Annotated in this window: 215 protein-coding genes, 2 tRNA genes and 2 pseudogenes (1 of these 219 cut by a window edge); 121 read left to right on the top strand and 98 right to left on the bottom strand. The window is 55.2% G+C overall.

Translation table 11 applies throughout. The features are described from left to right. The 12 genes from AC2FGC_RS08885 to AC2FGC_RS08830 form a co-directional block, all read right to left on the bottom strand. Positions 1-1,058: the 5' portion of a peptidoglycan-binding protein LysM gene (locus AC2FGC_RS08885; protein ID WP_496724719.1), read on the bottom strand. It extends 52 nt beyond the left edge of the window; only the first 1,058 of its 1,110 coding nucleotides appear in the window; it begins with the start codon at positions 1,056-1,058; its stop codon lies off the left edge, out of view. A 45-nt stretch (positions 1,059-1,103) separates the two neighbouring features. After that, positions 1,104-2,366, bottom strand: a complete 1,263-nt coding sequence (locus AC2FGC_RS08880) for a type 2 periplasmic-binding domain-containing protein (protein ID WP_496724718.1) — start codon at positions 2,364-2,366, stop codon at positions 1,104-1,106. A gap of 22 nt (positions 2,367-2,388) precedes the next feature. After that, positions 2,389-3,174 carry a PP2C family protein-serine/threonine phosphatase gene (locus AC2FGC_RS08875; RefSeq protein WP_496724716.1) on the bottom strand — a complete coding sequence of 262 codons (786 nt, stop codon included), beginning with the start codon at positions 3,172-3,174 and terminating at the stop codon, positions 2,389-2,391. Positions 3,175-3,177: 3 nt separating this feature from the next. Continuing rightward, entirely contained in the window at positions 3,178-4,179 is a 1,002-nt protein-coding gene (locus AC2FGC_RS08870) for an FHA domain-containing protein (RefSeq protein WP_496724714.1), read from the bottom strand. A 205-nt stretch (positions 4,180-4,384) separates the two neighbouring features. Next, on the bottom strand, positions 4,385-6,547 hold the full coding sequence (locus AC2FGC_RS08865; RefSeq protein WP_496724712.1) for a serine/threonine protein kinase: 2,163 nt from the start codon (positions 6,545-6,547) through the stop codon (positions 4,385-4,387). 338 nt (positions 6,548-6,885) lie between these two features. Further along, positions 6,886-8,172: a dynamin family protein gene (locus AC2FGC_RS08860; RefSeq protein WP_496782095.1), complete on the bottom strand. Its 1,287-nt coding sequence runs from the start codon at positions 8,170-8,172 to the stop codon at positions 6,886-6,888. Continuing rightward, positions 8,169-10,211, bottom strand: coding sequence for a dynamin family protein (locus AC2FGC_RS08855; protein ID WP_496724708.1), 2,043 nt, complete (start codon positions 10,209-10,211; stop codon positions 8,169-8,171). Before AC2FGC_RS08855 ends, AC2FGC_RS08860 begins: the two co-directional genes overlap by 4 nt. A 66-nt stretch (positions 10,212-10,277) precedes the next feature. Next, positions 10,278-11,138, bottom strand: a complete 861-nt coding sequence (locus tag AC2FGC_RS08850; RefSeq protein WP_496724706.1) for a hypothetical protein — start codon at positions 11,136-11,138, stop codon at positions 10,278-10,280. 23 nt (positions 11,139-11,161) lie between these two features. Next, positions 11,162-11,563, bottom strand: a complete 402-nt coding sequence (locus AC2FGC_RS08845; protein WP_058276616.1) for a hypothetical protein — start codon at positions 11,561-11,563, stop codon at positions 11,162-11,164. 32 nt (positions 11,564-11,595) lie between these two features. Continuing rightward, positions 11,596-13,320 (bottom strand): dynamin family protein, encoded by a 1,725-nt coding sequence (locus AC2FGC_RS08840; protein ID WP_496724704.1) that lies wholly within the window; start codon positions 13,318-13,320, stop codon positions 11,596-11,598. An 8-nt stretch (positions 13,321-13,328) separates the two neighbouring features. Then, the gene (locus tag AC2FGC_RS08835) at positions 13,329-15,341 is read right to left on the bottom strand and encodes a dynamin family protein (protein WP_496766429.1); all 2,013 of its coding nucleotides are present in this window, start codon (positions 15,339-15,341) and stop codon (positions 13,329-13,331) included. Between the two features lie 2 nt (positions 15,342-15,343). After that, positions 15,344-15,739, bottom strand: coding sequence for a hypothetical protein (locus AC2FGC_RS08830; protein WP_174822482.1), 396 nt, complete (start codon positions 15,737-15,739; stop codon positions 15,344-15,346). 786 nt (positions 15,740-16,525) lie between these two features. Between AC2FGC_RS08830 and AC2FGC_RS08825 the strand changes: the two genes are divergently transcribed. Beyond that, positions 16,526-16,610: transfer RNA gene (locus AC2FGC_RS08825), tRNA-Leu, on the top strand. A 113-nt stretch (positions 16,611-16,723) separates the two neighbouring features. On the opposite strand, the gene AC2FGC_RS08820 is transcribed toward AC2FGC_RS08825, so the two are convergent. The 17 genes from AC2FGC_RS08820 to AC2FGC_RS08740 form a co-directional block, all read right to left on the bottom strand. Then, positions 16,724-17,716: a site-specific integrase gene (locus AC2FGC_RS08820; protein ID WP_496782094.1), complete on the bottom strand. Its 993-nt coding sequence runs from the start codon at positions 17,714-17,716 to the stop codon at positions 16,724-16,726. After that, positions 17,713-17,919 (bottom strand): helix-turn-helix transcriptional regulator, encoded by a 207-nt coding sequence (locus tag AC2FGC_RS08815; protein ID WP_496782092.1) that lies wholly within the window; start codon positions 17,917-17,919, stop codon positions 17,713-17,715. Before AC2FGC_RS08815 ends, AC2FGC_RS08820 begins: the two co-directional genes overlap by 4 nt. After that, positions 17,919-18,161: a hypothetical protein gene (locus tag AC2FGC_RS08810; protein ID WP_496782090.1), complete on the bottom strand. Its 243-nt coding sequence runs from the start codon at positions 18,159-18,161 to the stop codon at positions 17,919-17,921. Before AC2FGC_RS08810 ends, AC2FGC_RS08815 begins: the two co-directional genes overlap by 1 nt. A gap of 161 nt (positions 18,162-18,322) precedes the next feature. Then, complete coding sequence (locus tag AC2FGC_RS08805) at positions 18,323-18,811, bottom strand: hypothetical protein (protein ID WP_496782088.1); 489 nt, start codon at positions 18,809-18,811, stop codon at positions 18,323-18,325. Positions 18,812-18,947: 136 nt separating this feature from the next. Beyond that, positions 18,948-19,295 carry a DUF8820 family protein gene (locus tag AC2FGC_RS08800; protein ID WP_496782086.1) on the bottom strand — a complete coding sequence of 116 codons (348 nt, stop codon included), beginning with the start codon at positions 19,293-19,295 and terminating at the stop codon, positions 18,948-18,950. 10 nt (positions 19,296-19,305) lie between these two features. Beyond that, positions 19,306-20,664, bottom strand: coding sequence for a DUF6745 domain-containing protein (locus AC2FGC_RS08795; protein ID WP_496782084.1), 1,359 nt, complete (start codon positions 20,662-20,664; stop codon positions 19,306-19,308). Between the two features lie 10 nt (positions 20,665-20,674). Beyond that, a complete protein-coding gene (locus AC2FGC_RS08790; RefSeq protein ID WP_496782082.1) occupies positions 20,675-20,977 on the bottom strand; it encodes a nuclease domain-containing protein in 303 nt (100 codons plus the stop codon). Then, a complete protein-coding gene (locus AC2FGC_RS08785) occupies positions 20,974-21,405 on the bottom strand; it encodes a hypothetical protein (RefSeq protein ID WP_496782081.1) in 432 nt (143 codons plus the stop codon). Before AC2FGC_RS08785 ends, AC2FGC_RS08790 begins: the two co-directional genes overlap by 4 nt. Beyond that, on the bottom strand, positions 21,405-21,854 hold the full coding sequence (gene ssb, locus AC2FGC_RS08780; RefSeq protein WP_496782077.1) for a single-stranded DNA-binding protein: 450 nt from the start codon (positions 21,852-21,854) through the stop codon (positions 21,405-21,407). Before ssb ends, AC2FGC_RS08785 begins: the two co-directional genes overlap by 1 nt. Then, positions 21,854-22,543 (bottom strand): hypothetical protein, encoded by a 690-nt coding sequence (locus AC2FGC_RS08775; protein WP_496782075.1) that lies wholly within the window; start codon positions 22,541-22,543, stop codon positions 21,854-21,856. The genes ssb and AC2FGC_RS08775 overlap by 1 nt, the downstream gene beginning before the upstream one ends. 14 nt (positions 22,544-22,557) lie before the next feature. Further along, positions 22,558-23,316, bottom strand: a complete 759-nt coding sequence (locus AC2FGC_RS08770; RefSeq protein WP_496782073.1) for a hypothetical protein — start codon at positions 23,314-23,316, stop codon at positions 22,558-22,560. Positions 23,317-23,403: 87 nt separating this feature from the next. Then, positions 23,404-23,535, bottom strand: coding sequence for a hypothetical protein (locus AC2FGC_RS08765; RefSeq protein ID WP_496782071.1), 132 nt, complete (start codon positions 23,533-23,535; stop codon positions 23,404-23,406). Then, entirely contained in the window at positions 23,532-23,900 is a 369-nt protein-coding gene (locus AC2FGC_RS08760; RefSeq protein ID WP_496782069.1) for an XkdD/Y8K6 family phage-associated protein, read from the bottom strand. Before AC2FGC_RS08760 ends, AC2FGC_RS08765 begins: the two co-directional genes overlap by 4 nt. Before the next feature lie 3 nt (positions 23,901-23,903). Then, positions 23,904-24,086: a hypothetical protein gene (locus tag AC2FGC_RS08755; protein ID WP_496782067.1), complete on the bottom strand. Its 183-nt coding sequence runs from the start codon at positions 24,084-24,086 to the stop codon at positions 23,904-23,906. Beyond that, positions 24,083-24,361 carry a hypothetical protein gene (locus AC2FGC_RS08750; protein ID WP_496782065.1) on the bottom strand — a complete coding sequence of 93 codons (279 nt, stop codon included), beginning with the start codon at positions 24,359-24,361 and terminating at the stop codon, positions 24,083-24,085. Before AC2FGC_RS08750 ends, AC2FGC_RS08755 begins: the two co-directional genes overlap by 4 nt. Continuing rightward, positions 24,358-24,702, bottom strand: a complete 345-nt coding sequence (locus tag AC2FGC_RS08745; RefSeq protein WP_496782063.1) for a hypothetical protein — start codon at positions 24,700-24,702, stop codon at positions 24,358-24,360. The genes AC2FGC_RS08750 and AC2FGC_RS08745 overlap by 4 nt, the downstream gene beginning before the upstream one ends. 754 nt (positions 24,703-25,456) lie before the next feature. Beyond that, positions 25,457-25,894, bottom strand: coding sequence for a helix-turn-helix domain-containing protein (locus AC2FGC_RS08740; protein ID WP_496782061.1), 438 nt, complete (start codon positions 25,892-25,894; stop codon positions 25,457-25,459). 312 nt (positions 25,895-26,206) lie between these two features. Here AC2FGC_RS08740 and AC2FGC_RS08735 point away from each other — a divergent pair, with 312 nt between their 5' ends. The 38 genes from AC2FGC_RS08735 (at position 26,207) to AC2FGC_RS08550 (ending at position 56,002) form a co-directional block, all read left to right on the top strand. Continuing rightward, entirely contained in the window at positions 26,207-26,989 is a 783-nt protein-coding gene (locus AC2FGC_RS08735) for a DNA-methyltransferase (RefSeq protein ID WP_496782059.1), read from the top strand. Next, positions 26,982-27,413, top strand: a complete 432-nt coding sequence (locus AC2FGC_RS08730) for a putative PDDEXK endonuclease (protein WP_496782057.1) — start codon at positions 26,982-26,984, stop codon at positions 27,411-27,413. Before AC2FGC_RS08735 ends, AC2FGC_RS08730 begins: the two co-directional genes overlap by 8 nt. Further along, the gene (locus AC2FGC_RS08725; protein WP_496782055.1) at positions 27,410-28,258 is read left to right on the top strand and encodes a DUF1376 domain-containing protein; all 849 of its coding nucleotides are present in this window, start codon (positions 27,410-27,412) and stop codon (positions 28,256-28,258) included. Before AC2FGC_RS08730 ends, AC2FGC_RS08725 begins: the two co-directional genes overlap by 4 nt. Positions 28,259-28,268: 10 nt before the next feature. Next, positions 28,269-28,601 carry a hypothetical protein gene (locus AC2FGC_RS08720; RefSeq protein WP_496782054.1) on the top strand — a complete coding sequence of 111 codons (333 nt, stop codon included), beginning with the start codon at positions 28,269-28,271 and terminating at the stop codon, positions 28,599-28,601. Next, on the top strand, positions 28,598-28,963 hold the full coding sequence (locus AC2FGC_RS08715; RefSeq protein WP_496782052.1) for a helix-turn-helix domain-containing protein: 366 nt from the start codon (positions 28,598-28,600) through the stop codon (positions 28,961-28,963). The genes AC2FGC_RS08720 and AC2FGC_RS08715 overlap by 4 nt, the downstream gene beginning before the upstream one ends. Continuing rightward, positions 28,960-29,370 carry a hypothetical protein gene (locus tag AC2FGC_RS08710; protein ID WP_496782049.1) on the top strand — a complete coding sequence of 137 codons (411 nt, stop codon included), beginning with the start codon at positions 28,960-28,962 and terminating at the stop codon, positions 29,368-29,370. The genes AC2FGC_RS08715 and AC2FGC_RS08710 overlap by 4 nt, the downstream gene beginning before the upstream one ends. 347 nt (positions 29,371-29,717) lie before the next feature. Further along, positions 29,718-30,029, top strand: a complete 312-nt coding sequence (locus tag AC2FGC_RS08705; protein ID WP_496782047.1) for a hypothetical protein — start codon at positions 29,718-29,720, stop codon at positions 30,027-30,029. Next, positions 30,026-30,229, top strand: a complete 204-nt coding sequence (locus AC2FGC_RS08700) for a hypothetical protein (RefSeq protein WP_496782046.1) — start codon at positions 30,026-30,028, stop codon at positions 30,227-30,229. Before AC2FGC_RS08705 ends, AC2FGC_RS08700 begins: the two co-directional genes overlap by 4 nt. 320 nt (positions 30,230-30,549) lie before the next feature. After that, complete coding sequence (locus AC2FGC_RS08695; protein WP_496782044.1) at positions 30,550-31,002, top strand: hypothetical protein; 453 nt, start codon at positions 30,550-30,552, stop codon at positions 31,000-31,002. A 408-nt stretch (positions 31,003-31,410) separates the two neighbouring features. Continuing rightward, positions 31,411-31,560 carry a hypothetical protein gene (locus tag AC2FGC_RS08690; RefSeq protein WP_496782042.1) on the top strand — a complete coding sequence of 50 codons (150 nt, stop codon included), beginning with the start codon at positions 31,411-31,413 and terminating at the stop codon, positions 31,558-31,560. Beyond that, the gene (locus tag AC2FGC_RS08685; RefSeq protein ID WP_496782040.1) at positions 31,557-31,766 is read left to right on the top strand and encodes a hypothetical protein; all 210 of its coding nucleotides are present in this window, start codon (positions 31,557-31,559) and stop codon (positions 31,764-31,766) included. Before AC2FGC_RS08690 ends, AC2FGC_RS08685 begins: the two co-directional genes overlap by 4 nt. Next, positions 31,763-32,005 (top strand): helix-turn-helix domain-containing protein, encoded by a 243-nt coding sequence (locus tag AC2FGC_RS08680; protein ID WP_496782038.1) that lies wholly within the window; start codon positions 31,763-31,765, stop codon positions 32,003-32,005. The genes AC2FGC_RS08685 and AC2FGC_RS08680 overlap by 4 nt, the downstream gene beginning before the upstream one ends. 68 nt (positions 32,006-32,073) lie before the next feature. Continuing rightward, positions 32,074-32,355: a hypothetical protein gene (locus AC2FGC_RS08675; RefSeq protein ID WP_496782036.1), complete on the top strand. Its 282-nt coding sequence runs from the start codon at positions 32,074-32,076 to the stop codon at positions 32,353-32,355. Between the two features lie 32 nt (positions 32,356-32,387). Beyond that, on the top strand, positions 32,388-33,671 hold the full coding sequence (locus tag AC2FGC_RS08670; protein ID WP_496782034.1) for a phage terminase large subunit: 1,284 nt from the start codon (positions 32,388-32,390) through the stop codon (positions 33,669-33,671). A gap of 238 nt (positions 33,672-33,909) precedes the next feature. Continuing rightward, the gene (locus AC2FGC_RS08665; protein WP_496782032.1) at positions 33,910-35,100 is read left to right on the top strand and encodes a hypothetical protein; all 1,191 of its coding nucleotides are present in this window, start codon (positions 33,910-33,912) and stop codon (positions 35,098-35,100) included. Continuing rightward, positions 35,101-37,197: a portal protein gene (locus AC2FGC_RS08660; protein ID WP_496782030.1), complete on the top strand. Its 2,097-nt coding sequence runs from the start codon at positions 35,101-35,103 to the stop codon at positions 37,195-37,197. After that, a complete protein-coding gene (locus tag AC2FGC_RS08655) occupies positions 37,194-37,409 on the top strand; it encodes a hypothetical protein (RefSeq protein ID WP_496782027.1) in 216 nt (71 codons plus the stop codon). Before AC2FGC_RS08660 ends, AC2FGC_RS08655 begins: the two co-directional genes overlap by 4 nt. After that, positions 37,402-38,370, top strand: coding sequence for a hypothetical protein (locus tag AC2FGC_RS08650; protein WP_496782025.1), 969 nt, complete (start codon positions 37,402-37,404; stop codon positions 38,368-38,370). The genes AC2FGC_RS08655 and AC2FGC_RS08650 overlap by 8 nt, the downstream gene beginning before the upstream one ends. Before the next feature lie 30 nt (positions 38,371-38,400). Beyond that, positions 38,401-39,345: an SU10 major capsid protein gene (locus AC2FGC_RS08645; protein WP_496782024.1), complete on the top strand. Its 945-nt coding sequence runs from the start codon at positions 38,401-38,403 to the stop codon at positions 39,343-39,345. Between the two features lie 180 nt (positions 39,346-39,525). Further along, a complete protein-coding gene (locus AC2FGC_RS08640; protein ID WP_496782023.1) occupies positions 39,526-39,807 on the top strand; it encodes a hypothetical protein in 282 nt (93 codons plus the stop codon). Further along, a complete protein-coding gene (locus AC2FGC_RS08635) occupies positions 39,807-40,397 on the top strand; it encodes a phage adaptor protein (RefSeq protein WP_496782022.1) in 591 nt (196 codons plus the stop codon). Before AC2FGC_RS08640 ends, AC2FGC_RS08635 begins: the two co-directional genes overlap by 1 nt. After that, on the top strand, positions 40,394-41,857 hold the full coding sequence (locus tag AC2FGC_RS08630) for a hypothetical protein (RefSeq protein ID WP_496782021.1): 1,464 nt from the start codon (positions 40,394-40,396) through the stop codon (positions 41,855-41,857). Before AC2FGC_RS08635 ends, AC2FGC_RS08630 begins: the two co-directional genes overlap by 4 nt. Beyond that, positions 41,857-42,249 (top strand): hypothetical protein, encoded by a 393-nt coding sequence (locus AC2FGC_RS08625; protein ID WP_496782020.1) that lies wholly within the window; start codon positions 41,857-41,859, stop codon positions 42,247-42,249. The genes AC2FGC_RS08630 and AC2FGC_RS08625 overlap by 1 nt, the downstream gene beginning before the upstream one ends. Continuing rightward, positions 42,246-42,644: a hypothetical protein gene (locus tag AC2FGC_RS08620; RefSeq protein WP_496782019.1), complete on the top strand. Its 399-nt coding sequence runs from the start codon at positions 42,246-42,248 to the stop codon at positions 42,642-42,644. The genes AC2FGC_RS08625 and AC2FGC_RS08620 overlap by 4 nt, the downstream gene beginning before the upstream one ends. Continuing rightward, positions 42,644-43,555, top strand: a complete 912-nt coding sequence (locus AC2FGC_RS08615) for a tail fiber domain-containing protein (protein WP_496782018.1) — start codon at positions 42,644-42,646, stop codon at positions 43,553-43,555. The genes AC2FGC_RS08620 and AC2FGC_RS08615 overlap by 1 nt, the downstream gene beginning before the upstream one ends. Beyond that, on the top strand, positions 43,555-44,793 hold the full coding sequence (locus AC2FGC_RS08610) for a hypothetical protein (protein WP_496782017.1): 1,239 nt from the start codon (positions 43,555-43,557) through the stop codon (positions 44,791-44,793). The genes AC2FGC_RS08615 and AC2FGC_RS08610 overlap by 1 nt, the downstream gene beginning before the upstream one ends. Beyond that, positions 44,790-46,370 carry a hypothetical protein gene (locus tag AC2FGC_RS08605; RefSeq protein ID WP_496782016.1) on the top strand — a complete coding sequence of 527 codons (1,581 nt, stop codon included), beginning with the start codon at positions 44,790-44,792 and terminating at the stop codon, positions 46,368-46,370. The genes AC2FGC_RS08610 and AC2FGC_RS08605 overlap by 4 nt, the downstream gene beginning before the upstream one ends. A gap of 199 nt (positions 46,371-46,569) precedes the next feature. Then, entirely contained in the window at positions 46,570-47,229 is a 660-nt protein-coding gene (locus AC2FGC_RS08600) for a D-alanyl-D-alanine carboxypeptidase family protein (RefSeq protein ID WP_496782014.1), read from the top strand. Beyond that, on the top strand, positions 47,230-47,844 hold the full coding sequence (locus tag AC2FGC_RS08595; protein WP_496782011.1) for a phage baseplate protein: 615 nt from the start codon (positions 47,230-47,232) through the stop codon (positions 47,842-47,844). Next, positions 47,841-48,131 (top strand): hypothetical protein, encoded by a 291-nt coding sequence (locus AC2FGC_RS08590; RefSeq protein WP_496782009.1) that lies wholly within the window; start codon positions 47,841-47,843, stop codon positions 48,129-48,131. Before AC2FGC_RS08595 ends, AC2FGC_RS08590 begins: the two co-directional genes overlap by 4 nt. Positions 48,132-48,138: 7 nt before the next feature. Then, positions 48,139-48,666: a TIGR02594 family protein gene (locus tag AC2FGC_RS08585; RefSeq protein ID WP_496782007.1), complete on the top strand. Its 528-nt coding sequence runs from the start codon at positions 48,139-48,141 to the stop codon at positions 48,664-48,666. Next, a complete protein-coding gene (locus tag AC2FGC_RS08580; RefSeq protein ID WP_496782006.1) occupies positions 48,663-48,872 on the top strand; it encodes a hypothetical protein in 210 nt (69 codons plus the stop codon). The genes AC2FGC_RS08585 and AC2FGC_RS08580 overlap by 4 nt, the downstream gene beginning before the upstream one ends. Continuing rightward, positions 48,869-49,114, top strand: coding sequence for a hypothetical protein (locus tag AC2FGC_RS08575; RefSeq protein ID WP_496782004.1), 246 nt, complete (start codon positions 48,869-48,871; stop codon positions 49,112-49,114). The genes AC2FGC_RS08580 and AC2FGC_RS08575 overlap by 4 nt, the downstream gene beginning before the upstream one ends. Before the next feature lie 757 nt (positions 49,115-49,871). Then, positions 49,872-50,990: a winged helix-turn-helix domain-containing protein gene (locus AC2FGC_RS08570; RefSeq protein ID WP_496782002.1), complete on the top strand. Its 1,119-nt coding sequence runs from the start codon at positions 49,872-49,874 to the stop codon at positions 50,988-50,990. Beyond that, positions 50,987-51,154, top strand: a complete 168-nt coding sequence (locus AC2FGC_RS08565; RefSeq protein ID WP_496782000.1) for a hypothetical protein — start codon at positions 50,987-50,989, stop codon at positions 51,152-51,154. The genes AC2FGC_RS08570 and AC2FGC_RS08565 overlap by 4 nt, the downstream gene beginning before the upstream one ends. A gap of 3 nt (positions 51,155-51,157) precedes the next feature. Further along, positions 51,158-51,535: a hypothetical protein gene (locus AC2FGC_RS08560; RefSeq protein WP_496781998.1), complete on the top strand. Its 378-nt coding sequence runs from the start codon at positions 51,158-51,160 to the stop codon at positions 51,533-51,535. Between the two features lie 9 nt (positions 51,536-51,544). Next, positions 51,545-52,915 (top strand): hypothetical protein, encoded by a 1,371-nt coding sequence (locus tag AC2FGC_RS08555; RefSeq protein ID WP_496781997.1) that lies wholly within the window; start codon positions 51,545-51,547, stop codon positions 52,913-52,915. A 669-nt stretch (positions 52,916-53,584) separates the two neighbouring features. Further along, positions 53,585-56,002: an Ig-like domain-containing protein gene (locus tag AC2FGC_RS08550; RefSeq protein ID WP_496781995.1), complete on the top strand. Its 2,418-nt coding sequence runs from the start codon at positions 53,585-53,587 to the stop codon at positions 56,000-56,002. Here AC2FGC_RS08550 and AC2FGC_RS08545 read toward each other — a convergent pair. The 3 genes from AC2FGC_RS08545 to AC2FGC_RS08535 form a co-directional block, all read right to left on the bottom strand. After that, the gene (locus AC2FGC_RS08545) at positions 55,982-56,752 is read right to left on the bottom strand and encodes a VPLPA-CTERM sorting domain-containing protein (RefSeq protein ID WP_496781993.1); all 771 of its coding nucleotides are present in this window, start codon (positions 56,750-56,752) and stop codon (positions 55,982-55,984) included. The genes AC2FGC_RS08550 and AC2FGC_RS08545 overlap by 21 nt on opposite strands. Before the next feature lie 789 nt (positions 56,753-57,541). Further along, positions 57,542-58,699 carry an acyl-CoA dehydrogenase family protein gene (locus AC2FGC_RS08540; RefSeq protein WP_496724698.1) on the bottom strand — a complete coding sequence of 386 codons (1,158 nt, stop codon included), beginning with the start codon at positions 58,697-58,699 and terminating at the stop codon, positions 57,542-57,544. Beyond that, positions 58,696-59,277, bottom strand: coding sequence for a TetR/AcrR family transcriptional regulator (locus tag AC2FGC_RS08535; protein ID WP_496724696.1), 582 nt, complete (start codon positions 59,275-59,277; stop codon positions 58,696-58,698). The genes AC2FGC_RS08540 and AC2FGC_RS08535 overlap by 4 nt, the downstream gene beginning before the upstream one ends. A 167-nt stretch (positions 59,278-59,444) precedes the next feature. On the opposite strand from AC2FGC_RS08535, the gene AC2FGC_RS08530 reads away from it, so the two are divergent. The 5 genes from AC2FGC_RS08530 (at position 59,445) to AC2FGC_RS08510 (ending at position 66,879) form a co-directional block, all read left to right on the top strand. Continuing rightward, the gene (locus AC2FGC_RS08530) at positions 59,445-61,229 is read left to right on the top strand and encodes an acyclic terpene utilization AtuA family protein (protein WP_496724694.1); all 1,785 of its coding nucleotides are present in this window, start codon (positions 59,445-59,447) and stop codon (positions 61,227-61,229) included. Then, entirely contained in the window at positions 61,229-62,848 is a 1,620-nt protein-coding gene (locus tag AC2FGC_RS08525; protein ID WP_496724692.1) for an acyl-CoA carboxylase subunit beta, read from the top strand. Before AC2FGC_RS08530 ends, AC2FGC_RS08525 begins: the two co-directional genes overlap by 1 nt. Positions 62,849-62,897: 49 nt before the next feature. Then, positions 62,898-64,871 carry an acetyl/propionyl/methylcrotonyl-CoA carboxylase subunit alpha gene (locus AC2FGC_RS08520; RefSeq protein ID WP_496724690.1) on the top strand — a complete coding sequence of 658 codons (1,974 nt, stop codon included), beginning with the start codon at positions 62,898-62,900 and terminating at the stop codon, positions 64,869-64,871. A gap of 100 nt (positions 64,872-64,971) precedes the next feature. After that, positions 64,972-65,763 (top strand): TIGR03084 family metal-binding protein, encoded by a 792-nt coding sequence (locus AC2FGC_RS08515; protein WP_496724688.1) that lies wholly within the window; start codon positions 64,972-64,974, stop codon positions 65,761-65,763. An 81-nt stretch (positions 65,764-65,844) separates the two neighbouring features. Further along, entirely contained in the window at positions 65,845-66,879 is a 1,035-nt protein-coding gene (locus tag AC2FGC_RS08510; RefSeq protein ID WP_496724686.1) for an AI-2E family transporter, read from the top strand. A gap of 102 nt (positions 66,880-66,981) precedes the next feature. Here the strand turns inward: AC2FGC_RS08510 and AC2FGC_RS08505 are convergent, their stop codons facing one another. Beyond that, positions 66,982-68,961, bottom strand: a complete 1,980-nt coding sequence (locus AC2FGC_RS08505) for a bifunctional 2',3'-cyclic-nucleotide 2'-phosphodiesterase/3'-nucleotidase (RefSeq protein ID WP_496781991.1) — start codon at positions 68,959-68,961, stop codon at positions 66,982-66,984. Positions 68,962-69,349: 388 nt separating this feature from the next. Between AC2FGC_RS08505 and bioB the strand changes: the two genes are divergently transcribed. The 6 genes from bioB to AC2FGC_RS08475 are packed head-to-tail and all read left to right on the top strand — an operon-like array spanning position 69,350 to position 74,732. Beyond that, positions 69,350-70,330: a biotin synthase BioB gene (bioB, locus tag AC2FGC_RS08500; RefSeq protein WP_496781989.1), complete on the top strand. Its 981-nt coding sequence runs from the start codon at positions 69,350-69,352 to the stop codon at positions 70,328-70,330. Further along, the gene (locus tag AC2FGC_RS08495; RefSeq protein ID WP_496724680.1) at positions 70,327-71,460 is read left to right on the top strand and encodes an 8-amino-7-oxononanoate synthase; all 1,134 of its coding nucleotides are present in this window, start codon (positions 70,327-70,329) and stop codon (positions 71,458-71,460) included. The genes bioB and AC2FGC_RS08495 overlap by 4 nt, the downstream gene beginning before the upstream one ends. Then, on the top strand, positions 71,457-72,077 hold the full coding sequence (bioD, locus tag AC2FGC_RS08490) for a dethiobiotin synthase (protein WP_496724678.1): 621 nt from the start codon (positions 71,457-71,459) through the stop codon (positions 72,075-72,077). The genes AC2FGC_RS08495 and bioD overlap by 4 nt, the downstream gene beginning before the upstream one ends. Beyond that, on the top strand, positions 72,074-73,360 hold the full coding sequence (gene bioA / locus AC2FGC_RS08485) for an adenosylmethionine--8-amino-7-oxononanoate transaminase (protein WP_496781987.1): 1,287 nt from the start codon (positions 72,074-72,076) through the stop codon (positions 73,358-73,360). The genes bioD and bioA overlap by 4 nt, the downstream gene beginning before the upstream one ends. Further along, on the top strand, positions 73,357-73,977 hold the full coding sequence (locus AC2FGC_RS08480) for a pimeloyl-ACP methyl esterase BioG family protein (protein WP_496724674.1): 621 nt from the start codon (positions 73,357-73,359) through the stop codon (positions 73,975-73,977). The genes bioA and AC2FGC_RS08480 overlap by 4 nt, the downstream gene beginning before the upstream one ends. Beyond that, positions 73,974-74,732, top strand: coding sequence for a methyltransferase (locus AC2FGC_RS08475; RefSeq protein ID WP_496781985.1), 759 nt, complete (start codon positions 73,974-73,976; stop codon positions 74,730-74,732). Before AC2FGC_RS08480 ends, AC2FGC_RS08475 begins: the two co-directional genes overlap by 4 nt. A 6-nt stretch (positions 74,733-74,738) precedes the next feature. On the opposite strand, the gene AC2FGC_RS08470 is transcribed toward AC2FGC_RS08475, so the two are convergent. Beyond that, positions 74,739-78,299 (bottom strand): PA14 domain-containing protein, encoded by a 3,561-nt coding sequence (locus AC2FGC_RS08470; RefSeq protein ID WP_496781983.1) that lies wholly within the window; start codon positions 78,297-78,299, stop codon positions 74,739-74,741. A 179-nt stretch (positions 78,300-78,478) separates the two neighbouring features. Here AC2FGC_RS08470 and AC2FGC_RS08465 point away from each other — a divergent pair, with 179 nt between their 5' ends. The 3 genes from AC2FGC_RS08465 to AC2FGC_RS08455 all read left to right on the top strand — a co-directional run bounded on the left by AC2FGC_RS08465 (position 78,479) and on the right by AC2FGC_RS08455 (position 83,600). Next, positions 78,479-80,182: an ABC transporter transmembrane domain-containing protein gene (locus AC2FGC_RS08465; RefSeq protein ID WP_496781980.1), complete on the top strand. Its 1,704-nt coding sequence runs from the start codon at positions 78,479-78,481 to the stop codon at positions 80,180-80,182. Continuing rightward, on the top strand, positions 80,179-82,275 hold the full coding sequence (locus AC2FGC_RS08460) for a peptidase domain-containing ABC transporter (protein WP_496724666.1): 2,097 nt from the start codon (positions 80,179-80,181) through the stop codon (positions 82,273-82,275). The genes AC2FGC_RS08465 and AC2FGC_RS08460 overlap by 4 nt, the downstream gene beginning before the upstream one ends. 62 nt (positions 82,276-82,337) lie before the next feature. Continuing rightward, complete coding sequence (locus AC2FGC_RS08455) at positions 82,338-83,600, top strand: HlyD family type I secretion periplasmic adaptor subunit (protein WP_496724664.1); 1,263 nt, start codon at positions 82,338-82,340, stop codon at positions 83,598-83,600. Between the two features lie 53 nt (positions 83,601-83,653). On the opposite strand, the gene AC2FGC_RS08450 is transcribed toward AC2FGC_RS08455, so the two are convergent. The 7 genes from AC2FGC_RS08450 to AC2FGC_RS08420 all read right to left on the bottom strand — a co-directional run bounded on the left by AC2FGC_RS08450 (position 83,654) and on the right by AC2FGC_RS08420 (position 89,516). Continuing rightward, complete coding sequence (locus tag AC2FGC_RS08450; RefSeq protein ID WP_496725210.1) at positions 83,654-85,510, bottom strand: SLC13 family permease; 1,857 nt, start codon at positions 85,508-85,510, stop codon at positions 83,654-83,656. Positions 85,511-85,735: 225 nt separating this feature from the next. Beyond that, entirely contained in the window at positions 85,736-86,200 is a 465-nt protein-coding gene (queF, locus tag AC2FGC_RS08445) for a preQ(1) synthase (RefSeq protein WP_496724662.1), read from the bottom strand. Positions 86,201-86,216: 16 nt separating this feature from the next. Next, positions 86,217-86,918 (bottom strand): 7-carboxy-7-deazaguanine synthase QueE, encoded by a 702-nt coding sequence (gene queE, locus AC2FGC_RS08440; RefSeq protein ID WP_496724660.1) that lies wholly within the window; start codon positions 86,916-86,918, stop codon positions 86,217-86,219. Continuing rightward, positions 86,915-87,268 (bottom strand): 6-carboxytetrahydropterin synthase QueD, encoded by a 354-nt coding sequence (gene queD / locus AC2FGC_RS08435; RefSeq protein WP_496721555.1) that lies wholly within the window; start codon positions 87,266-87,268, stop codon positions 86,915-86,917. The genes queE and queD overlap by 4 nt, the downstream gene beginning before the upstream one ends. Continuing rightward, positions 87,268-87,966 (bottom strand): 7-cyano-7-deazaguanine synthase QueC, encoded by a 699-nt coding sequence (gene queC / locus AC2FGC_RS08430; protein ID WP_496781977.1) that lies wholly within the window; start codon positions 87,964-87,966, stop codon positions 87,268-87,270. Before queC ends, queD begins: the two co-directional genes overlap by 1 nt. 129 nt (positions 87,967-88,095) lie before the next feature. Further along, the gene (locus AC2FGC_RS08425) at positions 88,096-88,815 is read right to left on the bottom strand and encodes an aspartate/glutamate racemase family protein (RefSeq protein ID WP_496724656.1); all 720 of its coding nucleotides are present in this window, start codon (positions 88,813-88,815) and stop codon (positions 88,096-88,098) included. Continuing rightward, positions 88,812-89,516 (bottom strand): GntR family transcriptional regulator, encoded by a 705-nt coding sequence (locus tag AC2FGC_RS08420; RefSeq protein ID WP_496724655.1) that lies wholly within the window; start codon positions 89,514-89,516, stop codon positions 88,812-88,814. The genes AC2FGC_RS08425 and AC2FGC_RS08420 overlap by 4 nt, the downstream gene beginning before the upstream one ends. Positions 89,517-89,626: 110 nt before the next feature. On the opposite strand from AC2FGC_RS08420, the gene AC2FGC_RS08415 reads away from it, so the two are divergent. Continuing rightward, the gene (locus AC2FGC_RS08415) at positions 89,627-91,321 is read left to right on the top strand and encodes a thiamine pyrophosphate-binding protein (RefSeq protein ID WP_496781975.1); all 1,695 of its coding nucleotides are present in this window, start codon (positions 89,627-89,629) and stop codon (positions 91,319-91,321) included. Here the strand turns inward: AC2FGC_RS08415 and AC2FGC_RS08410 are convergent. Continuing rightward, the gene (locus AC2FGC_RS08410; protein WP_496724651.1) at positions 91,282-92,202 is read right to left on the bottom strand and encodes a LysR family transcriptional regulator; all 921 of its coding nucleotides are present in this window, start codon (positions 92,200-92,202) and stop codon (positions 91,282-91,284) included. The two genes, AC2FGC_RS08415 and AC2FGC_RS08410, sit on opposite strands and share 40 nt — an antisense overlap. Positions 92,203-92,301: 99 nt before the next feature. On the opposite strand from AC2FGC_RS08410, the gene AC2FGC_RS08405 reads away from it, so the two are divergent. The 6 genes from AC2FGC_RS08405 (at position 92,302) to AC2FGC_RS08380 (ending at position 98,571) form a co-directional block, all read left to right on the top strand. Further along, positions 92,302-93,435 (top strand): enolase C-terminal domain-like protein, encoded by a 1,134-nt coding sequence (locus AC2FGC_RS08405; RefSeq protein ID WP_496724649.1) that lies wholly within the window; start codon positions 92,302-92,304, stop codon positions 93,433-93,435. After that, complete coding sequence (locus tag AC2FGC_RS08400; RefSeq protein WP_496724647.1) at positions 93,432-94,682, top strand: NAD(P)/FAD-dependent oxidoreductase; 1,251 nt, start codon at positions 93,432-93,434, stop codon at positions 94,680-94,682. The genes AC2FGC_RS08405 and AC2FGC_RS08400 overlap by 4 nt, the downstream gene beginning before the upstream one ends. A gap of 52 nt (positions 94,683-94,734) precedes the next feature. Then, complete coding sequence (locus AC2FGC_RS08395) at positions 94,735-95,712, top strand: TRAP transporter substrate-binding protein (RefSeq protein WP_496697866.1); 978 nt, start codon at positions 94,735-94,737, stop codon at positions 95,710-95,712. A 68-nt stretch (positions 95,713-95,780) separates the two neighbouring features. Further along, on the top strand, positions 95,781-96,314 hold the full coding sequence (locus tag AC2FGC_RS08390) for a TRAP transporter small permease (RefSeq protein WP_496724645.1): 534 nt from the start codon (positions 95,781-95,783) through the stop codon (positions 96,312-96,314). Between the two features lie 4 nt (positions 96,315-96,318). Further along, on the top strand, positions 96,319-97,632 hold the full coding sequence (locus AC2FGC_RS08385; RefSeq protein ID WP_496724643.1) for a TRAP transporter large permease: 1,314 nt from the start codon (positions 96,319-96,321) through the stop codon (positions 97,630-97,632). Between the two features lie 6 nt (positions 97,633-97,638). Next, positions 97,639-98,571, top strand: a complete 933-nt coding sequence (locus AC2FGC_RS08380; RefSeq protein WP_496781973.1) for a hypothetical protein — start codon at positions 97,639-97,641, stop codon at positions 98,569-98,571. A gap of 37 nt (positions 98,572-98,608) precedes the next feature. On the opposite strand, the gene AC2FGC_RS08375 is transcribed toward AC2FGC_RS08380, so the two are convergent. Beyond that, positions 98,609-101,401: a bifunctional aconitate hydratase 2/2-methylisocitrate dehydratase gene (locus AC2FGC_RS08375; protein ID WP_496724639.1), complete on the bottom strand. Its 2,793-nt coding sequence runs from the start codon at positions 101,399-101,401 to the stop codon at positions 98,609-98,611. Positions 101,402-102,170: 769 nt separating this feature from the next. Between AC2FGC_RS08375 and AC2FGC_RS08370 the strand changes: the two genes are divergently transcribed. Beyond that, positions 102,171-105,821 carry a DUF3857 domain-containing transglutaminase family protein gene (locus AC2FGC_RS08370; protein ID WP_496781971.1) on the top strand — a complete coding sequence of 1,217 codons (3,651 nt, stop codon included), beginning with the start codon at positions 102,171-102,173 and terminating at the stop codon, positions 105,819-105,821. A 236-nt stretch (positions 105,822-106,057) separates the two neighbouring features. On the opposite strand, the gene AC2FGC_RS08365 is transcribed toward AC2FGC_RS08370, so the two are convergent. The 6 genes from AC2FGC_RS08365 to AC2FGC_RS08340 all read right to left on the bottom strand — a co-directional run bounded on the left by AC2FGC_RS08365 (position 106,058) and on the right by AC2FGC_RS08340 (position 113,239). Further along, the gene (locus tag AC2FGC_RS08365) at positions 106,058-107,074 is read right to left on the bottom strand and encodes a D-cysteine desulfhydrase family protein (protein ID WP_496766494.1); all 1,017 of its coding nucleotides are present in this window, start codon (positions 107,072-107,074) and stop codon (positions 106,058-106,060) included. Between the two features lie 10 nt (positions 107,075-107,084). After that, the gene (locus tag AC2FGC_RS08360) at positions 107,085-107,819 is read right to left on the bottom strand and encodes a TSUP family transporter (protein WP_496781969.1); all 735 of its coding nucleotides are present in this window, start codon (positions 107,817-107,819) and stop codon (positions 107,085-107,087) included. Positions 107,820-107,921: 102 nt separating this feature from the next. Next, on the bottom strand, positions 107,922-108,665 hold the full coding sequence (locus AC2FGC_RS08355) for an aspartate/glutamate racemase family protein (protein ID WP_496781967.1): 744 nt from the start codon (positions 108,663-108,665) through the stop codon (positions 107,922-107,924). 28 nt (positions 108,666-108,693) lie between these two features. Continuing rightward, a complete protein-coding gene (locus AC2FGC_RS08350; RefSeq protein WP_496781965.1) occupies positions 108,694-109,932 on the bottom strand; it encodes an NAD(P)/FAD-dependent oxidoreductase in 1,239 nt (412 codons plus the stop codon). 4 nt (positions 109,933-109,936) lie between these two features. After that, complete coding sequence (locus AC2FGC_RS08345) at positions 109,937-112,150, bottom strand: TRAP transporter permease (RefSeq protein ID WP_496781963.1); 2,214 nt, start codon at positions 112,148-112,150, stop codon at positions 109,937-109,939. An 81-nt stretch (positions 112,151-112,231) separates the two neighbouring features. After that, positions 112,232-113,239: a TAXI family TRAP transporter solute-binding subunit gene (locus AC2FGC_RS08340; RefSeq protein ID WP_113788396.1), complete on the bottom strand. Its 1,008-nt coding sequence runs from the start codon at positions 113,237-113,239 to the stop codon at positions 112,232-112,234. A 117-nt stretch (positions 113,240-113,356) separates the two neighbouring features. Between AC2FGC_RS08340 and AC2FGC_RS08335 the strand changes: the two genes are divergently transcribed. Both AC2FGC_RS08335 and AC2FGC_RS08330 read left to right on the top strand, forming a co-directional pair. Beyond that, positions 113,357-114,337 carry a LysR family transcriptional regulator gene (locus tag AC2FGC_RS08335; RefSeq protein WP_496781960.1) on the top strand — a complete coding sequence of 327 codons (981 nt, stop codon included), beginning with the start codon at positions 113,357-113,359 and terminating at the stop codon, positions 114,335-114,337. 241 nt (positions 114,338-114,578) lie between these two features. Further along, positions 114,579-116,231 carry an NAD-dependent malic enzyme gene (locus AC2FGC_RS08330; protein WP_496724622.1) on the top strand — a complete coding sequence of 551 codons (1,653 nt, stop codon included), beginning with the start codon at positions 114,579-114,581 and terminating at the stop codon, positions 116,229-116,231. Between the two features lie 99 nt (positions 116,232-116,330). Here AC2FGC_RS08330 and AC2FGC_RS08325 read toward each other — a convergent pair whose 3' ends face one another. The 3 genes from AC2FGC_RS08325 to AC2FGC_RS08315 all read right to left on the bottom strand — a co-directional run bounded on the left by AC2FGC_RS08325 (position 116,331) and on the right by AC2FGC_RS08315 (position 119,294). Continuing rightward, entirely contained in the window at positions 116,331-117,518 is a 1,188-nt protein-coding gene (locus tag AC2FGC_RS08325) for a YbfB/YjiJ family MFS transporter (protein WP_496724620.1), read from the bottom strand. Positions 117,519-117,733: 215 nt separating this feature from the next. Next, positions 117,734-118,720 carry a class I adenylate-forming enzyme family protein gene (locus AC2FGC_RS08320; RefSeq protein ID WP_496782193.1) on the bottom strand — a complete coding sequence of 329 codons (987 nt, stop codon included), beginning with the start codon at positions 118,718-118,720 and terminating at the stop codon, positions 117,734-117,736. Positions 118,721-118,730: 10 nt separating this feature from the next. After that, on the bottom strand, positions 118,731-119,294 hold the full coding sequence (locus AC2FGC_RS08315) for an AMP-binding protein (protein ID WP_496724618.1): 564 nt from the start codon (positions 119,292-119,294) through the stop codon (positions 118,731-118,733). Positions 119,295-119,728: 434 nt separating this feature from the next. Here AC2FGC_RS08315 and AC2FGC_RS08310 point away from each other — a divergent pair, with 434 nt between their 5' ends. Continuing rightward, on the top strand, positions 119,729-121,420 hold the full coding sequence (locus AC2FGC_RS08310) for a thiamine pyrophosphate-binding protein (RefSeq protein WP_496724616.1): 1,692 nt from the start codon (positions 119,729-119,731) through the stop codon (positions 121,418-121,420). A 286-nt stretch (positions 121,421-121,706) separates the two neighbouring features. Here AC2FGC_RS08310 and AC2FGC_RS08305 read toward each other — a convergent pair whose 3' ends face one another. Then, positions 121,707-121,880 carry a hypothetical protein gene (locus AC2FGC_RS08305; protein ID WP_496724614.1) on the bottom strand — a complete coding sequence of 58 codons (174 nt, stop codon included), beginning with the start codon at positions 121,878-121,880 and terminating at the stop codon, positions 121,707-121,709. Here AC2FGC_RS08305 and AC2FGC_RS08300 point away from each other — a divergent pair. Then, the gene (locus tag AC2FGC_RS08300) at positions 121,879-122,016 is read left to right on the top strand and encodes a hypothetical protein (protein ID WP_496724612.1); all 138 of its coding nucleotides are present in this window, start codon (positions 121,879-121,881) and stop codon (positions 122,014-122,016) included. The genes AC2FGC_RS08305 and AC2FGC_RS08300 overlap by 2 nt on opposite strands. Positions 122,017-122,334: 318 nt before the next feature. Beyond that, positions 122,335-122,586: an SH3 domain-containing protein gene (locus AC2FGC_RS08295; RefSeq protein WP_496725206.1), complete on the top strand. Its 252-nt coding sequence runs from the start codon at positions 122,335-122,337 to the stop codon at positions 122,584-122,586. 713 nt (positions 122,587-123,299) lie between these two features. Here the strand turns inward: AC2FGC_RS08295 and AC2FGC_RS08290 are convergent. Together AC2FGC_RS08290 and AC2FGC_RS08285 are read right to left on the bottom strand one after the other, a co-directional pair. After that, the gene (locus AC2FGC_RS08290) at positions 123,300-125,672 is read right to left on the bottom strand and encodes a thiamine pyrophosphate-binding protein (RefSeq protein ID WP_496781958.1); all 2,373 of its coding nucleotides are present in this window, start codon (positions 125,670-125,672) and stop codon (positions 123,300-123,302) included. A 14-nt stretch (positions 125,673-125,686) separates the two neighbouring features. Further along, entirely contained in the window at positions 125,687-126,886 is a 1,200-nt protein-coding gene (locus tag AC2FGC_RS08285; RefSeq protein ID WP_496724608.1) for a methionine gamma-lyase, read from the bottom strand. Between the two features lie 82 nt (positions 126,887-126,968). Here AC2FGC_RS08285 and AC2FGC_RS08280 point away from each other — a divergent pair, with 82 nt between their 5' ends. The 5 genes from AC2FGC_RS08280 (at position 126,969) to AC2FGC_RS08260 (ending at position 131,862) form a co-directional block, all read left to right on the top strand. Further along, the gene (locus AC2FGC_RS08280; RefSeq protein ID WP_496781956.1) at positions 126,969-127,457 is read left to right on the top strand and encodes an Lrp/AsnC family transcriptional regulator; all 489 of its coding nucleotides are present in this window, start codon (positions 126,969-126,971) and stop codon (positions 127,455-127,457) included. A 140-nt stretch (positions 127,458-127,597) separates the two neighbouring features. Beyond that, the gene (locus tag AC2FGC_RS08275) at positions 127,598-127,999 is read left to right on the top strand and encodes a helix-turn-helix domain-containing protein (protein ID WP_496781954.1); all 402 of its coding nucleotides are present in this window, start codon (positions 127,598-127,600) and stop codon (positions 127,997-127,999) included. A 1,308-nt stretch (positions 128,000-129,307) separates the two neighbouring features. Beyond that, on the top strand, positions 129,308-130,177 hold the full coding sequence (locus AC2FGC_RS08270) for a LysR family transcriptional regulator (protein WP_496724602.1): 870 nt from the start codon (positions 129,308-129,310) through the stop codon (positions 130,175-130,177). Between the two features lie 106 nt (positions 130,178-130,283). Continuing rightward, positions 130,284-130,907, top strand: a complete 624-nt coding sequence (wrbA, locus tag AC2FGC_RS08265; RefSeq protein ID WP_496724600.1) for an NAD(P)H:quinone oxidoreductase — start codon at positions 130,284-130,286, stop codon at positions 130,905-130,907. Positions 130,908-130,965: 58 nt separating this feature from the next. After that, positions 130,966-131,862 (top strand): EamA family transporter, encoded by an 897-nt coding sequence (locus tag AC2FGC_RS08260; protein WP_496724598.1) that lies wholly within the window; start codon positions 130,966-130,968, stop codon positions 131,860-131,862. A gap of 643 nt (positions 131,863-132,505) precedes the next feature. Here AC2FGC_RS08260 and AC2FGC_RS08255 read toward each other — a convergent pair. From AC2FGC_RS08255 to AC2FGC_RS08225, 7 genes are read right to left on the bottom strand one after another with little or no spacing between them, the layout of a single operon-like run. Beyond that, positions 132,506-133,891, bottom strand: a complete 1,386-nt coding sequence (locus AC2FGC_RS08255; protein WP_496726883.1) for a M20 family metallopeptidase — start codon at positions 133,889-133,891, stop codon at positions 132,506-132,508. 12 nt (positions 133,892-133,903) lie between these two features. Then, positions 133,904-135,310, bottom strand: coding sequence for an amidohydrolase (locus AC2FGC_RS08250; protein ID WP_496781951.1), 1,407 nt, complete (start codon positions 135,308-135,310; stop codon positions 133,904-133,906). Positions 135,311-135,330: 20 nt separating this feature from the next. Then, on the bottom strand, positions 135,331-136,335 hold the full coding sequence (locus tag AC2FGC_RS08245; RefSeq protein ID WP_496781948.1) for an ABC transporter ATP-binding protein: 1,005 nt from the start codon (positions 136,333-136,335) through the stop codon (positions 135,331-135,333). Further along, positions 136,332-137,309: an ABC transporter ATP-binding protein gene (locus AC2FGC_RS08240; protein WP_496726886.1), complete on the bottom strand. Its 978-nt coding sequence runs from the start codon at positions 137,307-137,309 to the stop codon at positions 136,332-136,334. Before AC2FGC_RS08240 ends, AC2FGC_RS08245 begins: the two co-directional genes overlap by 4 nt. Further along, positions 137,306-138,229 (bottom strand): ABC transporter permease, encoded by a 924-nt coding sequence (locus AC2FGC_RS08235; protein ID WP_496726887.1) that lies wholly within the window; start codon positions 138,227-138,229, stop codon positions 137,306-137,308. The genes AC2FGC_RS08240 and AC2FGC_RS08235 overlap by 4 nt, the downstream gene beginning before the upstream one ends. Further along, complete coding sequence (locus AC2FGC_RS08230) at positions 138,226-139,203, bottom strand: ABC transporter permease (RefSeq protein WP_496781946.1); 978 nt, start codon at positions 139,201-139,203, stop codon at positions 138,226-138,228. Before AC2FGC_RS08230 ends, AC2FGC_RS08235 begins: the two co-directional genes overlap by 4 nt. Before the next feature lie 60 nt (positions 139,204-139,263). Continuing rightward, positions 139,264-140,844, bottom strand: a complete 1,581-nt coding sequence (locus AC2FGC_RS08225) for an ABC transporter substrate-binding protein (RefSeq protein ID WP_281995934.1) — start codon at positions 140,842-140,844, stop codon at positions 139,264-139,266. A gap of 181 nt (positions 140,845-141,025) precedes the next feature. Here AC2FGC_RS08225 and AC2FGC_RS08220 point away from each other — a divergent pair, with 181 nt between their 5' ends. Beyond that, on the top strand, positions 141,026-141,937 hold the full coding sequence (locus AC2FGC_RS08220) for a LysR family transcriptional regulator (protein ID WP_496781944.1): 912 nt from the start codon (positions 141,026-141,028) through the stop codon (positions 141,935-141,937). Positions 141,938-141,951: 14 nt separating this feature from the next. On the opposite strand, the gene AC2FGC_RS08215 is transcribed toward AC2FGC_RS08220, so the two are convergent. Beyond that, positions 141,952-143,475, bottom strand: coding sequence for a M81 family metallopeptidase (locus tag AC2FGC_RS08215; RefSeq protein ID WP_496781942.1), 1,524 nt, complete (start codon positions 143,473-143,475; stop codon positions 141,952-141,954). 151 nt (positions 143,476-143,626) lie between these two features. Between AC2FGC_RS08215 and AC2FGC_RS08210 the strand changes: the two genes are divergently transcribed. Beyond that, entirely contained in the window at positions 143,627-144,127 is a 501-nt protein-coding gene (locus AC2FGC_RS08210) for an RES family NAD+ phosphorylase (RefSeq protein WP_496726891.1), read from the top strand. Between the two features lie 440 nt (positions 144,128-144,567). Here AC2FGC_RS08210 and AC2FGC_RS08205 read toward each other — a convergent pair whose 3' ends face one another. After that, positions 144,568-144,735, bottom strand: a complete 168-nt coding sequence (locus AC2FGC_RS08205; protein ID WP_496726970.1) for a hypothetical protein — start codon at positions 144,733-144,735, stop codon at positions 144,568-144,570. Between the two features lie 188 nt (positions 144,736-144,923). Here AC2FGC_RS08205 and AC2FGC_RS08200 point away from each other — a divergent pair, with 188 nt between their 5' ends. Together AC2FGC_RS08200 and AC2FGC_RS08195 are read left to right on the top strand one after the other, a co-directional pair. Further along, the gene (locus tag AC2FGC_RS08200; protein ID WP_496726892.1) at positions 144,924-145,787 is read left to right on the top strand and encodes a LysR family transcriptional regulator; all 864 of its coding nucleotides are present in this window, start codon (positions 144,924-144,926) and stop codon (positions 145,785-145,787) included. A 924-nt stretch (positions 145,788-146,711) separates the two neighbouring features. Next, positions 146,712-147,263: a 2OG-Fe(II) oxygenase gene (locus AC2FGC_RS08195; RefSeq protein WP_496726894.1), complete on the top strand. Its 552-nt coding sequence runs from the start codon at positions 146,712-146,714 to the stop codon at positions 147,261-147,263. Positions 147,264-147,468: 205 nt separating this feature from the next. Here the strand turns inward: AC2FGC_RS08195 and AC2FGC_RS08190 are convergent, their stop codons facing one another. From AC2FGC_RS08190 to AC2FGC_RS08180, 3 genes are all read right to left on the bottom strand, one after another. After that, on the bottom strand, positions 147,469-147,912 hold the full coding sequence (locus tag AC2FGC_RS08190) for a hypothetical protein (RefSeq protein ID WP_496781940.1): 444 nt from the start codon (positions 147,910-147,912) through the stop codon (positions 147,469-147,471). A 318-nt stretch (positions 147,913-148,230) separates the two neighbouring features. Next, positions 148,231-149,223, bottom strand: a complete 993-nt coding sequence (locus AC2FGC_RS08185; RefSeq protein WP_496726898.1) for an IS30 family transposase — start codon at positions 149,221-149,223, stop codon at positions 148,231-148,233. Beyond that, on the bottom strand, positions 149,169-149,870 hold the full coding sequence (locus AC2FGC_RS08180) for an MFS transporter (protein WP_496781937.1): 702 nt from the start codon (positions 149,868-149,870) through the stop codon (positions 149,169-149,171). The genes AC2FGC_RS08185 and AC2FGC_RS08180 overlap by 55 nt, the downstream gene beginning before the upstream one ends. A gap of 12 nt (positions 149,871-149,882) precedes the next feature. On the opposite strand from AC2FGC_RS08180, the gene AC2FGC_RS08175 reads away from it, so the two are divergent. Next, entirely contained in the window at positions 149,883-150,197 is a 315-nt protein-coding gene (locus AC2FGC_RS08175) for a hypothetical protein (protein ID WP_496726900.1), read from the top strand. A 284-nt stretch (positions 150,198-150,481) separates the two neighbouring features. Further along, positions 150,482-150,763, top strand: coding sequence for an HlyU family transcriptional regulator (locus AC2FGC_RS08170; RefSeq protein ID WP_496726901.1), 282 nt, complete (start codon positions 150,482-150,484; stop codon positions 150,761-150,763). 226 nt (positions 150,764-150,989) lie between these two features. Here AC2FGC_RS08170 and AC2FGC_RS08165 read toward each other — a convergent pair whose 3' ends face one another. From AC2FGC_RS08165 to AC2FGC_RS08150, 4 genes are all read right to left on the bottom strand, one after another. Next, complete coding sequence (locus tag AC2FGC_RS08165; protein WP_496781934.1) at positions 150,990-151,244, bottom strand: ATP-binding domain-containing protein; 255 nt, start codon at positions 151,242-151,244, stop codon at positions 150,990-150,992. Next, positions 151,201-152,115 carry an ATP-dependent DNA helicase gene (locus AC2FGC_RS08160; RefSeq protein WP_496781932.1) on the bottom strand — a complete coding sequence of 305 codons (915 nt, stop codon included), beginning with the start codon at positions 152,113-152,115 and terminating at the stop codon, positions 151,201-151,203. Before AC2FGC_RS08160 ends, AC2FGC_RS08165 begins: the two co-directional genes overlap by 44 nt. Before the next feature lie 304 nt (positions 152,116-152,419). Next, positions 152,420-153,433: a hypothetical protein gene (locus AC2FGC_RS08155; protein ID WP_496726903.1), complete on the bottom strand. Its 1,014-nt coding sequence runs from the start codon at positions 153,431-153,433 to the stop codon at positions 152,420-152,422. A gap of 94 nt (positions 153,434-153,527) precedes the next feature. Continuing rightward, a complete protein-coding gene (locus AC2FGC_RS08150; RefSeq protein WP_496726904.1) occupies positions 153,528-154,106 on the bottom strand; it encodes a hypothetical protein in 579 nt (192 codons plus the stop codon). A gap of 202 nt (positions 154,107-154,308) precedes the next feature. On the opposite strand from AC2FGC_RS08150, the gene AC2FGC_RS08145 reads away from it, so the two are divergent. From AC2FGC_RS08145 to AC2FGC_RS08135, 3 genes and pseudogenes are all read left to right on the top strand, one after another. Then, the gene (locus tag AC2FGC_RS08145) at positions 154,309-154,584 is read left to right on the top strand and encodes a DUF3644 domain-containing protein (protein WP_496781930.1); all 276 of its coding nucleotides are present in this window, start codon (positions 154,309-154,311) and stop codon (positions 154,582-154,584) included. A gap of 351 nt (positions 154,585-154,935) precedes the next feature. Then, a pseudogene (locus AC2FGC_RS08140) lies at positions 154,936-155,085 on the top strand (helix-turn-helix domain-containing protein); the annotation flags it as partial. Positions 155,086-155,102: 17 nt separating this feature from the next. Then, positions 155,103-156,122: a tyrosine-type recombinase/integrase gene (locus tag AC2FGC_RS08135; RefSeq protein WP_496726906.1), complete on the top strand. Its 1,020-nt coding sequence runs from the start codon at positions 155,103-155,105 to the stop codon at positions 156,120-156,122. Between the two features lie 131 nt (positions 156,123-156,253). On the opposite strand, the gene AC2FGC_RS08130 is transcribed toward AC2FGC_RS08135, so the two are convergent. Next, positions 156,254-156,330: transfer RNA gene (locus AC2FGC_RS08130), tRNA-Pro, on the bottom strand. 94 nt (positions 156,331-156,424) lie between these two features. Next, positions 156,425-157,540 carry a THUMP domain-containing class I SAM-dependent RNA methyltransferase gene (locus AC2FGC_RS08125; RefSeq protein ID WP_496726909.1) on the bottom strand — a complete coding sequence of 372 codons (1,116 nt, stop codon included), beginning with the start codon at positions 157,538-157,540 and terminating at the stop codon, positions 156,425-156,427. 288 nt (positions 157,541-157,828) lie between these two features. Here AC2FGC_RS08125 and AC2FGC_RS08120 point away from each other — a divergent pair, with 288 nt between their 5' ends. Genes AC2FGC_RS08120 through nqrF form a run of 6 tightly spaced genes read left to right on the top strand, consistent with a single transcriptional unit; the run spans position 157,829 to position 163,689 of the window. Then, positions 157,829-159,172 (top strand): Na(+)-translocating NADH-quinone reductase subunit A, encoded by a 1,344-nt coding sequence (locus AC2FGC_RS08120; RefSeq protein ID WP_496781928.1) that lies wholly within the window; start codon positions 157,829-157,831, stop codon positions 159,170-159,172. 5 nt (positions 159,173-159,177) lie between these two features. Further along, on the top strand, positions 159,178-160,386 hold the full coding sequence (locus AC2FGC_RS08115; RefSeq protein WP_496721584.1) for an NADH:ubiquinone reductase (Na(+)-transporting) subunit B: 1,209 nt from the start codon (positions 159,178-159,180) through the stop codon (positions 160,384-160,386). Further along, the gene (locus AC2FGC_RS08110; protein ID WP_058272102.1) at positions 160,379-161,194 is read left to right on the top strand and encodes a Na(+)-translocating NADH-quinone reductase subunit C; all 816 of its coding nucleotides are present in this window, start codon (positions 160,379-160,381) and stop codon (positions 161,192-161,194) included. Before AC2FGC_RS08115 ends, AC2FGC_RS08110 begins: the two co-directional genes overlap by 8 nt. Next, complete coding sequence (locus tag AC2FGC_RS08105) at positions 161,194-161,847, top strand: NADH:ubiquinone reductase (Na(+)-transporting) subunit D (protein ID WP_058277140.1); 654 nt, start codon at positions 161,194-161,196, stop codon at positions 161,845-161,847. Before AC2FGC_RS08110 ends, AC2FGC_RS08105 begins: the two co-directional genes overlap by 1 nt. After that, positions 161,847-162,455 carry an NADH:ubiquinone reductase (Na(+)-transporting) subunit E gene (nqrE, locus tag AC2FGC_RS08100; protein ID WP_058272100.1) on the top strand — a complete coding sequence of 203 codons (609 nt, stop codon included), beginning with the start codon at positions 161,847-161,849 and terminating at the stop codon, positions 162,453-162,455. Before AC2FGC_RS08105 ends, nqrE begins: the two co-directional genes overlap by 1 nt. A gap of 10 nt (positions 162,456-162,465) precedes the next feature. Then, entirely contained in the window at positions 162,466-163,689 is a 1,224-nt protein-coding gene (nqrF, locus tag AC2FGC_RS08095) for an NADH:ubiquinone reductase (Na(+)-transporting) subunit F (RefSeq protein WP_058272099.1), read from the top strand. A 43-nt stretch (positions 163,690-163,732) separates the two neighbouring features. Here the strand turns inward: nqrF and tviB are convergent, their stop codons facing one another. From tviB to AC2FGC_RS08080, 3 genes are all read right to left on the bottom strand, one after another. Next, complete coding sequence (gene tviB / locus AC2FGC_RS08090; RefSeq protein WP_496782191.1) at positions 163,733-165,016, bottom strand: Vi polysaccharide biosynthesis UDP-N-acetylglucosamine C-6 dehydrogenase TviB; 1,284 nt, start codon at positions 165,014-165,016, stop codon at positions 163,733-163,735. 13 nt (positions 165,017-165,029) lie between these two features. Then, positions 165,030-166,043 carry an NAD-dependent epimerase/dehydratase family protein gene (locus AC2FGC_RS08085; RefSeq protein ID WP_496781926.1) on the bottom strand — a complete coding sequence of 338 codons (1,014 nt, stop codon included), beginning with the start codon at positions 166,041-166,043 and terminating at the stop codon, positions 165,030-165,032. A gap of 84 nt (positions 166,044-166,127) precedes the next feature. Next, entirely contained in the window at positions 166,128-166,652 is a 525-nt protein-coding gene (locus AC2FGC_RS08080) for a CBS domain-containing protein (protein WP_109311025.1), read from the bottom strand. 374 nt (positions 166,653-167,026) lie between these two features. Between AC2FGC_RS08080 and AC2FGC_RS08075 the strand changes: the two genes are divergently transcribed. The 6 genes and pseudogenes from AC2FGC_RS08075 (at position 167,027) to AC2FGC_RS08050 (ending at position 174,155) form a co-directional block, all read left to right on the top strand. Beyond that, positions 167,027-168,052: an FAD:protein FMN transferase gene (locus AC2FGC_RS08075; RefSeq protein ID WP_496726917.1), complete on the top strand. Its 1,026-nt coding sequence runs from the start codon at positions 167,027-167,029 to the stop codon at positions 168,050-168,052. A 15-nt stretch (positions 168,053-168,067) separates the two neighbouring features. Then, positions 168,068-168,304, top strand: coding sequence for a (Na+)-NQR maturation NqrM (gene nqrM / locus AC2FGC_RS08070; protein ID WP_058277146.1), 237 nt, complete (start codon positions 168,068-168,070; stop codon positions 168,302-168,304). 94 nt (positions 168,305-168,398) lie between these two features. Continuing rightward, positions 168,399-170,054, top strand: a pseudogene (locus AC2FGC_RS08065) (sulfatase-like hydrolase/transferase). A gap of 103 nt (positions 170,055-170,157) precedes the next feature. Further along, positions 170,158-171,675, top strand: a complete 1,518-nt coding sequence (gpmI, locus tag AC2FGC_RS08060; protein WP_496781924.1) for a 2,3-bisphosphoglycerate-independent phosphoglycerate mutase — start codon at positions 170,158-170,160, stop codon at positions 171,673-171,675. Further along, positions 171,672-172,802, top strand: a complete 1,131-nt coding sequence (locus AC2FGC_RS08055) for a murein hydrolase activator EnvC family protein (protein ID WP_496781921.1) — start codon at positions 171,672-171,674, stop codon at positions 172,800-172,802. The genes gpmI and AC2FGC_RS08055 overlap by 4 nt, the downstream gene beginning before the upstream one ends. 6 nt (positions 172,803-172,808) lie before the next feature. Further along, positions 172,809-174,155 (top strand): S41 family peptidase, encoded by a 1,347-nt coding sequence (locus AC2FGC_RS08050; RefSeq protein WP_496726921.1) that lies wholly within the window; start codon positions 172,809-172,811, stop codon positions 174,153-174,155. A gap of 48 nt (positions 174,156-174,203) precedes the next feature. On the opposite strand, the gene AC2FGC_RS08045 is transcribed toward AC2FGC_RS08050, so the two are convergent. The 3 genes from AC2FGC_RS08045 to AC2FGC_RS08035 form a co-directional block, all read right to left on the bottom strand. Next, positions 174,204-175,730, bottom strand: coding sequence for an MFS transporter (locus AC2FGC_RS08045; protein WP_496726922.1), 1,527 nt, complete (start codon positions 175,728-175,730; stop codon positions 174,204-174,206). Positions 175,731-175,820: 90 nt separating this feature from the next. Then, complete coding sequence (locus AC2FGC_RS08040; RefSeq protein ID WP_496726923.1) at positions 175,821-176,180, bottom strand: hypothetical protein; 360 nt, start codon at positions 176,178-176,180, stop codon at positions 175,821-175,823. A gap of 11 nt (positions 176,181-176,191) precedes the next feature. Then, complete coding sequence (locus AC2FGC_RS08035; protein WP_496726924.1) at positions 176,192-176,953, bottom strand: DUF6478 family protein; 762 nt, start codon at positions 176,951-176,953, stop codon at positions 176,192-176,194. Positions 176,954-177,197: 244 nt separating this feature from the next. Between AC2FGC_RS08035 and AC2FGC_RS08030 the strand changes: the two genes are divergently transcribed. From AC2FGC_RS08030 to AC2FGC_RS08015, 4 genes are read left to right on the top strand one after another with little or no spacing between them, the layout of a single operon-like run. Then, on the top strand, positions 177,198-180,296 hold the full coding sequence (locus tag AC2FGC_RS08030; RefSeq protein WP_496726925.1) for an ABC transporter transmembrane domain-containing protein: 3,099 nt from the start codon (positions 177,198-177,200) through the stop codon (positions 180,294-180,296). Beyond that, positions 180,289-181,185: a CPBP family intramembrane glutamic endopeptidase gene (locus AC2FGC_RS08025; protein WP_496726926.1), complete on the top strand. Its 897-nt coding sequence runs from the start codon at positions 180,289-180,291 to the stop codon at positions 181,183-181,185. Before AC2FGC_RS08030 ends, AC2FGC_RS08025 begins: the two co-directional genes overlap by 8 nt. A 60-nt stretch (positions 181,186-181,245) precedes the next feature. Then, positions 181,246-182,178, top strand: a complete 933-nt coding sequence (gene accD / locus AC2FGC_RS08020; RefSeq protein ID WP_113788373.1) for an acetyl-CoA carboxylase, carboxyltransferase subunit beta — start codon at positions 181,246-181,248, stop codon at positions 182,176-182,178. Then, on the top strand, positions 182,175-183,449 hold the full coding sequence (locus tag AC2FGC_RS08015; RefSeq protein WP_496726927.1) for a bifunctional folylpolyglutamate synthase/dihydrofolate synthase: 1,275 nt from the start codon (positions 182,175-182,177) through the stop codon (positions 183,447-183,449). Before accD ends, AC2FGC_RS08015 begins: the two co-directional genes overlap by 4 nt. 76 nt (positions 183,450-183,525) lie before the next feature. Here the strand turns inward: AC2FGC_RS08015 and zapE are convergent, their stop codons facing one another. Next, positions 183,526-184,584 (bottom strand): cell division protein ZapE, encoded by a 1,059-nt coding sequence (gene zapE, locus AC2FGC_RS08010; protein WP_496726928.1) that lies wholly within the window; start codon positions 184,582-184,584, stop codon positions 183,526-183,528. Positions 184,585-184,730: 146 nt separating this feature from the next. Between zapE and AC2FGC_RS08005 the strand changes: the two genes are divergently transcribed. After that, positions 184,731-185,966, top strand: a complete 1,236-nt coding sequence (locus AC2FGC_RS08005) for an MFS transporter (protein ID WP_496726929.1) — start codon at positions 184,731-184,733, stop codon at positions 185,964-185,966. 1 nt (position 185,967) lies between these two features. Here AC2FGC_RS08005 and AC2FGC_RS08000 read toward each other — a convergent pair whose 3' ends face one another. From AC2FGC_RS08000 to AC2FGC_RS07980, 5 genes are all read right to left on the bottom strand, one after another. Further along, on the bottom strand, positions 185,968-186,588 hold the full coding sequence (locus tag AC2FGC_RS08000) for an HAD family hydrolase (protein ID WP_496726930.1): 621 nt from the start codon (positions 186,586-186,588) through the stop codon (positions 185,968-185,970). 143 nt (positions 186,589-186,731) lie between these two features. Beyond that, on the bottom strand, positions 186,732-187,187 hold the full coding sequence (locus AC2FGC_RS07995) for a YaiI/YqxD family protein (RefSeq protein ID WP_496726931.1): 456 nt from the start codon (positions 187,185-187,187) through the stop codon (positions 186,732-186,734). Then, positions 187,184-188,641: a Si-specific NAD(P)(+) transhydrogenase gene (sthA, locus tag AC2FGC_RS07990; RefSeq protein ID WP_496726932.1), complete on the bottom strand. Its 1,458-nt coding sequence runs from the start codon at positions 188,639-188,641 to the stop codon at positions 187,184-187,186. Before sthA ends, AC2FGC_RS07995 begins: the two co-directional genes overlap by 4 nt. A gap of 3 nt (positions 188,642-188,644) precedes the next feature. After that, positions 188,645-189,478 (bottom strand): S-formylglutathione hydrolase, encoded by an 834-nt coding sequence (gene fghA, locus AC2FGC_RS07985; protein ID WP_496726933.1) that lies wholly within the window; start codon positions 189,476-189,478, stop codon positions 188,645-188,647. A 101-nt stretch (positions 189,479-189,579) separates the two neighbouring features. After that, a complete protein-coding gene (locus tag AC2FGC_RS07980; RefSeq protein WP_496726934.1) occupies positions 189,580-190,509 on the bottom strand; it encodes an AEC family transporter in 930 nt (309 codons plus the stop codon). 207 nt (positions 190,510-190,716) lie between these two features. On the opposite strand from AC2FGC_RS07980, the gene AC2FGC_RS07975 reads away from it, so the two are divergent. Then, positions 190,717-191,334 carry a TetR/AcrR family transcriptional regulator gene (locus tag AC2FGC_RS07975; RefSeq protein ID WP_496697795.1) on the top strand — a complete coding sequence of 206 codons (618 nt, stop codon included), beginning with the start codon at positions 190,717-190,719 and terminating at the stop codon, positions 191,332-191,334. 70 nt (positions 191,335-191,404) lie between these two features. Here the strand turns inward: AC2FGC_RS07975 and AC2FGC_RS07970 are convergent, their stop codons facing one another. From AC2FGC_RS07970 to AC2FGC_RS07960, 3 genes are read right to left on the bottom strand one after another with little or no spacing between them, the layout of a single operon-like run. Further along, positions 191,405-192,775 carry an HlyD family type I secretion periplasmic adaptor subunit gene (locus tag AC2FGC_RS07970; protein WP_496781918.1) on the bottom strand — a complete coding sequence of 457 codons (1,371 nt, stop codon included), beginning with the start codon at positions 192,773-192,775 and terminating at the stop codon, positions 191,405-191,407. Continuing rightward, positions 192,772-194,529: a type I secretion system permease/ATPase gene (locus tag AC2FGC_RS07965; RefSeq protein WP_496726936.1), complete on the bottom strand. Its 1,758-nt coding sequence runs from the start codon at positions 194,527-194,529 to the stop codon at positions 192,772-192,774. The genes AC2FGC_RS07970 and AC2FGC_RS07965 overlap by 4 nt, the downstream gene beginning before the upstream one ends. A gap of 59 nt (positions 194,530-194,588) precedes the next feature. After that, on the bottom strand, positions 194,589-198,836 hold the full coding sequence (locus AC2FGC_RS07960; RefSeq protein WP_496726937.1) for a beta strand repeat-containing protein: 4,248 nt from the start codon (positions 198,834-198,836) through the stop codon (positions 194,589-194,591). A 345-nt stretch (positions 198,837-199,181) separates the two neighbouring features. On the opposite strand from AC2FGC_RS07960, the gene AC2FGC_RS07955 reads away from it, so the two are divergent. From AC2FGC_RS07955 to AC2FGC_RS07925, 7 genes are all read left to right on the top strand, one after another. Further along, positions 199,182-200,102 (top strand): LysR family transcriptional regulator, encoded by a 921-nt coding sequence (locus tag AC2FGC_RS07955; RefSeq protein WP_496781915.1) that lies wholly within the window; start codon positions 199,182-199,184, stop codon positions 200,100-200,102. Between the two features lie 227 nt (positions 200,103-200,329). Next, positions 200,330-201,913 (top strand): ABC transporter substrate-binding protein, encoded by a 1,584-nt coding sequence (locus AC2FGC_RS07950; RefSeq protein WP_282152074.1) that lies wholly within the window; start codon positions 200,330-200,332, stop codon positions 201,911-201,913. A gap of 68 nt (positions 201,914-201,981) precedes the next feature. After that, a complete protein-coding gene (locus AC2FGC_RS07945; protein WP_496726939.1) occupies positions 201,982-203,076 on the top strand; it encodes a M24 family metallopeptidase in 1,095 nt (364 codons plus the stop codon). Next, positions 203,076-204,083 carry an ABC transporter permease subunit gene (locus tag AC2FGC_RS07940; RefSeq protein ID WP_496726940.1) on the top strand — a complete coding sequence of 336 codons (1,008 nt, stop codon included), beginning with the start codon at positions 203,076-203,078 and terminating at the stop codon, positions 204,081-204,083. Before AC2FGC_RS07945 ends, AC2FGC_RS07940 begins: the two co-directional genes overlap by 1 nt. After that, positions 204,083-204,985 (top strand): ABC transporter permease subunit, encoded by a 903-nt coding sequence (locus AC2FGC_RS07935; RefSeq protein ID WP_496726941.1) that lies wholly within the window; start codon positions 204,083-204,085, stop codon positions 204,983-204,985. Before AC2FGC_RS07940 ends, AC2FGC_RS07935 begins: the two co-directional genes overlap by 1 nt. Before the next feature lie 4 nt (positions 204,986-204,989). Beyond that, entirely contained in the window at positions 204,990-205,967 is a 978-nt protein-coding gene (locus tag AC2FGC_RS07930) for an ABC transporter ATP-binding protein (protein WP_496726942.1), read from the top strand. Continuing rightward, on the top strand, positions 205,964-206,920 hold the full coding sequence (locus tag AC2FGC_RS07925; protein ID WP_496726943.1) for an ABC transporter ATP-binding protein: 957 nt from the start codon (positions 205,964-205,966) through the stop codon (positions 206,918-206,920). The genes AC2FGC_RS07930 and AC2FGC_RS07925 overlap by 4 nt, the downstream gene beginning before the upstream one ends. A 13-nt stretch (positions 206,921-206,933) precedes the next feature. Here AC2FGC_RS07925 and AC2FGC_RS07920 read toward each other — a convergent pair whose 3' ends face one another. Further along, on the bottom strand, positions 206,934-207,614 hold the full coding sequence (locus AC2FGC_RS07920) for a GntR family transcriptional regulator (RefSeq protein WP_496726944.1): 681 nt from the start codon (positions 207,612-207,614) through the stop codon (positions 206,934-206,936). A 150-nt stretch (positions 207,615-207,764) separates the two neighbouring features. On the opposite strand from AC2FGC_RS07920, the gene AC2FGC_RS07915 reads away from it, so the two are divergent. The 3 genes from AC2FGC_RS07915 (at position 207,765) to phnY (ending at position 210,652) form a co-directional block, all read left to right on the top strand. After that, on the top strand, positions 207,765-208,784 hold the full coding sequence (locus AC2FGC_RS07915) for a GlxA family transcriptional regulator (RefSeq protein WP_496726945.1): 1,020 nt from the start codon (positions 207,765-207,767) through the stop codon (positions 208,782-208,784). A 156-nt stretch (positions 208,785-208,940) separates the two neighbouring features. Then, on the top strand, positions 208,941-209,189 hold the full coding sequence (locus tag AC2FGC_RS07910; protein WP_496726946.1) for a hypothetical protein: 249 nt from the start codon (positions 208,941-208,943) through the stop codon (positions 209,187-209,189). A gap of 14 nt (positions 209,190-209,203) precedes the next feature. After that, complete coding sequence (gene phnY / locus AC2FGC_RS07905; protein ID WP_496781913.1) at positions 209,204-210,652, top strand: phosphonoacetaldehyde dehydrogenase; 1,449 nt, start codon at positions 209,204-209,206, stop codon at positions 210,650-210,652. A gap of 48 nt (positions 210,653-210,700) precedes the next feature. On the opposite strand, the gene AC2FGC_RS07900 is transcribed toward phnY, so the two are convergent. Continuing rightward, positions 210,701-211,543: a fumarylacetoacetate hydrolase family protein gene (locus AC2FGC_RS07900; protein ID WP_496726948.1), complete on the bottom strand. Its 843-nt coding sequence runs from the start codon at positions 211,541-211,543 to the stop codon at positions 210,701-210,703. Between the two features lie 277 nt (positions 211,544-211,820). Between AC2FGC_RS07900 and AC2FGC_RS07895 the strand changes: the two genes are divergently transcribed. Next, complete coding sequence (locus AC2FGC_RS07895) at positions 211,821-212,423, top strand: GNAT family N-acetyltransferase (RefSeq protein ID WP_496781911.1); 603 nt, start codon at positions 211,821-211,823, stop codon at positions 212,421-212,423. 94 nt (positions 212,424-212,517) lie between these two features. After that, a complete protein-coding gene (locus tag AC2FGC_RS07890) occupies positions 212,518-214,287 on the top strand; it encodes an adenylate/guanylate cyclase domain-containing protein (protein ID WP_496726950.1) in 1,770 nt (589 codons plus the stop codon). Positions 214,288-214,343: 56 nt separating this feature from the next. On the opposite strand, the gene AC2FGC_RS07885 is transcribed toward AC2FGC_RS07890, so the two are convergent. The 4 genes from AC2FGC_RS07885 to AC2FGC_RS07870 all read right to left on the bottom strand — a co-directional run bounded on the left by AC2FGC_RS07885 (position 214,344) and on the right by AC2FGC_RS07870 (position 218,920). Next, positions 214,344-214,928, bottom strand: coding sequence for a hypothetical protein (locus tag AC2FGC_RS07885; protein WP_496726951.1), 585 nt, complete (start codon positions 214,926-214,928; stop codon positions 214,344-214,346). Between the two features lie 149 nt (positions 214,929-215,077). Continuing rightward, complete coding sequence (locus AC2FGC_RS07880) at positions 215,078-216,373, bottom strand: gluzincin family metallopeptidase (RefSeq protein WP_496726952.1); 1,296 nt, start codon at positions 216,371-216,373, stop codon at positions 215,078-215,080. Beyond that, the gene (locus tag AC2FGC_RS07875; protein WP_496726953.1) at positions 216,360-217,718 is read right to left on the bottom strand and encodes a TfuA-like protein; all 1,359 of its coding nucleotides are present in this window, start codon (positions 217,716-217,718) and stop codon (positions 216,360-216,362) included. Before AC2FGC_RS07875 ends, AC2FGC_RS07880 begins: the two co-directional genes overlap by 14 nt. After that, the gene (locus AC2FGC_RS07870) at positions 217,715-218,920 is read right to left on the bottom strand and encodes a YcaO-like family protein (RefSeq protein WP_496726954.1); all 1,206 of its coding nucleotides are present in this window, start codon (positions 218,918-218,920) and stop codon (positions 217,715-217,717) included. Before AC2FGC_RS07870 ends, AC2FGC_RS07875 begins: the two co-directional genes overlap by 4 nt. Before the next feature lie 640 nt (positions 218,921-219,560). Here AC2FGC_RS07870 and AC2FGC_RS07865 point away from each other — a divergent pair. Both AC2FGC_RS07865 and AC2FGC_RS07860 read left to right on the top strand, forming a co-directional pair. Beyond that, a complete protein-coding gene (locus tag AC2FGC_RS07865; protein ID WP_496781909.1) occupies positions 219,561-219,872 on the top strand; it encodes a recombinase family protein in 312 nt (103 codons plus the stop codon). Continuing rightward, positions 219,873-220,178, top strand: a complete 306-nt coding sequence (locus tag AC2FGC_RS07860; RefSeq protein ID WP_496726956.1) for a helix-turn-helix domain-containing protein — start codon at positions 219,873-219,875, stop codon at positions 220,176-220,178. 1,058 nt (positions 220,179-221,236) lie between these two features. On the opposite strand, the gene AC2FGC_RS07855 is transcribed toward AC2FGC_RS07860, so the two are convergent. The 3 genes from AC2FGC_RS07855 to AC2FGC_RS07845 all read right to left on the bottom strand — a co-directional run bounded on the left by AC2FGC_RS07855 (position 221,237) and on the right by AC2FGC_RS07845 (position 223,091). Beyond that, a complete protein-coding gene (locus AC2FGC_RS07855; protein WP_496781906.1) occupies positions 221,237-222,454 on the bottom strand; it encodes an HlyD family secretion protein in 1,218 nt (405 codons plus the stop codon). Beyond that, complete coding sequence (locus AC2FGC_RS07850; protein ID WP_496726958.1) at positions 222,451-222,831, bottom strand: hypothetical protein; 381 nt, start codon at positions 222,829-222,831, stop codon at positions 222,451-222,453. Before AC2FGC_RS07850 ends, AC2FGC_RS07855 begins: the two co-directional genes overlap by 4 nt. 62 nt (positions 222,832-222,893) lie before the next feature. Next, positions 222,894-223,091, bottom strand: coding sequence for a hypothetical protein (locus AC2FGC_RS07845; protein WP_496726959.1), 198 nt, complete (start codon positions 223,089-223,091; stop codon positions 222,894-222,896). A 137-nt stretch (positions 223,092-223,228) separates the two neighbouring features. Between AC2FGC_RS07845 and AC2FGC_RS07840 the strand changes: the two genes are divergently transcribed. From AC2FGC_RS07840 to AC2FGC_RS07800, 9 genes are all read left to right on the top strand, one after another. After that, complete coding sequence (locus AC2FGC_RS07840) at positions 223,229-224,236, top strand: helix-turn-helix domain-containing protein (protein ID WP_496726960.1); 1,008 nt, start codon at positions 223,229-223,231, stop codon at positions 224,234-224,236. A gap of 153 nt (positions 224,237-224,389) precedes the next feature. Further along, a complete protein-coding gene (locus AC2FGC_RS07835) occupies positions 224,390-224,680 on the top strand; it encodes a hypothetical protein (protein WP_496718691.1) in 291 nt (96 codons plus the stop codon). Between the two features lie 399 nt (positions 224,681-225,079). After that, positions 225,080-226,462 carry a cytochrome ubiquinol oxidase subunit I gene (locus AC2FGC_RS07830; protein WP_496781904.1) on the top strand — a complete coding sequence of 461 codons (1,383 nt, stop codon included), beginning with the start codon at positions 225,080-225,082 and terminating at the stop codon, positions 226,460-226,462. Beyond that, positions 226,462-227,463 carry a cytochrome d ubiquinol oxidase subunit II gene (gene cydB / locus AC2FGC_RS07825; protein WP_496726962.1) on the top strand — a complete coding sequence of 334 codons (1,002 nt, stop codon included), beginning with the start codon at positions 226,462-226,464 and terminating at the stop codon, positions 227,461-227,463. The genes AC2FGC_RS07830 and cydB overlap by 1 nt, the downstream gene beginning before the upstream one ends. After that, positions 227,460-227,561 carry a DUF2474 family protein gene (locus AC2FGC_RS07820; RefSeq protein ID WP_496726963.1) on the top strand — a complete coding sequence of 34 codons (102 nt, stop codon included), beginning with the start codon at positions 227,460-227,462 and terminating at the stop codon, positions 227,559-227,561. The genes cydB and AC2FGC_RS07820 overlap by 4 nt, the downstream gene beginning before the upstream one ends. A gap of 153 nt (positions 227,562-227,714) precedes the next feature. Next, positions 227,715-228,284 carry a hypothetical protein gene (locus tag AC2FGC_RS07815; protein WP_496726964.1) on the top strand — a complete coding sequence of 190 codons (570 nt, stop codon included), beginning with the start codon at positions 227,715-227,717 and terminating at the stop codon, positions 228,282-228,284. Between the two features lie 412 nt (positions 228,285-228,696). Next, positions 228,697-228,972 (top strand): hypothetical protein, encoded by a 276-nt coding sequence (locus AC2FGC_RS07810; protein ID WP_496726965.1) that lies wholly within the window; start codon positions 228,697-228,699, stop codon positions 228,970-228,972. Then, entirely contained in the window at positions 228,965-229,612 is a 648-nt protein-coding gene (locus tag AC2FGC_RS07805; protein WP_496726966.1) for a serine hydrolase domain-containing protein, read from the top strand. The genes AC2FGC_RS07810 and AC2FGC_RS07805 overlap by 8 nt, the downstream gene beginning before the upstream one ends. Before the next feature lie 28 nt (positions 229,613-229,640). After that, positions 229,641-229,979, top strand: a complete 339-nt coding sequence (locus AC2FGC_RS07800; protein WP_496781902.1) for a hypothetical protein — start codon at positions 229,641-229,643, stop codon at positions 229,977-229,979. Between the two features lie 127 nt (positions 229,980-230,106). Here AC2FGC_RS07800 and AC2FGC_RS07795 read toward each other — a convergent pair. Continuing rightward, positions 230,107-230,686 (bottom strand): hypothetical protein (locus tag AC2FGC_RS07795; RefSeq protein ID WP_496726968.1); only part of this gene is annotated, 580 nt, incomplete at its 5' end.

Below are 230,686 nucleotides of genomic sequence, written 5' to 3'. Positions count from 1 at the left end.
ACAACGGCGTACCATTCACCGGATTCACGCATCTCGTTCAGACCTTTGTTCAGCATCGCCAAATACTGCTTGCCAAACGGATTGCTGCGGTGGCTGATGAAGCGCAGCGACGACAGCGAGGTGACGAAGGGGTTCTCGATCAGGTCGTTCTGGTTCAGACCCATTTCTACCATGGTGTCCGAGAACAATTGAACTTCGAAAGTAGCGACATCTGCGGTGCCGGTCAGAACGGCGTCAAGGCATTCGCGCGCCGTGATCGGCTGCATCAGCGTCATGGTATCGCCGTTGTGCAGGCCTTCCTGCTCCATGTCATGGATGAACCAGCCGTCCATACGGCAGATTGTGGAACCCTGAAGCTCATCGAAAGTAGTGGCGCTTGCGTACTGGCTTTCCGGCAGCGTGTAGAAGCCAACGACAATATCATAAACCGGAACCGACGAGTCGAACTGAGTGCAACGCACTTCGGTTTCCCAGGACCATTCGTATGTGCGGTTGGTGCAGTCCGGCATGTTCCAGGCCATCGAGACGTCGAACGCCCCCAGCGGCAGCAGTGTTTCCAAGTGCGAATTCCAGTCATCCACGAAGCTGACCGAGTAGTCGCGTGCGTTGCCGCCACGCTGCAGCGCGGTTGTGCCCAGACGAGTGATCGCGCCACCACCATTCAGTGATTCATCAGCGAAAGGTGCCCAACCGTTGCCGGTGACCAGCTTGATCGGCGGCTGATAAACGCTGGAGCGTTGCACGCTCGCAGCCCGCTGCTCTTCCGCCGCGATGATTTCCTGGGCGGTCTGACCGTTCGGCAGGCTACCGTCTTCGCAGGGCAGGGCCAGAACCAGGCCCGGCGCAAGCGCGTTCGGGTTGGTGATGACGTTACGGTTCGCGTTGAAGATCGGCTGATAGTTCGATGTGCCGTAAGCTGCGATCGCGATAGTTGCCATCGTGTCGCCATCGGCAACGGTATAGTTGGTACAAGCTTCCTGCGCAGCCGCGGCGCCGGCGCTCAGAGCGGTGACGGCGGTGGCCGACATTACAACTTTCTTAAGGTTGAATTCAAACATTTCCACTTCCTCTAGACTTTTCTTATAGTTAGGCCAAAAGGGGCCTTAACCGTTTTCCATTTGATGACGCAGAGCGGCTGCCACGATGTCTCGCCACTCTCCGGATTGCTGCATGATCGCCAGACCCTGATTGAGCGTCTCAAGGATCGCTTCCCCATCCGGATTGTCTTTGTGGGTCATGACGTTAAGCGACTTGATAGCCGCCAGATTGGGGTTCTCGATGATACGGTGTTCATAGCCCAGACGTCCGATTGCCTCGACAGCCAGGTGGGCTTCGATCGCAACGATATCGGCCGTCCCGTTCATAAGCGCGTGAAAGCAGTCATCGGGTGAAACCGGACGCAAAAGCGAGATTGCCGGTTCGTACAATCCAACCGTATCCATGTGCGACAGAGACCAGCCTTCCGGGCGACAGATGGTTGTCCCGGCGAAGTCGGCATAGGTCAGGGTTTGCTCATAGCCCGAGCCGTCGCGGGCAAAGAACGTGTCCACAACTTCGTAGAACGGGTTAGAGAAGTTGTATGTATCACACCGCGCACGATCTTTTTCAGAAAGCGCCCCGGCCTCTTCGCAGTTTGGACGCGACCAGGGGAAGGTGGCATCGAACGCGAGTGTCGGCATCAGAAGGTCCAGATGCGATGACCAATCGTTGACGAACTGGATTTTATAGGACTGTTCGGGCGCGGCACGCAGCATCGCTGTTTCGACAAGGTAGGTGTAGAGCCCGCGATTGGGCAGCGCCTCGTCGGTGAACGGCGCATAGTCACCGCCAGTGATAAGCAACAACTGACGGTCACGGATTTCCGGGCGTTCGCCGGCATCTGCATTACGGATCAGCGCTGCGGCTTCTGCTCGGGCGGCTTCGATCTCGTCCTTGGCTGCCGCTTTTGCGGCAATCACTGCATCTTCGCTTGCCTTTTTGGCTTCTGCTTCGGCATCGGCAACGCGGGCTTCCGCCTCGGCGATGGCTTTCGCCGCGCGATCCTCGGCGGCCTTGACCAGCTCGGCTGCCATTTCCGCGGCCATTGCCTCGGCTTCGGTCTGCGGAGCGGCCGGGGCACGACCGATCTCTTCCAGACAAGGCATGGTCAGAACGTCACCCACCCGGATGATATTCGGGTTGTTGCCGATCACGTCCCGGTTTGCATCGTAAATGATACGAAAGTCTTCGGTCGAATACACTTCGATCGTAAGCTCACGCAGGCTGTCGCCGCGTTGGATTTCGTAGGTTGAGCACGCCTGTTGCGCCGAGGCTGTGCCCGCTGCGGCAGCAAGTGCCAGGCTTGATATGATCAGATGGTTTCTCATGGGTCCTGTTGCTTTGCCTTGTTTAGTTTTTTGTAAGTTTGACAACACCGATTGAAATGTTGTCCTGATCCGGGTCGCCCTTAGCGTTCAGCGCGGCCTGCAGCGCCCCGGCGATGTCTTGTGCAAGCCCGCTGGCATTGGATTGAAGAATGGCCTGAATTTCTGCGTTGCTGAGATATTGCAGGCCGTCGCTTCCCAGAACCAAAACATCCGAAGGTGTCAGGTCCAACGGGGTTTCCGGGCAATCGACCTTTGGAATTGCAGCACCCATGATGACCGAAGTCAGTTGGTTGCGGTCAGGATGCGCCAGCGCTTCGGCTTCGGTCAAAGTGCCTTCGGCCATTTGCGCATCAATCATGGGTGCCATCGAGTGATCTTCGTTGATCTGCGACAGCTCTCCGTCCCGGAACAAGTATAGTGGACTGTCGCCGATCGAAATCCAGAACAGCCGTTGGCCCAGCAACAAAGTGCCCAACATGGTCGAGCCCATGTTGAATCCAGCCCCTTGTCCCTCGGAATAGCCGGCGATGGAGGCATTGGCCTGCATCGCCGCCAGGGGCAACGCGTCGATCAATGCGGACTCGGGTGTTGTTGCACCTTCAAGCTCGGCATCTAACGCGTCACGCCAGGCCTGGATCACAAGGTCAGAGGCGACTTCTCCCGCCGCATGCCCGCCCATGCCGTCAGCGACGATGACATAGCTTGCATTCGCCGCATCGAACATGCGCGAGGCAACCGCGTCCTCCTGCGTGTCACGCTGGCCCTTGTCCAGGATCAGCGCAATATCATATGCCGGTGTCGCCAGCATCTATCAGGAATCCCGCCAGTCAAAGCCATCGTCACAGAAGGCGGCAAAGCGGATTGAGGTTTCACTGATGCGGATCAGGTCCCCGCTGGACAGTGGGACGGTGCTGAGGACCGGCTTGCCGTTCAGGCGCACCAAGTTGGCCTTGCCACCGTGTCCCAAGTAACATTTGCGGTCCTCGGGATCATAGGCAATCACCGCATGGTTGCTGCGGGAAATACCAGTGTCTCCAAAGTCCAGCTGAATGGCCTGATCGTCATTGCGTCCAATCTGCATCAAGCCCTCGGTCAGCGTTACGCTTGCACCCCGACCCGGACCGCCAGTGATGACCAGCCAACCAACCGGGAAAGACTGTTCGGCATTGTCGGTTTTGGCTGCAGGTTCTGCTGTTTCAATGAGGTCCTGCACATGTGTATCGGCGCGTTCGAAACCCAGGAAGGTTGTCTTGACGCGACCACGACGATCTTCGGCAGCCGCGGGTTGCGGAACCGGTGCAACCTCAACCAGTGGTTCTTCGGCGACTGGTGTTTCTGCCACTGGTTCAGCGGCGGGTTCGTCAGCAACGACCTCGATAATCTGTTCCGGCTCGGGGTCCTCGACTTGAACTACTTCGTGCTCGACAACCTCTTCAGTGACCGCTTCGACCTCTTCCTCAACTGCCGAGTGCAGCGTCAACACGGTCTCTGCTTCGGGCGCGGGTGCCTCGTCCGCCACGTCCTGAACTTCTGCGATAACTTCAGCGACGACGATTTCATCCTCAGCCTCAGTTGTGTCCAGCGCGCCTTCCTCAAAGAAATCTGGCATTTTCTCTTCGGGTACCAACTCATCGGTTTCTTCGTAGCTATCCGAGGTCATATTGCCACCTGCCAGCGCTTCGCGCAGGGCATTGAAATCGGCGATTGGTTCGGTCTTTTCCGCCTCTGGCGTTACAGCTTCCTCGGCTTCGTTCTCTTTCGGTTTGCCGGCACCTTCGAGAAGCCGGCTAAGAGGGCTTTTGTATTTGAACATGGTGTCGACACCTTTATTTCTTGGCACAGGACAACGGTCCCATGGGGCTGCTTCTTACCTCTGTGCGCGGTTGCACAACGGCATGGATAGTTGCGATAACAAGTCACTTTCTACTTCCGCGACGGGCCGGTTCCCGTCAGGGGTGCCGAATTTGACACAACCCTCAGCAAACACTTACTGGCAGATCACACACGAACCGGTCAGATCACTCCTGCGCTAAGGGCATGTCAGCATTCGTTTCGACCCCACTGCGCAAAACGCTAAAACGGGCCTGCGGCTGGTTTTCGGAAACAAGTTTGGTCAACAAAACATCAAGGCTGTCCGAGCCATCAATGCCAGTTCCCGAATTTGTCTCTGCGACCAGGACATCCCCTTCCTGCAAGCTGCCTATCGCCTCGGGCGGAACCGAGCTCAGGACTGTTTTCCATCCCGCACCGTCTTTGTTCTGAATTGTGAAAACGTAGCCATTTTCCAGGCCGAGCACGCGCATCGCGGGCAGTGCCAACAATCCGTTCTGAGGGCGGGTTTCACCCAACGTGCGATACCGGGCAGAAACGCGGATGTAGCCGTCTGGATCTACCTTCAGATCGTTCAACACCTGAGCGGCAAAAGTCGTATCCGCCTGCACCGGTGTGCCATTCAGAGTAAAGATCGTGGCGCCGCGCTTGACCCACTCACCCACAACTGACGCGTCCATATCTTGGTCAACACCGGTTATCGCAATCACATTGCCTGTCGAAGCCCGGCGGCGTGATGTCTGAAACGGGATGTCTACGTCCCAGTGAGAGAATGCGATCTGCTGTTCTGCCAGGTTCACCGGTTCCGCCGGAACAAGCGGCGTCGGCTCGACGGTCGCGGCTTCAGCCGTTTCTGTCGCCGCAGCTTCTTCCTGCTCCGTGGCAACCGGGTCTTCTTGCGCCTGCTCGACAGGCTCTGGAGTGGATGCGACTTCGGCCTGCGTGGGCTCAGTTGGTTCTGGTGTCGGCTCCACTTCGGCTGCGGTCACTTGCTCGACCGGTTCCTGCTCAGATGTTTCGACTGCGGCGGTTTCTTCCACCGTTTTCGTCACGACAGGGGCTTGCGTCGATGCGGTGTCCTCGACCGGAGTTTCCTCTCCGGACATCAGGAAGAACCCGCCTGCCGCCAAAGCGGCGACCACGGCCACGCCCGCAACAATTTTGCCTGCACCACTGGATCCGCTTTTGACAACGGTATCCACCGCGACGGGAGATTCATCCTTCAATGTGAACGTGGCGAGCCCGTCGTCGTTCTTGTCCTCATTGCCCAGTGCAATGTCAGTGTTTCCGGCAAGCAATGCGGTGACAACGGCTTCGGCGTTTTCGCTTTCAGCCTTGATCCTGGCCTTTTCTTCTTCTTCGTCTTTCTGGTCCATCGCCACGATCACAGACACCGGCCGATAGTCAAAGCTGTCGAACATCACGCTGGGGCCGCGGAACATGCGTAACCAATCGAGTGCCGTCTGCAGGCGGTCCGTTGAGTGAACTTCCATCGCCTTGTCGATGGCTTCAAGGAACCCGTCGGGATAGCCTTCGAAGCGCCCGGCGAGTGGAGTGTAGGGGTCCTGCTGGCTGTTGTTGAAGGCGTTCAGGCGGGTTTGGCCGTCGATCGGACGTTCGCCACTGATTGCGTGATATAGCGTCGCCGCAAGAACATAAAGGTCACTGCTCGGCCCTTGCTCTGCGCCGCGCACGTAAAATTCGTGCGGTGAATACCCATCCTTTATGACCCGCAGTGTCATCAACGCGGCGGACTGGTGCGCCGCCTGCTCACGCGCGGCACCAAAGTCGATCAGAACCGGATCGCCGTTTTCGTCTATTAGGATGTTGTCGGGCGAAATATCCCGATGCAGCATGCCACTTTGGTGGATGAAAGACACCGCCGACAGCATCTTTTCAGTGACCTGAACGATAAAATCGGGGCCAGCCTTGTTTTCGGGGTTCTCGACATAATCCAGTAGATCGCAGCCGCGGACGTAGTTCATCGCGATATAGGCTGTCTCGTTGTCTTCGAAGACCTGATGTACATCCACAATGTTGGGGTGCACCAGACGGGCGTGATTGCGCGCTTCGAGGATAAACAGGTCGATGATCGCGCGCAGATCGTCTTTGTAGCCCGGTTCAACCGGTTTAACCAAGTCGCCATTGCGACGGCAAAGGGCACCGGGATAGCACTCTTTGATCACCACTTCACGTTCCAGGCTGTCACGCGCTAGATAGGTGATCCCAAACCCGCCATTGCTGATAAAGCGCAGTATTTCATACTGCCCGCGCAACAGCTTGGCGCCTGGTTGAAGACCTTCAATTTTCGGTTCGTCGTGCGTCGCGCCGACGGCCTGGTTGTGGCTCATTTCTTTCCGCCCGTTCTAATCGTTTTGCGGCTTACTTAACTGGGCTTTCAGCCCGCGAACTCACAACCAAACACAACCGCAGGACACTCAAGTACGTTAGACGTTTCAAATTTGACTTTATTGGGGCCGCCTGATGGCTTCACTAAGAACTCAGAGCAAAGAAAATCCACATATGGTGGCTTTGCGAGCGCATAACCCTAAATGTTGACTTTTTACCGGTAAAACTTGCGGACTGAGTGCCTGTTTTTTGCGGATTGGTCACTAAACCCGAAACAATAAACGCGCGATTCTGAGGGCTTCGAATCGCTGCATTGCGGCTCAATTAAAACGGGTAGGCGTCAGGTTCCGGTTTTTGCCTGAACGGAATCGACGCGGCTGCCGGCCCAGGCGAGGTTGTCGCTGAGTTGGGCGAGGATGCTGATTGCGTCCTTCAGCGGCGCGTCACCGCTTTCGAATTGCAGCAGTAAAAGAAGATCAGTGGCCTTTTCAAACTCACCAGGAATCCAGTCGGCTTCAGTGGCGATTTCGCCCCCTTGCTCCAGACGCTCTGCAAAATCTTCGACGATTTCCTGACAACTGTTCAGGAATGAAGCCGGTTCTATATCTGATGTCTCGCGCAAGTCGTCATAGATGCTGGCAATTGCCGCCAGCCAGTCTTCAAGGATTGGGTTTTCAAGTGGGGGAAGGGCGGATTCCAACGTTGCATGAATCGAGGGCGCTTCGACCTGCGCTGGTTCAGCTTCTGCGACGTTCAGGGTGGAGAGATACGGAAGAAACTCTTGCTCGATGTCATTTCGGGCAGCTTCCAAATCCTTCAAACGCCGCTCGGATGCTACTTGCAGGACCTGTTCGGCCAAATTTTGACCGCCACAGGTCTCCCACAGATCAAAATCGGGCTCGGGTTCTTGCGCCATGGCTTTGACCGCGACTGGTGTGCCGATAGGCACGACAGACCGGAAGAATTTACCTTTTTCTTTTTCCAATCGGTTCAGAACACGGTCCAGCGCGTCGCGAACCGGGGGGAGATCCGCGTGGGTTACGGCTAGCAAGCTATTCGAGCGCAACTCTTGCGGAACTTGTGCCCACAGGTGGCGCTCAGTCTCACGCCAGGCATTGGTTCCGTTCGTGCACCAGATGGCACAATCGACATAGGACAATAGGTCCAAAGTGGACTTGTAGGTGTCATCCAATGCGCCGGTTCCCGGCAGATCGAACAATGAGATCTCTTGCAGGGCAGGGGTATTCAGCCCGATCGAGATAAAGTCCGGGTCATCTGCCGCGGCTTTTTCCAGCGCAATGCCGGAATAAACTTTGGGCTCTTTGTCCCACCAGCCAACGGTGGTTTCCGGTGCATCCGCATAGGCCACGATAACCAATGGCAATTTCAAGTGTTGAGGGCCGGTTGGCAGAATGTCCGCCCCGGCTAGCATGTTTGCGAGGCTGGATTTTCCGGCCCCGAATTCCCCGGCAAAACCGATGTTTACCGCATTCGAAAGCCGTTCGGCATGGAACAAGGCGCGCTCGCGCATCTTGTCCAGACCCGCCTCTGAAGGCAGGTTTTCGGTGGCGGTCAGGAAGCGTTCAAGCTTGCGTACTTCCTGTTCGGTTCCGGGAAATTCAATCATTCCGCAGCCTCTGCTAATTTCTTGTCGGCGCTATTGCCGCCAAATACCGCATCCAGATCATCTGCAACACGTTGTGCCTGATCGAATGCTGCCTGTGCTTCTGCACGAACATTGGTTTGGCCGGTTCCGGCGCGTTGTTCAAGATGTCCGGCCAACAAGGCCAGATAGTGATCAAGAACGGTGTTCAGACGCTCAAGCAGATCGGCGCGCGCCGTGTCCACCAGATCGTCCCCGATCATTTCGAATTCCTGAACGATCATCCGTTCGGCCCGAGCGACCACACTTTTACGCGAAATCAGACGGGACAGCCAACTGACGCGCAGTTCCACGGTAATGCCACGCGTCAGTGCGGTGGTATCCGGACGGAACCACCGAACCGCACTGGTATTCATCCGACTGTCGGTCGGGTCTTGCCAGCCGGGCAGGGCGCGAAGTGCGGCATTGCTGTTCATGTCGACCGCATAAAGCTCGCTGAGCATTCGCTGCCGCACCACCTGTGTCGCACCCTGAACCAGTTCGCGCATGCGGTCCCGCAGCGGCGAAAAGTTCAATTCGGTGTCACCGCCCTTGGCCAACAAAGGGGAATCGCCATTCGGCCCTCGGACAACAGCAGAAACGGCCTCGGACACAGTGTCATCCATGACGCCGCGAAGATTGGCCAACACATCATCCATATCGTCAATGATCTGTGTGGTTTTTTCCGAAACCAGCGCACGCAGCTCGGCCAATGTTTTGTCGTTTTCGTCGCCGTCGGTCATGTCGGCGGAGTTTTCGTCGTCAATTACGCGCAGATGGGCCTTGGACCGTTCCAGCTCACCTTGGGCAAAACTGTTAAGGTGCTGCCAGGCCATCTTGAGCTGTTCGTCACGGGGCCCATGCGTCAAGGCGTTGGTAACATGGCGGCGGAGATCGGGCAGACCCGAGGCGATCATTGCGGCAAAGCGCAACACGCCCTCACGGCTGATCGGGCCGGGACCTTGTTTGATCTCTTCTACACCGTCCAGATATTGTTTCATCTGCTCGGGGTGGGCGCGCAGCCAAGCCAGAACGTGATCGTGGTTCACGCCGGTATCGTCGCCGGTCAAGGCATAATGGGCCCATTGGGCGCTGCCCATCAGAACATCAATGTCCGAGTTGCCCAGGGCTTTTTCCAGGCCTTCCAATACATCCGTCCGGACTTTTCCGGCATCCTCGGCCCCGCCGCCCAACTCGTCCACTCGGTTGATGAACACGACGATTTGTCCCAGTTCCAGCGCCTGCATCAGGCGGAACAGTTTCAGATCTGCCCGTGAAAGGGCCTGATGCGCTGACAAAACCACAACAAAGAAATCGGATTCTTTGAGATACTGGCGCGAGATTTCTTCGCGGATCAGCAGTGGGTCGTTGACGCCGGGCGTATCCGTGACCGTCAGCGGGAACGGAAAATGGCCAATGTCAAAGTAGACCTCGGCTTTGCGTGTGATGTCACTGTATAGTCCCCGATCTGAACCGGGGTCGTATTCTTCACCGTCGGTTGGATCGTCACCGGCGCAAACATAGCGGGCCAGATCGTCCGAGTTCAGCTGCTCCAGATCGTGATGCTGACCAAGCAACTGCTCATAGCTGTCGCCCAATCGCAGTTGGGCGCGGGTTTTCATCGCGTCGACCTGCTCTTCGATCATCTCGCGTTTATAGCTGTCCTCGTCATCGGGGAACATGTTGCGCAGCTCTTCACCTTCGGCGATCAGCGCCTGCCACTGACGGTTATCGAAGAAATGAAATTCGGCCCCTTCGGTCCGACCCGAGGGGTGACCGAAATGCATATCGGTAATCACGGTCGTCCACGGATTCACATCCGAAGGCAGGTATTCGGCCTGCCCGGTAAAGCCATTGATCAGGCGAGACTTGCCAGCCTTGATCTGCCCGACAAATGCGATTGACGGTTTTAGATTTGAAAGGTCGCCGACAATACGCGAAATGAACTGGCGGGTCTCGTCATTGCTGACCCCGTTCATATCTTCGGCGATTCTTATTAACTCACGACGGTTATTTTCACTCATACTGTTACCCTGGGCACTTGCAATCACAGATTGAATTAGTCGAAAAATTGAATATTACGGGCGCGCTCATTCGGAACGCTCCGTCAGAGATGTCCACAGATTCACAATGGCGCCTAGCTTGCGCGCCTCGTGAACGACCATGGAAAATTCTTTGCCGTCATTCAGGACGGCCAAACCAGACCCCTTGCCACCGGACGGACGCATGACGATCAGTTGTGGATGATCCAGCGCGGCGGCCGCGTCATCATCCCAGCCCGACAGGTCACGCGCGAACTGCGCCAGCAAAGTTTCATCTGCATGTAATGGCTGATCTTCACTACAATCGCCGTCAGACTGAACCATTTCCCCGCCTTCAGCTTTGACCCGGATGCGACCAACAGCCAAACGCTGGCTACCGAGATAGAACTGGTTGGCCAAATCGCTGGCATCGTCTGTTGCTTCCACGTCATTTGCGGGCTCGGCTGCGTTCGGAACGATCGCTATGACGGGTTCAGCGGGCATTTCGATCATCGTGCAAGCACTAGCGATTTCGCTAAAAGTGATTCCGACATCGTCCGCTTCCAGCGTGGCGTCCGGCCGTAGGGATATCAGGCTGAGCGGTGCAGGCGCCGCGGCAATATCGGTTACCAGTTGCGCCAATTGTCCAGCCAGCGTATCGCGCTCTTCGGTTTCAAAATCAGGCGCAACGCCGGACCGGACACGAAAGACATCAGTAACCCGAGAGCTGTTGACCTCAATCGCGAGACTATCGCCATTGGCAGCCGTAAACTCCAACCGGCGCGGCAAAACAGTGCCACGGATGGACTGCAATACCTTTTCGCGGCGCTCAAGCGCAGTGTCTCCAGCAAGCGCGACGGCTGGCTCCAGTCGGGCAACCGATGATCGCCCAATGTCCTCGAGCAAATCGAGTATGTTTGTATCCATCATGCCGTGACCCCCTCTGGTCCCGTCTAAACTGCGGCCGCGACGGGCCCCAGACTGAGATGCGATTTTGTCAGTGCCAACCCTACATTCGCGCTGTTGCGACAGATGTAGCAGACCACATGATCCGGATAGGCCTGCGTCCGCAAGAAAATGTTCAACCGATCTTTTGAAAACACCGCGATTTCCCCAAATCCCGGATTTTCGGTATCAGCGTTACCCGATTTCCGCAGCAATGCTTCAAAAGCGCCCACGCCGCCGCCCTGAAACAGGTTCGCCACTGCAAGCGCAAGACTGTCCAGCACTTCGGCGTCCTCTTGATCGCGGACACTGGTCCCCAATAACATCCCTGTTTCCATGTCGATATACCCGGCTGCGACGCAGTCGGGTATCGTTTCCATCGCAGATTTCAGTGCGGCTTCGATAGACATCGGGCTTCCCGTCCTTCTACCTTGATTTCACGTTATAAAACATGCCATTCAGCCCCGCCCTTGTTCCCGGCTTTCGGAAGCGTTGAAACGTCTTTTTTTGCGTCGCGGGCGCCGTGTTCAGCGGCGATCTTGTCGAACTCTTCCAGGAAGGCCACAAAAACTTTTTTCAGGCGTTCGGAGTCTTCAGGAAGATCCTCACCAGCGGTGATCTCGCGCCACATCGCCGATGCGCTGAGTGTTGATCCGGCGTCCGCATTCAGCAATTTCTCAAGGGTTTCAGACTCAGGCTCGGCCTCGGACGTTCCGTTTGACATAGGCACGACCTGTGTTTCGATCAGGCCGCTGGTTTCGGGTTCCAGTTCGAACTCATCGGCCGTACCATCCGATTGCTCGGCGAGCAATGCAACGATTGACGACACAGATGTGTCAGCACGTTGCGCGTCTGCTTCGGTGTTTTCGGATACAGCATCTTCAGCTCCGTCAGCCAGCTTATCCTCAATCGACGCCAATAGGTGATCCTGACCATCGGAGCCGGTGTCAGGCTGATTTGCCTCGCCTTCACTCTCGGCTTCCAGTTCCAAGGTCTCTTCTTCGTCGAAATCCTCGTCATCCAGTTCAAGAAACGCGTTTTCTTCCGAAGGGATCTCGGCAACATCGGCCAAATTCAGAGGCTGACTGGGCGTTTCCCGGAAGAAAGAACGCAGCTCGTCCTGATCGGTTTCGGTCTCAGGTTTGGTTTCTTCCGATATCGCGGTCATCTCAGCGCGCAACCGTTCAGCCTCATCCGCATCAATCCGGGGGGCACGTTCCGTATCGTTTGAGCGTGCTTCAACGCGGGCAGGGCGTACAGGAAAGCTTGTCACCACTTCGTCCTGCGCATTTTCGTCCTGAACGGGATTGACCAGCTTTAGTGGAGTGGGCTGTTCGGCGCTTTCAGTGGTTTTGCGTGGGGGGATCGGTTGGACACGTGGCCCATCAGCAAGGCTATTGTCGATCTGGTACCGCGCCAGCATGTCTGCGCGATTGTCCATGATCTGCTCGGTGATCTCAAGAAAGCTGTCTACCATCTTGCCGCCACCGCTTCGTCCCCACAGTTCGGCATCGCCGCTCTTGTCGCGGGCGGTGATCGCATCGCGAGCTGAGAACAAAATCGACCGGTTGAACAGATGCCCTGCCTCGCGGTTGACGCGGCGCAACACCTTTTGGCGGTCTTTCGGACCCAGTGTATCCGCACGTGTTACCAACAGCAGCGAGTTGTGCTGCAACCGTTCGGGCAGGGCGACCCAAGTCGCCCGCTCGGTCTCGCGCCAGGCTTGGGTTGCATGTGTGCACCACAGCACGCCATTGGCCTGACCTACGGCGCGACGCCAAACATCGGTTGAAATCTTGGGGTCCGAGATACCCGGCGTGTCGATCAGATCAACCGCTTCGAGGATATCGGATTCAAGAAAAATACGAATGAATTGGGCGTCGTTTACGCCGACCGATTCCAACGCATCCAGTTCAATATTCTCGCGCGTACCATCATGGCGCTGCACATAGGCTGATTGCTTACCCCAGCTGAACCAGACCGGCGGTAACTGTGTGGCCGTCACCTGGGTTGGCAGCGCGTGCGACCGAAGCAGAAAGTTCATCAGCGTCGATTTGCCGGCGCTGAACTCTCCCATAAGGGCAAAGACCGGCTTGCGGCGGGACCACTGCTCGATGCGTTCCCATGCTTTGGGCGAGACGAAACGGGTTTGTGAGTCTTTTGCCATATCGCTACTTATGCTGCCTCGTTGCTTAGATCTTTCAGGATGTCGCCCAGAATATCGTCACGCGATTTCTGTGGTGTCAGTCCTGCCATCAGAGCTGCGTTGCGGCTTGGGTCATTCTCGGCCGAGGCCGAAATGCTAAGCAACGTCTCTTTCTGCTCGCGCATGAAATCCGACAGGACGGCACGTACGTTTTCCAATACGGCTGCGACCTGATTTTCTTCGATATCCTTGGTGATCGAATTCGCCTCGGACGCGATCAGGCGCGTATAGTCGGCTGCATAAGCTTCGAACCCTTTGCGGCGCTGCCACCAGCGACGCCACCAGGTGCTTTGCAAGTCCAAAGCGATTGTTCGCCCAATTCCGAGTGGGGGTGGGACACGCGGAACAATGGGCGCTTCGATACTGAACTCACCCAAGTGGTTGCCCAGTATCTTCTGATAAAGCGTCTCAATATCTGCGGCCGCCGTATTGTACAGCGCACTTGCTTCTTTGCGCATCGACCGCGCAAAGCTGAAATATGCGGCCTTTTGCAAGGTGCGCAGCCCCGCTGGGTCATACTGCCATGTGCCTTGTTCGCCGTTCAGCTCAAGGTGGGCAATCAGCGAATCCGTTGCACGTTTGACAAAGTTCGATTCCGCTGAATTCAGTCGCTCCAACACCTTCGCACGCAGGGATGCGGTCAATTCGGCCGCTTTCTTTTCATATTGATCCGAGAGTGTGGCAATCGCTTCCTCTGGCGATACCCCGTCCAAATCACGCACAAGGCCTTCGCCGCCCGAAAGGGTCTTGGCAACGGCCGTGGCGCGGATTTGACTGGCGATATTGCGGGCGCGGTGACGGACGCGATCCAGCAAACGGGTGCCTGCGCCTTCAGCGATGCGTTCGTTCATGGCCAACAGCAAATCGGGCAAGCCGGACAGTGCCCAAATCTTGTCGAGCGAGGGTGCCTGATCGCCAAAACCGGCGGCCAGATAGAACGTGTTCAACGCCTCGCGGGATTCATCGGAAAGAATCTCGGGGTTGCCCGTCAACGCGGCCTCGGCCCACAAGGCGCTGCCAAAGACAACACTGGTATTGGCGTCGATATTGTTCTGTTTGAGTGTATCCTGAATGCGGTCGCGGATTTCCGGCACCTGATTGACCGGATCAGCCAATTCGTCAATTCGGTTCACAAACAGGATGATCTGCCGGTTTTCGAATTGCGCGATAATGCGCATCAGCGCCATGTCCATTGTCGTCAGCGCCTGGCTGGCAGCCAGAACAACAACGCAGACCTCAGATCCGCGCAAGCTGCGCAGGGTGATCTGTTCGCGGACCATAAAGGTATCGTTGACACCCGGCGTGTCGCACAGTTTGAGCGCAATCGGGTATTGCGGAATATCCATATACAGCTCTGCCGACTTCGTCACATCGGCGAACCGCCCGGTCTTGGGGTTGATGTCCGGGTCATCTTCGTCACCCAGACAGACATAGCGCTGGATCAGCTCTTCGTCGAAGTAATCATATTGATGGCTCTGCCCCAGAATCAGGTCGAAATGCTGGCCCAATCTGGATTCGGATTTAGCCTTCATCTCGCCGATCTGGCGGCGAATGTCATCCATCTCGTCATCGGCTCCGGCGCGGTTTGCCAGCTCACCCAGGCGGCCGCCGCCGACCATCAGGTTGTCCCATTCTTCTTGTTCAAAGAAGGTAAACTTGGCGCGTTTGTCGCCTTCGGTGCGGGTGTTGATGTTCAACGTGGTCACCACCGATGTCCACGGGTTTACATCCGATGGAAGCAGGGCAGGGCGCCCGGCCAGGATGTTCACGATCGAGGACTTACCAGCCTTGACCTGCCCGACCATTGTAACGCTGGCCGAGAAATTCTCCATCCGCGTCTTGAGCGTGGCAAGACGTGCGGACGAACGTGCATCCGCCACCTCTGTCAGTTGATCAATCTGTGCGGTCAGCGAGTTCATCGCTGACGTCATGGGCGTCAGTGCCTCATTGCCAACTGACAAAAGATGGTCGTTGCGCGCCATGTTCAGCCTCCGGTTCCTGTCGCGGCCAACGTGTCTGTTGGCGTGCTGGTCATGGTGTCGATTCGGGCAATCAGATTCAGGGCATTGCCCAGGATCGCAGCTTCGGCCCCCGGCGAAATCGATTCGAAGGTGTGGCAATCCGCCAGAACTTCGATCGAGCTAAATCGCTCGCTGTTTTCAAGGCGGGCAAGACGACGCCCGGTCGGAAAGCCCTCGGATTTGGTTTCGGGCAGCGGCATACGCGAGTTGGCTAGCAAATATCGCCGCCCGGAGCGGGTGCGCAACGAAACGCCAAACCCGGTGTTTGGATGGTCGCGGTTCAGGGATTTGAGTTCACCAAGAAAACTTTCACGCGCAAGGCCAACGGCTTCTTGCTCGGCAGCAGCGGAGTTCATCATATTGGTCACGTTTCAGACCCTTGTACTGGAGTTGAGCGAAAAAACTCGTACAGCGCCCGAAGGCAAAAAAGACTCATTAACTCCTACTGCTCATAAGTGACTTTCAAGGCGGTCTTATTTTGACGCGAATAAGATTTTTTGGCGTTTGAATTGTGGCGCAATTGTGTTTGATCGTATTTTCAACCACAACCTACGAGCGTATTTTCGACGTCAATGTGAACAGCGCCATTTATCGTTAGCAGCATTCAAGAGCAGAAAACTTGCAACGATGCGCACGTGTGGTATTTTTGGCAATGCGTCTATATCACTGTATATAAACAGTAATTATTCTATTTTTTGAAATCAACCTGACACCAAATCCACCCAGAGGACGTCTGTAAAATATATGTATAATGCATTCGTCTTTGGGTTCTCATCATAGCCCGCCCTTAGATGAGGGGCATTTTACTCAACGTAAGATAGTTTTCTCCTTCTCACCAAAAGGACCTGAATGTTGCTAAATACAAAACAATAAAATTAGTCAAACTTGCCCAAGTAATCTTTTCTATCTACTCGTAGAACGCCAAAAATCAGGCTACTTTCCTGCCGCGAACAGCATCACATGAGGATATCCCGCATCCCGTTTAGCGGCAGCGTCCGGCAGACACCATATTTGCACGACGGTCAGTTCAGAAGCATATTGCGCCGATGTCATCAATAATCTTGCGCACAACTCAATTTTCCCTCTCGCACTCCGTGGCAAGCTTTGCTATTCACCCCGACATTCCGGCACCGAGTGCCTGGGTTGCGGGTGTGGCGAAATTGGTAGACGCACCAGATTTAGGTTCTGGCGCCGCAAGGCGTGGGGGTTCAAGTCCCTCCACCCGCACCATATTGAAAACTAACGGTAAAATCAAGATACTGGTGTTCTTTCGCTCGGTGACCATTTTCGAGTTTCCCGCTTAGATTCCCGGTTTCCCGTTTCGTTTTTGTTCTGTTCTGTGGTTATTTCCGGCGTGATTGCGCCCGTTTTGACAGCTGCTTTTGGTTTGCCTGATTCCTATACTTGCGCACCATTTCAAGCGTTTTATGCCCGGTGACAGCCTGTATCTCGCTGTCACTGCAGCCAGCCTCCGCGAGCGCCACAGCGGCGCTATACCGCCAGCCGTGAATGACATAGCCGCGCGCATTGATCTTTCCCCGCACTTCCATAACGCGCTGTTGAATCGTTCGCTTGGCAATGCCTTGTGTCAGGTTCTTCGCCATAATGAACTTGCCCGTTCGGGGCAGGCTTTCAAGATAAGCGCTTAGAAAATGCGGGCAGGCGACCCATAGCCTGTGATCGGTCTTATCCTGGACAACGGCGATAAAGTCACCGTCATAATGACCCCATTCCATTTGAACAACGTCACCAATTCGCTGGCCTGTTCCGGTGCAGAGCATAAACGCGGTTAGCTCCCATTCTAAGCCATGCTCTCGGCAGTAGCTTTCAAATGCTCTTAGCTTAGTATCGGGCCACGGCTCATATTCCCCGCCGGTCAGTTTCTTGACGCCGGCTGCGGGATTAGCCGTGATCCATTCAAGGTCGATTGCATGGCGGGAAAGAATAGAGAGCATTTCCACCATGGAATTGGCCTTGCGCCATGTGTCTGCGTATTTGTCGCGTGCTGCTATCACACCCTTGCGGCGCAGTTTCGTAAAGTCAGCTTTACCGTTCTTTTCTCGGATTAACTCAAGCGTGCGGCGGTATTCCTTTTGAGTTCCTGGCTTCTTCTTTCTGAATTCTGGCGTTTGATAGTAGCTTTGGATTAGCGCATCAAATGTTGTCTTTGACAGTTTCTTTCGGTTGCCGGACCTGATCGCCCAATATTCGGTGTCAAATTCGGGACTGTCGGGGTTGTTAGGTAAGCGCTGGTAAACTTCGCCGCGACGAAAATAGTAGTATGTCCGACCTTTGACCTCTTTGGATACAACGTATTTCCGCGCAAGTTTTTTCACCACGTAATCTCCTGATCGTCCATTTTGCTGCCGTTCATTATTTCGTCTAGTTCAGCAACGCTCCAGCGCTGGACGCCATGGCTAAGTGTTTTTGGTCCCGGCAATGACCCCTCACAAACAAGCCGCTGAAACTCTTTGCGGCTCATTTCCATCATTTCGGCAGCCTTTTTTTCTCCAACTGCAATGGGTGCAAATTCCGCCATCACTTCCCCTCCTGAGACAGAGCGCGCAGGGCGGTATTCATTGCCTCAAGCCCTTCCGTTTCCCAAATGTGACGCATGTTGCGCGCCGCCTCTGCTACGGGATCGGCCACAGGTTCACCCGCGATGTAGGGTTGTTTTAGCAACCATTCCTTAAAGCGGTTTCCCGACTCTACGGGATCGGCCACAGGGGCAGGGGTGATGGCGGATAGGATGGCGTCAGCAAGATCGAGTGCCTCAATCATTGCCAGCGCACCCCCATTTCTCATTAGCGAAAACTTTTCTTGGATCGCTAAAGCAATCGCTTCCCGGTTCACCGTCACCGATGCGGGTAGGTCGGCGCGCCACCCACACGGGCAGCTTGTCAGCGATGATCCAAGTGGCCTTGCGCAATTCGGACAATAGTTCATTCCCCTGCCTCCTGCTTGAGTGCTTCGATTGCCTCGGCGTATTTTTGCGGTAGTCCTTCCGTTCCCCATGACGCGCTTGGAACAGTTACCGCCAACGCCTCATCCAGCCCTTGCAGGCGTCCGCTTTCAAAAGCTATGTCGCGCTGATCCTCCAATTCACGCGCAGTTATCTGCTTTCCGTCTTTGCCAATGTAACGGTAATGCGGTTGCGCCTCCAACTCAGCCACACGGGCTGAGAGGGCGGAGGCTAACCACGAAAGCCCCCACTCCTTAGCTTCTAAAAGGCTGTCGCGCCACACAAGAACAGGAAGGGTACTCGCCTCGCCGTCGGGCTTCCCTGTTGCATCCGAAACGCACCATTTTTCCTCTCCCCAATCGCTGTAAATTCGCAAAATCAAATCGCCAGACTTCGCTTCAAACCAATCCGGCTCCATTACGCCCATTCGCCGCCACATTATGACACCTTCTTTGCTAATATCAGTCATCTCCTACCTCCTATGTGCCCGCGCCTTGCCCAAGGGCCGGGTTGCGCTCTGTGAACAGGTTCCATGTTGTCACCGGGTTTGGCGCGTGGCCCTGCGCGCTCTCCGGGGGCGTTGAAATTGGGCCGGGTGTTTAAGGCTAGTCCGCTACGCGGCGCGCTTGTTTGAGGAAGGGGTCAAACTCACGACTGATGCGCATCTCGTATACCCCTGGCGGCATGTCGTGCGCTTCATGTGCGTTTGCGGCGTTCTGCTTTAGGCTCGTCGGTTCTTCGACAATCGCATAGAGAATACGCATACCCTCGGGTACGTCCTTGGTGCGCTCCATGACTTTCACGCCAGGCGCGTCAATCACATGATGGTGGCCGCTTTCGCTATGGCTGATAATCCAAGCACCAGTTGTGTCTTTCTCAGTAAACGGCTCTAGGCCATCGGGCAGGTTGTCGATCTTGCGGGCGTAAATCTCGCCCTGTGCAAATGCTGTCATTTCAGTTCTCCTAGGTTCTAACTTTGGGGTAGGTAAATTCGGATGCAGGCAGGCCAACTCGCCATGCTTGCGCCTCCAAAACGGTGGTTATTTCGTTGGGTACGCCTTCAAAAATCGTTCCATTCCGAGGGCATTGAGCTTTCAGGAAGCGCCCAGGCTCCAGTAGATCAGGAATTTTGACTTCAAATAGATCTCCATGTGAAGGGTCGGGATCGCTGTCCAAGATGCGATGTTCCAAGCTGTCCAGCATGCGCTCCATGCCGAGTATCGCCACACCTGCAGCACGTTGTTCTACGTTTTCGCAAGACAAGACCGCCGACGGGTCAAGCGTGTCTTTTTCTTCAATCCACCCACCGGGAACCCGAACGCCACGCCACGCATAAACGGAAAAGCCGTCACGATACCGTATAGCTGGACCATCTTCACAATGCAGCAGATTGTCATCACTCAATTTGATGACTTCCGGCCGATTGGTGATTATCGCACATCCTTGGAACGGCCAGACCCAGCCGCACTCACGTGAGACGTCAAATAGTCCGGTCGCTCTTTCTGAGAGGCTAAATTGGGAATTAAAGTAGTGGTGGAATGACAACCACGGTGCCTCATGTGATCCATAGACGGCGCGTAAGACCTGAGTCCTGACCTGAGCCCCGACCTGATCCCAGACCTGAGCCCCGACCTGATTCCTGACCTGAGTCCTGACCTGATCTCCGACCTGATCCCAGACCTGATCCCAGACCTGATCCCTGACCTGAGTCCAGACCTGAGACCCGACCTGATCCCAGACCTGAGTCCTGACCTGATCCCAGACCTGAGCCCCGACCTGATCCCCGACCTGATCTTCGACCTGATCCCAGACCTGAGTCCTGACCTGATCCCCGACCTGATCCCTGACCTGATCCCAGACCTGAGCCCTGACCTGATCCCTGACCTGAGCCCCGACCTGATCCCAGACCTGAGCCCCGACCTGATCCCAGACCTGATCCCCGACCTGATCCCTGACCTGAGTCCTGACCTGAGTCCTGACCTGAGCCCCGACCTGATCCCTGACCTGAGCCCCGACCTGATCTCCGACCTGATCCCAGACCTGATCTTCGACCTGAGTCCTGACCTGATCCCTGACCTGATCCCAGACCTGATCCCTAAATTTCGTATCCCTCAGCATCGACGCAGCGATTGCGCCTTGCTGCGGGCTGTCCAGAAAGATGAATACTGACGGTGGTGCAAGGTTCGCACACTCGTACATATTGGATACAGCAGTTTTGGCCCGATCCTCATCGATTGGCGTTGTGGAGAGACCAATCTCAAGCCACATATCCCGCCATTCAGATAGGGCGGAAACTTGTTGTTCTGTTAGCTTTGTAATCATCTATTTTCCCTCAAGGCGTTAGCGTTCCGAAGCGCTCATAAACGCGGATCAGTGTGAGCATTAATGCGCGTAGGATATCATCATATCCGGCGTCTTTTTCGTTGCGGTGGCACTCGCTGCAGGCATGGAAGGCCAAAAAATCCGGTGGCTTCACTGACATGCCCGCTACGCCAAACATGCGAATGTGACAGAGGACGGTTGTTTCCGGGTTGCGGTTGCAGCAATCGAGATTAAGCAAGCAATCCTGTCCCCGCGCGAAGTCGCGGAGTTTCTTCGACTTAAACTTGGCTGGCTTTGGAAAAAGCATGTTCATTTCTTTTCCTCCGGCACTGTCAGGCAAACGCCTTGCTCGGTGTAGGTTCGGAATACGGCGTCCGCGAACCGGCCTAACTGGTTGGTTGTCATGATGCTGGTGACGGGGACATATTTGAGCTTCAGCCTGCGCTCTCGCGGGTCCGGATACATCTCTTTGAACTTGTCATAGAACTCGGCAAAGTCGGCATCCTCGCCTAGTAGTATCGGGATGCCCTGCCAGCCCTTACAGTCCAGCTTCACCTCATCAACGGCATCACCTGTTTGCTTTGCTATCTCTCCAAACCATTTGTGGATTAAGGCATTCTGGCTCAGAGACCGCTTAGGCGGGTGAATATCGCACACCCACCCATCCGGCGCGTCGAACACAGCCTGTGCAGCCAGCCCGCGCACCGAAAAGCGATCAAAGGTGAAGGATTGCGAGTCCATCAGAACGGGATCTCGTCGTCATCGATGCCGCCGGAAGCCGGGGCGTTATATCCTTGGTCATCTGGCCGTTGCTGCTGATAGCCCTGCTGGTCGTCCTGCTTGCCATCCAGCATCACAAGGGTCGAGCCGAACCCCTGGAGAACAACCTCAGTCGAGTAACGGTCCTGCCCAGATTGGTCCTGCCATTTGCGGGTCTGCAATTGCCCTTCGAGATAGACCTTCGAGCCTTTGCGCAGGTATTGCTCCGCTACGCGCGCCAGTCCCTCACTGAATATGGCAACGCTATGCCATTCGGTTCGCTCTTTGCGCTCGCCGGTGTTCTTGTCCTTCCAAGTTTCGGACGTGGCAATTCTCAGGTTGCAAACCTTGCCACCATTTTGGAATGTTCTCACCTCTGGATCTGCGCCGAGATTTCCGACCAGAATGACCTTGTTGACTGAACCTGCCATTAAAACGCCTCCCTTTCTTCCCAGACGCGAACGCCCTTAATGCTACGAATTTTGAAGTTTCGCCGCACATACTCGTCAATAAACCCGGTCACGGCATCGCGGTCGTTCTTTGCAATGTCGTGTAGAGCTTCGCGGTGATCCTGAATCTCGTACTTCTGGACCTTCCGCATTCCCTTGACGGTATCATTACGAGCGGCGCTGGCCTCTTTCACCAGTGCTGCGGCCTGTTCCTTGGCGGCGGCGGCCTCGCGTTGTGCGTCAATGTCACCGCTTGCGGCTTCGGCGGCTTTGGCCTCGGCTTCGCGCCGTGCCTTGTCGGCCTCTTCCCATGCTGCGCGCTCTGCTGCAGCCTTTTCGGCGGCCAGTTTCTTTTTGAAGTCACCAACTAGGGAAACGAGTCCGTCGCGGATGCGGGACAGGTCGTCAATCGTCGGCTTCCATCGTGCCTTTTCCGCCTTCCACGCATCATGCAGTGGGGCAGCGGCTGACTTCTCGCTGGTATTGACCGATTTCAACGCGGCCTTGATTTCTTTAGTTAGGGCGTCAACGGCATCCATCTGGCCTTCGTTTTCAACCTTTGACCCATCAAGCCATCCCTCAGCCTCGGTGATGGTGTCACCGTAAGGCGCGAGGGCTTCGTCAATCGGGTCGGGCGGGTTGTTATGACCCACTACACATAGTTCACTCAATGTCTTTCCTCCTATCAATAAGGGATTTCATCGCCTTCCAAGACGGGCTTTTGAGCCTCGGCCTGTGTGGTAATCTCAGCCTCAATCTGGGCCGCCAGTTCAGGCGCTTGACTGCGGAGCAGAGATAAATCGGTACTGAACCTTGGATCAGCCTGGACCTGTGCCGCTCCGTTTCCTCGGATTGCTGCAAGCATGGCATCGCGGATTTTCTCTACGTCCAAACGCTGGAGATTGGATTCCTGCTCTTTAGGGGCTTGGTTTTTATCCTCCTCCGGCGCCGGATCGGGATGCAGGTCGCCCTTGTGCCAAAGGTCGAGCGCTGCGCCGAAGCGCATAGCCGCATTACGTAAAGCGTCACCGATAACCTCTTTAATCGCGTCCCCGCCGCTCTTGCCGTCTGGGTGCCCGTATCCGTACCGCGTCACACCACAGACAGTTAACTTAATCCACATACCGCCGTTTTCATCTTGTGCGGGGGCTCCTTTTTCAGTGAATGCAAGGGGCTCCCAGTTCCAACGCGGATCGCAATCCAGTAGGCGGTCTGTCAAAGCCGCGTGACCAACGTAGTCAAGGTGGACCACTTTAGGGTGGTGCCATCCGCCGCAAATTTGGCAACGAACACCTTTCTTGAAGTCATCTCTGACTGCCTCTGTTTGTTTTTTCGTCGGCTTCGGCAGCTTTGAAATGGCGTTCTCGGGGAACGGCGCGCGCAACAGATCGAGACCTTTAAGCACATCGCTCTTGGGATCTTCTATCTTCTCTTGCTTGGTCATTTTGAAATCTCCTAGTTGACCCCAGCGGGACGGGAGGAAAATACCCGCCGGGGTCGTTGGTCTCGCCCGTTGGCGAGAACTCGGTGTCTAGTTGGTGCCCAGCGCCGCAATTGCAGCGCATACGACAAGGGCGGCCAGAATGATTAGCTTGTACCGTTCGGCCAGCCAGTCACGGCGCATCTGCGGGGCGTTCAAGCGCTCTAATGCTCTGCGGGTCATGCTTCCCCCCGTGCTTTGGCTAGAAGTTTGTCAACTTTCTCGGCCTGATGCTTGTTAACTGCCGCTATTTCATCGAGACCTAAGTCAGTAAAATACCTGTACTCACGCCAATGATAGTTGGCCTGTTCTTGCATCTCGTCATACAGTTCCGGCGCTGCGGCGATTAGGTGAGCGTTGGCGATCCATTCACCATCGTCTTTCCATCCAAGTTCGCATAATTTATCTGTGTAAGAAGCAGCCCCTCCGGACCCCTTGCATAGGATCATAGGTGCATCCATTCCGCCTGCCGTCACAACTGTGAGACTGCGGGTGTACGCCTGGTCTGGAACCTCCCAAGGCCCCGGCGTGAACTTTGTCTCTGTCATGGCTTAGTCCTCCCTCGGAACAAACGGCGGTAACGGATGGTTCTGCGCCCCGTAAGGGTCCATATTCTCAGGGTCGCGCGGGTGCGGGGCTTCCACCCGCTGCGGGTCATTGCCCTCTGACGCGATACACGAAAACGAAACACTGGTTACTGCTGCGTCCTGCTCTGTTTTGAAATGGCGTGTCATGACAGCGACTCCTTCATTTTTTCACCGCGAATTTCGCGCAAGGCTTTAGGCTTGGAGCCCATACGTAGGTGCCACAATGGGCATGATGTGGCGGTACATTTGCGGACCTCCTGCCAATTGTGCGCGCAATCTAGGCACTTCGCGCGTATGGCCTTGAACCCGACTTGTGCATCCGGTAGGTGCGCCGCGAATTCCTCCGCGGTCAGCTTGCGGGGGTCGCGGCCAATCATTTCCCCGAGATCCGCATCGTATGGAGATTTTTCCAGAAGGATCATGACAAAGACTCCTTCCACTCGTCATAGCGAATATCGTCACCAATACCGGGTTCGGCATATTCGTATTCTTCAATGCGGTAGATTGCAGACCAGCCAAGAACTTTAGCAGCCCAATTACGGTCGCGGTAAGTTTTATCGCCTTCGGGTTCGGTTATTGAAATCCCGGCAATCTCAAGCTGACCGTCTAATCCAGCATCTTCAAGGTATGCCGTGGCAATCTCATTCCGCTCATTCAGCGGATCGGTCTCTTCCACCCACACATCTGTAATGTCGATTTCACGGTCACAAACAGTCCAACTAGGAGCTGTTCTCTGACCAGCGGCAATGCGTTCGCAAAACATATCAATCTCCCGTTTGATGTAGAGAGAATATGCTAAACTAATTTACAATGCAATACCATATTGCTAAAAAATTTTATATTCAGGTTTAGCAATTACTTCCCGTCGCCTGACGAATCAGTATTATGTATAGTGTTATTAGGGGTGGTTTTAATGGGTGATGAGATAACAAGTGACGCGCGGCTTTATTTGGATTTTGCTGGCCGGATCATGAGAATTTACGCAGCTTTAGGGGTCGATTACCTCGAGCGCGCGTTAATCATCACGCTAGTAAAAGACCCTGGACCGTGGGGGGTTTCTGAGCTCGCCACATATATAGGGCAGAACCGTACAACCGTTTATCGGCGCTTGTTGCTGAGGGAAGATCAAGGGGTTTGCCGACGGATCGGGGTAAAATGGGAGGCGACCCCAGATGGTCGCGCGGGAGCAGTTCGGTTGGTCAATGAGGTTGGTGCAGCAGCAGTCAGAGGGACCCCTTTGAGCGAGGATTTAATCCAGCTATGTGCGACCCTAAACCCTAATGCGAACATCAGCGAGGCACGACTGATTAAGTTTTCCCCATTAAACATAACTATATAGCGCATATTTAGTGAGCGTTCAAAATGAACGCCTAGGATATTGCAATTTGAGACTTCGCATCTCTAGGGTGAGGGGGTAATAAAAAAAATCCCTAAAGGTACAGAATGGAACGTGAAGAAATACTAATTGAGGCCGCGAGAAAGACCGGCCTGACTATCGATTTTCTATTTGAACTGACTCAGGGCTTATCGCGCCAAGCGTTGCGCAAGGTCATCGGCAACGCATCATCTATGCCTTCATACATGAAGTCCATTGATAGCCCGTATTTCTTCCGTAGAGCGAGAGCGCCATCCAGCGATAAGCGGTGAGATCCAGCTTCCCATAGGGAGTAAGCAGGTCGCTTTATGTTGATGGACTCGGCGTAGTCAGCCTGAGTCATTTTCTGGATTTCCTCGCGGTGCCATTTCAGACGCTCCGCAATATCCAGGTAGGGTCTGGGCTTCTCCGGGTTCATGGTGTTGACCTTAAATTGCTTAATTGCTTTACGCCAACTCTGCTTTTTAGCTTGACCTTTGTTAAATGATTTAGCATCATGTGCGATATGGACAGTATCGTGCATCAAATCACCAGTGCTTTGGGCTCTGACGCAATCTGCGCCGAGCTTAACGTCAAACATCACTCCATCCGTTACGCGAAATTCAAGGGTCGCTTCACCGCCAGTTGGTATGGTGTGCTTTCTGAAATGTGCGCAGAGGCAGGGATTGATTGCCCCAAGAGCGCATTCACGTTTCTTCCCCGAGCTAACAATATTAGCACCAAGGATAGCGAAATCAAGGGCAGGGTAAGGAAAACCGGCAAATCAGGTACATCTAAGGCGAGCGCTGGTTCCGCGCCTCTCCCTGCGAAAAGCGGGGGCGAGTGAGTGGCTATTATTCGCGAAGAGCGCATAGGCGACTGCCGGTTAATACAGGGCGATTGTCTTGAGGTTATGCCGCTGCTGGACCCGGTTGACGCTGTGGTGACATCGCCGCCTTACGATAATCTGCGCAACTATGGCGAGGATTTCCAAGGTGTAGACCTGCTAAATGCAATTTCCGGGGTCGCAACGTGCTTGAAGCGCGGCGCGGTGTGTATGTGGAATGTAGCAGACGCCACAATAAAAGGCTCTGAAACAGGCAGTTCTTTTCGGCAGGCGCTACACGCGATGAACTGCGGTTTAAACCTGCATGACACTATGATTTACGTTAAAGATAACGTGAACTTTCCAGAGGATGTGCGTTATTTCTCTGGGTTTGAGTACATGTTTGTCTTTTCAAAAGGCGCACCTAGGACATTCAACCCGATCAAAGACCGCCCGAATAAATGGGCCGGGACTTTAATGCACGGGACGGACAGGCAGCCAGACGGTACAACCAAGAAAAGCTCTGGGGTTGGAAAAGAAATTAAGCCATTCGGGATGCGCTTCAATTACTGGCGTTTGACCAACAACAGCAACAAGAGCAACGGGCACCCTGCTCCCATGCCTTACGCAATGGCGCATGACCACGCTCAAAGCTGGACCAACCAAGGCGATACAATCCTAGATCCCTTCATGGGCAGCGGAACAACCCTAGTTGCCTGCGCCAAGATGGGCCGTAAAGGCATCGGTATCGAACTGGACCCGGAATATTTCGACATAGCCTGCAAACGGGTTGAGGAAGCCTATCGACAGCCCGACCTATTTGTCCCTGCGCCTGCGCAACCAAAGCAGGAGGGTTTTGACCTTGGGTAGCCACAGCCGCACAAAGGGCGCGTCGTATGAACGTGAGGTGGCGAAAGAGCTGTTCGCCCTCACCGGCATCACCTTTGCCCGCAACCTGCGCCAGTATCAAGGACCGGGGTTTGATGACCTAATCCCAGATGAACCGGCGTTTCCGTTTTCACCGGAACTAAAGCGCCGCGCGAAAGCAAGCACCTGCGCTGATGGCTGGAAGAAGCAAGCCACAGAGGCCGCAGAACGGCAGGGCAAGATCCCTGCAGTAATATGGCGGGGTGACCGTATGGAAACCCGCGCCACGGTCCCAATGCGGGCTTTCTGTGGGGCTTTTCCGGCTGACCTATGGGCGGATCTTACCCTTGAAGGTTTCGCCGCTCTGGCGCGCGAGATCATGGCAGGAGCATACCTTACATATATCTTTGACGGAGGAAGTAAATGAGCATCCTGCACATCGCCTTTTACCCCTCTGACTGGCTGGCCGGAACGCGCGGAATGTCCGACGCCGAGACAGGCGTTTACATCGCCCTCATTGCCAAGATGTATGAGATGGCCGGACCCATTGAGCGGGACGATAATCGCCTGTCCCGACTGTGCGGTTGTAAGTCAAAAGCATCCTTCCTGAAGTCGCTCGAATACCTGATTTCCGAGGGCAAAATCATTGAGACACAAAACGGCCTTTTCAACGAAAGAGTCGAAAAAGAGATTCAAAACACGACAGAAAAGAGTGCGAAAGCTAAAGCAGCAGCGCAATCACGTTGGGATAAAAAATCCAATAAAAACAATGGAGGCACTAATGCGAACGCATCCCCCAAGCATATGCCCCAGCGATGCCAGTTAGAGTTAGAACCAGAGTTATATAATAAGGATACTAACGTATCCATGTCCGTTTCGCCCGCAAATGGGCTGACTGAAGCTGTAAAGATTTACAACACAGCGGCTGAGGTTTCCGGATGGCCCCAAGTCCAGAAGATATCTCCAAATCGTTCTAAGCAAATTCGCGCCCGGCTGCAGGAATGCGACGGGGTCGAGGGCTGGCGTATCGCCGTTGAGAAGGCGCAAGCCTCAGACTTCCTCTGCGGGAGAACACAGAAGCCGTGGGCCGGATTTGGGTTCGATTGGCTGATCAAGTCTCAGAATTTCACCAAACTCATGGAGGGCAATTATGACAACCGAACTAGCAGTAACCAACCTGCCCAGAGACCCCAAAACAAATCTGACCCTGCCCTTGAGCAGATCGCTAGGCTCGCAGGACTTGGCGCAACATCGGGCAATGGTGGCCGTTGAGATGGAGGTCTTGGCAAAGAAATTCGACCGGTTCGGCTGGGATCGTGACCGCGGGTCTTTGGCGCATGACCGCACCCTTACTGACTGGATGGATGCGCTTCAGGACTATCCATTGAGCGAGATACAGAACGCCTGCAAGGCGGCAGTTCTCAGCAACCCCAACAAGATGCCGAATGAGGGGCATGTGAGGGCGGAAATCATGAAAGCTCGCGCCCTCGTGGTTTCTCGGACGCCTCGTATTGAGCGCGTTGAAGAGAAAACGCCGCCAGTCACGCCTGAGCAGGCAACGAAAATTCTTGAAAAGGCCGGATTCACGCCGCGCCGGTTTGGAGGCTCGAAATGAACGCGATGATGAGAATGGCGCAGCAAGAAAATAAAGCGGCAAAGGCCCATTGGGATAAGGGCCGGGACTTTGGGGTTGATATCAAGGCCGAGGTGACTCGCGTCTTGGGGTTAATGGACACGAAACCAATGTGGGATATCGTGAATGCCGCGGTTGAATCGTCTGACGTGACGGTTGATGAAATTCTGAGTCCAGTCCGGAGTAAAACGGTTGTTAGGATCCGGCAATACTGCATGTGGAAATCCAGGCAGTTTGGGTTTTCGCTTCTGCAAATTTCCGCATTTTTTGACCGCGACCATTCGACAGTCATGCACGGCTGCGAGGTTATTTCAAAAATTCTTGAAGATGGAGAAGGCCTATGACCCTGCATTCTCAGAAGCCATTCAATTACCGAAACGAGGACAAGGGGAGAGACCACGCCGTCGATGACGTTTCCTTGCAGAAGTACAGCGCAGATGAGGCGCGCGCGCTTGAGGATGCGATGATTAACGGCATTCCCAGCGCGGGGCGCTCCAGTAGGAAAGCATTTGCCCCGAACAAAGTAGGCCGACCCTCACTGTTCCCCATTTACGAGGCGCTGTTCCATAAGCATGGGGAACTTACAACAAATGACGTGAGGAACATGCTGCCGAAAGATGCGACGATTGGGAAAACTCGGCAGGCTATAGGCGGCGCGCTTGGTTATTTCTGGCGTCTTGGGCTTTTGGAGCGTGAATGGGTCAAACGTACCTGGCTTTGGCGTTTGGCTGATGACGAGCCGGGCGCATGACCCCCAAGCAATCACATATCCAGATAGCTGCGCTCTACGTTCAAACTGGTGGTAGTTATTTTAACCTTCCGGGCGTTGACCCGTGGGATGAGGAGCGGGACGCGCGTATGTACGGCGGGCCGTACCCGGTTGTTGCTCATTCCCCATGTCAGCGCTGGGGTAGAATGTGGAAAGGTCAGCCTGGAAACATTAAGCGCGGCAAAGTTGAGCGCAAGGGTGATGACAGCGGATGTTTTAAGTCGGCGCTATTTGATGTCCGAACCTATGGGGGCGTTCTAGAGCACCCATGGGGAAGTCATGCTTGGGTACATTTCGGACTAAACAAACCGCCTCGCTCAGGAGGATGGGTGAAGGCTGACGAATATGGGTGGACATGCTGCGTAGAGCAGGGACAGTACGGCCATTATTGCCCAAAGCCGACGCTACTTTATGCCGTCGGGGTCGACCCGCTTCCTTCACTGCGTTGGGGTGTCACTAAGGTCAGGGATGAGGATTTCCCGCAAGAGGCAGTTGCAAAGCACGGGATTGAATACTGCCGCAAGGCTGGCCTCATGGCGTTCAAGGGTGGCGGCAAGGATAGCACAGCCCGAATAGCAACCCCGCCAGAGTTTCGGGACTTGCTTATAGCAATGGCCCGCTCAGTGGAGATGGCCGCATGACCCCCAAGCAAATCGAGACACAGATAAGCCAGCTATGCAGGCAAGTGGACAACCAAGAGGCCACAATAAGCCGGCTGCGCAATGAGAACGGAACGCTGCGCCGGGAGCGCGATTACTGGAAACGGGAAGCGCACAGGCAGGCAGAACGCAAGCCAACGAGAGAAGAGATCCACAATGAGATATTTGGGGGGCAGGGGTGATGGGTGCAGCGTTTCCAAGGCAATCAGCCATTTGTGGAAGGGGTGAGTTATGAGATTTGGAACGTTCTGCTTTTTTCTTTTCTTGGTTGCGGCGGTCGACCCGGAAGGATTCGGGGGTCTCATCGGGAAAATTCTTCTGGCCGTAAGTTTGGGGGTCTTAGAGTAATATGGGCAAGGGTGATAAGCGAAACCGCAAGAGCTTTGACATAGCACCAGCACCACGAAAGAGGGCACGGGGTCGGAAGCGTATGGATGAGATCCGGACCGAAAGGCTCGGCCGCAATCCTCACAAGCCAGCTCTGGAAGCTAGAGCCCGACAGATGGGGCATAAGGCCGATAAGTGGGAGATGATGCAGTTCCAGGCGCTCGGGGAGCCTGCCGGTCGGGCGTTCTTCGCTGCTTGCACAGTGGAGGACGCCGTGGGGCTGTGGTCTGTCTATGCCGGGCTGACAAACGCCGAGGCGCGCTATCACCGCGTCTGTCTGGGTAAGAGCATGGCCGCAAAGGTGGCAAAAGTGGAGTTTCTGCCCGAGTCATTCGAAGCAAATCCGGATGAAGCCCCAGACGCGCGCGACGAGGATGAAATCCACAGGGCGGCGACAAACAATTGGAATAGGTGGCGCGGCTGGTTCAACCAGTTAGGGTTAGGTGACCGGGCTATCATTCAATCGGTTTCGCGCGGCTGGGTCGATCCCATGATAGATGGAAAGCTGACCGCAAAGGGCAAAGTTTTCGTCAAAGCGGTTGAGCATCTATCAGAAGTTGTTGACTGATGGGATGGAACACGCTATTATCATCCCAACGGGATGGCTTGCCTAGTAGATGGGCAGGCCATTTTGATTCCGCCCTTTGGTGGCATATCGAAGCCTTAAAGCTGGATAGCCTAGCGCCGCACTGATAAAGCGGAGTTCGATGTGCCTCCTGAGCGCGGAGCCTGAACGGTACTGACAGGCCCAAATAGCGTAAGCGAGTAGACCAATTCTGCGTCCCAGGGTGCGCCCGAAGAACTGGCCCGCCTCTCAACGATGCGCCTCTGGGCGGGTTTTCTTTAATGTTACTTCCGCCGAACACAATGCCAGTTTATAGCGCTTACGTCATAACGTAAATTTATGACCTTTACGCCATAGCGTACGCTGCGCCAGCCCAGCGGAAACCGGCTGGCAACCAATTCCGGGGGAATGATGGACCCAGATGAAGATCAGCCCCTATTCTTTGAGTACGAGGTTGACGAGGAAGGGTTCACGCTCATCACTAACATGTCGGATGAGCAGGTTATTGAAATGCTGGTAACGCAATTCATTCAGCGCAATACGCAGGGGATGGTTCATTGACCCCCACTAACGAGGAATACGTTATCGCCGGGTTTTGCGAAGCGGTAACAAACGACCTCGATAATCGGGTGACATGGTACGCCGTGCAAAACGCTAGCGATGGCAAGACATTCAACGGGCGACAGTTCGACGCCAACGTAAGCGCAGCCCTACAGGCGGGCGACTGGCTGGACAAGGCCGTTGAGACCTACAGGGGTAGCCAATGATTGAAATCGACTCACTGCTAAACGATCAGGTGAGCGCCTCATATACCGAGGACGATGCAATTCGTGCCCTTATGGGTGAGGACGTGGCCGCTGATCGGGAGGATGCAATGATGTTCGCTCTGACATTCAGGGCTCGCGGCGCATCTCTCACAGAGATAGCCAACACTTTGGGCATCACAGAGCCCGATGTATATGACTTGCTGAATAAGGCAATCTCCAAGGTCACACTGGGACTTTAACAAAATAATCAACACAAGCTAGAGGCAGGCAACCGACACGCTCCCATGTGCGTCGGACCTGATAGGTCATGGCTAAACCAAAGAAAGCGCCAACCAAATTACAGCAAGAGCAAATCAGGTCGCGAATCCAAGCTACCCAGCTCATAAAAAGGTTGGAAAATTATGCACTTGGTATGCCAGAGGCAAATGCAACCGACCCTGACGCGCCGCCAGTTGAGTTAGATAGCGGTAGACTGAAGGCAATTGAGATACTTTTACGCAAATCACTGCCTGACTTGCAAAGCGTCACAATGGAAACGGGCGATAGCGGGTTTGTTATCAACATCGCGTCGGACGTTAAGAAACTTTGACATTCAAACTTAACCCCGGCCAGAAGCGCGCAATGAAGACCGTGCTAGAGCAGGGGTATCGCTACAATCTGCTATATGGCGGGTCGCGGTCGGGAAAGTCTGCTCTGCTTGTGTCATGCGATCAGGACAGGGCTTTAGCCGCGCCGGGTTCAAGGCACCTAATTGTTCGAAAGGAAATGTCAGCGGCCCGTGTATCTATCGCAATGGATACGTTCCCTAAAATGTGGTCGCTCAGATATCCCGGCATTCCCCAGCCAACCTTTCACAAGCTAGACGGTGTTTGGGAATTCCCTAACGGGGCAGAGATATGGCTCGGCGGGCTGAACGATGACAAGGCCGTTGAAAAGATGTTGGGCCGCGAATACGCCACGATACACGGCGAGGAGATCAGCGAGTGGCCTTATCACTGGTTCACGTTGCTGCGCTCGCGCTTGGCTCAACAGGTTGAGTATCAGGACGGGGGCATCATGTCTCAGCGGTTCTACGGCACGCTGAACCCAACGACGCGGATGCACTGGACTTACCGGCTCTGGCGTGAAGGTGTCGACCCACAGGATGAGGTTCCGATCGACCGGAGCCAGTACGCTTACTGCGTGGTCAACCCGTATGACAACCAAGCCAACCTGTCAGGGGATTACTTGGCTGACCTTGAGGCGCTACCTGAGCGACAAAAGAAGCGATTCCTGCTCGGTGAGTATGTAGCCGACGATGAAAACGCACTGTGGCGTCGTGAATACTTCCATCGCTCGGTGCTGCAGGAGGATGGAGATTATCCCGTCCAGATGCAGCGTATCGTTATTGCGATCGACCCGGCTGTGTCAAACAACGCCGGATCTGATGAGACGGGGATTATCGCGGCTGGCTTGGGTAAGGACGGCAACGCCTACATTCTCGCAGATGAGAGTGGCAAGTACCGTCCAGAGGAATGGGCGCGACGGGCAATCAGCCTGTATCACAGCCTCGATGCAGACAGGATTGTCGCGGAGATAAACCAAGGCGGGGATATGGTTGAGTCCACAATCCGCGCACAGGCCTCAGACGTGCCGTATAGGGGCGTAAGGGCAACAAAGGGCAAGGCGGTTAGGGCCGAGCCCGTAGCGGCGTTGTATGAGCGCGGCAAGGTGTTCCACATTGGGCAGTTCCCCGAGCTTGAGGACCAAATGTGCTCGGTCACAACCGGGTTTGATAGCAAGGTCACGGGCTGGTCACCGGATCGGGCCGACGCAGCCGTGTGGGCGTTAACGGATCTATTCCCCAGCCTGACAAGAAAGCAGCACACGGGTTCAATTCCGGTGCCTGAATTTTCAATGATTTAAGGGGTGCGGGATGGAATGGTTACCTTTGATAACGGTTGAGTATGAAGGCGGTTACTACAGCCCAGACCGCAACCCGGAAGCCCCCATAAGGATCTACCCGGATCGCACCATAGAAGATGACATCGCAGCGGCGATGCGTCCATCTTTGGTGCGTGAGCGTTTGTCTCGCAAAGAGTTTCGCAGGGTGCGTAGGGCAGCGAAATTAAATCGCCTCGAAAGTCGGGTTTAAAGGTGTAAGATGGCTGATTTCTTTTCGAGAGAGGCGGGGCAGAACCGCCGCCAATGGCTCGACTCCATGCTCGACTACTACATTGCCAAACCCGCGAACAAGTATCTGGGGCCAACTGGCTTGCCGGGTAAGGTGCAGACCGCGGGGCAGGCACTGGAGTTCACAGACGCAGGCGACATGAGCGCAGCGGCTGACGCATCGGCTAATCTCTGGAACAACCCGACGATTGGTAATGCGGCTGAATACGCTGCAGCGGGCGCTGCTCTGGCACTGCCGATGTATAGCCACAAGATGGGCGAGGGCATTTTGTCCGTCGCTGATGATCTGGTGAAGGGGTACGATCCGAATACGTTGGGTGCGTTTCGCGTGTGGCACGGTTCGCCGCATGACTTTGACAAGTTCAGCATGAATAAGATTGGCACGGGCGAGGGAGCGCAGGCTTACGGGCACGGGCTTTATTTTGCTGAAGCCGAAGATGTAGCGCGGGGGTATCAACAGGCGCTAGCGGCTAACGGCTACAACAACACGGACAACTATTCCCGCGCACTTGAAGCCGGATTGAGCGCTGCGGAATTCGATAACTTCGAAGCCATCGCGCGACAGACAATCAGAGACCCAGATACCTTAGCCAAGGCGTTCTTTGATTGGAACGACGATTGGGCGCCGCTGCGGAATAACCCTGAAGAATATGAGGGTATTCGTAAATTCGCGCAGGACTATCTTGAGGGGTTTCCAGAAGGCCGCCTTTACGAGGTCGCCATAGACGCCGAACCAGAGGATTTCCTTGATTGGGATGCGCCTTTGAGGGATCAGCCCTCTATTTTGGACCGCTTCGGGTACAACGAAGCTAAATATCCAGAGGATTGGATTCCAGACCTAGATATGACAGGCGCGGGGCTCTATCGCCACTTGGGTGGAGATTCCGCAATCGGTCAAACGAATAGCGCAGGCGCATTAGCGTCAAATGCTAGCAGACCGATACGCACTAAAGACGGGTCAATCATTAATAAGCCTTTAGGCATCAAAGGCATCAAGTACCTAGATCAAGGCTCGCGCGGTGCAGGCGACGGAACACGCAACTATGTCCTGTTTGATGACAGCCTAGCCCATATCCTCAGCAAAAACGGCAAACCGGAAAACACCGAGCAAGCGAACCGAATGCGGGCGCTGCTTGAGTCGTATCTTTTAGAGGCGCAATAGATGAACCAGCTTAAAAGCACGATCTCGCGCCTGATTCAGGACGCGACCGATAAGGATGCGTCAAACATCCGCACGGATCTGAATGACAGATACCTGGGCGAGAAGTATGGCGACGAGAAGAGGGGCAAGTCTCAGTTTGTCTCGACGGACGTATCTGACGCGATTGAGGCCATTCTACCCGATATTCTGGACGTGTTCACCTCTGCCGAAGATATCCTTGAGTTTGACCCGGTCGGGCCAGAGGATGAGGACGCAGCCAAGCAGGAAACCAGCGTTGTTTCCCATTTGTTCTGGCAGAAGAATCGCGGCTTTGAAAACCTGTATGTGTGGGTCAAGGAAGCGCTGATCTCTCAGAATTCCTATGTCCGATTTGGCTGGGAGGACAAAGAGCGCATCACGATCGAGGATTACGAGGATCTGACCCCGGATGAACTGACGGCGGTTCTGTCCCAGATTGATGGCGAATATGAAATCCTTGAATCCGATCAGGACGAGGAAACCGGGTCGATCGACATTAAGATCCGCTGCGTCAAGAAGTCCAAGCAGTATGTGATCGAGACCATTCCACAGGAAGAGTTCTTTATCACTCCGCGGTGGAACAAGGTTGGATTGGATGGCGTCCCGTGCTGCGGACATCACCGCAAGCTGACACGCAGCGACCTAAAGGCGATGGGGTTTTCTCAGGAAAGCATAGACCGCGCCTTTGACGATGAGGACGAGTTTCAGGACGATGCCCGCAACGACACTCAGGACCACTTCGAATCCGAGGCAGACGAGGGCGACGGTCCAACCCAGACTGTGCGCGTCTATGAGGCGTATCTATGGGCCGACCGGAACGATGACGGCATTACTGAACTCTTGAAGGTTTGGGCCACTGGTGACGGCTCCCAGATCATGGAATGGGAAGATGGCAGCGAGGCGATTGAGGAAGTCTCTGGCCTGCCGTTCGCGTCCCTGACGCCTTACATCATGCCGCACCGCCACGTTGGTCGGTCTATGGCCGAACTGGTTGACGATATCCAAAAAATCAAAACCATCCTGATGCGGACCACGCTGGATAACATCTATGCCACGCAGTACGGGCGTCCGATTGTAGATGAGGATAAAATAACACCGAACACCTACAACGATATCGTTAACCCGGCGCATGGTTCTCCCATCCGGTACGGCTCCGATGTTTTGAATTTTTATGCCCCTCCGTCCATTGCAGGCGCAACGCTCCCCCTCATGGAGGCGTTTGAGAGCGTGAAAGAGCAGCGCACAGGCGCAACGCGGTACAACCAGGGTCTTGACGCTGAGTCATTGAACAAAACGGCAACGGGCATTCAACAAATCATGAACGCCTCTCAGAAGAAAACCAAGCTGATAGCCCGCACCTTTGCGGAAACCGGCTTGCGGGATTTGTTTCTGGGCATTCACCGCGACCTGCGCGCCGGGCCGATGAAAGAGATTGCGCTCAAGCTTAAAGGTCAGTGGGTATCGATGAACCCCCGCACATGGAAAGACCGCACAGACATGACTGTGAATGTTGGTATGGGCCGCGGCGATCGGGACGAAAAGCGGCAGCTCTACATGCTGATGAGTCAAGTGCAAGAAAAGCTGATGATGGGTCAATCGCGCATGGTCGACGAAAGTAAGTTGTTTGCCACGGCTGAACGTATGGCAGAAACATACGGCGTCGAGAGTATCGAACCGTTCCTGCATGACCCGGCAAAACTTCCACCGCCTCAGCAGCAGTCCGAGCAGCCAGACCCGGCAATGCAGATGGCGGCCGCTCAGATACAGAACATGCAGCAGGAGACAGCCAACCGTGCCTCAAAAGACCAAGCCGAAATCGCCCTCAAGTCCCGCGAATTGGACATCAGGGAGCGCGAACTGGCGGTTAAAGAGGCAGAAGCACGAGGCAAAGCGTTTAAGTCTGCGGCAGATGTTCAGGCGAACATGCAGAAACTGGAGCTGGAACGCGACAAAGCGGTAAACGAGGACGATTACAAGCGCGACAAGATGGCAATGGATGCTGTTACGGGCGCGCTCGATCGTGAGGCGCAGGAGTTCAAAAGCACTCCCGCCGTTCCCTATAATGAGGTTGGCGAATGAACGCCAAGCGCATCGAACAACTCCTAAATGATGAAGATTTTCAGTCAGTCGTTGAAGCCTACAAGGCCCGGCTGACGAAAAAGGTCATGTCTGCGGCAACCTCACAAGAGGACCGTGAGAAGGCACTGACAAAGCACCACGTCGTGGATGAAGTCGTGAAAGGGCTTCTGAGCGCGGCGCAGCAATTAGAGGAATCTAACGACAATGGATGAGAACCTTAACGAGGCAATCTCAGTCGAAGATGCAGCAAGTCTGATGTTCGAGGAACCTAAACAGGCTACCCCCGAAGCGGATGACGTGACCGATGAGGTCGAAACGGACGAAGAGTCCGAAACCGAGGAACTGGAAGCCGACGAGTTGGAAGCCGATGACGGCCAAACCGACGACGAGGACGAAGGCGACGAGGAAACCGATGAAATCGAAGAAGAGGACACCGTCGAAGAAGATGACGATCCGGTCTTTGAGATTGAAACGGTCAACGGGAAACAAGAGGTCTCACTTTCGGACCTGACTGCGGGCTTTATGCGCCAGTCGGACTATACGAAAAAGACGATGGAACTGGCAGGACAGCGCAAGGCGCTTGAAGGCCAGAACCAAGAGGTTTCCCAGATCAAACAGCAGCTCTCCGAAGCTCTGGAATATTGGGCGGTTCCTATGGAACAGGAACCGAATTGGGCAGACATTGCGCAAGAACGAACCCCGCAAGAAGTGTTCGCACTTCAGCAGCAATGGGGCGAGCGTCAAAAGCGCAAGGAGCAGGCATCACAGCATCATCAGGCGCTGCAGGCACAGGAAATCGAACGGACACGCGCAGAGGAAACCGAAAAGCTATTCGGTGTTTTCCCTGAATGGCGTGAACCGGCAGTTTTCCAGGCTGCAGCACAGAAGGTGATGGAAACGGGTGGCAACTACGGGTTTTCGGCTGAAGAAATGGCCGGACTTGTGGACCATCGCATGATCCGAGTGATCGAAGATGCGCGCAAATACCGCGAGATTCAGCAGGCAAAGCCGAAAGTGACCAAGAAGGTTTCCAAGGCCCCTAAGAAACTCAAGGCAGGGTCCAAACCCGACAAAGCAGAGCAGGTGAAGGCGGCACGTCAGAAGCAAATGGACCGCCTCAAGCAAAGCGGCAGTGTGAATGATGCTGTCGATCTACTCCTTTCGGGAGATTGAACGCGCGGTCCTAATCACAGGACTTAGCAAATGGCACAGCCAACAAATACCTTCGACTCATACGACTACTCCAACAGTATTCGTGAGGATCTCTCCAACATCATCACCAACGTAGACCCCGACGAGACTCCGCTTTACAGCAAGTCTTCGAAGGGCAAAGCGTCGTCGACCAACACCGAGTGGTTGACTGACGCCCTGCGCGCATCGGCAAACAATGCGCACGTCGAAGGTGATGACACCACGGCGGAAGCCCGCACCGCGCAAACCCGCGTCGGCAACTACACCCAGATCTTCAAAAACGCGGTTGTCATTCCTGACACCGACGAGGGCCTGGACAATGCTGGCAAAGGCCGCGCGATGGCTTACGAGGTGATGAAAGTCGCCAAAGAGCAGAAACTGGACATTGAACGCGCCCTGTTTCTGAATAACGCCAAAGTTGCCGGCAACTCGACAACTGCACGTGAACTGGGCGGTCTGCCGACTTGGTTGACAAGCAACATCAGCGAAGGCGCAGGCGCCACCTCGGCAACCGGTGCAGGCGCTGCAGCTCGTACCGGCGGTACTGCACGGGCTCTGACTCAGACCATCTTTGACGGTGTGATGCAGGAAGTGTGGGACAATGGCGGCAAGCCTGACACTGTTTATCTGCCTTCGGGTCAGATGAGCACCGTTCTGGGCTTCACCGGGTCGAACAACCAGCGTGCAACCATCGATGCCAGCAAAACCAAGGTCGTGAACGTCACCGACGTTTATATGACCCCTTGGGGCACCGTTGAGTTCAAGATGGATCGTGAGATGGGTTCGGATCAGTTGTTTATCGTCCAGTCGGACATGATCGAAATCCCGACCCTGCGCGGTATGACCAACAAGGCCTTGGCAAAGACCGGCGACAACGAGAAGCGCCAGGTTGTCTGCGAACTGACCCTGAAGGTTCGCAACGAAAAGGCACTCGGCGGCATCTACGACCTGTCGTAACAAATACGGGGCGTCCCTACGGGGGCGCTCCTACCTCTTAGGGGACTCCCATGAAAGTTGAAATTTTAGTCTCGTCCGTTCGCGGCGAGGAAAACCGCCTCTATGAGATGGGCGTAAGAGACATGCCGAAATCTGACTTTGACGCGATCAAGGCACATAGACCAGAGGCCGTGAAAAAGCATGAAACTATTCGAAAAAAACAGCCTGCAAGACGGAAAGCTAATTCGGCAAAGGACGTTTGACGCAACCCCGCAGATTGAGGACGCGAAAGCGCTCAGGGACGCGGGAATTGACGGATATTCAGAAAACAAGCTGGTTGCTCGTATCCCAAACTGGTTGATCCACGAGTGGCTGAAGGAAGCCGGCGTGTCTCACAGCGACCCGGCCGCGCAAGACGTTCTGCGCAAGAAGCTGTTGAGTGGTGATGCTGACGCATTCCGCGTGTGGAAAGGGACGTTCTAATGGACAATTTCGGTGAACTGAAGGCGGCCCTCCTTGCGGAAATCGGTCGCGCGCCTTCTCCCGTTGTTTACGACCTTGTAAACTCTGACATAAATCGCCACCTGCGGACGGCTGAGATGAAATCAGAGACCACGCTCGTTGGAACAACAGGGATCGACATTCCCAGCGGGTATCTTGGTGCCATTCGGGTTTATATCGATGGCAACCCTATCCGGTCGCTTAATCCCACATCGATTAATGCGTTGGACAAGATGTATAGTGTCGGCGGCCAGCCTACGCACTACGCAATCGAGCATGGGAAAATGTACCTTAACCCCGTGCCTGATGCCGACGTGACCGTAACAATGATATACTATGGGCGGAAATCTGTCTTTGAGGATGACACAGACACGAACGCCGTTCTGGATAAACACCCAGGCGTCTATTTTTACGGTTGCCTGATGCATCATTCCATCATGAAACAAGACGCTGAAAAAGCGACCCTGTGGAAATCGGCTTATGACATGTCAGTTGAATCGGCCAATCAGGTTGATATTAGCGGCCGATTTTCGGGCTCTCCTGTTCATGTTGTCGGGGATGTCTGCGAATGAATGTCGAATACCCGTTTGGGTCATGGCTCCCGGACCAGACTGATTACAAGAATCCGGGCCTTGAGTTGTGCAAGAACACAATCCCATCGGCGCGCGGGTATCAGCCTGCCCCGTCCGTTCTTACGACAAGCGCGACCATTAGCGGGGATGTTCTCGGCGCGATAGGATATGAGCGCGCAGACGGGACGTCCTGCGTTGCCGTGGCAACAACTGCTGACCTGTACACGATAATCAACGGCACCGTCATTGCATCAGGCTTGAGTTTTTCCCTGAATACTCTTGCCCGGTTCAATTTTGAGCAATTTGGCGATGCCCTTTATGCAAACAGTAAATCGCAAGGCTGTTACCGCATCGCGGACGTTGAGACGGGTACAACCTTTGTTGCCGCAACGCCACCCAAGGCAAATGCAATGGGCAAGGTTGGTGATTTCCTGGTGGTTGGAGATATCGAGGATTTAGACGCATCCGACCAGCCCTATAAGCTGCGGTTCTCTCCGTTTAACAACCCTGAAGGAAGCTGGACGCCGGATATAGCAACACAAACGCAAGGCGTTGAGTTGGACAGAGGGCAGGGCAAGGTGGTCTCTATTGCCGGCGGCGACTACGGGCTTGTTTTTCAGGAATACGGTATTTCCCGGATCACATACTCTGGTGGCGGTGCGGTATTCGCAAAAGAAAACTTTGAGAAAAACCGGGGATGCGCGGCACCGCTTAGCACAGTTAGGGTCGGTGCTCTGACGTATTTTCTAAGTCATGACGGGTTTTCAGTCACAAATGGGGATACCGTTTCAACAATCAGTCGGGGCCGGATCTGGGAGTGGTTCAGGTCGGCATCTGAGACGTCACTATACCATCGCGTTTCTGGGGCAGTTGACTGGCCGCGTCGGTGCGTTGTCTGGACCTTCCCTGTTAAGGGGTCTGGGAACCTCGAAAAGCAGCTTTATTACAATTGGGAAACCAAAGACTGGTCGTATACCGAAAACAGCGTTGAATTTTTCGTCTCTGCCAAGCGTGAGGATATGACTCTGGAGGACGTTGCCGCAGCGTACCCAGACTTGGACGCAATGATGCTTAGCCTGGATAGTCCGACGTTCCGTGCTGAGGGCCGGGCATTGTCCTGCTTCTCTGGAACCAGTCTTAGCACCCTTGACGGGCCTTCACTTGAAGCATGTTTTGATACTGGCGATTTCCAGCCCGCACTGGGGCGTCGTACTTTTGTTGACGAGATAACACCACTCATCAACGAGGACACTCTGGGGGTTACCGGGTCAATCGGCGCGCGGGACGTATCCGTTACGACGCCAACATTTTCCCCGATTACGGGGCAAGGGCCGCTCGGTTACATCCCGTTTTCGGTTGATGGGCGGTATGTTCGTGTAAGGATTGTTATTCCAGCCGGGCTTAATTGGACGGACGCATACGGGTTTCAGGCACACTATCAGCCTAGCGGGAGGCTCTAATGCGCGAAATGCAGTTTAGACAGGTTCCCGCCGATTTAGCGGCGGTAAGAACGCGCCCGGTTGCAATTGCGCACTTCAACATCACTGCAACTGCTATCGGCTCGGCACAAACGATTTTCACGGTACGGGACAACATCTCACTAGAGATAAAGCGGCTATCGGTTGTGAATACGACTGGAACGGCTGCAACTCTATATCTGCACACGGTTCCCGAGGCTGGATCCGCTGCTGCGGGGAATGCGGAGATTTTCGGGACATCCATTGCCGCCAATACATCTGCGGATCTAACGGATGTTATTCAGGGCCTGTATCCTGCGGGGACAACGCTTGAGGTTTACTCCGGCACAAACGGCGCTCTGGTCATTCACGGCTGGGGGTTGGAGAACTTATGACCCCGATCCCCGTCAAATCTGGTGAAGTTGATGATTGGCTGCCAATGGTCGAGTGGCACCTAAACAGTTTTTGCGAAAACGGCATCTATAAACCAGAGGATCTGATTGCAGATATAAAAGACAGGCGGCGGCAACTTTGGATAGCTGTGAGCGGCGACGAGATTAAGGCTGTCCTGCTAACAAGCATTTCCGATGACCGCCTGAAAACCTGCATGGTGACGCACTGCGCGGGCGAGGGTGCCCGAGCGTGGATTCATCTTTTTAACGTAATTGAGAATTGGGCGCGCGCCGAAGGGTGCAAGCGCATAGAGGCAACAACCCGCCCCGGATGGGAGCGGCTATTGGGGCGGTTCGACATGGAAAAAAGCCATGTTGTTTTGGAAAAGAGGCTATAATGGGTAGCAGTAAGCAGACAACCACACAACGGGCTGACCCTTACGCACCAGCCCAACCTATGATCAATCAGGGGCTTAGTGAGGCTCAGAGCCTTTATGAGTCCGGGGGATTTAAGTCTGACCCGTATTCAGGGCAAATGGTCGCCGGGTTCGATCCGTTGCGCAGTCAGGCAATCTCTATGGGTCAAAACTCTGTCAATCAGAATTTGACCGACATAAACGCAGCAAGCGGTGTCTTGCAGCGGGCGATGGACCCGAATATCTCCGACGCGCTCAAGCAGAACGTAATGGAAAGCGTGATGCCAGGCATTAACGCGACATTCTCGAATTCAGGTATGACCGGATCGGACTTGCACCAGCAAAACCTGTCAAAAGGGCTGGCAACGGGCATGTCAGGACTGATTGACAACGCGGAAAACCGGGCAATTAGCGCGGCCCAAATGCTACCCACTTTGGGCCAGTACCGGACGGATCAATCGTCGTATCTGGATACCTTGGGGCAGGGTCGCCAGCAATACGGCCAGAATGTAATCAACGCCGACATGCTGCGCTATCAGCAAGGTCAGACCGCGGATGCGGACGCCTTGCGCGACTATATGGCGCTGACAACGGGCGCGGGTGGCCAGTTTGGGGTTCAATCCAGCACGCAGCGCGGCGGCGGCGCTGGCCCTCTCGGAATTCTGGGGCTTGGACTTCAGGCTTTGCCGTTGATGTCTGACCGGCGCGTAAAAGAAGATATTACGCGGGTCGGTTCACTGGATGACGGAACCCCCATTTATACCTACCGCTACAAGGGGCAGGAGCAGTTCCATATGGGCGTGATGGCTGATGAGCTTGAAGAGAAGCACCCTGACGCGGTTGTAACGCTGCCGAATGGTCTGAAGGCCGTTTACTATGGGGAGATCAGCTAATGGCCGGAATTTTTGGCGGTAACCCGATGAAGCCTCAAACAGCCAACCTGTTGCAAGGTTTGGGCTTGGGTCTTGCACAGCTTGACGCAGGCAGGACGCCAAACCTCGCGCCTATCTTTTCGCAGATGCAGGAGCAGGATAAGCAGGCACAAATGCAAGAGGCCATTGGCCCTGCGCTTGAGGGCATGGATCCGAAAATGCGCAGTGTGCTAGCCGCAATGCCGCCTCAACTTGCCTCACAATACATTATGAAAATGATGGAGCCTAAAGCGCCAACACGGGGCGTTGTTGTGAATGGCCGCCTTGTGAATCCAACGACCGGCGCTGTTATGGCGGATTATTCGACGCCAAAGGGACCGAACAACCGATTTATCCCCGGTGTTGGCATTGTTGACATGGATAACCCGCCACCAGAAGTGCTTGCGGGCACGTATGAAGGTGAGGCCGGTGACGGTGCCATTTACGGGCTAAATCCGATTTATGGGGAGGATGAAAACGGCAACCCCGTTTTGATTCAAATAGGAAATGACGGGACTTCTGTGCAAACACCATTGCCCGAAGGCGTGACCGTAGATCCGGCATTTAAGAGATATCAAGAAAACCTTGGGGCTGGCCTTGGTAAAAATGAGGCTGAAATCGCCACTGGGGGTGCTGCGTCCTCTGCTGTTCAGGCAGGCGAAAACGCGCAGAAGGCAGGATTTGAAGCATTCCAAAGCGCAGGTAAGGTGCGCGCAAGCATTGGCAACTATGACCGGGCGATCGATGCCCTTGATGCCGGCGCCAAATCGGGCGCGGTTGAGAAGTTTTTGCCAAACGTCACGACCGAAAGCGCTGAGCTAAAGAACGCTATGGACTCGATGGGTCTGGATGTTATCGGCTCGGTGACATTCGGTGCGTTGAGCGAAGGCGAACTTAAACTTGCGATGGAAACCGCCGTGCCGCGTAACCTTGACGAGACAGAGCTAAGAGAATGGCTCATTGCGCGTAAAGAAGCAGTCGAGAAAACCGAGGCGATGCTCCTTGATGCGGCCTATTTCCTGCAAACGCCGGGCAATACAATTACCGACTGGATGGACCGGAACAGAGGCCAGTTTAGCACAGTCCTGCCCGAGGGCGGCGATATTCAGACTCCTGACGTCGCGCCAGATTATCTGAGTGCGCAGGATCTGGAGCTCTGGGAATACATGACGCCCGACGAGCGAAATGCCATTCTGAAAACCTACGGGGGCAACCAATGAGCGCAGACGACATCAGAGCGGCGGCGCAAGCTAGGAAAGCCGCCTCCGAAAGAGCCAAGAAGCAGGCATCGGAGCCCAAACAGTCATTCTGGGATCGTATCGGCTACGGGGATGACGTTTGGCAGCGCCGTAGGGACAACATCATTGGTGACGATGACCCGACAACCCAGAATTTCGGTGAGAAAGCCGGAGCGTTACTAAACAAGGCGGGCGAAAACATCACTGCCGGCTTGATTGGTGAAGAGGCTTCAGCAGCGGTCGAAAGCATTCTGCCCGGTGTGAACTATGAGGACCGGCGCGACCACTACCGGGCGCAAGAGGCATTGGTTGAAGAGACCAACCCCGCCCTGGCGCTGACTGCGGATATAGGCGGCGCAATGCTTATGCCGGTGGGTGGAGTCGTTAAAGGCGCGACTACGGGCGCTAAGGCGCTAAAATCAGCCGGTCTGGGCGGTCTCATTGCGGGGACACTTGGGTTCACTGAAGGTGAGGGCGGCTTGCTGCCCCGAGCGACGGATTCAGCACTGTCTATCCCCTTGGGGCTGGCTGGAGGATACGCCGCGCCATACATCGCAAAGGCGGGCGGTAACGTTGTTGATAAGGTGAGGCGCGGAATCGCTACCCGGAATGCGAATAAGCTGGCGATTAAAGGAGCGCCCACAACTGAAGAACTCGCAGCGCAAGGGCGGGCCGCATATGAGGCAGTTGACAGCCTTGGGGTGCAAGTCAAGCCAGAGGCGTTTTCCCGTGCTAGAACAGGCATTCTTGATGACCTGAGAACCAACACCGGCTTTGATGAGTTGCCGGGACCGGGAAGCCTGACGCCAAAGTCTGCACGAACCATGCAGATTATGGATGAGGCTTCCGCCCGAATGGCTGAAAACCCAAACAATCCAGCACTGCCATTCCGGAGCATTGACCAGATGCGCCGTCAGGCAGGCGCGGCGGCCGGCAATGTTACCGAAAAGACGGATCAAAAGGCCGGGATGGAAATTATTAAAGGGCTGGATGATTTCATTGAGAATCTGAGTCCTGATGACGCAATCGCGGGTGATGTTAAAGCCTTGCCGGGTGCGATCAAAAAGGCACGCCAGACGTGGCAAACAATGTCCAAGTCTCAAAAGATTGACGACGCAATGGAAGCGGCGGAAAACTACCGCTGGGGTTTCTCCAATGGTATTCGTTGGCAGTTCAAAAAGATATTGAATACCCCCAAACTCAAGCGTGGATTCAGTGACGCTGAAATCAAGGCCATGCAGAAAGTCGTTCGCGGAACAATGCCGCAGAAGGTCTTGGACCTTATGGGCAGTGGTTTAACGCAGATTGGCGGCATCGCGGGCGGTGTTGTGACGGGTAACCCGCTTGCGGGGCTGGCTTTGACGGGCGCAAGTATGGGAGCACGTTCTGGGGCGAATGCGCTGGCGCGGAGAAACACAGAGGCCGCTAGGGCGCTAATTGCAAGCGGTCGGGCGGGTATCCTGCCTCAGATGCAGTTGCCCGGCTACAGCCCGACTGTAGAGCGTCTTACCCGGCAAGGTACGGGGGTACTATCCCCACAACTATCAACAGGACGATAATAACCGCCACGGACCCTAACGATGCGAAGATGATGGGCCAAGGGTATGGGCGGGTTTCGTCGGAAATCTTTGTGCTCTGCACAAAACCCCAAGCCGCAACGCTAAAAACTGCGAGCCCGAAAAACACACCTAAGACGATAATCGCAAATAGCTCAAAGTTATCCATGCGGCCAATATAGAAACTCCCGAGGTAAATTCAATGAATTATGACTGGTCGCGTTTCGCGGTCGGGGGTGCTGCCACGCGTCCTGACAGCTTCACAGGGTTAGATCCGGCCTTTGCGGGCAGTGTCTATCGGCTAACGAATGCCGCGCATGAGGCGGGTTTCCCGCTACAGATCACATCGGCTTACAGGTCGCCAGAGTTGCAGGGGCAGCTTTATGCCATTGCAATCAAGAAATATGGATCACCAGAGGCTGCGCGCAAGTGGGTGGCCCCTCCGGGGCGGTCTAGGCACAACAGCGGACACGCTGTTGATTTCGCCATGAATGGCGGGCTTTTGCGGGACGCTAATTCTCCTGCAGCGCAGTGGATAGCTGAAAACGCGCCGGAATACGGCTTGTCGGTCCCGATGTCCTGGGAGCCTTGGCAGGTTGAGCCCAGTGGGGCGCGAGGTGGCCCCGCAGTCACGCAGGAAACACAGCAAGCCTCGGGTGGAATTCTGGATTTCAGTGAAATGGAAACACCGGAACAAAAGCGAAACGGAATTCTTGCGGGGTTGGGTGAGGATCTGGTGGCTGCGGCGCAACCAAAAATTGCGCCGGTTCAGTTCGCTCCAAGGCAAGCGGCGGCAGTACAGGCATCAAACCGCGACCCGATGGCCGAATACCTACAATTTATCCAGTCTCTGGGGGCTTAAATGAGCATTACAGACTATGACAGCAATGCTGCAAATAACACAGATGTTAATGGCGTAAATATAGCTGAAGGGTGCTCGCCCGCAGGCATAAATAATGCTATTCGTGAAGTGATGGCGGATTTGGCCGGGATAGTTGATCTTTTTTATCCGGTTGGCTCCCTTTTCGTGTCTACATCTTCGACAAACCCCAACCTTAGATTCCCCGGAACCACTTGGGTTGCTTGGGGTGAGGATCGGGCGCTAGTTGGCGTTGGTAGCACAAGAAGCGTGAACGCTGAATTCGGCGCAGACACCCACACCCTGCAGGCCTTTGAACTTCCAGCACACGCGCACTGGTGTGACCCCCCCTCTACATCCACCACAACCAACGGAAGCCACGCCCACACATCAACCGCACCAGTGTTAGTTCTTACTGGTGCCGGGGGCACCACAGAAGGTCAGGGCGGCGGCGGCTATGATCAATGGTATAACTTCAGTCAAATCATGAATAGTGCAGGCGACCACGCTCACGCGGTCGATATACCCGGGTTTAGCTCTAGCAGTGTTGGCAGCGACACACCGCACAACATTGTTCAGAAATCAAAGGCTGCGTATATATGGGAGCGCACATCATGACCGGGGTTCGTGAACCGTGGCATTTAGACAAGCGTGTTCCCTTAGCGTTAATCTTTACAATTCTAGGCCAAACGGCACTGGCGGGATGGTTCGCCGCCTCACTGGCAGCGCGGGTTGAGACGCTGGAACGGGATGTTGAGCGCCAACGCCTCGTTGATACGCAACAAACTGAGGCGATCAACCGCGCCGAGCGGCAGGACGTCGCCCAAAGCCAAAAGCTTGAAAACATTCTCGACATTGTTGAGCGCATGGACCGCAGGTTAGAGCGCTATATTGAGCAGGACTGAGGCAGTCATGAAATCAGCATACGACTTGGCGCGTGCCGATCTAGGTACGTGGGAATGGCGTGATGGCCACAATCCAAAGGTTGTCAAATACTTCGCGGACGTAGGTCATGATTGGGTGAAGGATGATGAGACCGCTTGGTGTGCCGCCTTTGTGGGCTCGAAGCTCAAGCAGGCAGGGCTACCCCATACCGGCAAACTCAATGCCCGGTCTTACCTCGACTGGGGCTCCGATGTTGCACTTAAAGATGCAAAAGAGGGGGACATAGTTGTCTTTTCTCGCGGCAACCCAAACGGGTGGCAAGGACATGTTGCCTTTTTCGTGGAAGAGAGCGGGTCAACTATCCGGGTTCTGGGCGGCAACCAAAGCAATCAGGTCAACGTTTCCGCGTACCCAAAGTCACGCCTCCTCGGCATTCGCCGGATGGAGAAAAAAGCCACCTACACGGCTCTCAAGAACCCAACGAAAACAAACCCACTCAGGGCGTTTATCAATGCAATCAAGCAAATCATTAAAGCGTTAGGGATCACAAAATGACATCACAAACTCTGGTATCGCAACCAACTGCAGCGCCGTCCCGCAAGATGACAGCCGTTATCCTGGCGACGTTTATTGTTCATGGCGCTATCGCTGTTTCTGACTACTTCTTGCCGGGCATTTCTGAAGCATTCCCTGCTGCCGAATGGGTCGCAATGCTTACCCCGTTGTTCGCGGGCTACATGACGCGCGACCGGGCCGCATGATCGGCTGGTTACTTGGAACGCGAATTGGTCGTTGGCTGTCCACTGCCGCGGCAGCCGTTGCAGTGGCCTTTGGCGTGTTCCTGGCCGGCAAGCGTGAGGGACGGCAGAAGCAAAAGACCAAAGAACTAAAGCAGGCTCTGAAAATCACCCAAAAAGCACGGGAGAAACAAGATGACATCAACAAGGCTTCTCCTGATGATGTTGTGCGCCGTCTCGATGGCTGGGTGCGTGACGACGACTAAAAGCTGCGATTGGGCTTCACCGATCCGCCCGAGCCGCGCGGACGTGCTGACAGACGGAACGGCTCGCCAGATCCTTGCCCACAATGAAACCGGCTCTGAAGTATGCGGCTGGACCCGCTGAACGACCTATCACGCCTAACACACAACGCCCTGACAGGCAGAAACGAGGCGTGGTGTTCATACGCATTTCACCACCAGAATAAGCCGTTCTGGGCGCTCTGGGTGCGCGTATTCGGGCGAGAGCATTGCCGCAAATCACATTCTCGGTATCACTGACAGGCGACGTTTTGACATAGAAATTAGCAACCAGCTAGTGTGAAATTTTCTCTTAAACACATATAAATAAGCACTTAAACAAAAGTTAACGTTGCAAGTTGCTAATTAATTTGGCAATATTATCGCCAATACCGGACAGGCTTACGCCGGGGAAAGGTAAGCTCAACCGAAAGGTTCTGACATGAGACGTTTAGTTGTAGCAGCAATTCTCGCAATCACACCACTGGCAGCATTTGCAGAGGGCCGAAAGTGTGCCCCAAATGCGGAAATGATTGTCCATCTCAAGGAAAAGTTCGGTGAAATGCCTATGGTTTCTGGCTTCGATGGCAAAGGTCAGGTTGTAATCTGGTGGGGGAACCTCGAGACAGGGAGCTGGACGGCTACCGTAACAAAAGGCCAACAAACCTGCATCGTCGCGGCAGGCGGCCAGTTTCAGCGCGTAGTATTGGCCCCTAACGTCTGAGAAATGGGCACTCCAAAAATGACCGAACAGACAATGCGCGAGGCGCTGCGTCTGGTTGAGGAACACGGGAATGCAAGCGAGGCCGCAAGGGCCTTGGGCATTTCCCGAGGGGCATTGAACCACAGGCTGAGAAAGGCGCGGGACGCCGGCTTACACCTATCGAGCGGTGCCTCAAGCGCAATGCAGGCCGCCAACCTGAATGGGATGGAAGCCAAGAGCGGCTGGCGTGTTATCCAACATGAGGATGGATCGCGGGACAGTGTTTATTGGAAGGCGCCGGAGGTCGATACAACCGATGACTTTCTGGACCGGGTGGCGGCAAGATTTGAGAACATCCCGGCTGTTGAGCCTGTCCCTGCGCCCTCATACAGGGCAAAAGACTTGCTAACGCTTTACCCCATCGCGGATGCACATATCGGAATGCTGGCGTGGGGCAAAGAAACCGGCGAAGATTACGACACGGAAAAAGCCTGTAAGCGCCTTACGTCTTGGATGGGACAGGTCATACAGGCATCTCCACCATCTGAGACGGCTGTAATTCTTGATGTCGGAGATCTGACACATGCGGATGACCAGACGAACCAGACGCCAGGCTCAAAGCACCAGTTGGACGTTGACACGCGCCACTTTCGCACGCTGGACATAACGATAGACACGCTTGTTGCAGCAACGAACCTTGCCCTGAAAAAACACAAGCGAGTGATTGTTCGGATCATCCCCGGCAATCACAACAAGGAAAGTTGGCGGACTATTCTCTTCGCAATGGCGCGGCACTACCGGCTAGAACCGCGCGTTGAGGTCCAGGTCGACCCTATGGAGTTTTTCGCGTTGCAGTTCGGCAAATGTATGCTGACCGCGCACCACGGCGACAAGGCTAAAGCTGAACGCATGGTTATGTTTCTGGCGGAAACATTCCCCTCCATGTGGGGAGACACCAAATATCGATACCTTTGGACCGGTCACTTGCACCACCATAAGAGCGCGGACATCGGCGGCGTTCAATGGGAGCAGTTGCGAGCCCTGACAGCAAAGGATGCATATGCGTTTAATCACGCCTATTGCGCCGGTGCTCAACTACAGGCAATCACCTACCACAAGGAAAAGGGTGAAGTTGGCCGCGTGAAGGTGGCGGCATGAGAGCAATCCGTCATTCGGTTGGCACGGTCAAAGTATGCGACGGCCGCCTGAGCATTTTTAGCGACCACGGCTTGCTTGCTGAGATCACTTTAACAAAAGCACAGCGGCTGCAACTCATTGCGGAACTTGCAGACGAATTGAGATATCCGCCGGAAAAAGGGTAAACCATGAGGATTTCACTAGGGGTTCAGCTTCAGAATAGCGGCGGCAGCATTATAACTGCCGTCGTTTCGCCATCTATGGGGGCGTTAACAAACACGGACACCCCCGCTGACGGGTACAATATCGGAACTTATGCCTCCTCAGAGGGTACAATCTCAAGTGCGACCCCGACCTACTATGTCAACGGGTTTGAGGAGGCTGGTACGTATGACTTGCAGGACGGGGACGAAGTGTATGCGCGCGTCTTAGTTACTGACAGCGAGAGTAACACTCGAACATTCACCACGAACCGCAGTTCTGTGCCACTTGGGGCCGATGCATTGGCATTCAATGGCAGTGAAATGCAATGGAACACTGACCCGTTAATCTTCAACGCAGTATGAGGCTAAAAAATGGCTACTGAATTCAATACAGGCACTGACGCCTCCCTGAACGAAGCGGTAAAAAGCCGCTATGAGGCGAATGCAGACACAAACGCATTCACCGATGCCGAGAAAACCAAATTGGCCGGTGTTGCTACGGGAGCGACCGCGAATAGTGGCGCTCTTGCGGACCAAGACACAGTCGGTACATCCGACATCAGCGCAACGGGAACTGCCAACAGCTCCACCTTCCTGCGAGGTGACGGGCAGTGGGCTACCCCGGCCGGTGGCGGTGGTGGTGATCTGCTAGCTGCTAACAACCTGTCAGATGTCGGTAGCGCGGCTACATCGCGCACCAATCTCGGGCTTGCCATTGGTTCGGATGTTCAAGCCCATTCCGCGGTTCTCGATGCGACTACGGCATCATTTACCACGGCGGATGAGACAAAGCTGGATGGTATCGAAACCGGGGCGACGGCTGATCAAACGAATTCCGAAATCGAAACCGCGTATAACGCACAAGTCACTCAGGTATCTGCCGGTGAGAAAACGGCTGGTACAGAGACAGCGGTTCGCCGGTTCGCCCCGCAAGACATTCACGACATGATCGACACTCACGCAGCGGGTGGCGCGGCTGGCGATGCATGGAGCGATCCGGTAGACGCAAACATCACGTTTGACGGTGACGGGACGCGATCAATTGGGTCGATTAGCGCGCGTGCCGCCGCGGTATTCTCTGATTCCTTCGAGATGGGCGGGAAAACCGTTACATCATTCTCGGGTTCAGACCTATCCGTTATGACTGGAACGGCCGGGGTGAACGGTGATGTTGCCGTGTTCAATACGGATGGTGATATCGTCGGGGAAACTGGCGCTGACATATCGCTATCTGGTGACCAACTTACGCTTGTCACTGTGGACCTGAGTGGCGTTGTAAACGCGCAGTTCCTAGTCGGTGATGCAAACGGAAACCTAACAACCCAAACAGATGCTCAGGTAAAGACGGCTCTTGGCTACTATACCTCTGCTGATGTTGGCGTTTCGATCCAAGGCTTTGATGCTGATACTCTAAAGGCAGACACTGCCGATGTCCTTACCGCAGGTTTTGCTCATACCTCTCACAACGCAGGTACACAGACAACCGGAACCTTCACGCCTGATGAGGCTAATGGAAACATGCAGCATGCTGTTAACGGCGGAGCCCACACTCTCGCGCCCCCAGCAAATGATTGCACAATCATCATTCAGTACACCAACAATGCCAGCGCTGGGGCAATTACGGTTTCTGGTTTCACAAAATCAACAACGGATGACCTGACGACTACAGATGGTGATGATTTTCTGTTTTACATTACCAAGGTGAATGGATTTTCCTCACTGAGAGTGGAGGCGCTGCAGTGATAACGCCATTTATTCCATACTTCGCGCCCCCGCCTGTAGGTGGAGGTTCAGCCCCAACTTTTGAAGGGTTTAGCAATACTGGCGGATCGTCCGCTATCACCCTGGCATGGCCGACACACCAGACTGATGATATCGGGCTGGTCATTACAACCTGTAGAAATAACGACACCCCGGAGGATCCTGTAACAGGGTGGACTACGCTTGGTTCCTCGACAAGCGCAGATTCCAAGAGCATTCTATATTGGAAGCGGGCAGCGAGCGCCGCTGAAGCAGACTTTTCTGCCGCGGACCCCGGAAATCACCAACACACTTCAATGTTCGTAATTCGCGGCTGCACAACCGGGGCAACCCCTCTTGCAATTCTGGCTAACAATACAGCAGCTACATCAACTGCAGTTTCTGTTACGGGGGGGACCACCTCTGGCGCAGATAGGCTTGTTCTACAAATTTGCGGGCATGGGATTGACGCGGGCGGCGCTCAGTTGTCAGGCGGCGTAACAAACGCATCTCTAACTAATCTGACCCTTGAATACGACAACGGCGCGAGCGCAGGCGGTGGTGGCGGGCATTTCTGCGCGTCGGGAACGCTGGCAAGTGCAGGAAGCACAGGTGCCCTGACGGCTACCTTGGGTACGACATCCGCCCAACAGCTTATCACACTAGAATGCATTGGAGCATAAAGTGCCGATATTAAAATTCTCTGGAAATATTCTTCGCAGATCAGGTGCTGGCGGTAGACTTAAACTCTCCAGCCTCCCCACCAATACGCCTCCTGTTGCGTCCGCCTTATCCTTTTCTGTAGATCAAGACACACAGTATTCCGGGTCTGTCTCTGCTACGGATGCAGACGGCGACCCGTTGACATACTACGAAGAATTCAACCCAGACAATCCAACACTAGGGACCGTTAACCTGAACGCTGACGGTAGCTTTACATATGACCCGCCGTCGGGGTATTTCGGCAGCGATCAGTTTAGGTTTTCCGTCGAGGACGGTCGAGGCGGTGTTGATGAGGGCGCGGTGACGATTACCGTAAATGAGGTGGGCGGCGCCCCCACGCTGGCGATAACAAGTATCACCGGCACGAGTACTGGACCAAACAGCGGCAATCTATCTGTCACCGTCAATAAGGCTTGCACGCTCTATTGGCGGTTTAAGTCCTTCACGGCTCCAACGGACAAGCAGACCGACTTCAATAACACCGAAACCATCACTCAGGCCGGGACATATGTTTACCCGAACGGGGGTACTCTGGTTGACAACCGGCTTTACTATGTAGGCGTATGGGCAGAGGATGGCACTACCGAAACCGCGATTTCTACTGACAGCTTCACAACCGGAACAGCGACCAATACCGCGCCGACAAATCTCAGGTTTGTCTCTGGTGGGACCAGTAAGAATGTTTCGGAAAACGCTACATCTGGGCAGGTGTTCGGTACGATCATTGCTGACGGCGTTCCAACACCTACGTTTGCAGAGTCCACGGATCCCGATGGAAAGGTAACGGTTAACAGTGACGGAACCGTTGATCTGTCAGCGGCACTTGATTATTCCGTTTCCACATCTCACACCTTTAGCGCAACGGCCACAAATAGCGAGGGAACATCTGCCGCGCAGTCGTTTACCATCAATGTTGTTGAAAGTAGTGCAGGGAATAACGACGACGCGGGCGACCCGCCGGCGGGCTTTGACTACCAGGTTTCCGACCAGACAACATTAAACACCCTCATAAACGGCTGGACGATATCAGGCGACACCATTCAGGTTCCCGGTGCATCCCAGAAAGTCATTCAATTGACAGCGCCAATCAGCGGAACCCTTGATATTTCAAACAAGAAATTCTCCCACAAGGTGATCATCCGTTCTATAGGTCCATACACCCAGAGCTACATTGCAAGCGGCGCTGATCTGGGTAAATACTCTGGCACGAGATACACGGGTTCGGATGTTGGCGGCGGCGTCAACATGACAAACTCTGAAAACGTCGAGTTATTTAGGCTGGCAATCACAGGTTCTGTGTTCCAAGGCTATCACGTAAATGCCGATAACGTTGTTAATTGCGGCCTACGCAAGTGCTGGCTTGCTGGTGATCCGTATCCTTTGGATTTAGACGCTATTGATCTAAGCCCAAAAACGAACAGGGTTTTGAGTCCAAACCAGACAAACGGTTTTTATGTTGAGCACTGCTATATCAGCCATTGTTACAACGCTGGAATTGTGATGAAGAACAGCACGAACAACACTATTCGTGGCTGCATAATGCACGGCTTGCGTCATGATAACTATAAACAGGATGGCTCCTCAACCGGTCGGTTGTTCGAGGAAAACTGGTCATGCAGGACAACGGTTCGGCAAGACCCCGATCCGGCAGATGGTGATGGCGCGCACACAGATTGCCACCAGACACAGGGAGGTGGAACCCATACCAATGGTACATATCGCTATAACGTGTTCTGGTATGGTCCCCGTATCAACCCGGCAAGCGGTGATGTTGGGGCGCATTCGTCCAAACAGGGTTTTTTCTTTGGAGGGACAACAACAACCGGTGATCACATCATGGAGCAGAATTGCTTCTGCCTAAATCACGCAACGGTTATCGGATACAAGAACAACTCAGGCGGAAATATTACCCGCTATAACACCGCCATCCCATACTTGATGGGAAACGGACAGGGTAATTCAATGCCGACGTTTGAGGGAACCAAAGATTACAATATCATCAGCACCAACAACAACCAGTCAGGTAATGCTGGCCCAAATGGGATATTCATAGATCACGGCAACGTTAAAAATGATGACTATGACTTTGCCGCTCTGGCTGCAGAGCCTCATTTTTCAGACTATCCGAGGGATAGCGTTGGGTTTGAGATTATGCTTCCATCGGCCGGTGCGTCGTCAAGGGCGCATTGGCAGAACGCAAACCCGGCTGGATGTTATGAACTTCTGGAACGTGTATTCTCTCTGGGCCTGCATCCTGGAAATCGTGGCTGGCCTGTTTCAGAGCCTTGGGAGCGTATGTATAACCCGAATGATGCCATCTCAAGCACCTACACGGGAACCTACGATTCAAACGGAGATAACGTTTGACTTTCGACGCAAGAAGCCCAAGCCAGCTAGCCCTACCAGGAGCAGGGTAATTGGCGCGGGCAGGGGCACCGGAGCAATGGATGCGTGCATGCTAGTGATTTCAAGATGCGTGCACGTATCAAAGCGGCACCAGTGAGTGTTGGTGGTGTCGCTTGTTAGACCTCCCCAAGAGCCACTATCAGGGCCAGAGAAAAGCGTTCTGATGGTGAATGTGTCGAGGTTGTTAAACCCGGTCAAAGCAAACAAACCGGACGCCGCCGCCGCTGTTATCTCATGGGATGCAACCACAACCCCGTTTCTTATGCCGTAGAAGCCGTACAGCGGCCCTGCGTATGGCCCCCCGGCTGTGGTCCACGAGGCATAATCCGTGGATGTTCTTGCGGGCACCGGGTCTGAACCGGTTGTCTCGATCGTGTTCCATGTCCTCGTGGGGTTCAGGTCTATCGAAGCGACTGAAAACCGCGCACCATCTTCCCGAAAGACGTTCGATTCAGTAAGGCTGTCATCGTCCAAGGTCAGCCCTTCTTTCGCTGGGCCATCGTTGTGCCTGGAATCAACGCCAAAGGTATACCCGCTGGATTTGTAGCAAAAGAATTCACATCCCGCGAAATAGACTTCTTCGTCAGGCATTGTGAAATCCACGGTAGTTGCGCCAGCACTGGTAGCTAATAGGCAGGCGGTTGCGGCTAGAAAATTGCGCATTTTTACCCCCACAAAAAGAATCAAATAATTATCTAGCGTAACACGCATTCAAAAAACCGCAAACGAGCTCGGCCCGAGTGGTCGGGCGTTTTTTTTTGCGTTTTTCTCCAATGCTCTAACTGTTGTTTCCCGGTTTCTTCCTTTGTTCTCGCTATGTTTGGGGAAATTTTAAGGCTAAGTCTCTGATTTCTTACAATCCGCGCAAAATTTAGGTTCTGGCGCCGCAAGGCGTGGGGGTTCAAGTCCCTCCACCCGCACCATATCATTTTAGAGAATTTTCCTGTCCGGACCGCCTTTGAGGGCTTTCAGGCAATCACCAAAGTTTTGTACTGGACAGCCGACTGGATTTTGATGTTTGAACAGTCGGGTCCGCTCGCCAAGCGAACGATTAGGTGACTGCATCCATGGTGAAAACACCGGCCTCTATGATTTGGAAATGCAGGTTACATGGCCTGCATTTCGGAACGCGCAGTCAGGAGAACAGGTAGTAGGTCGTTGGGGACGTGGCTAAAATAGCCAGTGCAACGACAAGCCAAACCAAAACGCAAACCCAGTAGGTTCCCGGATTTTCAGCGCGAGTTACCCGTTCCCACAAGTAGGTCGAACCAAACACCAAGTCTCTGATAGCCCATAACAACAAGCCAAGCCCCACATAGAACCAAATATCCATAATTCCCTCGCGTGATGAGTTTGGCGCAACTTAGGTTGTCAAAAATGATTGCGCAATTGTGCATTGATCATTTTCGGCAATTGCTGACCAAAGAATTTGGTTAATTTCGGCCTTTCAGCGATCTCTTCACGTCCATAGCACGCGCTTGCGGACCCACAACGCCGCCACTATTGCCCGGCCAATCCCATCTGGCGCACGGCCAGGTCGCGCATTATCTCTTCGGATCCGCCGCCAATTGCCATTATTTTGATTTCGCGCCAGACCCGCTCGACCGGATTACCCAGCATGTATGCGGCACCGCCAAAGATCTGCATCGCTTCGGAAGCAACAAATTGCAGTGACGTCGTGGCCTGAACCTTGGCCTTTGCAATTTCGGCGACTGGCATCAGGCCCTGTTCAATTGCCCAGCAGATCCGTTCGATATATGCCTCATTCATATCAATCCGGGCAGACATTTCTGCAAACTTGTGGCCAATGACCTGATGTGCGACCAGTCGCCTGCCGAATGTCTCGCGTTCCCGTGCCCAGTCCAGGGCACGATCGTAGCATAGTTTCATCATACCCAACGAAGCGGATGTCAGGCCAAGCCGTTCAAAGTTAAAGTTGTTCATGATTGCGATAAAGCCCCTGTTCTCAGGCCCCAACAAAGCAGTAGAATCCAGCTCGCAATCATCGAAATGCAGCGTCGCTTGCTGTGAACTGTGCCAACCCATCTTGCCACCCAACGGCGTGCGGCTGAACCCGGGCGCGTCATGAGGGACCAAAAACAATGAGATACCGGTCAGGCCCGGACCGCCAGTGCGGGCGCCGATCACAAACCATTCGGCATCCATACCCCCGGTGATATAGGTCTTTTCCCCGTTCAGAATCCATCGGCCGCCTTTGCGCTCGGCACTTGTTTGAATATTGGCAACGTCCGACCCTGCGCCTGGTTCGGTGATCCCAAGGGCCGACATCATGCGCCCCGAGATGATCTCGGGCAGCACTTTCTGTTTGAACTCCTCGGAAGCAAATTTCGCAATTGGGCTGATTGAAATCGTACGTCCCCCAACGGCGGCTCCGATACCGGATGCCCCACAGCCGAACAGGATTTCACTATAATCATGGCGCATAAAGGCGTTGTCGAAACCTAGACCGCCGTATTCCTCATCGATCCCAAAGCCAAATACGCCGAACTCAGCAATTGCGGCATGCAACTCCCACGGGACGCTGCGATCCGCCTCCCATTGCTCAATATGAGGTTTGATTTCGGCATCGACAAAACGCTGGAAATTTCCGCGGAAAGCTTCGCGTTCAGGGGTCATGAAAGGGGATGGCAGGGTCATTTGACCTCCTCAACGTCATTTTCGGGCAATACCTGAAGCTGGCTTTCCATCATGCGGGCGAAGCGATCCATCATCTGCGTAAGGTATTCTGGCGATGAAACGAATTTCTCATGCAACAACAAACCACGCAGGAAATTCCTGGCGATGCTCCACAACAATTCAGTGTCGTTACGGTCACCCGTTGCGCTGACATACCGGGCGGAGATCAGGCTGAGGTTCGACTTGTCCCAGTCTCTCAGGCTCTGTTCAAGCATGCCGAACAGTTCCGGATCGGTTCGGCAAGCAACCAGAATCTCGACTATGGCGCGCCCACCTGCGGAATTTACGATATTGGCCCAGGCAGACATAATCAGGTCATAGACGGGCTGAGGCGCGCGATCATGTGGCCAGAGCGGGTTTTGCGCATTGCCCAATAGTCGCATCGCGGTCGCTGCGACCAATGCCTGCTTCGTGGGGAAGTGATGCGTTATTGCCCCGCGTGAGATACCCGCCTTGGCTTGTACTTTGGCAAAAGTGGTCTCGGCATACCCAAGCTGATCCAGACAAGTGACCGTCGCATTGCTGATTTTGGCCTGCATATCTCGGGACCTTTGATCCTGGACTGAGGGTTTTTTTGGCATCGATTCCGTCATCTTCCGTCGCGTCGCAGTGGTAAATCTTCGTTGACCAAGGTGGTCAGTAAATCATAAAAACAAAACAGTCGGTCTGTAAACTGCGGATCGCACTCAAGCGGGAGAGACGTGGCGTGACACATTCTCTGCGGATCGGAGGAGCAAGTGGTTTTTGGGGGGATGCCCCTCATGCGACACAGCAATTGCTGCGTGCCCCAGGGCTCGATTTTCTGGTCTACGATTACCTCGCCGAAATCACCATGTCGATCATGGCGCGCGCCCGTCTTAAAGACCCCCAAAAGGGATATGCGGTGGATTTCGTCTCTGACGTTATGGCCAACAATTTAACCCAAATAGCCGAGCAAGGCGTCAAGGTCTTGTCAAATGCAGGCGGGGTCAACCCAGTTGCCTGTGCTGGTGAATTACGTCGCAAATCTGCAGAGTTGGGATTGAACTTGAAAGTTGCAGTGGTCGAAGGCGACGACCTGCTACCGCGTGTGGCTGAGTTTGTCGATCGGACTGAGATGTTTTCCGGTGCACCGATGCCACCGATCGAAAAGATCGCCTCGGTGAATGCTTATATTGGGGCTGGGCCGATATTGGCGGCGCTGCACGGCGGTGCTGATATCGTCATCACGGGCCGCTGCGTCGACAGCGCTCTGACTCTGGCGGCGTGCATGTATCATTTTGGATGGCGGCCCGAAGACCACGACTTACTGGCTGCCGGGTCGCTTGCGGGGCATCTGCTGGAATGTGGACCCCAAGCCACCGGAGGCAATTTCACGGGCTGGAAATTGGCAGGCGACATCGCCAAGATCGGCTATCCAATTGTCGAGGTAAACGCCGATGGCGGGCTGGTCCTGACCAAGCCGCAGGGCACAGCTGGATGTGTGACCCCGGCTTCGGTCTGCGAGCAGATGCTGTATGAGATCGGCGACCCGCAGTCCTATATTCTGCCTGACGTGATTTGCGACTTTTCCAATGTCAGGATTAAGCACTCCGAGCCAGACCATGTAACCGTTTTGGGTGCAAAAGGCCGCGCGCCGACCGGGCAGCTCAAAGTGTCCGCCACCTGGGCGGATGGCTATCGCGCGGGCATTACGATTCTGATCAACGGGCGTGAGGCACGACAAAAGGCGAAGGCTTTTGCCCAAGCGGGGTTGGATCGTGCGCGCGCTGTCCTGCACCGGATCGGTGCTCCCGACTATCGCGAGGTGTCGTTTGAAACCTTCGGAGGTCGGCCTGGCGACAGCGATTACGAAGAGATCTCGCTCAAGGCAGCCGTGAAACACGACGACCCTCGCGCGGTTGGTGTATTCCTGCGTGAGATGACCGGGTGCGCACTGGCCGCACCGCCGGGGTTGCACATCTTTACCGGAGGAGGGCGTCCAAAGCCCTCGCCAGTCGTTGTCCTGTTTTCCTTCTTGGTGCCAAACGACACGCTGACCTATTGCGTAACGATGGATGGGGACGATATCGCATACAATCAGCCGAAAACGTTCCTGCAAGACCCGGAACCTGTCCCGGCAAAAGCCCCGGAAATTACCGATGAAAAGGTGACCGAGTGGATCACATGCCCTTTGGAAGATTTGGCCTGGGCAAGATCTGGGGACAAAGGCGACACCGCAAACATTGGGGTCATTGCGCGCCATGCTACCTTTTTGCCCTATATTTGGGCTGCGCTGTCCGAAGCGACGCTGGCAGCTGTTTTTTCTGACCATCTATCCGGCAGGGTCGAGCGGTTCTATCTTCCAGGAACACATTCCATCAACATTCTGCTGCACAATGCGCTGGGTGGCGGTGGCGTCGCCTCGTTGCGCAACGACGCGCAAGGCAAGAGTTATGCCCAGATATTGCTGGCCACACCGATCAGGATTCCTGCAGAGTTATCCTTATACACCGAGCGAGGAGAAAGCTGATGGGTTTTGTCAGTAAAGTCGTCCGCGATTCTGACAGCTTTGCCAAGAACCGAGGCGATATGCTGGCTCTTGTCGACGAGATGCGCGCGCTTGAAGCGCGTCCTGTCGCCCTGTCAGAGAAACGGCGCGAACGGATGGAGGCCCGGGGGCAGATCACACCCCGTGACCGTTTGGCCCAACTGTTGGATCCCGGAATGCCTTTTTTGCAACTGCACGGGTTGGCGGGCTACTGTGTCGATACAGGCGATCCCGAGCAATCGGTTCCGGGCGCGTCATTGGTCATCGGCATCGGCTTCATCTCGGGCGTGCGCTGCATGATCATCGTGGACGATTCAGGGATCAAGGCCGGCGCGATGGTCGAGATGTCAGCTGCGGCCTTCCTGAGCGCGCAAGACATGGCATTGAAACAGAACCTGCCTTTTGTGCATCTTGTCGAAAGCGCCGGTGCAAACCTGATGGAATACAAGGTCGAATTCTGGGCCAATGGCGGCAAACTGTTCCGCAATCTGGCCCGCCATTCGGCCGCAGGGCTGCCCAACATTGCAGTGCTGCACGGCCCGTCAACCGCCGGTGGGGCCTATATGCCCGGCCTTGCAGACTATGTCGTTGGCGTGAAGAACAACGGTATGGCCGCCTTGGCCGGTGCCGCCTTGGTTCACGCGGCGACGGGCGAAAAGGCCAATGACCGTGATCTGGGCGGGTCCGAGATGCATGCCACCACATCCGGGCTGGTCGACTATCTGGCCGAGGATGATGCGCACGGTATCGAAATGGCGCGGAACGTGATGGCCCGGCTGGATTGGAACAAATCCTTGCCTGTGCGTCGCAGCAAAGAAGTGCAGCCACCGAAATATGATGTGGATGAGATCGCAGGCATTGTTCCAACCGATTATCGCGTTCCCTATGACGTCCGCGAGGTTGTGGCCCGCATAGTTGACGGCTCGGATTTTGAGGATTTCAAGCCCGACTATGGCTCAGCGACTGTCTGTTTGCAGGCCGCAATCAATGGTATCGCTGTGGGTATTCTTGGAAACAACGCGCCACTGGACCCTGCAGGCGCGAACAAAGCCGCACAATTTATACAGTTATGTGGTCAGGCCGATATTCCCCTTATTTTTCTCAATAATATCACAGGGTTCATGGTCGGCACCCAATATGAACAAAGCGGCATGATCAAGCATGGGGCCAAGATGATCCAGGCCGTTACGTCGGTCGATGTGCCCAAGATCACGCTCTATGTCGGGGCAAGTTTCGGGGCTGGCAATTACGGGATGTGCGGCTACGCCTATGACCCGGACTTCCTGTTCGCCTGGCCCAATGCGGCAACGGGCGTGATGGGCGGCGCGCAAGCCGCCGGGACGATGGAACTGGTCGCGCGCGCAGGGTTCAAACGCAAAGGGATCGACCACGACGAAGCCAAACTGTCTGCGCAGAAGGCAGCGATAACAGCGCATTTCACACGACAGGAAAATGCGTTTTATACCTCGGGCCGGTGTATCGATCATGGCGTCATTGACCCCCGCGACACACGGCGCGTGCTGGGCTTTTGCCTTGAAACCTGCCTTGAGGGGCGCGCGCGAACGGTCAAACCCAGTTCGTACGGGGTGCACAGGTTCTGAACATGCTGCATAGCTCACCAAATCCAAGACAGATAGCAGAGGCTGAGGCATGACATTCGACACGCTTCTCGTTGCCAATCGTGGGGAAATCGCCGCGCGTATCATGCGAACCGCCCGGTCGCTTGGGCTGCGCACAGTGGCCGTTTATACAACCTCTGACGCGCGAGCACCCCATGTCGAACTTGCTGATGAGGCGGTTTGGATCGGTGAAGGGCCGGTTGGTGATAGCTATCTGAATGCAGAAAAGACCATTGCTGCCGCTCAGAAAGCCGGGGCAGGGGCAATTCACCCGGGCTATGGGTTTTTGTCCGAAAATGCGGGTTTTTCAGCGGCAGTCGAGACCGCGGGTCTGACTTTTATAGGACCCGATCCCGAAGCGATCCGGCTGATGGGCGACAAGGCCGTCGCCAAACGCCTCATGATTGGCGCGGGCGTTCCCTGCGTTCCAGGGTATGAAGGCGATAATCAATCGGATACCGCTCTGGTCACAGAAGCGGACAAGATCGGCTTTCCCATTATGGTTAAAGCCGCAGCTGGTGGCGGTGGACGCGGAATGCGCGTGGTCCAATCCGCCGACGCTCTTTCTGAGGCGATTGCGCTTGCCAGATCCGAGGCCGAGAACGCTTTTGGATCCGGCAAATTGATCCTTGAGAAAGCGATCGGTGATGCGCGCCATATCGAATTTCAGATTTTTGCCGATAGGTACGGGAACGTAATTCATCTGGGCGAAAGGGAATGCTCGATTCAGCGTCGCCACCAAAAAGTCATCGAAGAAGTCCCAAGCCCCGCCATGACGCCAGAATTGCGCGAAAAAATGGGAGCCGTGGCGATTGAGGCGGCCCGTGCGGTGAACTATCGCGGCGCCGGAACCGTGGAGTTCCTATTGGAACCGTCCGGCGTTTTCTATTTCCTTGAAATGAACACCCGACTGCAGGTTGAGCATCCTGTCACCGAGATGGTCACTGGCATCGACCTAGTGGCGCTACAGATCGCTGTCGCGCAGGGTGACGCCCTTCCGATCTCTCAGGAAGACGTCACCATGAACGGCCACGCCATTGAGGCGCGGCTTTATGCCGAAGACCCCGCTAACGGATATCTACCGGCAACCGGTCCAATTGATTTCTGGCAGGCTGCGACTGGACCCGGAGTGCGTGTGGACTCCGGCATTCAACAAGGGCAGGAGGTATCGCCTTTCTATGACGCCATGCTTGCAAAGATCATTGCGCATGGTCCAACCCGCGAAACGGCACGTGCGCGGCTGATCAAGGCTGTGAACGAATCTATTTTGCTGGGAACGGTGACAAATTCGCGGTTTCTTGCAGATGTGCTGCAGCACAGAGATTTCATTGCCGGCGATGCAACGACAACATTTCTGGATCAGACCTACCCCCGGGGCTTTCCTGCGTACCGGGTAACTGCGCCGGACATCGCCTTGGCGGCCGCGCTGTTGTTGGATGCGGATCAATCCCGCGCAAGGGCGGCGGCGGGATATGTCTCAACCGAACAGTTGGGTTGGTCCAGCGCAGCCTTGCCGCCGTTCGCCGTGACGCTTGCCTATGTTGACGAAGAGATACAAACGCGCGCACTCGCCCGCCCCGAAGGATGGACCGTATGGGTTGAGGGCAACGCGTATGATGTCTCGTTTATCAAGCGCAGTTGCGGGAAGGTCCGGGCACGCATAAATGACAACACCGTCGACGCCACCGCACACATAACCCGCGACACAGCCCAGATCGCCATCGGCGCCGAGCGCCTGACGTTTCGACGCCTGCGTCCCGGTGCATTGGATGCGGGAACGATCGCTAGCGGTCGCGTCACCGCCCCCATGCCGGGTGCCCTGGTCGAGGTGGCGGCAAGACCTGGTCAAAGCGTTTCGAATGGCGACTGTCTGGCCGTTCTCGAAGCCATGAAGATGCAGCACCAAATCACTGCCGCCGTTGCGGGCGTCGTGACCTCTGTACACGTTGAGATCGGACAACAGGTGGCGGCGGGGGATGTTATGATCGAGATTGACGAAACATAGGTAGAATTGGGTGTGTGTCGGCTACCGCCGCTCAGGCACTGCATCCGGGGACATCGAACAGGCAAACACAAAATCGAGGGAACAAGCAGTGCAACAGGCAATGGATTTTTTGCAAGAAAGCGAGGCATTGTTTGCCATTCTAGCCGATATTTCGGGCGACCAATGGGAAAACCAAACCCAGTTCAAGGGATGGACGCTGAACGATGTTCTGGTGCATCTGCACTATTGGAACCAGATGGCCGATTTGTCGCTTCAGGACCCCGACGCATTTGCTGCGCGCATTGGCGCATTGTTTGTCAAAGCCAATGCCGAAGGGCTGCGCGCAGCCGAGAACGAAGCGATTTTGCTGCGTGGGAACGAGCTGCGCGATGCTTGGCGGACACTTTACACAGATATTGGCACACGTTGGGCCGATCTCGATCCCAAGCACCGGGTGAAATGGGCCGGTCCGGATATGTCTGTACGCTCGTCGATCACGGCCCGCCAGATGGAGACTTGGGCACACGGGCAAGAGATTTTTGACGTTCTTGGTGTCGAGCGCGTCGAACAGGACCGAGTCAAGAACATCGTCATTCTGGGTGTGAATACCTTTGGTTGGGCTTATCAGGTCAACGGCAAACCTGTGCCCGAGGCGATGCCGCGACTTGAACTGACCGCACCTTCCGGAGCCTTATGGGAGTTCGGTGAACCGGGGGACAATCGGATAACAGGACCTGCGGTAGAGTTTGCGCAAGTCTCGGCCCAAACCCGCAACATCGCAGATACATCTCTAAAGGTGGAAGGGCCGGTTTCTGCCGAATGGATGTCAATCGCGCAGTGTTTTGCCGGTGGTCGCGAAACGCCTCCAGCACCGGGTAGCCGTCACTGCGCTCGGGGCGCTCAGATTGCGTGAAAGACGTTGAATATAAGCCTAGAACCCGGCACAAAAGGACCCACACGTCCGACCGAAAGCGAAGATATGCTGCAGTTTAATGTGACAAAACTTGCATCTGGCCTGATCGTCGCTGTTGTCATCGGCTGGCTGCTGGTGCTGGGCAAGAGCATTTTTCTTCCGGTGCTTTTGGGCATTATCGGAATATACATTCTGGACTCGACCGCCTCGACAATCGGCCGTGTTCCGGGGTTGCGCCACATTCCACGCCGCGGGCGCCGTTTACTTGCACTGCTTGCCATATTTCTAACGCTGATTCTGATAGGGGTTTTTCTTGAGGCAAACGCGCAAGCGGTCGCCCAGAATATCCCGCGTTACCAAACCAACCTAAAAGCGCTGGTTGACTCGGCAATGGCGATTTTGGGTGTCAAAAAACTGCCAGACTGGTCCACGATCGAGCAGACGATTGCTGGCAAGTTCGATGTTTTGGGTTTTGTGCAGGGGACGCTTTCCACAGTGCAGGGTTTCGGGACGGTCATGTTAATGACAATCCTTTATATTGTGTTCATCCTGTCCGATCTGGACGATATGCCGGAAAAAGTTAGAAAGGCTTTGGGTGATGCTGAAACAGCTGACCGGTCGCTGCAAATTGTCGCCCAGATAAACCAGAAGATTGGCAGCTACCTAAGCGCAAAGACACTGATCAACGTCATTTTGGCTGTGATCTCATATGTGATCATGTTGTTGCTTGGCATCGAGTTCGCAATGTTCTGGGCCATATTGATCGGCCTTTTGAACTATATCCCATACCTGGGTTCCATTGTTGGTGTTCTGTTTCCCGTCATGCTGAGCCTCGTGCAATTCGGCGGCATCTGGCACGCCGGTGTCGCGCTGATCGCGCTCATGGCCGCTCAGCTGTTTGTCGGAAACTTCCTTGAACCCCGCCTGGTCGGAAACTCGGTGAACCTGAGCGGGTTTATGGTGCTGTTTTCGCTGACGATCTGGACCGCGATGTGGGGTCTGGCAGGCACCATATTGGCGATACCGTTGACTGCCGTGGTGATGATCATCTTGTCGCAAATCCATTCTACGCGACCGCTGGCGATTTTGATGTCAGAAAGCGGTGAACTTGACTGATTTTTCCAAAGCCCGGTTTTAAGTGATCGAATAATTCGTCATCTTTGGTGCGCGACCGCCACCCATTGGTCGGGGTGACGGTCGGTTTATAAGTTCTGACGTTTAAAGATTGATGCGGAACGCGGCAAAACCATCGGCGCCTTCGCCTGCGTCTTCGATCACCACTCCATTGACGTCGCTCATATAGTCGCGCGCTTTGGGGCCGGTTTCGAAAAGCACCGTGGTATCTGCGAGCGGGGCGAAGGACCAGTTGGCGTCCGCCTTTGGATCGATTGTGCCCTGCTCGACAATGTAACGCACGATGACGTCGCGGTTGGTGTCTGGGGCCTCGAAAACAATCGTGTCACCCAATGCGCCCGGGAAGGACCCGCCGCCAGACGCGCGGTAATTGTTGGTGGCGATGATAAACTCCATATCATCCGTAACTGGCGTGCCGTTGAAGGACAGGTTCACAATCCGTGCCGCGTCCGGGTTTACTTCTTCGCCTTTTGGTCCAAATCGCGAGGGCTGAGACAGGTCGATCTGATAGGTCACGCCGTCCATTACATCAAAGTTGTAGGACGGGAATTCCGGGTTCAGCAGAATTGCGTCGGCTGAGCCCGGCTCAACCTGATTGAACATGCCTGCCGAACGCTCCAGCCAACCCCGGACCTGTGCCCCGTTCACGCGGACCGCCCGCACGGTGTTTGGATAGAGGTACAGGTCAGCCACGTTTTTGATGGCCACATCGCCCACTGGAACATCGGTATAATACTCTGGACCACCACGACCACCGGCCTTGAACGGGGCAGCGGCCGATAGGATGGGCAGCCCCTCATGCTCTGTGCCCTTTATCATCTCTTCAACATACCATTTTTGTGCGATCGAAACGATTTGCACCGACGGATCATCCGCGACGAGCGCGAAGTAGCTGTGCAAAGGCGCCGCCGTCTTCCCAACGGCGCGGCGCACATAAGCCAGTGTTTCGTCGTGATCTTTGGCAACCGAATCCAGCACGGTCTGGTCGTCGCCAACCAGCGCGGTGATTGAGCGATCTTCGTTGCGCTTTGATATCGGGCGCGCCTCGGACGTCGTTGTTACAACGCGCCATTCATTCCCGTCGCGTTCCAGCAGCAGGTCCAGCAGACCCAGATGCGAGCCCCAGAATCCGCCCATGACTGCCGGTTTGCCCAATAGTGTGCCTTTTTCGACGTCGATGCCTGGACGATCCGCGAAGGTGGGCGAAGGGAAGACCAGGTGATTGTGGCCTGTGACCAGCGCGTCGATGCCATCGACACCGGCCAGCACGACTGAGGCGTTCTCCATCCCATCAGTGTGATCGGCCTCACCGATACCCGAATGCGATAGGGCGATGATTAAATCACAGCCTTGCTCTTGCATTTCTGGCACATAGGCTTTCGCGGTATCGACGATGTCGCGGGCCTGAACGTTGCCTTCAAGGTGCTTGCGGTCCCAATTCATGATCTGTGGTGGGGTAAAGCCAATAACGCCAACCTTGATTGGATGCTTGCTGCCGTCGCCCATTTCAATTTCGCGGTCCAGAATGGCGTAAGGCTTGACCAAAGTTTTGTCGTCGCGTGGCCCCGCGCCTTGTTCCTTGACAATATTGGCCAAAACGACCGGGAAATCTGCACCGGCGAGTGACTTTTCCAGAAAATCCAAACCGTAATTGAACTCGTGGTTGCCCAAAGTAGCGGCGTCATAGCCTACGGTGTTGAATGCGGCGATGATCGGATGGCTGTCGCCTTCTTTCATGCCACGCTCATAAGCGATGTAGTCGCCCATTGGGTTGCCCTGCAAAAAGTCGCCATTGTCCACAAGCAACGAGTTGGTTGCCTCTGACCGAATGTCATTGATGATCGATGCGGTACGCGACAGGCCTACCGTATCGCGCGGCTTGTCTGCGTAGTAATCATAAGGGAAGACATGCACATGGATATCGGTGGTTTCCATGATCCGAAGATGCGCCTGATTGTCGGCAGCAGCGGCCGAAAACGGGTGTAGGGTGATTGCGGCGGCGCTGGCCGTAGTTGTGGCAAGGAACTGGCGGCGAGACATCGAAAAACGGCTGGAGGAGGTCATTGGGAACCTTTCAATATGTGGCTAACGCGCCTTCTGCATGACTTACAAAACAATCGTGTGACACTGGTATCCTACGCGTTTGCAGCGGCGCGGCGCATGCGGGAATGTTTGGTACTGATGCCCATTGTGATCTGCTTACCCAATCATGGCAACATATGTCGTTTTGAGACGGTGGATTATCGCGCGGTGCATATTGCGGAAATGGCGGCAGCCGAATTGGGGCAGAATGCTCGGTATCGTTTGCTAAAGCGGCGTTGGTACATCGGGCTATCGCAAGCATCCGCGTTTTTCCGCCTGAGTGACGCGGAAGGTAGAATCTGGTTGTGATAGCAATCTTTATCTATAAAAGTATGCATAGCCATGAGAGTTTTCGAAAAGTATCTATAAAATGAAAAACACCACCCCGATATGGTCCAGTGAAGCTGCTCAAGCTCTGTATGACCTTCCGCTGATGGATTTGCTGTTTCGCGCGCAGACAGTGCACCGCGAGAACTTTGATCCCAACAAGGTCCAGACATCGAAACTGCTGTCGATCAAAACAGGTGGCTGTGCCGAAGATTGCGCCTATTGCTCGCAATCAGCACGGAACGGATCAAAACTGTCGGCCTCGAAACTGATTGAGGTTCAGCGCGTTCTGACCGAAGCCCGCAAGGCCCGCGACGGTGGGGCAACCCGTTTCTGCATGGGCGCTGCGTGGCGCGAACCCAAAGACCGGGATATGGATGCCCTTGTTGCCATGGTCGAAGGCGTGCGCGAGATGGGGATGGAAACCTGCATGACTCTTGGCATGCTGGACGATAATCAGGTGGTTCGTCTGCGCGATGCGGGGCTGGATTACTATAACCACAACATCGACACGTCCGAGCGGTATTATCCCGAAGTCATCACCACGCGCACCTTTGCGGACCGCATTGACACGATGAACCGCGTGCAGGAAGCGGGTATCAAGGTCTGTTCCGGCGGCATCCTCGGGATGGGGGAAGAGGTTCAAGACCGCGTCGATATGCTGGTCACATTGGCCAATATGAAACCGGCACCGGATTCAGTGCCGATCAACATGTTGATGCCGCAAGAAGACACGCCTCTGGCAAACGCCAAACCGATCGATCCAATCGACTTTGTAAGGGTCATTGCTGTTGCGCGGATCATGATGCCACAGTCCTACGTGCGCTTGTCCGCTGGGCGCAGCGACATGAGTGATGAATTGCAGGCCATGTGTTTCTTTGCTGGCGCAAACTCGATGTTCGTAGGCGAAACGCTTTTGACGGCAGAAAATCCTGAAGAGGACACCGACGCCATTCTGTTCAAGAAGCTTGGGCTGCAGGCCGAAACCTCGGCTGAAAAATCCTGTTTGGATGCTGCTGAATGAAGGCATTGAGTCGTCTGAACTCGATGCTTGAACAGCTGGACACCCGGCACCGCCGCCGGGTGTTGGCACCGCCGCGTGGTCTGGACTTTGCGTCCAATGATTACCTTGGATTGGCGCAATCGGCATTCCTTCGCGATGCCGCGCAAACCGCATTGGCGCAGGGCGTACCGCTGGGATCCGGTGGTTCTCGCCTTTTGCGGGGCAATCATCCCGAACATGAGGCACTTGAACACGAAGCAGCCGCCTTTTTTGATGCTGAGGCTGCTTTGTTCATGGGCAGCGGGTTTCAGGCCAATCAGGCGATTTTCTCGACCCTTCCTGCCGCCGAAGATCTGATCCTTCACGATGCTTTGGTTCATGCAAGCGCGCATGAAGGCATGCGGATGGGACGCGGCCAAACACGTGCTTTTGCCCATAATGATGTTGCCGCAGCACGTCTGGCCATTGAGGCGTGGTTGGCAGAAGGCGGGTCTGGCCAAATCTGGATCGCCGTGGAAAGCATCTATTCCATGGAGGGCGACCTTGCGCCCTTGGTCGCGCTGTCTGATCTGGCCTGTGAACACGGTGCCATATTGGTCGTCGATGAGGCCCATGCGACCGGAGTATTTGGCCCGAACGGAAAGGGTCTGGCGCATGGCCTCAAGGCTGAGTTGCTGACTTTGCACACATGCGGCAAAGGGTTGGGGGTTTCTGGAGGGCTGATTTGTGGCCCGCGGGTGTTGATCGAAACATTGATCAACCGCGCGCGCCCGTTTATCTTTGCGACATCCCCATCTCCGCTCAATGCGGCCCTTGTTCGCGTGGTTCTGCAGCATCTTCAAACAGATAGTTCGCTGCCCCTGAACGCCCTGTCCCGCACCCGCCACGCGCATGCCGTTGCACGTCAGATCGGAACACCCCAAGAGGCGCTGAACAGCCAGATTATCCCCATAATTTTGGGCGATGACGCCAAATCCATGGAAATGGCCGCAACGTTACAGGCCAAAGGTTTTGATGTCCGTGGTATCCGGCCGCCGACCGTGCCACGGGGCACGTCGCGCCTGCGCGTGTCGATCACCGGCAACGTGGGCAAGGATGACATAAGCGCCCTGTTCGAAGCACTGGCGCATCAACAGACGGAGGCGGCATGAGCGCTGTAATCGTCACAGGCACCGACACTGGTGTCGGAAAAACGGTTTTTGCTGCGGGCCTGACGGCCGCGCTTGGCGCAACCTATTGGAAGCCGGTGCAATCCGGGCTTGAGGATGCAACGGACACAGAAACCGTCGCGGCGCTTTCCGGTGCTGTAATTTTGCCGGAAGCCTATCGCCTGAACATGCCAGCCTCACCACATTTGTCGGCCGAAGACATGGGCGTCGAGATTTCGCCGGATCGGCTTGCGCTGCCGCAGGTCAACGGACCCCTGGTCGTCGAGGGGGCAGGCGGGATCATGGTGCCGCTGAACCGCAAGACCTTTTTCCTTGATGTCATCTCGGTGTGGCGGGCGCCCGTGGTTCTGGTGGCCCGGACCGCATTGGGTACGATCAACCACACAAGCCTGTCCCTGATGGCTTTGCGGGGCGCAGGTTGCAACGTCGTCGGCGTAGCGTTTGTAGGCGACGCTGAGCCAGAGGTTGAACAGACCATCGCCGAGATGTGTCAGGTTACCCATTTGGGACGCTTGCCGCACCTTGAAACCCTGTCGCGGGGTACGCTGTCGGATGCCTTCCATGCGATCGATTCCGCAACAATTCGGAGGGCTCTGTGACCGCTCTAGAGTTTGATGCTCGCCACCTTTGGCATCCCTATACGAATGTTCTGAACCCCGGTCCGATGCATCTGATCACCGAGGCCGAAGGGGTATGGCTGACCCGGGAAGACGGCACTCGGATGATCGACGCAATGTCGTCGTGGTGGTGTGCGGTGCACGGGCATCGTCATCCGGCCATTACTGCTGCGATGCAGGAACAGCTGCGGCAAATGCCCCATGTCATGTTCGGTGGCCTGACGCATCGACCTGCAATTGACCTGGGACGCAAGCTGGTCGAGCTGTTGCCTGACGGGCTGGATCGCATTTTCTACAGCGACAGCGGATCGGTCGCGATTGAAGTCGCTTTGAAAATGGCCGTGCAGTTTCAGATGGCGCTGGGTCACACGGGGCGCACGCAGTTTGCGACCATTCGCGGCGGTTATCACGGGGACACATGGAAAGCGATGAGCGTCTGCGACCCCGAGAATGGGATGCACGGGCTGTTCAGTGGCGCGCTGTCAATCCAACATTTCCTGCCACGCCCGCCGATATCGTTTGAGCAGGAATGGACGGATGATCCAACCCTGAATGGGCTGGATGCTTTGGAAGACCTGCTGGAAACCAAGGCCGATCAAATCGCGGCCCTGATCCTTGAGCCTGTGGTGCAGGGCGCGGGTGGTATGTACTTCTATCACCCCAAGTGGCTAAAAGGCGCGCAAGACCTGTGTAAAGCACTTGGAATTCTTGTGATTTTTGACGAAATCGCGACCGGGTTTGGTCGCACGGGCGAACTGTTCGCGATGAACCACGCCGAAGTGGTTCCGGACATCATCTGTTTGGGCAAAGCTTTGACTGGCGGCCATATTACTCTGGCCGCGACCGCCACGACTGAAGATGTCGCGCGCCGAATTGGGGAAAGCGAAGCCAGCGTTTTGATGCATGGCCCGACCTATATGGCCAACCCGCTGGCCTGTTCTGCTGCGGTGGCCAGTCTGGACCAACTATCGGTCAGAGATTGGCGCGCCGAAGTGCACGCGATCGCCGACCAGATGAAGCAAGAACTTGCCCCCGCACGTGAATTGCCAGGCGTTGCCGATGTGCGCGTGCTTGGCGCGATCGGGGTCATCGAAATGGAGCAATGGGTTGATCCCGCGGTCGCGCATGCGCTGGCACCCGATACCGGCGTTTGGTTGCGCCCGTTTGCCCGCAACATCTATTGCATGCCGCCTTACATCATCTCTGCGAATGAATTAAGCCGTGTCACATCGGCCATGATCTCGCTCGTCAAAGGCATGTCATGAAACAGCGGTGGTTATCGCGTTCGGGAACGGATGAATTGATCCTGATTTTTGGCGGTTGGGCGCTGGGGCCCGCGCCTTTTGCTGGGCTTTCAGGGCGCAGCGATGTGCTGTTCGTCGACGACTTTCGCCACCTTGACGATCCTCTGCCTGACATTGCGCGATATGATTGTGTCAATTTGATTGCCTTTTCTTTTGGCGTCGCGTCTGCGGCCCATTGGCTGACGCAAACCGGATATTGCCCTGATCGGCTGATTGCAGTCAGCGGCACGCTATGTCCGGCTGACCCCGAGCGTGGCATCGCGCCGGATATGATCCGCGCCACGGCGGAAAACCTGACCGCAGCCAGTTTCGCAAAGTTCTGTCGCCGCGCCGGATTGAACGGGCCGGTTCCCGAAATTGATATGGAGGCCGCGCAGGCAGAGCTTCACGCCGTGATCGACCGTGGTGGCGCACCCGAGGTGGCATTTGACCGGATTTGGATCCCCCAGCGGGACCGTATCATCCCGACCCCCGCGCAAGAGGCGGCATGGGCGCACCAACAATCTGCCGTGCGTGGTATTGCCACCCCGCATGTCCCGTTTCGCGACGGTCAGAACTGGCAGGAGTGGGTCTCATGAACGTGCAGATCGCAGACCGCGTCCAGCGCAGTTTCAGTCGCAGTTTCCGCAGCTACCACGGATCAGCGAGCCAGCAGGCCAAAATCGCGGATCGGCTGGTCCATGAGATGCGGGCCGGCGGCGCGCCGGACCGTTTCCCGGCCGGTTTGGAATTTGGGTGTGGTACCGGCCACCTCACGCATCGGGTGTGTAGCGCATTCGACATTGGTCAGTTGACGGTCAATGACCTGTCGCCCGAAGCGGCTGAGACCGCAACTGCGGTCGGCGCGGACTTTTTGTGTGGTGATGCCAAAACTGTTGAATGGCCATCTCAGCCCAATTTGGTCATTTCCGCATCCATGATCCAATGGCTGTTCGATCCCGCAACCTTCTTGCAAAAGGCGGCCAACGCATTGGCTCCTGGAGGGTGGTTGGCGGTTTCGGGCTTTGGACCAGAACAGTACCGGGAGCTGGTGAAAGTCGGCTCCACAGCCAAAGCGCCGGGCCTGTGCCGATCTGAAGATTTGGCCGCGGCAGTCGAAGGCCAGTTAGAGATAATCAGTTGCGGCGAAAGCCTTTCTGCACTGCACTTTGATACACCCCGAGGCGTTCTCAATCACCTTCGAAGAACTGGGGTCAACGGGCGCGCGCTGAAGGTCTGGACCAAAACCAGTCTTGCCCAGTTCTCGGAACAATATGTCCGACACTTTGGCGACGATAATGGCGTGTCCCTGACATATAACCCAACTTGGATCGTGGCTCACAAAAATAGCTGAGTGCTGTTACCAATCAATGCGCTCATAGGCTTCAGTCTGGATACACGAGATCTCAGAGCCCGGGTTGGTCAGTACCGCTTCGGCCATGACATCGCCGTCGGTTTCCCCGTCACTTTGCACAAAATCCAAGTGCCACGGCACGGGCGGTTCAACCAGTGTTGTCGCAGCAAGCGTTTCGGACAGATCAAGGGCAAGGTCTTTTGCGATTTCATCTGTTTGCCCGACGTCCAGCGCAAAGGAAGTCACTGAAGTCAATTGCGCCCCGTTAAATCCGGTGTCCGTCACCAAGATTTCCCCTTCGATTGCGCCTTGAAATCCTGGGGGCGGGGAAATCTCAAGAAAGTCGAGATCCCAGCCAGATAGATCCGCAGAGCCGCCATCTGTCATCAGTGAATCCTCACCGCTGATCAGCAAAGTATTTGGTGGCAGCCCTTCTAAAGATACAGCAGCCTGATCACTTGCTTGGTCCATCTCGATTGCGACTTCGATCGTCCCGTTTTCGCTGACATATGGGTCTGGGTCAGCTTGCAAAAGCTCGCGCCCCGTTGTGTCCGGCCCGTCCCATTCCAATTTCAATCCTGCACGACCGTAATTCTCAAAATACCGAACTTCGATATCATAAGTGCCGGGTTCCAGGTCGATTTTTCCGGACCGCGTTCGGAACCCATGCAGACCATCATTGTCCACGATCCTAACGCCGTTGACGAAGAGTGCTACGCCATCGTCCGCACCGGCAAAAAAAGTGTAGGAGCCGCCTTCTTCTATTGTGATTTTACCTTCGAGTTTTGCCCCAAACGTATCCCTTGAACCGCCTTCCCAGAATGAGTTGCGACTGTTATCAAAATTGATTTCAGGCACAAATTCCTGTTGCGTCGGGTCAGCGGACCAGTCGATGTCGTCCAGCTTTGACAACCTGTTGTCCATGTCAAAATAACTTGCGCGGAACCCGCCCACAATTTTGGCATCTGGTGAGGGCAGGTCAGCCTGAGTTACTTCGAAAGTCAGGTATTGTACGCCGTCGTGACTGCTGTTTTCACTGGTCGGCGTAGAATGATGCAGGGCTGCTTCGACTGTTCCCGCAAATTCTGGCGGCGGTGTTATGGTGATCATCTCACCTTGCCAGCCTTCCATCTCTGCGATCCCGTCCACATTTGCCGCGAATGCGATTCCGCCAGCCTCGACAATTGTTCCAGTCGGCAGACCTGTCAGTTCGAACGTGGTTTCATCGGTCACGCTGAGCGTTCCCATATCCACACCAATGGCAAGTGGCACGCCCGAAACGGTTTGGGCCGCGGACACGTCTGGGGCTGTAACCACCTCACGTTCGTCAAGACCTGGGCCCTCCCATTCAAGCTTCAGTCCAGCCCGGCCGCAATTTTCGAAGTATCGGATTTCGATCGAATGTGTTCCCGGTTCAAGCTCAATTTCACCTGTTCGAGTTCGAAACCCGTGCAGCCCGTCATTTTCAACGACCTGTTGGCCGTTGATTACCAACATCGCCCCATCATCGGCGCCCAGAAAGAAAGTGAATGTTCCGCCTTGCTCAACTTCGATGCTGCCATTGATCTGGACGCCGAACGTGTCTTTCGCGCCTCCATCCCAAAATGTGTCGTGACCGTTAGCGTAGTTGATTTCGGACGTAACCTCTTCATGGGTCGGTTCTGCGGTCCAGTTGATGTCTTCCAGTTTGGAAAGACGATGATCAACGTCGAAATATTTGGCGTGAAACCCTGACGAAAACGTCATCTCGTCCGTATCCGCCACATTGACAGTAAAGCTTTCGGAGTGACGCAACCCGCCTGCGTCGATCACCGTGACATCAACGGTGACCGAGGATGCCTCTTCATAGTCCAACGCAACACCGGGTTTCAGACGCAGTTGACCACCGATGACTTCGAACCGGTCATCCGAGATTTCGAACCTATGGGTGTCGTCCTGATCCGGATCCTCAAAACTGAGCTGCCCGACAACGGCCCCATCAACATTTTCGGCTACGGTCAGCTCTGCGGCGGTCAGTGTGATGTTATCAACCAAGGCACCGTAGGTATCATTCTGTCCCTCAGGTTCGCGCAGTTCCAGCGTGTCTTGTCCGGTCCCAACGACCTGCAGCTGGAACGTTTCCCAATCTGCGGATTGCGGGTCCAGCTCCGCCACCAGATTGCCGTTCCAATAGACCTCGACCGTATCGGTTCCACCTGCTAGACGCTCACGCAGGTCAACGCCCAGATCATAGAGTTGACCATCCTCTGTCTGGACGACCTGGGAAATACTGTCGATGCCCCGACCATGATCCATCTCGAGCAGCTGATCGCCATCGGATGCACTCGTACCGCCTAAATGATCCCAGATTTCCATTCCATGCGCGTCTTGCCAGGACCCGCTTTCATCCGAGCCAAAGCCTTTCCACCTGCCTTTATCCAAGTCAAATTCTTCGAAACTGCCATTCTGAATGAGGTTTTCATAGGTATTGTCCAGCACAAGACGTATCGGACCCTCGTTCACATCCTGAACGTCTACTGTGAAACGCTCGGTCAGGGTGGACCCGCCAGCATCCGTGACGATGACGTCGACCTCTATCTGCGCCGCTTCTTCATGATCCAGCGCAATGCCGGGCTTTAGCTGTAACTTGCCGTCAACGATGTCAAAACGGTCGTCTGAGATGTCAATGCTGTGCGTGTCCGACGCATCCAGGTCCACAATGGAGATGTTCCCGATCACTGCGCCACTGGCGTTCTCGGCGACAGAAGTGTTATCCAGCACAAGGCTTGTCGGACCCTCGTTCACATCCTGAACGTCCACGATGAAACGCTCGGTCAGGTTGGCCCCGCCAGAGTCTGTGACTGTGACGTCGACCTCAATCTGTGCCGCTTCCTCATGGTCCAGAACAATGCCAGGCTTTAGCTGCAACTTGCCGTCAACGATGTCCAAACGGTCGTCTGAGATGTCAATGTTGTGCGTGTCCGATGCATCCGGGTCCACGATGGAAATGTTTCCGATCACCGCGCCATTGGCGTTCTCCGCAACAGATGTGTTCTCCAGAGTGACCTCTTGTGGCGGGTTGTTTTCGGTCTGTGTGTCGGTTGAAACTGCCGGCGCTGCATCCAGATTGGGTACGCTTGGCGGCTCTGGACGAGAGGCCGGACCGCTTACATGGGTTTTTGCCACACCTTCGGTTGTTTGGGGCGTTGAAATTGCAGCACGGAATGTTTCCATTCCGGCGGCGCTTTCGTCAATTTCCGTCGCCTCTGCCTTGGGGTTCTGTGCAATTGACCCAGCCGACGAGCTCGTTGAATGCAAAGTGTGGGCGACAGGATCAGCGTTTGTGACGTTGCCGGATTGTTGTGCATGCACGGTGCGTGGGTTCAACTCTTCCGGGGCACCTTCGCTCCGAGTGCTAGGTTCCATTGTCCCAGAGAACTGTTGGCCTGTGTGTAACGAACTGCGCGTCGGATCTTCGCTTGGCCCGACAACATTGCGGGAAAGATGAGAGGCGATCTCGTGTTGTTCGTCCATATCCGCCTGTGCGGACCTTGTGTGAAAATTCAGGTCGTTCTCTTGTTTACCCATCGCACAATTCCCCAAACAACAACTGATTCACCGAATTTGGTAACACGCGTCCGTCGATATTTGGTAACTAAGCGTTTAAATTTAAAGGTAAATCCTAGGCAAGATGCGCCGGGGAATTTACGGGTCTTAAACGGAAACCGACCACTCCTGCTGAAATGACCAAGGGGGTGGAAAGCATCATGGAACCGCGTGGATTTGTTGGTCGCATTTCGGCTCCTCACTTTGATATCCCGCTTTGGGTTGCCTCTCTGACTATGAATGTTCTGTCGCTTTTGATGCCGATTTCCATCTTGCTGATATTCGATCGGGTTATCCCATTTCAGTCTACAGACACGCTGCGCGTATTGACGGTGGCACTGGTGATCGGTGCCGGTATGGAGCTGATGCTGAGACAGTGCCGTGCCGTCCTTTTGACAACCACGGCTGAGGGGGCAGCGGTCTGGAATTACCGCCGCTTTATGACCAAAGTCCTGAACGCGAATTCTCTGGCCTTCTCGCGCGAACCCGCCAGCAATTATGCGGAACGCTACGCAGCTATCGGCCAGTTGCGGGACTACCATTCAGGGCAGGGGCAAACACTCTCGATTGATCTGCCCTTTACGGTCTTGTTTGCGATTTTGATCGGATTGATCGGGGGGTGGCTGATTTTGGTGCCATTGGGCGCGTTCTGCGTTGTGATCATCTTCGCAGCGGTCATGAAGCGGGGGCAGTGGGCTTTGTTCAAGCACCGCAAGTCCCTGGACACACGCCGATACGCGTTCTTGTCCGAGATTTTGTCGAATATGCCCACGATCAAGGCAAACCGGATGGAGCCACAAATGGCCCGCCGCTTTGAATTGCTTGAAGATCAGACCGTCGATATCAGCAATAAGCTGATCCATTTCTCGAGCTTCGCACAAAGCTTTGGAGCCATTTTCTCGCAGATGACTGTTGCCGCGATGGGGCTGCTGGGGGCCTACTTGGTGATCATCAACCTGATCGGTATCGCCGAATTGGCTGCCTGCATGCTGTTGAATGGCCGAATTATCCAGCCTTTGACCAAACTCATGGCGATGTGGGTTCAGTCGGAAAACTCTGCCAATTCACAAGCACGATTGAACGAAATGGAACAGCTTGAAATCGGGCAAAGTGCAAGGCTTTCCTGCGATCACTTGGGTCAGATCAAGGTGTCCGGTTTGTCCATGCGCCGTTTGAAAGGAGAGGGGAGAGCTTTCTTGCCCCTCAACTTACAGGTGGAGCAAGGGCATGGCGTTTTGATTGAGCCCGAAGAAAGCTGGATGGTCGAAGCTTTGTTTGACGCAATGACGGGGCAGCGAGAGCCAGATGAGGGCAGGTTGTCCATTGGTGGCATACCGGCCTCACAGCTGATCGGGTGGCGCGGGCACGATGCGCTGGTTGCGCTCGAAGCTGAGCCCGCGATCCTGTCGGGAACACTGCTTGAAAACATCAGCGCTTTTGGTGACGCAGAGACCGTTGATCGCGCCAAGCAAGTTGCCGTCGCACTTGGGCTAGAGAAACGCATTCACCGTTTGCCCATGGGTTATGCAACCCAGCTTAACACCGGAACCGGGTTTGAGGCCGACCCGGTGAACCGGCATCTCATTGCATTGACACGGGCCTTGGCGCTGCGGCCGCGGGTGCTTTTGATGAATGAACCAACAGCGGTTCTAGATACAACGGAACGCCAAGCTTTGGCGGATTACCTCCAATCCGTGTCACCGCGGCCCACGATATTTGTTGCAAGCCCGGACCCTCGGATGAGGCAGATAATGGACAAGTGCGTTCGCTTAAGTTCTTCAAACACCCGGGATCTGGCGGCATGGGCGGTGGACGCAGATCTTGAACGCACTGCCGCGGAAGCCTGGAAAAAGGGTGCCGCATGACCGTAATGAACACTCAGATTGCAAGCGGGTTGCTATTTAGACTGCTATTGGCGGGCGGCTGGCGCAATAATGAAGACCGGCTGCTTGAGGCGTTTCCGCACGTGCTGGATCGGCTCCGCCCAGATGACATTTTCGAGACGTTGGAAAACCTCAATATCCCCCACACGCAGATCAGATGTCGCGAACGCGAGATCACGGATCACGAATGCCCGGCACTGATCATACCAAGCAATGGTGCCTGCTACCTTGCGTTGGATCGGATAGGCGGCACGCTGCAAATCAACGACGATCTGAACCCAGATCTGAACCACCTCAAGCCCAGCCGCCGATGGTGCACCGTCATCCGGATCGACCGCTTCACGCATCACCAGACAGACAGGCGGTTCACATCTGTCCGCTCGGCATTCGCAGAATTAGGCCCGATGTTGCCCTGGCTGCTGATCGCCTCATTGTTGTCCAATGTTCTGGGGCTCATGGCACCCTTGCTGATCATGGGCATCTACGAACGGGTCATCCCGTCGGGTTCTGTTAGTTTGCTGGTTTCGCTGATGATCGGTGTGGTGATTGTAGGGGCGTCAGACCTGTGCTTCCGCCATGCGCGCACGCGGGCGCTGGCATATGTTGGCTGGCGTGGAGAGCGTCAGTTGATGGTTGCCCTGTTTCGCAAACTGATGTCTTTGCCGCTGAGCCAGCTAGGGAAAACGGACATAAACCAACAGCTATCGCGTTTTCGTCAATTCGAATCGTTGCGCGATGCATTTACCGGGCAGGTCATGACGACCCTTCTGGATCTGCCATTTGTGGTGATATTCTTTGCGGTCCTTGCTTATCTCGCACCGCAGGTCGGGCTGCTGACGCTCGGCTTGGCGGTCTTTCTTGTCTTGCTCGGCGCAATCATCGTCCCACACCAAAAACGGTTGGATCAAAAAACGGCAGAGGCCGCCGCCGCCAGCCAGTCAGCCGTTCAGGACGCTATTCTTAACCAGCGGGCCATTGCAAATCTGGGGATGCAAAACCAATGGTTGGACCGCTGCATGCCTCTTGCAGAGCGCTCAGAAGCGGCCGCGCGCCGCAGCCGTCAGTTTCAGGCGCTTGCGCAATCATTGGTTCAATCCGTTACGGCACTTGCGACGATGGGGGCCATCATCTTGTGTGCGCATGGCGCGTTGCGCGGTGATATCAGCTTTGGCGCGTTGATCGCCTCGATTGCGTTAGTGTCCAAAATTCTGGCGCCGATTCAGTCTCTGTATTCCAGCTTCCCCCAGATCCTTTCCTTCCGAAGCAGTCGAAATCAGGCGGATCGTGTCCTTAGTCTTGGCGTGGAGATCGAGGTGGGGCTGGAACAAACGCATCAAAAAACATTAAGCGGCGCGATTGCGTTTTCTTCGGTCACGTACCGGCCGGACCCTTTGAACGCGCCTGTCCTTTCGCAAGCCAGTTTCAACTGTGATCCGGGCGAAGTGGTGCTGGTCATGGGCAGCGATGCGGCCGGTCGCACAGCGGTGCTGGATCTGATCGACGGCCTTTACGCGCCTCTGGCAGGTACGATTGAACATGACGGCATCGACATTCGTCAAATTGCCAGGGACGAATTGCGTAAATCCATAACCTACGCCACTTACGACATGTCGATGTTCTACGGCACCGTCGCCCAGAATTTTCGATTGGCCTCGCCGTCTCTCAATGATGACAACATTATAGCTGCTCTGACCGATATGGATTTGCTGGATGACCAAGGTCTTCAGCCAGACGGCATCGACACTCGTTTGACCGACGGTGACCTGGCGCAGATGCCATCGGCAACCTTAAAGTCGCTGGTTCTTGCACGCAGCATGGCGCGCCCTTCTTCGGTCTATCTGTTTTCCGAGCCAACCAACGGCCTGTCTGATCATCGACGGATGTGTTTCAGAAACTGGATTCGCGCGCAGCACGGGCGCAGGACTGTGATAATCGCAACGGCGGATCGCTCATTCATGCAGATCGCCGACCGTTTCATCTTTCTGAATGGCGACAAGGTTGTCGTGAACAGCACTGGTGATGCGGGGCGCAAGAAACTTCAGGCCGTATTGAAAACGCTGGGGAGGGCACAGTGAAATCAGGTTCAAAGAAAAGTGACACGTCCGGTCCAATGCAACGTGCAAATTGGAGGCGCCGAATGCGGCGGCCTAGATTTGCGGCCTTCCTCTCGCTTGCGGTTTCGGCCACGGTTGGATGCTTGGTGGTTCTGGCAGGGCAAACTACTGTTCCCCAGGTAACCCGCGCCCCAGGGACGATCCTGCCAGTTGGCGCGTATCCACAAATCGAAACGATGCCCGGCGGCATTGTCCGGGCTGTTCATGTCCGCGATGGCCAGTTGGTTGAGGCGGGGGATTTACTGGTTGAACTGCATCACCCGGATCTGACGCGGGAAAGAGACGTCACGTCGGGCCAGCTTGCTGCGGTTCAGCGAGACTTGGCCACAGCGTCCGCTGTACTGGCGGTATTGGATCGCGAAGCTGTGCCTGACAAGGCGGAAATTGATGCGCTCAAAGGCAAGGGCCTGATTTCTGCAGCGGCAAGGTTGGACCTTTATGCTGAAGGCCAACGCATTCAGCTGGCCACGATCAAGCAGCAAGAGGGGACATTGGATATCCTGACACGGGCCACGCAGTTCGCTCAGGCCCGCGTTCGAAAGAAAGAGGAGATTCTGGAGAGATATGCGCAGCTACGGACGCAGGGTCTAAAATCCCTGAGCGATTTCCTTGAGGAAGAGGATGAAGTGGACGCGGTTCGCGCGGCTGCATCGGACGCCCGGGTGCGCCTTGCCGAAGCCCAGAGCGCATTGATGCTGGCCCGTGCAGCCAAAGCTGAAGAAACCCTGGCGTTGCGAGATGAGGTGCTAACTCGATGGGCCGAACTTGAGCAAAAGCGCGTGGAGTTGGAGATATCGCTGGACGTCGTAAACTCAAAATTGTCGGCACTGCGTATTTCTGCCCCAGCACGTGGAATTATTCAGGCGATAACATATCCTAACCCAGGGGAAGTCATCGCGCCGGGCGAAGTGATTTTTGAGATTTTGCCGACCCGTCGCGCTTTGGTCGTAGAAGCACGTATCGCAAATTCCGAGGTCGGCCATGTTGAGTTGGAACAGCCGGTTTCAGTAAGCGTAGACACATTCGATGCCCGACGTTTCGGTAAGGTCGAAGGACGCCTGCAATCCATCTATCCTGTGCCTCTGACGGATGAACAAACCGGTGAAACCTATTTCAGGGCCTCGTTTAAACTGACCGAAGCCAAGGTTGGCACGGGCCCGTGGGAGCGTCCGCTTCAAGCTGGGATGACCGTTGTTGCGGAAATGACGACCGGCGAACAGACCCTGCTTTCCTACCTGTTAAAGCCGGTGCAGATGACAATGGAACGCGCATTCAGAGAGCGTTAGCTTTCAGATGTAAGACCTTGCAATCATGTAGTAATTCCTGTTTATCGAAACGATCAGTACAGCAAATTGAGCATAAGGAGTGACACAACAAGAAACAGTATGGTCATGACCCCACCTGAGCGTACAAAGTCCATAACTTTGTACCCTGCAGGACCCATGATCAGGGCGTTTACCTGATGGGTTGGGATTATGAAGCTGTTCGATGTTGATATGGCAACTGTCAGGGCAAATACAGCCGGATTTCCGCCTGCTGCCACTGCAATTGAAACGGCCAATGGCACTAGCAGAACGGTGGCGCCGACATTGGACATCACCAACGAAAACGCCGTAGCCAGAACCGCAACGCCTGCCTGAAGGGACCAGGTCGGCCATCCATCCAGAATGATCATGATTTGCTGCGCGATCCACGCTGCCGTGCCGGTATTCTGAACGGCCTGACCTAATGGAATAAGACATGCGAGCAGAAAGACCGTATTCCACCCAACGGCCCGGTAGGCTTCGTCAACGCTCAGCACTCGAGACAACATCATTCCCGCGGCTCCCGTCAAAAGGCAGAGAGACAGCCGAATGTCGGTGAACAGGATCATCGACAGGGAAATGGCAAAAAACGCCAGCGCCCAACCGACCTTTTGCGGGCGAAGCTCGTCTTGGGGGAAGTCGGTGGTCACCACCACAAAATCGGGGTCGCGCTTGATCCGCATCAGGTTGTCCCAGCGGGTATGGGCGACCAACATGTCGCCTGCGTGAAACTCCTCAAGCCCGATTTGAGTAGACTCGTGCGTTTCGGATTCAACATGGCTGAGCGTTTCCTCGCCGCGATGGATGGCAAGCAACGACATGCCGTATGTCTTGCGGAACAATAGCTCGCGTGGGCATTTCCCGATCAGCTTGCTGTCGGGTGTTATGACAACTTCAGCGATGCCTGCATTGGTCGGTGCGAATTCTTCGACAAAGATGTCCAACGTCGGCAGGACGGTCAGCCCGTACTTCTGCGCGAACTCCTCTACGACCCAGCGCCTGCCGATGATCGCCAATCGGCAAGGCGCGGCAATTTCGGCCGTCAGGACCTGTACCATTGAGGTTTTTCCGCGATAGAATGTCGAAATGATGTACAGGTGATTTTCGTGGTTTATGTCGGCCAAAATCTGCCCGACCAAAGGGCTTTCGGCTGGAACGATTACTTCGAAAACATCGGCTTTCAGGCCGTAGACACGTTGCAGATACTCTTGCGTTCCCTGTCCGGTCCCGGTGTTTTCCGATCCCTCATCACCCGGCAAAACCCACCGACCCAGCAGCAGAAAGTAGGCGATGCCGGTCAGGATCAGAACAATCCCTATCGGCGTCACAGAGAAAAGGCCGAACTGCTCCATTTTCTGACCTTCGGGCAGGCCGTTGTTGGCCGACTGGATCAGGTCGTTCAGCAGGATAAGAGGCGAAGATCCGACCATCGTCATTGTGCCACCAAGGATGGCGCAGAACCCCATGGGCATCAGCAAGCGCGACAATGGGATGCCTGATCGGGAAGATATTCGGCTGACGACCGGAAGAAACAGCGCGGCAGCTCCAACGTTCTGCATGAACGAGGAAATGACCCCTACGGTGCCCGAAATAATCGGCAGCACGCGTTTCTCGGACGTTCCGCCATATTTCAGAATAACAGCGGCGACTTTGTTCATTATGCCGGTCTTGTCGAGCCCCGCGCCAACGATCATGACTGCTATAATGGAAATCACCGCATTGGATGCAAATCCATCAAACAGGTGCGGCACGTCAGCTAGTTTTTCGAGCCCGGGCGCGTAACTGAGGAGGCCGATAATGACCAGAACAAGTATGGCAGAAAGGTCAATCCTGACGATTTCGGATACAAAGAGAAATACGGTGAAGGCAAGAAGGGCGCAAACGACACCCATCTCAAAATTGAAGGCCACCTGTTCCACAATCGTCACCAGGAATTTGTTCTTACATTAAAAAAACATCTAACCCATCAATGTTGGATTGTCATGATGTTTCAAAACCGCAAGCTTGAGCGAAACAAAATTACTACCACTGCCAAAACGTCATGTTTCGAACCGGCGCGTGGAGCCCCTTTGATTGCTTGTCAGGCTGGGGCCTTCACGCCTCTCAAATCATCGGGGTCAGCCACGCCCGCGGTAAGGCGGAACACCCTGATCCGGGATCCAGACGCCTTCGGGCATTGGGCCAGTTTGCCAGAACACGTCGATCGGAATGCCCCCGCGCGGATACCAATAGCCTCCGATACGCAGCCACCTTGGCTCCAGAAACTCTTGCAGCCGGCGGGCAATCGAGATGGTGCAATCTTCGTGAAAGGCGCCATGATTGCGGAACGAGCCCAGAAACAACTTGAGCGCCTTGCTTTCCACCAACCATTGATCGGGTACGTAATCTATCACCAGATGGGCAAAATCCGGCTGGCCTGTCATCGGGCAAAGCGAGGTGAACTCGGGCGCGGTAAAGCGCACGTTGTAATCCACATCAGCCTGGGGGTTCTGCACGCGTTCCAGAACCGCCTCTTCCGGGCTGGCTGGCATTTTGGTGTCTCCGCCCAACTGGGTGAGGTTGCTGTAGATACTATCGGTCATGTTATCTCTCCTGCGGTCAGACGCCGCGCTTGTTGCCCCAGATCAGCACATGTAGCTGGGGCAGAATGCGAGGCGCGAACCAACCGGCATTCAAAGTCTTGTCGATCAGCCATTCCATACGGCTGGTGGCATTGGTCAAATCAACCGGGCTGGTCGGATCGGTTTCCGGGTTGCCGGGTTGAAGATAAAGTGGAAGGTCCGGATACCGGTCGGCTACACTGCGTGCCCAACTGAAATCCGTGTCGTCAAAGATCACGATCTTGAGGGCAGCTTGCGCAGGGCGCACGTTGAGGCAGGCGTCAAACGCCGTCCAATCCATATCCTCGCCACTGCTGGGCGGTTTCGGGCTGAGAACCAGCATAGCGAGGTCGGCAAACCACGGCTTTGCGATTGACCCTTGGGTTTCGCATGCAAAGGTATAGCCTTCCGCTTTGCCTTGCTGGATCAAAGGGCCAAAATCCTGAATGGCAGGATTGCCGCCAGACAGGGAAACAGTCAGAGGCCGCCCGCCCGACAAACGCTGAACTTCGGACCAGACGGCCAGCGTGTCCATTACCGCCCAATCGTGGCGATAGGCGCTGTCGACGGCGTGCAGACTGTCGCACCAACTGCACCGGAAATCGCATCCGCCCGAGCGTACAAATACCGTCGGCTGACCGATCAGCGCGCCTTCGCCCTGTACCGTGGGGCCGAATATTTCAGATATTCTAAGGGTCATGGGCGATACTCGGCCCATGTCTTGGGCGTTTCGGACACTTTCACCGCAGCGGTTTCGGGCCAGCGGGCCGCGCACCAGTCAAAGAAATGGCGCGCGAGGTTTTCAGCGGTCGACACGACGTTCAGCACATTGTTCAGATGCCGGTGGTCAAATTCATCGTCGATATAAGTCTTGAGCGGTTTCAGCTCGTGGTAATCCCGCACGAACCCATCCGTATTCAAATCGCGCCCGGCCAATTCGACCACGACAATATAGTTATGGCCGTGCATCCGGGCACATTGGTGATCATCGGGCAAGTGGGTCAGCTGATGTGAAGCGGAAAAGTGGAATTCTTTGGTAATCCGGTACATCAGACCCTTGCTCCTGCGATGGCCGATTTCCAGAATTCGGCGTCTTTGTATTGCGTTGGGTCCGGCGCTCCGGCCAGCTCGAACGCCTCACGCCGTTCAACGCATGTTCCGCATCGGCCACAATGTAAGTCGCCGCCCTTGTAGCAGGACCACGTCTGATCGAACGGGGTGTCCACGCGCGCGCCCTCGCGGACAATATCGGCTTTGCTGCGGTGCACGAATGGCACATGCAGCACTACATCCGCGTAGCCGTCCAACGCGGCGCGCTGCATGGTGTCAAACGCATCTGTGAATGCCGGGCGGCAATCGGGATAGATGAAATGGTCGCCGCCATGCACAGCAGCAGCCACCGCATCATCCCCCTGCGCTGCTGCAACACCATAAGCGATGGTCAGCATGATCGCATTGCGGTTGGGGACAACCGTGACCTTCATCGTCTCTTCTGCGTAATGCCCGTCGGGCACGTCCACGTCGTCGGTTAAGGCCGAGCCCGTCAGCGACGCCCCGACAGAACGCAGGTCAATAACGTGATGGGGCACGTCCAGCCTCTGCGCGCAGAGGGCAGCGAAGGTCAGTTCTTTGGTGTGGCGTTGGCCATAGTCGAAAGACACAAGCCGCGAGAGGTTTCCTTCCGCGGCCAGCACATGGGCAAGCGACACGGAATCCAGTCCGCCGGAGCAGACCAATGTAGTTTTCATGTCTTCAGTCCTTGTTTTGATAACCGGGTAGGCTGCGACCGGCGGGCGGGACGCTTACGGTCTTTTTCCGGTAAGCGCAATGCACGAATTGGTGGGCAAAAGAGACCTTAGGCCTGACCGCTGCGCCCTTTAGGGATTGGGAAAGCGTGGCGGCACAAGTCCAGCTTGAAACCAACTGACCAATGTCACAATGGAGAAGACGGGCAAACCGGTAGCGCGCTGAATATCTGCCGCGTATGGGCACATATTCGTGCATTCCAGCACAATCGCGCCGAGGTCAGGGTTTTCGGATTGCAAGGCAAGGGCGGCTTCAATGTTATCGGCACGGGCCTTATCGACATCCAGGCTAACTTCGTTCCCCAGTATCGCACGGGTAAACTCGCGCCCACCTTCGGTGGAACCGATGGGTGTGTCTTCTGGTACCTGAGCACAGCGCAGATGATCACGGGTCAAAGTGGAGGCGGAAATGGTCAGAACTCCCACGCGTTTTCCGGCCGGAAGGATACCGTTCACCAACTGCACCTGCATCAAAGATGAAGTCACGACCGGAACCGGCACAGCCACGGATAGCTCTTTCTGAAACAGGGACAGAAACCCGCAATTGGTGGTAATGCCATCCGCGCCGTCTTTGACCAGTTCTCGCGCGGCATCAATGAACGCGTCCAACATGCCCTCGGCCCGGTGCCGAACGACCAGGTCCGGCGAGGCATCCCGAACAATGCGATAGAGTACCGGAAAAGGCCATGTCAGCGCATTTCCCATATCACCGGGGATGCGTGGGAATTGGGCGTCCAGCATAAGAATGCCGACCGACGCTCCGTAAATGGATTTGCCACCTTGGGCGATCATCCGTGAGCCTCCTCGATAATGCGGGCCGAGATGTCTTCGGATCCTTCCATGTAGATGCTGGATATGCCATGGCGCACGGCTTCCTGCACCTGATCCATTCGCTTGGAAATATGCGCGCCCAGTACTCGCGCGGCCTCATCCGCGTCGCGATCCAGCAAGGCCTGCATGACCCGTTTATGTTCGTCTTTCGAGCTTTGAACCCGATCCAAGCTCATGGAAACCCAGCGGATATATCGGATGCGTTCATTGATCCGGGTCAGGGTTTGCACCAGTTCGTTGTTGCCCGATAGCCTGGCAATGCCCAGATGAAAATCTTCGTCTCTGCTGACAGCTTCTTCGACGGTCAGGCCGGTGATGTCGATGCCGGTCGCGTAAAGCTCATCCCGAATTGTTTGTAGATCTGCGGCTGACGCTTTGTCGCAGGCACTGCGCGCGGCAGCAGATTCGATGATTTGGCGCAATTCGAACAGATCAAACACGCTCTGGGCGTCGAGCGGGCGGCAGAAAAACCCCTGACCGGGGCGAAAGTCGAATAAGCGCTCCGCCACCAATCGGTTTAGAGCTTCGCGCAGGGGGGTTCGGCTGACACCCAATTCTTTCGACAGCGCCACCTCGTTTAACCGATCACCGGGTCGAAGGTGAAACGAGACGGCCATCGCCTTTACCTGATCATAGATGTCGTCAACGCGTGGACCTGCCATAAGTGCCGCCTTTTTCCGTTTGCCAAGGCGTGCCACAGGTTGCTCTTGAAATCAATATACAAAACTGTATACAGTTCTGTGTGCAGATTGAAATCAAAGGAAACCCAGCCATGACCGGGACGAATTATCTGACGGGAGCCGAAGCAATGGTGCGCATGTTGGAAGCACATGGCGTGAAACATATGTTCGGCCTGTGCGGTGATACAACGCTGCCATTCTATGACGCTTTGGCGCGGATGGATCATGGCATTCAGCACATTCTAACCCGGGACGAACGTCACGCCGCCTACATGGCCGACGGATATGCGCGCGTTACTGGCAAGCCGGGCGTCTGCGAAGGCCCGTCCGGAGGCGGGGCGACCTACATACTGCCGGGTGTAGTCGAGGCCAGCGAAAGCTCGGTTCCCATTCTGGCGATCACTTCTGACGTGGCGACAACAAGTCGGGGAAAATACCCGTTGACCGAGTTGGATCAGACCGCGCTGTTCAAACCGTTGGCAAAGTGGAACGCGTCACTGGACGACGCCTCGCGTTTACCTGCGATGGTGCGCGCGGCGTTTCGGGCCATGACGACCGGAACGCCGGGCGCCACACATCTGGCGCTGCCCTTTGATACGCAGAAAGGTCCGGTGGACGAGGCTGAGGTTTGGGCGGATGCACGCCACCGCAGCTATCCCGCAGAACGGGCAGGACCGGACCTGGATGCCATTGAAGCGGCCGCGGATATCCTGGCCAAAGCCAAATCAGCAGTCATCGTTTGTGGCGGCGGGCCGGTTCTTTCCGGGGCCGAGGAGGCGTTGCGCCAAGTTGCAACCCTGTTGGATATCCCAGTTGCCACAACAGTTTCCGGTCAGGGTTCCATTGCCGAAACGGATCTGCTGGCCTTGGGCGTCGTCGGATCGAACGGTGGTGTTCCGGCCACGCGCGCCGTTGTGGATCAGGCAGATGTGGTCATGTTTGTCGGTTGCCGCGCGGGGTCGGTCACAACCGAACGCTGGCGCAGCCCCGGGCGGGATGCCACCATCATCCATATAGACAGCGACCCGATGGTGATCGGCGCAAATTATCAGACCGAAGTCGCCATTTGTGCCGATGCCCGTTTGGCGTTAGAGGCTTTGGCGGGGTCGCTTGAGACGCGGCACGATCTGCCAGGTTTTGGTGGAGCGGCCCAAGCCCGTGCGGCCTGGGAGGCCAAGTTGCAAGCGTTCGCACCGCTTGCGGCAAGTCGCGAAACTCCGATCCGGCCCGAAGCCGTAATGGCGGCTCTTGCAGACATCCTGGACGATGATGCGATTGTCGTCGCTGATCCGGGCACTCCGTGCCCTTACTTCAGCGCCCATTACCGCTGGCGCAAACCGGGGCGGCATTTTATCACCAATCGGGCGCATGGAGCGTTGGGTTATTCGCTTGCTGCGGCGATGGGCGCCCATGTGGGTCGGCCATCGGTCAAGACACTGTCCGTTATGGGGGATGGGTCGTTTGGCTTCACTTGCGGTGAGTTTGAAACGATGGTGCGGCACAAAATGCCGATTACCTCGATCGTATTCTCGAACTCAGTCTTTGGTTGGATCAAAGCGGGTCAGGATGCAGGCTTTGGGCAGCGTTACTACAACGTCGATTTCAATCGGACCGATCACGCCGCTGTTGCGGCGGCATTTGGGGTCAAATCCTGGACAGTGAAAGATCCGGATGATCTGCGCGGAGTTTTGAAGCAGGCCGTTGAGCATGATGGCCCGACGCTGGTCGACATCCACTCACAACAGCTTCACGAAGCTGCGGCACCGGTGTCGGAATGGGTGGCGTAAGACGCGATGGACGGGGTCAGTTGGGCCAGAAACTCTTGCGCAATCATTGATAAAGGGCGTCCTTTTGCGGTAATGATCGCAAGATCCAGCGTGACGGCTGGTGTGAAAGGGCGGGTTTGATATCCGCCCTCTTCATCGAATGTCACTGTGAACGGATCAATCATCGCCACGCCCATGCCCTGTTTGACAAAGCTTAGCAGGTTTTCCGACAAGTGCGTGTGTATTCGCGTCTGCCAGGTACGCTCTGCAGTCTGAAAAATGTCACGGGTTCTGCGATGTGTTTGGTGCTCGGGGCCCATGACGATGAACGGCTCATTCTCCAACAGCTCTGGTGTCAGAACGTCATGTGTCGCCAAATGGCTACCCTCGGGGAACGTGGCCATCGTTTCAAAATGGAAGACCTGATAGTTCAGCGTATCGTGGAGTATTGGCATCTCGACGATGCCGATCTCGAACAAGCCCGAGGTTACCCACTCCTGTATTTTAGAAGAATACTGCGACTGGAAGCTGACGGATAGATTGGGGCGTGACTTGGCAAAGCGTGCAATCTCTCGCGGCATGAAACCGAACGACAACAAATGGGGCGCCGCGACCTGCAACTGCCCGGGATGCTTGTTCTGAAGATCCGACACGGCCTGCGCGACGTGATCCAGCCCGCGGACCACGGTATCGACCTCTCGATACAAAAGCTCGGCCTCTGGCGTCGGCAAAAGACGTCCTTTGTTGCGTTCGAACAAGGGCAACCGGGCCTCGCGTTCCAGCTGGGCCAACAGATTGCTGATGCCCGGTTGCGAGATTCCCAGAACCGACGCGGCCCCAGTTACGGTACCCGTTTCCATGATGGCGTGAAACGCCTGCAACTGACGAAAGCGCAGAGACATAGCTTAACCTATCATTTCTTATGATGGACTTATGAAAACATAGTATTTGAAATGATATGTAGGTCAAGGCAGGCTTCCACCTACCGCTGGGGAGGACGAATGGTCGATCTGTCACAAAAAATCATCGGCTACGACCTGTGGCACCTTGAACTGCCCGTCACATCCCGCCGGGACCACGGCATTGGATCTGTCGAAGGCGTGTGCGAGGTCGTTGTCCTTCGCCTGACGTCCGAGGATGGTAGCCACGGATATGGCGAAGCCTCACCATGGTCGGTATTCACCGGAACGCCCGAAGCGACATACGCCGCCCTGAATCGCTACCTCCGTCCGTTGGTCATGGGGGCGAGGGTTGCTGATAGAGCCGCCATCATGGAGCGTGCTTCATATGCGGTGGCGCATTGCACCGAGGCTAAAGCGGCGTTGGAAGCAGCATTGCTTGACTTGACGGGTAGGATCAGCGCCGTTCCGGTCTGGGCCTTGTTGGGAGGGAAATGCCGCGACGCGATCCCGCTTAGCTGCTCCATCGCCAATCCCGATTTTGCGCAGGATATCGAATTGCTGGGCCGTTTGCAGGACGACGGCGTGACGATCGTGAAGTTGAAGACTGGGTTCAAGGATCATGCTTTTGATATCATGCGCCTTGAGTATTTGGCGAAGCATTACCAACAGTTCTCAGTGCGTGTTGATTACAATCAAGGCCTGTCAATCGAGGACGCTCCGGCGCAGGTGCGGGACGTGGCATCGTTCAATCCCGATTTCATCGAACAACCGGTACGCGCACATCACTACGGCATGATGGCGAAGCTGCGGCAAATGACGGATGTGCCGCTACTAGCTGATGAAAGCGTCTTTGGCCCCGAGGATATGGAACGCGCTGCAGGGGAAGGGATCTGCGACGGTGTCTCGGTCAAAATCATGAAATCCGGAGGATTGACGCGCGGGCAAACAGTCGCTCGCATGGCCGCCGCACACGGCCTGAGTGCTTATGGCGGAGATATGTTCGAGGCAGGTCTGGCGCATCTGGCAGGCACTCACATGATCGCCGCCACACCGGAAATCACGCTGGGCTGCGAGTTTTATCAGGCCTCATATTTCTTGGCAGAAGACATTCTTGAGGAGCCTTTCGAGGTGAAAAGGGGCCAGGTCATAGTCCCTGACACACCGGGTCTTGGAGGGAAGCCGGACGAGGCAAAGCTGAACCACTATGCTGTTTCCAAAGCGGTGGCGGCATGAGCGAGAAAAAGACCATTGCCATTATCGGTGCTGGTATCGTTGGTGTCTCGACCGCCGTCTGGCTGCAACGTGACGGACATAACGTCATCCTGATCGACAAGGCCGGCCCCGGAGAGGGCACCTCGCATGGCAATGGGGGTGTGCTGGCCTCTTGCTCGATCATTCCGGTCACGGTGCCGGGGCTTTTGAAAAAAGCGCCCAGGATGCTGTTTGACCCGTCGCAGCCTTTGTTCATGAAATGGGGCTACGTACCCAAGCTGTTGCCGTGGTTAACGCGCTACCTGAAACACGCAAACGCAGTTGACGTCGAACGTATCGCGACCGCACTAACCCCCATAGTTGGAGACAGCCTGAACGATCATCAGGCCCTGGCTCAGGGTACGGCGGCCGAGAAATGGATTGTGCCATCCGACTACCTGTTCCTCTACGAAAACCGCCAGCATTTCGAAGGCGATGCCTTTGGCTGGGGTATTCGGCGCAAGCTCGGTTTCAAATGGGAAGAACTAGAGGGGGCCGCATTCCACGCCTACGACCCAATCTACAGCAAAGATATCGGGTTTGCTGCCAAACTTTCTGATCACGGACACATTACCGATCCTGGGCGGTACGTGAAAGACCTCGCCGCACATGTCGAGACCAACGGCGGCAGGGTCATCCGTGCTGCTGTTGAAGATGTCGTCCACGATAACGGCAGGGTCACCGGCGTGCGGACCGCTGGTGAGACAATTGCTTGTGACACTTCCATTGTCACTGCGGGCGTCTGGTCCGGGCCTTTGGCCAGCAAATTGGGCGTTTCTGTTCCTCTGGAGACGGAACGTGGTTATCATCTTGAATTGGTGGAACCTTCCGCGATGCCAAAAAGTCCGGTTATGGTTGCTTCGGGCAAGTTCGTCGCCACGCCGATGGATGGCCGCATTCGGCTGGCCGGGATTGTCGAATTCGGCGGGCTGGACGCGCCGCCTTCGAGGGCGCCGTTCGAACTGATGCGCAAGAATGCCCGGGCGGCCTTTCCGGGCGTGACATGGAAGGACGAAGTAGAATGGATGGGGCACCGGCCCGCACCGGCAGACTCGATCCCGATCATCGGCGAAGTGCCGGGAATTGACGGAGCATTTATGGGGTTTGGCCACCATCATATCGGTCTGACAGGCGGGCCAAAAACAGGACGTCTGCTCGCGCAGATGATCGCGGGCAGGACCCCAAACGCAGACATGAGCGTCTATGCGCCGTCTCGCTACGCGACTTAAGAAATGTCCGGTAACACAAGCCGGCAAAACAAAATTAAACAGGGAGAAAAAGATGAAGAAATTGACAAGCCTTCTGGCGGCAACCGCTTTGACAGCCGCAGCAACCGCACCGGCGATGGCCGAGAAATGGGATATGCCCATGGCGTATTCGGCGTCGAACTTCCACTCGGCCACGGGTGCGGAATTTGCCAAATGCGTGACCACAGGCACTGGGGGCGAGATAGAAATCGTCACGCATCCGTCCGGGTCGCTGTTCAAAGGTGCCGACATCAAACGTGCCATTCAGACCGGACAAGCACCGATTGGTGAGCGCCTGCTGTCCGGTCACCAGAATGAAAATGCATTGTTTGGCTTTGACTCGATCCCGTTCCTTGCAACCTCGTTCGATGACAGCGCCAAGCTTTGGGAGGCCGCAAGACCTTCGATTGAAAATCTGCTGGCCGAACAGAACCTGACGTTGCTTTACGCCGTGCCATGGCCGCCGCAAGGACTGTACTTTAAAGACGAGGTGAACTCGGTCGCCGACATGGAAGGCATCAAGTTCCGGTCTTACAACAATGCCACGTCGCGTTTGGCGGAACTGACCGGCATGCTGCCCGTGACAATCGAAGCCGCTGAAATCAGCCAGGCTTTTGCCACTGGTGTCGCGGACTCGATGGTGTCGTCGGGTTCGACCGGGTATGACCGCAAAGTATGGGAAAGCCTGAATTATTTCTACGAGGTGGACGCGTGGCTGCCGCGCAATTACGTCATGGTCAACTCAGACATCTGGGCTGGCGTTTCTGATGCCAACAAGAACGTCATCAAAGGCTGTGCAGAGCTTGCCGAATACGCGGGCAACTGGCGCGCCAAGGAATACACCGGCTTTACCCTGCAAGGTCTGCGTGATGGCGGGATGACGGTTGGTCCGGCCTCTGAACAGATGACCAACGAGTTGAAAGAAATCGGTGTGACAATGACCAATGAGTGGCTTGAGGCCGCAGGTGACGAAGGCAAGGCCATCGTCGATGCGTTCAACTCGTCTCAGTAATTGGCCAAGGATGGGCGGCGGATCAACCTGCCGCCCGTTTCCATAGAATAACTAATAGTGGGGACAGCATGGCGGCACTACGAGGGCTCAGGTCCGTATTGGATTTCATTTATCAGGCAGCAGGGGTTCTGGCAGCACTTAGCCTGATTGCTATTTTGGTGCTGATCGTTGTGCAAATGCTGGCCCGCTGGACCGGAGAGGTTTTCCCGGGCGCGCCCGACTATGCGGGCTATGCCATGGCTGCCGCGTCCTTTCTGGCCTTTGCCAATGCGCTGAACCGAGGCAGCCACATTCGTGTGTCGATCCTGTTGAATGCGGTCCCCGACCGATTGCGCCGCGTCCTTGAAATATGGTGTTTTACAGTTGGCGCGGCGGTAATGTGGTATTTTTGCTGGTACGCCTACCGCTTTGTCTACTGGAGCTGGAAATTCAACGATGTCAGCCAGGGACAGGACAAAACCGCGCTTTGGATTCCGCAGTCAACAATGCTGATTGGCGCAGTCATCCTTGCAATCGCCCTGACCGATCATCTGATCCACGTCGTTTTTAAGGGCGATCACCGCATCGTCCGTGATCTGGCCGATCAGAGCCACGGGGAGTGAGAGCATGGAAAACGTATCAGTCATCATCCTCTTCCTCTTTGTTCTTTTCACTCTGCTTGGCACCGGTGTCTGGGTTGGCCTTGCCCTTATGGGCGTCGCGTGGGTCGGGATGGAGCTTTTCACGACACGCCCTGTCGGAGACGTGATGATCACGACCATCTGGTCGGCCTCATCGTCATGGACACTGACCGCGCTGCCGATGTTCATCTGGATGGGCGAAATCCTGTATCGAACGCGATTATCCGAGGATATGTTCAAGGGACTTTCGCCTTGGATGGCACCTTTGCCCGGTGGTTTGGTGCACACCAACATTGTCGGCTGCACGGTGTTTGCCGCTGTTTCTGGGTCGTCAGCCGCCACCCTGACGACTGTGGGTAAAATGTCGATCCCGGAACTGAGGAAACGCAACTACCCCGAACGGATGATAATTGGTACGCTGACCGGCGCTGCGACACTGGGCCTGATGATCCCGCCCTCTTTGACGTTGATCGTCTATGGTGTGACTATCAATGAATCGATCACCAAGCTGTTCTTTGCAGGCATACTGCCCGGATTGGTGCTTGCGACGATGTTCATGGGATACGTCGCAATTTATTCGAAATTCGGGAAAGACTGGAACCCAAACAGTGAGAACAAACTGAGCTTTTCTGAAAAACTCAAGAACTCTCGCTTTTTGTTGCCCGTAATCCTGCTGATCATGGTGGTGATCGGGTCGATGTATCTGGGCTATGCCACCGCGACCGAAGCCGCGGCCTTTGGTGTGATCGGTGGTCTGTTGCTGGCGGCAGGGCAGGGATCCCTGACCTGGAAGACCTTCACCGAAAGCCTGATGGGGGCCACCCGGACCAGTGCGATGATCGCCCTGATCCTTGCTGGGGCTGCGTTCTTGTCATTGTCCATGGGATTTACGGGTCTGCCGCGGGGTCTGGCTGATCTGATCGCAGGGTGGGAGCTGACTCGGTTTGAGCTTTTGATGGTTTTGCTGGTCTTTTACATCATTCTGGGCTGTTTCCTTGATGGCATCTCCTCGGTTGTTTTGACCATGGCCGTGGTGGAACCGATGATCCGGGACGCGGGTATTGACCTGATCTGGTTCGGTATCTTTATCGTGGTTGTCGTTGAAATGGCGCAGATCACGCCGCCGATCGGCTTCAACCTGTTTGTGATGCAAGGCATGACGAACCATGAGATGAGCTATATTGCCCGCGCGGCAATTCCGATGTTCCTGATCATGGTGGTGATGGTCTTCGTCCTGATCTGGTTCCCGGATCTGGCCACATGGCTGCCGGAAAACCTTAGGCAAAGCCCGGGCGGGTAGGGGGCATTGAACCCACTTCATCTGGCGGCGCGCAACGGTCCTTATGTACTGGTCGCAGGACTGGCTGCTGGATTGTTGCTGCCTGCGCTGGCCGAGCCGATGCGGGCGGTCTTGCCGCCGCTAGTCGCACTGCTGCTGTTCCTGACTGTCCTTCGAATTGAACCTTCTTTGTTGTTGGGGTCCTTGGTCGATTTACGCCAGGTGGCAAATACAGTGATCGCGTTCCAGCTGGTTTTGCCGCTAATAGTTGTGACTATTGGCATGATCGGTGGATGGACCGGCACGCCGGTCTTTTTGTCTCTGCTGATCATGGCCGCGGCTCCGTCCATCTCGGGCAGTGCGAATATGTGCCTGATGATGGGACATCCGGCAGAACACGCTATGCGCTTGATGGTGATCGGGACCGCCGTATTGCCGTTGACCGTGTTTCCCATATTCGTGCTGATGCCCGAACTGGGAGACTTTCAATCCGTTCTTATCGCCGTCTTGCGCCTGTTTTTGACAATTGCGGGGGCGACTGTTGCAGCCGTGTTGTTGCGCCTCGCGTTTCTGAGAAACCCATCCCAAACCACGCTAAAAAATCTGGAAGGGTTGGCAACAATCACACTTGCCGTATTTGTGATCGGCTTGATGCCGTCCGTGACCGCGACAGCGCTTGTTGACCCCGGTCTTGCGATTTTTTGGGTCGGGATCGCATGTCTGGCCAATTTCGGCGCGCAACTGGTGATGTTTTTTTTGACACGCAACCGAGTGGCTGCCGACAAAGCCACCGCTTTGTCAATTTTCGCCGGAAACCGGAATGTCGCGATTTTCCTGATTGCGTTACCACCCGAGGTGACAGCGCCACTTTTGGTGTTCATCGGGGCCTATCAGATCCCGATGTACCTGACCCCCATAGTAATGCGCCGTTTTTACCAAGCTTCGGGCAGGTTGGGGTAAAGCGGGCGCGGCAACATTCGCCGCACCCGCTATTGTATTAGAAATGCACCGAGCGGGCAGTACCGGGAACTTCCATCGGTGGTGCAAATTTGGTCAGGTCGATGCCTTCGACCGCGACCTTATATTCCTCCAGCGTCGGCGTACGACCCAGAATAGCTGACAGAACAACAACCGGGGTCGAACCCAGAAGGGATTCACCCTTCTTTGTCTCACTGTCCGCTACAACACGGCCTTGGAACAGACGGGTGGACGTTGCCAAAACGGTGTCGCCTTTGGCGGCTTTTTCCTGGTTCCCCATGCAGAGGTTACAGCCTGGGCGCTCAAGATAGAGGATATTCTCGTACTCGGTCCGTGCGGATTGCTTGGGGAACAAGTCATCGAACTCAAAGCCCGAGTACTTCTGCAGAATTGCCCAATCACCTTCTTCTTTCAGCTCATCAACGATGTTGTATGTCGGTGCGGCAACAACAAGCGGGGCCTTGAACTCGACTTTGCCATACTCGTCTTCGAGATTGCGCAACATCTGGGCCACGATCTTGATATCGCCCTTATGCACCATGCAGGAGCCCACAAAGCCCAGATCAACCTTCTTTTCAGCAGCGTAGTACGAGATCGGGCGGATCGTGTCGTGGGTATAACGCTTGGACACGTCGGCATTGTTCACATCCGGGTCGGCTATCATCGGTTCAACGATCTGATCCAGATCCACGACGACTTCGGCAAAATACTTGGCGTTGTCATCTGGACGCAGAGCCGGTTTTTCGCCCGAGTGGATTTCGGCGATACGTTTGTCCGCGATGTCGATCAGGCCCTGCAGCATCTGAACATCGTTATCCATGCCCTTTTGGATCATGATCTTGATCCGCGACTTGGCGATTTCCAGCGATTCAATCAGCGTATCGTCGTTCGAGATACAGATCGACGCCTTGGCCTTCATCTCGGCCGTCCAGTCGGTGAAGGTAAAGGCCTGGTCCGCCAGCAGCGTACCGATATGCACTTCGATGATGCGACCCTGGAATACGTTGTCGCCGTGTTGCGCCAGCATCTGCGCCTGCGTCGCGTGCACCACGTCGCGGAAATCCATGTGCGGTGCCATTTCGCCCTTGAACGTCACCTTGACGGATTCCGGGATAGGCATTGTCGCCTCACCCGTGGCCAGCGCCAGTGCAACCGTGCCCGAGTCCGCACCAAAGGCCACGCCTTTGGACATCCGCGTATGGCTGTCGCCGCCGATGATGATGGCCCAGTCATCCACGGTGATGTCGTTGAGCACCTTGTGAATGACGTCTGTCATCGCGTGGTACACGTCCTTGGGATCACGCGCAGTAATCAGGCCGAATTTGTGCATGAACGCCATCAGGCGCGGGGTGTTGGCCTGCGCCTTGAGGTCCCAGACCGAAGCTGTGTGACAGCCGGACTGATAGGCACCATCGACACTGGGTGACAGGACGGTGGCAGCCATAGCCTCAAGCTCCTGACTGGTCATCAGACCGGTGGTGTCCTGAGAGCCCACGATATTGACTTTGGCGCGCACGTCAGAGCCGGCATGTAACACTTTGCCCGGGGTCGCACCGCGCGCATTGGCATTAAAGATCTTTTCGACGGCCGTCAGTCCCTGACCTTCATGGCTGACTTCCTTCGCCGGGGCGAAGGCCGATTTCAGCTCGATGCCCAGTGTCTCACATGCAAATGTCTGCAGTTTTTTGCCAAAAACGATGGCATAAGAGCCGCCGGCTTTCATGAACTCCATCTTTTGCGGGGTGAATGAGCCGGCCATGTCGACCAATTCTTCACTGCCATCCGCGCTATAGAGCTTTTTCTTTTTCGTGTTGATGGTCAGCACGGTGCCGGTCTCAACCGAATAGCGCTGTTCCAGAATCGGGTTGCCATCGTTGTTGAGGATCGCCTTGCCATCCTCGTCCACTTTCTTGACCCAGTTCTTCAGGTCGACACCAATACCACCGGTAACGCCCACGGTTGTCAAAAAGATGGGCGAAATGCCGTTTGTGCCGGCCACGACCGGTGCAAAATTGACGAAAGGTACGTACGGGCTGGCTTGCTTGCCGGTCCAAAGCGCCACGTTGTTGACACCCGACATCCGCGACGAACCAACACCCATAGTGCCTTTTTCCGCAACCAGCATCACGCGCTTGTCGGGGTGCTGCAGCTTCAGCGCTTCAATCTCTTTTTGTGCGGCCTCGGAAATCAGGCATTTGCCATGCAACTCGCGGTCGGAACGCGAATGCGCCTGATTACCCGGCGACAGAAGGTCAGTGGAGATGTCACCCTCGGCTGCAATATATGTGACAACTTGGATTTCCTCGTCCACATCAGGCAGCTTGGTGAAAAATTCAGCCTTGGAGTAGCTCTCAAGGAGATCCGCAGCGATCTTGTTGCCCGCCTCATAGGCAGCTTTCAGACGGTCCGTGTCCGCCTCATACAGAAAGACCTGAGTTTTCAGAACCTCGCCCGCCTGAACCGCTATGTCTTGCTTGTCGCCCAGTGCAACATCCAGAAGCACGTCAACCGAAGGTCCGCCCTTCATGTGGGACAGCAGTTCGAACGCGAATTCGGGCGAGATTTCCTCAACAGTTACCTCGCCGACGATGACGGACTTCAGGAACGTTGCCTTCGCACCCGCAGCACTGGTTGTGCCAGGCAACGTGTTGTAAATCAGGTAGTGCAACGAATCTGCACGATGCGGATGACCGGTATCCTTGATTTGTTCGATGATTTCCTCGACCAGCGCACCATCGTCGATGGGTTTTGGGCTAAGCCCTTGTTCTTTGCGCGTTTCAATTTCATCCAAGTAATCTGAATACTGGCTCATGGCTGTTTCCGCTTTGTGTGAATCTGCTGCTGTTGAGAGGCGTGGGGCAACTCGCTCGATCGTATTTGTATGCACCGGTATACATTTGTTGCGGAGGTTTCAAGGTGCCACCGTGGAAATTTGCAGGTACTGTATACTTCTATGCTTGGTTCCAACCTTGACCAACGGTCGCAAATACAAACCTAGCCTTTTCCTAAACTCGCTGGAACCTAAGGGCCGGGGCTTGGTGTTTTCAATTGTGCCTTTTGATACAACGCCTGCGGGCCAAAAAAAATCATTCGCGACGACGGCATGGATCACACGTTGATCCCTGCACAATCTCGTCGTTTTGGTCGAAAGCTCGCGGTTTGAAGAACGGGTGGGCGGAGCCACGCGGCTGTATGTGATCCTTCGATGCACCTTCCTACGAACGGGCAAAGGCTTCCGTAAAGCCGCCGAAGCGATCCGTATCGCTGCATCGGAATAACATGTACCTCAACACGAACGTTCACGTTGTTCATCAGTAATTCGGCTGTTTCCATTAACTCAACTTTGATGGTGTGGTTAGCGTGGCATAAGCGTTGGCATCAGGTTCGTCGTAGTCGGTGCGCGGGTCAGCATTTGGGCGATGCTCGGAACCGCGTTATTGACTGCATGCAACGGTGCGTACAGTCACGCCAGTCGCAACTAGCGGCAAACTCTCGTACGGTCGATCATTGAGCCTTCACAAAGCGATTACGTTCGATTTCACCAATAAATGTCGTTCTTACAGTGCACAGCATTGGTCGAAATGGGCTCTCCATACAGCTTCGCCGCTCGACGCACGAATGCGTACTGTCTGAGTCCGCGCCTTCCACGTTACCGACCGGGAACTGAAAAAGGGGGGGCGAACTTCAGCTGGCTCTATATTTTTTCGGCGATCAACCAAATTGGAGTGGAGAGAGAAGCCGCAATTGATGGCGGGCTGCAAGAGGTCAAAACAACGCCTGACACTACACCAGAACCATATTTTTGCCATGAATGTTCAATCTTTTGGCGAGTATTGAATTTGTTGGGAAATACTATTGTGAACGCGATTCATTCGGAGCTAGTGCCAGCACCAAGCAATTCGTCAATACTGACCCTTGAAACCGAACTGACGAGCGAAGTTCGTTCTGAGCGGTGTCGGCTGGATGCGCGAAGAGGGTTCAAGCAGTTTCTTCTATTGGCAATAGCGGTGGGATGTCTGGCAGTAACATTTCTAGCCGAGCTTCTGGGCGGCTTTGTCGCGGCCTGGAATTCCGGTCTTGACCTGAGCACCGCTGGAGCCAAACTCTGGGCTCCAATCCCGCTTGGTCTATTTTGTTTTTTTCTCGCGCGGTCACACGCATTGAGCGCTGGAAGTCTATGGGCGGTTTGGAGGGGCCGCGCGCCTGTAATTCTCAGGGCGGCTGAACTCCATGGTGGCAAAACGCAGTACACTGTCAAGAAAGACTACGTCGAAGCAATTGAAGCCCACCAGACAGAGGCCTGGCATTTTTCACATGTATCAAAACCAATTCACGTTGGGCGGTTTGTGATCTGGAAAAGAGCGAGCTACGGATTGTTTTTTCTTCCAATGCCTTCGGATGAAGACGCCAGAGAGCTCGTGAAGAAGGTGAAAGAGGAAAGCAGGGCGAAGAATTCCAGCGGTTTTGACCCAAAAAACGCTCCGATAGAAGCCAAACACCAGTATATATCCGCGACCGCAGCCTTTCATGCCTTGGAAGGGCTATCCAAAAAACTGGGGACACCCTGTCCCGCCTGGTTGGACTCAGTCTTCAACTATTTGGCGTATGCATGGATTTCGGGTCTCTCTATTTTTCTCTTTATTGTTTTGTTGACCGGGAAGTCATTGGATGCGGGTTTTCCGTTGTTTAATCAAATCGGTGTCATATTGCTGTTTGTCGCGATGACCACAGCAGCGGTAAATGATTGGCCCTATCTGCCAAAACTGCGCCATCTTCACTATTACCGTCACGGGCTTTTACGAGGCTTCGATTGGGGGCCGACGGCAGTGAGTTGCGACAAGGCGGCCATTGAAATCTGGCGCGAAGGTAAACGATTGCGCCTCGATTGGTCTGCGGTTCGTGCCGTTCATATTGAAAATGACCTGACCATTGTCGAAACGAAGGATGATCAGTTGCATGTTGTTCCAGAAATACCCGCCGCGGTAAATCTTCTTTCCGCCTACAGAGTGTCTCAGGGGCTGGGTCCATGGTCAGACAACAAACGAACGGCTGCGCCGAAAGTTGAGAAAAAGAAGTGGTGGCAATCCACATTCGCCAACATTGCAATTTGGGTCATCGTCTTTCTTGTCATACTGGGCTTTTTTAATTTGGCTGGAGCCAAACCTGCATCAGCAGAATTGCTACGCGACAAAAACCTACCTGAGTGGCACGAGGAGGTTTCGCAGCGGGATCGAGAAGCGGCATTGCATGCTGATACATCTGTAAGTCTCCCTATTCACGACGAAAAAATCCGGGTCGAAGACAACGGATATCAGAGGGTCAGGCAGAGCTTCTTTGCCGTGCATGATCGTTCAACTCTGGAACTTTATGGCGAGGTCCAATTGCTGGTGGACCCGAATTTTGAGCGTGCCACTCTTCATCGATTGCAGATCCACCGAGATGGTTTAGTGATAGATCAACTCGACTTGCCGTTCGAAGAACTCCGGCGCGAACCAGCGCTCAGCTCAGGTGTGATGCTGGGCGACATCGAGTATTTCGGTCAGATCGCGGATCTTCGTGTTGGTGACACCGTCGAGATGATCTGGTCGATCACTGCCACCACACCCGTTTTCCCAAACCAGTTTCACTATCGATCAGACGGGCTCAGAGACTGGGGTTGGGAACAGAGGCGCACGTCCATTGACTTGCCCGCTGCAACGCGTTTCGAGCTGAACCATACGGATGAGTTCGATGTTCAGCGCGAAGAGGCTGCCGGCAGGACGATCTTGAGTTGGTCCTTGGAAAAGGCTGAAGAAGATGACAGAAACACACGCTCTGCGGATGATTGGGATGTCTCCAACGATGGGTTGCAGCTCTCGACCTTTCAGGATTGGTTTCAGATCGTTCAGGGACTAACCGGCGACTACAAACCCAGACCGGACTTATTGCCCGGTGACCTGATCAAACTGCTTGATGAAATGCTGGAGCAGTCCGAAGATCCGCAATGGCGCGCGACGCAAGCTTTGCGTTTGGTACAGGACCGGGTCCGGTATTTCAGCGTTTCAATTGGCGAAGGCGGCTGGATACCTCGATCCCCCGACGAAGTCTGGCTGAGCGCATATGGCGATTGCAAAGACAAGGCGCTTCTTCTGATTTCCATGCTGGCCTATTTGCAGATTGAGGCCGATGTCGTTCTCGTCGACCACGACATCGGGCCTGCTTTGCCGCGCATGTTACCTTCACCGTTTATCTTTGATCACGCCATAGTACGTGTTCGCGATCCGCAAGGTGACTGGTTTGTTGATGCAACCGATCTACTGCAAGGCGGCGTAGGTCGGGCGATCCCATTGAAGGATTTTGCCTGGGGCCTGCCACTGGCAGAGGACAGCACCGGACTTGTTGAAGTCGTAACGAATCTTTCTGATGAACCGGCCCGAGAGGCTGTACAGGAATATGTGTTCTTGGATGAAGGCCCGATTGCCGCCGTACTCAATGTTACAGACACATGGCGGGGTGTCGAAGCGGACAACATGCGCTGGCGCTATGACGGCGAGGACATGGAAGACCGGCGCAAGCAATATGAAAAGTGGTACGCCAAACGGTTTCCCGGAGCCACGCACTCAGAGGTAATGATCATTGAGGATGATCTGGACGCCAATGTTTTTCAGCTCGTCCAGCGCTACACGTTGCCGCGCGAGGGGTTTGAAGAAAAGGAACTTTGGAACAAACTGAACCATTATGGCTACGCTATTTCGGACGAGCTTTATGAATTTGATGACGATGAGGTGCTTGAAGGGCAATCTCGCGTAAACGCTCCGATGCACAACGTCCATAAGATCGTGATGCGCAATGTTCCCGCCCCAATCAAAAAGCCCAGTTCGCTTGAGTTCGAAAATGACTTTATTAAATTCGAGACCGGCGGCGAGTGGGATGAGGCGGGGGCAACCTGGACATACCAGTGGAATCTCAAAACAAAACAAACAACGCTTAAGCCAGGTGACGAAGAGGCATGGCGAGAAGCCGAAGATTACGTGGACAATAACGATGGGTACTACGTCTACTTGCATCGTCGGCTATTTGAAGTCGTGGAAGAAAAACCGATTTATTTGGGCCTGAATGCGACGCAGTTGATGATTTTCCCAGTCTTCTTGATAGTTGCAATGCTCATGCTGTTTTTCTTTCGACAAGGAATACGAGCGGAGGTGCTTGCCGCGAAAGCCAAGCAAGAAGAGCGTGAGGGTTGCGCACCCTGACGCCGCTACTGTTGGGCTAAAAACTGATGAACCCACCGCGTCGTTTTTCACTCTACTTGTGAATATTGCTTAGCAATTTGCCCCCGATTTCGGGGGGCAGATTTCTGACGCCTGCGATATTCCTCAGTAGTTGGACCGTTTTGCGGGCGGCTCAGGTTTCAGCACCTGTAGCTTTTGTTTGGGCACCAAAGATGCAGGCAAGCAAGTTACTGAAACGTATATGGGCTACGAATGCTTCAGGTCGGGCTGTCCATCAATTCACTTTGATATCCGAAGAGTGCAGGCAGCCCGCCTGTGTGCAGCAGAATGACTTTCTCCGCCGACTTGATCTTTCCGCTTTCTACGAGGTCCAGCAAGCCAGCGAATGTCTTTGCAGAATAAACGGGGTCAAGGAAAACCCCCTCGACCTGGGCCATCTTTTTCAATGCAGCGCGCGTGGTTGCATTTACTTTGCCATATCCCGGCGGCAAGGCCTCATCAAAAACATCGATCTTGTCCTGTAGAAGTCCTGCGTCGATATCCAGCAAGTCCGCAAGTTTTTGCAGAACGACCTTCATTCGGGCCTGCTGCTTTTCACGATCTCTGCGCACACAAATCCCATACACCGAAGCAGTGCTTTCTTCTAACGCCAGACCGGTCAGCAGTCCGCCATGCGTGGCACCGCTACCCGAGGGGACGACGACCGCGTCGAAATCCGGCATCTGTTGATACAATTCCTGCCCGGCCACAACGTAGCCCAAGGCACCCAAGGGCGGATGGCCCAGCCCCAGATGAATAACGTACGGTTTGTGACCTTTGGCTTTCAATTCAACTGCGCGCGCATGCAGCGCTGCGTCAGCTCCCGCTTCGTCTTCTCCTACTGGGTAACTCATATGCTCGGCACCCAGGATTTGCGCCAGCAGCACGTTCCCGGACGAATAGTACTCCGCCCCCATGTCAGAGACACGCTCTTCCAACTGAAGCACGGATTGCATGCCCAGTTTGGCTGCGGCAGCGGCCGCAGAACGAACGAAATTGGATTGAACGGCGCCGGTGATCAGAATGGTATCAGCACCTTGTTGACGCGCATCTCCGAGATAAAATTCAAGCTGCCGTGTTTTGTTGCCACCAAAACTAAGCCCAGTCAGATCATCACGTTTCAGCCAGAGATCGATGCCCAGTTCTGTCGATAAGTTGTCCAGACGCTCCAAAGGAGTTGGGCCGGACATGAGTTGGGCGCGTGGAAATTTGTGCAGATAATCATTTTGTGTCATCGTGTAACCTTCAAGACCAAGCTATTAAATGCGCGCGATAGAACAAAACTAAGCAGGCAATCAGGGATACCACGCGGATCACTGTTATGACCACCGACTGTGGTAAGTAAGGGCCTACCACACGACCAAGTAGGCTGCCGATCAGAGTTATCGCAACAAACCCCAGTATTTGCGGTTCATATGAGATTGCCTGCGCGTTGGACAATCTGTGCAATAAAAAGGCGATGCCGTATGCCACCAGCGCTATGGGTTGAACCAACTTTGCCACCTCTTTGGCGGAACGACCCTTTGCTATCAAACCGAACACCATTAGAGGGCCCGGTGTCGCCGCCCAAACAGTCGCAAGCCCAGACAGTCCTGTAACGACTGAAAACCCTGCGTTGCCAATGGATCCCCGCAAGGGAAGCAAGGTCGTAATCAACCCGATCAGCAGTAGACACGCCGTCAGGGCAAGAACAAATGCTTCGCTCAAAAAGGGATACACAACAAGGCCGGCGGCCACTCCGACGCAGCATCCAATGACCGCGGTGCGGATTAGTTGACGGTTGTTTTTTAGAACATGCCGGTCTGTCGCTACCAATGAAACAAACGTGTTCAACAAGAGTAAGACTGGAACTGCCGTCGACGTGCCAAGCAAAATCATCATGGGCGGTCCAGCGATGATGCTGAACCCGATACCAACTCCGACTTGCAGCATTGCGCCAAGGCAGATGGCAATCATTAGGATTGACAGGTCGACGGACACTCAAAACTCCTATGGATCAAGGCAATGTCGCAAGGCCTCAGATATTCCGAGGTCCCCGCCAGCGTCCATTCTTTTTCTCTTTCAGTGACCGCTTTGGTACGGTCAGCGCTGCCACGGCATCAGTCCCGAGTAGGGCGCTCGGGTCGTCACAGCGTGCGCCATTTGCGCCAGTGTGGTCAGGTCAAAGACAGGAAGCTGCAGTTCTTCCTGAAGCCGCGATGCGTAAGGCGGCAAGTCCGTGCATTCCAAAACCAACGACCGAATGTCCGGAGCTTCAAGAACCAGATTACGGGCCGCATCCAAGACCTCGGTCTCGATCAGGTCCGTGTCCATCCGGGTCCGTGTGTTCCGCAAGATCACTTCGGCGAATTCTGTGGTATCTTCCAATCCCTTCACGGCCACAGGAACACCTGATGCACCGACACCTTCGAAATGCCGGGGCGTCAATGCGGATGCATCTGCGGTTAGCACGCCCACTGGCGCGTTGGCCCCGGTCATGTGAAAGGCCAGCGGCACCTGGATCAGGCTGGAGGCAAAGACAGGAATTGAAACCGCAGCTGCCAATTCTTTTTGAAACAAGGCTAGAAAGCCGCAACTGCCCGTGATGGCTCGCACACCTTCAGCCTCAAGCCGCTTGGCGCCTTCGATGAACGGTGCCAGTAACTCGGGCGAAGGGTTGTTCAGCAAGGTCGGGACCGTCACGCCGTCGATCATCTCATACAGAACCGGAAATGGCAGACTGGAAGGGTTCTTGATGTGACCCGGCGGTTTTGGAAAATAGCTTTCAAGGCACAGAACACCAAGTGACGCGCCGCAAATGTTCTGGCCACCCTTGTAGATAGGCATTGTCATCTGTTCCTTTTGATTTGAAGGTTCAAAACCGGGCCAGCGAAAACGGGGCCAGATCGATGTTTGGGCTGCGACCGGACACAAGATCGGCCACAAGCTCGCCGGTTTTTGGGGCCATCATCAGCCCATAGTGAGAATGCCCGAACGCAGTATAGAGCCCTTCTCTGCCGTTAACTGGCCCAATCGCGGGTAAACTGTCCGGAAAGGACGGACGTCGACCCATCCAAAACTGCGCCTCGCCTGCATCGAGGCCCGGCATCATGGCCTTGGCTTGTTCGGTCAGGATTTTTTTCTTGCGTGGATCAGCGGGCGCGTCGACGCTACCAAATTCGGCCGTGCCAGCGACTCTCAGACCGTCCTGCATCGAACTTGCGACCACCTTTGCGTCTACATCCATGACCGAATTGTTCAATTGGGCTAAGGGCTTAGGGAATTCGACATGGTAGCCCCGTTCGGCCACAAGCGGCACAGGCATCCCCAATGGTTTCAGCAGGTCGGTGGACCACACACCGGCCGCGAGGATGATGCTGGCAGCACGCATCGTGCCCTGCGAGGTTGTAATCTGCCAACCACCATCTTCAGCCGGTGCCAGCCTGGTGACTTCGGTTTGTACTATTTCTGCGCCTTGCGAGCGCGCTTTTTCAGCCAGAACTGCCCCAACACGTCCTGGTGAGGTTACGCGTGCCTGACCTTTTATCACGATCGCGGCTTTGAATTCTTCTGACAGTGCAGGTTCCAGGCCGCGTAGCTCGACACCATCGACAAGCTCCAGATCTCCTCCTTTTTCCTGGCGGATCAGATATCCAAGCCCATTCAGATCAGCCTGCTTCCGATGGCGAAATGCGTGAATATAGTAGCTGTCGGTGATCAGATTTTCGTGCCCGGTGCCTTGAAGATGACGACGATAAAGGTCGATAGAAGGGCGGCACAAAAGCTCCATCGCGTCCGAGATTTCACGCACTGACCTTTCGCCGGAGTTTCCCAAAAACCGCAGGCCCCAGGGGATCATTTTTGGCCAGTAACTGGTTCTGACCGAAAGCGCGCTTTTAGGGTCCAGTAGCATCTGGGGCAGAGATTTCCAAATACCCGGCATCGCTTGCGGAATGATTGACCACGGCGACACTACACCTGCATTCCCGAAAGAGGTTTCCTGCCCAGGTAGACCGCGGTCAATCAGCCGAACAGAAATGCCGCGCTCTTGTAGCGACAAAGCGCAACAAATGCCGACGACCCCCGCGCCGATGATGGTCACTTGATCTGTCATGGTTTCACGCCGGAGAGTGACTGCGGTTGCGGGCAATAAGTTGGGTGACGATGACAGGTGATGCCACAGCCAGCGCGATCAGATCAGCAGTCAGGCTGGGCGCTACAAAGATAATCCCAGCGATGGCCATCAGAATGCGTGACGCGATATTCAGCGGGCTCAACCAATACCCGACCACGGCTGCTGACAGGGCAATAACCCCGGCGATGCAACTGGTCGCAGTATAAGTGAACTCCCACAGGTCAAACCCGGTTGAAGACACGAATAGCAGCACCGGCGCATAGACAAAGGCCATGGGCGCGATCACTTTGCCCAATCCAAGGGTAAAGGCAGATAGTCCCGTTCGGAACGGGTTTGAATTGGCAATGGCTGCAGCCGCATAAGCTGAAGTACAGACCGGTGGCGTAATCTCGGATACCACACCGTAATAAAGCACGAACAGATGACTGGCGATGGGTGGCACGCCCAGCTGCGCCAGCGCAGGCTGCGCCACTGACACCAGCATGATATACAGCGCAGTGGTCGGAATGCCGGCGCCCATCAGGATACAGACGACGGCGATGAACACCAATGAGATGAACAATTGTAAGTCTTCCATCGCAAAGAACTGGAAGCTGCCGAACGAGATCATGTTGTACAGATCCGATGCCAGGTTGCCTGCGCCCTGTGTAACCATGAAACCGATGCGGAACCCGATGCCAGTGGTGTTGATCACGCCCACCACGATACCGACCGCAGCAGCGGCGGCGCCCACGGCCAGCGAGTATTTCACACCCAATTCTACCGCCTGCAGCATCTCGGGCACTTCGATGCGTTTCTGAGGGTTCATAGTTGCGACCACCGTCAATCCGCACAGGATTGTTGTCATGGTCAGATCAAAGCCGCCGTCTGAGAACTTCCACAGTACAAAGCTGAGGAACGCTGCCGCGTAGATCAATGTCGGTGGTTGCCTCAAGCGCGACATGCCCGCGATTACCGCAAGTGATATGCCGCAGAAGGCCGACATGAAGGGCGTGTAACCCGTGAACAGAACCACTAGCAGGCCGATTAGGGGCACTATGTTGGCCCAGCCTTCAGCCCAGACGGCTTTGAGCTGCGGCAGTTGCTCTTTGGTGAGACCTTTGAGATTCAGCTTGCGTGCCATCAGGTGCACGACAGCAAAGACGCCAACATAGTGCAGGAGTGCTGGGAAAATAGCAGCAATAACGATGGTGGTGTAGGGAACCTCAAGAAACTCTGCCATTATAAAGGCAGCGGCACCCATGATCGGCGGAGTGATCTGACCACCGGCCGAAGAAGCCGCTTCGACCCCACCCGCAAAATGGCCGGGGTATCCAAGGCGCTTCATGTTGGGAATTGTCAGCGCGCCGGTTGAAACGGTGTTGGCCACCGAAGAACCCGAGATCGTGCCGAAGAAGGCCGAGGATACCACCGACACTTTTGCCGGACCGCCAGTATAGCGGCCCGCCAAAATTGTAGCGTTATCGATAAAAAGCTGTCCCAATCCTGTGCGCTGCGCGATCACGCCGAACAACACAAAGTGGAAAACGATTGTCGAGACGACCCACAACGTGACGCCGTAGATGCCCTCCTGCGGGAAGTACATCGACGAAACGAAGGTTTTGAAGTTCACGCCAGGATGCTGCAACAATCCGGGGAAATACGGCCCAAGCAAAGCGTATGAGATAAATACGCAGATGATCAGCGGCAGCACCCAACCAAGCGTGCGGCGTGCGATGTCCAGCACCAGCAGGATGATGATCACACCCAAAATCACGTCATAACTGTTGGGGTTACCCATACGGAAGGTCTGTTCCTCAATCCCAAGAAACGGAATGCCGCGCCAGGCGACGCCCACGTACAGCGCCGCGATGATCCCAAGGGCCATGAAGACCAGATCGTAAAGAGGGATGTTGCCGATGCGAAACCGGCTGACCTTTAGCGCGTAAAGGCTTTTGGCCCCGATAATCGGGATCGTCGCGTAGACCAGAATGAACAGCAGTGCCAGATAGATGCCCATGTGCCAGTGATCGGCCGGCAGGCCAAAACCGGCCGTGAAGAATTCGTAAAACGCAAAGATCAGGGCCACAACGCGCAGGACCTTTCCGGTTGACGGCGTAACCTGCCGGACGGCAGCACCCTCGTCGAACTGTTCTTCGATAGCCGCTAATTCTTCGGCTGTGAGTTCGTGGTCATCAAGATTTTTAGTCGTGGACATGATGGCCCCCTGATTTCGCGCATTTCGAGTGTGCGGTGCCCCAAATAGGGGCACCGGACGATGAGTTGAGTTGAGATCAGGTTACTGAAGAAGCCCGGCTTCTTTGTAGAACTTCTCAGCACCCGGATGCAGCGGAACGCCCAGTGCTTCGACACCATCCAGAGCGGTATCAGGGGTGATCTGCTTGCCCTTGGCATGACCGTTATCCAGCAGCTTGCGGGTGTTGTCGTTCCACATCGCCTTGGTCAGCTCATAGACCAGGTCGTCAGACAGGTCCGACGACACAACCAGCATCGCGCTGACCGCAGGGGTCTTGGTTTCGCCGTCGATGCCTTCATAAACGCCACCTGGAATGGCAGAAGGGATATAGGCTGGAATGATCTCGTTGATCTTGCCCAGATCTTCGTCGGAGAAAGAGTGCAGGTTCATACCTTTGGTCGAAGATAGCTGCACCATCGCAGCAACCGGCCAGCCTGCGGCATAGAAATAGGCGTCAAGCTGACCATCGGCCAGACGTTCGGCACTCTGACTGTTGTTCAACTCGGCCTCATCCATGTTGTCACGGTTGACACCCCAAGCATCCAGCATCTGCAAAACGGCTACCTGCGTGCCAGAACCAGCCTGAGCAATACCAACACGCTTGCCTTCCAGGTCACTCAGATCGTTAATCGTCGAGCCGGCCGGAAGCACCAGATGCAGGTCTTCTGGGAACAGATTGGCTACGATGCGCAGTTTGGGATGGGGTTTGCCTTCGAACTTACCTTCACCCAGATACATCGAACGGGTGACGTCGGCTGCAGCCAGCCCGGCCTCAAGTTCTCCATTCTGCACAGCGGCATTGTTGAAGACCGAAGCGGTGGTGGATTGCGCGATCGCGATCAGGCCCGGAACACCGCACTGGCCGCCTTCTTCACACGGGCGCGATCCCGGAGGGGCGGAGATTCCATTTGCAATGGTGCCACCGATGGGGAAATAGGTTCCGCCAGCGCCACCGGTGCCAATACGGAAGAACGTTGGGTCCTGCGCCAGCGCGGGGGCTGCCAGCGCGCCCGCCAATGCAAGACCAGTCAAGCATTTCACAAATTTCATTATCATCTCCCTTGTTGGAATTTCGGTTTTGGTTTTCCCAAACTTCGATCCCACAAGCGTAGAGACAAACTGCATAAATACAAATTTGTTATATTTCACTAAACTAAAGTTTTGCTTATGTTTAAGAATATGAACCTAACTCAGCTAACCGTATTTCGTGAGGTGATGGAGACCGGATCCATCTCTCAAACCGCCAAGAAACTAAATCGCACGCAGCCTGCGATTAGCCTAGCGTTGAAAAACCTTGAAAAGACATTGGGCCTGACGTTGTTCGAACGTAAGGGAAGAAGATTGGTGCCAGTCCCCGAGGCGCACTATCTCTTAGCCGAAACTACGGGTATTTTGGACCGCTTGGCGACAATTTCCAGCACGATGGAAGGACTTATCAAAGGGCATGCCGGAAGCTTGAATATTGCAACGATGCCGGGTCCATCTGCCTTTTTGTTCCCACGTTTCATAAGCCAATCAGTTGGTGAAAACCCCGATATTCGCATCACGCTTTCGACACGCAGTTCACCGCAGATTATGGAGCTTGCGGGGACGCAAAATATCGACTTCGGCTTTGCTGACTTCGAGCATTCAGCCGGCAAAGAACCCCAGTATTCCGCTGAACTTATCCGGGCTGATTGCTTCTGTGCTATTGACTGTGAACATCCTCTTGCGTCGCGCAAGATCCTGAAACTATCGGATCTTGACGGAACGCCAATGGGCGGCCTGCATCCTTCACACCCGTTCCAACGGAAAGTCCGGCAGGAGTTTGAGGACGTTGCCGCCGAGTACAATCAGACTGTTACCTGCCAGTATTTTCTACCTCTTATCCCCTTTGTCAGTTCGGGGCAGTGTTGCAGCATCGTTGACCCGCTAACTGTTGCGACCGAAAAAGAGCTTAATCTATCCAATGGAAAGCTTGTGTTTTTACCTTTCGAGAAACCATTAAGATATGAATACGCTCTCCTCGAACCCGACCACAGGCCACCGTCCCAATTGGCAATACAGATCAAAGCAGGTTGGAAAGCCGAAGTGTTGAGGAAGTTGGAAGCGGTGATGGCAAACCCTCGCGCCACATCGATTGAAGGCACGCGAGGCGAGCAAAGTTGAAGTTTTTTAGCTGGCGTACCCTAAATTCAGCGAGATCGACGGGCGGCTTTGACCAATATGCAGTAACGCGACGAATGGTGGCTCTGGGCCGCGAATTACTCGGGCACGCGATCGCGCGCGAGTGTGTTGGCCCAATGCGGGAAAGTTCCAGTCGCAAGTTCGTTGCATTTTTTGTCGTATAATGCTGACCTTACCGGACAGATGCGTGCAACCTGTGCATGCCGATCCGAAAGGGCATCCAATGGCCGATACTGATCCTGCAAATTTGCACTATGTGACAAACCCGCTGCTGAACAAAGGTACTGCCTTTTCTCTACACGAACGAGAAAAACTTGGATTGCTGGGTCTTCTTCCGCCACACATCGAAACGCTCGAAACCCAGGTTGACCGTGTCTATGCCGCCTTTGAACGTGAGGAGACGCCGCTGGAAAAGCATGTTTATCTGCGCGGCCTACAGGATGACAACGAGGTTCTGTTTTACGCTCTATTGGTGCGGCATCTAACCGAGATGATGCCGATAATTTACACACCCGTTGTGGGCGACGCCTGCAAGAGGTTCAGTGAGATCTACGATCACCCACGCGGATTGATCATTTCGTACCCCGAGCTTGACCGGATTGATGACATACTTGAGAACGCCGTCCTGCCCTCTGTCGAGGCCATAGTCGTCACCGATGGAGAGCGGATTTTGGGTTTGGGCGATCAAGGCGCGGGCGGCATGGGAATTCCGATCGGAAAGCTCTCACTTTATACCGCTGCGGGTGGAATAAGCCCGTCTGTAACGCTTCCGGTGGTACTGGACGTCGGTACCAACAATCAGGAACGGCTGGAAGATCCCCTCTATATCGGCTGGCGGAATGAGCGCGTCAGCGGGGATGAGTACTTTGAATTCGTCGATCTTTTTGTGCAGGCGGTAAAGCGCAAGTGGCCGGATGTGTTGCTGCAGTTCGAGGATTTCGCACAGCAACATGCAGCGCCTCTGCTTGCGCGGTATCGCGATCAGCTCTGTACATTCAATGATGATATTCAGGGCACGGCGGCGGTAACGGCCGGCACCTTGCTGGCTGCCTCAAATGTCACCGGAATTCCGCTAAAGGACGCTACCATCGCGTTTCTTGGAGCGGGATCAGCAGGAGTGGGTATCGCTGAGCAACTGGTTCAGTTCATGATCCGCCAAGGATTACCAGAAAGCGAGGCACGCGCGCGCATCTACATGGTGGACCGGAATGGGTTGTTAACCGATGCGATGACGGACCTTCTGCCGTTCCAAACGCAAATTGTCCAACCTCTCACCAAAGTGGGGAGCTGGTCCGATGGTGAAATTTCACTGCTGGATGTGATTAACAACGCCGAACCCAACATATTGGTGGGTGTCAGCGGTCAGGCAGGCTTGTTCTCTGAAGAGATCATTCGGGCGATGGCAGCTCACACTGATCATCCTGTCGTATTGCCGCTGTCAAACCCGACATCGCGAATTGAGGCCGTGCCTGCGGATATTATCCGCTGGTCAGATGGTCATGCATTGGTCGCCACCGGAAGCCCATTTGATCCTGTTGTCTACAACGGTAAGACGCATCATGTGGCGCAGTGCAACAACTCCTACATTTTCCCCGGTATGGGGTTGGGCGTTCTGGCGGCAAGCGCTTGTCGCGTCACGGACGGAATGTTCATGGCCGCCGCCGAGGCGCTCGCCACGTTGTCACCTGCGAATTCCGATCGCACAGCCAGCTTGCTGCCCGATGTGGGGGACATTCGCGAGGTCAGCAAAGCTATTGCATTTGCCGTTGGTCAACAGGCGCAGTTGGATGGGGTTGCGCCTAAATCCACGGGGGATGACTTGAAAGCGGCAATGGATGCGAAGTTCTGGACCCCGCATTATGAGGAGATTGCTTAAGGCAGGTCAGGTTGGAGTGACCGGAAGGTCACTCATTGCGCATTCAGAACCCACGGCGTCCAAGTAGGGAATGATTCAGCATAGTTCTGAATACGACAGCTACGCCACCTTACGCCTGAGCGGCTTTTGCATCGCAGCACAAAGGGCACCCATCAGCAGGACCGCAGAGGCCACCACAAGGCTATCTCCAATTTCCCCGGTCAAGTCGCCAATGATACCAGCCCCGATAGGTCCCAGCGTCTGTGAAATAGCGAAAACAACTGTGAAAAAGCTTACGGTTGCACCCCAATCCTGCTGATCCACGTTCTGACGGACAAAGCTGGTGACTGCAGTGGGTGGCATAAAGACCGATAGCCCGAACACCAGTGCCGACAAAATCAGCCCATATCCAGATGGAACCAGGATTGGCAGGGCTGATCCAAATGCAACCCCGGTAAGGATCAGCGCCAACGGCGTTCCGGATGAAAAGCGGGCCAAGACCCCGCGCCAAACAAAAGGAGACGCCATAATACTGACCCCAAGAACCATCCATGTTGCCGTAGTCAACAGGACACTGGAATGCTGCTCTTTCATCCAGACAGAGATGAAAGTGACGTAGACAATGTAACCCAATCCGAACAGCGCATACCCCCCGAGTTGGCCAAGCATTTTGCGCACCGGTGGGATGGAAGGAAGCGCGGTGTCGTGTTCGGTTTCGTTCAATTTTGTGGAAGCCCAAACCGAAAATGGGCAAATGACTAGGGCCACCAACCCGACCCCGATCCACGCCCAGTCCCAATTTTGTGGTCCGAATACGTCCAACATACTCGGAAGGGTTGCGCCGCATAACGCGATACCAAATCCGCCGCCACCGCCAAAGTATAAGGCGATGGCCAGCGCATTCTTTCGGGCGCTGCTCTGGAACAGCGATGCTGCCAGCACGCCGCCTGACACAAAGGAAAGAGCGCCAAACAGTCCCACCAAAGTACGACAGGCAGTTTGAAACACGAGGCTTTCATCAAACCCGGTCGTCAAAAGGCACAGTGCGGTCGCCACAGTTCCACTTGCAAACAACCGCGACGGAGAAAAATGCCGGATCAGCAAAAGCGTTAAAATCGAACCCACTATGTAGCCAATCGAATTGGCCGTATTGAGCCAACCGGATTGAGTGAGGCTCCAGCCAAGGCTACTTTTCATGGATGGCAGGATTAGTCCGTATGCAAAGCGACCAAATGCGTTGGATATGCTGACCCCAAGCGCAAGGCCCAGCAATATGAGCCACGGGTTAGTAGGTTTTGCGGTGGCCATGAACATTCTTCCAAGTTGAACGGTCACCGTGCCCCAATGCGCTTGGACGTGCAATCCCAGCTAATCGGCCCCAGCGCATTGCAGCTCTGCTTGGACAATTTAAGATTGTACTATTTTGATGTGAGTTGAAGGGTTGCTTCCGGTCGATCTGTCTGCAGTCTTTGCTTACGTCATATGAGCAAGCCGTCCGCCAATGCGATCCAACCGCCAAAGCTTTAGAGCACGTGCGCGGCACCGCTTTCTTTCGCTGCCATCCGTTTCAACGCCATTCGGTCCAGCTTGCCACCCATGGTCAATGGCAATGCATTAACTACCCGCACCACATCCGGCGCCTTGTATCCGATCTGTTTCCGCGCGAAGTCGACAATATCTCCGGGGCGCACCGGTTTCGCCCCTTCGACCAAGCTCACAAAGCCCCATACATCTTCACCGTGCATCTCATCTCGCACCCCAACCACCACTGCCGCTGCAACGGCGGGGTGCGCTGTCAGTACATCTTCCACCTCCGCGGGGCTGATGTTCGAGCCGTCATGCACGATGATCTGTTTTTGCCGCCCCCGGAACCAGAAATAGTCATACTCATCCCGTCGCATCAAATCGCCAGTATCGAGCCAGCCATCCCGAAACGCTGCCGCTGTCGCACTCGGGTCGTCCCAATACCCCGTCATCATAGTCGGGCTCTTGACCCAGTGCCTGCCGTCTACTCCCACGGGCACCTCCACCCCGGCCTCATCACGAAGCGCCGAGACATACCCTGGATTGTTCAATCCAATGGCACCGACTTTCTCAACTCCTCCATGGGTGTTCGAATGTGACGTCCCCATTTCAGTCAATCCATAAAACGCCCCGATCGGCACACCTGCCAGCACGCCAAATGCGTCGACCAGTGTCTGCGAGGGTTTGTCGCCACCTGCCATCATCGTTCTTAATGAACCAAAGTCTTCGCGCACTGCACCGTGCCCCGTTACCAATGCAGCCAATGGCGCGGGCAATATCTGCGCCACTGTCGGCTTTGTCTGTCGCAGGAGCCCCAGGAGCTCGGCGGGTGAAAACTGCCGCACTACGTTCGTTCTGGCACCGGCCCAAAGCCCTGCAAACGTCAGCCGCAACCCGGCAGTATGGGAAATCCACGACGCCGGAAGCACCACATCCCCAGGTCTCAACCCCAACCCCTGAGCATTGCTTGCCACCATAGCCCCCATGCTGGCATGGCTATGCGTCACGCCCTTCGGCTTGCCCGTGGTCCCGGAAGTAAAAAAATATTAACGCTGGCGCGTCCGCCCCAATTGTCGGCAGTGTCCCCTCAGCCTCACCATCCATCAGGTCCTTCAAGGCGAGTGCCCCGTCCACTTCGCCTGCATAGGAAACCAACCCCAAAGGCAGCCGCCCTATGCCTGGGACTGCGGCCACATCCTTTGCGCGTTCGCCATGCACCAACAGCGCCGCCGGTGTCGCCAACCGCAGCGCATGGTCGATATCCGCGGCTGTGTAGCGATAATTGAGCGGCATCGCCACCAAACCGGCCCGCATGCAGGCCAGATAATGGATCACCAACACCGCCCGGTTCGGCATAATCGAAGCTATTCGGTCCCCCGGATTAAGCCCCAGGCTCAGATACCGAAGCGCCAGCCGCGTACAGGCGGCATCCAGCTCCTGCCAGGTCAAAGCCCCGTCCAAAGCGTAAAGCGCAATCGCCTTGGGATCCGCCGACAATCCCCGGCGAAAAAGGTTCGTCAAATCCGCAGGAGCGGCCAGCGGCGGCCCGGTTACCGGCATGCTTTTCTCTCCAAATCAACCCGCTTCCGAAGGGCCTTCAACTTTCCTCAGTGGACACCCAACGAGCGGAAACCAACCACTCAATCGGTTGGTCGGTGGATCGAGCATACTGCATTGTTATCCACTTCCAATAGGGAGCGGCAGGAACGCCTGCAGAACGCGAATTTGCCCAATCCGTGGTTCGAGTTGCCACCAAAGCCCCCTCAGGTTCAGATTCCTTTCCGTTGATTTGATCGCGCAATGTCATTGGCCAGGTTGGCCGCGCAGACCGATAGTAGAGCTTTTGCGCAAACAGCAGCCACTAATCTAATACAGATTTCCGATTCCAACACCTCTGTGACAGAGCCAATCGCAACTCTCTTGGTTTTGCGAATCCGGCTTTCGTGAATAGGATGTGCCCAGTTCTTTTTGATAAATTGTATTGGAGTAAGGGCATGGCAACAGAGCGCTGGACTGTCGGATCATATCTGGCAAGGAGATTGCAAGAGGCTGGAATTGCGGATTATTTTGTGGTTCCCGGCGATTACAATTTGGTGCTGCTGGATGAGCTGCTTGGCAATCGGGATCTGCGAATGATCAGTTGCTGTAACGAGCTCAACGCAGGCTACGCAGCAGACGGGTATGCCCGCGCAACCGGGGGGCCGTCAGCGGCTGTCGTCACTTATTCGGTAGGAGGGTTGAGCCTTTTGAATGCCGTCGCAGGCGCCTATACCGAAGATCTTCCATTGATCGCGATTTCCGGTGGGCCGAACACAAATTCAGAAGCCGAGTGGGAATACCTGCACCACACGCTTGGCGAAGTTGATTACGATTACCAGCGCGAGATATTCGCCCGCGTCACTGCAGAGGCTGTCACGATTCATCATCCGTCCCTTGCGCCTGTAGCAATCGACAGGGCGATAGACACCGCAATGCTTCGACGCAAACCGGTCTATATCGAAATCGCCTCGAACATTGCGGGTGCACCTACGTCCGCGCCCGTTCCGCGTAGTTTCGCCAGGCAGTCCAGCAGTGATCCGAACACATTAGCGACTGCGGTCGCACAAGTTTCTGAATTCCTGAATGCGGCAAAGCGGCCAGTACTTGTCGCCGGAAGCAAAGTGCGCGCGGGTCAGGCCGAACGCCCCTTGCGAAGCCTTGCCGTGGCCTGCGAATACGCCCAGGCATCAATGCCCAACGCTAAGAGTTTTCTGTCTGAGACAAACGAAAGTTTCATTGGGATTTATTGGGGGCCAGTCAGCACACCGGGCTGTGGGGAAATTGTCGATGCCGCGGACGGGCTGCTGTTTGTTGGGCCTGTTTTCACGGATTACACCACGACGGGTCATCAGCTTGGTTTTGATCCCGGTAAAGCGGTTATGGTGCATCCGACGTCCATACAGCTGGGTGACACACATTTCAGCAATGTCCGCATGGATGAGTTTCTGGATGCGTTGACTGACAAACTTACGCCGAACAGCGGTGCTGTCGCGGCCTTCGAACGTGTCAGAACCGAACAAATCCCGCCCGAGCCTGATGATGCCGAAACACCGGTGACGGTTCGCCAACTATTCGCCCGTGTGCAGAAGATGCTGGATGAGGACAGCACGTTACTCGTGGAGACGGGTGATTCATGGTTCAACGGCATTGAGACCAAACTGCCCGAAGGCACGCGGTTCGAGATACAAATGCAGTATGGATCCATTGGCTGGTCTGTCGGTGCGTCGCTGGGATACGCGTTAGGCAACAGGAGGCGCCGGTTGATCTCATGCATTGGCGACGGTTCGTTCCAACTGACCGCCCAAGAGATTTCGACCATGATCCGGTATGACGCAAAGCCGATTATTTTCCTCATCAACAACGGCGGCTACACCATCGAAGTTCAAATCCACGATGGCCCTTATAATACCATCAAGAATTGGGACTACGCCGGTTTGATTGACGTGTTTAGCGCCGGAGAGGGTAACGCCTGGGGATGCAAGGTGAAAACAGAAGGCGAGTTGGACCTGGCCATCAAAACAGCATTGGACCATGATGGTCTTTGCCTGATCGAGGTTCTGATTGATCGGGACGATTGCAACGTCAACCTGTTGCGGTGGGGCAATCAGGTCGCGCGAAACAACGGCCGACCCAATCGATGCAAATAGAGAGTTACTCGGGAAAAACCGGGCTGTCGGTTGATTGACAAAGTCTGGCGGGCGCAATCCAATCCACAGCGATTATTCCGCCGAACATAGGGGATTAGTCTGCTGAATGGGGCGATGCTCGTCTGGTTTCTTGTAACTAGCGTCAGCGTGGGTTCTGTCATTTGGGATTCGATCAGCAACGGCGTAACAAGTTGGGTACAGCGAACAGCATGGATACTCGTAACGTTATACACCGGTCTGGTCGGCTTGTTTTTCGACTTGCATGTCGTCGTCCATTCCCGGCAAGTCACGACCAGTAGCCGATGACGGGTCTAACGGCTTGGAACGCCAGGTTGCTCTGAGCCGAGAAACGATCGGCTGCCGGAAACGAGAGTGATGGTACGGCCGATAACGAACCGTCTTTTCCCGAATAGCCGCCAACTTGGGCTTTCTGATCGGAAAAGGTGTTGGCGATAACCATGATCTTTCCCAAGCTCAATAATGAGAGGTTCACTCCCGAGACTGGTCTGCGGATTGCCATTCAGGTGCCGAATACCCACGTACAAAAGAACGTGGACGCGGTTCTGGTGGAAAACGCTCTCAGCTACGGTGACTAGGATTGCGTCACCTTCCGGACCCCGATGGTGTCTAACAATTCAGGTCATTGGGATGAGGTCACAACGCTGCAACTGCAGGATGCAGTCGAAGTGCCTTGCGCTGGAGGAGCATCGACAAACCAAACATCCGTTTGCCTTTGCGAAGCGCTATTTCGGGCTGACCACACTTTGGATGCCGAACGGCGTCTAAAGTAATTGCTGGGAATTGTTCCGCTTGTCGATCCGGTTCGCTAAGATGGTGCCCGAGGCAACAAGCAGGAAAACCCGATGCGTAACACAATCTTCTTCCCCTTGGCGGCATTTGTTCTAGGGGTTTTTATGACCACTGAGACTGCAACAGCGGCCTCACTTGGACGATACGAGGTTTTTGCGGTCGAAGAGGGTGACATGCTGAAAATGCGTGCTGGGCCGGGGACAGGCTATATCGTTATCGTTGGGCTTCCGAATGGAACCGCTCTGCGGGTTCACAGTTGCGAACAAACTGGCGGCACGCGTTGGTGCCGAGTGTCGCTTGATCGTGCACGTCAGCTTAAGGGATATGTGTCTTGGGCCTATTTGCGAAAATTGTGATATGACGATTCCAACGGCCGCCGAATTTTCAGCGCTATGAAAGGTCGGAAAAAGCTATCTTTTCTGTTTGGCTATCCGGCGACTGTTTTTCCTGGCCGCCGTAAGTAACTCAGTTGCTAGATCAGTCGCGACCCTGCCGAAAATATCTGCCTAAAAGGAATTATTGAGTGCGACGCGTATAAACCTGTTTACCAGAGCCGCTTTGAAGACTCCGATTTGGTCCGCTGAACGTGAGTTTGCCAGTTTAAGATTTTCCATGCGTCGCAAATGGCCGGATTGGTCGGCCCCACAGCAGCAATTGTCAGGTAGTCGAAGATCCGGGCAGAGCCGATTTTTCAGAACGAGAGCTGGAACTTGCAAAAAAATCAGACCACCAGAGGTAACTTTAGTTGGCGAAACGGTAAGTTAACTGGTCAAAAGGCCAATTATCCCTGCATTTGACGCCTTGTTTATTGGTCGGAGTGAGAGGATTCGAACCTCCGACCCCTGCCTCCCGAAGGCGAGCTCCCGGGGTGAAAGTAAATAAAATAAGGGCCTTGAATGCCAACCATTGCACTTCAGTGGCAGATAGCGCTGCGATAACGTTGCGGTTTCATTGCGAGCAAACCCGGCCTCTGTCGTATGTTGGCAAGCTCTTGTTTTTCAGTAGGTCATCCAGCACCTTATGCTCAGTGCCAGTTTGGTCTCTGCATTATTGCCCAACTCCAATCCACTTATACACGGTGAAGAGTTTTGCCATGGGTCAGGCCATTCACTTTCTCCAGGATAGCGTCTGCGTCAATGCAGTGGTGGCGATATAGATCGCCGATTGTTCCGGTCTGACCAAAATGCTCGACACCCATTGGGATAGTCTGATGTCCAAGCACTGCCCCGAGCCAGGATAGAGTTGCAGGATGACCATCGATAACAGTGACGAGCTTGCAGTGTGGCGGAAGGTCGGACATCAGTGTTTCGATGTGAGAGCGTGCCGCTCGATTGCCGCGCGAACGCGCTCGTTGAGCGGCGGTCCATCCGGCATTCAGGCGATCTGCGGATGTCACGGCCAATACACCTATGTCGCGACGGCCTTCACCAATCATACCGGCAGCCTTGATTGCTTCTGGCGCGACTGCTCCTTGATAGGCGATTACAACTTCGCAATTGGGTCCCGGTTTTCGTAACCAATAGGCCCCATCAATGGCACCTTGGCGGAACTCGTCATCGAAACGTTTGCCGGGCTGTTCAATCGGGTTGGTCGTCAGGCGCAGGTAGACAGCCCCTCCGGTTTCATCGCGCAGCCATGTGCGCTCGTCGGGCTGCCCTTCGCCATCGCGCTGCAGGTAGTCGAAGGCCCATTCCATGATCACCGCCAGTTCATCAGCAAAGGCGGGTTCAAAAGCGGCCAACCCGTCTTGGCTCATCCCGATGAGCGGTGTTCCAACGGATTGGTGTGCTCCACCTTCTGGCGCGAGTGTGACACCCGAAGGTGTGCCAACCAGCATGAAACGCGCGTCCTGATAACAGGCGTAATTTAACGCATCGAGGCCGCGGCTGACAAATGGATCATAGACGGTGCCAATTGGGATCAGCCTCTTACCGAACAGGGAATGCGACAGACCCGCCGCTCCTAGGAGCAACATGAGGTTCATTTCGGCGATGCCAAGCTCGATATGCTGCCCCTCCGGCGTGAATTCCCATTTCGCCGTCGAAGGGATCCGGTGTTCTATGAAGGCGTCGGCTTGCTCGGATCGGGCGAACAGTTTGCGCCGGTTCACCCAAGGACCAAGGCTTGTCGTGCCTGTCACATCCGGAGAGGTTGTCACTATGCGTTCAGCCATTGGGCTGTCGCCTTTTGATAGATCGTCTAGGATCTTGCCAAACGCCATCTGGGTCGAGATTTCGCGACTGGTGTCGATTTCGATTGTCGGCACATCCAATTTGTCATCAAAATAGCGGCGCGGACCTTTGGCAAAAAACGGGGTGCTGGCCAGAAAACCTTTGAATGCGTCTGGATCTTGCACCGTCGCAAGCGGCTCCCATTCCTCGCCTTCTGGCACGCCCATATGCGACTGCCACGCGGCAAACTGACTATTGTTCATCAGCCCGCCGTGATTGTCCTTGTGGCCTGCAATAGGGGTGCCCCATCCTTTTACCGTGTAGGCCAGGAAACATGTCGGGCGATCGTGATCGATGTCGGCAAATGTTTGGGCCATGGTCTCGACGCAGTTGCCGCCCAGGTTTTCCATAAGGGCCGCGAGCTCTGCATCCGTGCGCCGTTCGATCAGAGCGGTCACATCCCCCTGATCCCCCAGATCGTCCATGAGACGCTGCCGCCAATTCGCACCACCCATGAAAGTCAAAGCGGAGTAATCCTGGTTGGGGCAAGCATCAATCCAGTCGCGCAGTCGGTCGCCGCCGGGCTCGTCGAAGGCAGCGCGTTGCAAGACACCATATTTCACGCGAACGACATCCCAGCTGAAAGCATCGAAGATTTTCTCGATCCGTTCAAACAGTCCTTCCCGGACGATACCGTCCAGCGACTGTCGGTTGTAATCGATGATCCACCACGTGTTGCGTAGGTCGTTTTTCCAGCCTTCTTGTAATGCCTCATAGACGTTGCCTTCATCCAGTTCGGCATCGCCTACCAGGGCAACCATACGTCCCATTGGCGCGTCGGACCCCCAGCTTTTGGCCTTGATGTAGTCTTGAATGATCGAGGCAAACGAGGTGATCGCGACACCTAAACCCACCGACCCGGTCGAGAAATCAACATCATCAATATCCTTTGTCCGGCTTGGATAACTTTGCACACCCCCAAATCCGCGGAAATTCTGCATCTTTTCGCGGGTCTGATTACCCATGAGATACTGCATCGCATGAAACACCGGCGAAGCATGAGGTTTGACTGCAACCCGGTCCTCAGGGCGTAAGGCTGAGAAATAGAGCGCGGTCATGATCGATACCATCGAAGCAGACGAAGCCTGATGGCCACCGATCTTGATCCCATCCACCTTTGGTCGGACGTGGTTGGAATGGTGGATCACCCAATGAGACAACCACAGCAGGCGCTGTTCGACGATCTTCAGTTGGGTGGGATCAATGTGCATGGTGGTCTCCGGGTTTAGGCGGCGCTGCGGGCAGGGTAGGGCAAAGCTTGCTCCAGGTCTGCAAGGATATCTTCGACATCCTCCAGCCCGACGGACAGGCGGATTAGGCCATCGCTTATCCCATGCTCGGCCCGTTCTTCGGGCGTATACGTCGAATGAGTCATGGAGGCTGGGTGTTGGATCAGTGTTTCCGCGTCGCCCAACGACACCGCACGCTGGATCATATTCAGGCGGTTCATGAATTCAATTCCACCGGACAGACCGGACTTGATTTCAAACGCTATCATAGCGCCCGGTTCGGACATCTGTCGCTTCGCTACATCGTGCTGTGCGAAGCTCTCAAGACCGGGGAAATAAACCTCACCGACGGCGGGATGTGCTTCGAGGAAACCTGCGACGACTTTGGCGGACGCGCAGTGACGATCCAGACGCAGGTTCAGTGTTTTCAGACCACGCAGGATCAGCATCGCGTTGAAAGGCGCCATTACCGCGCCGGTCATGTCCTTCATCCCAACAAGGCGGATCTCAGCAATCTGTTCGGCGGACCCGACAACCAGACCGGCAACCACATCGCCATGCCCACCGAGGTATTTGGTGGCGGAGTGCAGAACGATATCTGCCCCGTGCTCGATCGGGCGGGTCAAATACGGGCTAGCGTAGGTATTATCGACGACGACCGTTGCACCGACCGAATGCGCAATTTCGGCGCTCGCGGAGATGTCCACCAATCGCATATTCGGATTGGCAGGAGTTTCGAAATAGACAACGCGGGTTTTGTCAGAAACGGTAGCTTTCAGATTCTCAGGGTCTGTCATGTCGACGTGTGTGATCGTGACTCCCCATTTTGCCAAACCGTGACGCATGAAGGCGAAGGTGCAGCCATAGAGCGTTTTGTCCACGATGACTTCGTCACCTGGCGACAGCAGAGTCCAAAGCGCTGCCGTAATCGCCCCCATGCCGCTTGAGAGAGCTAGCCCGGCCTCGGCTCCTTCAAGCACGGCAATACGTTGTTCAAGAAGGTCGCATGTGGGGTTTGAAATACGGCTGTAGATATGACCTTCACGCTCTCCAGCGAACATCTCTCCGCCAGCCTCTGCGGTTTCAAAGGTAAACGTGGACGTCAAATGCAGCGGTGGTGTCAGCGCCCCGTCATTTTCCAGTGGATTATAAGCATGGTGAATGGCGCGGGTGGCAAATCCGGTTGAACGAGTCATTACAAGCTCCTGAATCATGTTGGAGCTAGTTTGCGCCTTAGTTTTGAGTTAATGATTGCAAAGTATGCCAATCCGAGAGTCAATGTTGGCAGATTCTGCTAAGAAAGAAGGTGGAGTGGACGCTAAGGACAGGCAAATCATTCGAGCGCTGCAGCGGGACGGGCGCATGACGAACCAGGATCTTGCTGACGAGGTGAACTTGTCTCCCTCACCGTGTTTGCGCCGGGTCAAAAACCTTGAAGCCAACGGAGTGATAAAGGGATACAGTGCCGACGTTGACGCCGCAGCGTATGGGATGGCCATTACCGTCTTCGTGCGTATCAGGTTGGAGCGACACAATGAAACGGACGTTCAGAACTTCGAAAAGCGGGTTCGGATGATCGATGAAGTTCTTGAATGCCATGTTCTTACCGGGGCAATGGACTACCAGTTGCGGGTTTTGGTATCGGATCTCGAGGCCTACGAGGAATTTATTCGTCACCGAATTCATCCTATCGGTGGGATAGCCTCGATCGATACCAGCTTTGTCTATGGAACGGTAAAAAAGACCGCTGTTTTTCCGCCCGGATAGATGGGCCCAGTTAGAATGACTTGTTGCCAATCGGCTAAACATTTTAGTTAATTGATTTTTTCCCTCCGCAATTTCCCATTCTCACCGTCGCTATATCGGAGACATGCAGCGCGTGCTGTATCACTTCTGAGAGGATAGCGATGACAAATAAACCGTATGGAGACACCCGGATGGCGAAGTATGTCGAACGGAGGGTGCTCGAATTGAAACCTACCAAGAGCCAAGCCGAGATCGCGGCGCAGGTGGGATACGTCAACCCGAACATGATCACGATGATCAAGCAGGGTAGTTCCAAGGTGGCATTGGATCGCGTCCCGGCTTTGGCGAAAGCTCTGGAATGCGACGCTGCCTACCTTATGCGCCTCTCAATTGAGCAGTCGATCGGCCTGACTGCAGCCGAGGCAGTTGTCGAGGTGTTCGGAGAACCTGTCACGTCGAATGAACTTGGCTGGCTGAAAGCAATTCGCAAGGCCTCCAACAACGCCGATCCTCGATTGACCAGCCGGTCAGACACGGCGATCAAGACCATCTTCGGGAAGTAAGTGCCATGTATGACCAGAAAGACGACCTGACATTGAATGAGCGCGCCTGGTTGCGGTTCCTCCGTGACGTGAGCAACGGAAGTGATCCTGAGCCTACCTTACGGAGAGTGAAGCTATTGAGGCGCCTTTGTCGACCTCACAAAGAAAAATGAAATGGGTTTTCGAGATTGCGGCGAGGAATGGCTCGTGAACCCTGCCTCGCCGGGTCCCTCGCTGATTGAACTGAGGTTGCATAAGGTTGACAAAGGTTTACATCCGCTCTCCCGGGATCGACGGAATGTAAACCTTATACCTCTAAAAGCAGCCGATTTCAGGCCAAAAGGTTTACACTAAGTTTACATTAAGTTGACAGATTTCGGCTCAAAACCAGTTTTTCAGACCAAAATGTAAACCTTTGAACCAGAGAAACCCAATAAAACATGGCTCTCTGAAAATAACACATCCGAACCAAGGCCAGAAAAGCGCACAGAGCGACGAAACACAGGCCAGCTAACACCTGACACATAGAAGAAGACGGACACAACTCAGGCCAGCGTAGAGAGCGCCTGAGCTAAAACCTCATAGAGAGCAAACACACAGGTCTAGGCCAGCAAAGCTATTGAGCTACTCCGGAGACGAAATACCGACGATTGCACATAGAGCGGTAATAGATGCACCTAGAGAGCGACCGATAGAGAGAATGCGTGTAAGAGATGAGCATGTGCCTAGAGGAAAGAGATGCGCGTGTGTAGAGGGGTAATCGTAGGAGGGAGTGCTCAGCGGCGGCACCCAATTTGCGCTTGTGTTTACCAGACCTCTTATATGCTCCGTTGCTTCTATGCACTCATTGGAGAGCCGGTAACTTGCGGTGCAGCGTAAAGAAGGCAGTGCTTCGATTGTATGTGCTGTTATTCCTTTGGAAGATCCTATTGCGACTTCAAGAGAGCAGCTTCATTGAACCCTTGAGGCGTCGTTCCGCATCTTTTGCAATCGCCATGAGTCTTTCCTGTCGAGTTGGCTCACTAACAGCGTCGCTAACTGGTATGGGCCTGCTCTCGACAGGGCGATCCGACTTTTCATTGTTCGACCGGCTTGGAACGTTTTTCGGTGTATGCGGATTCTTAGATTTTGCCATTGCCCCTAACTCCTAGCCTTAACGAAAACAGACCGATGATTGTTTTCTGGCAACCGCCCGGAGATCAACGCCAGCACCACAGGCGCGTCGCCCCTTCGCACCAGTGACGCAGTCGTATAACTTGCAGTTCGTTACGCCCAACTGGGCGGCTCAAAAAACTGCTCGGGGGCCTGGAGTTGGACAAACTGTCAGTCATGCAAGCTTTTCGCCGTATCGTTGAACGCGGTAGCTTTGCCCGTGCGGCGGAAGACCTTGGTGTTTCTCCTGCGCTTCTCAGCAGAGAAATCAAGCTTCTGGAAGAAAGTCTGGGAACCGTCCTCCTCACCAGAACGACCCGATCCATGTCACTGACTGACACCGGCAGTCTTTATTACGAAGATGCAATTGGAATTCTCGACGCGGTCGAAAAAACGGAACAGACCATCAGGGAAGGTTCCAAAGCGATGCGTGGGCACCTTCGGGTGAATGCGTCAAGTTCCTTCGGCCAAACCGTTATCGCACCGATGCTTCCAGAGTTCTTGGAAACTTATCCAGATCTGCGATTTACTCTTTCGATGGACGACAAGGTGATCGATATGGTCGAGGGCGGCTTCGATCTATCGATACGTATCCGCGCTGCCATGCCGGATTCGGCACTTGTTGCCCGACGGATCGGCGTGATGCGGCAAAGAATATTTGCGTCTCCCGACTATTTGGAGCGATGTGGGACGCCGACCCAGCCGGCGGATCTGAAAACCCACGCAATCATCGGCTTTTTGCTTGCTGATCATTTGACGAGTTGGAAGCTCTCGGCCGCCGACGGCGTCACATCATTGGAACTTGATCCGCGTGTGAGGGTTGGCAACAGCCTCGTTTTGCGGGATCTGCTGATAGCGGGGCAGGGTATTGGAACTCTGCCCGAGTTCGTTTCTGATGCTCCTGAAGCCAGCGGGGCCTTGGTGAGAGTTCTTCCTGACCACGAATTGCCCGCGCCAGAAGTATTCGCCGTTACAGCATCTCGCTTGGGAATGGACGCAAAGGTTACAGCCTTTCTTGATCATCTGCGTCTGGCTCTCAGGTCCTGACATTATTCAATACAGGTAAAGAGTGATGTCAAAGAGCGTGACTTAATTGGCGGCGCCACAAATTCCATTCTCTCAGGGAACAAGTCACAGCCCTGAGAGGTATCCTATGTCACGTATTCTCGTTCTCTATTATTCAAGCTATGGCCACGTCCGCACATTGGCCGATGCCGAAGCTGAAGGCGCCAGAAGTGTTCCCGGCACCAAAGTTGACGTTCGGCGTGTGCCCGAAACTGTCCCTGAGGAAGTCCGCCAGCAGGCTGGCTATGTCGTGGATGATACGCCTGCCGCCTTGCCGACAGATCTGGAAAACTATGATGCAATCATCATTGGAACACCGACCCGATTTGGAATGATGGCTGGCCAAATGAAGTCCTTCCTTGACCAGGCCGGAGGGCTTTGGGCCAGGAATGCACTGGTTGGTAAGGTCGGAGCGGTCTTTGCATCAACAGGTTCGCAACATGGCGGGCACGAGGCGACCCTTCTGACAACGCAAGTCCCTCTTCAACACTTTGGGATGCTGATTGCCGGAATGCCCTACACATTTGCTGGCCAGACTGCATCAGAAGATATCATTGGCGGCGCACCATATGGTGCCGGAACGATCGCCGGCGCTGATGGTTCCCGCACACCTACCGAAACTGACCTTGCCGGAGCGCGGTTCCAGGGCGCTCATGTTGCAAGGATTGCAGCGTGCCTCGCTGGATCAAACCTGCAAGCGGAAGCAGCTTAATCCGAGCGCCTCTGGCGTCTCACTCAAATTCTCAAACGCCTCAGCCGGGAGACATACTATGTCACGCTCAACCGATATTCTTCTTACTTCCCTCGCCCCAGCGGTATGGGGAAGCACTTATCTGGTAACTACGGAAGCGCTCCCGGCTGGCTATCCGATTACCCTGGCTGCGTTACGAGCTCTGCCGGCTGGCTTGTTATTGCTTGCAGTGACGCGCTGCGTTCCACCACGCGATTGGCTCGGTCGAACTTTCGTCTTAGGCAGCCTCAATTTCGCTCTGTTCTGGGTGCTCCTCTTCGTTGCTGCGTATAGGTTACCCGGTGGTGTGGCCGCCACCCTAGGATCGTTGCAAGCAATGATCGTGATTTTGATGGCGTGGGGATGGCTGGGAACCCCAATACGACTTGGTGCACTCGGTGCCGCCGCGACTGGCGTGATGGGTGTGTCTCTGCTGCTGATCGGACCAGAAGCACAACTTGATTGGATCGGTATAGCAGCGGGATTGGGAGGAGCCGCGTCAATGGCTGCTGGCACTGTTCTCAGTCGGAAATGGCAACCTCCGGTCTCGGCGCTTAGTTTCACTGCGTGGCAATTAACAGCCGGTGGTTTGATACTGCTGCCAGTCGCTCTGTTTCTTGAGCCGCCTCTACCTGCGCTCAGCGCGACAAATGTCGCCGGTCTGATTTGGCTTGGGTTGATTGGTGCTGCAGCAACCTATGCTCTTTGGTTTCGTGGGATAACGCGCCTTGAACCTAGTTCAGTTTCGATGCTTGGCATGATGAGTCCTTTGACTGCCGTCGTGCTCGGCTGGGCATACCTGGGACAAACGCTTAGCATCACTCAGTCTGTAGGAGCAGCCATAGTTATCGGTTCTGTTGTGGTTGGCCAGAGCGTGAGTCGAAGGGACAATTCGGGTTTGAAAAAATGGAGACCTGCACCAGCTGGGTCTGTTTGATGGGTTTGAGTCGCAAACAATGGGCCCGATCACGCAAGTGGGCGAGGAATGGCTCAGCGCCTCGCTCAAGCCCGTTCGCCAGAACCCAACAATATCGAAGTCCTAGGTTTTCCAACGTATGATAAAGGGGATGGTTTCTGGTGCCGCAGCGTCGCGGTGGTTGGATCCTCCCATAAACGCGCTATGCCAAATTTTGGGTTGTCTGGGTTCTCTAGCGCACATCATAAAGATCAAGATAACTCTTTCTGAGTGCCACATTGTCAACGAAATCAGAAGTGCTGCCGGAGTACAGAGGCGACCGCTTCGGTGTTTCCTCTTGTCGTCCCCATCGAAGCGCGGTTGCAACTGCCCATTTCCGGATGAAGTGCACTTTTGAACGGTCGCCGCCCGGTAATAATATCTCGACCAAAGCCTTCCCGCACCGCAGCAAACACGAAAAGCCTGATCAGAAAGGCGTTTGCGCCGTGTTCAGATCATCGCATTCTGCGTCAGCGACAGGTTGTCTTTTAACAGAATGGGCGGAAAGCGGTCCTTCGCTGCAAATGCGATATCAACTCCCCCAATCCGTGAAAGCGGTCAATTACAGTAAGGAGTGCGATACCCACCCGATCCAGGTACGGATGAAGTCCTTTGTGGCGCGGGATCAGAGCGGCCTGGCAAGGTCGCCAATATCCCAAAAAAGCCCGGCCATTGCACGCAATGCATCACGCGAAACTGACTTTAACACGTGCTCGTTTGGCGCGTGCTGCGAACAGCCGCGATAGGAATGCGGCACCCAAACCGTTGGGAGGCCGAGCACATCGGAAAAGACGTCGTTGGGTAAAGAACCGGCGAGATTTGGCAGGACATGGGGCGGCCTCCCACACGTTTTTTCAAGCGAACGCGCGACAAAAGACACCCAGGGATGGTTGGGGGAGGTTCGCGTTGCATCGAAAAAGCTGCGGTCGTGAGGCTTGATCTGAACGATCTCGAATCCTCTCGCATCAAGGTGGCGTCGAAGGGCGGGCAGGATATCGGATTGGTTAGTGCCAACAACGAAGCGGAGCTGGCAGGCGGCTTTGGCAAATTCCGAGATCGCGTTGACCGGTGCCTCGGGGACACCGCTTTTCATTGCGAGGATCGCAAAACTGTTCCAGCCGAAGACCCGTTCGGCCGGTGTCAGACTTTCCTCGCCCCAGTCTTCGTCAATCTTCGGACCGCCATCTTCGCCTACCGGCAAGTTGCGCAGGGCATGCCGGATCTCTTCGGTTAGGCTGGTCGGTCGCCACTCTAGTATTTGGATTTGGCCCCTCACATCGGTGATCGTCGAGAGGGCTTGTGCAAGGATCATCGCGGGGTCGGCAAGTAAACCGCCCCAGTTGCCGGAATGATGCGCACCGTCTCGAAGGTCAACAATGAGGTCGAACGAATAGCCGCCCCGTGAACCCATGAACATCGTCGGAGTGTCTGACTGAAGGCGTGGTCCGTCCGATGCGATCAGGACATCCGCGGCAAGGTTTTCTTTGTGCGTGGCGCAAAAATTCGACAGCCCCGGCGACCCCATCTCCTCACCCATTTCAACAAGGATCCGAATGTTGAAGCCGAGTGATCCACGAGCGTCGATGACGGAGCTCAACGCAGCTAAGTTGATGAGGTGCTGTCCCTTGTTGTCAGCGGTACCGCGTCCGAAGAGGCGATTACCATCATCGACGAGACGAAAGGGGTGAAGCCCGTTTCGCCACTGATCAGTTTGCGCGCGGGTCACGTCGCCATGCCCATAGGACAAGATCGTTGGGCTCGAGTCGTCCTCGATGCGTTCAGCGACAAGGATCGGACCTGCATCCGGCACAGGGTTCGGGTGGATTGCGCAGGAGAACCCAATACTGCGCAGGCGCGGAACGAGGGCTTCCTCAAGGTAGCGCGGAAGCTCCGCGGCTTTCTCCTGTGTCTGGCTCTCCGTCTCATGGGCAACCAGTTCGCTAAGTTCTGTTGCAAATTGACCGGTGTCGAAATACTGGGCGGCGTTGTCTATAGCAGAGGCGCGGGTCAAGGTTGTTTTACCTCAGACAGGTGGACGCACGTCGTCCGGGATCGGACAAGTGTAAGGTGTTTCGCCCAGATGGTCTTGGTGCGTCGCGCGTGCAGCTTCGATGCGCGAGGGATCCTCAACCAGTCGACACGCTGTCGCGGCCATTACTTTTGCTGCGTAGACCATGCCTTTGTGAGCCGCGGGCGCCTTGCCTTGTGCCACTGTTTGCCACGTATGAAACGGCGTTCCTATAGCACAGGTGGCAACTCGTGCCTGAACGGTTGGGACTGCCCAACTCACGTCGCCAACATCCGTCGAGCCTTCGCCGCCATCGCTGTGGCGATCAAGAGGTGCGATGAAGTCGCATAGTGCGAGATCCTTTTTGGGCTTGGCACCGATCCGCTTGAAGGTCGTGTTGATGTCAGCCTTGGTCAATGTAGTCTGAATCTCGCGGGCAAAGCTGAGGTCTGTTTCGTCAAAGGCGACGGGTCCGAGTTTCTCTAGCTCGTGCTGCATGGTTTCTTCCAAAGGACGATTGCCAAGCAGGTTCGAGACGCCGGAAAAGACCTGGCTGGTAACTTGCGTTCCTGTCATCAGCGCCGCGCCGTCCGAGATCTTTCGGACGCGCGTAACCAGATCGGCGAGGTCGGGTAGCGAACTGGCCCGGACGAGCTGACGCACTGTGGCCTTGGCCTGCACCACATTCGGCGCAACGCCACCTGCGTCGAGATAGGCGTAGTGCACCCGGGCGCTGTCGGGCATGTGCTCGCGCAGGTAATTCACGCCAATGTTCATCAGTTCAACCGCATCAAGCGCGGATCTGCCAAGTTCAGGCGCGCCAGCAGCATGGGCAGCCTTTCCATGAAAAGTGAAATCGATCCGGGTGTTCGCGAGCGATCTGGCCTCATTCACGCCTGTGAAGGTCGCTGGATGCCAGGAGATGGCCGCGTCGACATCATCGAACAGTCCTTCGCGCACCATGTACGTTTTGGCCGCGCCCCCTTCTTCAGCGGGGCAGCCATAGTACCGCACACGGCCCTTAATGCCGTTTTCGGTCAGCCAGTCTTTCACCGCCGTCGCGGCCAAGAGTGCGGCAGCGCCCAGCAGGTTGTGACCACACCCGTGCCCGTTGCCGCCCTCTTCAAGCGGCTGATGTTCTGCCACACCTGGCGTCTGGCTCAGATATGGCAGCGCATCGAACTCGCCGAGGATGGCGATCACCGGACCCTCGTCTCCTGCTTCGCCAATCACGGCCGTGGGAATGCCAGCTGCATTTTCTGTTATCTTGAACCCTTGAGCGCGTAACATATGCACATGTTCGGCAACGGACTTGTACTCGGCATAAAGCGTCTCGGGCGTGTCAAAGACGCGGTCTGACAAGGCGATAAAATCATCACGATGGCGGTCAACGTGGTCCCAGATCGGATCGGCGTTTTTCAAGGGGCTCTCCAGCTTCTCGTTCAAACGGTTTCGGCGTGTTCCAGAAGGCAAGCCGTTTCGCGCCCGCCGCACCCCGCTTTCAGTTCAGGAACAGTGGTGCGGCACTCAGCGGTCGCCACCGGGCAACGCGGGTGGAAGGTACATCCAGATGGCGGATCGAGCGGCGACGGAATTTCCCCCTCAATCGGGGCAAACTCACGCCGGCGCTGATCAAGGCGCGGAGCCTCTGCAAGCAGCGCTTTCGTGTAGGGATGGCGTGGGTCAGAAAAAATGTCCTCAGTCGAGGCGCTCTCGACAATGCGGCCCAGATACATGATCGCCACGCGGTCGGCGATGTGTTCGACGACGCTCAGGTCATGGCTGATGAACAGATAGGTCAGGCCCAGCTCTTCGCGCAGATCCATGAACAAGTTGATGACCTGCGCCTGGATTGATACGTCCAGGGCAGCGATGGCTTCGTCGCAGACAAGGAACTTCGGCTTCACGGCGAGCGCACGGGCGATCCCGATCCGCTGCCTTTGCCCGCCGGAAAACTGATGCGCGTAACGCCGCTTGAGCGAGGGGTCGAGGCCGACCTTGAGCATCACGTCGTCCACGTAATCCGCACTCTCTGCCTTGCTGACGATCCCATGCATACGCGGTGCTTCGCCGATGATATCTTCGACGCGCATACGCGGATTTAGGCTGGCAAAAGGGTCCTGAAAGATCATCTGAATTGCGAGGGTCGCCGCGCGTTTGTCGGCGCTGTTCAACGTCGCAACATCTTTGCCTTCGTAGAACATCTGTCCGTCACTTGCAGCGTGAATGCCGGCAACAACACGTCCCAAAGTGGACTTGCCGCAGCCGGATTCGCCGACCAATCCCAGAACCTCACCCTTTTGAACCGACAGGTTCACGTTATCGACAGCATGGACCGTTTCTTCCCGGATATTCGCGCCAAGTCGCTGCGCGATCTTCCCCGCGACGTCCAAACGCTTGGTGAAGCGCTTGGAAACGCCGCGGATTTCGACGAGCGGTTCTGTCATGATGCCTTCTCCTCCGCGCGTTGCGGGTTAAAACAGCGAAGGCGGCGACCGTCTGCGTCCTCTATCGGGGGTCGCTTGGAACACGCTGCCGTTCGGGCCTGACAACGCGGTCCAAAGGCGCATCCTTCAGGCAGGGCGAGCATGTTTGGCGTCATCCCTTCGATCTGGAACAAACGTTGCCCGCGCCGGTTCGCCGTCGGAACCGATCCGAGAAGCCCAACCGTATAGGGATGCAACGGACGGTCGATCACATCGTCGATACCGCCTTGCTCAACGATCCGTCCGGCGTACATCACCGAAATCCGGTCCGCGAGCCCTGCCACAACGGCAAGGTCATGCGTGATCCAGATCATCGCGGTTCCCGTACGTTTCGTCAGCTTCTGCGCCTCGTGGATGATCTGCGCCTGAATTGTCACGTCGAGCGCGGTCGTCGGCTCGTCGGCAATGATGAGGTCCGGCTGGTTCAGGAAAGCTGTCGCAATCGCCACGCGCTGCCGCATCCCACCGGAAAGCTGATGCGGATAGGCCTGCAATCGTTCTTCCGGCGATGGGATGCCGACCAAACCAAGCGCATCGCGGCTTCTTTCCCAGGCGGTTTGGCGGCTGACGTTTTCATGGGCAAGAATGGCCTCAATCATCTGCGTATCGACGCGCAGGACCGGGTTGAGCGTCATCATCGGATCCTGAAAGATCATCGAGATTCGGTTGCCACGCAAGGTTTTGAGGCGCTCTTCCGGTGCGTTCGCGATCTCGTTACCATTAAAACGGATTGACCCATCGACGATGCGCCCGGGGGGATCGATCAGCCCGAGGATGGAAAACCCGGTGATCGACTTGCCTGACCCGGACTCACCCACCAGCCCCATGACCTCGCCCTTGGAAATGGTGAAATCCACACCGTCCACGGCCTTGACCGCACCCGCGTGCGTGAAGAAATGGGTCTTCAGCCCGCTGACTTCGAGTACTGCCGTCATTTCTTCAACCTCGGGTTCAAAACATCGCGCAAATGGTCGCCCACAAGGTTGATGGACACGACCGTCAGTAACAGAGCGACGCCGGGAAAAACGGATATCCAGTAGCGCCCGGACAGCATGTACTCGAAGCCATTTGCGATCAGCACCCCAATCGACGGTTCAGTCTGTGGAAGGCCTACGCCAAGAAACGAAAGCGTCGCTTCCAATGAGATCGCGCTGGCGGTTTGCACCGTGCCGACGACGATCAGAGGAGCCATGCAATTCGGAAGGATATGGCGAAAGACGATCCGGGGTCGTGATATTCCAAGGCATTGCGCGGCTTCGACATACTCTTTGCCACGCTCGACAAGCGCGGTCGCGCGAACCGTGCGGGCGTAGTAGGCCCATTGCGCGATCACGAGGGCGAGGATGATCTTGTCGACACCCTTACCAAGTGCCGCAACCATCATCAGCGCAACCAGCGATGCCGGGAACGACAGTTGAAGATCCACGATGCGCATGATGAACGCTTCGGTCCGGCCACCGGCGTAGGCCGCGATCAGACCGATCGCCATACCGATCAGAAGGGCAATCACTCCAGATGCAAGCCCAACGGTCAGAGATATACGCAAGCCATAGAGAATTGCCGAGTAGAGATCGCGTCCAGACCCGTCTGAGCCGAGCCACATTGTGTATCCGTCGAATGCTTCGGAACCCGGAGGCAAGCGCCCATCCATGACGCTGACCTGACCAAGATCGTAGGGGTTCTGCGGTGTGATCCAGGGCGCCAGAATGGCCAAAAGAACGATGATCAGGAATATGCCAAGCGCCGCTGTCGCGATCCTGCTTTCGAAGAACTCGGCCCGAAAACGCTGGAACGGCGTCTCGACTTTAGGGGACTTGGCAGGGGTCAGCGAATGATCTGTGACGGTGTCGGTCATGCGCCCTGATCCTGCAAACGAACCCTCGGATCGAGGATCGAGTAGAGTATGTCGACGATCAGATTGATCAGCACGAAGAACAGTACGATGATCATCAGATAGGCGACGACGACAGGCCGATCCAATTGCAGTATTGCGTCGATCAGCAGTTTGCCCATTCCCGGCCATGCAAAGATCGATTCAGTCACCACCGAGAACCCGATCAAACTGCCGAATTCAAGGCCCATGACGGTCACTACCGGGATCATGATGTTTTTCATTACATGCACCAGAATGATGCGTCGGGTCGAAAGCCCTTTGGCCCGGGCATACTTCACGTAATCCTGTCCCATCGCTTCCCGGACACCCGCTCGGGTGAGACGGATTGCCAGTGAAATCTTAAGAAGCGCCAGGTTGAGAGCAGGCAGGAAGATGTGGCTCAACCCGTCGAGCGTGAAAAGGCTGCTGTGAATCCCGAGAAACGAGCCGATGTCACCTCGCCCTGTCGCAGGGACCCACCTGAGTTCAACGGCAAACAACATGATGAGCATCAGTCCCACCCAAAAAGTCGGCAGCGAAAACCCGAGGATTGAGCCAGCCATGATGCCCTTGGACAGCGGGCTTTCGGGATAGAGCCCGGCATAAAGCCCCAATGGAATACCGAGCACGATGGCAAGAAAGAGTGCACTGAACGCCAGTTCCATCGTAGCTGGCATATGGTGCAGGATCAGTTTGAGCGCGGGCTCACCGAAGACGAAACTGTCGCCGAGGTCACCGTGTGCAGCACCTTTGAGGAACAACCAGTACTGTTCCCAAATTGACCGATCCAATCCAAGCCGTCGAATGGCAGCTTCGATGTCAGCCTGATCCGCGTCGGGGCTGACCAGCATGTAGACCGGGTCACCAACGATATTGACGCCGAAAAAGACAATCACCGACATCAGGAAGACAACAAGCATTGCTTGCAGCAATCGGCGAATGACAAAAACGGTCATGAGGACATTCCCTGGGCAAAGGCTCCGGGCCGCTGCGAAGGCGGCCCGGATGCATTGCGATTACTCTTTCACGACGCCTGTCGCGAGAGTGTATTCGTCGGTCCGAGGGATGTAGCTCAGACCTTTTTTGGCCGCCCAGGTGTTGACCTGGAAGTGCGTCGGAATGATCGCCACGTTCTCGATCGCGCGCTCTGTCGCCGCAGCGAGCAGTTCCTGCCGCTTTGCGTCATCGACTGTTCGCAGGGCTTCTTCGATCAGTGCGTCGGTTTCAGCATCCGAGTGCCGGCCACGGTTCGATGATCCAAAGCCCGCATCCTTGTCATGGGTGTGGATCAGCGATTTGAGAGGCGAGGACGCTTCGCCGGACCCCGCGCCCCATCCGACGAGGATAAAGCTGAATTCCGGCAGACCCTCAGGGCTGCCTTTGGAAGCGCGTCCAAAGTATACCGAACGCGGCATGGTTTCGACGGCCGTCTTGACGCCAGCACGGGTCAACATTTGCGCAATTGCCTCGGCGATTTTGGCGTCGTTGATGTAGCGGTCATTCGGCCCATGGATTGTCATTTCAAATCCATCGGGATAACCGGCTTCAGCCAGAAGCGCTTTAGCACCGTCCGGGTCATACGCCACGACGTCCAAATTGTCGGACACGCCAAAGAACCCCTCGGGAAGAAGCTGGCCGGCGGGTAACGCAACCCCCTCCATGACACGCTCAACGATTGCATCGCGGTTGATCGCCATGCTGATCGCCTTCCGGACGCGGACGTCCATGAGCGGGTTCTTGATATCGCCGCCACCATTGGCCTTCACAAAGGGTGAATCCTCGCGGAATTGGTCCATGTGAAGATAGATCACTCGGTTGGACACGCCCTGGCTCAACTGGATATCATCGTTGCCCTGAAGTGTAGTGATATCGGTCGTCGGGACGCCCGATATCATGTCGACGTCACCGGCAAGAAGCGATGCAACACGGCTCGGACCGGAGGTGATCGGGCGGAATTCCACCTCGGACCAGATCGGCGCATCACCCCAGTAGCCGTCGTTCCGTACCAGCACGATGCTTTCACCCGGCGTGTAGCTTTGGAACTTGAATGGCCCTGTGCCGATGGCGGCCGTACCCGCGTTGAAGTCTTCCGTCGTTGCCTCGCAGCCCACTTCTGAGATCACAGGGATCGTGGAAATGTCATTGCCCATCAACGGATAAGGTGCGGCCGTTTTGAAGTGCACCGTGTAGTCATCGATCTTGACGACTTCCTTACCCTTGAGATAGGTGCCGTATCCCGATGGAGAGTTCGGTACGTCCGGCGCGCGCGCCATGGTGCAGACTACATCATCTGCCGTAAAGTCGCTTCCGTCGTGAAACTTTACTCCTTCACGCAGCTTGAACTCCCAAGTCAATTCATCAATCGGCTCCCATGACTCTGCAAGACCCGGTGATAGGCGCTGATTTTCATCCTGCGCGATCAGCCGGTCAAAGATGTGCACAGACATTGCGTTGTTCGGACCCAAGTTGTGAAAATGCGGATCGAGCGACGTCGGCTCCGAAGCGAGGCCGATCGTCAGTTTTTCGGCCGAAACAGCACCGACGCCGAAAGCCAAAATGCCGACAGCGACGGCTGTCGCAGATGTGAGTTTCCTCATCAAAAAGACTCCCTGTTTGTATGGCGCTTGTGAATAGGCGAATCCTCGGCCGATCCCGCGCCCTATTAAAAAAGGCTAGCTACCGCAAAAATCATTGCCAATACTCAATGCTATGCAATTTTGCATAGACCAATCCAAGAGTTTGGATGTTCAATCGCTCATACCGGGGGAGGAATGCAGCATGACGGAACACCGACACAGACTGCGCGAGTTCGAGTCGCTAAGAGCCGTGATCACAACTGGGACGACAATCGGCGCCGCACGGCGTCTCGGGATTTCTCAGTCTGCCGTAAGTCGGTCCTTGTCGCAACTCGAGGCCCGAGTTGGACGGTCGCTGTTTCTCCGCCGGTCGGGACGCATTGACCCAACCGACGAAGCGTTGCGCCTCAACGAAAAACTGGACCCAATCTTCGAGACGCTTGCCGATATCGAGGGCGCAGAATGGGCTACTCCGGATAACGAGCCGTTGCGTCTGATCGTGCCGCCGACACTGGCGCATCACTTTGTCATCTCTAGGGTCGCCAGTTTTCTCAAGAAGAATGAAGGAAAGCAGCTTCAATTGGATATTCAGGCGACAGACGTGCTGGTCGCCGGCATTCTCGACCTCCGCTACGATCTTGGTTTGACGAGTGCGATGATCCAACGAACTGGTGTTCACCTCATGCCGTGGCGCCGCAGTCAGGTGGTCTGCGCCATGCCGAGCAACCATCCGCTGTCGGAAAAACGAGTGGTAACGCCGCACGACCTTGAAGGCGTCGCGCTGATCGAGTTTCTGCGAAGGCTGGGGACGCGAGCGATCACCGAAAAGATCTTTGCGCGCGCTGGAATTCGGCCAAAACAAGTTGCAGAAACGGCAACGAACATGGCCGCTCTGGAGCTCGTCCGTGAGGGTTTGGGCGTGACACTCATCAACCCGTTCCCATTGTTGTCGACGGGGATGGATGGTGTTGTAGTCAGGCCATTTGACGCCGCCATCTTTTATGACACCAGCTTCGTTCTACCATCAGGCCGACCGCCGTCACAGCTTGCCCGCCAGTTCATGCAGTTTGTCAAATTGACGACGCCACACGACAAATATTCAGAGCCCGTCTAGCGCAGCATTTGAGCCTACCGCGAGGTATCGACGTCCATCGGAAAGTTCGGTCGTGGCAAGCCTGCAAACGGCCAGCGGTTGTGAACTGGCGACGTAAGCCCTCCTGTGTCGACCTCAAATACCTGGTTCGGCCCAAACCAGTTGGAAAACCCGGCCCGAAAGTGGCCTCGGGATTTCACAACAACAGTCCGGGCAGACGCAATATCCAGCCCGAACATATGAAAGAACACGGGGTCGGCAGTCTGTGTGCGATCGGTGATCACCACCACGGTGATGCCGCCAATACGAAGCGCAGCGGATGGCCCTAGGGCCAATCTCCGACCAGCCGTCATGCCCAGTTCACCTACCACATCTCCATTATGGAGACCCAAGACCTCTGCACCCGCCTCAAAAGGCACATCCCATTGCGCCCAGAATGCGCTGGAATCGGAAGACCGGTTGAATCGTGCCCTGAATTTGCCGCCGACACCGATGCCATGGGCTTCGTTCGCAAGTTCCGGATCACAAAAGGAACCGAATAGGCATTCTTCGACTTTTGCCGCATGAAGAGCGGCTAACAGTTCCGTCGTCCTGCCACTGCCGCCGCCACCAGGATTGTCACCGGCATCGGAGAAAATCACAGGCGTGCGCGCTTGGTCAGCGGAAATCGAGATCGCTTCCGTCACGGATGTCAGTTTCCGAACGAAATCCGTTCTCAAAGACCAGGCCATGTCTGCTAGTTCTTCCGCCAGTGCATTGGCCGCCTTCTGGTCCTCACGCGCAGTGACAACGATGCTCAAACCGTTGTCAGGCGTGTCTGAGAAAAGGAAATTGCCAAAGATTGATACGTTGACGATCTCACCTCGACTTTCGGCTTGTCGTCGCTGACCTTGGTCGATCAGCGTGCCATACGGATGCTCTGCACTTAGAAGTGTTACAGATGCGGGAACAAGAGGCAGTTTGACATGTGCGGTTTGGGCCCGGACGCCCGACGCCAAAACCCGGCGCAGCGAAAAGGCGGCTTCCTCGCCACGTTCTATCTGATCGACGTGAGGATTTGTCCGATAGCCGACGATCAGGTCACAGGCATCGACCATCCGTTGTGAGATATTTGCATGCAAATCGAGTGTCGCAGTGACAGGTACGTCCGGTCCAACAACTCCTCGAATACGTGACATCAACAAACCGTCGGGGTCGTGGTCATGCTCGGCAACCATCGCGCCGTGATTGCAGATGTAGACTGCGTCAACAGGGCCATCTGAGCGAAGCATGTCTTCCGAAGTCACTATGATCTCTTCGATTACGGTTTTTCGTACTGGACCTGCGGGATGGCTGGCTGCCAAGATACAGGGTACCGGCGTCCAGTCGCCCGTAGCATCCATCGCCCGGACAAAGGCCGCAAATTCTATTGCCAGCTTTGGTGTCGCGGATCTGGCTTCAGACATCAAAGCATCGCTTGTAAGCCATGTCAGAGACTTAAAGTCTGACAAATCAGCCGGGGGTGCAAAGCGATTTGACTCGAGAATTGCGCCAAGGAGGGCGATCTTTGGAGCCGTCATGCGAGAGGCCTTTGGAAATGCAACACAGTGCGAGGAAACATGAGTAAGTGATTTCAATCAAGATATCATTCGTCTTCTCTGCTCTAGGAAAACCCCTGCCGCCTTGCGTCTTTCCTATAACGCGACGCGCAAACGATCAGTGCCACCCGTTATGCTGACAGAAGTTTCCGGAGAATTCGTAAAGATTGTTTGGGCCGATGACCCAGACGTTCACCTCATGCGCGGCGCACCGGATCGCCCAGCCGCCAGGTTCAATCGCCGGGGGCAGGACGCTTTGTATCTGAGCCCTGATGTCGAAAGCGCAAAAGTCGCTATTGGTCAGGACGTCAGGAAGGATGATCGCCCGCGGGTTGTGCTGACTTTCGAGGTGGAACGATGCGCGTTGTTCGATTTGCGCAGCCCCGAGGCCGCAGATATCTATGCGCTTGCCAGTCAACCCTGGCGCAAACTCGTAACTGCCGGTAGGGATCCGTCCTCATGGTTCGCTGCTGATCGGATCAGAGCAGACGGGCATATCGGATTGATTGATCCCTCACGAAGGCGTCCGGGTCTTTGGCACATCACTTTATTTCGATGGAACGATCCGGGTGCACCTGGCGTGTTTCGGCGTAGTGAAGTGAAGCCGGTTTCCGTCCTGCCGGACTATCGGTGACGTTTAAGGTGCGACCCAACTATCATTTCGCAATTATGGTCATCGCGAAAATTGGCTGTGTGGAGGACTTTGTCATGAGTTCGCTTCTGGCACGCCAATGACATTTTTTTGTATGTTGTTTGAGCGCTCGTGACAGTCTGCTTTCAGTGCCAAATTGTAGCTTCGCTTGGGGTAACGAAAGGCAGTTCCTCTAATTGGGGATATCGGTCAAGCTCGTTTTTCTTTCTTAATCGGGGCGCTTGTCACTCATCCGGATCAGGCTTCTCTTCGCAGTCTGGTTGATGCCGCGTGGGACATCGCTGCACGCAGGTGTCGGATTGGCAGTGGAGAGCCTCGCTTTGGGACGCGCTTCTCTTTGCGCATCAGCCATATTCGGCTTCATCCACGAACCTCGCCCGATGAGGACGACCCCGTTCAGTTTTGGTGTTGGGCGGTTCAGATCATGCTGTGCCCTCCACCGTCACCGGACGGAACTCGGTGCCATCTGCCCACATACGATAGAGCAGAACAGCCAGTTTACGCGCAACAGCGACGACAGCGCGGCGGCGATTTGGATCGGGAACGCAGGCCAATACGTTCCCGATCAGGTGAGGCAAGTCGTGTAGCATGAAAGATGCTTCGCGCTGCCGGGAGCCGTTCTTCGACACTCACTTCGAGATGGGGGACTCTGAGACCCTAGGGTCGCAACCGAACAGCGGCAGCAGTTTCATGCTACGAGCCAAATCTGCCACATACTGTTTTAGTTGAATAGCGAAATTGCTTCATGCATTATATTAGAAGATCGAATAGATACCCCATGGATATTGAACTCGCGCGCACATTTCTGGCGATTGTCGAAACGGGCAGTTTTCTGGAGGCTGCCAACAAGGTTTACGTTACACAATCAACAGTGAGCATGCGTATTCGGTCACTCGAACAACAGCTCGGACGACCAGTATTCGAGCGCGGAAAATCGGGCGCTACACTTACTCCTGCGGGGCACCGCTTTCATAAACACGCGCAGGCACTTGTCAGGTGCTGGACACAAGCCCGGATCGACGCCTCCCTGCCTGATGCGGTGGAAGCTGCTCTGGAAATCGGCGCTGTGCCCAGCTTGTGGGACGGGTTCCTGATCGACGCGATGCCAGAGTTTATGCAAGCGTTTCCGAATGTGGCGGTTCACGGGTCTACGGTTTCAACTGAAACACTGCTAAGCCAAACGACTGCGGGCGCGCTGGATTTGGCTGTGATGTATGATCCGCGAAACACTGTCGGGCTGACCGCAATGCAGTTGTTCGAAGATGATTTCGTACTCGTAAGCAGCGATTTTGATACCTCGCGAAGCCCATTTGAAGAAAACTATGTTCTGATCGACTGGGGGCCAGAATTCCGCGCCGATCACCTGCTGAACTTTCCGGAAATTCCGACGCCATTGTTGCAGCTTGGTATTGGAACTCTTGGCCTGAACTACTTGAAAGCCCAGCCGGGAGCCGGATTTTTCCCCTGGCGGGTAGTTGCGCAGGAAGTCGAAACCGGTTGGTTGAGGGTGATTGAGGATGCTCCTCGGTTTGCCTATGCCGCCTATGCCGTTTTTGCAGACGATGATCCTGAAAGCCTCCCCTGCAAGGCCGCCCAGCTATTGAGTGCCTTTGCAAAAGAACAGTTTCCCGTCACGGCCTGAGATAGCGGACTACTCGCAGCTTACCATCTAGTAGGCGAATTGTCAGTTTTCTGAAGCCTCCAGGGCTTCGGTTGCTGCGGGCTGCTTTTTGCCTGACTCGAAAATTAGACCTGCGGTAACCACGACCATCAAAACGCCGCCCAAGATGGCCCAGTACCTCCAACCAAAAGACCTTTGCAAACGCATTTTTCTCTCCACGGCCGTCCATCGAGACCAGATCAGTATAAGGAGGTATAAAAGTCTGCCAAATCGAAGGGATTGACATTCAAAGAGACAATATACTGAAAACAAACATCTATTCAGATCGTCGATAACATGGTTGAGAAAAAATCATAAGGTTTTGCACTCCGAAAACGAACATTGATCTCCTAAACTAACGAAGTGGAGGGAAAGGAGGAATCGATGGATAGGCGCTGGGTAAATCGCGTTACCGAACATATAAGGCGTTTCATTGCGTCACAACGGTTCGGGGTCGTGAAGCGCTCGGTAGCAAAACAGCAGGATTTGCAAATCCCACAAGATTGGGGCGATGCCGCCGAGATATGGGACCCGTCCGAATTCGACCCGGAAAAAGAAAACCGGGAACGACGTTTGCGCCCGAGCGATTATGAGTGGGACACAACCGGCGAACTTCCTTGGCGCGGGCACAATCACCGATTCAAAGGAGGCTGAGGGAAATCCAAGGCCTGAACATTGGATATTACAGTCACAGGTGACGCAATACTCGCGTCCCCTGATCCCGCATCGCATACCGTTTGGGATCCGAGCGCACCGAAGAGGAATTCCCGCTCCAGATAGCATGACCGAAAACATTCGAGATTATGGAAAAAAATTACGTCGCTTTCGGCCTCTTAGGTCGAAAACAGCGCAGCGCCTTCTGTGTGTTTTGGCAAAATCCAGTACCAATCAAAAACGGTGTACAGAATGCTGGAAGTTCATTCGATTCCCGGTGCATTTACCGCGCGGGAATGTGAGCAAATTGTTGCTGCATCACAAAAAGCCCCGGCGAACGAGGCTCTGCTTGTCGGGCAATACAAGGATCACAATCTGCGCAGAGCGGATGTGACTTGGCTGGACGACGTCGACGGCTCTGATTGGGTGATGTCACGCCTGATCAATCTGGTTCGTCGCTCCAACACCAGCAAGTTTGCCTTTGATCTTCGCGAGTTCGCGGAAAGCCCGCAGATTGCCTGCTACAAAGGATCAGATGGTGGTCATTTTGCGTGGCATTCCGATATTGGCGACGGGCCCGTTGCCCAAAAAAGAAAGCTGTCTATGGTCGTACAGCTCAGCAAACCCGGGATGTACGACGGCGGTGACTTGGAGATTATGCCGGGCGCTTATGCTGTAACGGCCAGCCGGCATCAGGGGAGCGCGACCATCTTTCCAAGCTTTTTGTTGCATCAAGTGACACCGGTTGAGAATGGTGATCGGTATTCGTTGACGGTCTGGGCACATGGCCCGGCGTTTCGCTAACGTTTTCCGTACTCGTTTAATTTAGAGTCCGAGACTACAATGCTAACGATTCCTTTCGTGTAGGAAACAGAGTCGAAAGTGTTAGGCTTGGCTTTAACATATTCGCTGAAATGGCATTTCCTGTAGTCCAACGTATCTGCTAAATCCTGGAATCCGCACGGTACTGACGCCTGAGTTGCTTTGGTCACTCAATGGCTGGCCTCTATTATGTATCCGTCGGTAAGCGACTGGCGACTGATTTCTCATGGACTAAGTTTGGCAGGCTCACCATATCAGAAGCAACTTTGCCAGCTGCCTTTGAAGTACTTTCGACAGATATGCGTGTCTGACCCAACCGGGGGTGCAGCTTACGAGCCAGAACCCACGTCCAAAGCAAACCCGCGCCACCCGCGGCGAACACGCCAGAGAGCGGTGCCACGAGAAGAACCAGCCAGGCGGCACCAAGTGTAATAATACCCGAAACATCGCGAAAGCTCGCGTAAATTGCTGACATCTCAGTTCGTTCGGAAGGTTTGACTGCGAGAAGGAACGGCAAACCTGCGGAAACATCAAGCAAGATCAGGAAAATCGAGCCCATCATTAAGAACGCGATTGTGACTTCAGGGATTCCGAATGGAACTCCAGCAAAAAGAAACAGCAGCCCGGACATGAGGAATCCGGTTCTGACTGCTGCGCGCACCGAACTGCGCTGCATAAACCTAAGCATCAGCGGGGTGCAAAACAGGGCGGCATTGGAAATCGATAAAGCAATCCCTCCAAGCTGGCTGCCTAGCCCGTTCTGAACCGCATAGATGGGCAGATATACGACATAAATCCACCACCCGCAGGAACGAACGACTGCGAATACCCATCCGGCAACCAATCGCGGTTGCGCAAAAAACCTCCCGAAATAGGCGAACGGATTTGCGGGAGCGCATTGGCTTCTGGTGATGAGCAGAAGTCTCAAGGGTCGTTGCGACGGTTCTCGCTATCTCAGCTTCATGAGTTCATCTCTGAATGCCTCGGTTGGAGTTTGCCATCCGAGGCACTTTCTCGGGGTTCCGTTCAGGCGGTCGCAATTCGCCTTCATTTTGCGATTTGAGAGCGCCGCGAGTTGGGTGTCGCGTGGAAGGTATCGGCGGGCCCGCTTGTTCAGGTTTTCAACCGACCCCTTCTGCCAGGGCGCTTGAGGATCACAGAACCAGCTCTCAGTACCGATGCCCGATTTGAGCCTGCGCCACTCTCGGAATTCAAAACCCCTGTCAAATGTAATCGAGCGTCGTGCTGGTTGGGGCAGGGGTTCCATCACATCCATCAGTTTGTTCATGAAATGCGCTGAACTGCGGTCGTTGTTGCGGAACAGCACAGCAAACCGGGTCTTCCGCTCGACCAACGAGGCGGCATTCATTTTACCCGTGTGGCGCTCGAAGATCATCAGATCGCCTTCCCAATCGCCGAATTCTTCGCGTGTTTTTACGCCTTCCGGGCGCTGGTGAATGGACCGATCCGGCGGGAAAACCTGGCCTCTGGGGCGTCTGGCATAACGCGGTCGGCGTTTCTTACGTCGGCTCGGCAAGTGTCGCGCCAGTTGTTCGGATTGGCCTTCGGGGCTGTAGACATAGGCGTAGATCGTCTCGTGGCTGACCCGGACAGGCTGATCGTCGTAACCGAGGCGGCCCGCGATCTGTTCCGGCGTCCAACCTGCAATCAAACGGTCGATGACATGTGCGCGCAGGTTTTCCAAACGGATCAGCTTTCGCCGCCGAGCGCGTCTGGACTGCGCCGTTCGTTGTGCTTTGACGCCATAGTAGCCACTCAGATGCGACAACTCGGAGTCTTCGAAACGGTTCCGGTTGATCTCTCGATAAACCGTGGACCGATGCCTGCCGATCTCGACCGCAATCTTGCTGACGGGCATCTTTGCATTCAACATGTCCTCAATGGCGCGCCGCTCGTGCAGATCCAATTCCGTGTGTGCCAATTTCCGTTCTCCTTGCTTTTCAGCAAGATAGGGGATTTGTCGCAACGCAGTTTAGAATGTGCCAGCCTGCCGTTTCCGAGGCGCATAACAAGAAAGATGAGAAGCATGACAATCGCTGCACCGGCTGCAATCAGGAACGGTACAGGTTGCCACCATTCGTACAATATCGCGCCAAGTGCAGGGCCAGCCGTCCAACCCAGCGCACTGTAGAAAAGCCGAGATGTCTCAAAACGTCCCAGTTCAATCCTGGCAACATGGTCGAGCACATAGGCGTTGAAGCACACAAATGTCGTCACAACGGCGAAAGTCGTGAGTGCGAGCCCCGCAATAACGGCAGCAGGGGTCGCAACGGTCGTCACAACCGCGCCCGCGACGTACGAAAGAGTGCCGAACACATAGACCCATCTCCTTGGGACAAAACGGATCAGGTAGGGAACCAGAAGACCGATCAAGAGTGAAACTGCGCCAATGGCGAAATAAATTTCGGACACAAATCGCGCATCCTTCAGCGCGTTGTACATCGCTACCGGAAAGACAGAGATCAAAATACCCCTGGCAATCGCCTCTGTACCCGCCAGAATGGCGAATCCCCGCACACTTGGTGCTGGCGCATGGCGAAGCCATTCTGGTATTCGACGTTCATGCATGAGAAGTGCTCAATGGACTGGGAACTAGTCAAACCTGTTTCCTCATTTTTTCTTTCCTGCGAGCGACCCGATGTCGTTTTTGTTAATCGCGTAAGTTACTTAAATTCCGAAACGGAATTTCGTTTTCTCTTTTTGACAACCCGCTTCACTGGCGTTCGATTTTCAACGCTGATTACAGCGAAAGGATTGCTGAACTCTGGCTGGGTTCGCTCAACAGAAAAGCCGCAAACGGGAAAGCACTGCTCGGCCGAAAAACCTACCGCTGCGGATGCGAGCAATTTCGGCAAGAGCAAAAGTCGTGGCTGCAAAAGTCGGTATTGTCCGTGATTTGTGAATTCAGGCTCGCCCAGGCTTTGCTGTCGCAGCGAATGTCGGCAAAGCGGGCTGCGGCTGCAACATCTGAAGGCCTCGCTCAAGGTCGGCATTGGGCCGATCCGCAAATGTGAGATTGGTGCGGAGGAAAGGGTTTTCGCTGTCGATCGGGACGTTTGAGACCACGAACAGAGCGTACTATAAGATCGACGACCAGTGATCTGATAACAGGAGAAGCTACACGCCTGTCTTAAGCGGCGCTAGTCTCCGATCCTAGCAGTACTGAAAGGAGCCGCCCAATGCCCCTCTTTTCTAAACTTTTCGGTGTCAGCGAAAAGTCTGAGCCGGAGCCGGTTTCGTACAAGGGGTTCGAGATTTTCCCCGACCTGATGCCCGAAGGCGGTAAATACCGCCTATTGGCCCGTATCGAAAAGATCATAGACGGAGATCGCAAGACCCATACGGTGATCAGGGCGGATGTCTTTGAAAGCCGGGATCAGGCTGAAAGCTTCAGCATCGCAAAGGCGAAGCAGGTGATTGACGAACAGGGCGGACGCCTTTTCGGCTCAGAAAACCGGTAGCTTGAAGCCCGCTGTGCGATCGGCAGGTACCATGTGAATGGCTTAGTTCGCATGAAGTACGGACGCAAAGCGGGGTGAATTCCACCGATGTCACAGAAATAACCTGTGGATGCGTTCTGGCACCACGAGATTTTGAGATTCAATGCTCCCATGGACATAGCGTCAGGGAGCAACAACATTGGGCAGAAAGTGTCTGCCCAATGTTGCTTCTCGTATGAAAATGCTTCTAAAGGCGTGTGACCAGCGTCACGCTTTCAGAAGCCCGTGTAACGGCGGTATAGAGCCAATTCCTCGCATATTTGTCGAAGATGTGACTTTCGTCCTCTATAATCACGTGGTCCCACTGGCTGCCTTGGGCTTTATGAACTGTCAACGCGTAACCATACTTAAACTGCTGAGAATTTTTCCGTTCCTTGTCCGCCAATCTCTTTTCGTCGTCAGTAAAAAAACTCCGGATGCACACGTACGCGGTAGTTTTCATGATCCGGGAAGTCGCACGATTTCAGTTCCAACAACAAAGTCCCCGAAAACCGGGAATTCTTCGGTTCTGAGACGACCGTGAACATGCCTCCATTGACGATACCAAGGCCATGGTCATTGTGCTGACACACAAGGCGGTCGCCAACCTCAGGCAGGTCGCCGGCGCGCCCCAAGGCCCTGCGGATTTCTTCGTTGTAGTGGAAACGAGTGACGTTCCTACCTGCAAGGAGCTGGTCCGCATCCAATATCTCATCGATCTCAAGACTTCCGTCCGGCACCACACGGCTGTTCCCATAGGCGCCGTATTTCAGCGGTTTTCCTTCACGAATGTCTATCGCCAGTCGTAAGGCCGGGCTGTCCTTGGCCTGACGGTGGATTTCGGTCAGCATGGCGTCAGGCTTGGCGTTGGTGAGATAGCCCTCGCCGGCCACCGGCGGCAGCTGGGCAGGATCACCGAGTGCGAGGATAGGAGCTCCGAATGACATTAAGTCACGCGCTAAGTTTACATCAACCATTGAGCACTCATCGAGCACAATCAAGTCTGCATCCGCTGCTGCACTATCCGGATTGAGGTGGAAACTGAATTTACCAGCCGGTCCCTGCACAACCTTGTAGATCAGACTGTGGATGGTGGAAGCACCTTCACAGCCGTTGCGCTGCATCATCATAGCCGCTTTGCCAGTGAAGGCCGCGTAAACAACCCCTCCATTCAAACCGCTGGCCAGATGTCGCGCGATTGTCGTCTTGCCGGTGCCGGCATATCCGAAGAGCCGGAAGATCTTATGTGTCTTGGCATCGTTCTTCAGCCAGGAGCCTACGCAGTCTAGCGCCGAGATCTGTTGGTCGGACATAGTGAAATTGATAGCATTCATTAGGTTAGGTCTTCTGCAGGTTTTGGGGTTGAGAATTCTGGCCAACGGGCGAGGCTGGCCGAGCGTGTCTTGGGCGTCTTAGGGACAAACCAACCAGACGATTGATGGTCGGCTCTGCGTTCATGGAAATGAATGTGTAATGCCCCCCTTGTGACAGGGTAAACTTCAGGAGGGATGTTCCGGAGAAAGTATATAATTAGGGGGGCATTACATACCCGGAGGGGTTTCTTAATCTCCGGAGGGTGTAACGCTCCCCTAATATTTACTTCTTCTCTCTTACACTATTTCTGACACAAGGGAGCCATTACACGGCAACCTGCAACTTCGTTGCAGCATTGGCCTGAGATCTCGAGGAACGCTGGCGGGCGCGATATTCGTTCACGCGCCTCCGGTTTGCCCGCCTATCGGCCTCGGCAATCGGATCAGCGAAGCCCGTTTCTGAAAGGGTTTTCGAGATGACTGCCTGGCGCGCCAGTTCACATTTTCCACGTTGCGTACAGGACGAGCAAATAGGATTGTCAGACGTGACTACCCCGGGCACACCAAAACAACTCTGGTAGAACTCCTCGCTTGTAGGTGTCTTGAGCTCAACGGGTCTAAGGAAGCCGTTGGCAACGTCTTCTTGTGCTTTGCGTTTAGCACTTTCGACGGCCTTTTCCTCAAGGAAGTTACAATCAACGGCACGGAAATACTGGCGCTCGACCACGTGCCTAGCAACAAACCCGTCTATTGAATATACGCCGCGCCTCACCAAATCGAGCATTTCTTTACGAAATTGACGCTGCGCCGGAAGGCCCAGGTGGGAAAAACACGCGTACTGGGGCATGTCCTTCATCCGGTTCAATTCGAGGCCATGGCGGTCATCACTCCAGAACTCCACTATCTTGGTCAGCCAGACATCGCGTTTCTTCTCGCCAGGCCATAGCTGGTTGGGCTGCGGTGGATATTTGCGTTTACGCGCCGACGCGAACTTGAATGCGAACTCCAAGTAAGCAGGATACGGCAATCCGACCCGATCGGCGTTCAGACGTGCATCATTGAGCTGAGTCAGATCAGAACTCCGTTTGAAAAAGTTCAACTTGAAACCGACCTTAATGTCGGATGCAGCGGTCGCGTCGATGTTCTCGCGATAGTAATTCCTGTACGCTTCGATGTAGGCACGATGAAACTGCTTCGTGGCATCAAAAGGTGTAAGAAAACGATATTCCGGCCATTTGGTCGGCATCACTTCGGCCTCGTGCGCGCGGCATTGTGTCGGTATCAGCGTGAGCATGCGATGAAGCTTGTTTATCCTCAGTTTGTGTTGATCCATTGTCATTTGACATATCTCTTTCGTGCCAGGACCGACCTTGAGGTCGAAATCCCGGTCTTGTCTTTGGGCTTGTGTTGGGTGGGTTGTCGCTAGCGCTAGATCAGACGAGGTGTGTCTCTTCTGAACCGGCGTTCCGGTGCTCACTAGTCCAGTGACCCAGCTTCATGGCGGTGTCGCGCAGCTTGCGATACCGGCGACGGGCCTGCTCGATCATCCGATAGCCCTGCCGGTATTCCGGTGCCTCATAATAACCTAAACGCAGGCCTTCGATTTCGCGCAGTAGATCGCTCGCGCGTTTGTTGAGAAAGCGAGCCTGATCTTTGCGTGAAAGCTTTTGTAGCGATGCTAGAGAGGGCGAAGGCGGTATCCGAGGCGGCAGTAAGGGGGCTTCGCCTACCAATCCTCTGCCGTCAATGTCAGCGGTCGTAGTATGAGTTAAATCAAACTGCTCAAGAATCTCTACCAGATTATTCGCCACACCTAGAAGGCAGGCGGTAAGTTCCGGTGCATCCTTTTCGCCACTAAGTTCATCTGCCATCGTTTTCAGCAAGAAAAACACAGTGCCCTTGTCGATAAATTCGTGATTGGCGCCTGCGATGTTCTTTTTCAGGTTGATGTTGGGAGCAGTCAATTTGCAAACATCTATTGTTCCGCCAAGGCGGTTGGAGGTCGTGTCCATTTTGGACTCCTTTCAAGATTTCAATTGGTGAGACCAGCTGTCGGCCTCTGAATTGACTATAGCAATGCGTCCTTCGACTTGCGGCTTTTAGCGAATTTTTTTGCCTCGAACTTTGTGACACGCCGAAGTGAACATCCGGTGGCGGGTGATCTTTCGTACAAAATGGATCTCTGCCGCGTTTTAAGATTACCCTTCTACTTGAATGGATAATAATGAGGCCATGATCGCTTCTGTTCACCTCTTCAATTCAGCCGGCCCGACCTTCCGTGCCGAATTGTTCATCGTGACGGCCAACATCGCGTGGACATATCTACTCCGCGCTTGGTTAAAAAAGGAGAGGTTCGACTACCGGCAACCGCTGGATCGAACTTGTTCTCGAAGGGTGTGCAGAAAAACAGGACAGCTATCGTTGATGATGATCAGTAGCCGCGTAGTCAAGGCAGCGTGGATGGACACTTCAGCCAAAGGATCATCTTAGTTACGCAGCCTTGTTTTAGTCGGGCGCAGAGGTCGGCGCGGGAAGCCCGCTAGGGAGCGCCGGCTTGAACTTGTAGTCAGTCCCTGGGTTATCGAAATCACTATCGAAAATGGTGGAGAGCGGTACCATCCAAAATTTACTTTCAAAATATATCAATAGCTTATGATTTTTCTCCGATCTACAACGCGCATCCGACGTTGTGCTTGCTATAGACTTATTGATCACACGAAAAAGGAACCTCCCGGCAATGCGTACGCAGATCAGGAATTCGGCGCCCGTGTCCGAAACTTCGATGGCTGAATACCACCCTGGCATCTGGGTTGTGGATATAACCCTCTGGGCGGTTACGTAATGAGTAGTGACGAAGCACTCATCACGATCGAGGAATTCGCGGCCGCCTTACATCGCACGATCACCCCCAGAACGGTTCGGACCATGATACACCAGGGCGAGATCCACGCGGTTCGCCTCGGCAAGCGCTACTACATGACCCACGACGAATTGAAGAGGTTCACAACATGCCCCGTAAACGCAAACCGGCCCGGCTCTTCCAGCGCAAGGACGATGGCGCCTGGGTCGTCCTCGACGGAGGGCAGCAGATCCGGACAGGCTTTGGTGATGGATTTCATGAGGCAGCGGAAGAAGTCCTGAGCAATTACATCGCCAGCAAGAAGCAGCAAGATGATCGCGTCCGCGACCCGAGCGAGATCACCGTCGGCGAAGTTTTGGTGCATTACGGCGAGGCTAAGGTAAAGGTGGTCCGCGACGGGGACCGCCTGCTCTACACGATACAGGCACTGTCGCCCTACTGGAGCGACCTCAAGGTGTCCCAGATCGACATCGACAGGTGCCGGGGCTACACGGCCTGGAGACGGTGCGCGGCATGGACCGTCCGGCGCGAGATGAACACACTGAATGCCGCTGTCAAATACGCCCTGGCGTCGCGCAAGATCAGCCATGCACCGATCGTGACCCTGCCTGAGAAGGGAGTTGCCAATGACCGCTGGCTGACCGAGGAGGAGATCCAGCGTCTGCTGGAGACCTCTGCTTCTCACGTCCAGCGGTTCATCAAGATCGCGCTATACACCGGACGTCGGAAGACCGCGATCACGCGGCTGAAGTGGATGCCTTCCCTTGATAGCGGCTGGGTCGATCTTGACAGCGGGGTGATCCATTTCCTTGGCAAGGCCGAGGCCGAGACCAAGAAGCGTAAGGGAATGGTCAAGATGCCTGGCACGCTCCACGCGGAGATGAAGACCTGGGCCCAGGAGGGGAGCCACGTGGTGTCGCTTAAGGGGGCGCCGATAAATCGGATCGACAAGGCCTTTCGTGCGGCTGTCCAGCGGGCCGGTCTTAAGGACGTGACGCCGCACACCCTAAAGCACACTGCGGTTACCTGGGCGTTCATGCACGGCATGACGCTGGAGAACGCCACGGCCTATTTTGCAACCTCGCGCGAGACCTTGGAAAACGTCTATCGGTCCTACAGCCCAGATGCGCTTAAGAACGCAGCGGGAATTATGGACTGGAAGATATGAAGTGCTAATTCGGTAGTTGGTGGATGCCGGTAGTGAACGAACTGAGCACATCTATCGAACGAAACGTTGCGGATATCGTTGCGACGATTCCTCTCAAAACAACAAAGGCGCCCTCAGGTGCCTTGTTTTGTTGGTCGGAGTGAGAGGATTCGAACCTCCGACCCCTGCCTCCCGAAGACAGTGCTCTACCAGGCTGAGCTACACTCCGACCGTGGCGCGTGATCTATACTCGCATTTTTGGATGTGCAAGGGGGTTTCCGTCCCGTTTGTGCGAATTGCCTTCGTCGTTTCCCTACATCAGGTCAGTCCAGCACACCGGTTCGATACAGTCGGATTTTGGTGCCGCCGTGGTCCACAATTGGCCCCGGGGGCAACAGCGGCAGACGGGTTGATCGAGCTAGGCCTGCGTTGCTTGTCACGATACCAACACGCCAGCCCTTGAACTTGGTTTGCAGTACCTTGCCCAAGCTGCCGTAAACGGATCGCAGGCGTTTTTCATCCCCGATCCGGGCACCATAGGGTGGATTGACAATAACAAGACCCGCAGAATCTGACGGGGGTTTTATGTCGCTGACCGAGCGCGTTTGAAACATGGTGAGATCGGCAACCCCGGCGCGGTCAGCATTTTTGGTCGAGGCCTCAATCGCTCCGCTATTGCGGTCCGAGCCATAGAAAACCACGTCCGGTTTGGCCGTAGGCTGCTGTTGGCGCATTGAGGACCAGACGTCGGGGTCGAAACTCGGTAGATTTTCAAATGCAAAGCTGCGGGAACGGCCGGGATGCAGCCCCAGCGCGATTTCGGCGGCTTCAATGACAAAGGTGCCAGAGCCGCACATCGGGTCCAGAACTGGCTCGGACCCATCAAATTCACACTCTCGTAGGAACATCGCGGCCATCGTTTCGCGCATCGGCGCTTTGGCGACAGCCGGTTTGTGACCCCGCTTGTGCAATGGCTCGCCGGAACTGTCGATCGAAAATGTGCACAGGTCCTTTTCGATGCGCACCAGGACGCGTACGGCCGCATCAGATGAAACCGGTGCGCCCAGCGTTTCCGAAATTGCCACTTCGATACGTTGCCGGGCGGCCCCTGCATGGTAGATTCGGGACTTGCGACTTGTCGCTTCGACTTTGACCGGCACATCGGGGCGCAAAAAATCGGCCCAGGGAAATTTTCGGGCCCGTTTATCCAGTTGTGCCAAATGAACTGCGGGAAACCCGCCCAGTCGCACCAGAACTTTATTCGCGCCACGCAGACACAGGTTCGCGCGCCAGACTTCAGGCCAGCCTCCGCGACAGGTGACGCCGCCGGGTCCGGGCTTTGCATCTGCGAATCCCAGCTCGACCGTTTCGGCATGCAGTGGGGCTTCAAGGCCCGGCGTTGCCACCAGAAAAATCTCAAAATCGTTGTTTGGTTCCATCCCGGGTGCTTACACCGGAAGCGTTGCGGGTGCGATATGCAATTTCAACAGGTCCAAAATGCAGCCCTTCAAGTTAATTTGACAAAATATCGGCAATTTCGGCGGCAACGGGTTTGCGTTTGGCAACATCCCCGCGTAAAGGGACCGTGATCAAAACGAAGCTTGGAATGAAAACAGGTGCCATGCGCCTTTTTTGCTCACAGGCTCCCACATACAGATCGTTTTGTGCCACTATGCAGTGGTGGGAACGATGTGTTGCAGGAAAGAGGCTTGGAAGACAGTAGCGACATGCAAACTTTCAAACTGAAAAAAGGGTTGGAGCTGCCGGTGCAAGGCGCGCCAGAGCAGACGATCCAACCGGGTCCTGAATTCAGGTCTGTCGGGGTTTTGGGGGCTGATTATCTGGGCCTGAAACCGCGCATGCTGGTTCAAGAGGGTGAAGAGGTTCAGCGGGGCACACCGTTGTTTTGCCACAAGGACGTGCCCGAGGCGATGATGGTCGCCCCGCTCAGCGGCAAGATCGTGGCCGTCAACCGTGGTGCGCGTCGGGTGTTGCAGAGTGTCGTGATCGAAGTCTCGGACGTCAACGACACAGGTCTGGATTTCTCGGCTGTGGGCAATGCCGATACCGCCGATGGCGTGACCGAACGTCTATGTGCGGCTGGCCTGTGGACCGCTTTCCGCACGCGGCCCTATTCCAAGATGCCCGCACCGGGTACCAAGCCCACGGCAATTTTCGTGACAGCGATGGATAGTGAGCCTCTGGCCGCTGATGCCGCGATCATTATCCAGGATGCAGGTGACGCCTTTGCTGTCGGCCTGAGCGCAGTTGCCAGGCTGACCGAGGGCAAGACGTATCTGTGCCAAAATGAGGGCGCCGACATTCCGGGCGCCGACATTCCGGGTGTTGAAGCCGCAGCATTTTCCGGACCGCACCCCGCAGGTCTGGCTGGAACGCACATCCACTTCCTTGAGCCGCTGGCCGGTGAGAAACAGGTTTGGACGATCGGCTATCAGGACGTGATCGCGATTGGTCGCCTGATGCAGACGGGTCATCTGGACCCCAACATCGTGGTTGCCCTGTCAGGCCCCGGCGCGCGCCAGCCCCGGCTGATCCGCACTGTCATGGGGGCATCGACTGATGATCTGACCCGCGACGAAATCAATGTGGACGGGACTGCCCGTGTGATCTCAGGCTCGATCCTGTCGGGCCGCCATGCAGAGGGGCCACAAGCCTACCTGGGCCGTTTCGCGCGCCAGATCAGCATCATTCGCGAAGACCATGATCAGCATACGTTGGGCTGGATTCTTCCGATGCCGTCGAAATACGCGGTTCAGCCAGTTCTCGGCTCGGCCTTTGCCAAGAAGCTGTTTGCATTCACGTCCAATCTGAATGGTGGCCGCCGTGCAATGGTGCCGACCGGTACGTTCGAACAGCTGATGCCGCAGGACTATTTGCCGACGCAATTGCTACGCGCTTTGCTGGTAATGGACACCGATACTGCACAGGCGCTAGGTGCGCTGGAGCTGGACGAAGAGGACCTTGGCCTTATCGGCTTTGCCTGTCCGGCGAAATATGAATATGGGCTGGCGCTGCGCGATTGCCTTACAAAGATTGAAAAGGAGGGCTGATCCGAATGGGTTTGCGCAACTTCTTTGACCGGATCGAGCCGAACTTTACCAAAGGCGGCAAGTACGAGAAGTATTTCCCCATCTACGAGATGGTCGAAAGCTTCATCTACACTCCGAAAACCGTAACCTCCGTTGCACCCCATGCGCGGTCCTATGTGGATATGAAGCGGATCATGACCTATGTCGTGATCGCCACGATCCCCTGTATCCTGTGGGGAATGTACAATACCGGCTTTCAGGCAAACTCGGCCATTGCCGCGCTTGGACCCGATTCAGCCACTGGCTGGCGGATCGCCATCCTGCAGATGTTCGGCATCTCACTGAACCCCGCCAGCATCTTTGCCAATGTGATGCACGGGATGATGTATTTCCTGCCAATTTACATCGTCACCCTGGTTGCGGGTGGTATCTTTGAGGTCATCTTTGCGACTGTTCGCGGCCATGAGGTGAACGAGGGTTTTCTCGTTACTTCAATGCTTTACACGCTGATCATGCCCGCATCCACACCGCTTTGGCAGGTTGCGTTGGGCATCATCTTCGGGGTGGTGATCGGCAAAGAAGTCTTTGGCGGTACTGGCAAGAACTTCCTGAACCCAGCACTTGTTGGTCGTGCGTTCCTGTACTTTGCCTACCCGGCGAACATGTCGGGTGACACGGTCTGGACGCCGGTTGATGGCTTTTCAGGCGCGACGGCGCTGTCGGTATCCGCATCGGAAGGATATCAGGCGTTGGCCACTGAGGGGCTGACATGGTGGAATGCGTTTCTGGGTCAGATGCAGGGCAGCTTTGGTGAGACATCAACGCTGGCCTGTATGATCGGCCTGGCATTCCTGCTGACGACCCGCATCGCCAATTTCCGACTGATTGTCGGCTGTCTGGCTGGGACCATAGGTCTGACGCTGCTGTTCAACCTCATTGGGTCGGATACCAACCCGATGTTTGCGATGCCATGGTACTGGCACGTCGTCGTCGGCGGTTACGCTTTCGGTCTGGCTTTCATGGTGACCGAGCCCGTTTCAGCCAGCCATACCAACATGGGCCGTTATATCTACGGTGCTCTGATCGGTATCATGGTTGTGTTGATCCGTGTGGTGAACCCCGCTTTCCCCGAAGGCATGATGCTGGCAATCCTGTTCGGTAACGTCTTTGCACCGCTGATCGACTACTTCGTCGTTCAGGCAAACATCAAACGGAGGGCGCGTCGCCATGTCTGATACGCAATCCCCAGAACCCAAGGGCGCGATTGCCAAGTTTCTGGCGGCCTCGCCGGACTCGGTCGGTAAAACGATCTTTATCGCCGTCGCCGTTTGTCTGGTGGCCTCGATGGTTGTATCAGCCGCAGCCGTTAGCCTGCGCCCGGTCCAGGAAGCCAACGCGCTGAAGGACAAGCAGATCAACGTTCTGCAGGTAGCTGGTGTTTATGAACCCGGCACCGACGTGTCTGAGGCGTTCGCCGCATTCGAGCCGCACGTTGTTGAACTTTCGACGGGTGAGTTCGTCGACGACCAGTTCGATCCCGCAACATTCGACGACCTGGCCGCCGCAAGCGATCCAGAGCTGAGCGTCGCGCTGGACGATGACCCGGCTGGTATTGGTCGCAAGGCGTTGTACCGTGTTGTCTACCTGCTGCGCGACGAATCCGGCGAGTTGGACAAGGTGATCCTGCCGCTGCACGGCTATGGTCTGTGGTCGACGCTTTATGGCTTTATCGCGCTGGAAAACAACGGCAACGATATCTACGGCCTTCAATTCTATCAGCACGGCGAAACCCCCGGTCTTGGCGCCGAGGTGGACAATCCGCGTTGGAAAGCGTTGTGGAACGGCAAGAAGCTGCGGGATGATGCCGGTGATCTGCAGATCACAGTATCCAAGTCGCAACCTGCCGCTGGCCCCGACTTTTATGTAGATGCGCTGGCCGGTGCCACGCTGACCTCGGTTGGTGTTGATAACCTAGTGAAATTCTGGATGGGTGATGCGGGCTTCGCTCCGTTCCTGGCCAAACTGCAAGCAGGAGAGTTCTGATGTCCCAGACCAAGAGAGAGATGCTGGTCGACCCGCTTGTCGACAACAACCCGATCACACTGCAGGTGCTGGGTATCTGTTCGGCGCTGGCGGTGACCTCTTCGCTGCAGGTGTCCTTCGTGATGGCGCTGGCGGTTACCTTCGTGACCTCGTTCTCGTCCTTCTTCATCTCCTGCCTACGCAACCAGATCCCGGGCTCGATCCGGATCATCGTACAGATGGTGATCATCGCGTCGCTGGTGATCCTGGTGGATCAGGTTCTCAAGGCTTACGCCTTTGAGATTTCCAAAACCTTGTCGGTTTTTGTCGGCCTGATCATCACCAACTGTATCGTGATGGGCCGCGCCGAAGCATTTGCGATGAAGAACCCGCCCGTCGCGTCCTTCATTGACGGCCTGGGCAACGGAATGGGCTACGGTCTGATCCTGCTGCTTGTTGGCTTCATTCGCGAACTGTTCGGCAACGGGTCGCTGTTTGGCGTCACCATTCTGCAGACCGTCAACAATGGTGGCTGGTACGTGCCCAACGGCATGCTGCTGCTGCCGCCGTCCGCGTTCTTTATCATCGGTCTGATCATCTGGGCCTTCCGCACATGGAAGCCGAACCAGGTCGAAGAACGTGAATACAAAATTCAGCAGGTAGAGGCCCACTGATGGAAGGTCTGATTTCACTGGCCGTGAAGGCCATCTTTGTTGAAAACCTCGCACTCAGCTTCTTCCTCGGGATGTGTACATTCATCGCCGTATCCAAGAAGATCTCGACCGCGCTGGGTCTGGGCATCTCGGTCATGGTCGTTCAGGCGATCACCGTTCCCACGAACAACCTGCTGCTCAGTTATCTGCTGAAGCCCGGTGCGTTGGCCTGGGCGGGTTTCCCTGATGTGGACCTGACCTTCCTTGGTCTGATCTCCTACATTGGCGTGATCGCGGCGATGGTCCAGATCCTTGAGATGGTTCTGGATAAGTACTTCCCGCCGCTCTACAACGCGCTGGGGATCTTCCTGCCGCTTATCACAGTGAACTGCGCCATTCTGGGGGGATCGCTGTTTATGGTCGAGCGTGACTATAACTTTGCCGAAGCAGCCACTTATGGTGTGTCTTCGGGCTTTGGCTGGGCACTGGCGATCACCGCTATGGCGGGTGTTCGTGAAAAGCTGAAGTACTCGGATATTCCGGATGGTCTGCAGGGTCTTGGCATCACCTTCATCACCGCGGGACTGATGGCGATGGCCTTCATGTCTTTCTCGGGCGTGAAGCTGTAAGGAGGGACGAATGGAAACTTTTAGCCTGGGCGTCGTCCTTTTCACCCTGATCGTTGTCGCTCTGGTGGCTCTCATCATGGCCGCCCGTTCGAAGCTGGTATCGACCGGCGATGTGAACATCACAATCAACGGTGAAAAAACCATTTCCGTTCCTGCAGGTGGCAAACTGCTGCAAACATTGGCGGCTGAGAAGCTGTTCGTGCCGTCCGCTTGTGGCGGTGGTGGCACCTGTGCGCAGTGCCGTGTGCGCGTGCATTCAGGTGGCGGTTCGATTCTGCCGACTGAAGAAAGCCATATCACCAAGCGCGAAGCCTCTTGCGGCGACCGCCTGTCCTGTCAGGTTGCGGTCAAGCAGGACATGGACATCGAAGTTCCTGAAGAGGTCTTTGGTGTCAAGAAATGGGAATGCACGGTTCGCTCGAACGAAAACGTGGCAACCTTCATCAAAGCGCTGACGCTGGATTTGCCCGAGGGCGAGGACGTGAATTTCCGCGCTGGCGGATACATCCAGATCGAAGCCCCTGCGCATGCGTTGAAATACACTGATTTCGACGTAGAAGAAGAATACCGCGAAGATTGGGACCGCTTCAATCTGTGGCAGTATGAATCGGTTGTGAACGAACCGATCGAACGCGCGTATTCAATGGCCAACTACCCGGACGAAAAAGGCATGATCATGCTGAACGTCCGCGTTGCCTCGCCACCTCCCGGTTCCGAGGGTATCCCAGCGGGTCAGATGTCGTCTTACATCTTTAACCTGAAACCGGGTGATAAGGTCACCATCTCGGGCCCGTTTGGCGAATTCTTTGCCCGCGACACCCAGAAAGAGATGGTCTTTATCGGCGGTGGCGCCGGTATGGCGCCCATGCGCAGTCACATCTTCGACCAGCTCAAGCGTCTGGAAAATCGCGACCGCAAAATCAGCTTCTGGTACGGCGCGCGTTCGAAGAAAGAGATGTTCTTTGTCGAGGACTTCGACACTCTGGCCGAGGAATTCGACAACTTTGAATGGCATGTTGCCCTGTCGGATGCGCAGCCAGAGGACGATTGGAAAGGCTACACCGGCTTTATCCACAATGTTCTGTTCGAAGAATATCTCAAGAACCACCCTGCGCCTGAGGACTGTGAGTTCTATATGTGTGGCCCACCAATCATGAATCAGTCGGTCATCAACATGCTGCTGGATCTGGGCGTGGACCGCGAAGACATCATGCTCGACGATTTCGGCGGGTAAGAAACAAAGAACCGGCGCTTATAGCGCCGGTTTTCTTTTGTGCTCAAAGACGAAGGTCGCTGGACTCTATCGGTAGGACCGACTTAACGTCGAAGACCACGCTTGTGTCTTTTCCATACGCTCTGATTTGCGCGGGTTTGACATCTAGGAATTCCTGATGTGCGACGGCTAAAACGACGCCGTCATAGGCGCGTTCGTTGGGGGTGGCGACAAGGGAAATACCATACTCGGCCAACGCTTCGGCGGCATCGGCGTGCGGGTCGTGCACATCGACCTCAATACCGTAATCCTTAAGTTCGTCTATGATATCGACGACCCTTGTGTTGCGCAGATCCGGGCAGTTTTCCTTAAATGTCAGCCCCATGACCAGCACGCGCGCCGATCCTACGTCAATCCCGACGCGGGTCATCCGCTTTACCAGTTGCGACACGACATAGCCGCCCATGCTGTCGTTCAGGCGTCGCCCGGCCAGAATGATCTGTGGATGATGGCCGACCGCCTCTGCCTTATGTGTCAGGTAATAAGGATCGATGCCGATGCAGTGTCCGCCGACCAGGCCAGGACGGAAGGGCAAAAAATTCCACTTGGTGCCAGCTGCGCGCAAAACGGCATCGGTATCAATGCCCAGGCGTCCAAAAATCATCGCCAATTCATTGACCAGCGCGATGTTCAGGTCGCGTTGGGTGTTTTCGATAACTTTCGCGGCTTCGGCCACGCGGATGCTTTCCGCTTTGTGTGTACCTGCCGCGATAATCCGGCCATAAAGCGCATCTACCAAATCAGCAACTTCGGGTGTCGAGCCCGAGGTCACCTTGCAAATGTCCGAGATCCGATGGCCCTTATCACCGGGGTTAATCCGCTCTGGGCTGTATCCGGCAAAGAAATCCGCGTTGAATGTAAGTCCTGAAACCCGCTCGAGGACAGGCACACAGTCTTCCTCGGTAGCACCTGGATAAACCGTGGACTCGTAAATCACCAAGTCACCCTTTTTCAAAACACGTCCGACCGTCTCGGACGCACTTAGCAAGGGCGACAAATCCGGTTGTTTGCCCGCCGTGATTGGCGTTGGAACCGTCACGATAAAGGTATCACATCCCGCCAGATCGGAAGGTTCCGAAGTAAAGGTCAAACCTGTCGCAGCGTTCAGATCATTGGGTTCAACTTCCTGAGTGCTATCCTGCCCCGCGCGCAACGCGTCAATGCGTTTGGCATTGATATCAAACCCAATGACCGGGCCCACCCCGGCAAACGCCACTGCCAGTGGCAGGCCGACATAACCCAGGCCGATGACGGCGATTTTACGGGAATTGGGGTTTGTTTCGAACATTCGGGAAATCAGCTCATTTTCCATGATAGTCGCGGAACCATTCCACGAACTGGGCAATCCCGACCTTGAAATCGGTTTGTGGACGATACCCGGTTAACCGCTGCAACAGATCGGTATCGGCCCAGGTGGCCGGGACATCGCCCATCTGTATGGGCATATAGTTTCTGATTGCTTTCTTGCCGACAGCTTCTTCAATCGCCTCTACAAAATCCAACAGGCGCACTTTGTCGCCGTTACCGATATTAACCACGCGCCAAGGCGCCACGGGCGAAAGGCTGTCGCCTTCTTCGATGTCATCTGCGCTGTCGGGGCGCGCGGGCGGGCTGTCGATCAACAGCCGGATTCCGCGGACAAGATCATCCACATTGGTAAAATCGCGATACATGTCGCCATGATTGTAGATGTCGATCGGACGGTCATCCAGAATGGCATCCACAAACTTGTACAGTGCCAGGTCAGGGCGTCCCCAGGTCCCATAGACAGTGAAGAACCTAAACATCGTCGTGGGCAAGTTCCAAAGATGCGCATAGGAATGCCCCATGGCCTCATTGGCCTTTTTGGTAGCTGAATAGATGGTCAGAGGCGTGTCGGCCTTTTCAACCTCGGTAAAGGGCATAACCTCATTCGCGCCATAGACCGACGATGTAGAAGCCATCAAAAGATGGTCAACCTTATGTTCGCGTGCAACTTCCATCACGTTGAACGTGCCGACAATGTTCGAGTCGATATAGCTCCGCGGATCCTCCAAGCTGTAACGCACGCCTGCCTGACCGGCGAGGTGCACGATCACGTCAGGTTGAAACTCATCACCAACCTGCTTGAGCTTTTCGTGATTTTCCAACAAATCCTCGGTGACGGAAAACCCAGGGTTTTGCAGCAGCATCTGATGCCGGCGGTTTTTTAACGCGACATCATAGTAATCGGTCATCCCGTCATAGCCGTGCACCCGGAATCCTTCCGAAAGCAGCAGTTTCGCAAGATGGAACCCGATGAAACCCGCTGTACCCGTTACCAGAACGTGCTTCATTTTACCCTCGACCTATAACCGAACAAATTTTGGCATCAAGGATACTGTCAGTCAGCCAAGGTCAAGGGATTTCTACCGGAAGGATCAGCCTACGATCATTTGTTTCATACGCAACGCTTCATACTCCAGCTCTTTTAGTCGGAAATGAACAACGTCACCGATTGTGATTACGCCGCGCAGTTTCCCGTCGCCAACAACTGGCATGTGGCGAAAACGTCCTTCGGTCATGGTTTTCAGGACATCATTCAACAGATCGTCTGGTGAACATGTCTTGACCTCGCGCGTCATCAGATCCTCGACGGATTGTGGCAAGGTCTGGCCGGGCGTGTCAGCCATGCGCCGGACGATGTCACGTTCGGACAGAATACCCTGAAGGGTGCCGTTCTGGTCGGTCACGACCACGGCACCAATCCGCTTTTCACTGAGGGTATTCACGACCGAATGGATCGTGTCGTTTGGGCGCACCGCAAATACAGCATCCCCTTTACCCGCAAGCAATTTTGCCACCGTCGTCTGCGAGTGCGACAGATTGGATTCAACCGATTGACTGTGCGTGCTTGTATCGGTCTTGTCGCCGCGGGTAGGGGGCTGATATGAGGTTGGGGCCATTGGCAATCTCCTCTTATTTTTGAGATGGCTTCCCTGACACCTTACCGCAGCAATGCGGCCTGTATAGGGTGCAAATGCCCAAACCGGGGAAAACTGCCGCTAAACAAGGATATCCGGCCTGTTGTTTGACTTGTACCTTACCCCGCCCGTCGCAGTGCTGATTTTCTTTGCCGTGGTCGTATGCGGGCATAACTTTAGAATGGCCTGGAAACAGCAGCCGGTTGGCTGGCAAAAGAAAGCCTGGTTGTTCGGTGTCCCGGCCGGCATTGGGCTACTTATGTTGGGCTTCCTGCCGCTAAAGCTGTGAAGTCGGTTTGACTCTGCATAGGGCCGCTGGCATATGCCGGGCACGGTTTTCCTCTGGAGGTCTCTCGATGCGCCTTTTGCCTGTTCTGGCTGTTGCAACACTTGTTTCCGGATGTCTCTTTGACAAAGAACCCGAGGTTGTGCGCCTGTCCGGTGAGACCATGGGTACCACATTCAACATCACCGCTATCGGCACGGATGTGGATGAGACTGCATTGGGCTCTGCCGTGGAAGAGACATTGGCAGACGTGAACACCAAGATGTCCAACTGGGATCCCAACTCAGAGGTTTCGACATTTTCGGCGTCGCCCAGCACTGAACCCACTGAGGTTTCCGAAGAATTTGCGCTGGTTTTAGGTGCAGCAAATGACGTGCACGAAAAATCGGGCGGCACGTTCGACGTAACGCTTGGCCCGCTGATCGAACTGTGGGGCTTTGGTCCGCGCAAGCCAGAAGATCCGGTGCCATCAGATGCCGAGATACAGACGGCGTTGGAAAGCGTTGGTCAGGAACGCTTGCTGATGTTGGACAGCGAAAGCGGAACACTGGCCAAATCAGATGCTGGCGTGGGCATCAACCTGTCTGCAATCGCAAAAGGATACGGCATTGACGCCGTGGCTGCGACGCTACGCGACGCTGGGATCGAAAACTATATGGTCGAGATCGGCGGCGATCTGGTCACCATGGGCCAGAACGACAAGGGTGAGGCTTGGCGGATCGGGATCGAAAAGCCCGAAGCGGGGGCCCAAAACCTGCAGTTGGTAGTTGAGCTGGACAACCTCGGTATGGCGACCTCTGGCGACTACAAGAATTTCTTTGAACAGGACGGAGTGCGGTATTCGCATATCATCGACCCAACAACAGGTCGTCCGATCACGCATCGCACGACCTCGGTCACGGTTCTGGCCGAAAATGCGATGATGGCGGATGCCTGGGCGACGGCAATGCTGGCGCTGGGTCAGGATAAGGGCCTGGAACTGGCCGAAGAACATAAACTTGCCGTGTATTTCATTTCGCGGGATGTGACAGGCGGCGACGATGCCTATATTACGGTTCACAGCACTGCGTTCAAAGACGCACTGGGCACCAACTGACAGGTAAGAACCGGGATGAGCACCTTTATCATAGCCTTTTTTCTGCTTTTGATCATCGTGGTTGGCATGTCGCTGGGTGTCATGCTGATGGGCAAGACGATCAAAGGCAGCTGTGGTGGTCTGAACGCAATCTCGGGCGCGGACAAGTGCGTGGTCTGCCAAAAGGATGTCGACCCGGACTCGCCTCTGCGCGATCAATTGCAGTGTAAACGTGCCAAAAAGATGCTTGAGCAGATGGAGCGTCAGGCTTAAACGCAGATTGCGCGTCGCTATAGTGAAGGTAATGGCTAAATAGACCCCTGAGGTAACTTGGGGGAGGGCGCGCGTTTGGCCAAAGCCAAAAAACATCCTGTTTATCATGTTCGATCAGCTGCGCCGGGATTACCTCAGCTGTTACGGGCATCCGTGTTTGCACACCCCCAACATTGACTGGCTGGCTGCTAACGGAGTCCGCTTTGATAGGGCCTATATCCAGTCTCCGATTTGCGGTAGCTCGCGCATGTCGACATATACCGGCCGCTACGTGCATTCACACGGCGCCTCATGGAATGGCATTCCACTGAAAGTTGGTGAAATCACGATGGGGGATCACCTGCGCAAGGCAGGCATGGACTGCTGGTTGGTTGGCAAGACCCATATGCGCGCAGATGCGGAAGGCATGGAGCGGCTGGGATTAGCGCCTGACAGTCTGATCGGCGCGCGCGTCGCGGAATGCGGGTTTGACGTGCATGAACGCGATGACGGTATGCTGCCCGAAGGACCTGACGGGTTTTATGATCCGGATGGCGCAAAGGAATTCAATAAGCATCTGGCTGCAAAAGGGTATGAGAGTGACAACCCTTGGCACGACTTTGCTAATTCGGGGCTGGATGAGGACGGCAATGTCCTGTCCGGCTGGTTTTTGAAGAACTCAACCGAGGCGGCCAACATAGCGTAAGAGGACAGCGAAACCCCTTATCTGACCGGACGAGGCATCGATTTCATGGATACCCATGATGGCCCGTGGTGCTGTCACCTGAGCTTTATCAAGCCGCATTGGCCATACATCGTGCCGGAACCTTATGCCTCGATGTACGGGCCGGAACATGTTCTGCCGGTCGTGCGCTCCGACACGGAACGTCAGAATGCGCATCCGGTGCTCAAGGCATTCATGGATACTAAAGTCGGGCAGACATTCTCGCGGCAGGATGTACGTGATGCGGTGATCCCGGCCTATATGGGGCTGATCAAACAGGCCGATGACCAGATGGGGCGACTGTTTGACTGGATGGAGAAAACTGGCCGGATGGAGGACACGATGATCGTGCTGACATCCGATCACGGCGATTTTCTGGGCGATCACTGGATGGGCGAGAAAACGTTCTTTCAGGACGTATTAACCAAGGTGCCACTGATCATCTATGACCCGTCACCCGAAGCAGACGGAACGCGTGGCACCGTCAGCGATGCGCTGGTTGAATCCATCGACCTTGCTCCGACATTTGTGGATGTGGCGGGCGGTGAGATCGCAGGGCATATCCTTGAGGGGCACTCCTTGCTTCCGATCCTGCATGGGCAGCAGAACGAAACACCCCGCGACGTGGTGATTTGTGAGTACGATTACTCTGCATCACCAATTGCAGACATGCTGAATGCCTCTGTCCGGGACGCAGTAATGTTCATGGCAGCTAACAAAAAATGGAAGCTGATCCACAGCGAAGGCGGCCATCGGCCTATTCTGTTCGATCTGGAAAATGACCCTAACGAGCTTGTCGATTTGGGGGACAGTGCCGATCACGCCGATACAATTGCCAAAATGTACAACCACCTATTCGCTTGGACACGTCGCCAATCGCAACGCACCACGCGGTCGAAACAGCAGTTGATTGAGATGCGGAGCAAAAGCCGGGGCAGGGGGATCGTGGTCGGGGTCTATGACGAAAACGATGCGCCGCTGGATCTGACCGTCAAGTATCGCGATCGCAAGGCGCGTCCGTATACGGAATTGATAAACAAGGGTTGAGCGGCCTAAATATTAAATCTGCACAACCGCGCACAAAATAAGGTTCAATTGCCCGAGGGCAGGCGATACAAGACCGACCAGAGCAGAAATCCGGAGAGCCGCAATGACCGCCCCCAAACCTGTCGTCCTGTGCATTCTTGATGGTTGGGGCTTGTCCGAAGACACACGGTCTAACGCGCCGTATCTTGCAAACACGCCGACCTTTGATGCGATCATGACCAATGGGCCGCACGCGACCATTATTACACATGGCCCGGATGCTGGCTTGCCCAGCGGCCAGATGGGCAATTCCGAGGTAGGTCACACAAATATCGGGGCGGGCCGTGTTGTTGCGATGGATCTGGGGCAGATCGACCTGGCAATTGAAGACGGCAGCTTTTTCGACAATGCCGCATTGCAGACCTTCATCGCAAAGGTGAAGGCAGCGGATGGAACGGCGCATCTGATGGGTTTGGTCTCGGACGGTGGCGTCCATGGCCATTTGAACCACATCGTCGCGGCCGCCAAGGCGATCACCGATGCGGGCGTTCCGGTGGCGTTGCACGCCATGACGGACGGGCGCGACGTCGCTCCGAAATCGGCATTTACCTACCTGTCGGAACTTGAAGATCGTTTGCCCGATAGGGCGCGCATCGTCACGGTCTGTGGTCGGTATTTTGCAATGGATCGGGACAATCGCTGGGAACGCGTCAGCGAGGCTTATGATGCGATGGTCAAAGGCCAGGGTCGGGCTGCCACAACCGCGCATGGCGCTGTGGATCACGCATATAACCAGTCTGAAACCGATGAGTTCATCGCTCCCACTGTTCTGGAAGGTTACGACGGCATTCAGGATGGTGACGGGGTTTTCTGTTTGAATTTCCGAGCGGACCGCGCCCGTGAAATCTTGCGCGCGATTGGCGAACCGGGCTTTTCGGACTTCGATACGGGCCCGCGCCCGCAGCTTTCCGCCCTGTTGGGAATGGTCGAGTATTCCGACGGTCACAATGCCTATTTGACAACCGTGTTCCCCAAGCGGAAAATAGTGAACACTTTGGGTGAGTGGGTTGCCAAGAAGGGGTTGCGCCAGTTCCGTCTGGCCGAGACCGAAAAATACCCTCATGTCACGTTCTTCCTCAATGGTGGCAAGGAAACGCCCGAGGAAGGCGAAGACCGGTATATGCCAAAATCGCCCAAAGTGGCCACCTATGACCTGCAGCCCGAGATGTCTTCGGCCGAAGTGACGGCGAAATTTGTCGAGGCGATCGAGGCGGACTATGACCTGATCGTCACGAATTATGCCAACCCGGACATGGTTGGTCACACCGGCGATCTGCAAGCCGCAATCAAGGCATGTGAGGCCGTCGATCAAGGCTTGTCGCAGGTTGTCGCGGCGCTGAACAAGGTCGGTGGCGCGATGATCGTCACTGCGGATCACGGCAATTGCGAGGTCATGGTTGACCCCGAAACCGGCGGGCCGCACACCGCGCATACTCTGAACCCGGTTCCCGTGGCGCTGGTCGGTGGGCCAAAAGGTGTCTCGCTGCGAAGCGGCCGCCTTTCCGATCTGGCCCCGACGCTGCTAGAACTGATGGGTCTTGAGCAACCGCCCGAGATGACGGGGAAGAGCCTGCTGTCATGAGGATGCGCGCGCTTATCTTTGCGATGTGTTTCGCGTCGCCTGCCAGCGCGCAGAATGATCCGTCCACGGCGGCCTTGAATGCGGCGCGCATGCTAGAACAGGCCTCGATCAACTTGACCGAAGCCGACGGTGCCCGCAACCGCGTGCGTGCCCTGACCGAAACTATCCAGGCTTATGAGGCCGGGCTTTCAGCGATGCGGGACGGGTTGCGCATGGCAGCGACCCGCGAGGCACAGCTGGCAGCAGAATTGCGGTCGCGGGAACAGGAGGTCGCGCAGCTTCTGGGTGTATTGCAGACCATTGAGACCACGGCACCACCCGTTCTGATGCTGCACCCGTCCGGGCCCCTAGGTTCCGCACGGGCAGGCATGATGCTGTCCGAAGTTACTCCCGGACTGAACGCGCGCGCGCAGGCACTGGCCCATGATCTGCAAGAGGTCCAGACCCTTCGGAAGCTTCAGCAAAGTGCTGCAGACACTCTGGTCGAAGGGTTAACCGGTGTGCAAAACGCGCGCACCAGCCTCAGTGAAGCCATCGCTGACCGCACGGATTTGCCCCGTCGCTTTGTCGAAGATCCGGTTCGCACGGCCATCCTGATTTCATCAACCGAGACGTTGGACGGCTTTGCCAGTGGATTGTCCGAAATCTCGGAAGGCGAAATTGCCGAAACAGATGCGGATGTCTCTGACCGCAAGGGGCGGATTGAATTGCCGACCCAAGGCGTAGTTTTGCACCGCGCGGATGAGACTGACGCGGCTGGTGTGACGCGCCCCGGTGTGGTTCTGGCCACCCGTCCTCGGGCAATTGTTACAGCGCCGACTGCGGCAACGATCCGGTATCGTGGACCATTGCTGGAGCTCGGGAACGTCATGATCCTCGAGCCGCAACCGGGCTTGTTGTTCGTGTTCGCCGGGTTGCAAGACGTTTACGGAGACATGGGCGAGGTGATCCCCGAAGGCACTCCGGTGGGTTTAATGCCGGGTGAATCGCCCGAAATCGGCGCAATTTTGTCAACAAGCAGTGATGGCACTGGAACTGGCCGGTCAGAAACGCTCTATATAGAGGTAAGACAGAATAATAGCCCCGTGGACCCGGAATCATGGTTTCGGACCGACAAGGATGGATAAACGAGTATGAAGAAATTTCTGATGGCCGGTCTGGCCGGAACCGTGGCAGGTGTAATCGCAACTACACAAATTGCTGGTCCTTTGCTGGCGCAAGAGGCTGACCGGAAGGCCAGCGTGTACGAGCAACTGGATCTGTTCGGGGATATTTTTGAACGTATCCGCGCCCAGTATGTCGAAGACGTGGAGCCGGAAGAGCTGATCGAAGCGGCCATCGACGGTATGCTCACGTCGCTTGATCCGCATTCCAGCTACCTTTCGCCAGATGATGCTGAGCAGATGCGTGTGCAGACACGTGGCGAATTCGGAGGATTAGGCATCGAGGTCACGCAGGAAGAAGGCTATGTCAAAGTTGTCTCGCCGATCGACGATACCCCGGCAGATGAGGCGGGGATCGAAGCGGGTGATTTCATCACTCATGTCGATGGGGAAAGCATCCTTGGCCTGACATTGGACAAGGCCGTGGATCTGATGCGTGGCCCGGTTGGGTCGGAAATCGTGATCACGGTCGTCCGTGAGGGCGAGCAAGAGCCGTTTGATATCACCATCATTCGCGACACTATCAAACTGACAGCCGTGCGTGCCCGGACCGAAGGCACCAGCGTAGTCCTACGCGTCACCACCTTCAACGATCAGACATTCCCGAACCTGCAAGAAGGCCTAAATGAGCAGATTGAGGAAGCCGGTGGTCTGGACAAGGTCAATGGTGTTGTCCTTGATCTGCGGAACAATCCCGGCGGGTTGCTGACCCAGGCGATCAAAGTTTCGGACGCATTCCTGAACGAAGGCGAGATCGTGTCCACGCGTGGTCGCGACCCAAGCGATGGCGAGCGATTCAATGCCACGCTGGGTGATTTGGCCGAAGGCAAGCCGATCGTTGTTCTGATCAATGGCGGTTCGGCATCAGCTTCGGAAATCGTAGCTGGCGCGTTGCAAGATCACCGTCGTGCGATCGTTGTCGGCACCAAGAGTTTTGGCAAAGGATCGGTGCAAACGGTCATGCCGCTGCGTGGCGATGGTGCAATGCGTCTGACGACCTCGCGCTACTACACGCCCTCGGGCCGGTCAATTCAGGCACTTGGCGTCAGCCCAGACATCATCGTTGAACAGCCGCGCCCGGCGCCGGATGCCGAGGAAGAGGAAGAGGAAGCCAACGCCCGCACGCGGTCCGAAGCTGATCTGCGCGGCAGCCTGAACAATGACAGCCTGAGCGAAGATGAAATCCGTCAAATCGAAGAAGATCGCGCCAAAGCCGAAGCCACGGCTGAATTGCGGGAAGAGGATTATCAGCTGGCCTACGCCATCGACATCCTCAAAGGTTTGTCGGCGTTCAATCCCAACGGACCGTCTCAGTAAGACAAACAGGGCCGCCGATACTGGCGGCCCTTTCTGCAAAGGCCGGGATCAACCCTCAACCTTGTGCAGCTTTTCTTCGTCAAGCATCATCGCCAGAACAATGCCTATCGAGACCGAGATGGCCGCAAAAACAAAGGCCATGTTCATGCCTGCATCAAATGCGGCAGCGATGGCAGATTTGACCTTTTCAGCCTCTTCCGAGCTTAGCTTTTCCATAACAGCGCGGGCTGTACCGGTCGTAAGCGTTCCACCGTTGATCGCCTTTTGATCGGTTACGGACATGTTGATCCCATCCGCAACCAGCTGTTTGCTGAGGCTGGACAGGCTGATGACATACATAATTGCGGTCGCGAAGGCGACGGAAATGGCGCCATATACCAGATGGGTCATAAAGCTCAGGCCGCCCACAAGGCCAGCGCGTTCAGGTTTGACGGCGCACACGGCTGCAGTGCCTGACGGCCCAACCGTCAGTGTTGCGCCCAGCCCGATCATTGCCATGCCGGGCAAAATCTGAAAATAGCCCAACCCCGCCGGTAAGATGATAATGCTGAGAGCGCCAGTCGTTGCGATCAAATATCCCCAGAACAGCAGGCGCTTTGGCCCGAAATCATTATAAAGAGTGCCCGAAACAATCGAACCGACGGCCAGCAGGAGTGTCAGCGGGGCAAGACCAATCGCCGACTCAAACACCGACCAACCAAGGACCTTTTGCATGTATTGAGGGAAGTATAGCAGCCCGACAAAGGCCGCCGACACGTTGAACATGTTCAGTCCCAGCGTGATCCGAAACTCGCGGTTCTGCATCATTTGTGGCAGCAAGAGAGGCTCTTTCACGCGCTTTTCGACTTGCGGGAAAAAGAAGAACAGCGCGGCGCTGACGAAAAACAACATCAACAGAGGGACAGACGTCCAGCCCCAGTCCGCACCGACGTCCAGCCCGTAAAGAAGCAAAAGAACAGCAAACGAAAGAATACCTATACCGGCGAAATCGATATGTTCGCCCTGTTTGTGTTGAGTTTCACGCTCCATAAGGATCAGGGCCGTAACCATCGAAATGGACGAAAACAACACGTTTGCAAGAAAGAACAAGCGCCAGTCGCCAAAGCTGACTGCGGCGCCGCTGATGAGCGGACCAAAGACATTGCCGCTGGTCACACCGGCGAGGATCATACCCATGATCATGGCGCGGTGTTCGGGGCGCGAGACTTTGGTGGCGCCAAAAGCAAGCGTGCAAGGCCAGACGCAACCCGAACCAATCCCTTGCAAAGCACGCGCGGCGATCAGGAAGTCGAGACTGGGAGAGACAAAGCACATGACGGACGCAAATAGAAAGATTGCCAGCCCGATGATCATCATCTTGCGATGCCCGAACATGTCCCCCATGCGCCCCCCGGCAACCATGGTCATGGCAAAAAACAGGGCGTAGATGTTCAGAACCCATTGGGTGCTGGTAATATCAGCGTCAAAACTGTTTTCGATGGCCGGGACAAGAATAAGAGCGCCGGTAAAGTCGATACCGATCCCGAACCCTGTCACCATCAGAGCGATGACCTTGACGATACTGCTGCGGTCCATTTTCGCACCCGGGTTGCTTCGGATGACTTTTATGATGCACGGATTCCGCCTGAAAGATAGACAAAGCCTTGGAAACGAAGAAAACCCGGATCAGTCCGAAGGTGCCTGAGACCGTCTAAATGCCCGTTTCAACAAGTCGAGCTCCGCCCGCAACAAAGCGATTTCGGTTCGCAAATCATCTGCGGCTGATGCCCCCGCAATGATTGTGAATTCACCGATCTTCTGTGTTGTGTTTGCATCGGCTATTACAAAGCAATGAACCCCGTCGGCGATAGCGGTTGATGGCACCGGCACACTCAGTTCCCAACCACCATCGGTGGCGGTCATGAGCACACCCTCCAGCGCCTGGCCCATGTAACGGACTTCGACATGCGGTTCAGTGTCGGCCTGCAGGTACCCGCGCCAGATGCCGTTTTCGAACAGGGTTGGGGTCAAGGTTGGTTGTGTCATGGCCAATGCTCTCACATGTCGGCGCGGTGGTGGCGGCAAAGGGTCAGGTCCCGCAGAACTATGCGGTTCATCGCCGGATTGGTCAGAACCAAGTCCAGCCAAATCTTGTCTATGCGCCGTTCGTTCAGCGGCAAATTGGCAAGATCGAAATCTAGAACATTCGAGCTTGTCGACAAATCCAGAGACCGTGGAACGGAATCGGTGTTTGGGCCGTGCTGAATATTCAGTCGTGCGGTCACGTCCAGCGGACGTTCTGTTTCAATCTGGGCATCGACCCGCATCAGGTGCTGCCGCGTCAGACCACGCACTGCCTCAGCTGGCAAATCCAGCGACACGGAAAGGAATGACCCTGCAAAACCGAACACTTCGACGCCAAGTCCAAACGCGGCCAGATCCTTTTCGTCCATGTTTCGTGCTTGGCGCACGCTGATCTCGGAGAGAGCGCAGTCATGGAATATCTTTACCTGTTGATCCAACTCGACCTTACGCGGGATTGAGGCGAGGCCGGGCCGAGGCAAGGGGCCCCGCCACAAATCAGGTCGCCAGCACCAGTCAGTACCCAGCGGTTTGGGGAATTGTTTTGATCCAATCAGGGGCAGCGTCAGTCTTTCATTTGCTTCCCGAAGCAAACGGTCCAATTGCGCACGCAGTTTGCGCGCCTCATCCCGCTGTTGACGCAATTGGGGGTTCGTAGCCCCGGCCGCGTCTTGGACGGCCCGTTGCCAGCGCGCAATAGTTTTGCGGTGTAGATATCGCTCCAGAAGTTTGCCCATGATCCCATCGTCTGAACTTGACCTTCTTTAGTCAAAGACAACGGCGAGGATAAGGCCGAATTGGTGAAATCCGCATAAAACTATCCGACACTAACGTGGTTGTGACTGGGCGGTTTTGGTTGTGTCTGCTAAGGCCCCCATCGCCGTTCTTGCAATCATCTGGGACTGTGCGTACCGTCCGGCACCTGATTGCTGTGGATTATCCGAAAAACCGCTACTAAATTCTTTGAGGCAAGGCCGGGGCATGGAACCCACACTATTTTCGTTCATCTGGAAACACTCGAAAAAGCAGCAGCTTGTGCTGTTGTTTTTGACGGTATTGTCATTTCCGTTTCTCTACGCTTCGCTCGAGTTGCCAAAGCAGATCATCAACGACGCAATTGGTGCGCCTAGCGATAGTGTTGTGCTTCTGGGGATCACCTTCACGCAGGTCCAATATCTGCTGATCCTCTGTTTTGCATTTTTGGCCACTGTAATCGCCAGCGGCTTGATGAAGATGCGCATCAACACGATGAAGGGCATATTGGCCGAACGTATGCTGCGCCGCCTGCGGTTCACGCTGATTCACCGCGCCATGCGATTCCCGAAATCGTATTTTGCCACCACCAGCCAGGGTGAACTTGTTTCAATGATCACCTCCGAGGCCGAACCGATGGGCGGCCTGATGGGTGATGCGATTGCCCAGCCGGTGTTTCAGTTTGGTCAGATGATGACCATTGTCACCTTTCTGTTCATGCAAAGCGTTTGGTTCGGTCTGGCCAGCATCGCGTTGATTCCGTTGCAGGCATGGCTGATCCCAAAACTGCAGCGCCAGATCAACCTGCTGAACAAGGAACGAATTCAGCAGGTCCGCCACCTCAGCTCGGAAATTGGCGAAAGCGCTGCGGGCATCAGCGACCTGCGCACCAATGGTGGCTGGCGTTATCGTTTGGCGCAGTTCAGTCACCGGTTAGGGACCTTGTTTGAGATCCGGTTCAAGATCTACAACAAGAAGTTCTTTATGAAGTTCCTCAACAATCTGATCACGCAGATGACGCCGTTCCTGTTCTATTCGGTCGGCGGCTATTTGGCGATCACCGGTGAGGTGACGGTTGGCGCGCTTGTCGCGGCGCTTGGGGCATACAAGGACCTTAGTGGCCCATGGAAAGACTTGCTGACCTATTACAACCAGGTTCAGGATATGTCCTTGCGCTGGGAAATCGTCATTGAACGCTTTGCCCCGGACAACATGATCCCTGAAGAGCTGTTTGTGGGTGAGCCAGAGTCTATTCCGCATCTCAGCGGCGATATCGAACTGCGCAATGTAACAGTGCGCGATGATGACGGGAAAACCATCCTTGAAGATATCGACCTGACCATCCCCAAGGGTGCCCGCGTTGCTATTCAGTCGTCAAGCGCCGCCGAACGCGGCGCTTTGGCACAACTGCTGACACGAGAGCTTTTGCCGATACAAGGCAGCGTCACAATTGCGGGTCACGATCTGCTAAAACTCCATCAGACGGTAATTGCGGCGCGGATCGGCTATGCCTATTCGCGGCCCTATCTGTTTGACGGGACTTTGGGTGACAACCTCTTGATGCCGTTGCGAACCCATCCACAACACTTAACCGACGCGAAGAAGGCCCCAAGCCGGTGGCAAATCGAAGCGGTGCGGGCCGGGAACCCTCCGGATTCCCTGTCGGATGAGTGGATCGATCCCGGCCTGGCAGGGTTGGAAGACATCGAGGATATCCGCAACTGGTGGTTCCAGCTGGTCGAGGCGATGGGCATTGATGAGTTCATGTTCCGCCGGACATTACGTACCCAGTTCGATCCAGAACAGCATTCTGCGCTGGCGCGGGATATTGTAAATCTGCGCGATACGGTCGCGCAAAGGTTGGAAGAAAAAGACCTGGCGCGGTATGTCTATCGGTTCGAGCCGGACCGCTTTAACCCGGCTGTTCCACTGGGGGGCAACTTGCTGTTTGCCGCTCCGTCTCGCGATATCTCACCGGATATTCTGGCGGGCGATGATCGGTTCATGTGGATGCTGCGCCATCACGATCTGGATGATGACGCAATGAGCATTGCAAGCGCGGTGCTGGAAACACTGCACCAGACATTTGGACGGGACGGGGCAGATCACCCGCTGTTCCTTCGTCTGGGTATGGCCAAGGATATGTTCCACCGCCTGCTTGATATAGAGGACCGGCGCAAAGCCAAAGGGGATGAAGCAATCAGCGAGGGCGAGCGTGCCTTGTTGCTGACCGTTCCGTTCCTGCTGACCGCGGAACAGATCGGGCCTGATTTTCCGGACGAGTACAAAGATAAGATCTTGGCCATCCGAAGGGGGCAAGCGGAACAGCTGCGTGCCTCGATGGATGGGATGTTCGTTCCGGTCACGCCAGATGCATATATTGAACGCATGACTGTCATGGAAAATGCCCTGTTCGGGCGGGTTTCTTTGATGGCCGGGGCGCACACGGATGAAATCGAAGATGTCGTCGCCGAAGCCATGAACGAAGCTGGTCTGCGCCGCCGGGCGGCGGCCATTATCTATGACCTGCCCTCGGGTCTGGGTGGGAATAATCTGCCGACGGTATTTCAGGAACGCGCCGCATTCTCGCGCGCTGGAATCAAGCGTCCTGATGTGTTGATCCTGGACAAAGCTCTGGCCAGCCATGATTCCGAGAGCAGGCTGAGAACCCGGCTGAAACTGCGGGAATTGTTGCCGGATTCCATCATGATCTTCATGGAGGATTACTTTGCCCATCCCGAAGCCTATGATCTGTTCGTCGAGATCAAAGATGGTCGAATTGACGGCGTCTCGCGAACCCGTCCAGAAGAAGAGGCCAGCTCAACAGATGACCTGAGCCGCAAGCTCAAGATTATCTCGTCGACCGAGCTGTTTTCCGGCATTGACGGTCGCAACCAGCGCCTTCTGGCGTTTTCGGCGCAATGGTACGATGCCGCAGCCGGGCAGATCATCTTTTCCGAAGGGCAAACGCCAGATGCCGCTTATCTGTGTATTTCGGGCGAAGCCGACCTGATCTGGAATGAAGGGAACGGAACCGCGCGTACGATCTCGGTCATCGAGCCCGGGCGTCTGATCGGAGACTTGTCGATCATCACGGGTGAAATTCGGCAATTTGATTTGGTCGCGGTCAAGAATTGTTCGTTCCTGCGCATTGGGGCCGAGGAATTGCGCGCGGTTATTGAAAGTGACGCAGGTGTTGCGATGCAGCTGCTGCAGACGGTTGCCGGCTATCTGACTACGATTTCCCAAAGGCTGAACGCCGCCAATGCAACTTCATTGATCTTCGACGATGACGCGCCGAACCGGGATGTGGCCGACAATGCCTGACGCCCACCCCGGCAGATACATAGCGCATGAACGACTTGTTGCACCTTCGCGCGCACGGCCAGAGCTTTGGCGCCTGCTGGTCGGGCTGACCATTGTTGGCGTGGTTGGCATCCTTCTGAACTTTCTACTTTTTGGATTGGTTGCGGGTCTTGGATCCGTCGAATGGGCCCAAGGTTTGCTGACCGGCGCATCCCCGGTTGCACTTTTGGTGCTACTGGCAAGCTTTGGCTTCATCACATTGGGCGTGTCCATCGCTGCAAAACGCCTACAACATCGAACTCTGAGCTCAATCTGTGGTCCATGGCGCGAGGGCATTGGGCAATTTTGGAATGTTTTTAAGGCATTGCTGATCGTTGGGATCGTCGTGGCCATCTTGCCGCCATATGGCATGGGCGCAACGCTGACGCAGAATTTGGCACTGTCGACCTGGCTGTTGTTTCTGCCTTTCTCGCTTTTTGCAGTGCTGATTCAGACAAGCGCTGAAGAGGTGCTTTTTCGGGGTTACATCCAGCAAAGTCTGGCAGCGCGATTCCGATCGCCGGTTATTTGGTTGGGCGTACCGTCGATTTTGTTCGCGGCAGGTCACTTTGCCCCCGGCGCGGCCGGAGACAACGCGCTATTGGTTGCCGTGTGGTCCGGTATGTTCGGCCTGATGGCGGCGGATCTGACGGCACGGTCAGGGACGTTGGGGCCTGCTATCGCATTGCACCTGTTCAATAATATGGTCGCTCTGCTGTTTGTTTCCTTACCCGATGGCTTAAGTGGTCTGGCATTGTATCTGCTTCCTTACGACATGTCGGATACCGGGGCGCTGCGGCAATGGCTGTATGTGGATTTTGCTGTGATGATCGTCAGTTGGCTAACAGCGCGGGTTGCGCTCAGGCGTTGATTGCATTTCTTTCCGTAGCGTCTTATTTGACGTCAAAGCAGCACAAGCCAAGGTTCCGATATGAACTGGATTACAAACTACGTCCGCCCACGGATCAACTCGATCTTCTCGCGCCGAGAAGTGCCGGAGAATCTTTGGCACAAATGCGATGAATGCGGAACCATGCTGTTTCACCGCGAGTTGGCAGAAAACCAGAATGTCTGCACCCAGTGCGATCATCACATGGCGATCACTCCGCGCGAGCGGTTCGATCATCTGTTCGATGGTGGGATCTTTACCGAGGTCGAGGTTCCCGCGCCCAAAGACGATCCGCTGCAGTTCCGCGATCAGAAAAAGTACCCCGACCGGATGAAAGCCGCCCAAAAGAAAACGGGCGAGAAAGAGGCGATGTTGGTCGCCCTTGGTGAAATTGGCCGAACCCCGATTGTGGCAGCTGCGCAGGACTTTTCGTTCATGGGCGGATCCATGGGCATGTATGTCGGCAACGCGATCATCGCAGCCGCGCAAGAGGCGGTGAAGCTAAAGCGCCCGCTGATCCTGTTTTCGGCCGCTGGCGGCGCGCGGATGCAGGAAGGTATCCTGAGTCTGATGCAGATGCCCCGCACAACCGTGGCAGTAGAAATGCTGAAAGAGGCAAATCTGCCCTACATCGTAGTGCTGACTCACCCAACGACAGGTGGTGTGACGGCTTCATACGCGATGCTGGGTGATGTCCATATCTCAGAGCCCAATGCGCTGATTTGTTTTGCCGGTCCACGCGTGATCGAACAGACGATCCGGGAAAAGCTGCCCGAAGGCTTCCAACGCGCGGAATACCTGTTGGATCACGGCATGTTGGACCGTGTGACCAAGCGGACCGAAATGCGCGATGAGTTGATCACCATCACGCGGATGTTGATGAACCAGCCTCCGGCGGTCAAAGGTGATCTGCCTGCGCCCGAACCCGAAGATGCAGTGGCAGAAGCCCCGGCTGAAGACGCGGAAGAAAAATGACCTCTCAGACATCGGACATCATTCTGGAGAGGATGATGGCGCTGCATCCCAAGATCATTGACCTGACCTTGGATCGTGTCTGGCGTCTGTTGGCCGCGCTGGACAATCCGCAAAACAAACTGCCTCCGGTGATCCACATCGCGGGAACCAACGGCAAAGGCTCGACCCAGGCCATGATCCGCGCAGGTCTGGAAGGGGCAGGGCTGACCGCCCATGCCTATACCTCGCCCCACCTGGCGCGGTTTCACGAACGTATCCGTTTGGCGGGTGAACTGATTTCCGAGCCGTACCTGACAGCGGTTCTGGACGAATGTTATGCCGCCAATGGTGGCGAGAACATCACGTATTTTGAGATCACGACCTGCGCGGCCCTGCTGGCTTTTGCCCGGTCCAAGGCGGACTACACGTTGCTTGAGGTCGGGTTGGGTGGCCGGTTGGATGCGACCAATGTCATTCACGACCCGGCGGTAACGGTTATCACGCCGGTTTCAATCGACCATGAGCAATTTCTGGGCGATACCTTGGGCAAGATCGCAGCGGAAAAGGCCGGCATCATCAAGCCCGGTGTTCCCTGCATCGTTGGCCCGCAACAGGACGAGGCGTTGGAGGTCATTGAATACACTGCCGCGCGTCTGGGTGCACCTTTGTTGGTTCATGGCCAACACTGGCACGTCACCGAAGAAAACGGGCGGCTCGTCTATCAGGACGAAACTGGCCTGCGCGATCTGCCGTTGCCAAATCTGTTGGGCGCACATCAGTACCAAAATGCCGGTGCCGCGCTAGCGGTCTTGCGTCATCTGGATCTTGGGGAAGACGCCTATGAGGCTGCGGTGACCAAGGCTGAATGGCCAGCCCGTATGCAGCGATTGAAAACCGGCCCGCTGGTCGAACAGGCTCCCGAGGCCGAACTGTGGTTGGATGGCGGTCACAACGCCGCCGCAGGTTTGGCATTGGCCGATCTACTGGCGAAGCTGCCTGCACGTCCAACCCATATGATCTGTGGGATGTTGAACACAAAGGACGTCACCGGGTATCTGGCTCCGCTTGCTGCGCAGGCGCAAAGCCTGACGGCAGTCTCTATCCCGGGCGAGGCAAATACGCTGAGCGCTGACGACACCGCTAAAGCCGCCGCTCGGGTTGGGCTAGCAGCGTCTACTGCCAATAGTGTGGCCGAGGCCCTAAAAAACATTACTGAAAATGACCCGCAGGTGCGGGTTCTGATCTGTGGATCACTATACCTGGCCGGTAATATTCTGCGCGAGAACGGCTGAAAAAGGCGCATCCGCACAGCTTCATCTGGCCAAATATCCCGGGGGAGTCGCGCAAAGCGCGGCGGGGGCAGCGCCCCTATTGCCCCCAATCCTGATCCTGCATCTCACGCAGGCGGGACGCAGTGCGCTCGAATTCAAATGTGCCTTCACCTTCGACGTACAGCATCTCGGGTTCTGCCGCAGCTGAACAGATCAAGCGGACTTTTCCCTCATACAGTGCGTCGATCAGCGTGACGAACCGTTTGGCTTCGTTGAAGTTGTTACGCGACAGGCGCGGGATGTCCTCAAGCACCAGAACTTTGACCGCTTCCGCGATGGCAAGATAGTCTGCCGGGCCCAGCATCCTTCCACAAAGGTCATAAAAACTGGCCCGCGCCACGCCGTTTCGAAAAGCGGGCAGTTCTACCGCACGACCGTTGACCTGCAGAATCAGCGGGTCCGCCGCGCCTCCGGCCAGGTCGTTCCAGACGCTGCGAATGCTCTCGCGCGCCTCGGGACCTATGGGCGTAAAATAAACAGGCGCGCCTTCCAGTCGGTTTTGCCGGTAATCCGTCGGTGAGATCAGCTCCCACACCTCAAGCTGTTCTTTGATATGTGCAATGAAGGGCAAAAAGAGCTGACGGTTTAGCCCGTCCTTGTACAGGTCATCCGGATGGCGGTTCGATGTCGTCACGACCACGGTGCCACCTTCATGCAGCAGATCGAACAGACGACCAACAATCATCGCGTCCGTGATATCGGTAATTTGCATTTCGTCAAATGCCAGTACGCGCGCGGACTTGATCACCGAGGCGGCCACCGGAGCCAACGCGTCTTCAACTCCATCCTTGCGGGCCTTGTGCATGCCTGCGTGGATTTCCTGCATAAAGGCGTGAAAATGCACTCGGCGGGCGGGGATGTCTGCCAAAGAGTCGACGAACATATCCATCAGCATGGATTTTCCGCGCCCGACTCCGCCCCACAGATATAAACCTTTGGGCGGCGGCGGGACTTTTCGAAAGAACCCCCGTTTCACAGGTTCGGCCAATGCCGCCCGGATACGTTCGAAATGAGGAAGAACGGCCTCTTGAGCGTCGTCTCTGGTCAGGGTGCCGTCGGCCACCTGCGTGTCATAAAGCGATATCAAACCCGTCATGTTTTGAGGCATAGCGCCCGGTTTGCCCGTTGAAAAGCAGCCAATTCTCGGACGCATCAATTTTGCTTATCCGTGACCGCAAAACTCCTGAATTGACGCATGATCCAAACACGGTAACGTCTGTCCCTTGAACGCCCGAGGACCTAATGCCCCAACACACGCGCTTGCTGAACCCCATCCTGATCGTCGGGTGTATCATCATCACCGTCAGTTTTGCCGTGCGCGCATCGTTTGGCGTGTTTCAAATCCCCATCGCAGATGAATTCGGCTGGCTGCGCTCGGACTTTTCGATGGCAATCGCAATTCAGAATTTGGCCTGGGGCATTGGGCAGCCAATATTCGGCGCCATCGCCGAAAAAGTCGGCGACAGGCGCGCGATTTCTCTGGGGGCTCTGACCTACGCGGCGGGTATGGTTCTGTCGGCCTGGTCCGTCACTCCGTTCGAACACCAGATGTACGCATGGCTCGTGGGCTTCGGTATCGCGGGAACAGGATTTGGCGTGGTCCTTGCCGTGGTGGCGCGGGCATCGTCGGACGAAAACCGCTCCATGTCGCTTGCGATTATCACAGCTGCGGGCAGTTTCGGTCAGGTTCTGGGGGCGCCTACCGCCGAATGGATGCTAAGCTTTATGCCCTGGCAGCAGGTGTTCATCGTATTTGCCATAGCGATCTTGGCACTGGTTCTGACACTGCCGTTCATGCGCGCGCCGCAGGCCGCCAGCAAGGTGGAAATCGAAGAAAGCATGAGTCAGATCCTGACCAAAGCTTTCCGTGATCCGTCCTATACGCTGATCTTTCTGGGCTTTTTCAGCTGTGGCTATCAGCTTGGCTTCATCACTGCCCATTTCCCCGCTTTCGTGACCGAGATGTGCGGACCCATACAACCCGGTGGCGTTCTGCATTCTATTGGCATCACAACCACATCAGCACTGGGGGCCGTGTCAATTTCATTGATTGGCCTGGCAAATATTGCGGGCACACTGCTGGCCGGTTGGGCAGGGAACCGTTTCCCCAAAAAATACCTGCTGGCCGGAGTCTATACCGCGCGAACACTCGCCGCGGCGGCCTTCATCGTGTTCCCGATCACGCCTCTGTCGGTCATCGTGTTTTCACTGGTCATGGGGTCGCTGTGGCTTGCCACGGTACCGCTGACCTCGGGGCTGGTCGCGCATCTCTACGGATTGCGTTATATGGGAACGCTGTATGGGATCATCTTTTTCAGCCACCAGGTCGGCAGTTTCCTTGGCGTCTGGTTGGGGGGGCGGATGTATGACCAGTACGGCGATTACACTCTGGTTTGGTGGATCGGCGTCGCGATCGGGGCGTTCAGTGCCATTGTCCATCTGCCTATTCGCGAAAACCGATCACTTGTCGCCACCTAAACTATTGTGCTTCGTCGACCGTTAGCAGGTCTTCTTGAACCAGCCGGTCCGCCCATCCTTGTGGCCCAGTGAAGTGATGGGTCTGCCACCCACGCGCCCGCGCCGTTTCGATATTGTCGATCCGGTCGTCGGTGAACAAAAGCGCCTCGGGCGGTAGTCCACAATCGGCTTCGACCATTTCATAGATCGGAACATGCGGTTTGACGGTCTGCATCCGTCCCGACACGTATTGTTTGTCGAATTCGTTGAGGAACGGGTAGACGGTGGTCGCATAGTCGAAGTTTTGCACCCCGAAATTGGTCAGTGCGTAAACCGGCACGCCTTTGGCGCGCAATGCCCGCTGCAGGCGGACCGAATGGGGGATTTCGGGTGTGGCAAGTTCGATCCACTTGTCGTGCCACATGCGGATTTCATCCCGCCATTCCGGGTATTTCTCGGCCCAGTCATATATCGTGTCCGTGAAGTGATGACCCTGGTCGACCAGGTCGTTCATCCCGTGCAGGTCAACTTCCGAGAACATGGCGCGACGGCGCTCTTCCCCGATGACCCGGTCGTAATAGCGTTCGGGTTGCCATTCGATCAGAACGTTCCCGATGTCAAAAACAACAGCTTTCACCGACATGTTGGTACCTGTCTTCTTGTTCTCGCGTTGGTGCTACTGAACCAAGCGCGACAGAATTGTTCAAGGCACAACCGCAGCGCGCAGCGCTGCCCGGCCCAATTGTCAAAGACGCATCTTTGATGCGTCGCTGGCAAGCGGGAGGATTAGCCCCGCTGCGCAGCCCTCAATTCCCGTTCCAGGGCGTCCAAAAACCGGGATCGATCAGCTTTGCCAAAGGGCTTCCCGCCGCCACCCGCGCCTAGTGGATTGGATGCGCGCAAGTCGGCCATCAAATCACGCATGGCCAGTTGCTGGCCGATATTGGCCGCGGTAAAGGCTTCGCCGTTAGGTCGCAGAACCCGGGCACCGGCTTCGACACATTTTGCGGCCAGCGGGATATCGGATGTCACCACAACGTCTCCTGCGCCGCATCGTTCGGCAATCCATTTATCTGCCTCATCCGCGCCCTCGGACACGATGACCACCTGCACCAATGGGTTTGCAGACGGCCGCAAACCACCGTTTGACACCAGTGCCATCGGTACTTCGTGCCGGGTTGCTACCCGTTCAGCCTCGGCTTTCACGGGGCAGGCATCGCCATCGATATAGAGCGTCGTCACGCTTTCCCGGCTTTCTTCTCGGCCTTTTCAGCGGGTTTCTTGCGCACCTTGAACTCGTCCGGGATTGGCATCCGGTTGAATGCATCCAACCCAGCGATCTTGTAGGCCTCGGCCAGGGTTGGATAGTTGAACGTATTCTGCACGAAATAATCCACCGTGCCCTTCAAATTTAGGACTGCCTGCGCGATATGGATCAACTCTGTCGCGCCCTCACCCACGATCTGCACCCCCAGCACCCGGCGGGTTTTCAGTGAAAACAGCATCTTCAGCATGCCATGTTCCAACCCCATGATATGCCCGCGCGAAGTCTCCCGGAACCGCGCCACGCCGACTTCGTATGGGATGCCGCGTTCCTGCAGTTCCTCTTCGGACATGCCGCAAGTTGAAATCTCGGGGACTGAATAAATGCCGTAAGGATACCACGGACTTTCCGGCAGGGTAGGGGTTTCCAGCGCGTGACAGGCTGCCACGCGGCCCTGCTGCAGGGAGGTTGAGGCCAATGATGGGTGCCCAATCACATCGCCAGTCGCGTAGATATGCGGCACAGCAGTTTGATACGTCTTGCGATCCACGTTGATCCGGTTGCGATGATCGGTTTCCAAGCCAACGGCCTGCAGGTTCAATGCCGATGTCGCCCCCATGCGCCCGGCGGCGAACAACAACATTTCAGCACGCACGTGGCGGCCATTCTCGAGCGTGACTTCGACATGGCCGCCAGCGTCTTCTATCTTTTGAACGGCTGAGCCCAGACGTAGGTCCACGCCGTTTTCGCGGATCTGATGCGTGAAATCATGGATTAAGCGGGTGTCGATGAAATCCAGGAAGGTCTCGCGCGGTTCGATCAACGTCACCCGAACATCCAAAGCCGAGAACATGGTGGCGTATTCCACACCAATCACTCCGGCGCCTATCACCACCAGCGAGCGCGGGATCTCTGCCATCTCAAGAAAGTCGTCACCGTCCACCACGGTCTTGCCGTTGAATGGCACATAATCCGGGCGATAGGTTTTTGTTCCGGTTGCCATCAGGAACTTGGCCGCCGTAAGTCTCGTTGTCTCTCCGGCATCAGTGGCAACCTCAATCTCGTGAGGCCCAACGAATTTGGCCAATCCGTTCAAGGTCTCCACATGGTTGCGGTTGAATTGGTGTTCCAGCACATCAACTTCATGATCCAGCGTCATATGCAGACGTGCCTTCAGGTCTTCGGCCCGGATCTGATCTTTGACCCGGTACGAGCGGCCATAGAAGCTGCGCTCGCGCCAGCCGGACAGGTTCAGTACCGTTTCACGCAGGGTCTTTGACGGGATCGTTCCGGTGTGGACGGACACGCCACCAAACCGATCCTTGCGATCGATCACCAGAACACGCCGTTGCAGTTTGCCCGCCTGTATCGCGGCCGAACGACCCGAGGGGCCGGACCCGATGATGATCAGGTCATAGTCGTATTGGCTCATGCCTCAGTCTCCGTACAGTGCCTCGGCGTGGAAGGTGATGTGGTCTTCCATGAAGGTCGACACGAAGAAGTACGAATGATCGTAGCCCGGTTGCAGGCGGAAGATTGCCTGCTGACGACGTTCGGCAATCGCCTGCGCCAAAGTTTCGGGGCGCAGCAAGTCGATGAATTGGTCACTGGCACCAGTGTCGATCAGGATAGGGCCATCAAAGCCGATTTCTTTCATCATGACCGATGCATCGTGTTTGACCCATGCCGTCTCATCGTCGCCAAGGTAGGCGCTTAATTGCTTGCGACCCCAATCCGCACCCGTCGGGTTCGATATGGGTGCGAAGGCGGAGACAGACCGGAAGCGACCCGGCAGGTTCATCGCGAGCGTCAGCGCCCCGTGACCTCCCATCGAATGTCCGGTTATTGCCTGACGCTCCGCATCGATCGCGAAGTTTTCGATCAGCAAAGCAGGCAATTCTTCGGCCACGTAATCCCACATGTTGAAATGCGGCGCCCAAGGTTGCTGCGTGGCGTTCAGATAGAACCCGGCGCCCTGGCCCAGATCATAATCCTCGTGATCCGCGACACCCTCACCGCGCGGGGAGGTGTCCGGGAAGACAACCGCGATGCCTTGCTCGGCCGCCCAAGCCTGAGCACCTGCTTTGGTCATCGCGTTTTCATGGGTGCAGGTCAGGCCTGACAGATACCACAAAATCGGAACCGGGCCGTCCTTGGCCTCGGCTGGCAGGAACAGGCCAAAGGTCATGTCGCATTGGCAGGCAGTCGAGGCGTGGCGGTAGACGCCCTGAACGCCTCCGAAACATGCATTTTCCGAAAGGGTTTCCATTTGGTTTTGTCCTTACGTTGGGTTTGCGACATGGCTATCCTTCCACGCTCGATACGTAAAGGCTGAGCGGCTTTGATGTGCCATTTTTGACAAGGCCTAGATCAGGGCGTTCCAACCCAGGCGATGACCAATGGCACCGTCAGAATGCTGGCCGCTGTGGACAAAAGTATCGCAGCAGATGCACGGTGCGGCGCCACCCTGTAATGGGCGGCCAGCATATAGACGTTACCCGCCACCGGCAGTGCCGCGGCGGCGATGGCGACGGAAGCAGGAAACGCAGCCACGGGCAAAACCCAAAGCAACACAACGGCGACACAAGCAGGGTGGACAACCAATTTACAAAAGCTCAGCCAGCCTGCAATGTGAACGCGTTCCGCGGATTTGCTGGCCAGAGAAGCTCCGATCGCGAACAGGGCACCCGGCGTCGCGGCCCCGCCCAGAATTGTCAGGAAATCATTCAATGGGACAGGAACGGGGATCTGCAAGGCGGACCAAAGCATTCCTGCCGAGATTGAAACGATCATCGGATTCTTGATCAAACCGATCCCGATCAGTCGGAAGGTTGCAGGCGTCAACCGCCCGTCGCGCCCGCCATTTATCAGAATGACGATCAGGGATGAAAACACCACAAGATCTACCGTCAAAACCAGCATAACCGGGCCAATCGCGGCTTCGGTAAACAGCAGCGCCAGCATGGGCAGGCCCAGAAAACCGACATTGCCGATGGCGGCACATTGAGCCTCGACCGCGGCGGTCGGGATATCAAGCCCACGTATCCATGCGACAACCGTCGCCAAGACGTACACAGCGGCGGTTCCGATCAGGTATCCAACGACTAGCCTTGCATTGAAAATATCCGCAAAGGGCAGGGTGGCGGCAAAGCGAAACAGCATGGCCGACAGCGCAAAATAGAAAACGAATTTCGTCAGGTACGCCGTTGCTTCTTCAGAAAAAAATCGACTGCGCCCGGCCCAGTACCCCAAGCCGATGATCGCAAAAAAGGGCAGTGTGCGCAGAAAGATATCGACCATGTGCAACGTGGTAGCACGTAACACACAGGCTGCAAGATGTGACGGGCCAGTTATAGGGTTTTGGGGACGCGCGTTGTAAAATAACTTAACTGGTCAATCGAAAACCTAACGTCATCTGTGTTGCCAGATGCCTGCTAATTGTGCGATTTGTTGTATCTGAACTGAACGGTTTATACATTTGTCACCCAATCGACCGAAGGAGAGTACATGACCGAAGCAGCCGTCATTCTGCGAACAGGCCGAAAATTTGATCAGGTCCTGCGCGGAGCCCGAGAGGTTTTCATGGCGGATGGTTTCGAAGGTGCAAGCGTCGACGACATCGCGCGCGCTGCGGGGGTGTCGAAGGCGACGCTCTACAGTTATTTCCCGGACAAACGCCTGCTGTTCATGGAAGTGGCGCAGGTCGAGTGCAGGCGAATGGCCGAAAACGTCGTGGCGATGGTCGACGACTGCAAGCCAGCGCGCGAAGTTCTGACTATCGCGGCGACGGAACTGACGACTTTTTTAGTCTCGGACTTCTCGCAACAGATGTTCCGCATCTGCATCGCCGAGCGTGACCGGTTCCCCGAGCTGGGCCAAACATTTTATGAGGCCGGGCCGCAGAACGGTCAGCGCCAGATGGTCGAGTATCTGGAAAAGGCAGTCAACAAGGGTGAGCTCGCCATCGACAACCTGCAATTGGCAGCCGAACAGTTCAGTGAACTATGCAAGGTTCGGATTTGGACCCGCGCTGCCATCGGTGTTCAAAAGAGCTTTTCCAAAGCAGAGTTGGATGCAATTGCGACGCAGGCCGTTGATATGTTCATGGCGCGATACGGCGTCTAACCTGCTGCATTTAATCACAAGAAAGATGTGAACGACCCGCACCCGGCAAGCCGGATGCGGGCAAAACAAGTCACTCGATAAAAGTCTTGGCCAGCCGGTCACTGATTGGCTGTGACAGATAGCTGATTACTGCGCGCTCGCCGGTTTTCACGAACAGATCTGCGGGCATTCCTGGCAACAGATCCAGTGCGGCGACTTCGATGGGTTGATCGGGATCCAGTTTCACCCGGGCTTTGTAATAAGGCTCGCCGGTGCGGTCGTCCTCCAGCGCGTCGGCTGAGATGTCAAAAATCCGGCCACTGGCTTCGGGCACATCGGTCTGCGTAAAGGCAGACAGGCGAATGCGCGTTGCCTGACCGATCTGCAGCTTGTCGATATCGGCGGTTTTGATCCGCGCTTCGACGATCAGGGCCTGATTGGCGGGAACAATATCCATGATAGACTCTCCGGGGCGAATGACGCCGCCGGTTGTCGATACTGCCAGATTGACGACCCGCCCGCTGGCAGGGGCCAGGACCTGTGTTCGTTTCAACCGTTCCGATGCCCCTGAATATTGTGACCGGATCAGATCAAGCTGAGCATCCACAACCGCAAGCTCTCCTGCGATCACCTCATCGCGCAACTTTTGTTGGCTGAGCAGGGACAACTGCAACTCTTGCACCTGATCCTGTGCCTGCGCGATCTGGGTGCGCAACGACGCATCGACACCACCCAGACGTTCCATTTCGATCTGGCGCGCGCTGACCCGTGTGACTGCCACAAGTCCTTTGTCTAGCAAGGATTTCAGATTGGACAGTTCAATCTGAGTGATGTCGATCTGGTTTTGGGTCGAGAGGCGTTGTTCGTTCAGGCCGGCGATCTGATTGCGCAGCCCCTGAATGCGTTGCGCGTTGATTTGAGCCTCGGTCCGGCGCGCGCGGGCTTCGGCGTCAAATAGTTGTTTCTGCGTCAGGTAGGGCGACAACCAATGCAGCCGCTGCATTCCATCGCTGAACCCGGCCAAGGCGGTTGGTTCGTCAAACCTGTCCGTGCCGTTGATCTGCGCCAGCAAGCGGGCGCGTCGGACCGACAATTCGCCCAATTGGCTGCCCAGGATACTCAGATCTACATCGATATCCGAGCTATCAAGTCGCACAAGGGGCTGACCTGCCTGAACAAATTCACCGTCCGTGACAAGGATCGAGTCAATGATGCCACCATCCAGATGTTCGACCGTCTTGCGGTTCCCCTCCACCACAAATGATGCTGGCGCGACGACCGCCCCGTCCAGTTTCGAGGCGAAAGCCCAATAGGCGCTGCCGCCCATGAAGGCCATCAGGGTAAACAATCCAAACAGGACATAGCGTTTGATCTCAGAGGTCTCGGTTGTGATGTCCAAGACTTGCACATCGTGGGCAGCAAGTGCGTTCTGAGATTGTGAGCGTTTCATCAACTGGGTCATTGGGCAACTCCGCTGATCTGAGTTTCATTGGCAGGGGCCGCGTCGGGTTTTTTCGCCGCGGATTGGGTAGGGTTGTCCAGAACGTTCCGGCGATTGACCTTCAGAACGTCCTCTTTGTCTCCGAACTGAGATTGGGCGCCGTTTCGCAGGACCATCACCTTGTTGGCGGCCTGCAGTGTTGCCGGACGATGGGTCATGACGATGGCAATTGCACCGCGGGCCCGCGCCGACATGATCGCATCGCGCAGGGCCTGTTCACCTTCGGCATCCAGGTCCGAATTTGGCTCGTCCAAAATCAACACAAACGGATCGCCATAAAGCGCCCGGGCCAGTGCCAGCCGCTGACGTTGACCACCTGACAAAAAGAACCCCCGACCGATGCGCGTTTCATATCCATCGGGAAGGGCGCTGATCATTTCGTGCACACCGGCCTCGCGGGCGGCACGCAGCACTTCGGCATCATCTATGGCGACAGAGAAGCGCCCGATGTTTTCGCGGATCGTGCCGTCGAACAGCGCTACATCCTGTGGAAGATAGCCAATCTGCTTGCCCAGATCCTCGTGGTTCCATTTGGACATCGGGCTTCCATCCAGCAAGACTTCGCCCCGCTGCGGGTGCCAGATACCGGCCATCATCTTGCCCAGAGTGGTCTTGCCCGAGCCGCTATGCCCGATCACCGCCAGCACGTCTCCGGGCACAAGACCAAAGTCGATCTGGCGGAGCGAGGCGTTGACGGCGCGCGGGGGCCCTGCCTGCGCAATCTTGACGTCCAGAGATTTGAACGCGCGCGGCAGGTGCAGATTGGGTGGGGCTTCGGCAAACTCTTCAGTCAGTTTTGCCAGCTTGGAATACGATCCGCGCGCGGCCAGAAAGCTGCGCCATTGACCGATCAATTGGTCAATTGGAGCCAGTGCACGGGCCAGCACGATGGTTGCCGCGATCATGACGCCAGCGGTGGATTCTCCGGTGATGGCCAGTGCCGCGCCAAGTCCCAGAATGGCCGACTGCAAACCCATCCGAACGGTCTTGGACACGACAGAAAAGCTGGCAACCCGGTCAGCGGCGCGGGTTTTGTGCAGATGGGCTTCAGCCTGAAGCGACGTCCAACGCCGCACCAAATCGGATTTCATGCCAAGTGCCTGAACCAGCTCGGCGTTCTTGTCACTGGTGCCGAACAACGCATCGGAACGACCGCGTGCTTGCGAAGCCGACCGCATCGGCTCCCGGGCGCGCGAGTTGTTGATCAGAGCCATGATCGTCAGCATGACGGCCCCGGCCAGACCAAGCAGACCCAGATAGGGGTGAAGGGCATAAAGGACCAACAGATAGAGCGGGATCCACGGCGCGTCGAAAAACGCGGTCAGCGTGGTTCCCGAGATGAATTCACGAAAGCCGTTCACGTCTTCGACAAGGTTTTCGCCAGCCTCGGCTTCGCCATGGACACGGCGGCGCATCGCCGCACCGAGGACCGGCGCGCCAACGTTCAGCTCAAAGCGGGCGGCCAGACGTCCCAAAATGCGCATCCGCATCAGGTCAAGGCAGGCGACGACAACAAAAACACCAGCCAGCAATGCAGACAGCGCGATCAAAGTGTCGACATTCTGACTGGTCAGGACCCGGTCATAGACCTGCAGCATATAAAGCGGACCAGCCAGCATCAGCAGGTTCAGAAACAAGCTGAAGAAGGCAACTGCGACAAAACCCTTGCGCAACGACCCCCAGGCGATTTTTACGGGATTGGTTTGCTGGGACATCAGGGAACCCTTTCCGGTTTGACAAACGGGGCGACCTGGGCCGCCCCGCTGTTGATTGGTTAAACGATGAAGTCGTTTTCGGTCAGGTCAGCGGCATCGACACCGGTCAGACGGATCGAGCCTGCGTCGCCAAAGCTGATGACGGCGTCGTCACCATCCTGAACGGTACTCGGACCGCCGTCGAAGTCAGAGCCCAGATCTCCGATCTGAATTCTGTCCACGCCCGTTTCAAAGTCCAGGATGGTATCGTCACCAAAGGTGCCCTGGAACAGGAAGGTGTCAGCGCCTTCGCCGCCAATCAGGACGTCATTGCCGCCCTCACCGTTTAGCAAGTCGTCGCCATCCGCGCCGTTCAGAACGTTCTCCAGATCGCTGCCGACGATTACGTCACCATCATTGGAGCCGATGACATTCTCGATCGAGACCAGCACGTCGGTTTCAACCTGATTGTCGATCACGTCCAGCCCGACAACACCGGTGCCACCTGTATCCACGTTACCCAGCGTCGCGCCCGCATCCACCAACGTGTCCTGCACAACCGGGCCGTTTTCTCCCGCTGGCGCATTGTGCAGATGGATTGCCGAGAGGACACCGGAGTTCGGCGTGGCAAGGTCGGCTTCGTTCAGGCCCACTACGCTCAGCTCGCTCGAGTAGGTGACTTCGCCGGTTGCAAGGTTCTGAGTGATGACGACGGTTGCGTTGCCGGAGGCCTCGCTGTCCGATGTCGGCCCAGGCTCTTGCGCCGCGTCCAGACCGCCGCTCAGCGTGACGGTGCGGATCCCGTTCTCGGTCACGTCGCCGTCGACCAGAAGCTGCCCGCGAATTTCCCCACCAGGGAAGTCGGCGGTGTGGATGTTGTAGTACAGGTTGCCCAGAACGGCCTCTTCTACAAACCAACCTCCATCCGGGATATTCGCCCCGAACTGGTCCGGTGCCACAACAGCAGCATCCACGATCGAGACATTAAAGCCGGTATCACGTGTGGCCGTGCCGTTGCCGTTGGCATCCAGACGAACTTCGACTGCGACATCCAGGTCCGAGAAGTCGGCTGTATCGATGCCTTCTCCACCGTCGATGAAGTCATTGCCCAGACCACCGGTCAGCACATTGTCTGCATCGCCTGCGATCAAAACATCATCACCTGCGCCACCGTTGATGTCACCGTTGGTGGTGCCCAGATCGACAAAGATGTCATCGCCATCGCCCAGCAGGACGTTGCCGTTGATCACACCTTCGTCGTCGTTGACGATGGTAACGTCACCAGCATCCGATGCATCGATCGCGTTGACCGTGCCGCGGATTTCGCCTTCGTTCAGGATCGCACCCAGAAGGTTGAGACCCCCATCGATACGGATACCAGCTGCGGCGTCCGACTGCTCGGACCCGGCAATGAGACCTTCGTTGATGACAACCCCGGCAAAGGAGGCGTCTTCCTGACCCGTGAACAGGCGCAGACCATCGCCGACTTGATTACCCTCGGTGACATCGCCGTTACCCTGGAAGATTCCTTGGTTTACGATGGTTGCCGAGACGATATCACCATCAACATCACCGGTTTGCAGCGATACGGCAGAACCGTTGGCGCCATCATTGACGCTGACCGTACCAGTGTTGGTGAAGCTATAGTTGTCAGCGGTTCCATCGGCATAAACTGCGCCGTTGCGCTGATTGCCCGCACCGACAATCTGGCCTTCGTTGATGACCTCAAGACCTTCGCCATCGATGTTCAGCGCACGGCTTTCCGAAGCGACAATACCTGAGTTCACGAACGAACCACCTGAGTGGTCACCGGTGCCAAAGTATACACCGTTCTGGATGCCGGTAATGAAGCCTTGATTTTCCAGCGCACCTTGGAAATTCACGCCATTGACGACACGAAGGCCAGCAACTGTGCCGTTGGCACCGCTGGAGGAGACGTTTCCGGTGTTTAGAATGGTCGCATCAGTGGTGCCGGTGTTGCCGACATTGCCGATACGAATGCCATCACCGGCAAGCGACGTAGCCGCACCAGCGTTTCCGCGCCCAGTGATCTCACCGGAGTTTTCCAGCGTGAAGGTGTTAGCACCGTCTGCCGCACCCCCGATTTCCACACCAAACCCGGAACCCTGGTTGTCTTCACCAGCGTCAATCCGACCAGAGTTGATAACCGAGAAATCATCGGCAGTGCCATCGGCATAGACCGTCCCATTGCGCTGATCCCCGGTACCGAAAATGAACCCAGAGTTCTCAACGGTCAGGCCGATGCCATCAATGTTTAAAGCGCGACTGCCAGAAGACACGTTGCTCCCGTTGATGAACGAACCACCTGTGTGATCGCCATTGCCAAAGTAGACACCGTTGCGCACACCGGAGATGCCGCCGAGGTTAATAAATTCACCCTGAAAGTTCACTCCGTCTACAACACGGACGCCAGCGACGGTGCCGTTGTTCCCTTCTGACGAAATGATGGTGATATTGCCGATCGACCCGTCGACGGTACCGGTGTTGCCAACGTTACCGATGCGAATGCCGTCACCGGCCAGCGACGAGGCTGCATCAGCGTTTCCGCGCCCAGTGATAACGCCGGCATTACCTAGCATAAAGGTGTTTGCACCGTCTTCTGCGCCACCGACTTCAACTCCGATGCCTGAACCCTGATTGCCCTCACCTGCGTCAATCAGACCGGAGTTCTGTACAGAGAAGTCATCCGCGGTTCCGTCAGCATAAACCGTCCCGTTGCGCTGATCGCTGGTGCCGAGGATCTCACCCTGGTTGGAAACCTCAAGACCGATACCATCAATGTTGAGTGCACGGCTGTCAGATGACACAACACCGCCTGCTTCGTTCACAAAGCTACCACCTGTGTGATCCGCGTTGCCAAAGTAGACACCATTTTGAACACCCGAGATCGTGCCCGAGTTGGTGAATTCACCCTGAAAACCGACACCATCTACAAAGCGCACACCGGCTACAGTGCCATTGGCACCTTCCGAGCTCACCTCGCCGCGGTTGGTAATGTTCACCTCAGCAACACCTTCATTGCCGGGGTTGCCGATGCGAATACCGTCGCCCGCCTGGCCTGTGCCTGCCGCGCCGTTGCCGCGACCCTGGATAACGCCGTCGTTTTCCAGCGAGAATGTGTTGGCGCCGTCGGCGGCCCCACCAATTTCTGCAGCGAAACCTGAACCTTGGTTGTGCTCGCCTGCGTCAATCGTTCCGTTGGCCAGACTGCGAACCGAGAAATCATCCGCAGTGCCATCGGCATAAACAGTACCGTTGCGTTGGTCGCCAGTGCCCAGAATGTCACCGCCGTTGATCAGGTTGACACCCGAGCCGTCGATGTTCACTGCGCGGCTGCCGGATTGGATGGTGCCAAAGTTCAGCACGTCCAGGTCGTGTTCGCCTTCGCCGATATACAGACCATTGCGCGGACCTTCGATCACACCGGTCGAGGTGTTCAGGATCTCACCTTCGGCATTTACGCCATCGGCGATGCGGATACCGGCGGCTGTGCCCTGGTTGCTTTCGGTCGAGATCAGGCCGCTGTTGATGATTTCGGTTTCCAGCGTGGCGCCTTCGGCACCGTCATCAATGCGGATGCCGTCCCCGGCCAGCCCGGTATTGGCCGCACCTTGGCCACGGCCCTGAATCGTAGCACCAAAGCCGTTGAAGATGTCAGTTTCCACACGGTCGCCGACCTCGTCGCCGATTTGCAACGAGATACCAGCGCCCTGGTTGCCTTCGCCGGCGTCAATCGTGCCGCCCACAAAGTTCGAGATCGAAATGTCTTCGGCGGTGCTGTTGGTATAGATCGTACCATTGCGCTGATTGCCGGTGCCGATGATGTCGTCAAAGTTGCGCACATCGATGCCTTGGCCCTGAATGTCTACTGCACGGCTATCCGAACTGATCACACCGCCGCGGAAGTTATCCAGACCGCCAGAGCTTTGAGCGCCCGCAAACTGCACACCGTTGAACTCGCCCGCAATCTCACCAAAGTTGCGAACGCTTGCGCTGCCGGTGACCTGAACGCCTGTGGCCAATGCGTCAGGGCCGTTGTTCGCTTCAATCAAGCCCGAGCGGAAGTTGAATACGTCAACATCCTGCCCCTGCGCCTGAACAGCGGCGACGGCGTTGTTGGTGATGATCTCGCCAAAGTTCAGCAGGCGCGAGAAGTCATTTGCCAGAACAAAGGCTGGAGTGTCGTCGACGACGGTACTTTGAAAGAAGTTATTGAAAAGGGTTTGGCCGGCACGGTTGGTCTCTTGGGCTATGGTAGACGTGGTCAAGAGCTGAGCGCGCAGGCTTGTCAGCATTTGGGACAGCATGGGGTACTCCGTCAAAAATTGTTACGTTTGGCGGTCCGCCCGGTGTTTCGGACATTCCACGTAGCAAAGGGGTAGACGGCACCCCGTGTAAGCTGAAATTCATCGTGCAAATCGGTTGTATAACCAATGCTAATAATCACGGTTTTCGTGAGCGTCTGGGAAGTTCAACTTATATAAATCAACACGTTACGTCACAATTGTCCCGCATGACGTTCTATTCGAATGCGCTGGTTAACAGTTTTGTCAGCGAAATTGATCTGTATTTCATGCACCTTGCCCCGCTTTACGTTAGAGAAGGGAACGGTCCAGTGCCGTCTTTTGTATGACCGCAGAGAGATTGGGCGGATGAATTTCAGAGATTTGGAATACGTGCTTGCCATCGCGAAGCATGGCCAGTTCAGCCAGGCGGCGGTTGCGTGCAACGTTTCGCAACCTGCTCTGTCGAACCAGATCAAGAAGCTGGAACAGGAACTGGGTGTTGAACTGTTCCTGCGGCTGAACAACGAAGTGCGGCCAACCGCGTTTGGTCAGAGCATCCTGAGTGTCGCTGAATCCATTCTGGCAGATGCGCAAAAGATCCGCGATTCCGCCACCCAATTTCGCGACCCCGAGGCCGTTGCATATCGGATTGGCATGACGCCAACGCTTGCACCGTACCTGACGCAGTATTTTTCAGAGCTGTTCAGCAATATTTTTCCGCGTATGCGCGTGACAATGATTGAGGATCTTCCACAGAACATGTTGCAGATGGTTGAAGACCATCAGCTGGACATGGCGCTGGTGGCTCAGGTCAACAACAGTGACGCTTTGGCTTTCACGTCGATTTGGTCCGAACCCCTGTTTCTGGCCATGCGCGAGGGGCATCCGCTGTGTATGCTGACCTCAATAGCACCTGAGGACGTTCCCTCGCATGACTTTATCCGGCTTCCTCACAGTTTCGGCTATGAGCTTGAGGACCGTTTGCCCAAAGCTGATCCTGCGATCCGGGTCGCAAAGCGGTTTGATCTGAGCGCGCTGAGGTTTGAAACGATCTGTCGGCACATCTGTCATTCTGATGATTGTACAATTGTGTCGGCCCTGGCTGCCGAGCAATTCAAGCGGGACAAATGGCCCTTGTGTTTTGTTCCGTTTGAGGGCCCGGGAAACCTACGCAACCTTGGGGCCGCGACCCGCCCGGGATGCCCCAGAAGCCCCGTGCTGAACCGTGTCGGTGCATATATTCAGGACCGGCCACCGGTTGGTGTGACCCCAACATTCTCGCAATAAATACCCGTCGATCCTTTTGATCATGCAACGCAATGATGCAGGGCAGTCTTTCGGCCGCTTCCTTTGCATTTGGTCAAGCTGTGCAAGAGCTATCAAAGTGAGTTGACAATGGATTTTGTATTTTGGATACATTGGGCACAAATTTCGTGGCGATGAGAGTCGTCTGGAATTGCTTGGACAACAAAAGCAACGCGAAAGCCGATTGAAAATTTTTCTGGGAGACAATCATGAAACTTAAATTTTTAGCTGCAACAGCGGCAATTGCCCTGTCCAGCGCGGCCGCGCAGGCCAACACGCTGGTTTATTGTTCAGAAGGTTCACCCGAAGGATTTGACCCGGCGCTTTTTACGGCCGGAACTACCTTTGACGCCTCATCGCACCCGATCTACAACCGCCTGCTGGAATTCGAAACCGGCACAACCAACGTTATCCCCGGTCTGGCCGAAAGCGTCGAAGCCAGTGATGATGGCCTGGAGTACACGTTCAAGCTGCGTCAGGGCGTGAAGTTCCATTCGAATGACGAGTTCACACCGACCCGCGATTTCAACGCGGATGACGTGATCTTCTCGTTCATGCGCCAAAAGGATGACAGCCATCCCTATAATCAGGTGTCAGGCGGTACGTGGGAATACTTCAAGGGTATGGGAATGCCCGATCTGGTCGAGTCCATTGAAAAGGTCGACGACTACACCGTCAAATTTACTCTGACCAAGCCTGAGGCGCCGTTTGTTGCCAACATGGCGATGGATTTCGCTTCGATACTGTCTGCAGAATATGCAGATGCGATGATGGAAGCCGGAACACCTGAAAAGCTGAACACCGCACCCATCGGCACCGGCCCGTTCTCGTTCTTGGCTTATCAAAAGGACGCCGTAATCCGGTACGCCCAGAATGCCGACTACTGGAAAGACCCGGCGGATGTTGAAAATCTGATCTTTGCGATCACTCCGGACGCATCCGTGCGCTATCAGAAGCTGAAGGCAGGCGAATGTCACATCATGCCGTATCCGAACCCGGCTGACATTCAGGCAATGCAGGATGATGCCGACATCAACATGTTGGAGCAGGAAGGCCTCAACGTTGGCTACCTGGCCTATAACACCACAATGGCGCCCTTCGACAACCCGAACGTCCGCAAGGCGTTGAACATGGCAATCGACAAGAACGCGATCATCGACGTGGTGTTCCAGGGCTCGGGCCAAGTTGCAAAGAACCCGATCCCGCCGACCATGTGGGGCTATAACGACGCGATCACCGACGATGCCTATGATCCAGAAGCGGCCAAGGCAATGCTGGAAGCCGAAGGTGTTTCCGACCTGTCGATGAAGGTATGGGCAATGCCGGTACAGCGTCCGTACAACCCGAATGCGCGCCGTATGGCTGAACTGATCCAGGCGGATTTCGCGAAGGTTGGCGTGGACGTCGAGATCGTGTCTTACGAATGGGGTGAGTACCTGTCGCGTTCGAAAGATCTGGACCGTGACGGTGCCGTTCTGCTGGGTTGGACCGGTGACAATGGCGACCCAGACAACTTCCTGGCGGTCCTACTGGGTTGTGACGGTCGCGAAGCGTCGAACCGAGCACAATGGTGCCATGAGCCGTTCGAAGATCTGATCCTGAAGGCCAAACAGTCCACGGATCAGGCTGAACGCACCAAGCTGTATGAAGATGCCCAGGTCATCTTCAAAGAGCAGGCCCCGTGGGCAACCATTGCGCACTCGGTCGTGTATATGCCGATGAGCAATAAGGTTCAGGGCTATAAAGTGCACCCGCTGGGCGGCCACATCTTCTACGGTGTGAGCGTCGAATAAACCACCACTCAACGACCGGAGCTGCCCAATTGGCGGCTCCGGTTTTCTTTATTGGGAGGTCGGCGCGAATGCCGGATTTGTCCGAGTACCAACAACTGGCAAAGGGCATGTCAGTAGATGCCGTGGCACTGGTGCCCGGCCCGAATTTTACCCGAGCTTTGGGAAAACCCTTTATGAGCCACGAGCGGCCCTTTGTGGTCGTGATCCCGGCCATGGGTGAACCAGCCGCGATTGTGCCGAACCTGGAAATGGGCTCATGGGCGCTGGTCGGATTTGACGGCGCTGTCTTCGACTGGCGCGACCAGACGGGCTATGACGACGCCTTCGCGGCACTGGCTAAACATATGCCGCTGCGATCTCTCGCGGTCGAAGGGCAGGTGATGCGGGTCTTTGTCTCCAAGGCCTTTACCCGTGCCTTGCCTGAGCTGCGGATCGTGGACGCGGAACGCGAGATTTCCGGTCTGCGCATCATCAAGACGGACGATGACATTGCAGCGCTGCAAGCCGCGATTGATATCTCGGAACGAGCGCTAGAGCGGGTCATTGCGGATGTTCGTGTGGGTCAGACAGAAGTACAGATTGAACAAGCCTTGATCCAGGCGCTGTTCGCAGAAGGTGCCGCGTCGCTGGCCTTTTCACCTATCGTGACAGCCGGAGGAAACTCGGCTCAACCGCATGGTAAAGCGCGCGCGGATTATCAGATCAAAGCAGGCGACGCGCTGCTGTTCGATTTCGGCGCACGCAAACACGGGTTTGCCGCCGACATCACACGCACCTTTTTTGTCGTCGAAGCCTCGGATGAGGGCAGGGCGGTCTACGACACGGTTTTGCGTGCCAATCTGGTCGGGTTCGAAGTTTGCAGACCCGGAGTAACCGCCCACGATATCGACGACGCGGTGACCAGCGTGCTCGAGGCCTCGCCCTATGCAGATCGTATCCGCACCAAGACTGGTCACGGGCTGGGCCGCGATGTGCACGAAGCGCCCTACATCATGCGTGGCAACGGCCAGATCATGCACGCGGGCATGGTTTGGACAAACGAGCCGGGCCTCTATGACCTGGACAATTTCGGCGTTCGGATCGAAGATGACGTACTGGTGACCAAAGACGGTTGCCGGTCGTTGACCAGCTTTCCCAAAGAACTAACAATCATAGGGCGCTGATGTTTGGCTATTTCCTTACCCGCCTCGGCATGTTCGTTCCGACATTTCTGGGCGTAACACTGATCTCGTTCATGTTCATTCGGGTGCTTCCAGGCGATCCGATCATCGTCATGGCCGGTGAACGCGGAATGTCCAAAGAACGCTATCAGGAGATGGTCGAGAAGCTGGGCTTCGACAAACCTGTTCTGCAGCAATACTGGGACTATCTGGTTGGCGTGTTGCATGGTGATCTGGGCGAGAGCTTTGTCACCAAGAAGCCGGTTTGGGACGAATTCTTTGCCCTGTTTCCGGCCACGCTGGAATTGTCGATCTGCGCCATGATTTTTGCAGTAGCTTTGGGGCTGCCTGCGGGCGTTATTGCCGCTGTGAATCGGGGCAAATTCTTCGACCGGGCGCTGATGTCGTCCGCGCTGATCGGGTATTCCATGCCGATCTTCTGGTGGGCGCTGTTGTTGATCATCGTGTTTTCCGGCAACCTTGGTTGGACGCCTGTCTCAGGCCGGATCGACTTGCTGTACTACTTTCCAAGTGTCACAGGCTTCATGTTGATCGACAGTCTGCTGTCCGGGCAGGAGGGGGCGTTTGGATCGGCTGTACGCCATCTGATCCTGCCGACCATAGTCTTAGGCACGATCCCATTGGCCGTAATTGCGCGCCAGACCCGTTCGGCCATGTTGGAAGTGTTGGGTGAAGATTACATCCGCACGGCCCGGGCAAAGGGGCTCGCCCCCGCACGGATCAATGGTCTGCATGCGCTGCGCAATGCGCTGATCCCGGTGATTACAGTGATCGGCCTGTCAGTCGGCACATTGCTGGCCGGGGCGATCCTGACCGAGACAATCTTTAGCTGGCCCGGTATCGGCAAGTGGATGGTCGACAGCATCTTCCGCCGAGACTACCCGGTGGTACAGGGCGGGCTGCTGATGATCGCCGTGATCGTCATGTTAGTGAACCTGCTGGTCGATGTCCTTTACGGCGTCATCAACCCCAAAATCCGGAGGCGGTGATGGCTGAATTGTCCGCGACCCAACCCAAAACCGAAGACCGCCCCAGCGCTCTGCGTGAGTTCTGGTATTACTTCAGCGAAAACCGCGGCGCGGTGATGGGCCTTTGGGTCTTTGCCGCTTTTGTCTTCTGTGCGGCCTTTGCACCTTTGTTGGCGCCTTACGACCCGACAGAACAGTTCCGCAATCACATTCTGCAACCTCCTGCGTGGCAAGAGGGCGGCAGTTGGGCCTTCCCGTTGGGCACCGATCCGTTGGGTAGAGATATGCTATCGCGGCTGATCATGGGCTCACGCTATTCCTTCTTTGTCGGCATCGTGGTGGTCTGTGTCGCCGTGACGGGCGGGGTGATTGTTGGCCTGCTGTCGGGTTTCGCGCCAAAATGGGTCGATACAATGATCATGCGGGTGATGGATATCATCCTGTCCTTCCCCTCACTGCTGCTTGCGCTGGTTCTCGTTGCCATCCTTGGTCCCTCGTTGACCAACGCAATGATCGCCATCGCCATTGTGTTTCAACCGCATTACGTGCGTTTGACCCGGGCATCTGTGTTGGCAGAGCGGCAAAAGGATTATGTGACCTCTGCCCGCGTTGCCGGTGCCAGCAAGGCCCGGCTCATGTTCAAGACCGTGCTGCCAAATTGTCTGGCCCCGATCATCGTTCAGGCCGCACTGTCGTTCTCGACCGCCATTCTGGATGCCGCAGCCCTTGGTTTTCTGGGCATGGGGGCGCAGCCGCCCACGCCGGAATGGGGCACCATGCTGGCCGAAGCGCGTGAGTTTATTCTGCGCGCATGGTGGGTGGTGACGTTCCCCGGTTTGGCCATCTTGGTCACTGTGCTGGCAATCAACCTGATGGGCGACGGTCTGCGCGACGCGCTGGACCCTAAGCTAAAGCGGAGCTGACGACATGAGCCTGTTGGATATCCGAAACCTCACCGTCGAATTCGCAACCGCTTCGGGTCAGTTCCGGGCAGTAGATGGCGTTGATCTGTCTGTCGACAAGGGCGAATTAATGGCCATCGTCGGCGAAAGCGGCTCGGGCAAATCGGTGTCGATGCTGGCATTGATGGGTCTTCTGCCCTGGACGGCCACGATTACGGCCGACCAACTAAGCTTTGAAGGCATTGACCTGACCAAAATCTCGGCCCGTGACCGTCGCAAGATCATCGGCAAAGACATTGCCATGATTTTTCAGGAACCGATGTCATCGCTGAATCCTTGCTTTACGGTTGGCTTCCAGATCAAGGAGGCCTTGCGCATCCACCTAGGCCTGAACCGAAAGGACCGCCACCAACGCGCTATTGAACTGTTTGATCAGGTCGGAATCCCCGCACCCGAAAGCCGCCTGAACACGTTTCCGCATCAGATGTCCGGCGGCATGAACCAGAGGGTGATGATTGCGATGGCCATCGCCTGCAAACCCAAGCTGTTGATCGCGGACGAGCCGACAACAGCACTGGACGTTACAATTCAGGCGCAAATCCTTGATCTGTTGGTTCACCTTCGGGACGAACAGGGCATGGGTTTGGTCCTTATCACTCATGATATGGGTGTTGTCGCCGAGACCGCCGAGCGGGTTCAAGTCCAATATGCTGGCCAAAAGGTCGAGGAGCAGGCAGTCAAAGACCTGTTCCGCACCCCGCGTCACCCCTACACAACTGCGTTGCTCAACGCGCTTCCGGAGCGGGCAACGTCTAAGATGCTACCGACCATTCCCGGCGTCGTTCCAGGGCAGTTTGACCGGCCAAAAGGATGTCTGTTCAGCCCCAGATGCCAATATGCAGATGATCTGTGCCGATCGTTGCCCCCAACCCCGCACAGTGCGGAATTCGGCAAGGCGCGTTGCCATTACGTTGAAAAGATAACAACCGGAGAGCTGGCATGACCGCCCCCATCGTTCAGGCCAGTGAATTGGCCAGGTTTTATACCGTAAAAGGCGGGTTGTTGTCGAAGGCCGCAACGGTAAAGGCCTTGTCTGGCGTGGACTTCGAACTGCGGCCGGGCAAAACGTTGGCGATCGTAGGAGAGTCCGGTTGTGGGAAGTCCACCCTCGCAAGGGTGGTGACGATGATCGAAGAACCGACCTCGGGTAGTCTGACCATCGATGGCGTTGAAATATCTCCATCGAAATGGGCCCAGATGCGTGAAACTGTGCAGATTGTGTTTCAGGATCCCTACGGCTCGCTCAACCCACGCCAACGGATCGGTCAAATCCTGCAAGAACCATTGATAATTAACCGCCGCGAGATGTCCGCAGCCGACCGCGAGGCGCGCGCGCGTGAAATGATCGACCTCGTGGGTTTGCGCCCCGAACATTACGACCGCTACCCGCACATGTTTTCGGGCGGGCAGCGGCAGCGGATTGCAATCGCCCGCGCCCTGATGCTGAACCCCAAGGTGCTGGTGCTGGATGAGCCGGTTTCAGCGCTGGACGTCTCGATCCAGTCGCAAATTCTGAACCTGCTGGTCGAATTGCAGGAACGTCTGAACCTTGCCTATCTGTTCATTTCGCATGATTTGTCGGTGGTAAAGCACTTTGCCGACGACGTAATTGTCATGTATTTGGGCCGCGCGGTTGAGAAGGCACCGAAAGAAAAGCTGTTTGCTGCCCCTCGACATCCTTATTCCAAGGCTCTTTTGTCGACAACACCTCGCGCAGATCCCGACGCGCGGAAGGATCGGATCAAACTGGAAGGCGAGCTTCCGTCCCCGATGAATATCCCCAAAGGCTGTGCCTTTGCACAACGGTGCTGGCTTGCAACCGAAGAATGCCGCGCCGCGCCGCCAGAACTGAGCGGGACAGACCACAAAGTGGCGTGCCTGCATCCACTGAGGTAGGGATGGGGGACCTTCAGCTAGCGTCGCCTTTCCGTGTCTTTATAACCATCGCCAACAACTGATCCTTGGTCCGTTGAATATGCTTGGTCAGCAGTTCACCTGCTGCGTCAACCTGACGTTTGCGTGCCAGCGACAAAAGCTGTCGGTGATCTTGCTTGGCGGGCTCACGCTGTTCCATGACGCTCAGATGCATACGGACATAGCGGTCCGATTGCAGATTAACCCTTTGCAGGATCTCATTGGTTAGCCCACGATCAGCAGCCGCATAAAGGGCTTTGTGGTATTCATAATTCAGGCTGCCCCACCGCCCGACATTATAAGCTTCGTAAGACCTTTCCATGTCATCGAGCAGCTTATCGCATCTGGCGAAATCAGCTTCCGTCATCTGCGGAATGGCCCGTTTAAACAAGTCGACCTCCAAAAGAACCCGAAGGTCGAAAATCTCGCCAATTTCCGAAAGCGAATGCGAGGTCACCGATGCACCTCGGTTGTTAGTCAGCTGCACAAGGCCTTCGGCATCCAGCCGTTTCAGAGCTTCGCGGATCGGCATGCGCGAAACATCATAATCCTCGGCAAGGGCCTCTTGCCGGATGGTTTCACCTTCGGCCATCTCTCCGCTTAGGATACGTTCCCGCAGATCATTTGTGATGACTTCTGGAAGACTTTGACGTGCGATCGCGCGGGTTCTGGGCATAAGAGTGGTCTCGGTCGGTGTAAGTTGTATCCAAAATACAAAATGAGCGTTCGATTTCCAAGGGTCTTACATCTATTGATAACTTAAAGTTGCTCGAGCGTTTCAGCAGGCCAGCGACGATGCGGTATTCGAACGCGAAGGAGGGGTGTAGTGGACAGCCAACGTTTCCTGCCCAAGGGGGCGATTTCCGTCGACGTTCCCTATGATGGACCACCCAAGGCCTTTCATTTCCTGTTGCTGCCTAATACCACGATGTTGGCGTTTAGCGCAGCGATTGAACCCTTGCGTATTTCAAACCAACTGGCACGAAAGCAATTGTTCGAATGGTACGTCCTGTCCGCAGATGGCGCACCGGTCACGTGTTCGAACGGAATCCGCATTCAAGCCGACCAACCCATGCACGATCTGGAGCAGGGGGCCTATACTTTCGTGTGTTCCGGCACTGAGCCGATGGCCTCGTTTGACACCCGGGTTCTGAATTGGATCCGTCGGCAAAAGGCACATGGATGTGATTTTGGCGGTATCTGCACCGGGGCATTTGCCTTGGCCAAAGCAGGCCTGATCGGCGACAGAAAGTTCACCGTTCATTGGGAAAATCGCCCCGGGTTTTGCGAGTATTTTCCGACAATGACACCAACCCAGAGCCTGTACGAGATTGACGGCAAGCTGCGCACTTGCGGGGGAGGGCACGCCAGCACCGATATGATGCTGGAAGTGATCGAGGAATTGTTCGGCAACGCCCTGGCCATCAACGTGTCCGAGATGTGTCTGCATCGGCGGGTCGGTGAAAGTGGCAGCAATCAGGTTTCGCCCGTCTCGGCCCTTTTGGGGACGCGCAACGGCAAGCTGGTCGAAGCTGTCCAAATCATGCGGGACAACATTGAATCGCCGCTCAGCCTTGAGGCGGTGGCGGATCAGGCGTCACTGTCCAGACGCCACATGGAACGGCTGTTCCAGCAATACACAAAGATGTCGCCCGGCCAATATTACAACAACCTCAGGCTGGATCGCGCCTTCGCCCTATTGAATGAAACCGACCTCAGCGTATCCGAGATTGCCTTTGCATCCGGGTTTTCCAGCACGGACAGGCTTTCAGTTCATTTCCGAGGCCGGTACAATGTTTCGCCGCATAACTTCCGCAGATCGTGGTCGCACGAAAGTGGCAACTAAGACCGTTGGTGGGACTTGGATACCGAGGTGCAATCCAGCTCTGGACTGCCACAGTGGATTGCTCTGGCTTTCGACCCAACGCGGAAATTTTGCAATTCTGTGATCTATAGTTGGCACTAGAACGGGCGCACTTAACCCAAGGCTACGAAGACGATGATGCAAATCCCGATCACAGCCCGACAGAAGGTCTATTCAATCCTGAATGTACCGGTTGAGAATACCTGCGCGGGTACTTCCCCGAACTGTCATGATCTGGCCGCGCTGGCGGCCGACTTACGCTGCCACGATGGATTGACCGATCGGGGTATTCCCTTCATCGTCAGTCGCGTGATCGACACTCCGCAGCGCCATCAATTGCGCAATTTTGAAGCACTGCTTTTTGCCACCACAGCGGCGGCCCATTAATCATGGACGATATCATGAACACATCCGGTATCCGCAATGAAGGCATGCGAATTGGCGGCGAGATTGTCTTTACCGATGCTAAAATCTCGGTCCACTACCCCTATACGAACGAGACTATTGGTACCGTCCCTGTGGGCACTTCTGAACTTGTACGCAAAGCTTTTGAAATTGCCGCAAATTACACGCCCAAACTGACGCGTTATGAACGTAGCGAGATTTTACGGCGTGCTGGCGTTTTGATTGGTGAAAGACGCGAATACCTCGCAAAATGGCTGACGCTTGAGCTTGGCATCTGCCATCAACACTCGATCTATGAAACCAAGCGCGCGCAGGACGTTTTTCAGTTCGCCGCCTCCGAGGCCCTGAAGGACGATGGTGAGGTTTTCTCGTGTGATCTGACCCACAACGGCAAGGCGCGCAAGATTTTCACCAAACGCGAGCCGGTCAGGACCATCAGCGCAATTACTCCGTTCAATCACCCTCTGAACATGGTCAGCCACAAGATTGCGCCGTCCATTGCCACCAATAACTGCATGGTCTGCAAACCGACCGAGCTGACCCCACTGACGGCCCTGACGCTGGCGGACATATTGTACGAGGCAGGGCTGCCGCCCGAAATGTTTCAGGTCGTGACTGGCTGGCCGCAGGACATAGGCGATGAGATGATCACCAATGAAAACATCGACATAATCACCTTCACGGGCGGTGTGCCGGTGGGCAAGATGATCGCGTCCAAGGCAGGTTACAAACGACAGGCACTGGAATTGGGCGGCAACGACCCCCTGATCGTGTTGAACGATCTGAATGACGCCGATCTGGACAAGGCCGCCAGTATAGCTGTGGCTGGGGCCACAGGTAATTCGGGGCAACGCTGCACCGCGATCAAACGCATTCTGGTTCAGGAAAGCGTGGCAGATAGATTTGTGCCACTTGTTCTGGAAAAGGCAAAAGCAATCCGGTTTGGTGACCCTCAGGACCCAGAAACGCAATTGGGTTGCGTTATCCACGCACAAGTCGCCGAGTTGTTCGAAAACCGTGTCCTGAAGGCTGCGCAAGAGGGCGCAGAAATCCTCTATCACCCCGGCCGCGACGGTGCACTGTTGCCACCGATCGTCGTCGACAAGGTGCCCCACGGCAGCGAGTTGGTGATGGAAGAGACATTTGGTCCAATCGTGCCGATCGTTCGTGTTCCAGATGATGATGTGCAAGTCATGCAGATCTCAAATGGAACCGCATTTGGTTTGTCGGCCGGTGTTTGCACTAACGATCTGAACCGGGCGATTTCCTACATCAACGGTTTGAACGTCGGCACGTGCAACATCTGGGAACAGCCCGGCTACCGGATCGAAAGGTCCCCCTTTGGCGGCATCAAGGACAGCGGCAACGGCGTCAAGGAAGGCGTGATCGAGGCGATGAAATTCTTCACCAACGTCAAAACCTATTCACTGCCATGGCCCGAGTAACTTTTCGGCCCTCTGTCTGTTGCAGGGAAAATTGCACAAACAGGCGGCTTAACCCTGCACAACGTTCTGCCGTTGCACGCCCAAGCCTTTGATGCCCAACTCCATCCTGTCGCCAGGTTTTAGATAGGTGGGCGGGTTTTGCCCCATGCCCACACCCGGAGGCGTGCCAGTCGAAATCACATCTCCCGGCTGTAGCGACATGAACTGCGACAGATGAGAGATTAAAGTCGCCACGCTGAAATGCATCGTACTGGTCGAACCATCCTGAAACCGTTGCCCGTTCACCTCAAGATACATCGGCAGGTCCTGCGGATTGGGCACCTCATCCCGTGTCACAAGCCATGGACCTATAGGGCCGAACGTGTCGGCGGATTTGCCTTTGACCCACTGGCCCGAACGGTGCAGTTGGAAATCGCGCTCTGATATGTCGTTGATGACGCAATAGCCGGCGACATGGTTCAAGGCTTCGGATTCCGAGACGTATTTGGCCTCTTTCCCGATCACCACACCCAGTTCCACCTCCCAATCGGTTTTGACTGAGCCACGAGGGATTTCAACCGTGTCGTTGGGGCCAATGATGGCTGACGTCGCCTTGAAAAAGATCACCGGTTCCTGCGGCAATTCCATCCCACTTTCGGCCGCGTGATCGGCGTAGTTCAGACCTATGCAGACAAACTTGCCGACCTGACCGACGCAAGCGCCAATCCGCGGATGGCCGTCCACCAGCGGCAGGCTTGCTGTATCCCACATGCGCAATCGGTCCAGGGCCTCATCGCCAAGCGACTCGCCTGTGAGATCACCAATCACACCCGACAAATCACGAATTGCGCCCTTGGCATCCAGAAGACCGGGCTTTTCCGCGCCCTTGGGACGGAACCGCAGTAACTTCATTGATGGTATTCCCTTTGCTCAGAGCATCCGGGGCCATCATTTACAAACAGAGATGTGGATGGGAAATTCCGTTGCATTTGACCGGGCAGCACACTTATCGCCCCACTGCATCAAAAACTCAAATCTTGTGGTGCATTCAACAGAGGGCAGAGATACTGTATTCTCATTTCGTAATTTCTTTTTTTTGTGCTAGTGTCCGAGCAGATTTTACTGATTTCTTTCAAAGGTACTATTTATCGTGAGCAACAATTCACAAAACACGTTCAGGTTGCGTCCGATGGAAAGGGCAGATCTGGATTCCGTTCTGAGTTGGTTTCAGGACGTTGAAGACCTTGCGCGTTTCGATCGTACGACGCGCGTGCCCCTCAATACATCGCATGCCGAAGAATTTTGGAAAGATTCATTTACGTCTTCTGATGCCAGCCGCAAATGTTGGTTTATCGTCGAGTCGTCCGCAGGTGAGGCCGTTGGGCTGGCCGGGCTCGAGTCTATCTCGAACATCAATCGCGATGCAGTGGTTGCAGTTTTCGTCAACAAGGCAATGCGCAGATCCGGCGTCGGGCTTCGGGCATCCGCTTTGGTGCTGGATCTGGCATTTCGACAGCTGGGGCTGAACCGCATAACGTCTTATTATCGTGAGGACAATCATCACAGCCGTGATCTTGTTGCCAAGATAGGATTCCAGATTGAAGGGACGATGCGTCAAGCGTGGTTCGCTGAAGGCGAGTTTCAGGATATGGTTGTTGTGGGCATTCTGAAATCCGAGTGGATGGTTCGCCGAAACGTTTTGGCACAGGAACTGGATGCGAATACGATCGTGACTTTGGGGCCGAATGATTGCGCCGACTGGTCATGGCCACCTCGGATCGCAGAGGTGTGATCAGTTCCGATCAAAACTGCTTCGGTCGTCAAAAACGTTTTTTGATATATGTTGGTTACGGGTCCGCTATGAATCCGAAAAAAGAGTAACACTTGTGAGTACGACAATTTCTGACATTCCAATTACTCAACGGCTTGGCGCAGTATTGTTCGCCGATGTCGTAGGATACTCCCGGCTCATGAGCGAGAATGAGCTGGATACCTATAACGAATTGAAAGCATTGATTTCTTTGCTTGAGGCATCGTGCGCAAAGTACAACGGCCGAGTGGTTGAGGTACGTGGGGACGGGATTTTGGCCCTGTTCGAAACTGCCACCAGCGCAGTGGAATTCGGGGTCGAATTGCATCAAATTGCAAGCGATCAGAATAAGACCCGCGCGCAGGATCAGCGAATCAAGTTCCGGGCCGGGATTCACCTTGGCGAGATACTGATAGACGAGCGTGGCATTCATGGTGACAACGTCAATATCGCGGCCCGGTTGCAAGAAATAGCCGAGCCTGAACGGGTCTATGTCAGCTCTGCCGTGTATGATCAGGTGTGCAATCGCCTGCGCTTTGGGTACGAGTTTCTGGGGCCAAAACAGCTCAAGAACATCATGAATCCTGTCTCGACCTACTGCGTCCGCAGCGAAGTGGCCGGCGCGACCATGGCCGGCACGATGCGCCCCGACCTGAAAGGCGACATATTCGAACGGCCGGATACGCCGTCGGTGGCCGTTCTGCCCTTCAGCAGCTCTGGCGGCGATGAGTCCGACAGCTGGATCGCCGAAGGTCTGACAGACGACATCATCATGAATCTGTCCAAATTCCGGAACCTTTTTATCATCGCCCGGAACTCGTCATTTTTCTTCAGGACACAGTCGATGCCTCCGAAAGAGGCGGCGCAAAAACTGAATGTCCGTTATGTCGCGCGCGGCAGTGTACGTCGGTCAGCCAGTCGGATCAGGATTTCCGCCGAGTTGATTGATGCCAACACCGAGCGCACGATCTGGGGCGAACGGTTCGATCGCAAGATTGACGATATTTTCGACATTCTTGATGAGGTCACTGAGTGCATTGTGGCGGCCACTGCGGTGATGATCGAGTCGCATGAAAAGCAGCGCATGATTCAGGCAGTTCCAAACGATCTTGAGGCCTATGGTTCGGTCCTGCAAGGTCAGCACCACATCTTCAAATACACCCGAAACGACAACCGCAAGGCACAGAATTTCTATCAATCAGCCCTTGAGCGGGACGAGGGGTATGCCCGTGCTGCAGCAGCGCTGTCGCGAACTCTAAATATCGACTGGCGTTATTCCTGGGCCGAAGAGCCGTCACAATCGCTGGAAAAGGCGCTGATGTTGGCACAGCGCGCGATTGAGCTGGACCCGACCGACGCGCGTGGTTTCGGCGAATTGGGCTATGTGCATCTTTACCGCAAAGAGCATGACGCAGCCATCCAATCCTATCAGAGGGCGCTGGCGTTAAACCCAAATGACGCAGATATGCACTCTGACTTTGCTGATGCTCTGGCCCATTCGGGCGATAACGAGACGGCCATAACGCATCTTCAGCAGGCAATGCGTCTAAATCCCTATTTCCCGGATCAGTACCTTTGGCACCTGGGAGGAGCATATTACAACCTCAGACGCTATGAGGATGTTATTGAGACGGTCAACAAGATGAACAATCCGACTGAAGGGCAGCGTATGCTGGCCGCGAGCTATGCGCAGCTTGGTCAAACGGACATGGCCCGTCTGATCCGGGAAAAACATCGCGAGGCGCATCCGAACTTTTCGCTGGCCCGGTGGACAACAGTTCAACCGGATCGGCTAGAGGAAGACACGCAGCACTTTGTGGAAGGTCTGAAAAAAGCCGGGTTCTGAAAAGCAAAGGGGCACCCAATTTCGGGTGCCTCTGAATATTTTTCTGCAAACCGGGCTTAGTCGCCGCCGCGTACCTTTGCGCCGCTGACTTTGGCACCGCTCACCTTCGCGCCACTGACTTTGGCACCGCTGACCTTGGCCCCACTTACTTTCGCGCCGCTGACTTTGGCACCGCTGATAGCCGGGCTGTCAAAGCCGAAATAGATGTCCAGCAGGACTTGTTCGAACTGGCCGGTCATCACGTCCATACGCATGGTCTGGTCAGATTTGTCATACTTCCAGAAGCGAATACCGTCGGCGACCTGATAATCTGCTGCTGCGACGCCGCCGATGCCCGGTTCCTTCGGTGCTCTGGATGCGTTGTCCGCGGGCTCATTGGGATTAGCGACCAGACCGCCTTTACCATGGACCAAAAAAATCACCGGCTCCGGCAAATCGTAATAAGTACCCTCAAAGGCAAAGCCATAAATCTTGGCGAACCGAGGACCGTTTAGATCTTTTTCCCCATTTTCCACCCCAAATTGATTGTCGAGATGCTTGTTGGCGCCCTTTCCTTCAGATGGAATACGTTTGTACTGTAAATCTTCGAGCTCACGGCCATATATCAACACTTCTGAAAAACTGAGCAAGGATTCAGGCATATCTCTCTCTCCCAATTATGGGATCGACGAAGCCAAAACCCTCATCTCCCCCTCAAAATAAGCTCGAAAAATGTTCGAGCAAATGCGTTCCAATAAACTTCTTCCGATTGCATGCCATAAAACCGCTTAAAAATAAAGGATTTTACAGGTCATTCCGGCACCTGCGTGCGAACCGAGGCCGAGTGGCTGTCTTCTTCGGGATCGGGAAGACGCGGACCGGCAGACATCAGACCAATATCTCGCATGCGGAAGTTGCCTTCGATGATGTTGCGAAACGCACCGCCAGTGATTTCCTGGTCGACCGCCAGCAGGGCCTTTTCAACACCGAAATAGCTGAGCATATCCGCATCCAGTCGCTCCCATGTGTCGGCCAGATAGGTTCCCAGAAAATCGCGCGCCTCAAGCAAAGCGATCCGGAAACCATCGGGGTTTTCGGCATAACGGGCATCGAAAACACCCTGCATAACCTCGCTGTAATCCGGAGAGTCTTCCAACTGATCGGACAGATGTTCTTCTTCGGGTGAGATCAGGCCATGCAGCAGCAGGCGTTCGTGATAAATGTCTACGAAAACGTCGAACATCGCTCCGGTCAACGGTTCGGAAAGATCGTGTTCGCTGGTCCATCCGGCCGCAAACTCTGACATGGACCGTGTGTTGGCGGCAATTCGGATTTGCGCGTTTTCCCCGAGTTCTGCAAACCGGTTCAGACGATTGAATGTGTAAAGGTTGCCCCGCGTGTTTTTTAACAGAGCGTCAACTACAGAACCAAAATGTAGCGACGCAAGAAGGGCGACCATATCGGCAGCTGACTCGTGAAACCCATAATATTCGCCCGACGCATCCCCATCTGACGGCATACCAATGACGCTATAAATAATGGCATGTCCAATTTCATGGGAGACAACGTCAAAGTTCAGGCTGTATGGCCGGTACTCATCTCCATGTTCGTGCGTGCCGCCTGTTTCCAGAAACCCCCAGCCAATATGTGCGTTATCCAGACTGGGTAGCAGGGACAACTCCAGCCGGTTGAAATCGCGCGCGAAATGCCATGGGATCGGCCGGTCGAAATACCCTTGCCAAACATCCATTGTAAAATGGGCCGACCCGAACAAATGCGCCGCCTCAAATGCGGGGTCGGATGGGGCAATATGAAAGAAATTCCCGAACTCATCGGGCATTGCGGGCGGCTGAATGTACCCGTCCCACGGCGGCAGATACATACCCGGTCCATTCGGACCTGGAACGATGGCACCGTAAGGTGTGGTTTTTCCAACAGGGTTGACGGTGTACATGCGCGGACCGGAAGGCCCTGGCCCAATGCTGCCTTGCGGAGCCGAAATTTCGACAAGCTCCGGTTGCGCGCCAGGTTCCAGAAAAGGCGATTGCGGATACAGCAGGAACCGTGTGCCGGGTTCTTCGACGCTTGCAGTCTCATGTGTGTTCATCAATCGACCCCTCGTGCCGGGTGGAAGTCACTTTGCTATTTGGAACCTCCGCACAGGAACTCCTGTGGCAAAACAAAAACTCTGCTTCGATCAATTCACCCAGTTCCGCGCGCCCGGATAGGCCAAGCGAGGTTGCGTAGCTGTCCAGGTTATCCGGCACGTCCTGGTCAAGGCGCGTTTCAAAATACCAAACGACCATACGCAGACGATCCGCGCCCGAGAGGTGCCCATTCACAATCGCAGCTTTTTCCTTGGCGGCCGCCCGTTCCCGTAGATCGGCATACTTTCCGGTTCGTTTCAGTTCAGCCAGCAATGGCCCATCCAACTGGGTCAAACGCGCGGCGACCGTCGCATCAATCCGAGCGGCATCCGTCAATATGTCCTCGTATTCCGCAAGGTTCAGATCATTGGCGGCCAGCCATTCCATCAAATGCGCTTTTTGAGACAATCCAGCTTTGGCCCTATGGTCCGTCATCTGCCGGATCAGGGCGTCACGATCAGGATGCCGATCCTGTTCGGCGGCTTCTTCCTGTGCCATCACGCTCAGCACTGCGCGGTTGCGCAATTCGGCGTAAAGTTCCGGGTCCAACCTCAACTCGTCGATCACCGCGTGGTTCTTTGCCTCGTTGGTGTCGATGCGGTTGCGCAACTGTTTCCACACCAATGTTGGTTCGGTCCGCGTTACGGGACTTGGGGGTAGGGTGCCCTGCGACAGGCAATCCGCCATAAGGGCCAGCATCGCGCGGGCGTCATCTGCTTTCGCATCAATTTGGCCGTCGGGTAGCCAATCCAAAAAGGCCGCTATTCCGGGTAGGTCGTTTAACTCTTTGCCGATGTTTTGCCAGATACGGTGCCGATAGTGTCTGGATTTCGCATGCTCTAGGATAGTGGCGACGCTTTCAGAAGGTAAAATCCCCTGAGCCTGCGCCTGTTTGACTGTGGCTCGGATAGATACCATCGGTGTACTAAGCGGTTGAAACCCCAGCTCTGCCGGACTGTGCAGAACCGCGACCTCATCGTCATCCTGCAAAACGCCGCTAAGGTAGTCCTCAAAGATCCCGCCAACACCGATCATTCCAAAATCGGCAAGTTCAGCGGCACGCAGGGCGCCCATGCTGGCGCTGCCAAAGACCGGTATCCCTTGTTCCATCGCCCACAAGATTTCCTTGTGCCAGACCGAGGGCACACCTTCGAAGAACCCATCTATGATCCCAATTGCGTGCGGGTGATCCTTGGCTGCGCGATAGACATCACCCTGCTGAACAGGGGGCAGGATCGCAGCATTCAACTGTGCGGCAACTTCGTGTGCTGGCAGGGTAGGGCCCACAAATACGACAACGTTCATGCGGTTTCCTGCCTGATCTGCAGCGCTCTTAGGCCCGGTACGTAATCCGCGTCGTCGTGCGGCGCTTCCAAGCCCGGTATGACCGCCCGAACAACCGATAGATCATATTCAGGCCGAGACAAGTCCACGATCACCACCTGAGAAACCCCGACGGCCTCTAACCTGATTAACAGCAAAGCCAGGTCATCCTCGAATTTCTTGGTTGAATGCGTCGGGCAGTCCTGAAAATTCCCTGTCGGAGGGGCGCGATCGATCAGATCCCGCACATATCTACACCGATCCGTTTGCGCCTGATCAGTGAATTCTGCCGGATCCAGATCATCGCGGGCGCCTGAGATATAGGTTAGCCGGGTCTGAGCAGCCTCTGTCACCGCGCGCAGCAACGCGATTGCTCGATCCAGATGGCACCCGTCGCCGATGCCGATGTGCCCAGTCTGCCCGCCGGCCTCGCAGATCACGCAGCGAAAACTGGCAATTCCGATATCCGACGTGGTGTTCCACAGCCCGATCTCCAGATTTGCGGCGGTGATTTTTTCAATGGCCGCCCGACATCGCTGATCATCGACAGTACCGGGATCAATACGCACGGTCTTGGATTGATGAGACCACAGCGTCGTTGCATCGCGCTCAATCAATTCGCAAATCGCATGACAACTCGCTTCGGCGACATTGTTGCCCGAAGCCAAACCATTCGTTGTTCTGGGAAAGGCGCGTTGTCCAGCGAGTGGAGGCGTGGTGTAGTCAGTGTCCACCATCTCAAGCGGAACCCAGCAGGTGTGTTGGCTTTTCAAATCCCAGCCTTCGACCCATAACATGTTGCCGTTGGGATCAAATTGCGCGCCAGTGACCTTAGGCAATCGCTCCACCTCCACAACGGTCGCGTCATCAGCCAAATCGGTAAATCTGGCAAGCCGTTGCGGAAGTCGCACACGTTCGGCATGCCAGGATTCGATCGCTTCCATAACGCCTGAAGCTTGCGCTGCCTGCAGCGACAGCCCCTTACCAAGTGACACCGCAACAGATCGGGAATTGGGACGAGCGACCATAACAGTCGGTAAACCAATCCTATCCAGGCCGGTCAGATTTGCGATCCGAGTTATGCCCATTTCCCGAAGAAATGGTTGCACAATTCTTAAGGTGTGCTCGGGGTCGCGCAAACGATGCGTGTCATGCACGTAGGTCTTTTGTGAATTATCGGTCATTTCATCGACCTTGCCAAAACAAACGTGCGGGTTCGCACAATATAACAAACTATACGCAAATAGGATGGTAGATGAATTCGCGTGGGTCAACCTTGCTGGTTTCTAGTAGTTATGTTCGAAACGTACAGGTGAATACTTACATCATTATATTTAACATAAGATCAATTATGCGATTTCATCGTCCGCGTTATTTTCATTGTTACCGACAATGGCGGCCATACGTTGAGCTTTCAGGCGTTACAGCGGGAATTAGCCGCGCATATCGAAACAGGAGGCTTGCTGGCAACACTGGCGGTTGAACATTCGTTCATCCTCGAAGCCAGGGACCGGATGAACATTGACCAATTTCTATCCAACGATGTGGTTGTGTTTGACAAGAGCCACCTGAACAAACTGTCACCAACAGAACTCTCTGACGTCTACGCACGATCTGCGAGGAGTTGGCGACTATGAAAAATCAAACATCCTGCCGTGTCAGAATGCTGCGTTCACTTTCGGTGGATCACACATCTCCATGTAACAATTGGGTGCACCACAAAATGACATCTAAATGTGACGCGATCCACCGTCCCATTAGGGTGGTCAATTCAACTATGTGACAGATTGAACATCCCCCCTACCCTAATGTGATAGATACCAAATGCCCCGCATCGGATATGCCAGAGTCAGCACCACGAGCCAAGATCTCGACATTCAAACGGCAGCATTGAAGAAAGCTGAGTGCGAGATCGTCCGGTCAGAAACAGGGTCAGGTGCATCGCGTGACGGGCGCACGGAATTAGGAACAATCTTCGAGTTATTACGCGTAGGTGATGAACTGGTTGTTCACCGACTTGATCGCCTTGGTCGGACTACGAAGGATGTTCTGAAACTGGTGCATGAACTGGATGCCAAAGGCGCTTCCCTGCGGGTTCTTGAACCGGAAGTGAGTACAGCCGGTGATCTTGGTTGAATGGTGGTAACAGTGCTCGGCATGGTCGCTGATATGGAACTGAAATTCATCCGCGACAGACAGAGAGCAGGTATTGATGCCGCCAAGGAAAGAGGTGTTTATCGTAGCAGACGAAAACAAGTAGATGACGCACAAATTCGATCTCTTGCGGCTAGCGGGTTATCAAAGGCCCAGATCGCACACGATTTGGGTGTGTCTCGGATGACTATATTTCGCGCGCTCGATGCACCGCTTGGGTCGCAGAATGCTTACGACCCAACAATTGTGAAAAACAAGATTGAAGGGCATTCACGCGAGGAAAAGTAGACGCTGTTTCCTGTCGGTTCGGCTTCATAGAATTGAAGATTCAAGCATTGTGGGGATCCCGTGAAGGCACTTGGCGATAGCTGGTCTATCGGAAGCATCTGCGGCGTTATCGGTCTTTTCACTAGGCACAGATGCCCCAGCAGGGTCGAGTTCACCCTTTGCAACTTCCAGTGCTTCTTTTGCACCTCTAGTGAGGCTATCGCCAATCTTAGCCATCGTTCTCTGCCAAAATTTTTGCTCATAACTGATAACATTTCTTATTGTGCACGTCTGCTAAGCGAAATGTTGTTTTCTCTTGGTTGCAAACTGTCGCAAGGGCGATTGAACAATTTTTCTGAACTCCTTCAGGTGACCAGGTTTTACAGCACCTCTGACCCCCCTGCCCTCACGCTTTTAACGTTCTATTCTTCATTGTCTTGAGATAGCGAAGCCTCAAGCGCTTCGAGCAACATTTGCTCATGGCGAATTGGCATATCATCCACGCTCCAAGCGCGCCGATGGTCAGGCCAAACTTGTTCGAAAAGCTCCTCTGTCAGAACAACAAAGGAAATTCTTCCTCAATGTCTAAGCCAAGTCGGCCCCTTGGAAGCATGCTCGGTCAAATTAAATGCCGTATCTTGGCGCATCTCGGCGTCAAAACGTCTGCCTTGGATTGGCGGTAACTTTGGTCGTTTCATTCGTTTTCCTTTCAATCCGCACAACAGCAGGCACGGAGAAATCCGTGTTGGGTGCGGTTAAGTGGAAAACAATCAGGGCTTGATCTCAGCTAGCATGACATAGCCCTGTCGGCAACGTCGTTTGGTGGCGCGAACCAGCCAGACGCCAGGCTTGATTGGAAACACCGTAACGCGGACAAAACGGACATTCCGGGCTACTGTAAGTGGTTGTAATTTTCCTGCATAAGATCACCTGAGCGGACAGTCAAATCGTTCGCCGTGTGGCAGAAAGCCGTCACATAACTCGCATTTATTTGACATGCGATCTGTCTGCAAATTGTCGAAACGGCTCCCAACATTTGTTGGAAGCCGCACTTATTGAAAGTGGATGGAGTTGGAAAGTCAGGCGTGACCACCACCGATCAAGCCGATACCCGATGTCAGACCGAACCAAGCTTTGACCCGTAGACCGACGGCTTTGATGATACCCATGGCCTGAATCCCGTGGGCGACAAGTGTTCCTTCCATTTCGCCTTCAAAATTGGTGGTGTAGGATTGTACAATGCAACCACTACCTGGAACCAAAAGTTCGCGGTGTTCTGGGTGTACCAGATCAAGATGCACAACGATCTGACCCCGTTTGGCCTTTTCGCTCGGCTCGATCAGGCGACCGCTAGGCGCTAGCTGACCGGAAGAAATCTGCTCCTGAATACGTACGATCCTTGCAGGAAGAACGGTATTGCGCATCGAGATGTTGAAGTTACTTTCGCACGCCACTTCCGCCGCCATACCTTCGTACAATTCAGTGCGAGAAACCTGCGAAAAGCCAGCGACGATACGTCCTCGCTCAGCATCCTTGCGGTCGGGTACGATCAGCATAGCCGGGCTCATCGCGGCTTGCGCTGCGCGTGATCCGACATTTAGGGTGACCTGTTCAACGACACCGTCGACAGAGCTGAGCGTCAATGTCTTTGACAGTTCCACCTGAGCCTGCTTCAACGACGCGCGCGCCGATGCAAGTTGGGCAGGCAGAACAGCACTAGCTCGGACTTGTGCCACGCCAAGTTGGGTTTCAGCAGCCTCTACCTCTGCTTCCCGAGTACTCAAGGTTGCCTGGGCGCGTTCCAACTGGCTCACTTGAAATGCTGCAGAGCCCTTTGCTTGAAGTGCCTCGTGATCCATCAGCACCAGCTCAGCCTGTTCTCTGGCGGTAACTGCGGCATCCACTACGGCCTGAGCAGTTTGGACCTGCAATTCAGCTGCCAGTTTCGCGCTTTCTATCTCCTCAACTTTACGGGTTGCAAAATCTACTGCAGCTTGTTCCGACGCATTCTCGACTGCAAACAGCGGATCGCCCGGTTCTACACGATCACCGCCCTTTACGTAGATATCTGTTACTGTTCCACCGTTCTCAGCAACGACCGGAACAGTTCTGAATGGCACAAGACCTGTGTAAGATTTTGGGTAGTAGTAGAACACGGCAAAGAAGACGATCAGTGCTAGTACGAACCACATGAAGAGCGCTCGGTGAACGTTGTATAGGGTGACTGGAATCCCGCGCCATTTTAGGTAGATTACCCGCAGGACAAACGGAAAAGATGTGACGAGCAGTTCAATCATTTTACCAGCTCCTCTGTCGAAGGCCGCCACCACAACATGAAGTCGCGGGCGATTGCAGTCAGGATCAGCGCGCCTGGCAGCAGAATGCTGAAGTGGCTGAGCGCGGGCATCAATTCGTACGCCAAGGCTATGGTAAGCATCACCGGAATAGTTGTGCGCAGCGGAGTGCCGATTGATTTGCGCTCGGTATAGCGTTCAAAGCGCGCATAGAGGTGCACGACGAGTAGGATCGCCAGAAAGAGAACAACCAGACCAACCCAAGCATAGGTGTCGGTCTGATTGGGCGCGACCCACCATCTCGGATCGCCGCCAGCAGCGAAGGCAGGAGTTGAGATGACGCCAAGTATAGGTGCCATCAGGAACGCGGGTGGTTTCATTTTTCAGGTCCTTTTGTTTCGCAGCCGTGCTGCGTGTGAAGATTTTAGGTGTCTGTGGAAATTCAGTTCTCGGTCTGATTTTGAGATGGTTCTGAGGGCTGTTCCTGCGGGACATAGGGGGGATCCCAGCGACGTCCGTCCGCTGTTTTTTCGCCAAGCGCCAATGAGCGCAGACCGTGGATGTTCCCCCCGGACCACTCTTGTTTGGCGGAGTTTTGGATTGCCTTCAGTACGCGGTAGTACCTTGCGAAGTAGATCATGGTCGTTTCCTTTCTGATGACCCGGACCTAACCGTCATCGCATCCGCGATCCTGAGGGTTCTGGACATTTGTTATTGGCTTCTGGACAATTGCAGTGACTGCAGGAGGTTGCGTGCAAGTCAGGGGAGGACGCAAAAGTGCCACGCATCAGCGCTTATAGACTGCAAAATGTAGGGCTGCGTTATTCGCAAGAGCCCGGCGCGCGGGTTCCGTTTCCTGAAGTCCTGGAAATGGCGGGAGCACCCTCTGATATCGTCGACAGCCCCGACGCCACTGTCGAGCTGCTACATGAAGCAGGCGCTGTGGAAACCGCGTGTCGTATTTTGGAAGACAAGACCTTCGCCGCTCGGGTCGGGCTTTCGGCACAAGGTCCCGGAACACTTCTGGCTTACATCGTGCGGGCTGCCGAAACGGTGGAAGACGCGCTGGTATTGACGCAGCGCTTTTATGCAATGCAAGACCCTGACTTGCGTCTTGACGTGGTCGGGGCGCCCAACGAGCCAAAGATAACTCTGGAGAGCAGTGTTATCCCGGCGCATCAATATCCTCGCCATCGCGAAATGCTGATTTTCGGCCTTTACAAGCGAGTGCAACAAATCACCTCTGGCGGCCTTGCCCCGATCTCGATTGAGTTGGAAACGGACGATGCCGAGCACTGCCGGCTACTGGCCGATTTGGCGAGATGTGAAGTCTTAGGCTTCAAGTCCGGATACGCCCTGGCTCTACCCTCAAACGGCATGAGTTTTCGGATACCAACGGCAGATCCCACCTTATTAGGGCATTTACGCAGGCACGGAGAAGAGCAATTGAAGGCTCAGCCTGATGCAGTCCGCAGTCTGTCCGACCGCATTGTGGACATGCTCGGGGAGCGTCTTCCCGGACCGATACCAAACGGCGACGATATAGCCGGAGAGCTTGGACTGACGCGGCGTACCATGACCCGGCATCTGTCGGCTGAAGGAACAAGTTTCAAGGCACTACTGGAAGGGGTGTTGTGCGACCTGTCCAAGCGGATGCTTCGTAGCGGCGAGGGCGTCGCCCGCGTGGCCTTTATGCTCGGTTTCGCCGATCAGGCTGCTTTCTCAGTGGCGTTCAAACGGTGGACAGGTGAAACGCCGGCAAGGTTCCGTAAAACGGGCCGGTAGCTTTTTCTGGTCCATGCAATCCAGAAAGCGCCCAGATGTCCAAGATCCACAAAACCTTGTCCCGTCTCCAAAAGAAAGCAGACCAACGGGTCACCTAGTTCAATGGCACACAGCAGCCGCGGTGGTTGCTAACCCAGAACAAGGATGAACCCTATGAAGACCTCGAAGAAATTCTTTATCGCCCCGATCTCAGGCGCACTTCTGATCACCATGGCTGCTACTGCTCATGCTGACTACGTCACCGACAAAGCGATCAAAGGCGCGGTTGTCGGTGCCACTGTCGCCGGTATCGCTGGCGAAAGCATCGTAGGTGGCGCGGCCGCTGGTGCTGCGGTCGGAGCCGTAGGAGGTGCGATCCAAAAGGACAATTTTGAAGACGCGCAAGACGAAGCCCAAGAACGTCGCGACGACTTTAAAGAAGAACACAAAGACTGGAACGACTAAGACACGACCGCCAGCGAAACAAAAAAAAGGAGAAATACCGCCGAACAAACCTGACCGGTCAGCATGCGCTGTTAGCATCCAGACGCTGTTTGACTGACCATCCCACACAGAACTCGCACAGTTTCTGAGAGGTTGCCATCCAGCTCGTAATCGAGCCGGGTGGCAACTTTGTTTTGGGCCTTCGAACGCCACACGTTCGCGGCGTTCTCGGTTTCAAATTTCAGTCGCCCATCTCGAACCGGGTTTTGTCCAAAACCCAAAAACAACCGTCCAGAACCCAAACGAACTGAAACAGCTACCAACCCAAATCCAACTCATCTGAATGACATCGACGAGTTGGCAACCGAAACACTTCTGTTCACTGCCGCTCTTTGGAACCCAATGCCTAAGGAAGCGGCAATGAACCTATTCGCAAACTTCGACGCAGAAACCCTGGCACGCATCCAGTTTGCCTTTACCGTGTCGTTTCACATCATCTTCCCGGCCTTTTCTATCGGCTTGGCAAGCTTCTTGGCTGTTCTCAATGGCCTCTGGCTATGGCGAAAAGACAAGGTCTACCTGAACCTCTTCAACTACTGGAAAAAGATATTCGCCGTTGGCTTCGCGATGGGTGTCGTGTCCGGCATCGTGATGTCTTACCAATTCGGCACGAACTGGAGCGCATTCTCGGACACCGCTGGTCCCGTAATCGGCCCCTTGATGGCCTATGAAGTCATGACGGCCTTTTTCCTTGAGGCAGGCTTCCTCGGCATAATGCTTTTCGGTCGCGAACGCGTCGGTCGCGGTTTACACATGACGGCCACGGCGATGGTCGCCGTTGGCACGCTGATTTCGGCAACGTGGATATTGTCAGTCAATTCCTGGATGCAAACCCCGGCTGGGTTTGACATCAACGAACTGGGGCAGTTCATTCCCGTCGACTGGTGGTCGATTGTCTTCAATCCGTCCTTCCCCTACCGCCTGACACACATGGTTCTTGCCGCTTACCTTACCACTGCTTTCGTGGTGGCCGGGGTTGCGGCCTGGCACTTGTTACGCCGCAATCGCACGGTCGAGGTCACTCGAATGTTCTCGATGGCAATGTGGATGGCCGTTTTGGTCACCCCTGTGCAGATCGTTGCCGGCGACCTTCATGGTTTGAACACGCTGGAGCATCAACCGCAGAAAGTGATGGCGATGGAAGGTCACTTCGACAGCCATCCCGAAGGTGCACCGCTTATCCTGTTCGGCATTCCGAACGAGGATAAAAAGCGCGTGGACTATGCCATCGAAATCCCGAAACTATCTTCGCTGATCCTGAAACATGATCCCAACGCGCCGCTTGAAGGGCTGGACACTATCCCCGACGACGAAGAACCCCCGGTCGCGATTGTGTTCTACAGCTTCCGCATTATGCTCGCTATCGGCTTTGCCATGCTGGGCATCGGCTTGTGGTCGCTTGTTCAGCGGGTTCGCGGCCGCCTCAACGACGATCGCTGGCTGCACCGGACATCCGTTCTGTTGGCGCCCAGCGGGTTCGTGGCGGTACTGGCCGGTTGGATCACCACCGAAGTCGGGCGCCAACCGTACACTGTGTATGGGCTGATGCGGACATCGGACTCACTCTCACAAGTGGATGCACCTACAGTTGCCGCGTCTCTGATTGCCTTCATCGTTGTGTATTTCGCGGTGTTCGGAGCGGGCACGTTCTACATGCTGCGCCTGATGGGGAAACCACCTGTCGAAGGTTTCCAGAAAAGTCACAAACCCATTGAAATCTCTATTTTGGCGGAGACAGCGTAATGCTTGAACTCTCGACAATCTGGGCCGGTATCATTGCCTTTTCCGTTCTGACTTATGTGATCCTGGACGGTTTCGATCTTGGAATTGGAATCCTCTTTCCATTCGCGAAATCCGACAAAGATCGCGATGTCATGATGAACTCTGTCACGCCTGTATGGGACGGTAACGAGACCTGGCTGGTCATGGGGGGCGGAGGTTTGTTCGCCGTTTTCCCGCTTGCTTATTCTGTGGTGATGCCCGCGATCTACATGCCCGTCATCATCATGCTTCTTGCGCTTGTTTTCCGCGGTGTCGCCTTCGAACACCGGTGGCGAACGGAGCGCGGGCGATGGCTATGGGATGTTGCGTTTCACAGTGGGTCAACCGTAGCCGCCCTCTGCCAAGGCATCGCGCTTGGCGCGCTGGTCCAGGGTATCCCGGTCGAGGATCGGCTGTACGCAGGCGGACAATGGGATTGGCTGACGCCGTTCTCTGTCACGACGGGTGTGGCCTTGGTGATCGGGTATGCCTTGCTAGGAGCAACCTGGCTCAACATGAAAACCAAGGGCGAGATACAGCGCCAGATGCGTTCTTTTACCCGCCCGCTGATGCTAATGACGCTCGCGTTGATTGGCCTCATCAGTCTTTTGACCCCGTTCCAAGATCCGGTCTATCTGATCAGATGGTTTTCGTGGCCCGGTATCGTTTTCTCTGTACTAGTGCCAGCTATCGTTGCTGTTATTGCATGGATGCTTGATCGCGGCCTGAGGGAACAGCGAGACTATCAACCCTTCTTCTGCGCCATTGCCTTATTCGTCGTCTGCTTCATCGGCATTGGGATCAGCTTCTATCCCTATATGCTACCCCCAAGCCTCACGATTGCCGAAGCCGCTGCGCCGGATAAGAGCTTGGCCTTCGCTCTGGTCGGGGCCGTCGTTCTGTTGCCCATAATCCTGGCCTATACCGCCTACACGTACTGGGTTTTCCGCGGAAAGGCCGATCCAGAGGAGAGCTACCATTGAAACTGCTAAAGCAAGTATTCTGGTTCAGCGCGATCTGGTTCGGCAGCGTCTTTTGCCTAGCGACTGTCGCTTACGTAATCAGGATGTTCATCACTTGAGATGGCAAGGACACCAATGTTCGCGCGTCGGCATGTCTAGATCACGCAAATATTAGTCCAAGCGCCGAAAGAAACTCCGTTCCGGCCTACCAAATTCCCAAGAACAAGCGGCTGGCTAGGTCGTCTCAAATTTAACAAACCAAGGGGGCTGTTATGCTTTCTCGTCCAAAACCAATATCCGTGCGGTGGGATCAGATTGATCCGGATCTGCCCAAACCACCTAAGCCAAAAAACCGGAGCGACAAACGCTCGTCTGGCAAGTTACCAAAATTGTTCGCCGGGCACCTTGCCGCAGGGCTTGCTACCTTTGTTCTATTGCCCTTCACCTCGGCCCTAGCAGGGACGGTCACGAAAGACCTCGCTCCAATTGTGGACATGTTGCTAGTCCTGCTCTCTGCATTTGTTGTTTTTGCTTTCACAGCCGCAATAGTTTTGAAAGGGTCAACACTGCGGGCTGTCTTCGGGCGAGGATTGGCCTCTCTCGGTACAGCGCTCATCATTTCACCCGTGGGGTTCTCGGTCCTGTTCGCATTATACCTGCAAGACTGGGTATCTATCGTAGCGGGCACATCTATCGAGCAGGCAGGAAGAACAGCGATATCCCTATTTGGTGGTGTTTTCATTGCAAATGCCCTCGCAGGGGGATTGGCGTTTGGTTGTTTATCTCTGTTACTTGGGATTAGGCTAATGCAAAATCGTCCAAAACCACTTGTTTCGCCTTAGACGAGTGAACTTCCGCTTTGGGCTGACCGCGGTCCTTTGGAGCAAAAATGCGGATGGCTGCAAATTCCCCTTTTCAGCTACCCGACACCGGACGTTGGAAACCAGACGGCTAATGGCGGTGAGCGGACAAAGCCTCCTTAGGCTCAACGGTTGATGATGACCGGTCTGTTCGCGAAGCGAACCTTCATTACGAGCTTTACATCCTCCGAGATGCGGACGAAGCGGGCATTGCATGAGGCGACTAGCGCACTTGTATCAGCCAACCGGCGCTTGCGACTACTATGCTGTCCTACCAGAAGACTAGTCGCAGTCGTCTGACCGCCCCGCGGCCCAGGCACAAGAAGCTAGACACCAGAGCTGAAGCATGGCTGGATTGCTTAGACATTACCTAATCCTGCGGAGATCCCCTAAAATGAAAAGAAATGCTAAAAAGCTGTTAGTGACATCCGCTATTGCTATAGCTCTTTTGGGCTCTGGTGCGGCACGTACTTCTCCTACCGAACCAGCAAGCGCAGAGGCTGGTTCATTCTGGGATGAAACCGTTGAATCTGTAGATAGAAGCCCATGGATATTTGAAGGGACAAATGTTTTTGGAGAATTAGCACGAGTTCCACCGTCAGATTGGGTACGTACTCTTGAAAAAGCCCCATACCCAACTGAGCTTGAGAACTTAGTTTTTTTTGGCTAGCAATAATGAAGAACAAAATATCAGAGATTGGTTGCATCAAACGCATACCGATAGTTTTTTGATTTATCACGATGGTAAACTCGTCGCTGAAAAGTATTTCAATGGCATGAGAGCGGATACGTCCTACCGCATTCACTCTATCACCAAGACAGTGTTGGGTATGGCAGCAGGGTTGGCGGTTGAGGCGGGGAAATTAGATCCAAAAAAATTGATCACTGAATACCTGCCTGAGTTGGATGGCCCAGCATTCAAAAATACAACGGTTAGACATCTACTTGATATGACCGCTGCTGTTGATTGGAAAGATGCTTCTAGTGGTTACTTAGACGATGCCGGTGATCTGTTCTGTGCCTTTGGTCAGGACCTCTCTGAAAAAGTTGAAATTTGTGACACTGAGTCAGGCGTTAAAGAGTATATGATTTCTCTGAGTGACCGCGAGAACTTAGTAGAAGACGGTGAAGTATATAGTTACCGTTCAGTGCTATCTGCACTACTTGGTATGGTTATCGAGTCGGCGACCGGTGAGAGCTATTTAGATGTACTGGCCGAATTGTGGCAGGACATCGGTGCTAAGGACCCTGCATATAGCGAACTGGGGCCCAAAAAGGATTGTTCAAACCAGTGGCGGGTTATTCACTAGCTCTCGTGACCTATTACGATTTGGCAAAATGATGCTGGACAACGGTAAGGTTAACGACACTCAAGTTATCCCTTCAGATTGGATAGCTGACACTATTCAAACAAATGACGATGTGATTGCAGCTTATGAGAAAAGTGCATATGCAGAGGTGTTTGAAGGCTTCCACTACCGTAACCAAGTCTGGGTCAAAGATAGGGAAAATGGTGCGTTTTACGGTATCGGTGTCTATGGGCAGCTATCGTACGTGAACCAGGAAGCCAATGTGGTTATGGTGAGGCTATCAAGCCAGCCAGAAGTTCAGAACACACCTATGTACCTGGACTCGATGGTTGCGATGAAATTAATTGCAGAGACTTTGAGCAAATGAATTTTAAAGCGCGTTAACCTATAACGCAGAGCCAAATAGCTCAGCTTTGCCAGCGTTTTGGCATAACCAAGCCTTCTCCTTGTCGCTCTTTAAAGACAAGCCAAATATTACGTTTAGCGTCGTCGGGTCAGTACCGGGTTAAGACGACAGCGACCGCAGCAAACACCACACCAATCAAAAGAGCCTTTGTATTCACTGCCGAAAGGCTGGGTAGTTTAACCCGAAGAGACAGGGCTATTATCACACCCCCTGTCAACCCATTCGCAATTGAATAGATCATGCTACTTTTGTCCGCGCTGAGACCGATCAATATGCCGACTGCAAGCGACGCGACAAAGTATGCGCGTAGCCATCCAGACATATGCCCGGGGTGGGTCTTATAGAGATAAATATTTACCCCAAACAAATGCAGTGAATAGGCCAACGTTCCAATCGCGTACAGCTCAGGCGATGTTCCTGTGGTTTGCATGACTGTAATGGCAAGCAAGCAGTTATAGGTTCCGAGTGCCACTGTGTCCAAGCCAAGCGACAACCTGTTATCGGCCCCCACGTCGCGGCTGGCTTCCAGCAAGTAGTAAAGGAGAAACCCCAGCAGAGAGTAACCGTACAGCGAGTGTTCCCATTTCCCGTTTGCAGCTAAACCGGCGGACAATTCACCGATTTTTGGCAGTAAGAAAAGGAAAGCATAGCATAGCCAAGTCCGATCC

Source organism: Ruegeria sp. CDSC054, from assembly GCF_059610645.1.
The sequence above is the reverse complement of the archived record's forward strand: the minus strand, read 5'-3'. Positions and strand labels throughout refer to the sequence as shown.

Coding starts and splice junctions, on each gene's coding strand:
- AC2FGC_RS08880 (WP_496724718.1), bottom strand. CDS start 2,366: ATGAGAAACCATCTGATCATATCAAGCCTGGCACTTGCTGCCGCAGCG.
- AC2FGC_RS08875 (WP_496724716.1), bottom strand. CDS start 3,174: ATGCTGGCGACACCGGCATATGATATTGCGCTGATCCTGGACAAGGGC.
- AC2FGC_RS08870 (WP_496724714.1), bottom strand. CDS start 4,179: ATGTTCAAATACAAAAGCCCTCTTAGCCGGCTTCTCGAAGGTGCCGGC.
- AC2FGC_RS08865 (WP_496724712.1), bottom strand. CDS start 6,547: ATGAGCCACAACCAGGCCGTCGGCGCGACGCACGACGAACCGAAAATT.
- AC2FGC_RS08860 (WP_496782095.1), bottom strand. CDS start 8,172: ATGATTGAATTTCCCGGAACCGAACAGGAAGTACGCAAGCTTGAACGC.
- AC2FGC_RS08855 (WP_496724708.1), bottom strand. CDS start 10,211: ATGAGTGAAAATAACCGTCGTGAGTTAATAAGAATCGCCGAAGATATG.
- AC2FGC_RS08850 (WP_496724706.1), bottom strand. CDS start 11,138: ATGATGGATACAAACATACTCGATTTGCTCGAGGACATTGGGCGATCA.
- AC2FGC_RS08845 (WP_058276616.1), bottom strand. CDS start 11,563: ATGTCTATCGAAGCCGCACTGAAATCTGCGATGGAAACGATACCCGAC.
- AC2FGC_RS08840 (WP_496724704.1), bottom strand. CDS start 13,320: ATGGCAAAAGACTCACAAACCCGTTTCGTCTCGCCCAAAGCATGGGAA.
- AC2FGC_RS08835 (WP_496766429.1), bottom strand. CDS start 15,341: ATGGCGCGCAACGACCATCTTTTGTCAGTTGGCAATGAGGCACTGACG.
- AC2FGC_RS08830 (WP_174822482.1), bottom strand. CDS start 15,739: ATGATGAACTCCGCTGCTGCCGAGCAAGAAGCCGTTGGCCTTGCGCGT.
- AC2FGC_RS08815 (WP_496782092.1), bottom strand. CDS start 17,919: ATGGCGGAATTTGCACCCATTGCAGTTGGAGAAAAAAAGGCTGCCGAA.
- AC2FGC_RS08810 (WP_496782090.1), bottom strand. CDS start 18,161: ATGATTGAGGCACTCGATCTTGCTGACGCCATCCTATCCGCCATCACC.
- AC2FGC_RS08805 (WP_496782088.1), bottom strand. CDS start 18,811: ATGACTGATATTAGCAAAGAAGGTGTCATAATGTGGCGGCGAATGGGC.
- AC2FGC_RS08800 (WP_496782086.1), bottom strand. CDS start 19,295: ATGACAGCATTTGCACAGGGCGAGATTTACGCCCGCAAGATCGACAAC.
- AC2FGC_RS08795 (WP_496782084.1), bottom strand. CDS start 20,664: ATGATTACAAAGCTAACAGAACAACAAGTTTCCGCCCTATCTGAATGG.
- AC2FGC_RS08790 (WP_496782082.1), bottom strand. CDS start 20,977: ATGAACATGCTTTTTCCAAAGCCAGCCAAGTTTAAGTCGAAGAAACTC.
- AC2FGC_RS08785 (WP_496782081.1), bottom strand. CDS start 21,405: ATGGACTCGCAATCCTTCACCTTTGATCGCTTTTCGGTGCGCGGGCTG.
- ssb (WP_496782077.1), bottom strand. CDS start 21,854: ATGGCAGGTTCAGTCAACAAGGTCATTCTGGTCGGAAATCTCGGCGCA.
- AC2FGC_RS08770 (WP_496782073.1), bottom strand. CDS start 23,316: ATGACCAAGCAAGAGAAGATAGAAGATCCCAAGAGCGATGTGCTTAAA.
- AC2FGC_RS08765 (WP_496782071.1), bottom strand. CDS start 23,535: ATGACCCGCAGAGCATTAGAGCGCTTGAACGCCCCGCAGATGCGCCGT.
- AC2FGC_RS08760 (WP_496782069.1), bottom strand. CDS start 23,900: ATGACAGAGACAAAGTTCACGCCGGGGCCTTGGGAGGTTCCAGACCAG.
- AC2FGC_RS08755 (WP_496782067.1), bottom strand. CDS start 24,086: ATGACACGCCATTTCAAAACAGAGCAGGACGCAGCAGTAACCAGTGTT.
- AC2FGC_RS08750 (WP_496782065.1), bottom strand. CDS start 24,361: ATGATCCTTCTGGAAAAATCTCCATACGATGCGGATCTCGGGGAAATG.
- AC2FGC_RS08745 (WP_496782063.1), bottom strand. CDS start 24,702: ATGTTTTGCGAACGCATTGCCGCTGGTCAGAGAACAGCTCCTAGTTGG.
- AC2FGC_RS08740 (WP_496782061.1), bottom strand. CDS start 25,894: ATGTTTGACGTTAAGCTCGGCGCAGATTGCGTCAGAGCCCAAAGCACT.
- AC2FGC_RS08735 (WP_496782059.1), top strand. CDS start 26,207: ATGCCGCTGCTGGACCCGGTTGACGCTGTGGTGACATCGCCGCCTTAC.
- AC2FGC_RS08725 (WP_496782055.1), top strand. CDS start 27,410: ATGAGCATCCTGCACATCGCCTTTTACCCCTCTGACTGGCTGGCCGGA.
- AC2FGC_RS08715 (WP_496782052.1), top strand. CDS start 28,598: ATGAACGCGATGATGAGAATGGCGCAGCAAGAAAATAAAGCGGCAAAG.
- AC2FGC_RS08710 (WP_496782049.1), top strand. CDS start 28,960: ATGACCCTGCATTCTCAGAAGCCATTCAATTACCGAAACGAGGACAAG.
- AC2FGC_RS08700 (WP_496782046.1), top strand. CDS start 30,026: ATGACCCCCAAGCAAATCGAGACACAGATAAGCCAGCTATGCAGGCAA.
- AC2FGC_RS08695 (WP_496782044.1), top strand. CDS start 30,550: ATGGGGCATAAGGCCGATAAGTGGGAGATGATGCAGTTCCAGGCGCTC.
- AC2FGC_RS08690 (WP_496782042.1), top strand. CDS start 31,411: ATGGACCCAGATGAAGATCAGCCCCTATTCTTTGAGTACGAGGTTGAC.
- AC2FGC_RS08680 (WP_496782038.1), top strand. CDS start 31,763: ATGATTGAAATCGACTCACTGCTAAACGATCAGGTGAGCGCCTCATAT.
- AC2FGC_RS08675 (WP_496782036.1), top strand. CDS start 32,074: ATGGCTAAACCAAAGAAAGCGCCAACCAAATTACAGCAAGAGCAAATC.
- AC2FGC_RS08670 (WP_496782034.1), top strand. CDS start 32,388: ATGAAGACCGTGCTAGAGCAGGGGTATCGCTACAATCTGCTATATGGC.
- AC2FGC_RS08665 (WP_496782032.1), top strand. CDS start 33,910: ATGGCTGATTTCTTTTCGAGAGAGGCGGGGCAGAACCGCCGCCAATGG.
- AC2FGC_RS08660 (WP_496782030.1), top strand. CDS start 35,101: ATGAACCAGCTTAAAAGCACGATCTCGCGCCTGATTCAGGACGCGACC.
- AC2FGC_RS08655 (WP_496782027.1), top strand. CDS start 37,194: ATGAACGCCAAGCGCATCGAACAACTCCTAAATGATGAAGATTTTCAG.
- AC2FGC_RS08650 (WP_496782025.1), top strand. CDS start 37,402: ATGGATGAGAACCTTAACGAGGCAATCTCAGTCGAAGATGCAGCAAGT.
- AC2FGC_RS08645 (WP_496782024.1), top strand. CDS start 38,401: ATGGCACAGCCAACAAATACCTTCGACTCATACGACTACTCCAACAGT.
- AC2FGC_RS08640 (WP_496782023.1), top strand. CDS start 39,526: ATGAAACTATTCGAAAAAAACAGCCTGCAAGACGGAAAGCTAATTCGG.
- AC2FGC_RS08635 (WP_496782022.1), top strand. CDS start 39,807: ATGGACAATTTCGGTGAACTGAAGGCGGCCCTCCTTGCGGAAATCGGT.
- AC2FGC_RS08630 (WP_496782021.1), top strand. CDS start 40,394: ATGAATGTCGAATACCCGTTTGGGTCATGGCTCCCGGACCAGACTGAT.
- AC2FGC_RS08625 (WP_496782020.1), top strand. CDS start 41,857: ATGCGCGAAATGCAGTTTAGACAGGTTCCCGCCGATTTAGCGGCGGTA.
- AC2FGC_RS08620 (WP_496782019.1), top strand. CDS start 42,246: ATGACCCCGATCCCCGTCAAATCTGGTGAAGTTGATGATTGGCTGCCA.
- AC2FGC_RS08615 (WP_496782018.1), top strand. CDS start 42,644: ATGGGTAGCAGTAAGCAGACAACCACACAACGGGCTGACCCTTACGCA.
- AC2FGC_RS08610 (WP_496782017.1), top strand. CDS start 43,555: ATGGCCGGAATTTTTGGCGGTAACCCGATGAAGCCTCAAACAGCCAAC.
- AC2FGC_RS08605 (WP_496782016.1), top strand. CDS start 44,790: ATGAGCGCAGACGACATCAGAGCGGCGGCGCAAGCTAGGAAAGCCGCC.
- AC2FGC_RS08600 (WP_496782014.1), top strand. CDS start 46,570: ATGAATTATGACTGGTCGCGTTTCGCGGTCGGGGGTGCTGCCACGCGT.
- AC2FGC_RS08595 (WP_496782011.1), top strand. CDS start 47,230: ATGAGCATTACAGACTATGACAGCAATGCTGCAAATAACACAGATGTT.
- AC2FGC_RS08590 (WP_496782009.1), top strand. CDS start 47,841: ATGACCGGGGTTCGTGAACCGTGGCATTTAGACAAGCGTGTTCCCTTA.
- AC2FGC_RS08585 (WP_496782007.1), top strand. CDS start 48,139: ATGAAATCAGCATACGACTTGGCGCGTGCCGATCTAGGTACGTGGGAA.
- AC2FGC_RS08580 (WP_496782006.1), top strand. CDS start 48,663: ATGACATCACAAACTCTGGTATCGCAACCAACTGCAGCGCCGTCCCGC.
- AC2FGC_RS08575 (WP_496782004.1), top strand. CDS start 48,869: ATGATCGGCTGGTTACTTGGAACGCGAATTGGTCGTTGGCTGTCCACT.
- AC2FGC_RS08570 (WP_496782002.1), top strand. CDS start 49,872: ATGACCGAACAGACAATGCGCGAGGCGCTGCGTCTGGTTGAGGAACAC.
- AC2FGC_RS08565 (WP_496782000.1), top strand. CDS start 50,987: ATGAGAGCAATCCGTCATTCGGTTGGCACGGTCAAAGTATGCGACGGC.
- AC2FGC_RS08560 (WP_496781998.1), top strand. CDS start 51,158: ATGAGGATTTCACTAGGGGTTCAGCTTCAGAATAGCGGCGGCAGCATT.
- AC2FGC_RS08555 (WP_496781997.1), top strand. CDS start 51,545: ATGGCTACTGAATTCAATACAGGCACTGACGCCTCCCTGAACGAAGCG.
- AC2FGC_RS08545 (WP_496781993.1), bottom strand. CDS start 56,752: ATGCGTGTTACGCTAGATAATTATTTGATTCTTTTTGTGGGGGTAAAA.
- AC2FGC_RS08540 (WP_496724698.1), bottom strand. CDS start 58,699: ATGACCCTGCCATCCCCTTTCATGACCCCTGAACGCGAAGCTTTCCGC.
- AC2FGC_RS08535 (WP_496724696.1), bottom strand. CDS start 59,277: ATGCAGGCCAAAATCAGCAATGCGACGGTCACTTGTCTGGATCAGCTT.
- AC2FGC_RS08525 (WP_496724692.1), top strand. CDS start 61,229: ATGGGTTTTGTCAGTAAAGTCGTCCGCGATTCTGACAGCTTTGCCAAG.
- AC2FGC_RS08520 (WP_496724690.1), top strand. CDS start 62,898: ATGACATTCGACACGCTTCTCGTTGCCAATCGTGGGGAAATCGCCGCG.
- AC2FGC_RS08515 (WP_496724688.1), top strand. CDS start 64,972: ATGGATTTTTTGCAAGAAAGCGAGGCATTGTTTGCCATTCTAGCCGAT.
- AC2FGC_RS08505 (WP_496781991.1), bottom strand. CDS start 68,961: ATGACCTCCTCCAGCCGTTTTTCGATGTCTCGCCGCCAGTTCCTTGCC.
- bioB (WP_496781989.1), top strand. CDS start 69,350: ATGAAAAACACCACCCCGATATGGTCCAGTGAAGCTGCTCAAGCTCTG.
- AC2FGC_RS08495 (WP_496724680.1), top strand. CDS start 70,327: ATGAAGGCATTGAGTCGTCTGAACTCGATGCTTGAACAGCTGGACACC.
- bioD (WP_496724678.1), top strand. CDS start 71,457: ATGAGCGCTGTAATCGTCACAGGCACCGACACTGGTGTCGGAAAAACG.
- AC2FGC_RS08480 (WP_496724674.1), top strand. CDS start 73,357: ATGAAACAGCGGTGGTTATCGCGTTCGGGAACGGATGAATTGATCCTG.
- AC2FGC_RS08475 (WP_496781985.1), top strand. CDS start 73,974: ATGAACGTGCAGATCGCAGACCGCGTCCAGCGCAGTTTCAGTCGCAGT.
- AC2FGC_RS08470 (WP_496781983.1), bottom strand. CDS start 78,299: ATGGGTAAACAAGAGAACGACCTGAATTTTCACACAAGGTCCGCACAG.
- AC2FGC_RS08465 (WP_496781980.1), top strand. CDS start 78,479: ATGGAACCGCGTGGATTTGTTGGTCGCATTTCGGCTCCTCACTTTGAT.
- AC2FGC_RS08460 (WP_496724666.1), top strand. CDS start 80,179: ATGACCGTAATGAACACTCAGATTGCAAGCGGGTTGCTATTTAGACTG.
- AC2FGC_RS08455 (WP_496724664.1), top strand. CDS start 82,338: ATGCGGCGGCCTAGATTTGCGGCCTTCCTCTCGCTTGCGGTTTCGGCC.
- AC2FGC_RS08450 (WP_496725210.1), bottom strand. CDS start 85,510: ATGGGTGTCGTTTGCGCCCTTCTTGCCTTCACCGTATTTCTCTTTGTA.
- queF (WP_496724662.1), bottom strand. CDS start 86,200: ATGACCGATAGTATCTACAGCAACCTCACCCAGTTGGGCGGAGACACC.
- queE (WP_496724660.1), bottom strand. CDS start 86,918: ATGACCCTTAGAATATCTGAAATATTCGGCCCCACGGTACAGGGCGAA.
- queD (WP_496721555.1), bottom strand. CDS start 87,268: ATGTACCGGATTACCAAAGAATTCCACTTTTCCGCTTCACATCAGCTG.
- queC (WP_496781977.1), bottom strand. CDS start 87,966: ATGAAAACTACATTGGTCTGCTCCGGCGGACTGGATTCCGTGTCGCTT.
- AC2FGC_RS08425 (WP_496724656.1), bottom strand. CDS start 88,815: ATGATCGCCCAAGGTGGCAAATCCATTTACGGAGCGTCGGTCGGCATT.
- AC2FGC_RS08420 (WP_496724655.1), bottom strand. CDS start 89,516: ATGGCAGGTCCACGCGTTGACGACATCTATGATCAGGTAAAGGCGATG.
- AC2FGC_RS08415 (WP_496781975.1), top strand. CDS start 89,627: ATGACCGGGACGAATTATCTGACGGGAGCCGAAGCAATGGTGCGCATG.
- AC2FGC_RS08410 (WP_496724651.1), bottom strand. CDS start 92,202: ATGTCTCTGCGCTTTCGTCAGTTGCAGGCGTTTCACGCCATCATGGAA.
- AC2FGC_RS08405 (WP_496724649.1), top strand. CDS start 92,302: ATGGTCGATCTGTCACAAAAAATCATCGGCTACGACCTGTGGCACCTT.
- AC2FGC_RS08400 (WP_496724647.1), top strand. CDS start 93,432: ATGAGCGAGAAAAAGACCATTGCCATTATCGGTGCTGGTATCGTTGGT.
- AC2FGC_RS08395 (WP_496697866.1), top strand. CDS start 94,735: ATGAAGAAATTGACAAGCCTTCTGGCGGCAACCGCTTTGACAGCCGCA.
- AC2FGC_RS08390 (WP_496724645.1), top strand. CDS start 95,781: ATGGCGGCACTACGAGGGCTCAGGTCCGTATTGGATTTCATTTATCAG.
- AC2FGC_RS08385 (WP_496724643.1), top strand. CDS start 96,319: ATGGAAAACGTATCAGTCATCATCCTCTTCCTCTTTGTTCTTTTCACT.
- AC2FGC_RS08375 (WP_496724639.1), bottom strand. CDS start 101,401: ATGAGCCAGTATTCAGATTACTTGGATGAAATTGAAACGCGCAAAGAA.
- AC2FGC_RS08370 (WP_496781971.1), top strand. CDS start 102,171: ATGGGCTCTCCATACAGCTTCGCCGCTCGACGCACGAATGCGTACTGT.
- AC2FGC_RS08365 (WP_496766494.1), bottom strand. CDS start 107,074: ATGACACAAAATGATTATCTGCACAAATTTCCACGCGCCCAACTCATG.
- AC2FGC_RS08355 (WP_496781967.1), bottom strand. CDS start 108,665: ATGCCTATCTACAAGGGTGGCCAGAACATTTGCGGCGCGTCACTTGGT.
- AC2FGC_RS08350 (WP_496781965.1), bottom strand. CDS start 109,932: ATGACAGATCAAGTGACCATCATCGGCGCGGGGGTCGTCGGCATTTGT.
- AC2FGC_RS08345 (WP_496781963.1), bottom strand. CDS start 112,150: ATGTCCACGACTAAAAATCTTGATGACCACGAACTCACAGCCGAAGAA.
- AC2FGC_RS08340 (WP_113788396.1), bottom strand. CDS start 113,239: ATGAAATTTGTGAAATGCTTGACTGGTCTTGCATTGGCGGGCGCGCTG.
- AC2FGC_RS08335 (WP_496781960.1), top strand. CDS start 113,357: ATGTTTAAGAATATGAACCTAACTCAGCTAACCGTATTTCGTGAGGTG.
- AC2FGC_RS08330 (WP_496724622.1), top strand. CDS start 114,579: ATGGCCGATACTGATCCTGCAAATTTGCACTATGTGACAAACCCGCTG.
- AC2FGC_RS08325 (WP_496724620.1), bottom strand. CDS start 117,518: ATGGCCACCGCAAAACCTACTAACCCGTGGCTCATATTGCTGGGCCTT.
- AC2FGC_RS08320 (WP_496782193.1), bottom strand. CDS start 118,720: ATGGGGGCTATGGTGGCAAGCAATGCTCAGGGGTTGGGGTTGAGACCT.
- AC2FGC_RS08315 (WP_496724618.1), bottom strand. CDS start 119,294: ATGCCGGTAACCGGGCCGCCGCTGGCCGCTCCTGCGGATTTGACGAAC.
- AC2FGC_RS08310 (WP_496724616.1), top strand. CDS start 119,729: ATGGCAACAGAGCGCTGGACTGTCGGATCATATCTGGCAAGGAGATTG.
- AC2FGC_RS08300 (WP_496724612.1), top strand. CDS start 121,879: ATGATCTTTCCCAAGCTCAATAATGAGAGGTTCACTCCCGAGACTGGT.
- AC2FGC_RS08305 (WP_496724614.1), bottom strand. CDS start 121,880: ATGGTTATCGCCAACACCTTTTCCGATCAGAAAGCCCAAGTTGGCGGC.
- AC2FGC_RS08295 (WP_496725206.1), top strand. CDS start 122,335: ATGACCACTGAGACTGCAACAGCGGCCTCACTTGGACGATACGAGGTT.
- AC2FGC_RS08290 (WP_496781958.1), bottom strand. CDS start 125,672: ATGCACATTGATCCCACCCAACTGAAGATCGTCGAACAGCGCCTGCTG.
- AC2FGC_RS08285 (WP_496724608.1), bottom strand. CDS start 126,886: ATGACTCGTTCAACCGGATTTGCCACCCGCGCCATTCACCATGCTTAT.
- AC2FGC_RS08280 (WP_496781956.1), top strand. CDS start 126,969: ATGTTGGCAGATTCTGCTAAGAAAGAAGGTGGAGTGGACGCTAAGGAC.
- AC2FGC_RS08275 (WP_496781954.1), top strand. CDS start 127,598: ATGACAAATAAACCGTATGGAGACACCCGGATGGCGAAGTATGTCGAA.
- AC2FGC_RS08270 (WP_496724602.1), top strand. CDS start 129,308: ATGCAAGCTTTTCGCCGTATCGTTGAACGCGGTAGCTTTGCCCGTGCG.
- wrbA (WP_496724600.1), top strand. CDS start 130,284: ATGTCACGTATTCTCGTTCTCTATTATTCAAGCTATGGCCACGTCCGC.
- AC2FGC_RS08260 (WP_496724598.1), top strand. CDS start 130,966: ATGTCACGCTCAACCGATATTCTTCTTACTTCCCTCGCCCCAGCGGTA.
- AC2FGC_RS08245 (WP_496781948.1), bottom strand. CDS start 136,335: ATGACAGAACCGCTCGTCGAAATCCGCGGCGTTTCCAAGCGCTTCACC.
- AC2FGC_RS08240 (WP_496726886.1), bottom strand. CDS start 137,309: ATGACGGCAGTACTCGAAGTCAGCGGGCTGAAGACCCATTTCTTCACG.
- AC2FGC_RS08235 (WP_496726887.1), bottom strand. CDS start 138,229: ATGACCGACACCGTCACAGATCATTCGCTGACCCCTGCCAAGTCCCCT.
- AC2FGC_RS08230 (WP_496781946.1), bottom strand. CDS start 139,203: ATGACCGTTTTTGTCATTCGCCGATTGCTGCAAGCAATGCTTGTTGTC.
- AC2FGC_RS08225 (WP_281995934.1), bottom strand. CDS start 140,844: ATGAGGAAACTCACATCTGCGACAGCCGTCGCTGTCGGCATTTTGGCT.
- AC2FGC_RS08220 (WP_496781944.1), top strand. CDS start 141,026: ATGACGGAACACCGACACAGACTGCGCGAGTTCGAGTCGCTAAGAGCC.
- AC2FGC_RS08215 (WP_496781942.1), bottom strand. CDS start 143,475: ATGACGGCTCCAAAGATCGCCCTCCTTGGCGCAATTCTCGAGTCAAAT.
- AC2FGC_RS08210 (WP_496726891.1), top strand. CDS start 143,627: ATGCTGACAGAAGTTTCCGGAGAATTCGTAAAGATTGTTTGGGCCGAT.
- AC2FGC_RS08205 (WP_496726970.1), bottom strand. CDS start 144,735: ATGCTACACGACTTGCCTCACCTGATCGGGAACGTATTGGCCTGCGTT.
- AC2FGC_RS08200 (WP_496726892.1), top strand. CDS start 144,924: ATGGATATTGAACTCGCGCGCACATTTCTGGCGATTGTCGAAACGGGC.
- AC2FGC_RS08195 (WP_496726894.1), top strand. CDS start 146,712: ATGCTGGAAGTTCATTCGATTCCCGGTGCATTTACCGCGCGGGAATGT.
- AC2FGC_RS08190 (WP_496781940.1), bottom strand. CDS start 147,912: ATGTCCGGGCTGCTGTTTCTTTTTGCTGGAGTTCCATTCGGAATCCCT.
- AC2FGC_RS08180 (WP_496781937.1), bottom strand. CDS start 149,870: ATGCATGAACGTCGAATACCAGAATGGCTTCGCCATGCGCCAGCACCA.
- AC2FGC_RS08175 (WP_496726900.1), top strand. CDS start 149,883: ATGGACTGGGAACTAGTCAAACCTGTTTCCTCATTTTTTCTTTCCTGC.
- AC2FGC_RS08170 (WP_496726901.1), top strand. CDS start 150,482: ATGCCCCTCTTTTCTAAACTTTTCGGTGTCAGCGAAAAGTCTGAGCCG.
- AC2FGC_RS08165 (WP_496781934.1), bottom strand. CDS start 151,244: ATGAAAACTACCGCGTACGTGTGCATCCGGAGTTTTTTTACTGACGAC.
- AC2FGC_RS08160 (WP_496781932.1), bottom strand. CDS start 152,115: ATGAATGCTATCAATTTCACTATGTCCGACCAACAGATCTCGGCGCTA.
- AC2FGC_RS08155 (WP_496726903.1), bottom strand. CDS start 153,433: ATGACAATGGATCAACACAAACTGAGGATAAACAAGCTTCATCGCATG.
- AC2FGC_RS08150 (WP_496726904.1), bottom strand. CDS start 154,106: ATGGACACGACCTCCAACCGCCTTGGCGGAACAATAGATGTTTGCAAA.
- AC2FGC_RS08145 (WP_496781930.1), top strand. CDS start 154,309: ATGGATAATAATGAGGCCATGATCGCTTCTGTTCACCTCTTCAATTCA.
- AC2FGC_RS08135 (WP_496726906.1), top strand. CDS start 155,103: ATGCCCCGTAAACGCAAACCGGCCCGGCTCTTCCAGCGCAAGGACGAT.
- AC2FGC_RS08125 (WP_496726909.1), bottom strand. CDS start 157,540: ATGGAACCAAACAACGATTTTGAGATTTTTCTGGTGGCAACGCCGGGC.
- AC2FGC_RS08120 (WP_496781928.1), top strand. CDS start 157,829: ATGCAAACTTTCAAACTGAAAAAAGGGTTGGAGCTGCCGGTGCAAGGC.
- AC2FGC_RS08115 (WP_496721584.1), top strand. CDS start 159,178: ATGGGTTTGCGCAACTTCTTTGACCGGATCGAGCCGAACTTTACCAAA.
- AC2FGC_RS08110 (WP_058272102.1), top strand. CDS start 160,379: ATGTCTGATACGCAATCCCCAGAACCCAAGGGCGCGATTGCCAAGTTT.
- AC2FGC_RS08105 (WP_058277140.1), top strand. CDS start 161,194: ATGTCCCAGACCAAGAGAGAGATGCTGGTCGACCCGCTTGTCGACAAC.
- nqrE (WP_058272100.1), top strand. CDS start 161,847: ATGGAAGGTCTGATTTCACTGGCCGTGAAGGCCATCTTTGTTGAAAAC.
- nqrF (WP_058272099.1), top strand. CDS start 162,466: ATGGAAACTTTTAGCCTGGGCGTCGTCCTTTTCACCCTGATCGTTGTC.
- tviB (WP_496782191.1), bottom strand. CDS start 165,016: ATGTTCGAAACAAACCCCAATTCCCGTAAAATCGCCGTCATCGGCCTG.
- AC2FGC_RS08085 (WP_496781926.1), bottom strand. CDS start 166,043: ATGAAGCACGTTCTGGTAACGGGTACAGCGGGTTTCATCGGGTTCCAT.
- AC2FGC_RS08080 (WP_109311025.1), bottom strand. CDS start 166,652: ATGGCCCCAACCTCATATCAGCCCCCTACCCGCGGCGACAAGACCGAT.
- AC2FGC_RS08075 (WP_496726917.1), top strand. CDS start 167,027: ATGCGCCTTTTGCCTGTTCTGGCTGTTGCAACACTTGTTTCCGGATGT.
- nqrM (WP_058277146.1), top strand. CDS start 168,068: ATGAGCACCTTTATCATAGCCTTTTTTCTGCTTTTGATCATCGTGGTT.
- gpmI (WP_496781924.1), top strand. CDS start 170,158: ATGACCGCCCCCAAACCTGTCGTCCTGTGCATTCTTGATGGTTGGGGC.
- AC2FGC_RS08055 (WP_496781921.1), top strand. CDS start 171,672: ATGAGGATGCGCGCGCTTATCTTTGCGATGTGTTTCGCGTCGCCTGCC.
- AC2FGC_RS08050 (WP_496726921.1), top strand. CDS start 172,809: ATGAAGAAATTTCTGATGGCCGGTCTGGCCGGAACCGTGGCAGGTGTA.
- AC2FGC_RS08045 (WP_496726922.1), bottom strand. CDS start 175,730: ATGGACCGCAGCAGTATCGTCAAGGTCATCGCTCTGATGGTGACAGGG.
- AC2FGC_RS08040 (WP_496726923.1), bottom strand. CDS start 176,180: ATGACACAACCAACCTTGACCCCAACCCTGTTCGAAAACGGCATCTGG.
- AC2FGC_RS08035 (WP_496726924.1), bottom strand. CDS start 176,953: ATGGGCAAACTTCTGGAGCGATATCTACACCGCAAAACTATTGCGCGC.
- AC2FGC_RS08030 (WP_496726925.1), top strand. CDS start 177,198: ATGGAACCCACACTATTTTCGTTCATCTGGAAACACTCGAAAAAGCAG.
- AC2FGC_RS08025 (WP_496726926.1), top strand. CDS start 180,289: ATGCCTGACGCCCACCCCGGCAGATACATAGCGCATGAACGACTTGTT.
- accD (WP_113788373.1), top strand. CDS start 181,246: ATGAACTGGATTACAAACTACGTCCGCCCACGGATCAACTCGATCTTC.
- AC2FGC_RS08015 (WP_496726927.1), top strand. CDS start 182,175: ATGACCTCTCAGACATCGGACATCATTCTGGAGAGGATGATGGCGCTG.
- zapE (WP_496726928.1), bottom strand. CDS start 184,584: ATGACGGGTTTGATATCGCTTTATGACACGCAGGTGGCCGACGGCACC.
- AC2FGC_RS08005 (WP_496726929.1), top strand. CDS start 184,731: ATGCCCCAACACACGCGCTTGCTGAACCCCATCCTGATCGTCGGGTGT.
- AC2FGC_RS08000 (WP_496726930.1), bottom strand. CDS start 186,588: ATGTCGGTGAAAGCTGTTGTTTTTGACATCGGGAACGTTCTGATCGAA.
- sthA (WP_496726932.1), bottom strand. CDS start 188,641: ATGAGCCAATACGACTATGACCTGATCATCATCGGGTCCGGCCCCTCG.
- fghA (WP_496726933.1), bottom strand. CDS start 189,478: ATGGAAACCCTTTCGGAAAATGCATGTTTCGGAGGCGTTCAGGGCGTC.
- AC2FGC_RS07980 (WP_496726934.1), bottom strand. CDS start 190,509: ATGGTCGATATCTTTCTGCGCACACTGCCCTTTTTTGCGATCATCGGC.
- AC2FGC_RS07975 (WP_496697795.1), top strand. CDS start 190,717: ATGACCGAAGCAGCCGTCATTCTGCGAACAGGCCGAAAATTTGATCAG.
- AC2FGC_RS07970 (WP_496781918.1), bottom strand. CDS start 192,775: ATGACCCAGTTGATGAAACGCTCACAATCTCAGAACGCACTTGCTGCC.
- AC2FGC_RS07965 (WP_496726936.1), bottom strand. CDS start 194,529: ATGTCCCAGCAAACCAATCCCGTAAAAATCGCCTGGGGGTCGTTGCGC.
- AC2FGC_RS07960 (WP_496726937.1), bottom strand. CDS start 198,836: ATGCTGTCCCAAATGCTGACAAGCCTGCGCGCTCAGCTCTTGACCACG.
- AC2FGC_RS07955 (WP_496781915.1), top strand. CDS start 199,182: ATGAATTTCAGAGATTTGGAATACGTGCTTGCCATCGCGAAGCATGGC.
- AC2FGC_RS07950 (WP_282152074.1), top strand. CDS start 200,330: ATGAAACTTAAATTTTTAGCTGCAACAGCGGCAATTGCCCTGTCCAGC.
- AC2FGC_RS07945 (WP_496726939.1), top strand. CDS start 201,982: ATGCCGGATTTGTCCGAGTACCAACAACTGGCAAAGGGCATGTCAGTA.
- AC2FGC_RS07940 (WP_496726940.1), top strand. CDS start 203,076: ATGTTTGGCTATTTCCTTACCCGCCTCGGCATGTTCGTTCCGACATTT.
- AC2FGC_RS07935 (WP_496726941.1), top strand. CDS start 204,083: ATGGCTGAATTGTCCGCGACCCAACCCAAAACCGAAGACCGCCCCAGC.
- AC2FGC_RS07930 (WP_496726942.1), top strand. CDS start 204,990: ATGAGCCTGTTGGATATCCGAAACCTCACCGTCGAATTCGCAACCGCT.
- AC2FGC_RS07925 (WP_496726943.1), top strand. CDS start 205,964: ATGACCGCCCCCATCGTTCAGGCCAGTGAATTGGCCAGGTTTTATACC.
- AC2FGC_RS07920 (WP_496726944.1), bottom strand. CDS start 207,614: ATGCCCAGAACCCGCGCGATCGCACGTCAAAGTCTTCCAGAAGTCATC.
- AC2FGC_RS07910 (WP_496726946.1), top strand. CDS start 208,941: ATGCAAATCCCGATCACAGCCCGACAGAAGGTCTATTCAATCCTGAAT.
- phnY (WP_496781913.1), top strand. CDS start 209,204: ATGAACACATCCGGTATCCGCAATGAAGGCATGCGAATTGGCGGCGAG.
- AC2FGC_RS07900 (WP_496726948.1), bottom strand. CDS start 211,543: ATGAAGTTACTGCGGTTCCGTCCCAAGGGCGCGGAAAAGCCCGGTCTT.
- AC2FGC_RS07895 (WP_496781911.1), top strand. CDS start 211,821: ATGGAAAGGGCAGATCTGGATTCCGTTCTGAGTTGGTTTCAGGACGTT.
- AC2FGC_RS07885 (WP_496726951.1), bottom strand. CDS start 214,928: ATGCCTGAATCCTTGCTCAGTTTTTCAGAAGTGTTGATATATGGCCGT.
- AC2FGC_RS07880 (WP_496726952.1), bottom strand. CDS start 216,373: ATGAACACACATGAGACTGCAAGCGTCGAAGAACCCGGCACACGGTTC.
- AC2FGC_RS07875 (WP_496726953.1), bottom strand. CDS start 217,718: ATGAACGTTGTCGTATTTGTGGGCCCTACCCTGCCAGCACACGAAGTT.
- AC2FGC_RS07870 (WP_496726954.1), bottom strand. CDS start 218,920: ATGACCGATAATTCACAAAAGACCTACGTGCATGACACGCATCGTTTG.
- AC2FGC_RS07865 (WP_496781909.1), top strand. CDS start 219,561: ATGCCCCGCATCGGATATGCCAGAGTCAGCACCACGAGCCAAGATCTC.
- AC2FGC_RS07860 (WP_496726956.1), top strand. CDS start 219,873: ATGGTGGTAACAGTGCTCGGCATGGTCGCTGATATGGAACTGAAATTC.
- AC2FGC_RS07855 (WP_496781906.1), bottom strand. CDS start 222,454: ATGATTGAACTGCTCGTCACATCTTTTCCGTTTGTCCTGCGGGTAATC.
- AC2FGC_RS07850 (WP_496726958.1), bottom strand. CDS start 222,831: ATGAAACCACCCGCGTTCCTGATGGCACCTATACTTGGCGTCATCTCA.
- AC2FGC_RS07845 (WP_496726959.1), bottom strand. CDS start 223,091: ATGATCTACTTCGCAAGGTACTACCGCGTACTGAAGGCAATCCAAAAC.
- AC2FGC_RS07835 (WP_496718691.1), top strand. CDS start 224,390: ATGAAGACCTCGAAGAAATTCTTTATCGCCCCGATCTCAGGCGCACTT.
- AC2FGC_RS07830 (WP_496781904.1), top strand. CDS start 225,080: ATGAACCTATTCGCAAACTTCGACGCAGAAACCCTGGCACGCATCCAG.
- cydB (WP_496726962.1), top strand. CDS start 226,462: ATGCTTGAACTCTCGACAATCTGGGCCGGTATCATTGCCTTTTCCGTT.
- AC2FGC_RS07815 (WP_496726964.1), top strand. CDS start 227,715: ATGCTTTCTCGTCCAAAACCAATATCCGTGCGGTGGGATCAGATTGAT.
- AC2FGC_RS07810 (WP_496726965.1), top strand. CDS start 228,697: ATGAAAAGAAATGCTAAAAAGCTGTTAGTGACATCCGCTATTGCTATA.
- AC2FGC_RS07800 (WP_496781902.1), top strand. CDS start 229,641: ATGATGCTGGACAACGGTAAGGTTAACGACACTCAAGTTATCCCTTCA.